The organism is Rhizobium sp. FY34 (assembly GCF_005222845.1).
Classification (GTDB): Bacteria; Pseudomonadota; Alphaproteobacteria; order Rhizobiales; family Rhizobiaceae; genus Neorhizobium.
The window spans coordinates 166,681-394,342 of sequence record NZ_STFZ01000034.1 but is presented as its reverse complement, the minus strand read 5'-3'; the positions used below and the strand labels follow the sequence as shown (position 1 = coordinate 394,342).

208 protein-coding genes, 2 tRNA genes and 1 pseudogene (2 of these 211 running past the window's edge) are annotated in these 227,662 nt (G+C 60.5%); 140 read left to right on the top strand and 71 right to left on the bottom strand.

The features are described 5' to 3' along the window. The 7 genes in view from flgG to fliP are tightly spaced (at most 53 nt apart) and all read left to right on the top strand, a layout consistent with a single transcriptional unit that may run on beyond the window. On the top strand, positions 1–253 hold the 3' end of the coding sequence (gene flgG, locus E8M77_RS20885) for a flagellar basal-body rod protein FlgG (protein ID WP_137132537.1). 536 nt of this gene lie to the left of the window's left edge; 253 of the gene's 789 nt are visible here — the last part of the coding sequence; its start codon lies beyond the left edge, outside the window; it ends in the stop codon at positions 251–253. Between the two features lie 53 nt (positions 254–306). Next, entirely contained in the window at positions 307–750 is a 444-nt protein-coding gene (flgA, locus tag E8M77_RS20880) for a flagellar basal body P-ring formation chaperone FlgA (protein ID WP_246659352.1), read from the top strand. A gap of 50 nt (positions 751–800) precedes the next feature. Further along, entirely contained in the window at positions 801–1,865 is a 1,065-nt protein-coding gene (locus E8M77_RS20875; protein WP_246659351.1) for a flagellar basal body P-ring protein FlgI, read from the top strand. A gap of 17 nt (positions 1,866–1,882) precedes the next feature. After that, entirely contained in the window at positions 1,883–2,431 is a 549-nt protein-coding gene (locus E8M77_RS20870; protein WP_137132534.1) for a MotE family protein, read from the top strand. Then, positions 2,428–3,138 (top strand): flagellar basal body L-ring protein FlgH, encoded by a 711-nt coding sequence (gene flgH / locus E8M77_RS20865; RefSeq protein WP_137132533.1) that lies wholly within the window; start codon positions 2,428–2,430, stop codon positions 3,136–3,138. Before E8M77_RS20870 ends, flgH begins: the two co-directional genes overlap by 4 nt. Positions 3,139–3,165: 27 nt before the next feature. Continuing rightward, on the top strand, positions 3,166–3,681 hold the full coding sequence (locus E8M77_RS20860) for a flagellar basal body-associated FliL family protein (RefSeq protein ID WP_137132532.1): 516 nt from the start codon (positions 3,166–3,168) through the stop codon (positions 3,679–3,681). Continuing rightward, the gene (gene fliP / locus E8M77_RS20855) at positions 3,678–4,415 is read left to right on the top strand and encodes a flagellar type III secretion system pore protein FliP (protein WP_137132531.1); all 738 of its coding nucleotides are present in this window, start codon (positions 3,678–3,680) and stop codon (positions 4,413–4,415) included. Before E8M77_RS20860 ends, fliP begins: the two co-directional genes overlap by 4 nt. A gap of 61 nt (positions 4,416–4,476) precedes the next feature. Here fliP and E8M77_RS20850 read toward each other — a convergent pair whose 3' ends face one another. From E8M77_RS20850 to E8M77_RS20820, 7 genes are all read right to left on the bottom strand, one after another. After that, positions 4,477–5,211: a class I SAM-dependent methyltransferase gene (locus E8M77_RS20850; protein WP_137132530.1), complete on the bottom strand. Its 735-nt coding sequence runs from the start codon at positions 5,209–5,211 to the stop codon at positions 4,477–4,479. A 54-nt stretch (positions 5,212–5,265) separates the two neighbouring features. Then, a complete protein-coding gene (locus E8M77_RS20845; protein WP_137132529.1) occupies positions 5,266–5,931 on the bottom strand; it encodes an NTP transferase domain-containing protein in 666 nt (221 codons plus the stop codon). Beyond that, a complete protein-coding gene (locus E8M77_RS20840) occupies positions 5,907–6,557 on the bottom strand; it encodes an HAD family phosphatase (RefSeq protein ID WP_246659342.1) in 651 nt (216 codons plus the stop codon). Before E8M77_RS20840 ends, E8M77_RS20845 begins: the two co-directional genes overlap by 25 nt. A 25-nt stretch (positions 6,558–6,582) precedes the next feature. Further along, positions 6,583–8,112 carry a CDP-glycerol glycerophosphotransferase family protein gene (locus tag E8M77_RS20835; protein WP_170975949.1) on the bottom strand — a complete coding sequence of 510 codons (1,530 nt, stop codon included), beginning with the start codon at positions 8,110–8,112 and terminating at the stop codon, positions 6,583–6,585. 138 nt (positions 8,113–8,250) lie between these two features. Next, positions 8,251–8,979, bottom strand: coding sequence for a hypothetical protein (locus E8M77_RS20830; protein ID WP_137132526.1), 729 nt, complete (start codon positions 8,977–8,979; stop codon positions 8,251–8,253). Next, positions 8,972–10,051 carry a GSCFA domain-containing protein gene (locus E8M77_RS20825; protein ID WP_137132525.1) on the bottom strand — a complete coding sequence of 360 codons (1,080 nt, stop codon included), beginning with the start codon at positions 10,049–10,051 and terminating at the stop codon, positions 8,972–8,974. Before E8M77_RS20825 ends, E8M77_RS20830 begins: the two co-directional genes overlap by 8 nt. Positions 10,052–10,108: 57 nt before the next feature. Continuing rightward, positions 10,109–12,034 (bottom strand): glycosyltransferase family 41 protein, encoded by a 1,926-nt coding sequence (locus E8M77_RS20820; RefSeq protein WP_137132524.1) that lies wholly within the window; start codon positions 12,032–12,034, stop codon positions 10,109–10,111. Between the two features lie 310 nt (positions 12,035–12,344). Here E8M77_RS20820 and E8M77_RS20815 point away from each other — a divergent pair, with 310 nt between their 5' ends. The 24 genes from E8M77_RS20815 to folD all read left to right on the top strand — a co-directional run bounded on the left by E8M77_RS20815 (position 12,345) and on the right by folD (position 36,012). After that, positions 12,345–13,286 carry a flagellin gene (locus E8M77_RS20815; RefSeq protein ID WP_137132523.1) on the top strand — a complete coding sequence of 314 codons (942 nt, stop codon included), beginning with the start codon at positions 12,345–12,347 and terminating at the stop codon, positions 13,284–13,286. 331 nt (positions 13,287–13,617) lie between these two features. Further along, on the top strand, positions 13,618–14,559 hold the full coding sequence (locus E8M77_RS20810) for a flagellin (RefSeq protein WP_137132522.1): 942 nt from the start codon (positions 13,618–13,620) through the stop codon (positions 14,557–14,559). Between the two features lie 280 nt (positions 14,560–14,839). Further along, positions 14,840–15,790, top strand: a complete 951-nt coding sequence (locus E8M77_RS20805; RefSeq protein ID WP_137132521.1) for a flagellin — start codon at positions 14,840–14,842, stop codon at positions 15,788–15,790. Positions 15,791–16,067: 277 nt separating this feature from the next. Next, positions 16,068–16,703 carry a hypothetical protein gene (locus E8M77_RS20800; RefSeq protein WP_137132520.1) on the top strand — a complete coding sequence of 212 codons (636 nt, stop codon included), beginning with the start codon at positions 16,068–16,070 and terminating at the stop codon, positions 16,701–16,703. After that, complete coding sequence (locus tag E8M77_RS20795) at positions 16,700–17,980, top strand: MotB family protein (RefSeq protein WP_137132519.1); 1,281 nt, start codon at positions 16,700–16,702, stop codon at positions 17,978–17,980. Before E8M77_RS20800 ends, E8M77_RS20795 begins: the two co-directional genes overlap by 4 nt. Beyond that, positions 17,980–19,257 (top strand): chemotaxis protein MotC, encoded by a 1,278-nt coding sequence (gene motC, locus E8M77_RS20790; RefSeq protein ID WP_137132518.1) that lies wholly within the window; start codon positions 17,980–17,982, stop codon positions 19,255–19,257. The genes E8M77_RS20795 and motC overlap by 1 nt, the downstream gene beginning before the upstream one ends. Positions 19,258–19,261: 4 nt before the next feature. After that, positions 19,262–20,911: a flagellar hook-length control protein FliK gene (locus tag E8M77_RS20785; RefSeq protein WP_137132517.1), complete on the top strand. Its 1,650-nt coding sequence runs from the start codon at positions 19,262–19,264 to the stop codon at positions 20,909–20,911. After that, positions 20,841–21,416 (top strand): lytic transglycosylase domain-containing protein, encoded by a 576-nt coding sequence (locus E8M77_RS20780; protein WP_137132516.1) that lies wholly within the window; start codon positions 20,841–20,843, stop codon positions 21,414–21,416. The genes E8M77_RS20785 and E8M77_RS20780 overlap by 71 nt, the downstream gene beginning before the upstream one ends. A gap of 281 nt (positions 21,417–21,697) precedes the next feature. Continuing rightward, entirely contained in the window at positions 21,698–22,369 is a 672-nt protein-coding gene (locus E8M77_RS20775; RefSeq protein ID WP_137132515.1) for a winged helix-turn-helix domain-containing protein, read from the top strand. A 226-nt stretch (positions 22,370–22,595) separates the two neighbouring features. Next, positions 22,596–23,798 carry a flagellar hook protein FlgE gene (locus E8M77_RS20770; protein ID WP_137132514.1) on the top strand — a complete coding sequence of 401 codons (1,203 nt, stop codon included), beginning with the start codon at positions 22,596–22,598 and terminating at the stop codon, positions 23,796–23,798. Between the two features lie 32 nt (positions 23,799–23,830). Continuing rightward, on the top strand, positions 23,831–25,279 hold the full coding sequence (gene flgK / locus E8M77_RS20765) for a flagellar hook-associated protein FlgK (protein WP_137132513.1): 1,449 nt from the start codon (positions 23,831–23,833) through the stop codon (positions 25,277–25,279). A 3-nt stretch (positions 25,280–25,282) separates the two neighbouring features. Next, positions 25,283–26,368, top strand: coding sequence for a flagellar hook-associated family protein (locus E8M77_RS20760; protein ID WP_137132512.1), 1,086 nt, complete (start codon positions 25,283–25,285; stop codon positions 26,366–26,368). Positions 26,369–26,405: 37 nt separating this feature from the next. Beyond that, positions 26,406–26,753, top strand: a complete 348-nt coding sequence (flaF, locus tag E8M77_RS20755) for a flagellar biosynthesis regulator FlaF (RefSeq protein WP_137132511.1) — start codon at positions 26,406–26,408, stop codon at positions 26,751–26,753. Continuing rightward, a complete protein-coding gene (flbT, locus tag E8M77_RS20750; RefSeq protein ID WP_137132510.1) occupies positions 26,750–27,199 on the top strand; it encodes a flagellar biosynthesis repressor FlbT in 450 nt (149 codons plus the stop codon). Before flaF ends, flbT begins: the two co-directional genes overlap by 4 nt. Beyond that, entirely contained in the window at positions 27,190–27,666 is a 477-nt protein-coding gene (gene flgD / locus E8M77_RS20745; RefSeq protein ID WP_137132509.1) for a flagellar hook assembly protein FlgD, read from the top strand. The genes flbT and flgD overlap by 10 nt, the downstream gene beginning before the upstream one ends. Before the next feature lie 90 nt (positions 27,667–27,756). Further along, positions 27,757–28,023 (top strand): flagellar biosynthesis protein FliQ, encoded by a 267-nt coding sequence (fliQ, locus tag E8M77_RS20740; RefSeq protein ID WP_137132508.1) that lies wholly within the window; start codon positions 27,757–27,759, stop codon positions 28,021–28,023. 120 nt (positions 28,024–28,143) lie between these two features. After that, on the top strand, positions 28,144–30,231 hold the full coding sequence (gene flhA / locus E8M77_RS20735; RefSeq protein WP_137132507.1) for a flagellar biosynthesis protein FlhA: 2,088 nt from the start codon (positions 28,144–28,146) through the stop codon (positions 30,229–30,231). Further along, positions 30,228–30,980 (top strand): flagellar biosynthetic protein FliR, encoded by a 753-nt coding sequence (fliR, locus tag E8M77_RS20730; protein ID WP_137132506.1) that lies wholly within the window; start codon positions 30,228–30,230, stop codon positions 30,978–30,980. The genes flhA and fliR overlap by 4 nt, the downstream gene beginning before the upstream one ends. A 6-nt stretch (positions 30,981–30,986) precedes the next feature. Continuing rightward, entirely contained in the window at positions 30,987–31,397 is a 411-nt protein-coding gene (locus tag E8M77_RS20725) for a hypothetical protein (RefSeq protein ID WP_137132505.1), read from the top strand. Between the two features lie 107 nt (positions 31,398–31,504). Further along, complete coding sequence (locus E8M77_RS20720; RefSeq protein WP_137132504.1) at positions 31,505–32,059, top strand: rod-binding protein; 555 nt, start codon at positions 31,505–31,507, stop codon at positions 32,057–32,059. Positions 32,060–32,082: 23 nt separating this feature from the next. Beyond that, positions 32,083–32,448, top strand: a complete 366-nt coding sequence (locus E8M77_RS20715; protein ID WP_137132600.1) for a hypothetical protein — start codon at positions 32,083–32,085, stop codon at positions 32,446–32,448. Then, positions 32,448–32,987 carry a hypothetical protein gene (locus E8M77_RS20710; protein ID WP_137132503.1) on the top strand — a complete coding sequence of 180 codons (540 nt, stop codon included), beginning with the start codon at positions 32,448–32,450 and terminating at the stop codon, positions 32,985–32,987. Before E8M77_RS20715 ends, E8M77_RS20710 begins: the two co-directional genes overlap by 1 nt. 262 nt (positions 32,988–33,249) lie before the next feature. Further along, on the top strand, positions 33,250–34,995 hold the full coding sequence (locus E8M77_RS20705; protein WP_137132502.1) for a hypothetical protein: 1,746 nt from the start codon (positions 33,250–33,252) through the stop codon (positions 34,993–34,995). 117 nt (positions 34,996–35,112) lie between these two features. Beyond that, positions 35,113–36,012: a bifunctional methylenetetrahydrofolate dehydrogenase/methenyltetrahydrofolate cyclohydrolase FolD gene (gene folD, locus E8M77_RS20700; RefSeq protein ID WP_137132501.1), complete on the top strand. Its 900-nt coding sequence runs from the start codon at positions 35,113–35,115 to the stop codon at positions 36,010–36,012. A 21-nt stretch (positions 36,013–36,033) separates the two neighbouring features. Here folD and E8M77_RS20695 read toward each other — a convergent pair whose 3' ends face one another. Next, positions 36,034–37,059: a LacI family DNA-binding transcriptional regulator gene (locus E8M77_RS20695; protein WP_137132500.1), complete on the bottom strand. Its 1,026-nt coding sequence runs from the start codon at positions 37,057–37,059 to the stop codon at positions 36,034–36,036. A gap of 273 nt (positions 37,060–37,332) precedes the next feature. Here E8M77_RS20695 and E8M77_RS20690 point away from each other — a divergent pair, with 273 nt between their 5' ends. The 8 genes from E8M77_RS20690 to E8M77_RS20655 all read left to right on the top strand — a co-directional run bounded on the left by E8M77_RS20690 (position 37,333) and on the right by E8M77_RS20655 (position 45,521). Continuing rightward, positions 37,333–38,694, top strand: coding sequence for an ABC transporter substrate-binding protein (locus tag E8M77_RS20690; protein ID WP_137132499.1), 1,362 nt, complete (start codon positions 37,333–37,335; stop codon positions 38,692–38,694). 113 nt (positions 38,695–38,807) lie between these two features. Continuing rightward, positions 38,808–39,821: a sugar ABC transporter permease gene (locus E8M77_RS20685; protein WP_137132498.1), complete on the top strand. Its 1,014-nt coding sequence runs from the start codon at positions 38,808–38,810 to the stop codon at positions 39,819–39,821. Between the two features lies 1 nt (position 39,822). Next, complete coding sequence (locus E8M77_RS20680) at positions 39,823–40,986, top strand: carbohydrate ABC transporter permease (RefSeq protein WP_137132497.1); 1,164 nt, start codon at positions 39,823–39,825, stop codon at positions 40,984–40,986. 27 nt (positions 40,987–41,013) lie between these two features. Further along, complete coding sequence (locus E8M77_RS20675; RefSeq protein ID WP_137132496.1) at positions 41,014–42,669, top strand: alpha-glucosidase family protein; 1,656 nt, start codon at positions 41,014–41,016, stop codon at positions 42,667–42,669. A gap of 20 nt (positions 42,670–42,689) precedes the next feature. Continuing rightward, positions 42,690–43,778, top strand: coding sequence for a sn-glycerol-3-phosphate ABC transporter ATP-binding protein UgpC (gene ugpC, locus E8M77_RS20670; protein WP_137132495.1), 1,089 nt, complete (start codon positions 42,690–42,692; stop codon positions 43,776–43,778). A 165-nt stretch (positions 43,779–43,943) separates the two neighbouring features. Next, positions 43,944–44,300 (top strand): hypothetical protein, encoded by a 357-nt coding sequence (locus tag E8M77_RS20665; RefSeq protein WP_170975954.1) that lies wholly within the window; start codon positions 43,944–43,946, stop codon positions 44,298–44,300. A 121-nt stretch (positions 44,301–44,421) separates the two neighbouring features. Continuing rightward, the gene (locus E8M77_RS20660) at positions 44,422–44,859 is read left to right on the top strand and encodes a RusA family crossover junction endodeoxyribonuclease (RefSeq protein ID WP_246659341.1); all 438 of its coding nucleotides are present in this window, start codon (positions 44,422–44,424) and stop codon (positions 44,857–44,859) included. Beyond that, entirely contained in the window at positions 44,856–45,521 is a 666-nt protein-coding gene (locus E8M77_RS20655; RefSeq protein WP_137132493.1) for a hypothetical protein, read from the top strand. Before E8M77_RS20660 ends, E8M77_RS20655 begins: the two co-directional genes overlap by 4 nt. Positions 45,522–45,558: 37 nt before the next feature. Here E8M77_RS20655 and edd read toward each other — a convergent pair whose 3' ends face one another. The 5 genes from edd to E8M77_RS20630 form a co-directional block, all read right to left on the bottom strand. After that, positions 45,559–47,379, bottom strand: coding sequence for a phosphogluconate dehydratase (gene edd / locus E8M77_RS20650; protein WP_137132492.1), 1,821 nt, complete (start codon positions 47,377–47,379; stop codon positions 45,559–45,561). Positions 47,380–47,495: 116 nt separating this feature from the next. Next, positions 47,496–48,194 carry a 6-phosphogluconolactonase gene (gene pgl / locus E8M77_RS20645; protein WP_137132491.1) on the bottom strand — a complete coding sequence of 233 codons (699 nt, stop codon included), beginning with the start codon at positions 48,192–48,194 and terminating at the stop codon, positions 47,496–47,498. Positions 48,195–48,199: 5 nt separating this feature from the next. Beyond that, positions 48,200–49,672, bottom strand: coding sequence for a glucose-6-phosphate dehydrogenase (gene zwf / locus E8M77_RS20640; RefSeq protein WP_137132490.1), 1,473 nt, complete (start codon positions 49,670–49,672; stop codon positions 48,200–48,202). 97 nt (positions 49,673–49,769) lie between these two features. After that, entirely contained in the window at positions 49,770–51,056 is a 1,287-nt protein-coding gene (locus E8M77_RS20635; RefSeq protein WP_137132489.1) for an FAD-binding oxidoreductase, read from the bottom strand. An 11-nt stretch (positions 51,057–51,067) separates the two neighbouring features. Then, positions 51,068–52,507: a glutamine synthetase family protein gene (locus E8M77_RS20630; protein ID WP_137132488.1), complete on the bottom strand. Its 1,440-nt coding sequence runs from the start codon at positions 52,505–52,507 to the stop codon at positions 51,068–51,070. Between the two features lie 129 nt (positions 52,508–52,636). Between E8M77_RS20630 and E8M77_RS20625 the strand changes: the two genes are divergently transcribed. From E8M77_RS20625 to E8M77_RS20610, 5 genes are all read left to right on the top strand, one after another. Beyond that, a complete protein-coding gene (locus tag E8M77_RS20625) occupies positions 52,637–53,824 on the top strand; it encodes an NAD(P)/FAD-dependent oxidoreductase (protein ID WP_137132598.1) in 1,188 nt (395 codons plus the stop codon). Positions 53,825–54,162: 338 nt separating this feature from the next. After that, entirely contained in the window at positions 54,163–56,568 is a 2,406-nt protein-coding gene (locus E8M77_RS20620) for a HAMP domain-containing methyl-accepting chemotaxis protein (protein WP_246659340.1), read from the top strand. A gap of 229 nt (positions 56,569–56,797) precedes the next feature. Beyond that, positions 56,798–56,920: a hypothetical protein gene (locus tag E8M77_RS24425; RefSeq protein ID WP_281408210.1), complete on the top strand. Its 123-nt coding sequence runs from the start codon at positions 56,798–56,800 to the stop codon at positions 56,918–56,920. Between the two features lie 275 nt (positions 56,921–57,195). Continuing rightward, positions 57,196–59,034 carry a methyl-accepting chemotaxis protein gene (locus E8M77_RS20615; protein WP_137132486.1) on the top strand — a complete coding sequence of 613 codons (1,839 nt, stop codon included), beginning with the start codon at positions 57,196–57,198 and terminating at the stop codon, positions 59,032–59,034. A gap of 280 nt (positions 59,035–59,314) precedes the next feature. Then, entirely contained in the window at positions 59,315–60,172 is an 858-nt protein-coding gene (locus E8M77_RS20610; protein WP_137132485.1) for a LysR family transcriptional regulator, read from the top strand. A gap of 73 nt (positions 60,173–60,245) precedes the next feature. Here E8M77_RS20610 and E8M77_RS20605 read toward each other — a convergent pair whose 3' ends face one another. Next, entirely contained in the window at positions 60,246–60,482 is a 237-nt protein-coding gene (locus tag E8M77_RS20605; protein WP_137132484.1) for a hypothetical protein, read from the bottom strand. 199 nt (positions 60,483–60,681) lie between these two features. Continuing rightward, the gene (gene aceA, locus E8M77_RS20600; protein ID WP_137132483.1) at positions 60,682–61,971 is read right to left on the bottom strand and encodes an isocitrate lyase; all 1,290 of its coding nucleotides are present in this window, start codon (positions 61,969–61,971) and stop codon (positions 60,682–60,684) included. Between the two features lie 227 nt (positions 61,972–62,198). On the opposite strand from aceA, the gene E8M77_RS20595 reads away from it, so the two are divergent. The 5 genes from E8M77_RS20595 to E8M77_RS20575 all read left to right on the top strand — a co-directional run bounded on the left by E8M77_RS20595 (position 62,199) and on the right by E8M77_RS20575 (position 67,850). Continuing rightward, entirely contained in the window at positions 62,199–63,611 is a 1,413-nt protein-coding gene (locus E8M77_RS20595; RefSeq protein ID WP_137132482.1) for an XRE family transcriptional regulator, read from the top strand. Between the two features lie 147 nt (positions 63,612–63,758). Continuing rightward, positions 63,759–64,853, top strand: a complete 1,095-nt coding sequence (locus tag E8M77_RS20590; RefSeq protein WP_137132481.1) for a polyamine ABC transporter substrate-binding protein — start codon at positions 63,759–63,761, stop codon at positions 64,851–64,853. Between the two features lie 90 nt (positions 64,854–64,943). Then, entirely contained in the window at positions 64,944–66,110 is a 1,167-nt protein-coding gene (locus tag E8M77_RS20585) for an ABC transporter ATP-binding protein (protein ID WP_137132480.1), read from the top strand. 11 nt (positions 66,111–66,121) lie between these two features. Then, a complete protein-coding gene (locus E8M77_RS20580; protein ID WP_137132479.1) occupies positions 66,122–67,030 on the top strand; it encodes an ABC transporter permease subunit in 909 nt (302 codons plus the stop codon). Position 67,031: 1 nt separating this feature from the next. Further along, a complete protein-coding gene (locus tag E8M77_RS20575; protein ID WP_137132478.1) occupies positions 67,032–67,850 on the top strand; it encodes an ABC transporter permease in 819 nt (272 codons plus the stop codon). Positions 67,851–67,858: 8 nt separating this feature from the next. Here the strand turns inward: E8M77_RS20575 and E8M77_RS20570 are convergent, their stop codons facing one another. Beyond that, a complete protein-coding gene (locus tag E8M77_RS20570) occupies positions 67,859–69,709 on the bottom strand; it encodes an AsmA family protein (protein WP_137132477.1) in 1,851 nt (616 codons plus the stop codon). 135 nt (positions 69,710–69,844) lie between these two features. On the opposite strand from E8M77_RS20570, the gene E8M77_RS20565 reads away from it, so the two are divergent. Continuing rightward, entirely contained in the window at positions 69,845–71,797 is a 1,953-nt protein-coding gene (locus tag E8M77_RS20565; RefSeq protein WP_137132476.1) for an acetoacetate--CoA ligase, read from the top strand. Positions 71,798–72,041: 244 nt separating this feature from the next. Here the strand turns inward: E8M77_RS20565 and E8M77_RS20560 are convergent, their stop codons facing one another. Continuing rightward, entirely contained in the window at positions 72,042–73,610 is a 1,569-nt protein-coding gene (locus tag E8M77_RS20560) for an iron ABC transporter permease (RefSeq protein WP_246659350.1), read from the bottom strand. A gap of 239 nt (positions 73,611–73,849) precedes the next feature. Further along, positions 73,850–77,503, bottom strand: a complete 3,654-nt coding sequence (locus E8M77_RS20555) for an ATP-binding protein (protein ID WP_137132475.1) — start codon at positions 77,501–77,503, stop codon at positions 73,850–73,852. Between the two features lie 235 nt (positions 77,504–77,738). Between E8M77_RS20555 and E8M77_RS20550 the strand changes: the two genes are divergently transcribed. The 5 genes from E8M77_RS20550 to E8M77_RS20530 all read left to right on the top strand — a co-directional run bounded on the left by E8M77_RS20550 (position 77,739) and on the right by E8M77_RS20530 (position 84,002). Further along, on the top strand, positions 77,739–78,185 hold the full coding sequence (locus E8M77_RS20550) for a phasin (RefSeq protein WP_137132474.1): 447 nt from the start codon (positions 77,739–77,741) through the stop codon (positions 78,183–78,185). Positions 78,186–78,324: 139 nt separating this feature from the next. After that, a tRNA-His gene (locus tag E8M77_RS20545) sits at positions 78,325–78,401 on the top strand. Between the two features lie 187 nt (positions 78,402–78,588). Next, positions 78,589–79,416 (top strand): hypothetical protein, encoded by an 828-nt coding sequence (locus E8M77_RS20540; protein WP_137132473.1) that lies wholly within the window; start codon positions 78,589–78,591, stop codon positions 79,414–79,416. Positions 79,417–79,748: 332 nt separating this feature from the next. After that, complete coding sequence (locus tag E8M77_RS20535; protein WP_246659349.1) at positions 79,749–82,439, top strand: HAD-IC family P-type ATPase; 2,691 nt, start codon at positions 79,749–79,751, stop codon at positions 82,437–82,439. A 48-nt stretch (positions 82,440–82,487) separates the two neighbouring features. After that, positions 82,488–84,002, top strand: coding sequence for a bifunctional aminoglycoside phosphotransferase/ATP-binding protein (locus E8M77_RS20530; RefSeq protein ID WP_137132471.1), 1,515 nt, complete (start codon positions 82,488–82,490; stop codon positions 84,000–84,002). 24 nt (positions 84,003–84,026) lie between these two features. On the opposite strand, the gene E8M77_RS20525 is transcribed toward E8M77_RS20530, so the two are convergent. Continuing rightward, on the bottom strand, positions 84,027–84,908 hold the full coding sequence (locus E8M77_RS20525) for a LysR family transcriptional regulator (RefSeq protein WP_137132470.1): 882 nt from the start codon (positions 84,906–84,908) through the stop codon (positions 84,027–84,029). A gap of 316 nt (positions 84,909–85,224) precedes the next feature. On the opposite strand from E8M77_RS20525, the gene E8M77_RS20515 reads away from it, so the two are divergent. The 4 genes from E8M77_RS20515 to E8M77_RS20500 all read left to right on the top strand — a co-directional run bounded on the left by E8M77_RS20515 (position 85,225) and on the right by E8M77_RS20500 (position 89,471). Next, positions 85,225–86,721: a CoA-acylating methylmalonate-semialdehyde dehydrogenase gene (locus E8M77_RS20515; RefSeq protein WP_137132469.1), complete on the top strand. Its 1,497-nt coding sequence runs from the start codon at positions 85,225–85,227 to the stop codon at positions 86,719–86,721. 109 nt (positions 86,722–86,830) lie between these two features. Further along, positions 86,831–87,223 carry a GFA family protein gene (locus tag E8M77_RS20510; protein WP_137132468.1) on the top strand — a complete coding sequence of 131 codons (393 nt, stop codon included), beginning with the start codon at positions 86,831–86,833 and terminating at the stop codon, positions 87,221–87,223. Between the two features lie 120 nt (positions 87,224–87,343). Beyond that, positions 87,344–88,417 carry a DUF898 family protein gene (locus E8M77_RS20505; protein ID WP_137132467.1) on the top strand — a complete coding sequence of 358 codons (1,074 nt, stop codon included), beginning with the start codon at positions 87,344–87,346 and terminating at the stop codon, positions 88,415–88,417. Beyond that, the gene (locus tag E8M77_RS20500; RefSeq protein ID WP_137132466.1) at positions 88,407–89,471 is read left to right on the top strand and encodes a M48 family metallopeptidase; all 1,065 of its coding nucleotides are present in this window, start codon (positions 88,407–88,409) and stop codon (positions 89,469–89,471) included. The genes E8M77_RS20505 and E8M77_RS20500 overlap by 11 nt, the downstream gene beginning before the upstream one ends. A 38-nt stretch (positions 89,472–89,509) precedes the next feature. Here the strand turns inward: E8M77_RS20500 and E8M77_RS20495 are convergent, their stop codons facing one another. Beyond that, positions 89,510–89,980, bottom strand: coding sequence for an Lrp/AsnC family transcriptional regulator (locus E8M77_RS20495; protein ID WP_137132465.1), 471 nt, complete (start codon positions 89,978–89,980; stop codon positions 89,510–89,512). Positions 89,981–90,183: 203 nt separating this feature from the next. Between E8M77_RS20495 and E8M77_RS20490 the strand changes: the two genes are divergently transcribed. Then, a complete protein-coding gene (locus E8M77_RS20490; RefSeq protein WP_137132464.1) occupies positions 90,184–91,812 on the top strand; it encodes a thiamine pyrophosphate-binding protein in 1,629 nt (542 codons plus the stop codon). Between the two features lie 78 nt (positions 91,813–91,890). Here E8M77_RS20490 and E8M77_RS20485 read toward each other — a convergent pair whose 3' ends face one another. Continuing rightward, a complete protein-coding gene (locus E8M77_RS20485) occupies positions 91,891–92,931 on the bottom strand; it encodes a Fe(3+) ABC transporter substrate-binding protein (protein WP_137132463.1) in 1,041 nt (346 codons plus the stop codon). A 173-nt stretch (positions 92,932–93,104) separates the two neighbouring features. Here E8M77_RS20485 and rirA point away from each other — a divergent pair, with 173 nt between their 5' ends. From rirA to E8M77_RS20470, 3 genes are all read left to right on the top strand, one after another. Next, complete coding sequence (rirA, locus tag E8M77_RS20480; protein WP_137132462.1) at positions 93,105–93,590, top strand: iron-responsive transcriptional regulator RirA; 486 nt, start codon at positions 93,105–93,107, stop codon at positions 93,588–93,590. Between the two features lie 163 nt (positions 93,591–93,753). Further along, positions 93,754–94,788: an AbrB family transcriptional regulator gene (locus tag E8M77_RS20475; RefSeq protein ID WP_137132596.1), complete on the top strand. Its 1,035-nt coding sequence runs from the start codon at positions 93,754–93,756 to the stop codon at positions 94,786–94,788. 631 nt (positions 94,789–95,419) lie between these two features. Continuing rightward, positions 95,420–96,106 carry a TetR family transcriptional regulator gene (locus E8M77_RS20470; protein WP_246659339.1) on the top strand — a complete coding sequence of 229 codons (687 nt, stop codon included), beginning with the start codon at positions 95,420–95,422 and terminating at the stop codon, positions 96,104–96,106. Positions 96,107–96,154: 48 nt separating this feature from the next. Here E8M77_RS20470 and E8M77_RS20465 read toward each other — a convergent pair whose 3' ends face one another. Beyond that, positions 96,155–97,465 carry an FAD-binding oxidoreductase gene (locus tag E8M77_RS20465; RefSeq protein ID WP_137132461.1) on the bottom strand — a complete coding sequence of 437 codons (1,311 nt, stop codon included), beginning with the start codon at positions 97,463–97,465 and terminating at the stop codon, positions 96,155–96,157. Positions 97,466–97,473: 8 nt separating this feature from the next. Next, complete coding sequence (locus E8M77_RS20460; RefSeq protein ID WP_137132460.1) at positions 97,474–98,721, bottom strand: FAD-binding oxidoreductase; 1,248 nt, start codon at positions 98,719–98,721, stop codon at positions 97,474–97,476. Positions 98,722–98,936: 215 nt separating this feature from the next. On the opposite strand from E8M77_RS20460, the gene E8M77_RS20455 reads away from it, so the two are divergent. The 5 genes from E8M77_RS20455 to E8M77_RS20435 all read left to right on the top strand — a co-directional run bounded on the left by E8M77_RS20455 (position 98,937) and on the right by E8M77_RS20435 (position 104,186). Further along, positions 98,937–100,070 carry an ABC transporter ATP-binding protein gene (locus E8M77_RS20455; RefSeq protein ID WP_137132459.1) on the top strand — a complete coding sequence of 378 codons (1,134 nt, stop codon included), beginning with the start codon at positions 98,937–98,939 and terminating at the stop codon, positions 100,068–100,070. A gap of 42 nt (positions 100,071–100,112) precedes the next feature. After that, positions 100,113–101,246, top strand: coding sequence for an extracellular solute-binding protein (locus E8M77_RS20450; protein WP_137132458.1), 1,134 nt, complete (start codon positions 100,113–100,115; stop codon positions 101,244–101,246). A 263-nt stretch (positions 101,247–101,509) separates the two neighbouring features. Next, on the top strand, positions 101,510–102,331 hold the full coding sequence (locus E8M77_RS20445; RefSeq protein WP_137132457.1) for an ABC transporter permease subunit: 822 nt from the start codon (positions 101,510–101,512) through the stop codon (positions 102,329–102,331). Next, positions 102,331–103,155 (top strand): ABC transporter permease subunit, encoded by an 825-nt coding sequence (locus E8M77_RS20440; protein ID WP_137132456.1) that lies wholly within the window; start codon positions 102,331–102,333, stop codon positions 103,153–103,155. Before E8M77_RS20445 ends, E8M77_RS20440 begins: the two co-directional genes overlap by 1 nt. Before the next feature lie 5 nt (positions 103,156–103,160). Beyond that, entirely contained in the window at positions 103,161–104,186 is a 1,026-nt protein-coding gene (locus E8M77_RS20435) for a LacI family DNA-binding transcriptional regulator (protein WP_137132455.1), read from the top strand. Between the two features lie 103 nt (positions 104,187–104,289). On the opposite strand, the gene E8M77_RS20430 is transcribed toward E8M77_RS20435, so the two are convergent. From E8M77_RS20430 to E8M77_RS20415, 4 genes are all read right to left on the bottom strand, one after another. Beyond that, positions 104,290–104,502 (bottom strand): hypothetical protein, encoded by a 213-nt coding sequence (locus E8M77_RS20430; RefSeq protein ID WP_137132454.1) that lies wholly within the window; start codon positions 104,500–104,502, stop codon positions 104,290–104,292. A 51-nt stretch (positions 104,503–104,553) separates the two neighbouring features. Further along, positions 104,554–104,793: a 30S ribosomal protein S21 gene (rpsU, locus tag E8M77_RS20425; protein ID WP_137132453.1), complete on the bottom strand. Its 240-nt coding sequence runs from the start codon at positions 104,791–104,793 to the stop codon at positions 104,554–104,556. Between the two features lie 49 nt (positions 104,794–104,842). Next, on the bottom strand, positions 104,843–105,115 hold the full coding sequence (locus tag E8M77_RS20420) for a cold-shock protein (RefSeq protein WP_137132452.1): 273 nt from the start codon (positions 105,113–105,115) through the stop codon (positions 104,843–104,845). A 119-nt stretch (positions 105,116–105,234) separates the two neighbouring features. Beyond that, a complete protein-coding gene (locus tag E8M77_RS20415; RefSeq protein ID WP_137132451.1) occupies positions 105,235–105,444 on the bottom strand; it encodes a cold-shock protein in 210 nt (69 codons plus the stop codon). Positions 105,445–106,061: 617 nt separating this feature from the next. On the opposite strand from E8M77_RS20415, the gene E8M77_RS20410 reads away from it, so the two are divergent. Then, positions 106,062–107,495, top strand: a complete 1,434-nt coding sequence (locus E8M77_RS20410) for an aldehyde dehydrogenase family protein (protein WP_137132450.1) — start codon at positions 106,062–106,064, stop codon at positions 107,493–107,495. Positions 107,496–107,626: 131 nt separating this feature from the next. Beyond that, positions 107,627–107,911 (top strand): hypothetical protein, encoded by a 285-nt coding sequence (locus tag E8M77_RS20405; protein WP_137132449.1) that lies wholly within the window; start codon positions 107,627–107,629, stop codon positions 107,909–107,911. A gap of 77 nt (positions 107,912–107,988) precedes the next feature. Here E8M77_RS20405 and E8M77_RS20400 read toward each other — a convergent pair whose 3' ends face one another. Further along, positions 107,989–109,782, bottom strand: a complete 1,794-nt coding sequence (locus E8M77_RS20400; RefSeq protein ID WP_246659338.1) for an MFS transporter — start codon at positions 109,780–109,782, stop codon at positions 107,989–107,991. A gap of 351 nt (positions 109,783–110,133) precedes the next feature. Between E8M77_RS20400 and E8M77_RS20395 the strand changes: the two genes are divergently transcribed. Together E8M77_RS20395 and E8M77_RS20390 are read left to right on the top strand one after the other, a co-directional pair. Further along, the gene (locus E8M77_RS20395) at positions 110,134–111,057 is read left to right on the top strand and encodes a DUF429 domain-containing protein (protein ID WP_137132448.1); all 924 of its coding nucleotides are present in this window, start codon (positions 110,134–110,136) and stop codon (positions 111,055–111,057) included. Positions 111,058–111,147: 90 nt separating this feature from the next. Next, complete coding sequence (locus E8M77_RS20390) at positions 111,148–111,969, top strand: bifunctional allantoicase/(S)-ureidoglycine aminohydrolase (protein WP_137132447.1); 822 nt, start codon at positions 111,148–111,150, stop codon at positions 111,967–111,969. Positions 111,970–112,085: 116 nt separating this feature from the next. Here E8M77_RS20390 and E8M77_RS20385 read toward each other — a convergent pair whose 3' ends face one another. Next, on the bottom strand, positions 112,086–113,207 hold the full coding sequence (locus E8M77_RS20385; RefSeq protein WP_137132446.1) for a hypothetical protein: 1,122 nt from the start codon (positions 113,205–113,207) through the stop codon (positions 112,086–112,088). Positions 113,208–113,511: 304 nt separating this feature from the next. On the opposite strand from E8M77_RS20385, the gene E8M77_RS20380 reads away from it, so the two are divergent. The 7 genes from E8M77_RS20380 (at position 113,512) to E8M77_RS20350 (ending at position 121,483) form a co-directional block, all read left to right on the top strand. Further along, positions 113,512–114,390, top strand: a complete 879-nt coding sequence (locus tag E8M77_RS20380) for a metal ABC transporter substrate-binding protein (RefSeq protein WP_137132593.1) — start codon at positions 113,512–113,514, stop codon at positions 114,388–114,390. Further along, positions 114,390–115,295, top strand: a complete 906-nt coding sequence (locus E8M77_RS20375) for a manganese/iron ABC transporter ATP-binding protein (protein ID WP_281408212.1) — start codon at positions 114,390–114,392, stop codon at positions 115,293–115,295. Before E8M77_RS20380 ends, E8M77_RS20375 begins: the two co-directional genes overlap by 1 nt. Continuing rightward, positions 115,276–116,142: a metal ABC transporter permease gene (locus E8M77_RS20370; protein ID WP_137132445.1), complete on the top strand. Its 867-nt coding sequence runs from the start codon at positions 115,276–115,278 to the stop codon at positions 116,140–116,142. Before E8M77_RS20375 ends, E8M77_RS20370 begins: the two co-directional genes overlap by 20 nt. Continuing rightward, positions 116,139–116,981 (top strand): metal ABC transporter permease, encoded by an 843-nt coding sequence (locus E8M77_RS20365; protein ID WP_137132444.1) that lies wholly within the window; start codon positions 116,139–116,141, stop codon positions 116,979–116,981. The genes E8M77_RS20370 and E8M77_RS20365 overlap by 4 nt, the downstream gene beginning before the upstream one ends. 375 nt (positions 116,982–117,356) lie before the next feature. Further along, positions 117,357–117,803 carry a (2Fe-2S)-binding protein gene (locus tag E8M77_RS20360; RefSeq protein WP_137132443.1) on the top strand — a complete coding sequence of 149 codons (447 nt, stop codon included), beginning with the start codon at positions 117,357–117,359 and terminating at the stop codon, positions 117,801–117,803. Positions 117,804–117,814: 11 nt separating this feature from the next. Next, positions 117,815–120,052, top strand: a complete 2,238-nt coding sequence (locus E8M77_RS20355) for a xanthine dehydrogenase family protein molybdopterin-binding subunit (protein ID WP_137132442.1) — start codon at positions 117,815–117,817, stop codon at positions 120,050–120,052. 96 nt (positions 120,053–120,148) lie between these two features. Next, the gene (locus E8M77_RS20350; protein WP_205910505.1) at positions 120,149–121,483 is read left to right on the top strand and encodes a cytochrome c; all 1,335 of its coding nucleotides are present in this window, start codon (positions 120,149–120,151) and stop codon (positions 121,481–121,483) included. A gap of 189 nt (positions 121,484–121,672) precedes the next feature. On the opposite strand, the gene E8M77_RS20345 is transcribed toward E8M77_RS20350, so the two are convergent. Continuing rightward, positions 121,673–121,746: transfer RNA gene (locus tag E8M77_RS20345), tRNA-Gln, on the bottom strand. A 341-nt stretch (positions 121,747–122,087) separates the two neighbouring features. On the opposite strand from E8M77_RS20345, the gene E8M77_RS20340 reads away from it, so the two are divergent. After that, entirely contained in the window at positions 122,088–123,821 is a 1,734-nt protein-coding gene (locus E8M77_RS20340) for a Ppx/GppA phosphatase family protein (protein ID WP_246659337.1), read from the top strand. Continuing rightward, positions 123,818–124,606, top strand: coding sequence for an RlmE family RNA methyltransferase (locus tag E8M77_RS20335; protein WP_170975948.1), 789 nt, complete (start codon positions 123,818–123,820; stop codon positions 124,604–124,606). The genes E8M77_RS20340 and E8M77_RS20335 overlap by 4 nt, the downstream gene beginning before the upstream one ends. Here the strand turns inward: E8M77_RS20335 and E8M77_RS20330 are convergent, their stop codons facing one another. After that, the gene (locus E8M77_RS20330; RefSeq protein WP_137132439.1) at positions 124,607–126,013 is read right to left on the bottom strand and encodes an MFS transporter; all 1,407 of its coding nucleotides are present in this window, start codon (positions 126,011–126,013) and stop codon (positions 124,607–124,609) included. A 193-nt stretch (positions 126,014–126,206) separates the two neighbouring features. Here E8M77_RS20330 and E8M77_RS20325 point away from each other — a divergent pair, with 193 nt between their 5' ends. Then, positions 126,207–127,208: an MBL fold metallo-hydrolase gene (locus tag E8M77_RS20325; RefSeq protein ID WP_137132438.1), complete on the top strand. Its 1,002-nt coding sequence runs from the start codon at positions 126,207–126,209 to the stop codon at positions 127,206–127,208. Positions 127,209–127,335: 127 nt separating this feature from the next. Here E8M77_RS20325 and E8M77_RS20320 read toward each other — a convergent pair whose 3' ends face one another. Beyond that, a complete protein-coding gene (locus E8M77_RS20320; protein ID WP_137132437.1) occupies positions 127,336–128,115 on the bottom strand; it encodes a YafY family protein in 780 nt (259 codons plus the stop codon). On the opposite strand from E8M77_RS20320, the gene E8M77_RS20315 reads away from it, so the two are divergent. From E8M77_RS20315 to E8M77_RS20280, 8 genes are all read left to right on the top strand, one after another. Further along, the gene (locus tag E8M77_RS20315) at positions 128,102–128,986 is read left to right on the top strand and encodes a DMT family transporter (protein WP_137132436.1); all 885 of its coding nucleotides are present in this window, start codon (positions 128,102–128,104) and stop codon (positions 128,984–128,986) included. The genes E8M77_RS20320 and E8M77_RS20315 overlap by 14 nt on opposite strands. 139 nt (positions 128,987–129,125) lie before the next feature. Continuing rightward, positions 129,126–129,614: a ferritin family protein gene (locus E8M77_RS20310; protein ID WP_137132435.1), complete on the top strand. Its 489-nt coding sequence runs from the start codon at positions 129,126–129,128 to the stop codon at positions 129,612–129,614. A 175-nt stretch (positions 129,615–129,789) separates the two neighbouring features. Then, positions 129,790–131,280: an IMP dehydrogenase gene (gene guaB, locus E8M77_RS20305; RefSeq protein WP_137132434.1), complete on the top strand. Its 1,491-nt coding sequence runs from the start codon at positions 129,790–129,792 to the stop codon at positions 131,278–131,280. 112 nt (positions 131,281–131,392) lie between these two features. After that, positions 131,393–131,755: a hypothetical protein gene (locus E8M77_RS20300; RefSeq protein WP_137132433.1), complete on the top strand. Its 363-nt coding sequence runs from the start codon at positions 131,393–131,395 to the stop codon at positions 131,753–131,755. 94 nt (positions 131,756–131,849) lie between these two features. After that, on the top strand, positions 131,850–132,266 hold the full coding sequence (locus E8M77_RS20295) for an MAPEG family protein (RefSeq protein ID WP_137132591.1): 417 nt from the start codon (positions 131,850–131,852) through the stop codon (positions 132,264–132,266). A gap of 134 nt (positions 132,267–132,400) precedes the next feature. Further along, entirely contained in the window at positions 132,401–133,426 is a 1,026-nt protein-coding gene (gene adhP, locus E8M77_RS20290; RefSeq protein ID WP_137132432.1) for an alcohol dehydrogenase AdhP, read from the top strand. Between the two features lie 169 nt (positions 133,427–133,595). After that, entirely contained in the window at positions 133,596–134,717 is a 1,122-nt protein-coding gene (locus E8M77_RS20285) for a patatin-like phospholipase family protein (protein ID WP_246659336.1), read from the top strand. Positions 134,718–134,867: 150 nt separating this feature from the next. Beyond that, positions 134,868–135,746 (top strand): dienelactone hydrolase family protein, encoded by an 879-nt coding sequence (locus tag E8M77_RS20280; protein ID WP_137132431.1) that lies wholly within the window; start codon positions 134,868–134,870, stop codon positions 135,744–135,746. 54 nt (positions 135,747–135,800) lie between these two features. Here the strand turns inward: E8M77_RS20280 and E8M77_RS20275 are convergent, their stop codons facing one another. Next, the gene (locus E8M77_RS20275) at positions 135,801–136,754 is read right to left on the bottom strand and encodes a LysR substrate-binding domain-containing protein (protein ID WP_137132430.1); all 954 of its coding nucleotides are present in this window, start codon (positions 136,752–136,754) and stop codon (positions 135,801–135,803) included. Between the two features lie 182 nt (positions 136,755–136,936). Between E8M77_RS20275 and E8M77_RS20270 the strand changes: the two genes are divergently transcribed. Continuing rightward, a complete protein-coding gene (locus tag E8M77_RS20270; protein ID WP_137132429.1) occupies positions 136,937–137,236 on the top strand; it encodes a DUF1127 domain-containing protein in 300 nt (99 codons plus the stop codon). A 113-nt stretch (positions 137,237–137,349) separates the two neighbouring features. On the opposite strand, the gene E8M77_RS20265 is transcribed toward E8M77_RS20270, so the two are convergent. The 5 genes from E8M77_RS20265 to E8M77_RS20245 all read right to left on the bottom strand — a co-directional run bounded on the left by E8M77_RS20265 (position 137,350) and on the right by E8M77_RS20245 (position 142,676). Continuing rightward, complete coding sequence (locus E8M77_RS20265; RefSeq protein ID WP_137132428.1) at positions 137,350–138,225, bottom strand: DUF937 domain-containing protein; 876 nt, start codon at positions 138,223–138,225, stop codon at positions 137,350–137,352. 99 nt (positions 138,226–138,324) lie between these two features. Next, the gene (locus E8M77_RS20260; RefSeq protein ID WP_137132427.1) at positions 138,325–139,698 is read right to left on the bottom strand and encodes a glutamate--cysteine ligase; all 1,374 of its coding nucleotides are present in this window, start codon (positions 139,696–139,698) and stop codon (positions 138,325–138,327) included. A gap of 118 nt (positions 139,699–139,816) precedes the next feature. After that, the gene (locus tag E8M77_RS20255; RefSeq protein ID WP_137132426.1) at positions 139,817–140,563 is read right to left on the bottom strand and encodes a 16S rRNA (uracil(1498)-N(3))-methyltransferase; all 747 of its coding nucleotides are present in this window, start codon (positions 140,561–140,563) and stop codon (positions 139,817–139,819) included. An 18-nt stretch (positions 140,564–140,581) separates the two neighbouring features. Continuing rightward, on the bottom strand, positions 140,582–142,138 hold the full coding sequence (locus tag E8M77_RS20250) for an inorganic phosphate transporter (protein ID WP_246659335.1): 1,557 nt from the start codon (positions 142,136–142,138) through the stop codon (positions 140,582–140,584). 73 nt (positions 142,139–142,211) lie between these two features. Next, positions 142,212–142,676 (bottom strand): NUDIX hydrolase, encoded by a 465-nt coding sequence (locus E8M77_RS20245; RefSeq protein ID WP_137132588.1) that lies wholly within the window; start codon positions 142,674–142,676, stop codon positions 142,212–142,214. Between the two features lie 303 nt (positions 142,677–142,979). On the opposite strand from E8M77_RS20245, the gene E8M77_RS20240 reads away from it, so the two are divergent. From E8M77_RS20240 to glcF, 3 genes are all read left to right on the top strand, one after another. Beyond that, positions 142,980–144,413, top strand: a complete 1,434-nt coding sequence (locus tag E8M77_RS20240; protein WP_137132425.1) for an FAD-linked oxidase C-terminal domain-containing protein — start codon at positions 142,980–142,982, stop codon at positions 144,411–144,413. Positions 144,414–144,690: 277 nt separating this feature from the next. Beyond that, complete coding sequence (locus E8M77_RS20235; RefSeq protein WP_137132424.1) at positions 144,691–145,890, top strand: FAD-binding protein; 1,200 nt, start codon at positions 144,691–144,693, stop codon at positions 145,888–145,890. A 3-nt stretch (positions 145,891–145,893) separates the two neighbouring features. Further along, complete coding sequence (gene glcF, locus E8M77_RS20230) at positions 145,894–147,189, top strand: glycolate oxidase subunit GlcF (RefSeq protein ID WP_137132423.1); 1,296 nt, start codon at positions 145,894–145,896, stop codon at positions 147,187–147,189. A 261-nt stretch (positions 147,190–147,450) separates the two neighbouring features. Here glcF and E8M77_RS20225 read toward each other — a convergent pair whose 3' ends face one another. Next, entirely contained in the window at positions 147,451–148,152 is a 702-nt protein-coding gene (locus E8M77_RS20225; protein ID WP_170975947.1) for a L,D-transpeptidase, read from the bottom strand. 122 nt (positions 148,153–148,274) lie between these two features. Then, positions 148,275–149,096, bottom strand: coding sequence for a L,D-transpeptidase (locus E8M77_RS20220; protein WP_170975946.1), 822 nt, complete (start codon positions 149,094–149,096; stop codon positions 148,275–148,277). A 222-nt stretch (positions 149,097–149,318) separates the two neighbouring features. Here E8M77_RS20220 and E8M77_RS20215 point away from each other — a divergent pair, with 222 nt between their 5' ends. Then, positions 149,319–149,948: a DNA-3-methyladenine glycosylase I gene (locus E8M77_RS20215; protein WP_137132422.1), complete on the top strand. Its 630-nt coding sequence runs from the start codon at positions 149,319–149,321 to the stop codon at positions 149,946–149,948. A gap of 3 nt (positions 149,949–149,951) precedes the next feature. Here the strand turns inward: E8M77_RS20215 and E8M77_RS20210 are convergent, their stop codons facing one another. From E8M77_RS20210 to E8M77_RS20185, 5 genes are all read right to left on the bottom strand, one after another. Then, complete coding sequence (locus E8M77_RS20210; RefSeq protein WP_137132421.1) at positions 149,952–150,659, bottom strand: HAD family hydrolase; 708 nt, start codon at positions 150,657–150,659, stop codon at positions 149,952–149,954. Positions 150,660–150,754: 95 nt separating this feature from the next. Further along, on the bottom strand, positions 150,755–151,123 hold the full coding sequence (locus E8M77_RS20205) for a DUF305 domain-containing protein (protein WP_137132420.1): 369 nt from the start codon (positions 151,121–151,123) through the stop codon (positions 150,755–150,757). A gap of 54 nt (positions 151,124–151,177) precedes the next feature. Then, a complete protein-coding gene (locus E8M77_RS20200; RefSeq protein ID WP_137132419.1) occupies positions 151,178–151,546 on the bottom strand; it encodes a hypothetical protein in 369 nt (122 codons plus the stop codon). An 88-nt stretch (positions 151,547–151,634) separates the two neighbouring features. Further along, complete coding sequence (locus E8M77_RS20195; protein ID WP_137132418.1) at positions 151,635–152,390, bottom strand: hypothetical protein; 756 nt, start codon at positions 152,388–152,390, stop codon at positions 151,635–151,637. A gap of 287 nt (positions 152,391–152,677) precedes the next feature. Continuing rightward, on the bottom strand, positions 152,678–152,857 hold the full coding sequence (locus E8M77_RS20185; RefSeq protein ID WP_137132417.1) for a hypothetical protein: 180 nt from the start codon (positions 152,855–152,857) through the stop codon (positions 152,678–152,680). A gap of 144 nt (positions 152,858–153,001) precedes the next feature. Between E8M77_RS20185 and hisS the strand changes: the two genes are divergently transcribed. The 4 genes from hisS (at position 153,002) to hisG (ending at position 157,073) form a co-directional block, all read left to right on the top strand. Further along, on the top strand, positions 153,002–154,624 hold the full coding sequence (hisS, locus tag E8M77_RS20180; protein WP_137132416.1) for a histidine--tRNA ligase: 1,623 nt from the start codon (positions 153,002–153,004) through the stop codon (positions 154,622–154,624). Then, complete coding sequence (locus E8M77_RS20175; protein ID WP_137132415.1) at positions 154,624–154,989, top strand: VOC family protein; 366 nt, start codon at positions 154,624–154,626, stop codon at positions 154,987–154,989. The genes hisS and E8M77_RS20175 overlap by 1 nt, the downstream gene beginning before the upstream one ends. 267 nt (positions 154,990–155,256) lie before the next feature. Continuing rightward, entirely contained in the window at positions 155,257–156,381 is a 1,125-nt protein-coding gene (locus E8M77_RS20165) for an ATP phosphoribosyltransferase regulatory subunit (RefSeq protein WP_137132414.1), read from the top strand. Beyond that, positions 156,378–157,073, top strand: coding sequence for an ATP phosphoribosyltransferase (gene hisG, locus E8M77_RS20160; RefSeq protein ID WP_137132413.1), 696 nt, complete (start codon positions 156,378–156,380; stop codon positions 157,071–157,073). Before E8M77_RS20165 ends, hisG begins: the two co-directional genes overlap by 4 nt. Positions 157,074–157,375: 302 nt before the next feature. On the opposite strand, the gene E8M77_RS20150 is transcribed toward hisG, so the two are convergent. Next, complete coding sequence (locus E8M77_RS20150) at positions 157,376–157,804, bottom strand: DoxX family protein (protein ID WP_137132412.1); 429 nt, start codon at positions 157,802–157,804, stop codon at positions 157,376–157,378. A gap of 210 nt (positions 157,805–158,014) precedes the next feature. Between E8M77_RS20150 and E8M77_RS20145 the strand changes: the two genes are divergently transcribed. Continuing rightward, entirely contained in the window at positions 158,015–158,323 is a 309-nt protein-coding gene (locus E8M77_RS20145; protein ID WP_137132411.1) for a helix-turn-helix transcriptional regulator, read from the top strand. A gap of 5 nt (positions 158,324–158,328) precedes the next feature. Here the strand turns inward: E8M77_RS20145 and E8M77_RS20140 are convergent, their stop codons facing one another. The 3 genes from E8M77_RS20140 to groES all read right to left on the bottom strand — a co-directional run bounded on the left by E8M77_RS20140 (position 158,329) and on the right by groES (position 160,864). Further along, on the bottom strand, positions 158,329–158,676 hold the full coding sequence (locus E8M77_RS20140) for a type II toxin-antitoxin system RelE/ParE family toxin (protein WP_137132410.1): 348 nt from the start codon (positions 158,674–158,676) through the stop codon (positions 158,329–158,331). A 181-nt stretch (positions 158,677–158,857) separates the two neighbouring features. Continuing rightward, entirely contained in the window at positions 158,858–160,498 is a 1,641-nt protein-coding gene (gene groL / locus E8M77_RS20135) for a chaperonin GroEL (RefSeq protein WP_137132409.1), read from the bottom strand. 69 nt (positions 160,499–160,567) lie between these two features. Further along, positions 160,568–160,864 carry a co-chaperone GroES gene (gene groES, locus E8M77_RS20130; protein WP_137132408.1) on the bottom strand — a complete coding sequence of 99 codons (297 nt, stop codon included), beginning with the start codon at positions 160,862–160,864 and terminating at the stop codon, positions 160,568–160,570. Between the two features lie 177 nt (positions 160,865–161,041). Here groES and chrA point away from each other — a divergent pair, with 177 nt between their 5' ends. From chrA to E8M77_RS20115, 3 genes are all read left to right on the top strand, one after another. After that, positions 161,042–162,394 (top strand): chromate efflux transporter, encoded by a 1,353-nt coding sequence (chrA, locus tag E8M77_RS20125; protein WP_137132407.1) that lies wholly within the window; start codon positions 161,042–161,044, stop codon positions 162,392–162,394. 106 nt (positions 162,395–162,500) lie between these two features. Further along, complete coding sequence (locus E8M77_RS20120; RefSeq protein ID WP_137132584.1) at positions 162,501–163,349, top strand: TIGR01459 family HAD-type hydrolase; 849 nt, start codon at positions 162,501–162,503, stop codon at positions 163,347–163,349. 14 nt (positions 163,350–163,363) lie between these two features. After that, positions 163,364–164,344, top strand: a complete 981-nt coding sequence (locus E8M77_RS20115; protein WP_137132406.1) for a bifunctional riboflavin kinase/FAD synthetase — start codon at positions 163,364–163,366, stop codon at positions 164,342–164,344. Between the two features lie 9 nt (positions 164,345–164,353). Here the strand turns inward: E8M77_RS20115 and E8M77_RS20110 are convergent, their stop codons facing one another. Beyond that, positions 164,354–164,578: a DUF1902 domain-containing protein gene (locus E8M77_RS20110; RefSeq protein WP_137132405.1), complete on the bottom strand. Its 225-nt coding sequence runs from the start codon at positions 164,576–164,578 to the stop codon at positions 164,354–164,356. Between the two features lie 155 nt (positions 164,579–164,733). Between E8M77_RS20110 and E8M77_RS20105 the strand changes: the two genes are divergently transcribed. The 3 genes from E8M77_RS20105 (at position 164,734) to E8M77_RS20090 (ending at position 169,218) form a co-directional block, all read left to right on the top strand. Beyond that, positions 164,734–164,970: a BrnA antitoxin family protein gene (locus E8M77_RS20105; RefSeq protein ID WP_137132404.1), complete on the top strand. Its 237-nt coding sequence runs from the start codon at positions 164,734–164,736 to the stop codon at positions 164,968–164,970. A 535-nt stretch (positions 164,971–165,505) separates the two neighbouring features. Then, entirely contained in the window at positions 165,506–168,463 is a 2,958-nt protein-coding gene (gene ileS, locus E8M77_RS20095; RefSeq protein ID WP_137132403.1) for an isoleucine--tRNA ligase, read from the top strand. 131 nt (positions 168,464–168,594) lie between these two features. Continuing rightward, positions 168,595–169,218: a hypothetical protein gene (locus E8M77_RS20090; protein WP_137132402.1), complete on the top strand. Its 624-nt coding sequence runs from the start codon at positions 168,595–168,597 to the stop codon at positions 169,216–169,218. 185 nt (positions 169,219–169,403) lie between these two features. On the opposite strand, the gene E8M77_RS20080 is transcribed toward E8M77_RS20090, so the two are convergent. Beyond that, a complete protein-coding gene (locus E8M77_RS20080; protein ID WP_137132401.1) occupies positions 169,404–169,865 on the bottom strand; it encodes a nucleoside deaminase in 462 nt (153 codons plus the stop codon). Positions 169,866–170,023: 158 nt separating this feature from the next. Here E8M77_RS20080 and E8M77_RS20075 point away from each other — a divergent pair, with 158 nt between their 5' ends. From E8M77_RS20075 to E8M77_RS20065, 3 genes are read left to right on the top strand one after another with little or no spacing between them, the layout of a single operon-like run. Then, a complete protein-coding gene (locus E8M77_RS20075; protein ID WP_137132400.1) occupies positions 170,024–172,180 on the top strand; it encodes a pseudouridine synthase in 2,157 nt (718 codons plus the stop codon). Between the two features lie 5 nt (positions 172,181–172,185). After that, the gene (gene rsmD / locus E8M77_RS20070; RefSeq protein WP_246659334.1) at positions 172,186–172,746 is read left to right on the top strand and encodes a 16S rRNA (guanine(966)-N(2))-methyltransferase RsmD; all 561 of its coding nucleotides are present in this window, start codon (positions 172,186–172,188) and stop codon (positions 172,744–172,746) included. A gap of 45 nt (positions 172,747–172,791) precedes the next feature. Next, positions 172,792–173,634 carry a patatin-like phospholipase family protein gene (locus tag E8M77_RS20065; protein ID WP_246659348.1) on the top strand — a complete coding sequence of 281 codons (843 nt, stop codon included), beginning with the start codon at positions 172,792–172,794 and terminating at the stop codon, positions 173,632–173,634. 24 nt (positions 173,635–173,658) lie between these two features. On the opposite strand, the gene E8M77_RS20060 is transcribed toward E8M77_RS20065, so the two are convergent. Continuing rightward, positions 173,659–175,446: a monovalent cation:proton antiporter-2 (CPA2) family protein gene (locus E8M77_RS20060; RefSeq protein WP_137132397.1), complete on the bottom strand. Its 1,788-nt coding sequence runs from the start codon at positions 175,444–175,446 to the stop codon at positions 173,659–173,661. A 103-nt stretch (positions 175,447–175,549) separates the two neighbouring features. Here E8M77_RS20060 and E8M77_RS20055 point away from each other — a divergent pair, with 103 nt between their 5' ends. The 6 genes from E8M77_RS20055 (at position 175,550) to lpxK (ending at position 181,280) form a co-directional block, all read left to right on the top strand. Next, the gene (locus E8M77_RS20055) at positions 175,550–176,896 is read left to right on the top strand and encodes a TldD/PmbA family protein (RefSeq protein WP_137132396.1); all 1,347 of its coding nucleotides are present in this window, start codon (positions 175,550–175,552) and stop codon (positions 176,894–176,896) included. 2 nt (positions 176,897–176,898) lie between these two features. Beyond that, complete coding sequence (locus E8M77_RS20050; protein ID WP_137132395.1) at positions 176,899–177,699, top strand: 3'(2'),5'-bisphosphate nucleotidase CysQ; 801 nt, start codon at positions 176,899–176,901, stop codon at positions 177,697–177,699. Between the two features lie 61 nt (positions 177,700–177,760). Beyond that, positions 177,761–177,994, top strand: coding sequence for a DUF4170 domain-containing protein (locus tag E8M77_RS20045; RefSeq protein ID WP_137132394.1), 234 nt, complete (start codon positions 177,761–177,763; stop codon positions 177,992–177,994). Between the two features lie 148 nt (positions 177,995–178,142). Then, positions 178,143–179,459, top strand: a complete 1,317-nt coding sequence (gene waaA / locus E8M77_RS20040; protein ID WP_137132393.1) for a lipid IV(A) 3-deoxy-D-manno-octulosonic acid transferase — start codon at positions 178,143–178,145, stop codon at positions 179,457–179,459. Then, complete coding sequence (locus tag E8M77_RS20035) at positions 179,459–180,178, top strand: HAD family hydrolase (protein ID WP_137132392.1); 720 nt, start codon at positions 179,459–179,461, stop codon at positions 180,176–180,178. The genes waaA and E8M77_RS20035 overlap by 1 nt, the downstream gene beginning before the upstream one ends. A gap of 61 nt (positions 180,179–180,239) precedes the next feature. Then, positions 180,240–181,280, top strand: coding sequence for a tetraacyldisaccharide 4'-kinase (gene lpxK, locus E8M77_RS20030; protein ID WP_137132391.1), 1,041 nt, complete (start codon positions 180,240–180,242; stop codon positions 181,278–181,280). A 12-nt stretch (positions 181,281–181,292) separates the two neighbouring features. On the opposite strand, the gene E8M77_RS20025 is transcribed toward lpxK, so the two are convergent. Next, positions 181,293–181,526 (bottom strand): DUF2093 domain-containing protein, encoded by a 234-nt coding sequence (locus E8M77_RS20025; protein ID WP_137132390.1) that lies wholly within the window; start codon positions 181,524–181,526, stop codon positions 181,293–181,295. 366 nt (positions 181,527–181,892) lie between these two features. Further along, positions 181,893–183,785 (bottom strand): DNA mismatch repair endonuclease MutL, encoded by a 1,893-nt coding sequence (gene mutL, locus E8M77_RS20020; protein WP_137132583.1) that lies wholly within the window; start codon positions 183,783–183,785, stop codon positions 181,893–181,895. Between the two features lie 296 nt (positions 183,786–184,081). Here mutL and E8M77_RS20015 point away from each other — a divergent pair, with 296 nt between their 5' ends. Together E8M77_RS20015 and E8M77_RS20010 are read left to right on the top strand one after the other, a co-directional pair. Beyond that, complete coding sequence (locus tag E8M77_RS20015; RefSeq protein ID WP_137132389.1) at positions 184,082–185,755, top strand: response regulator; 1,674 nt, start codon at positions 184,082–184,084, stop codon at positions 185,753–185,755. 81 nt (positions 185,756–185,836) lie between these two features. Next, positions 185,837–187,198, top strand: coding sequence for an EAL domain-containing protein (locus E8M77_RS20010; RefSeq protein WP_137132388.1), 1,362 nt, complete (start codon positions 185,837–185,839; stop codon positions 187,196–187,198). A 109-nt stretch (positions 187,199–187,307) separates the two neighbouring features. Here the strand turns inward: E8M77_RS20010 and E8M77_RS20005 are convergent, their stop codons facing one another. The 5 genes from E8M77_RS20005 to E8M77_RS19985 form a co-directional block, all read right to left on the bottom strand. Next, a complete protein-coding gene (locus E8M77_RS20005; RefSeq protein ID WP_137132387.1) occupies positions 187,308–187,844 on the bottom strand; it encodes a PRC-barrel domain-containing protein in 537 nt (178 codons plus the stop codon). A 207-nt stretch (positions 187,845–188,051) separates the two neighbouring features. Then, the gene (locus E8M77_RS20000; RefSeq protein WP_137132386.1) at positions 188,052–188,936 is read right to left on the bottom strand and encodes an SMP-30/gluconolactonase/LRE family protein; all 885 of its coding nucleotides are present in this window, start codon (positions 188,934–188,936) and stop codon (positions 188,052–188,054) included. Beyond that, positions 188,933–189,571 carry a 2-dehydro-3-deoxy-6-phosphogalactonate aldolase gene (locus tag E8M77_RS19995; RefSeq protein ID WP_137132385.1) on the bottom strand — a complete coding sequence of 213 codons (639 nt, stop codon included), beginning with the start codon at positions 189,569–189,571 and terminating at the stop codon, positions 188,933–188,935. Before E8M77_RS19995 ends, E8M77_RS20000 begins: the two co-directional genes overlap by 4 nt. Next, entirely contained in the window at positions 189,568–190,503 is a 936-nt protein-coding gene (locus E8M77_RS19990) for a 2-dehydro-3-deoxygalactonokinase (protein WP_137132384.1), read from the bottom strand. The genes E8M77_RS19995 and E8M77_RS19990 overlap by 4 nt, the downstream gene beginning before the upstream one ends. Continuing rightward, positions 190,503–191,273: an SDR family oxidoreductase gene (locus E8M77_RS19985; protein ID WP_170975945.1), complete on the bottom strand. Its 771-nt coding sequence runs from the start codon at positions 191,271–191,273 to the stop codon at positions 190,503–190,505. The genes E8M77_RS19990 and E8M77_RS19985 overlap by 1 nt, the downstream gene beginning before the upstream one ends. 170 nt (positions 191,274–191,443) lie before the next feature. Between E8M77_RS19985 and E8M77_RS19980 the strand changes: the two genes are divergently transcribed. The 11 genes and pseudogenes from E8M77_RS19980 (at position 191,444) to E8M77_RS19930 (ending at position 202,058) form a co-directional block, all read left to right on the top strand. Continuing rightward, entirely contained in the window at positions 191,444–192,250 is an 807-nt protein-coding gene (locus E8M77_RS19980; protein WP_137132382.1) for an IclR family transcriptional regulator, read from the top strand. Between the two features lie 171 nt (positions 192,251–192,421). Beyond that, on the top strand, positions 192,422–193,153 hold the full coding sequence (locus E8M77_RS19975) for a LuxR family transcriptional regulator (protein ID WP_137132381.1): 732 nt from the start codon (positions 192,422–192,424) through the stop codon (positions 193,151–193,153). Positions 193,154–193,536: 383 nt separating this feature from the next. After that, on the top strand, positions 193,537–194,700 hold the full coding sequence (locus E8M77_RS19970; RefSeq protein WP_137132380.1) for an Mrp/NBP35 family ATP-binding protein: 1,164 nt from the start codon (positions 193,537–193,539) through the stop codon (positions 194,698–194,700). A gap of 187 nt (positions 194,701–194,887) precedes the next feature. After that, positions 194,888–195,820: a magnesium transporter CorA family protein gene (locus E8M77_RS19965; RefSeq protein ID WP_246659347.1), complete on the top strand. Its 933-nt coding sequence runs from the start codon at positions 194,888–194,890 to the stop codon at positions 195,818–195,820. Positions 195,821–195,901: 81 nt separating this feature from the next. Continuing rightward, positions 195,902–197,749: pseudogene (locus E8M77_RS19960) on the top strand (potassium transporter Kup); the annotation flags it as partial. A gap of 164 nt (positions 197,750–197,913) precedes the next feature. Further along, on the top strand, positions 197,914–199,083 hold the full coding sequence (locus E8M77_RS19955; RefSeq protein ID WP_246659333.1) for a cell wall hydrolase: 1,170 nt from the start codon (positions 197,914–197,916) through the stop codon (positions 199,081–199,083). Positions 199,084–199,403: 320 nt separating this feature from the next. Further along, positions 199,404–199,754, top strand: a complete 351-nt coding sequence (locus E8M77_RS19950) for an AtpZ/AtpI family protein (protein WP_137132377.1) — start codon at positions 199,404–199,406, stop codon at positions 199,752–199,754. A 61-nt stretch (positions 199,755–199,815) separates the two neighbouring features. Beyond that, entirely contained in the window at positions 199,816–200,565 is a 750-nt protein-coding gene (locus tag E8M77_RS19945; RefSeq protein WP_137132376.1) for a F0F1 ATP synthase subunit A, read from the top strand. Between the two features lie 71 nt (positions 200,566–200,636). Then, positions 200,637–200,864 carry a F0F1 ATP synthase subunit C gene (locus E8M77_RS19940; protein WP_137132375.1) on the top strand — a complete coding sequence of 76 codons (228 nt, stop codon included), beginning with the start codon at positions 200,637–200,639 and terminating at the stop codon, positions 200,862–200,864. A gap of 79 nt (positions 200,865–200,943) precedes the next feature. Then, complete coding sequence (locus E8M77_RS19935; protein ID WP_170975944.1) at positions 200,944–201,567, top strand: F0F1 ATP synthase subunit B; 624 nt, start codon at positions 200,944–200,946, stop codon at positions 201,565–201,567. A gap of 5 nt (positions 201,568–201,572) precedes the next feature. After that, positions 201,573–202,058 (top strand): F0F1 ATP synthase subunit B, encoded by a 486-nt coding sequence (locus tag E8M77_RS19930; protein WP_137132373.1) that lies wholly within the window; start codon positions 201,573–201,575, stop codon positions 202,056–202,058. Positions 202,059–202,160: 102 nt separating this feature from the next. Here the strand turns inward: E8M77_RS19930 and E8M77_RS19925 are convergent, their stop codons facing one another. After that, positions 202,161–202,814, bottom strand: a complete 654-nt coding sequence (locus E8M77_RS19925; protein WP_137132581.1) for a ribonuclease HII — start codon at positions 202,812–202,814, stop codon at positions 202,161–202,163. 160 nt (positions 202,815–202,974) lie between these two features. Further along, positions 202,975–204,132 (bottom strand): PA0069 family radical SAM protein, encoded by a 1,158-nt coding sequence (locus tag E8M77_RS19920; RefSeq protein WP_137132372.1) that lies wholly within the window; start codon positions 204,130–204,132, stop codon positions 202,975–202,977. A gap of 133 nt (positions 204,133–204,265) precedes the next feature. On the opposite strand from E8M77_RS19920, the gene E8M77_RS19915 reads away from it, so the two are divergent. Next, the gene (locus E8M77_RS19915) at positions 204,266–204,778 is read left to right on the top strand and encodes a glycosyl transferase (protein WP_137132371.1); all 513 of its coding nucleotides are present in this window, start codon (positions 204,266–204,268) and stop codon (positions 204,776–204,778) included. Between the two features lie 21 nt (positions 204,779–204,799). Here E8M77_RS19915 and moaB read toward each other — a convergent pair whose 3' ends face one another. The 4 genes from moaB to E8M77_RS19895 all read right to left on the bottom strand — a co-directional run bounded on the left by moaB (position 204,800) and on the right by E8M77_RS19895 (position 209,439). Further along, complete coding sequence (gene moaB, locus E8M77_RS19910) at positions 204,800–205,351, bottom strand: molybdenum cofactor biosynthesis protein B (RefSeq protein ID WP_137132370.1); 552 nt, start codon at positions 205,349–205,351, stop codon at positions 204,800–204,802. Beyond that, positions 205,351–206,226, bottom strand: a complete 876-nt coding sequence (locus E8M77_RS19905; RefSeq protein WP_137132369.1) for a 4-(cytidine 5'-diphospho)-2-C-methyl-D-erythritol kinase — start codon at positions 206,224–206,226, stop codon at positions 205,351–205,353. Before E8M77_RS19905 ends, moaB begins: the two co-directional genes overlap by 1 nt. A gap of 3 nt (positions 206,227–206,229) precedes the next feature. Beyond that, complete coding sequence (locus tag E8M77_RS19900; protein WP_170975943.1) at positions 206,230–208,263, bottom strand: tetratricopeptide repeat protein; 2,034 nt, start codon at positions 208,261–208,263, stop codon at positions 206,230–206,232. A 159-nt stretch (positions 208,264–208,422) separates the two neighbouring features. After that, complete coding sequence (locus E8M77_RS19895; RefSeq protein WP_137132368.1) at positions 208,423–209,439, bottom strand: polyprenyl synthetase family protein; 1,017 nt, start codon at positions 209,437–209,439, stop codon at positions 208,423–208,425. A gap of 104 nt (positions 209,440–209,543) precedes the next feature. On the opposite strand from E8M77_RS19895, the gene E8M77_RS19890 reads away from it, so the two are divergent. The 5 genes from E8M77_RS19890 to E8M77_RS19870 all read left to right on the top strand — a co-directional run bounded on the left by E8M77_RS19890 (position 209,544) and on the right by E8M77_RS19870 (position 212,853). Beyond that, positions 209,544–209,774: a DUF2007 domain-containing protein gene (locus tag E8M77_RS19890; RefSeq protein ID WP_137132367.1), complete on the top strand. Its 231-nt coding sequence runs from the start codon at positions 209,544–209,546 to the stop codon at positions 209,772–209,774. Further along, positions 209,767–210,588: a tRNA1(Val) (adenine(37)-N6)-methyltransferase gene (locus E8M77_RS19885; protein WP_246659332.1), complete on the top strand. Its 822-nt coding sequence runs from the start codon at positions 209,767–209,769 to the stop codon at positions 210,586–210,588. The genes E8M77_RS19890 and E8M77_RS19885 overlap by 8 nt, the downstream gene beginning before the upstream one ends. A 98-nt stretch (positions 210,589–210,686) precedes the next feature. Further along, a complete protein-coding gene (locus E8M77_RS19880; RefSeq protein ID WP_137132366.1) occupies positions 210,687–211,559 on the top strand; it encodes a S49 family peptidase in 873 nt (290 codons plus the stop codon). Between the two features lie 21 nt (positions 211,560–211,580). Further along, positions 211,581–211,772 carry a hypothetical protein gene (locus tag E8M77_RS19875; RefSeq protein WP_137132365.1) on the top strand — a complete coding sequence of 64 codons (192 nt, stop codon included), beginning with the start codon at positions 211,581–211,583 and terminating at the stop codon, positions 211,770–211,772. Positions 211,773–211,917: 145 nt separating this feature from the next. After that, entirely contained in the window at positions 211,918–212,853 is a 936-nt protein-coding gene (locus tag E8M77_RS19870; RefSeq protein ID WP_137132579.1) for a glycine--tRNA ligase subunit alpha, read from the top strand. Positions 212,854–212,879: 26 nt separating this feature from the next. On the opposite strand, the gene E8M77_RS19865 is transcribed toward E8M77_RS19870, so the two are convergent. The 3 genes from E8M77_RS19865 to E8M77_RS19855 all read right to left on the bottom strand — a co-directional run bounded on the left by E8M77_RS19865 (position 212,880) and on the right by E8M77_RS19855 (position 216,187). Further along, positions 212,880–213,605, bottom strand: a complete 726-nt coding sequence (locus E8M77_RS19865) for a pentapeptide repeat-containing protein (RefSeq protein ID WP_137132364.1) — start codon at positions 213,603–213,605, stop codon at positions 212,880–212,882. A 104-nt stretch (positions 213,606–213,709) separates the two neighbouring features. Next, positions 213,710–214,111, bottom strand: a complete 402-nt coding sequence (locus E8M77_RS19860; RefSeq protein WP_137132363.1) for a response regulator — start codon at positions 214,109–214,111, stop codon at positions 213,710–213,712. Positions 214,112–214,150: 39 nt separating this feature from the next. Next, a complete protein-coding gene (locus E8M77_RS19855; RefSeq protein ID WP_170975941.1) occupies positions 214,151–216,187 on the bottom strand; it encodes a PAS-domain containing protein in 2,037 nt (678 codons plus the stop codon). A 206-nt stretch (positions 216,188–216,393) separates the two neighbouring features. Here E8M77_RS19855 and E8M77_RS19850 point away from each other — a divergent pair, with 206 nt between their 5' ends. The 5 genes from E8M77_RS19850 (at position 216,394) to E8M77_RS19830 (ending at position 223,209) form a co-directional block, all read left to right on the top strand. After that, positions 216,394–216,945: a LemA family protein gene (locus E8M77_RS19850; RefSeq protein ID WP_137132361.1), complete on the top strand. Its 552-nt coding sequence runs from the start codon at positions 216,394–216,396 to the stop codon at positions 216,943–216,945. Positions 216,946–216,983: 38 nt separating this feature from the next. Further along, on the top strand, positions 216,984–218,240 hold the full coding sequence (aroA, locus tag E8M77_RS19845) for a 3-phosphoshikimate 1-carboxyvinyltransferase (RefSeq protein ID WP_137132360.1): 1,257 nt from the start codon (positions 216,984–216,986) through the stop codon (positions 218,238–218,240). 6 nt (positions 218,241–218,246) lie between these two features. Next, positions 218,247–220,190 carry a DUF2207 domain-containing protein gene (locus E8M77_RS19840; RefSeq protein ID WP_137132359.1) on the top strand — a complete coding sequence of 648 codons (1,944 nt, stop codon included), beginning with the start codon at positions 218,247–218,249 and terminating at the stop codon, positions 220,188–220,190. A 298-nt stretch (positions 220,191–220,488) separates the two neighbouring features. Then, positions 220,489–222,861, top strand: coding sequence for a glycine--tRNA ligase subunit beta (gene glyS / locus E8M77_RS19835; RefSeq protein ID WP_137132358.1), 2,373 nt, complete (start codon positions 220,489–220,491; stop codon positions 222,859–222,861). 102 nt (positions 222,862–222,963) lie between these two features. Then, positions 222,964–223,209, top strand: coding sequence for a type II toxin-antitoxin system ParD family antitoxin (locus tag E8M77_RS19830; protein WP_137132357.1), 246 nt, complete (start codon positions 222,964–222,966; stop codon positions 223,207–223,209). A 133-nt stretch (positions 223,210–223,342) separates the two neighbouring features. On the opposite strand, the gene E8M77_RS19825 is transcribed toward E8M77_RS19830, so the two are convergent. From E8M77_RS19825 to purD, 3 genes are all read right to left on the bottom strand, one after another. After that, positions 223,343–225,178, bottom strand: a complete 1,836-nt coding sequence (locus E8M77_RS19825) for a methyl-accepting chemotaxis protein (RefSeq protein ID WP_137132356.1) — start codon at positions 225,176–225,178, stop codon at positions 223,343–223,345. A gap of 254 nt (positions 225,179–225,432) precedes the next feature. Next, entirely contained in the window at positions 225,433–225,936 is a 504-nt protein-coding gene (locus E8M77_RS19820; protein ID WP_137132355.1) for a plant virulence effector HPE1-like domain-containing protein, read from the bottom strand. Between the two features lie 113 nt (positions 225,937–226,049). Continuing rightward, positions 226,050–227,321: a phosphoribosylamine--glycine ligase gene (purD, locus tag E8M77_RS19815; protein WP_137132354.1), complete on the bottom strand. Its 1,272-nt coding sequence runs from the start codon at positions 227,319–227,321 to the stop codon at positions 226,050–226,052. A 174-nt stretch (positions 227,322–227,495) separates the two neighbouring features. Between purD and E8M77_RS19810 the strand changes: the two genes are divergently transcribed. Beyond that, positions 227,496–227,662, top strand: the 5' portion of a protein-coding gene (locus E8M77_RS19810) for a Tex family protein (RefSeq protein WP_137132353.1). It continues 2,149 nt past the right edge of the window; 167 of the gene's 2,316 nt are visible here — the first part of the coding sequence; it begins with the start codon at positions 227,496–227,498; the stop codon falls past the right edge of the window.

Genomic DNA, 227,662 nt, shown 5'->3' with positions numbered 1-227,662 from the left:
CAACGAAGCGGGTCTGAAGCCGCTGGGCGACAACCTGTTCCAGCAGACCGCCGCATCCGGTGAAGCCACCGTCGCTGCGCCGGAGGATCCCGGTTTCGGTTATCTGAAGCAGGGCTATCTGGAAGCCTCCAACGTCGATGCCGTCAAGGAAATCACCGACCTCATCTCCGCCCAGCGCGCCTATGAGATGAATTCCAAGGTGATCACCACGGCCGACGAAATGGCATCCATCGTCAGCAAGAACCTGAAGTAACCAATGGGGTGGCAGACATGATGTTTGGCCGGAAAAGCAAGATCTGGGCGCGGATGGTTCTCATCCTGGTGCCGGTATTGGCCGCTCAGGCAGCGCCCGCCCGTGCCGACATGGGCGTTGCGATCGTGCCGACGCAGATCATCTATCCGGGCCAGGAAATCATGCCTGCCCACCTCAAGGAAGTCGAAGTCACCAATCCCAACATCGCGGCCGGCTATGCAAGCGCGATGGCCGAGGTGGTGGGCATGGTATCGACCCGCACCCTGCTTCCCGATCGCACGATCCAGGTTTCCGGCCTGCGGGCGCCCTTTGCAGTCAAGCGCGGAACAACGGTGCGGCTGACATTTGCCATCGGCAATATGGTGATCTCCGCCTCTGGGACACCTCTCGAAAATGCGGCGATCGGCGACGTGATCCGCGTGCGCAATCTCGATTCCGGGGTGACCGTGTCCGGTACCGTGATGGGCGATGGAACCGTGCAGGTGATGGCAAAATGATGAAACACAGTCTGATCGCCGCCGGCCTCTGCCTGCTCTCCCTGCTGGGCATGATACAACCGGCTCTCGCCGATGCCTCGCGCATCAAGGACATTGCCTCGCTTCAGTCTGGTCGTGACAACCAGTTGATCGGCTACGGCTTGATCGTTGGTCTGCAAGGCTCCGGCGACAGCCTGAGATCCTCGCCCTTTACCGAGCAGTCCATGCGCGCCATGCTGCAAAACCTCGGGATCTCAACACAGGGTGGGCAATCCAGCGCCAAGAACACCGCAGCCGTAATGGTAACCTCCAATCTGCCGCCATTTGCCAGCCCTGGCAGCCGGATCGACGTGACCGTCAGTTCGCTGGGTGACGCGACCTCGTTGCGCGGCGGTACGCTGATCATGACATCGCTCACCGGCGCCGATGGCCAGATCTATGCCGTGGCCCAGGGCTCCGTCATTGTGTCCGGCTTTTCCGCGCAAGGTCAGGCGGCCAGTGTGACCGAAGGCGTGACCACGGCCGGCCGCGTGCCGAACGGTGCCATCATCGAGCGTGAGCTGCCGTCGAAGTTCAAGGATTCCGTCAATCTGGTCTTGCAGCTGCGCAATCCGGATTTTTCCACCGCGGTGCGCATCGCAGATGTGGTGAACCGCTTTACCGGTCCCAAATACGGCGCACCGGTGGCCGAGCCGCGTGACGCGCAGGAAGTCGTGGTCCAGAAGCCCAAGAATGCCGACCTGACGCGCCTGATGGCCGAGATCGAGAACCTTGTGGTGGAAACCGATACGCCGGCCAAGGTGGTCGTCAACGAACGCACCGGCACAGTGGTGATCGGCGCGGACGTCAAAGTGTCGCGCGTCGCGGTCAGCTATGGAACTCTGACAGTGCAGGTGACGGAGACGCCACAGATCATCCAGCCCGAGCCCTTTTCCAATGGCGAGACCGCCGTTCAGCCACAGACCGATATCAGCGTGATGAAGGAAGGCAGCAATGTCGCCATCCTCAACGGGCCGGACCTGCGCACGCTGGTGGCCGGACTCAACAGCATCGGCGTCAAGCCGGATGGCATCATCGCCATCCTGCAGGGCATCAAATCTGCCGGCGCCCTTCAGGCGGAGCTTGTCATCCAATGATCTGGAGCCTGGTTTCCATGACATCCGATCGGTTTTTGACGCCCCAGCGGCGCGCGGGCAACGGTCTCTTCGTCAAGCTGATCGCCGTCGGCGCCATGCTGCTGCTGGTGCCGCAGGTGAATGCACAGCAGGACAATCCGCGCGCTGCGACCTCTACCACGGCCGAGGATATCGAGAAGTTCTGCACCAATATTGCCGATCCGGCCCGTGACCAGCGCTACCTGATGCAGAAGCAGGAACTGGACAAGCTGCAATCGGATGTCGACGAGCGCATCGCCGTGCTGGAGACCCGCAAGGCGGAATATGAAGAGTGGCTGGCGCGGCGCAACGATTTTCTCAAGCGCGCCGAAGCCGGGCTTATCGAGATTTTTAAGACCATGAAGGCGGATGCGGCTGCGCCGCAATTGCAGGAAATGAATGTCGAGCTTGCCGCAGCCATCATCATGAAGCTGCCGGCGCGCCAGTCTGGCCTGATCCTCAGCGAAATGGATCCGCAGAAGGCGGGCCTGATTTCCTCGATCATTTCCAGCGCCGCCGACCCCAAAACATCGAAGGATCGTTCATGACGAAGCGCGCACCGGCCCTTATGGCCATCCTGATGCTGGCTGGCTGCCAGAGCCAGACCGTCAAGGAAATCGGCAATGCTCCGGCCATGAGCCCGATCGGCAGTGGCCTGCAATATGCCCAGACGCCGCAGATGTCTTCCTATCCGAAACAGCCGCGCCAGATGGCGAGCGGCTATTCGCTGTGGAGCGACAGCCAGGCGGCGTTGTTCAAGGATTCCCGCGCCCTGAATGTCGGTGACATCATGACCGTCGATATCCAGATCAACGACAAGGCCGATTTCGACAACGAGACCGACCGCAGCCGTACCAACGCAACCGGCCTCAGCTGGAGCGTTGCAGCCGATGTGCTGGGCTGGAAGCCGTCTACGACCGGTGACCTCAGCTCGGATTCCGATACATCGAGCAAGGGCAAGGGTTCGACCAAGCGGTCTGAAAAGCTGACGTTGCTGGTGGCCGCCGTCGTGACCGGCATCCTGGAAAACGGCAATCTGTTGATTTCCGGCTCGCAGGAAGTGCGCGTCAACCATGAAATCCGGATTCTGAACGTTGCCGGTATCGTGCGGCCGCAGGATGTCGATTCCGACAACAAGATTTCCTATGACAAGATCGCCGAAGCCCGCATTTCCTATGGTGGCCGCGGCCGCCTGATGGAAATGCAGCAGCCGCCGGTCGGGCAGCAGGTCGTCGATCTGTTCTCGCCCTTCTGACGAAAAGGCGTAGCGAAAGGATAAACCATGGAAGAGCCAGCAGAAGGCGCACCGGCCAAGAAGAAGGGCGGGATGGTCATGACCATCGTCGGCGTCCTCGTGGTGACGCTTGTCGGCGCTGGCGGCGGCTGGGTGCTGGGCGGCATGATTGCGCCCAAGAACCCGGAAGCCGACAAGGCTGCCGCCGAAGAGCATGCTGCGGCGGCTGGTGCACATGGTGAAAAGAAGGAAGAAGGGCTCCCGCATATCTCGACGGCAGCCGCCGGCGTGGTGCAGCTTGAACCGATCACCACCAACCTCGCTTATCCGTCGGATAATTGGGTGCGGCTGGAAGTGGCGCTTGCCTTCAACGGACCGCCGGAACTGATCATGGCCGAGCAGATCCACCAGGATATCACCGCCTATATGCGCACGGTTTCGCTCCAGCAGATCGAAGGGCCTCGCGGCTTTCAATATCTTAAGGACGACATTCAGGAACGTGTTGACCTGCGTTCGCAAGGCAAAGTATCGAAGGTGATGTTCAGAACCTTCGTGATCGAATGATTCGCCTCATTTGCCTGCTTGCCGCCATGCTGGCGGTTCCGGGGCTCGCGCTTGCACAGCAATCGCCCGCGGATCTCCTCAACCTGCCTGTCGATGGTTCGGCGGCGGCCTGGATCATCCGTACCTTCGGTCTTTTGACCGTTCTGTCGATCGCGCCGGGCATTCTGGTGATGGTCACCAGCTTCCCGCGCTTCATCATCGCCTTTTCCATTCTGCGCACCGGCATGGGGCTTGCAACGGCACCGTCCAATATGGTGCTGATCTCCATGGCGCTGTTCATGACCTTCTACGTCATGTCGCCGACCTTTGACCGGGCCTGGAACGAAGGCGTACAGCCGCTGTTGCAGAACCAGATCAACGAGGCGGAAGCCGTGCAGCGGATTGCCGAGCCCTTCCGCACCTTCATGAGCGCCAATACCCGTGACAAGGACCTGACTCTGTTCGTGGAAATTGCCCGCGAGCGTGGCCAGTCGGTTGGCACGCCGGAAGCCATTGATTACCGGGTACTGATTCCGGCCTTCATGCTGTCGGAGATCCGCCGCGGCTTTGAAATCGGTTTCCTCATCGTCCTGCCGTTCCTCGTCATCGACATGGTCGTGGCCGCCATCACCATGGCCATGGGCATGATGATGTTGCCGCCCACCTCGATTTCGCTGCCGTTCAAGATCCTGTTCTTCGTGCTGATCGACGGCTGGAACCTGCTGGTCGGCAGCCTGGTGCGCTCGTTCAACTAAAGCTTTCCGCTTTTAACAAAGCGCCTGCCACGGCCGCATGGCGGCCGTGAAGCCGTAGCCATCAGCCCTTGCGTTCGAAGCGGTAGAAATACTGCACCGTCTCGGCGCGGTTGCGCAGGTGTTCGGGAAAGGCATAGCCTTCGGATGTCAGCGTGAAGCCGGCCTTGAGGAAGGTCTCAGCGAATTCGGCCTGGAGTTCGGCGCGGGTACGATAGACACCGTTGTAATATTCGTTGAGTTCTTCGGAGAAGAAGTCCTTGAGCGTCAGCCGCGTGGCGATGTCGGAGATCGATTCCCGGATATAGACGATGGCTTCCGGTGCGGCGAGATCGGCCATGAGTTGAAGTGTCTGCGTCACGGCCTCGTCATTCAGGTAGATCAACAGCCCGGTGATGATCAGCACGTCGAAGGGGGGCTGGATGGGAAGTGCCGCCACATCGATCTCGGGAACCTGGGCAATGCCGAAATGTGCACCGGAATCCCCGGCGTTCAGTTCTCTCGCCTTGGCAATCAGCTCACCGGAAAAATCGAGACCCATATAGGTGTGATGACCACCCGCATAATGCAGGGCCAAGCGTCCGGCGCCGCAGCCGAGATCGAGGATCTTCGCCGGCTTCGATAGATGGGGCAGCAGCGTTTCGCGTTCGTGCCGGTCACGCTCGATGGCAATGACCGAGCCTTCCGGCTGCAGCATCACGGCATTGACCGCGTTCTTTTCGCGCCGTGCCCGGTCGTCAAAGAACTTCTGAACCTTGGAAGGGTCGATATCGACCTTGGCGTCGTAGACTCTGCTCATCGTGTATCCTGGGCTTGATCGTGTCCGTGTGGCAGGTGACCGGTACTGACAGTGTCAGGACGCCAGTGCCTTGAGGCCAAACAGTTCCGTATGGCTGAGAGCCAGGCGCATGTCCTCGGCGGTATCGATCTCATAGGAGACGATCTCGTGGGAGGCGATCGGCAGGAAGGCTTTCAGATGCTCATAGACCGGTGTATTGCCGATCGTGTCGAAGGTGCGCACCGGAAGCCAGGCGATATTGGACCATTCAAATTCCGTTGGTTCATCGCGCCTGAAGCCGATGATCCGGTCACCGTCCATGATGGAAAAGACCGCATCCTTGGTTTTCGTGCGAGTGATGGCCAGTTTCGGGCTGTCCGGTTCGCAGGAGGCAAGGAAGCGCTGGAAGCTGGAGGGTTCCAGCAAGAGGTCACCATCCATGAACAGGCAATCGCCGCTCATGTGCTGGCATCCCAGCGTGTAGCTGTGCAGCGTGGTGGTCGAGCGGAAATTCGGGTTGCGCACGACGATCACGTCGCGGCCGAGCTGCTTCAGTTCGGAGATGACGGCCTTTTCCTCAAAGCCAACGATGACGCGCACATCCTCCACATCGCCCAGCTGGGCCAGCAGGTGCTTGAGGATCTTGACGCCTTCGACCTCGACGAGGCATTTCGGCTTGCCCTGTCCCAGCCGCGAGCCGAGCCCGGCAGCGGCGATTACAGCGTGTTTAACAGTCGGCATAGCGATTTCCCGTCGAGAGCCACGTAATTGGAAACGGAGACGAGCGCATCTGGCGCGCTGTGGATGCCGTAGAAGGCGACACCGATATCGGCGACATCGAACATGGGCACGTCGTTGAAGCCATCGCCGATGGCGACCAACCGATCGAAGTGTTCCTTCAATTCCAGTGCCGCGACATTCTTGCGCATCACCGTATCAAGGCCGGTAATGTGGCCATTGGCATCGGTCATTGCCGTCGAGGTGAAGAAGCGGCAGCCGAGACGTTCCTGCAAGGGCTGGACCCAGAGGTCGAGATTGCCGGTAACGACAAAGCAGCGATCGCGGTTCTGCCGGATGAATTCCTCGATATCGGGATCGAATTCGACTTCGGCCACGACCGAGCGGATGCGCTCCAGGCCAGCCGTGCGCAGGATGGCAAAGCGCAGCCGGAAGGAATCCTCGAAGGGGATCATGCCGGCCATGGTCAGCTCGGTCAGAAGCCGCATTTCCGGTTCTAGCCCCAGCTCGGATGCGATCATCGGCAGAAGCTCCGCCCGTGTGATCGTTCCGTCCAGATCGAAGGCGAAGGCTGTCGGCCGCTTGTGCCCTGCCACGCCACCGGGCGATTGTTCGAAGCTATGTGCCAAAGCACGCGTCTCTGCGCGATACATATCAGGACCTCGATGAGTAAATGCCGTCTGCAATGGAATCCAGGATGATGCGTGCGGCCGGCTCCTGGCGCGGCATCAGGATATCCAGCAAATCCTGGCGTTCCTGTTCCAGTGGCCAGGCCTTGCCGTCCTTGTATCCGAGGGCGGCCTTGCGCATGTCTTCGAACGTTTCCACCCGATGGGCGGCCCGCTCGGCCAGTCGGCCCAGTTCGTTGAAGCGAGCATGAACCCCTGAATCGATGAAGACCAGAGGCTTTTTGAAAAGATGGTATTCGGTCAGAAACGACACGCCATCCGTCAGCATCATGTCGGATGCGTCGAAAAGTTCGCCATAGCTGCCTTCGCAGACCGCGCAATTGGGCAGGGCTGCCCAGGTTTGCAGAAAGCCTGCGTAATCTGGATTGGTGATCACGCCCGAGCGCGGCGCGGAAAAGGAAAGGGCAGGGTGGGGCTTGTAGACGAACTGGATATCCTTGGCGCGGCGCGCCCATTCCAACATCTGCTTGTAGATTTTGTGGAAGACGCCAAAGCCGGCGCCATGGATGGCCAGCGAATGATGCGGCGCCCAGATGATGCGAAAGCTCCGGCCATTCGGCTCGGCAATCGGCCAGACACCTTTGCCCTTGGATTCCAAAAGCTTGTCTAGTTTCGAATAGCCGCTGAGGATGAATTTGTCGGGATCAGAATGGCTGAAGGACCGGTAGTAGGACCGGGTGATTTCCGTCTCGCAGAACACCCGCCAGGCCATGCGGTGATATGTCTGGTCGTAATTGTTATCGTAAGCCTCGTCTGAAGCGTCCGTCGCATTGGGATTGGCAAGCACGCCCATGCCATAGGGCACGACGCAGATCCGCGCGAAGGTGATTTCCGGCGTGCGAAGGCCAGGCGGTACGGGACCATCCCATTGCTGCTGGCGAAAGACGATATCCGGCGTCAGGCTGCGCAGGATGTCCAGCGCCTCAATCGGTGACACGTTCATGCGCAGATGCGCAATGCCCTGCTCGGTCAGGCCCTTGTGCACATCCTCCTCGCCGGCAAACTCGGCGCGTCCCAGATGGCTGTGATTGATGGACACGACCATGGGATGGAAGCGGTCATCCGCGACCATGGCCCAGTAGACATCGACAAGCGCATCCCACATCGGAATCGACTGGACGATGAAGACGCAGCGGATCTTGTCGGTGCGCGGGCGAAGCTCCCGCAAAGTCAGGTTACTCACCTGTTTCAGCGTGTGGAACTGGGCGTTGATCTGGTTGAAACGGGCCTCGAGCTTGGAGACCGCATCATTGGTCAGCGGGGCGAGATCCTTGGCATGGGTTTCGAGCCCGGCACGGACGATCTCGGTGATCTGCTCGGGCAGGGCCCTGTGCTGCATGTGAAAGGATTGCAGAAGCTTGGCGATCTCCAGCTGTATGGCGCCCTGTACCTCGATCCGCTCGTTCAGCGTGCCGAGTTCTGCGCGGACCGAAGATACCTGAGCCGCAAGATCGGAAAGTGCGATCGTCTGTGGTGTCGGCTCGATCTCAGGCATGAACATCCCTTGTATTTTTGTGCGTGCGGCAGGGCTTTATCCAGAATGCGCCCCAGTTTTGTTAGCTTAACCTATCGGTGCAAGCTTTCCCCAGGCTGGCGGTAGATCCACACGCCTTCGTTGTTGCCCAAGCAAAGCTCAGGTGAAAGCATCTGTCTCAGCCAGGATCTTCGACAGCATCAGCCGGCCATAGGCGGGATTGGCATGATAATCTCCGGGTGACTTGGCAAAGCTGTCCAGCATGGCGCCATTCTCGTCATAGACTTCTGGCGGCGGCAGATGGCATGGGATGCCCATCTTTTCCAGCCGGCCAGCAACATGGTCGCGAAAGCGGTTGTAGATGAGGGGGATCTCGCGGTCGACAAAGGTCTTGGCTCCCGTCAGCCTGTGGTAGCTTGCCGGCACCGGGCAGCAGGAGGCAACCGAGAAGCGGACCTTCATATCCGCAAGTGTGCGGAAGAAGGCCAGGGGCTGTTTCACGGTCTCGTCGATGATGGCGTTGAAGGCGCTCTGCGTGACGAATTGGCGATCCGCATCCCAGGATGCTGCCGTATGCCGCTTCCAGTGATCGACGTTGAAGCCGAAGCTGGGATAAAGGCCGAACATGAAGACGAAACGGCGCGCATCATTGGGCTGGATGACCGGTGCTTGATCCTTGTTGAGCCTTTCGAAGGTGCTTTTCGCGGGACCTTGCGTGAAGGCGACATTTTTGCCGTCGAAGGAGAAGAACGGTTCCAGGAAGTTGTAGCCGTGGCCCAGTTGCGCAATCCGGATCTGCCCATGCTTGCTGCGCATGGCACCATTGCCCGCCTCTATACCGGCGTCGCGCAGGGCCAGGATGTGGGAATCGCCGATAATCTCAAGCATAGCCAAGGTCCTGCGCCTGCATCATCTCTTCGCACTGGGCCTCCAGGTCGCCGAGCAGCTGTTGCTTCGTCATTGTCGGTGCCGAACTGTCTGTCGGCGCTTCGCCCGCATGCTGGCGCAGAAAATGCGACATGACATAGTCAACGCCGGCGGCATTCACGGTGCGCTGGTTGTGGTCGTAGAACAGGCCGCGCATCGAAGGGGCGGCGATGATCTCGTAGGAGGGGAAGTAGTCGACGAAGTCGAGCTCGGCTGCCAGATGCCCGGCAACCGCCCGCAGAACCGATTTCGAATAGAGCGTGGCGGCCAGAACATGATTGTCGGTCTTGGTCGCCGTCAGCGGCACGGGCGAGACCGTAAAGATGAAGCGCATGCCCGGATTGAGCTCGCGCATCTTGCCCATGACTGCGACCAGGTCCTCGAAAATCTCGAAATAATTGAAGTTCTTGAAGGCATAGTCTTCCTCGATAAAGCGCCCGGCAACCGTTCCGGGGCATAGCGGAAAGACCGCGCCATCGGCCTTTGAATGCCAAGCTTCCGTCAGGCCGAGGGTAAAGATGAACACATCCGTCTGGTGGAGCATCTGGCGCACAGCCGACAGATGCGACTGGCGCGCCCGCTCCAGTTCCGCCACGCTTTCGAAAGGCTCCGGCTCGAGAAGCGGCCGGAAGGGATCGGCAAACCCGCCGGCCCTGATCCACGGCTCCTCGCGCGGCACAAAGCCGCCCATCGCCCGTTCCACCGTCTGGTGCAGCTGGCGGGCCGTATAGATATTGCAGAAGCGGGCGGAATAGACGCCGTAATTGTAGCTCTGGGCAAGCGCTGCGGGAAACAGCGGCGGTGCTGGTTCGAAATCCTGGAAGTTGAAACCGCTGCGCTTCAGGGTCTTGGCGATATGCTGGGCAAAGCAGCTGCCGGCCGTGCTGATACGGGCCTCCGGCGCCATCGGGAACTTCTTGACATAGAGGTTTTCCTGCTGCAGCGGATGCGTTTCCGCCACCGCCTTTCGCCAGATCGCCCGCGCCGGCAGGTTCGAATAGGGATTGGCCTTGTCGTTTGCCGGATCACTCATCTGCAAGCCTCCCGTGCCGGACGCCCGGCTCTCAATTGGTGCCAAGGCTGATAGTGCCTATGGATTGGTTTCCACAAGGAAAGGTTCTGAACGGGGGGGCAGCGCCGGCACATCGATATGGTTGGGGGAAAGCCCCTTGCGTGCGCGCTCCGCCATCATTTGATAACCGCTCTCCAGATGACGGCAGAAGCGTTCGGCATCGAAGAGCGGCTTCACCAGCCGGTTTTGCTCCAGCTTCGCCTGATAGGTCTTCACCTTGTCTCTGTTCTGGTAAAGATCGACGGCACGCTGGAAGTAATCCTCCTCGTCCTCAGCGATCATTTCCGGCAGATCGATGGCGCGCAGCAGGCTTTCCGAGACGCGCGAGGCAAAATGCGTGCCCTTCATCGTCAAAACGGGCAGGCCCGCCCAGAGCTGTTCCGATGTCGTGGTGTGACCGTTGACCGGGAATGTATCGAGACCGACATCGGCCAGCGTCAGGCGCGCCAGATGCTCCTCATAGGTCACGAACTTGGTAAAGACGATACGTTTGGGGTCGATGCCGTCCTTCTTCAGGCGGTTGAGGATATTGTCGCGCGCGTCATTGGTCTTGCACATCAGCCACAAGATGCTGTCCGGTGTCGCATTGAGGATCCGGGCCCAGAGGTCGATATTGCTGAGTGAAATCTTGCGCGTGGCATTGAATGAGCCGAAGACGAAGGCGTCTTCCGGCAGGTTGGCATCGGCTCGGGTAAACAGGTTGCGGCGCGGCCGGTCAAACGGGTCATTCGGCTGGTAGCATTCCGGCATACGGCAGAATTTTTCCCAGTAATGCGGCTTGGAATGGTCCGGCAGCACGTAATGGTCGCCAATGACATAGTCGAGATCGACATTCGAGGTGGTGCCGGGAAAGCCGAGCCAGGCGATCTGGACGGGTGCCGCCTTGTGGTTGAGGATCTTGGCGCGGCTGCCCATCGTATGCCCCTTCATTTCGACGAGAATGTCGATCTGATGGTCGCGAATGGTCTGGGCGGCCTGCTCGTCGCTCATATCGCGCACAGGCACGACCTTGCCCCAGACGGAGCGGTCGAAATCGCCCTTCTGCAAGTGGCTGTCCTTGGTATGGCAAAACAGCGTGATATCGAACTTGCTGCGGTCGTGCAATTCCAGCACGGCACCGAGCAGTTTCATCGTCGCATGGTCCTTCCAGAGGTCGGAAGACAGGTAGCCGATGCGGATCTTGTCTCCCCATGTGTGCGGCATGGTCAGTCGCTCGGCTGCATGCGTCTTGGGGAAAGATCCCGGATTGTAGCCGGCGATCTTGTTCAGTCGCTCGTCGGCCAACCAGTGCAGGTTGTAGAAGGGGGATTCAGCCCGCAGAACCTGTTCTGAATTCCTGTCCAGCATACGGTCCAGTTGCGGCTGCAGGCGCTCCATTTCTTCGAAATCATTGACCTCGCGCCGGAATACAAGATGCGCCAGCATGATGATGTAGCTGCGCGGCAACCGTTGCCAAAGGTTGGCAACGGTTTCACGATCCTGCGCATTTTCGGGCGCACCCGTCAGAAGTTGCAAGGCTAGGCCATTGTGTTGCACATCGGTACTGGTCGACAGAACCGGCAGGAACACCCGCACCATGTCTTTCAGGCCGCGCTTCATGAACAGCTTGGTAATGATGAAGGCGACATCGGCGTCCTTGCGGGCTCTTTCCAAGAGCGGCCGGCCAAGGCTCAAGGCGAGATCCTCATTGCCGTTCTCGTAATACAGCCTCATCGCCTCGGCGTAAAAATCTTCGGAGCGAGAGCCACCCAATTCTGCCGCCATGACAAGCGTTCGGGCAGCCTCTTCCGGCATTTTCAGCGCTTTCAAGGTCTTAGCCAAGAGCATGTAGGTTTTGACGTCCCGCGAAACGTCCAGCAATTTGTTGAGGGAAGCCAAAGCATCCGTGTACTTGCCCCGTTGAAAGCTCTTGGAGGCATTCGAAAACAAGGTCTGCGGGGTCAAAGTTCGGCTCCTGGTCACAACCACTGGATGGCGCCAACCTGAAGTCCGCGCACTGCCGTGATTGTTAACGCGCGGAGCTTGTCCGAAACCGGTGTGAAACGAATCGTTTACGAATCACCGTACATTTTTATCGGATTGTCTAGTCCTGTTTAAGGAATCTGCAATCAATCTCTGCGATTGTAATCCTCATATGACGGGTTTGGTTTTCCAGAAGATCCGGAACCGAGTGGGCATGAAGCCAGACGTCATCACCGGTACTAAGCCCGGTATGTCCCCCAACAGTATCAAGTCAACAAGGGACTAATCTACTATGACCAGCATTCTGACCAACAACGCTGCAACCGCCGCTCTCTCTACGCTGCGCTCGATCAGCAGCGACATGGAAACGACCCAGAGCCGCATTTCGTCTGGCTACAAGGTCGAGTCTGCTGCCGATAACGCAGCTTACTGGTCGATCTCCACGACCATGCGCTCCGACAACAAGGCACTCGGCACTGTTCAGGACGCTCTCGGCCTCGGCGCTGCCACCACCGACGTTGCCTACACCGCTCTGGAAGCATCGATCGATGTCGTCGATGAAATCAAGGCGAAGATCACTGCCGCTTCGGAACCGGGCGTCGACAAGGCCAAGGTACAGAAGGAAATCGACCAGCTTCAGGATCAGCTCGTTTCGATCTCCAAGTCCGCTTCCTTCTCCGGCGAAAACTGGGTCTATCATTCCGACACAGACGCTGCCGGCACGCAGGCTATCGTTGGTTCGTTCAACCGCGACTCCGAAGGCAATGTCAGCCTGACGACGCTGGAATACAACACAACCAATTCCTCGCTGATCGAAGTAACCAGCACCGGCAGCTACGCCACGACGGGTACGGCAATGCTGTCGACCGAAATGACCTTCGAATCGGCTACCGGCGCAACGGTTTCGGTTGGTTCCTCCTTGCTGGAACTTGACATCGAAACGATGACGACCGGCCAGCTCGCAGACGCTCTGTCTGGCGTTGATGCCGTACTGCAGAAGATGACTGACGCTGCCGCAGACGTTGGTGCTCTCAACAGCCGTATCGACCTCCAGGACAAGTTCGTTGCCGACCTGATGGACTCCATCGACACCGGCATTGGCAAGCTCGTGGATGCCGACATGAACGAAGAATCGACCCGCCTCAAGGCTCTGCAGACGCAGCAGCAGCTGGGCATTCAGGCTCTCTCGATCGCCAACAGCGACTCGCAGAACATCCTGTCGCTCTTCCGTTAATCGGAACGCACTTTACATTTATGAATTTGGCGGATCGCGCTCCTTCGGGGGCGCGTTTTGCGTTTTGGCCTGGCCTTCAACGGTGAAGGCCTGCGGGAAGGGCTATTGACGATCGTCGAGACGCCGCATCAAATTTTTCTGACTGAATTGCAGACATGGTTAAAAATGTGATTCATGTTTTACCCTTCATTAACAATGTTAAGGTTAACTGAAGCCACTCAAGAGGTGCGTCTGGGACAAAAGTAGCCAGGACGAGCATGACGCGTAGCACCCCTTGCCGGCCAGAAACCGGAGTGTCCCTGAATTTTTGCTTTCACAAGGGGCCGTTTCAATGACGAGCATTCTGACCAATACCGCTGCAATCGCAGCTCTTTCCACTCTGCGCACCATCAATAGCGACATGGAGACCACGCAGAGCCGCATTTCGTCTGGCTACAAGGTTGAAGCCGCTGCCGACAACGCAGCCTACTGGTCGATCGCAACCACCATGCGCTCCGACAACAAGGCGCTTGGCACCGTTCAGGACGCACTCGGCCTCGGCGCTGCCACCACCGACGTTGCCTACACCGCTCTGGAATCCTCTATCGCGGTCGTCGATGAAATCAAGGCGAAGATCACTGCCGCTTCGGAACCGGGCGTCGACAAGGCCAAGGTTCAGAAGGAAATCGACCAGCTTCAGGATCAGCTCGTTTCGATCTCCAAGTCCGCTTCCTTCTCCGGCGAAAACTGGGTCTATCATTCCGACACAGACGCTGCCGGCACGCAGGCTATCGTTGGTTCGTTCAACCGCGACTCCGAAGGCAATGTCAGCCTGACGACGCTCGAATACGACACGACCAATTCCTCGCTGATCGAAGTAACCAGCACCGGCAGCTACGCTACGACGGGTACGGCAATGCTGTCGACGAACATGATCTACGAATCTTCGACCGGCGCAACTGTATCCACCGGCTATTCTCTGCTGGATTTGGACATCGAAACCATGACGACCGGCGATCTGGCCGCAGCACTGTCCGGTGTTGATGCCGTTCTGCAGAAGATGACCGATTCCGCTGCAGATATCGGTGCGATCACCTCGCGTATCAAGCTTCAGGACACATTTGTGGCTGATCTGATGGACTCGATCGAAAAGGGCGTCGGCAAGCTCGTGGATGCCGACATGAACGAAGAATCGACCCGCCTCAAGGCGCTCCAGACGCAGCAGCAGCTGGGCATTCAGGCTCTCTCGATCGCCAACAGCGGTTCGCAGAACATCCTGTCGCTCTTCCAGTAAGCCTGAAGGCTTTCTCAACACTCAATCTCGAAAGGCCGCGCCCGGTGCGCGGCCTTTCTGCGTTTGGCTTCCGTCACGACAGCTTCGCGCAGGTTAAGACAGGTTTAATGGTTCTTAAGAATTGGTTATTGCTTATGGCGAATTTCGCTAATATGGTGTTAACCATCCTTTAAGAACGCCGGGTGGATGTCGATTGCCGACATATCTACCAGCATGATGCGATCGTGCGTTGCCGGTAGCCTCCGGTATGTCCCGTATTCATTCCAGGGGCAGTTCCTCCATGACAAGTATTCTCACCAATACAGGCGCCTTGGCTGCGCTTCAGACACTTCGTTCGATCAACAGCGACATGGAAACGGTGCAGAGCCGCATTTCGTCCGGTTACAAGGTCGAAACTGCTGCCGACAACGCTGCCTACTGGTCGATTGCGACCACCATGCGCTCTGACAACAAGGCGCTGGGAACCGTGCAGGATGCCTTGGGCCTCGGTGCCGCAAAGGTGGATACTGCCTATACCGGTCTTGAGTCGGCAATCTCCGTCGTCGATGAAATCAAGTCGAAGATCGTGGCTGCCTCCGAGCCCGGCGTCGACAAGACCAAGATCGACAAGGAATTGACCGAGCTGAAGAACCAGCTGTCCTCTATTTCCGAATCGGCGTCGTTCTCCGGTGAAAACTGGCTCTACAACACCTCGTCTTCCGGCGCTTCGGTGAAGAACATCGTTGCCTCGTTCAACCGTGCCTCGGATGGCGGCGTTTCGCTGACCACGCTGGAATATGACGCTTCCAGCTCGGTGATGATCGACACGCAGAGCGCTGGCCGCGGCATTCTGACCAAAGAGTGGCAGGTCGTGCCTGAAAGCGGCGTGACGGCAGGCTACTTCCTGATCGATGCGGGCGCGGTTACGTCCGGTTCTGAAATAACCCTCTCGAACGATACGACGGACGAAGAGCTTGCCGGTATGCTGCTGGCCGTCGAAGACATGATGCAGCAATTGACTGATTCCGCCTCAACGCTTGGCGCCATCACCAGTCGTATCGATATGCAGGAAGAGTTTGTTGCCTCCCTCATGGATGCGATTGATCAGGGTGTCGGGCGACTTGTCGACGCCGACATGAACGAGGAATCGACGCGCCTCAAGGCCCTGCAGACGCAACAGCAGCTGGGTATTCAGTCCCTGTCGATCGCCAACACGAACGCACAAAACATTCTGCAGCTGTTCCAGCAGTAAGAATCTCGCTCAAGCGATGCGGATCGCCCGTGAAAGGGCGGTTCGGCAAATGGCGGATCGTGCAATGCACCATTGCGGTCCGCAATCTTCATCCTCGCACAAGTTTGGCTGCCTAAGGTTCCGATATATTCACGCTATTTGTCTATGCATGGTCTTGCGTGCTTCGGACTCAAATCAGGGCAGTGTAAATGATTGCGGCACCGTTTGGTGGATCTATCCTTCGACACCGGAATTCTGGCTGGATCGGGCACGAGACCAATCGTTCGGGAACTGACCTATGACAGCAACGCTCAGCCGCTATCTCAAGGATTTCAGCGCGCCCCCGGCGATGCCTGCGGCCCTGTCCCATGACGATTTTTCCTCGTCCTTTTCCTTCGATGACGTCGTGCCGGAGGAACCGGTCGTCGATGTCGAGGCCATCCGTGCCGAAGCCTATGCGCAAGGCATGCAGGCTGGCGAGGAGACCATCCGGGCGCAGTGGGAAGAGGATCGCCAGAAGCTTGAGGCCCGCCATGCCGAAGCGTTGGCGGATCTGCGTCAGCGTCTTGAGCAGGATGCCGGCCGTCGGATCGAGGAAGGTCTGCGTGCGGCCGTTGATACGATTTCTGCTGCGGTCGCGGATCAGGCGGCACTGGTTCTTGCACCGGTGATGGAGGAGGTTTTGGCCGAGCGCGCCGTGCGTGATATGGCCGAGATGATCAAGGAAACGCTTTCGGAGCACAAGGCAGCCTGTCTGACCGTGCGCGGTCCGGTGGCGCTGTTCGACATTCTGAAAGAGGCGCTTGGCCCTGAAGCTCCGGAGCTTCGCCACGTCGAAACGCCCGATCTGGATATTTCTGTTGATATTGATGAGGCTGTTCTGGTCACCCGAATGTCGGCGTGGGCGGGTAGTCTGAAGAAGGTGCTCGGATGAGTGAACAGAACCACCATCACGGCAAGAACGAAATCATCATCATCAAGAAGCACGGCGGTGGTCATGGTGGCCACCACGGCGGTGCCTGGAAAATCGCGTTCGCGGATTTCATGACGGCGATGATGGCCTTCTTTCTCGTCATGTGGCTGGTCAACGCGGCCAATGAAGAGACGAAGGCTTCTGTCGCGAGCTATTTCAATCCGATCAAGCTTTCGGATGAGACACCTGCCAAGAAGGGGCTGGAAAAGCCCGTCGATGCTGCCGAAGGGCAGGAGCAGAAGGAACGCTCCAAGGTCAAGGCGGAGAACGATCAGGTCGGCGCTGCCGCGGCCAGCGGCGAGGACATGACCTCGAGCTCGGGCGAGGAAGCCAATTATTCCGAAGCGGATTTTTTTGAAAATCCCTATTCGGTTCTGGCTGAAATTGCGCAGGAAGTCGGTCAGCAGGCCAATGTCAGCGCAAAGGGCGAAGGCGGTGCCAGCGATAGCGGACCTGCGACGGGCGCCGATGGCGGCGAAGCCTATCGTGATCCTTTCGATCCCGATTTCTGGACCAAGCAGATCGAGGTGAACCGCGCCGAGGGTCAGCAGAAAGCACCGGCGCAGATGCAGCCGATCACGGAAACGGCGGAATTGCCGCAGGAAATGCTGCCGCCAACGCCACCCACGCCGCAGGCCGCCGCAACCATCACCACGCCACCAGCCGCAGCGGCGAGCGGCAAGACCACTGACCAGAGCGTGGCCGCGCCCATTCCCATGCCGCGGCCAGATCCGGCCTCTATCCAGGCCGATGCGGCAGAGGCCGCTGTGCGCCAGAAGGAAGCGGATGCGCTGAAACAGGACATCCAGAAGGAAATCGCCGGTATTTCCGGAAAGCTTGCCGAGGGCCTGATCGTCACGCCGGCCGAAGGTGGCATGTTGATCTCGATTTCCGACCAGACAGAGGCGCCGATGTTCAATGTCGGCTCTGCGGTGCCGCGCCGTGAAATGGTAATCGCCATGGAAAAGATCGGCCAGCTGCTGCAAAAACGCCAGGGGGATGTGGTGATCCGTGGCCATACGGACGGGCGGCAGTTCAAGGGAACCGCCAATGACAATTGGCGACTGTCCGCCGCCCGCGCGCACAGCGCCTATTTCATGCTCGTCAATGGCGGCTTGCAGGAAGGACGGGTCAAGCAGATCTCCGGCTTTGCCGATCGGCGCCCGCAGGTCGAGGACAATCCGCTGGCAGACCAGAACCGACGTATCGAGATATTGCTTGAGGACGACAAGGCCTGATGAAATCGCTTCTCCAGCATCGGCTATCGATCTTGACTGCGGCGCTGCTTGTCAGCTGGCTGCCGCAGCAGAGCCGTGCGCAGCAGATTTCCGACAATCTTGAGCCCTACCAGATGTTGCGCTCGCTGCAATTCGTGCAGGATAGCGTGGTGATGGGCGACCATTCGGCGGGCGAAATGCAGCGCTTCATGCTCGGCACGATCGACAAGCGCCTGCGTACCATCAACCCGAAGGTTTTCGAGGATCCACGCAATGTCGATGCGGCGCTCATCTACGCGATGAGCGGCGGCAATCCGGCAACGCTCGAATTCCTGGTTGCGCGCGACACATCCGGAAATTTTGATACGCGCGTGGCCGATGCCCTGCGCAAATACCTTAGCGGTCGCGGTCTCATGGTCGCAAACAGTCTCGCCGCCATGGTGCCCGAGTATAAGGACCAGCGCATCGGTCCCTATATCGCGCTGGTTGCCGGCAATGTAATGATTGCCAAGGATACCAAGCAGGCGCTCGGCTTTTTCGACTGGGCGCGGCTTGTGGCGCCGGGCACGATTGTCGAGGAGGCCGCGCTGCGCCGGTCCGTGGCAATTGCCGTCGAAGGCGATCAGGTGGAACAGGCCATGGGCTATTCACGGCGCTATGCACGGCGCTTCGTGCATTCGCCCTATGCCGGCCAGTTTGCCGATCTGTTCGTACAGCTTGTCATCAAGCACTATGGAAAGGTCTCGGCGGACGATATCGCCGGCACGCTGGAATTCATGGATGATGACCGCGCGCAGGAAGTCTATCTGCGCATTGCCCGCCAGGCGACCATCAACGGCAATTCCGATCTGGCGGCGCTTGCTGCCGGCAAGGCCAAGGAACGCGGCAAGGACAGGGCCTCGCCCGGCGGGTCCGTGGCCAAGCTCTATAGCGGTGTCGCAGACCTCTCCAAGGGCCATATTGATGGCGTTCTCGAAACGTTGAATGCGATCCCGGAAGACGGGCTGAAGGCGCAGGACCAGGCCTTGCGCGCGGCCGCCCAGCGTGTCGCCGAAGAAGTGGTCCGCAGCCCCACCGAGGCCAGCCTCGAGCAAGATGCATCCGCCAATATCGCCAATCAGATCAGTGCCGAACAGACATCGGCACTTCCAGGGCATGACGCCGCCGGAAAGACTCCCGCCGAGATGGGTTCGGCAACCGGCAAAGCTCAAACGCTCGACCCCGACTTCAAGACATTCGTCGATCGAGGCCGTTCCAGACTGAGCGCGATCGATGACCTTTTGAAGCAGGAGAAATAAATTCATGTATACCCCCGGCCTGCCTGCGAGCCCCAGCGCGACGGGTGCCTCATCGACCAGTGCGCCGTCTTCGAGGTCATCGAAGAGTGAAAGCGAAACATTCAGCAATACGCTGTCTTCACAGTCCGACAGGTACGACACGCGCAGTGTCAGCGACGAAGAGCAAAGTGGCTCCGGTGCGCCCGAGGATGGTGAGGAGACCAGCCAAGCGGATGGCCGCATCAAGCTGCGTGCCTCCACGACCTCGACGTCCAGATTGTCCATTACCAGCCTCAATGAACAGTTCCAGCTGAAGCGCGAGGCGCTGAGCGCTGCCCAGAGCGCCGCCGTGTCCCTGGCTCAGGCGTCAGACGGCGAGGCGGCCGATGCCGAACTCGATACCGCATCGACAGCCGGCGCGTCGCGAAGGGCTTCAGCCGCTGCAAAGGCGCAAACGGCCGTTGCAGATCCTGGCGCCCTGTCGCAGGCGGATCAGGCCGATGTGGCTGACGGGACGCGTGTGGCGAGCGCGCAGGCGGGCAAGACTGCCGCTGGCGGCAAGTCCGATGGCGCGTCATCGCAGAAGCCGACGACCGCCGCTGCGGCGGATGCCGGCATCGATGGGAGCATAGTCGCAAAGCTTGCAGCCGGTACGGCTTCCGTTAAGGGGCAGGGGAATGCCCATCAGCCAGAGGCTTCCGTGGCCGATGAGACGGACGCGTCTGCCATTTCGATCGACCAGGGCGCCAATGGTGGCGAAGCAGCTGGGGCGGTCCTCAGCTTGCTCAGCAGCGACGTGGTGGGAGCAGGCGTTCTCACGACCGCACGGCATGCGGCGGAAGTGACGGGTTCGCAAGAGGCGCCCTCCCGCTTGAAGGCTGTTGAACATTCCAGCATGCCCGAAGGGTCCGGCATATCCGACGGCTCGGTCATGCCGAGCGACGAAACGCTGCCCGTTGGTCATGATCGCACCTTCCGCTTCTCATCGATGCGTGAAGGTCCAGCCAGCATGGACATGACGATCGGTACCAACGCCGATGGCACGACGCGCTTTGATACAGCGCGCGCGTCCTCCAGTGGCGCCGAAGGCGTCGTCGTGCTCGATTCACGCCGCTTCCTCGGCTTTGGCCTTTCAGCCAATGGCGCTGCCCTGACATCCGCATTGTCGGGCGATCCGGAATGGACTGCTGCCATGCAGCCCGGTGCGAGCCTGTCCAATGCGGCCGCCCAGAGCAGCACCGGCCAGGTGGTCAATACCTTGAAGCTTCAGATGACGCCGATCGAGCTTGGCCTGGTAACCGCCACGCTGCGGCTTTCAGGCGAGGCGCTCAGCGTGCATCTGACGGTGGAGAACCGGGCGGCGCACACCCAGCTGAGCGAAGACAGCAGCAGCATCATGGAAGCCTTGAAGAACCAGGGCTTCTCGGTGGATCAGGTCACCGTCAGCATCGCGCCCGCCAGCCAGGCGGATAGCACGGGACAAATGGCCGATCCGGGCCAGCGCGGGCCAGCCGGCGACAAGCAGTTTGATGGAGGCGCCGGACAGGGCGGGGAGCAGAGTTCCAGTTCTTCAGGTTCAGGCGAGACATCGGGAAGACGAGAGAATGAGCCTCATACGGACACTGGGCCTGTTATCGCTGCTGGCAGCGCTCGGCCTCAGCAGCTTTACATCTGATGCCGCAGCGGTGGCTGCCGGCGCATGTGAGCGCGAGATACAGGCCGCTGCCGCGAAATACGGCATTCCCGAAGGCATCTTGTACTCCGTCGGACTGACAGAGACAGGGCGCAAGGGCAGCCTCTATCCTTGGGCGCTGAACATCGAGGGCAAGGCCTTTTTCCCCGAAACGCCGTCCATGGCACTGCAAACTTTCCAGGCGGCCCGCCTCGAGGGCAAGGAGCTTATCGACATGGGCTGCATGCAGATCAACCATCATTTCCATGGCGAGAATTTCTCTTCGCCGCAGGAAATGCTTGATCCAAAGCGCAACGTTGAGTATGCGGCAAAGTTCCTGCGCAACCTTCATGACAGGCACGAGACCTGGACAATGGCGGTAGCACGTTACCATGCGGGTCCCAATAATGACCCCGCCCAGAAGCGCTATGTATGCCGGGTCATCTCCAATCTCGTCGCGACGGGCTATGGAAAATGGACCTCGGGGGCTCAGCAATTCTGCCAATGACTACAACCAATAATTGAGATATCGATCGGCCCAAGGCCCGTTTCGTCCTTTGCCGCGCTTGCGGCCAAAAGGTGGCAAGGCAAGGGCAGCGTTGTCGCACGTTAACTTTTCCCCCGCAAATTTGTGTGAATTCCCGTGATTGCCACTAGATGTAGGGCAAATCGCGGCCCATTCGTTAATCAACTATTAAAAGCTATGGTTAACTTCGTGTAGTTGTCCGGGAATCCCTCGATTCGTACCCATAGGTCATCGAGGCACCACACTGATTCGGAGGCGGACGAATGATCGTAGTGGTTGATGAGCGAGAGCTTGTTAAAGAGGGTTACACCTCACTATTTGGACGTGAGGGCGTGCCCTCAACAGGTTTTGATCCGAAGGAATTCGGTGAATGGGTGAATACGGCGGCAGACACAGACATTGCCGCCGTAGAGGCATTCCTGCTGGGCCAGACAGGCCTGTCACTCGAACTGCCGCGGGCTATCCGCGACCGTTCGATGGCGCCGGTGATTGCGGTGAGCGATCACCCCTCGCTGGAGGCAACGCTTGCGCTGTTCGACAGCGGCGTGGATGATGTCGTGCGCAAGCCGGTTCATCCCCGCGAGATCCTTGCGCGTGCTGCGGCTATCCGCCGTCGCATCAAGGCACTCACCAACTTCACGGATATCGGCCCGATCCGCGTCTTCGACGATGGTCGCGACCCGGAAATCCAGGGCGAGATCTTTGCGCTTCCGCGCAGGGAACGTCGCATTCTTGAGTATTTGGTCGCCAACCGCGGCCGTCGCGTTTCCAAGACCCAGATCTTCAACGCGATCTATGGCATTTTCGACGAGGAAGTCGAAGAAAACGTCGTTGAAAGCCATATCAGCAAGCTGCGCAAGAAGCTGCGCAAGAAGCTGAGTTTCGATCCAATCGACTCCAAACGCTTCCTGGGATACTGCATCGACTGGAAGTGATACATTTCAACGTCGAAATATACTGATCTTCATCAAATATTATCCAGATACAACCTCGGAAATCGACGTCGATCTCCGGGGTTGTATTTTGTTGTCCAGGCGCTTGCCGACGGCCTGCCTCGACAAGGCGGGCAACACGCCTTTCCTGCGCGCACAGGACGCAGCAGACAGCTTCACGCAAGGCCCGGCGCATAGTGTGGGAGTATAGGCAAAACGAGGATTTGATATGAGCCTTTATGGAACGATGCGGACGGGTGTCTCCGGTATGAACGCTCAGGCGAACCGGCTCGGCACGGTTGGCGACAACATTGCGAACTCCAGCACTGTGGGCTACAAAAAGTCATCTACACAGTTCTCGTCGATGCTGCTGCCCAGTTCGGGTTCAAGCTATAATTCCGGCGGCGTTGAAACGACCGTCCGCTATTCGATCAACGACCAGGGCTCCTTCACCTACACCACGTCTGCGACAGACCTTGCCATTGATGGCGATGGCTTCTTCGTCGTCCAGGGCAGCGATGGCACCGAATACATGACCCGCTCCGGCAATTTCGAGGAGATGGATGACGGAACGCTGCAAAATTCCGCCGGCTACACCCTGATGGGCTACCCCTATTCCTCGACGGAAGATCCGACCATTGTCATCAACGGTTTTGAAGGCCTTGTGCCGATCAATATCGACTCAGGCGGTCTTAACGCCACTCCCTCGACGGAAGGTGTGGTGGAAGGCAATCTCAATGCCAACGCTGCGATTGCATCCAGCTACAAGGCCTCGGTTGTCGCGTTTGATTCGCAGGGCAATTCCCGTCCGCTCGATCTCAACTACACAAAGACTGCGGCCAATTCGTGGGATCTGACCATCAGCTATACCGATAGCGTCGGTACGACGACCACACTCGGCACCGATACCCTGACCTTCGGCGCAGACGGTAAATTGACATCTGGCGGCACTGTCACCACAACGCCTTTGACGATTGACGGAGCAGAACTCGGTGCCGTGGATCTCGATTTCACAAAGACGACACAGCTCGGCAGTGCCAGCTCGGTCGAAGGTGATATCGATGGTCAGGGCGCCAGCGGTGTCGACCGGGTCGAGATCAGCAAGGATGGTATCGTATCGGTCATCTACGGCAACGGTCAGTCGATCCCGACCTACCGCATTGCCATGGCAACCGTGCAGAGCCCGAACAATCTCACGCCGATGGCGGGCAACGTCTACTCGCAGAGCAATGACTCGGGCGTCGTCGTCATGGGCTATTCCGGCACCAGCGGCTACGGCGATATCCTCTCCAACGCATTGGAAGATTCCAATGTCGATATCGCCGAAGAACTGACCGCGATGATCGAGTCCCAGCGTAACTACACGGCAAACTCGAAGGTCTTCCAGACCGGCTCGGAACTGCTGGAAACATTGGTGAACCTCAAGAGGTAATCGGGCGTAACGTCACCGAAAAGGCAATATAAATGTCGCTTACAACCTCACTATCCACGGCTCAGTCGATGTTCAACACGACCGGTGCGCAGACCGCCACCACGTCGAAGAACATCGCCAATGCTGAGAATGCCAATTATGTGCGGCGTTCCAATGCTCTTGTTACAGCAGGAAACGGCGCACTGATTGCATCGACGGATCGTGCGCAAAACGATGCGCTTTTTCGGCAGACGATTACCGCCACCTCCGTGGCCAGTGGCCAAGCGACAGTCGTCGCCGGTGTGACGGAAATCCGCAGCCAGCTCGGCGGAAACGAGTATGACAATTCGCCGAGCGCCCACCTTTCCGACCTGGCCGATGACCTGAATGCCTATGCGGCCTCTCCCAGCGAGAGCACGCTTGCATCTTCGACTGTGGCATCCGCGCAGGAAACAGCCAATTATCTGAATACAACGTCGAATGAAGTTCAGGCGATCCGCAGCCGCGCCGACGCGGACATCAAGGATGATGTCGATGAGCTGAACAATCTTCTGGCGCAGTTCGAGGCGGCCAATAACGATGTCGTTCGCTCCAATGTCGCCGGTGAGGATGCCAGCGACGCTCTCGATACGCGCGATACGCTGGTCAAGCAGATTTCGCAGATCATCGGTGTCTCGACGAGCGAGCGCACCAATGGCGACATGGCCCTCTACACATCCGATGGCACGACGCTGTTTGAAACAGTGCCCCGGCAGGTGTCGTTCACGCCAACCACGACCTACACGGCTTCGGTCACGGGCAATGCCGTCTATATCGATGGCGTGCAACTGAGCCCAGGCGTCGGCGCCGATACCAGTGCCTCCGGTTCGCTCCAGGGTCATTTGCAGATCCGCGATCAGATCGCTCCCGACTACCAGGCGCAGCTCGACGAGATTGCGCGCGGCCTGATCGTGACATTCGCCGAAACCGGTCCCGATGGAACATTGACGCCGCTGGCAGGCCTTTTCACCAATGGTGTCGATGACAGCGTGCCGACGGCGGCAACCGTGGTTCCCGGCCTGGCCGCAAGCATTTCCGTCAACCAACTGGCGATCGACAATCCGGTCATTCTGCGCGATGGCGGCATGAATGGCGGCGCCTATGTCATGAATACGACCGGCGGCAGCGGTTATTCCGCATATCTCGACAGCCTGGCTCAAGGCATGGTGGTTACTCAAAGCTTCGATCCGGCGACGGGCGTGAGCGGCAGTCTCAGCCTCATGACCTATGCATCGGCATCGACCTCCTGGCTGGAGGAAACCAGAAGCAAGGCAGACGCGGCGAACGAAACGAAATCGGCCATGAGTTCAAGGTCGCTAGAGGCCTATTCGAGTGAAACCGGGGTCAGCATCGATGAGGAGATGTCTTTGCTTCTCGACATCGAGCAATCCTACAAGGCGGCGGCCAAGCTTGTCAGCACGATCGATGAAATGATGGCAGCTTTGCTTGAAGCGGCGGGATAAACCATGAAAACGTCATTTAGCTCTACCGTATCGGTACAGTCCGGCCTTCGTGAGACGATGGCCCAAACTCAGAACGCATTGACGAAGGCTAACCAGGAAGTCACGACCGGCGTGCACGCCGATATGGGTGTCGCACTGGGGGCGGATACGGCCCGCAATCTCGACCTGACCCGCGACGTCATGCGAATCGATACCCAGATATCGACGAACTCCATCGCCGAGACTCGGATGGATTCCTCCGAACTGGCACTTGAGACAATGGCGGATGCAGGCCAGGATGTCCTGGATGTTCTGACCGCGCTTTCAGGCAGCGCCTCGACGCTGGACGATGCACAGCTTGCGCTTGAGAGCTCGCTCAACACCTTCACGAGCGTCGCCAATACCTCGGTGAACGGCGAGTATCTTTTCTCGGGCACCAATACCGACGTCAAGCCGGTGGCCGACTATACCGATCCCAATTCCGCCTTCAATGATGCGGTCGAAATGGAACTCAACCAGTTCCTCGCCGACAATGGTATCCCCTCTGTCGATGCCATGACGCCGGCGGATATGGATACCTATCTGACCGGCCTGGAAGCCAAGTTCAATGGAACCGCGCCGCTGACCGACCCGCCTCATACGGGTCTCGCTGGCGAGGACTTCTGGACCACTTATGTGTCGCAAGCCAGCGACACCAATATGACGACGCGTATCACATCGTCGGAAGTGGTCGAGACATCGACGAATGCCAATAGCCAGGGCTTCCGCAGCTACATGTTCGGAACCGTTGTGGCAACGCAGTTCCTGCGGCCAGAGGTTCCGGAAGACCTGCGCGCTGTCGCGACGACGCATGCCACGAATGCGATCGGCAAAGGCATCTCCGGCATCAACAATCAGCGGTCGGAAATCGGTCTTTCGACGGAACGCCTGAAGAACGCCAACGAGTCGCTGGCGGCACAGAAGGACATTCTCGAACTCAACCTGAATGCGCTTCAGGGTGTCGATCCTTACGAGGCCTCCACGCGTGTGACGTCTTTGCAGGCACAGCTCGAAACGGCCTACACGCTGACCTCGCGCATTCAACAACTTAGCCTTGTCAACTTCCTCTGATGACTGGAGGAAATGAGTGAAAATGAAGGATACATGAATGTACCAGTTTTCATATACCGAGATCATGGAGGACGACGTCGCAGATGCCAAAAGCCGGGAACGGCAGGCACTCGACCGGTCCATCGATCTTCTCAAAGCGGCGCGCGACGCCAGCAATGTTCCCCGCGCGACGATTGAAGCACTCTTCTACACCCGACGTGTCTGGATCCGGTTCATCGAGGATCTTCGCCAGCCGGAAAACGAACTCAACACGGAGTTGCGTGCCAATCTGATCTCCATCGCCATCTGGATCTTGAAGGAATGCGAGCGGATCAGACGGCGGCAGTCAGACAATTTCCAGGGCATTATCGACGTGACAACCATCATCAGGGATGGACTTAAATGAAAAGCACACTGCGCATCTCTCTGAAGTCGGGCGAAAGAATCTTCATCAACGGAGCAGTTCTGCGCGTGGATCGCAAGGTCGCGCTCGAGTTTCTCAATGACGTGACCTTCCTGCTTGAAAACCATGTCCTCCAGTTGGAAGACGCCACCACGCCGCTGCGCCAACTCTACTTCATCGCGCAGATGATGCTGATCAACCCGGAAGGCAAGGAACAGTCGCTTGTGATGTTCCGCAAGTCGATCACCATGCTGCTCTCCTGCTTCCAGGACGAGGAAGTTCTGGCCGAACTGAAACGGATCGATGCCATGGTCGTCAGCGGCCGTGCCTTTGACGCCCTGAAGGCGATCCGCGGCCTGTACACCATCGAGGACCGGATCCTGAACAATCAGGAAATGACACCGGCAACCGTTGAACAGATCCGTAGGGAGATTGCACCTTGGCGATAGACTCCGTTTCCAGCGCGACTGCATCGTCGAACCCCTGGGCCAATGCCGGGGCAAGCTCGAGCGACAAGGACGCTGCGACCCTCAATTACGATTCGTTTCTGACGCTGCTCGTTGAGCAGATGAAGAACCAGGATCCGACCGATCCGATGGACGCTTCCGAGCAGGTTTCCCAGCTGGCGACTTTCTCGCAGGTCGAGCAGTCGATCGAAACCAACACGCATCTGAAGAGCATGCTTCAGGCGGAAGCCCTGACGCGCGCTTCTGACCTTGTCGGCAAATATGTCAAGAGCGCCGACGATACCGTGACCGGCAAGGTCAAGGAAGCCGAAGTCTACTCCGATGGCGTTATCGTCCTGACCGAAGAGGGCAAGAAGGTTCTGCTCCAGGCTGGCGTCGTGTTCTCCGACAATCCAATCACTGTCGAGACCAAGACGACCGAGGATAAGTCCTCCACAAGCGATACATAGAAAACAGACAATCGCTCGACCTGACCTGATCGTCCCGCTAAAACGGGACGATCGAATCACCCTGAATCATTCAGGGGAAGGAGTGGCTCCATGAACGAAGCCGACGCATTGGAAATCATGCAGGCCGCGATGAGAACGGTTCTCTTCGCCTCCGGCCCTGCCGTTATCGTCGCAATGGTCGTCGGGGTGGTGATTGCCTTCCTGCAGGCGCTGACCCAGGTTCAGGAAATGACGCTGACCTTCGTCCCGAAGATCGTCGCCATTCTTCTCAGCCTTGGCCTCTCCGCCCCCTTTATCGGCAGTCAGCTGTCGATCTTCGCGGATCTCGTGTTTTCGCGCGTCCAGTCCGGCTTCTGATCGAGGTCGGCGGACCAATGGCTTGCCTGTGCCATCCTCGCGCAAGCTTCGCGGCCTAGGATATCGGTGAACCGGTGTGGCATCCGTCATGCCACCATCTCATGAAGAGACGGACATCCGATGGCACAACCACCTGCACTCTCCATTCCCAAGGTCGCGCCGAGTGGCCGGGACGTAGGCTTTGCGCTTGGCATCATTGCCATTCTTTGCATCCTGTTCCTGCCGATCCCGACATTTCTGATCGATATGGGCCTTGCCTTCTCGATCGCCTCGTCGGTTTTGATCCTGATGGTGTCCTTGTGGATCCAGAAACCGCTGGATTTCTCGTCCTTCCCGACCATCCTGCTGATCTCGACCATGGTGCGCCTGTCGCTGAATATCGCGACGACGCGCGTGATCCTGTCGCATGGCCATGAAGGACACGACGCCGCTGGTGGCGTCATCGCGGGCTTCGCCTCGCTGGTGATGTCCGGCGACTTCATGATCGGTATCATCGTCTTCCTCATCCTGGTGACGGTGAACTTCATCGTCATCACCAAGGGTGCCACACGTATCGCGGAAGTCGGCGCCCGCTTCACCCTCGACGCCATTCCCGGCAAGCAGATGTCGATCGATGCCGATCTGTCCGCCGGCATGATCGACGAGAAGGAGGCACAGCGCCGCCGTCGGGAGCTGGAAGAGGAGAGCATGTTCTTCGGCTCCATGGACGGTGCCTCGAAATTCGTGCGCGGCGATGCGATCGCCGGCCTCATCATCACCGCCATCAATATTTTCGGCGGCATCCTCATCGGCTATTTCCGCCACGGAATGCCGATCGGCGAAGCGGCCGACGTTTTCGTCAAGCTGTCCGTCGGTGACGGTATCGTATCGCAGATCCCGGCTTTGATCGTGTCTTTGGCCGCCGGCCTTCTGGTCACCCGCGGCGGCACGTCCGGTACGGCCGACAAGGCCGTGATCGATCAGCTGGGCGGCTACCCGCGCGCCCTGTCGGTCTCTGCCGGCTTGATGTGCGTGCTGGCGCTGGTGCCGGGCCTGCCTTTCCTGCCCTTCATCGCGCTGGGTGGCCTGATGGCCTTTGGTGCCTGGGTCGTGCCGCGCCGCATCGAGGCGGAAAACAAGGTGCGCCGCGACACGGAAGAAAAGAAGATCATCCAGAACAAGGAAGCCGAGAAGGATTCCGTCAAATCGATGCTCAAGACATCGGAAATCGAGCTGGCGCTGGGCAAGCAGGTTTCCACCAGGCTTCTGGGCGCGCATCAGGAACTGGCCTTCCGCGTTGGCAAGATGCGCAAGAAGTTTGCCACGCAGTATGGTTTCGTGGTGCCCGAGATCAAGGTCTCCGACGATATCGCCATCCCAGAAAAATCCTACCAGATCCGTATTCACGGCACGACGGTGGCATCCAACACGCTGCGCGTCGGCGACGTTCTGGTCGTCACCGGCTCCGGCCGTAAGCCCAGCATTCCGGGCGACGAGATCCGCGAACCCGCCTTCGGCATGCCGGCCGTTTCCATTCTGGAAGCCTTTGTCGATGACTTGAAGCGCGAAGGTTTCCACCCGATCGACAACGTGTCGGTGGTGCTGACCCATCTCTCTGAGGTGATCCGCAACAACCTGCCGCAGCTTCTGTCCTACAAGGACGTGAAGATCCTCATCGATCGCATGGACCCGGAATACAAGAAGCTCGCCGACGAGATCTGCTCCTCGCATATGTCCTATTCGGGCCTACAGGCGGTGCTCAAGCTGCTCTTGGCCGAACGCGTCTCCATCCGCAACCTGCATCTCATCCTGGAAGCGGTGGCCGAGCTTGCGCCGCATGTGCGCAAGACGGAACAGATCGTCGAGCACGTGCGCGTGCGCATGTCGCAGCAGCTGTGCGGCGATCTGGCCGACAATGGCGTGCTGCGCGTGCTCAGGCTTGGCAGCAAATGGGACCTTCTCTTCCACCAGGCACTGAAGCGCGACCAGAAGGGCGAAGTGCTGGAATTTGATATCGATCCGCGCAATCTGGAAGAGTTCAGCGAACAGGCCAGCAAGGTTATCCGTGAATTCATGGACCGCGGTCTGCCATTCGTGCTTGTCACATCGCCTGAAACGCGCTCCTATGTCCGCATGATTGTCGAGCGGCTGTTCCCGACCCTTCCGGTCCTGTCGCATGTGGAACTGGCCAAGGGCCTCGATATCAAGATACTGGGCTCGATTTCATGATCACTGATCCGCAGGGTACTGTGCTGGCGCTATTCCTGACATTCTGTCGGATGGGCGGCTGCTTCATGACCCTGCCTGGATTTTCAAGCGCGCGGCTGCCGGCCAATATCCGGCTGTTCGTGGCGCTTGCGATCTCTCTGGCCGTGTTGCCGATCCTGTGGGACACGGTCTATCCCAAGGTGTCTGCACCGCCGGCCACCTATGTCGGGTTGATCGCCTCGGAAACCCTGATCGGCGTGATGTATGGCATGATCGCCCGCATCTATGTTCTCGGCCTTCAGTTTGCCGGCGCCATCCTCACGATGTCTATTGGCTTTTCGGCGCCGCCAGGTCACGATGTTATTGAGGATATTTCGGAAACCTCCGTTACATCCTTCATATCCTTTTGCGGCCTGATGCTGCTTTTCCTCATGGATTTTCACCATATGGTGCTGCACGGTCTGCTCGATTCCTACACGGCAACGCCGGTCGGGGCGGTGCTGGAACCGCAGAAACTGCTGATCACGCTCACCGATACGTTGCGTGCCTCCACCTATATCATGCTGCGGCTGGCCAGCCCCTTTCTGATCTACGGCCTGCTGTTCAACGTGGCCATCGGCCTCATCAACAAGCTGGCGCCGCAGGTGCCGGTCTACTTCATCTCGACGCCATTCCTCGTCAGCGGTGGCGTCATAATGCTCTATCTGGCGATCGCCGCCATGATGCGGCAATTCGCCGACGGCTTTGCGCCGGTCTTCAACTCGTTCTGAGGAACCATGGCAAGCGGCAACGAACCACGCTCGAAGAAACTGAAACGGCTCGTTGCAGTCCAGCGCCATCTGGAACAGATGGCCGAGGGCGAACTTGTGGCTGCCACCCGCCAGCGCAATGAACTGGGCGAATCAATGGATCTCGTCATTCAGGCGATCGGCTCCATGACGCCCCTGCATATGCAGTTTTCCCGCAATTACTCGGAACGGTTCGGCCGTCTGATGATCAAGGACAAGCAATTGTCCGGCGTCCAGCAGGTGCTGGAAGCGCGCGTGATGCGTGAGCGCACCAAGGGCGACCGCCTGGAAGACCAGATGAAGGATGCGCGTTCGCTGGAAGATCGCGAAAAGGATGACAGTGACATCCTCGATCTTCTCGATGTGACGCTGATGCCCGGCGGCGGCAAGTCCTACTAAGAGCCATTGGTGCATGGCCATCCCTTTTTGGCCGATTGGCGACGACGCCAGCCTGCAGCAAGCTTCACAGCTCATAGTCTCGCCACTTCAGACGAAAGGAAGCTCAAGTGGCGATCTCTCCTCCCAGTGATCTCGTGCTCGACGTTTTGCGCGCTGCCGACCCCAGCGAGGTCCAGGCGGCGCAGGCGAAGTTGAAGGCGACGCGATCTGCCTTTGCCGCCAATAGTCTGGCGGCCGCAGGCAACGGTTTTTCATCCGCTGTCGATATTCTCGAAGGTGCTGAAAGCAAGGCTGGCTTGCATCGGGCCAACAAGACCGGAAAATCCGTCGAAATGCCGGAAGAGTTCCGCAAGTTCGAAGCCTCGATCCTGCAGAACTTCGTCAATTCTATGATGCCGAAGGATAGCGAAGAGGTCTATGGCAAGGGTTCGGCCGGCGAGTTCTGGCAAAGCATGATGTCTGAGCAGATTGCCGATCAGATGTCCAAGAACGGCGGCATCGGCATTGCAGAGCAGGTCTTCTCGCAGCAGATGAAGCGTGTCCGCGGCGCTGAGCCGGATGCGACGACCAATGAAGACAGCCAGAGCAAGGCTGTCAGCATGATCAATGATTTCGAACGAAAAGTGTTTGACCTCGCTCCCACCGAACGCGGTGAGGCATAAAAATGAAGAATGGGGCCGAAAATATGGAAGTGGTTTCGAATGATTATCGCATCAAGACGGTGCTTGGCCGGCTTGAACTGATCATTGACAACGAGAACGAGCGGATCGGCAAGGATGCCCAATTTGATCTCAAGGTCTCGAACGCGCATAAGAGCCGCTGCCTGTATGAATTGACCATGCTGTTTCGCACGACCAGTCCGCAGGAACTGGCCGTCAAGCATATCGAGCAGATGCATGCCTTGAAGGCAAAGCTTGCCACCAATGCCCGTCGGGTCGAGGCTCATCTTCACGCCGTGCGCACTGTCGCCGACCTGTTGAAGAACGCCGTTCGTGACGCCGATGGTGACGGCACCTATACGCAAGAACAGTTTCTCTACAGCGAGTCCTGATGGTCAAGCTCATCCTCACCGGTCTGTGGGTCTGCGTCGTGACGCTGGGCGCAGTCTATTTCTCCGTCCAGATGTCTGCCCCGCCACCACCGGTGGACGAGGCGGCCCTTCTGAAGGCGCGTTCGGAACTGGTGAAGGGCGAATCCATCAATGTGCCGATGCTGAACGATGGCGCGGTGCAGGGCTATTTCATCACCCGCATCTCGTTCCTGATGGACAAGGAAAAGGTCAAGACGGTGAAACTTCCGGTGACGGAAATGATGACCGACGAATTGTTCACGCTGCTCGTCGGCAACCGTATGGTCGATCTCAGCCAGACCGCCAAGTTCGATCTGGCTGCTTTCCGCGCCAGCATCAAGGAGAACCTGAACAAGCGGTTCGGTGACGAATATGTGCTCGATGTTCTGGTCGAGCAGCTGGATTACCTGTCCAAGGATGATATCCGGGCCAATGGCGAGCGCAGTGCCGGCAAGCAGGTCGCGCCGGTCAAGATCGTCGAAGGTGTGAAGGCCGAGGCGCCGGCAAGCACCGGTCACTGATCCTTCTCAATACCCCGGAAGGACAGCCCGGCACCGCATTTCGCGTTGCCGGGTTTTTTGATGTTCTGCGGCAGGCCCGGAAGGGTCTGCGACGCTGTCCCTGCGCCTTTGTTAACGCTTTATTTGCCAAACAAATTTAACCTGTCTTAACAAAGAAAGGCGCGCCGAGGGTGCTGCCGCAAGAACGGTTGAGCTGATGCTGGATCAGGGCGCTATCGGAAACTCCTGCACTGTGAGTGGATCAGCGGATGGGCTGCATCCGATGCCAGCGTCTCGCGCAGTGCGGCGGGCCATCGTGCTGATGGCTTCTGTCGTCATCGGTGCCGTAGCGCCATTCTTGATGCCTGTTGATCTGTCGCGCCAATATCAGGTGGAGGCGCGCCTGGAAATCCTGTCGCGCGCCGTAGATCCGGCCGCTGTCAATGCCCTTTTGCAACGCGCCAATGCCGGGTTGCAGGCGCCGGCGGTGCTGGATGCGCTGGCGGCCCAGATGCAGCGGATCGGCGCTCCAGGCTTTGCCGGAAACCGGCCGACAACGCTCGGCTTCCTATCCGATATCGTGACGCGGCGGGAAATGACCGTCGGCGCGCAGGAAGTGGCAGCGCGCAACAGGTTGTCGCATATGTTGGCGATCACCCATCCGCAGGGCAGCAATCTTCTGGTGGTCCGGGCAACGGCCGGCGATGCCGATGCCGCCGCCATTCTGGCCAATCTGGCCGCCGGCCTCGTGGCGCGCGCCGTTCAGGACACCGCTGTCGCCGGCGAAAGCATTGCGGTTGAAACGGCCCGCAAGGCGCTCGACCAGGCGCAGGCAACCTTCGACCAGCAGGATGTGGCGCCCTCTGAACTGGAAAAAATGAGTGCCCTGCAGGATGCCCGTTCCCAGCTTGAGGCTGAAGAGGCGCGGCTTGCCGCATCCATGGCCGCCAATGCAGAGCGTGTCGAGGCACTGGCTGGGTTGACACTGGCCGATGTGCTGGCAAAGCCTCTCCCGGCCGCGCTGGACGGTTCCGGTCTCGACAGCCTGCGACAGCGGCATCTGGATGCCGCGTTGCAGGTCGATCGCCTGTCGGCGGATCTTGGGCCGCTGCATCCACGACTGGTCGTCGCCAAGGGCGCGCTGGAAGAGGCCCGCAGCGCCATTGGTGCGGCCTTGCAGCGCCTGTCGTCCGCCTACAAACAAAGGGCGCAGGATCTGGATGCGCAACTGGCGCCTCTCAAGGCCCGTCGGCAGAGCCTGGAGAGCTCGCCGGTTTCGCAGGCCGCGCTTCAACGGGAAAAGCTGCAAGCCGAATTGGCCAGCGCCCGCAAGGCCTATCTGGACGCCATGCGGGCCAGCGATGCGATGCCCGCCGTCAAACCTGCCGAATTGCGTCCTGAAGGGGGAGCCGATCCGCAGCTTGCCGTGGCGAGCGGCCTGCCCATGTGGCTCTATGCGCTGATGGGCGGCTTGACCGGCCTGTGCCTGACGGGCGCCCTGATGCCTTCTGGCCGAGCGCGCGAAGACGAGTTCGAAGAGACGGCCCTGCCGGTAGCAGCTGCAAAACTGCCGGTTGCGCCGGCTGTTGCGGCGGCGTCTGCTGTGGTTCAGATGCCTCGCAAACTGCCGGTGCAGCCGCCTATGCCATCCCTGGAGGACTATTACCGCGAAGAGAAGAGCTTTGCCGATGCGGTGGCCGAAGAGCTTTCCGACAGAGCGCCGGTCCACGAGACCTGGCCCGAGGCGGACAATGACGACGAGACGCATCGCCTGCTGCAGGTGCTGATGGCACACAGCCAGCCAGACGCGGCAAATGTGCCCTTGCCGCATCTTCTGGCCGCCATCATGTCACGCGAGGCGCAACGCAGCGAAGACCTCGAACGGCTGCAACAGGAGCAGGAAGCCGAGGCGGATGCACAGATCCAATCCCTGCGCCGCGAGATTGCCGCATTGCGCCAGCAGGTCGTGAACTATCGTCAGCCCAACTGGCCGGAGCGGGAAGAACGCCGCACTGCCTCACGTCGCTAAAGGACGGCGCCAAGAGGCTTGCAATCGCGCTTTCGACAGCATAGGCCGTGATGGAACAAGGCGGGCCTGCCCATGTATACTTGGCAGGCAGCGCCGGCATGGCGCAAGGAGCATCGCGTGGCAGTGATTATCGATGGAAAGCAGTCGGCTGCAGCAGTCACCGACATGGTCGCCAAGGCGGCGGCAAGGCTTGAGCAAGAGGCCGGCCTGAAGCCCGGTCTTGCCGTCGTCATCGTCGGCAACGATCCTGCCAGCCATTCCTATGTCAATGCCAAGAGCCGCATGGCCAAGCAGTGCGGCTTTACCTCCGTGCAGCATACCCTGCCGGAACAAACCACCCAGGCCGAGCTTCAGGCGCTGGTCGAGACGCTGAATACTGATCCCGCCGTTCACGGTATCCTCGTGCAACTGCCCCTGCCGGCGCATCTGCAATCGGAACCGGTCATCCAGTCCATTCGCCCTGAAAAGGATGTCGATGGCCTGCATGTCGTCAATTCCGGCAAGCTGGCGAGCGGTGATCTGACGAGCGGCCTCATCTCCTGTACCCCGGCCGGCGCGATGATCCTGGTGCGCAACCAGCATGGCGCCGATCTCTCGGGCCTGAATGCTGTCGTTATCGGCCGTTCCAACCTGTTCGGCAAGCCGATGGGCCTGTTACTGCTGGCCGCCAATGCTACCGTTACCATGGCGCATTCGCGCACCAAGGATGTGGCTGAGGTCTGCCGTCGCGCCGATATCCTGGTGGCGGCTGTCGGCCGTCCGTGCATGGTCAAGGCCGATTGGGTAAAGCCCGGTGCGACCGTCATCGATGTCGGTATCAACCGTATCGATGCGCCAGAAAAGGGCGAGGGCAAGTCGCGGCTTGTCGGTGATGTCGCCTTTGACGAATGCGCTGAGGTGGCCGCTGCCATAACGCCGGTTCCGGGCGGCGTCGGGCCGATGACCATTGCCATGCTGATGGCCAATACCGTCACCGCCGCCTATCGCTCGGTCGGGCGTCCGGTCCCGACTTTCTGATTATACCGTTCAAACCCAGTCTCAATCCGGTGAGCGGCCTGTAGAGGCCCGCACGATGAGATCGGCCGTCCAGAGCTCGCCCGGCAAAGGCGGCTCGTCGGGCTGCGCCACTGCGCTGATCAGGCGCTGGGCAATGCGCCGGCCCGCCTCGCGCAGCGATGAGCGGGTGGTGGTGAGCGGCACGATGAAATGCTCTGGCTTCAGCAGCATCAGGTCGTCGTCATGGGCAATCAGTGAAATATCGCGGCCGAGCACCAGGCCCGCCTGGCTGATCGCCCGAACGGCGCCGAGCGCCAGCACCGTGCTGGCGCAGAGAACCGCTGTCGGACGTTCCGGTGCCGCCAGTATCCGCGCCATTTGCTTGTAGCCATTGGCATCGGTCATCAGTGTATTGCTGATGGCATGAGGTACAAGCGTCAGGCCTGCCGCACCCAGCGCCTTTTCCACGCCCATCTGCCGGCGGCAGGCGAAATCCAGCTCCGCCGGGCCGTTGACCAGCGCAAAGCGCCTATGGCCAAGCGCCAGCAGCAATTCTGTTGCCTCGCGAAAGGCCCGCTCATTGTCCACGTCGACAAAGGGATAATCTTCCACAAGGCCGATCGAGCGACCATGCACCATGAAGGGGATCGGCATTGATTGTGCCATGGCGATGCGTGGATCACGCTCGCGCATATAGGCAAGGTAATAGGCATCGACACTGCCGCTCGAGACAAGGCCGCGGATGGCCTGCTCTTCTTCGTCCAGCTTTGCCGGCATGATGACGAAGTGAAATTCATGTTGCAGGCATTCGTCGGCAAGGCCGCGTTGGAATTCGGCAAAGTGAATGTCGGCCGCCTGTTCGGAGGCAATCGGCATGACTAGCCCGATGGAGCCCGCCTTGCCGGTCGCCAGACGACGGGCTGCCCGGTTCGGCCGATAGCCGGTTTCCTGCGCCGCTTTCAGCACACGCCGGCGGGTTTCCTCGTTGACTTCCGGATAGCCGTTCAGCGCGCGGCTGATCGTCGTCTGCGACAGGCCGAGCAGTTCAGACAATTGCTTGAGATTCACGATCTGCCTCTTCCCGCTTTTCCGGCTGCCATCGGGCATGGTGCCATCCAAAGCGCTTCGGCACCTTATCAGCGAGGCGATCTTACGAAAACGCAAAAATAGATCCGGCAGCGTTCTGTCCTCTTTGCCCTGCCACCCTGCCGGGCAGCGTGCATGTTAAGATTGCTCTTGACTCACAGGCCGGGGGCGTGGCTTCTTTGGTTCCAAAGCGCTTTGAAAGCGTTTGATCGATCGAGGCAGGAAGATCGACAATTTTTGACGGGAGGTCTGATCATGAAACACTTACTACTCGCTGGCGTGGCGGCTCTATGCCTTGTTGCAACATCCGGTTTCGCCGCGGATCTGAAATTCGCGCCAGGCGCGGATGCTAAGTTTAACTGGAAAAGCTACGAGGATTTCAAGGCCGCACATGGCGACCTGAAGGGTCAGACGCTCTCGGTTTTCGGACCCTGGCGCGGCGATGACGAAATTCTCTTCAAGAGCGTTCTGGCCTATTTCAACGCCGCCACCGGCGCCAATGCGCAATATTCGTCCTCGGAAAACTACGAGCAGCAGATCGTCATCGATACGCAGGCCGGTTCGCCGCCGAACATCGCCATTCTGCCGCAGCCCGGTCTTTTGAAGGATCTGGCGGCCAAGGGCCTGCTGGTGCCGCTGAAGGAAGATACGGGCGCCTGGGTGAAGGCCAATTACGGCGCCGGCCAGTCCTGGGTTGATCTGGGCACCTATAAGGGCAAGGACGGCAAGGACGCCTTCTTCGCCTTCCCCTACAAGGCCGACCTGAAGTCGTTGGTCTGGTATGTGCCGGAAAACTTCGAGGAAGCCGGCTATAAAGTGCCCAAGACGATGGAGGACCTGTTCAAGCTGTCCGACCAAATCGTCAAGGATGGTGGCACGCCCTGGTGCATCGGTCTCGGTTCCGGCGGCGCGACCGGCTGGCCGGCGACTGACTGGGTGGAAGACCTGATGCTGCGCATGAACACCGGCGAGACCTATGACCAGTGGGTGTCGAACGCGCTGAAGTTCAACGATCCGAAAGTGGTCGCGGTGCTTGAGGAATTCGGCAAATTTGCCAAGAACGAGAAATATGTCTCGGGCGGTGTGGCAGCCGTGGCCTCGACCGATTTCCGCGACAGCCCGAAGGGCATGTTCGGCATTCCGCCGAAATGCTATCTGCACCACCAGGCATCCTTCATCCCGACCTTCTTCCCGGAAGGCACCAAGCTCGGCACGGATGCTGACTTCTTCTACATGCCGACCTATGCCTCCAAGCCTGAGCTTGGCACGCCGGTTCTGGGTGCCGGCACGCTGGTCGCCATCACCAAGGAATCGCCCGCCGCCAAGGCCTTCATCGATTTCCTGAAGACGCCGATCGCCCATGAAGTGTGGATGGCGCAGTCCGGTTTCCTCACCCCTTACAAGGGCGTCAATATCGCGACCTATGGCAATGACGCGCTGAAGAAGCAGGGCGAGATCCTGACGACGGCCACCACCTTCCGCTTCGATGCCTCCGACCTGATGCCCGGCAAGATCGGCGCCGGCGCCTTCTGGACCGGCATGGTCGATTTTGTTGGCGGCAAGTCCGGCCAGCAGGTCGGCACGGAAATCCAGAAAGCCTGGGATGGTCTGAAATAAGGCTCCATCGGATGCGTCGCCCGGCAGCGGGCGGCGCATGACTGCCAGGAACAAGATACCGGCCATGAGAGCCGGGGCAAAGCCGGTCCGGGTGGGGGCCGCGAGGAGGGCACATGGCATCGCAGATCCTGTCGGCCGTCGGCGTGATGATCGTCGGCGTATTCGTCTGCGCACTTTATTACTGGCTCTCGGACAAGATCCTCAATCTGGCGCTGCCGGTGCGCGATGGCGACGTGATGCAGGCATCACGCAATCTCAACCGCCGCGCCACGATCCGCCCCTGGCTGTTTCTCGGCCCGGCCGTGGTGCTTCTGGCCGTCTATCTGGTCTATCCGGTGGTTGCCACATTCATCCTCTCCTTCCATGACCGGACTGGCGAGAATTATGTCGGTCTTGCCAATTATCGCTGGGCCTTCTTCGATGCGGGCTTTCGCCAGTCGATCTTCAACAATATCCTATGGCTGGCGGTGGTGCCGGCCGCCTGCACCTTCCTTGGCCTTGTCATCGCCGTTCTGACCGACCGCATCTGGTGGGGCAATATCGCCAAAAGCATCGTCTTCATGCCGATGGCGATCTCGTTTGTCGGCGCCTCGGTGATCTGGAAGTTCATCTATGAATATCGCGGCGCCGGCGAAACACAGATCGGGCTGCTGAATGCCGTCGTGACCTTCCTTGGCGGCGATCCGGAAGTGTGGATCGCCATGCCCTTCTGGAACAATTTCTTCCTGATGGTCATCCTCATCTGGATCCAGACCGGCTTTGCCATGGTCATTCTGTCGGCAGCGCTGCGCGGCATCCCGGAAGAAACCATCGAGGCCGCCGTCATCGATGGTGCCAATGGCTGGCAGATCTTCTGGAAGATCATGGTGCCGCAGATCTGGGGCACGATCGCGGTCGTGTGGACCACCATCACCATTCTCGTGCTGAAGGTCTTCGATATCGTGCTGACCATGACCAATGGCCAATGGGAAACCATGGTTCTGGCCAACCTGATGTTCGACTGGATGTTCCGCGGCGGCGGCGATAGCGGCCGAAGCGCGGTCATTGCGCTGATCATCATGGCAGCCGTCACGCCGATCATGGTCTGGAACATCCGCCAGGCCAACCGCGAACAGGGAGGACACTGAGATGACGAACCTTTCTGTGCGTATCCGCCGCCTTGGCCTGCCGCGCCTCATCGTGCATCTTTCGGTGATCTTCATCGCCATCCTCTGGCTGATCCCGACGCTTGGCATTCTCGTGACCTCTGTGCGCGACAAGGGCCAGATCACCACATCCGGCTGGTGGACCGCCTTCAGCAGTTCGACGCAGACCAGCGCCGGCCGGCTGGGCGATCCGGCAAGCGCCCGCCAAGAGGGCACGAACTACGTCATCACCGGCTCGGTCTTCGAGGCGGGGCAGGGCGGCAGCGTCACGGGCTTTGGCGTGCGGGTTCAGGAACCGGCAGCCTTTCCGGCCAATCAGCCGGCCGATCTGGGTGACGGTGAAACGCTGACGATCAACACAGACGGTTCCTACGTCTATACCAGGACCGGCCCCTTCGAAGGCTCGCGCGGCAAGCGCGTCTATCTGAGCGTGTCATCGCCGCCCGCCTTCACCATGGACAATTACCGCACCGTGGTGAATGCCGAGGGGCTTGGCCAGTCCTTCATCAATTCGCTGACGGTGACCATTCCGGCCACCATCATCCCCATCCTGATTGCCGCCTTTGCGGCCTATGCGCTGTCCTGGATGCATTTTCCCGGCCGGGCGCTCATCATCGCACTGGTGGTCGGGCTCATTGTCGTACCCTTGCAGATGTCGCTCATTCCGCTGCTGCGGCTTTACAACGAGGTTGGTTCCTTCTTCGGTACCTCATCGAAAACCTATGCCGGTATCTGGCTTGCGCATACCGCCTTCGGCATGCCGCTCGCCATCTATCTCTTGCGCAACTATATCGCCGGATTGCCGAAGGAAATCATCGAAAGTGCGCGCGTCGATGGCGCCTCCGATTTCGAGATCTTCGTCAAGATCGTGCTGCCGCTCTCCTTCCCGGCGCTTGCCTCGTTTGCCATATTCCAGTTCCTCTGGGTGTGGAACGACCTGTTGATCGCCATCGTGTTTCTAGGGACGGGCCGCGACCAGCTGGTGCTGACGGGCAGTCTCAACGCGCTGCTCGGCTCGCGCGGCGGCAATTGGGAAATTCTCACGGCTTCGGCCTTCATCACCATCATCGTGCCGTTGATGGTGTTCTTCGCGCTTCAACGTTATCTCGTGCGCGGCCTCCTGGCGGGTTCCGTCAAGGGCGGCTGAGCATTCTTCTCTCAAGGTCTTACACGCATGATTGCTGCATCCACGACGACTGAAATGCCCGATGCCGACTGGTGGCGCGGGGCAGTCATCTACCAGATCTATCCGCGCTCCTATCAGGATTCGAACGGCGATGGCGTCGGCGATCTGAAGGGCATCACTGCGCGCCTGCCGCATATTGCTGGCCTGGGCGCCGATGCGATCTGGATCTCGCCTTTCTTCCCGTCGCCGATGAAGGATTTCGGCTATGACGTGTCGAATTACACCGATGTCGATCCGATGTTCGGCTCGCTGTCGGATTTCGATGCGCTGATTGCCGAAGCCCATCGGTTGCAAATCAAGGTGATGATCGATCTGGTCATCTCGCACAGTTCCGACCAGCATGCCTGGTTTGTCGAAAGCCGCTCGAGCCGCGTCAACCCCAAGGCCGACTGGTATGTCTGGTCCGACGCGAAGCCGGATGGCACGCCGCCCAACAACTGGCTGTCGATCTTTGGCGGGTCAGCCTGGGCCTGGGATCCGACGCGCATGCAATATTACATGCACAACTTCCTCACCTCGCAGCCGGATATGAACCTGCACAATCCGGAGGTGCAGGATGCGCTTTTGGATGTGGTGCGCTTCTGGCTGAAGCGCGGCGTCGATGGTTTCCGCCTCGACACGATCAACTTCTATTTCCATGACCGGGAATTGCGCGACAACCCGGCGCTTGCCCCGGAACGGCGCAATGCCTCCACGGCACCGGCGGTCAATCCCTATAATTTCCAGGAGCATATCTACGACAAGAACCGCCCGGAAAACATTGCCTTCCTCAAGCGCTTCCGCGCCGTTCTGAACGAGTTTCCGGCCATTGCCGCCGTCGGCGAAGTGGGCGATAGCCAGCGCGGGCTGGAAATCGTCGGCGAATACACGTCCGGCGATGACAAGATGCAGATGTGCTACGCGTTCGAGTTCCTGGCGCCGGATGTGCTGACGCCGGAGCGGGTTGCCGAAGTGCAAAGGGGTTTTGCGCAGGCAGCTCCCGAAGGCTGGGCCTGCTGGGCCTTTTCCAACCATGACGTGGTGCGTCATGTTTCGCGCTGGGGCGCCGACGTGCTGGACCGCGATGCCTATGCCAAGCTGCTTTCGGCCATTTTGCTGACGCAGCGCGGCTCGATCTGCATCTATCAGGGCGAGGAACTGGGTCTCACCGAAGCCGATATCGGCTTTGCCGATCTGCAGGATCCCTATGGCATCCAGTTCTGGCCGGAATTCAAGGGCCGCGATGGCTGCCGCACGCCGATGGTCTGGGATGATCATGCCACGCAGGCCGGTTTCTCGCATGCGGAAAAATCCTGGCTGCCGATCCCGGTTGAACACCAGCTGCGCGCCGTCAATGTGCAACAGGGCGTCGAGACATCGGTGATGGAGCACTATCGCCGCTTCCTCGCCTTCCGCCGCCAGCACCCGGCTTTTGCCAAGGGCGAGATCGACTTCCTGCCCGTCGAAGGCGCCGTGCTGGGGTATGAGCGCCGGTTTGGCAACGAGACGATCCTGTGCCTGTTCAACATGAGCGGCGAAGCGGTGACGGCCAGCCTGCCGGAGGGAGACTGGCAGGTGCTGGACGGCCACGGCTTTGACAGCGCAGTGGATGCACAGACCATAAACCTGCCGGCCTGGGGTGCGTTTTTCGCGCGCCACGCCTGATAAACGAAGGGGAGAGAAACATGGCCGGACTGGTTCTGAAGGATGTTCGCAAGGCCTATGGCCAGGTGAAAGTGCTGCACGGCATTGACCTTGATATTCGCCAGGGCGAATTCATCGTCTTCGTCGGGCCGTCCGGCTGTGGCAAATCCACACTGTTGCGCATGATTGCCGGGCTGGAGGAAATCACCAGTGGCGATATGCTGATCGATGGTCAGAAGGTCAACGAAGTGCCGCCATCCAAGCGCGGTATTGCCATGGTCTTCCAGTCCTATGCGCTCTACCCGCATATGACGGTCTATGACAACATGGCCTTTGGCATGCGCATTGCCAAGGAAAGCAGGCAGGAGATCGACCGGCGCGTGCGCGCGGCCGCCGATATCCTGCAGCTGACGCAATATCTGGAGCGCCTGCCCAAGGCTCTTTCCGGCGGCCAGCGTCAGCGTGTGGCGATCGGCCGGGCCATCTGCCGCGATCCGAAAGTCTTCCTCTTTGACGAGCCTTTGTCCAATCTTGATGCGGCCCTGCGTGTCGCGACCCGTATCGAGATCGCCAAGCTCAACGAGAGCATGCCCGATACCACGATGATCTATGTGACCCATGATCAGGTGGAGGCGATGACACTGGCAGACCGTATCGTGGTTCTGTCGGCCGGCCGTATTGAGCAGGTCGGCCCGCCGCTCGAACTTTATGAGCGGCCGAAGAACCTGTTTGTCGCAAAATTCATCGGCTCGCCGGCCATGAACATCATTCCGGCAACCATCAAGGAAACCGGCGAGAAGACCGGCATCGAGCTTCGTGGCGGCACTATCGTCTCTGTTCCGGTGGCAACCCAAGCGTCGGAAAGCGGCAAGGCGGCAAGCTTCGGCATCCGTCCGGAGGACCTGACGGTGACGACGAGCGATGACTATCTGTTCGAGGGCAAGGTGGAGATTGTCGAAGCGCTTGGTGAGGTCACGCTGCTCTATATCGAGGGCCTGACAGACGAGGAGCCGATCGTTGCCAAGATGCCCGGCATCTTCAAGGTGGAGAAGGGGGCAATGCTGCGCTTTGCCGCCGATCCGGCAAAGATGCATCTTTTTGATGCAGACGGTCAAACCTACCGGGTCTGATCACCGAAAGCCCCGCAAGTTTTGGATTTCAAAGGGTCTATCAGGGCCCCCTTCCATACGCTCTGTTAAGCTTCGGCCTCTAGTATCACCGCATATTCGATGTGGCATATTGAGGCTCTAATGTCAGGCGTTCCAAAGCATTATCTGAAGCGCGAAGAATCTTTCATGTATGACCGGGAAAGCCGGTTCAAGATGGAAGATACGATGAATGCCGGGCGCATCGAATATACGGAAAAGCATGTGATGCACATGGCGGCGCGCCGTTGTGATGTTGTGCGTATTTCCATGAGCGGCGCCATGCTTGCGCTTTTGACCCAGACCAACCTTCCCACCGAGTTCGTGCTCGATATTCCAGATGCCCGCATCATGAAGATCGGCTGCGTTCTGATGCGCCAGAACGCCAATAATACGGTCGATGTGCGCTTCCTGCGCCTGTTGACGCAGAAGGAACTCGACCGCGTGTTCATCTTCTCCACCCACCCGGCCCACAAGGATAAGAAGTTGGACGTGCGCAGCTGGTGAGGGGGAAGGCACCCTTTTCAAGCTGATAGTCAAAACCGCATGTTCCGCATGCCATTGAGTAAAGATCACGCCTCGGGCGCAACCCGCTTTTCTTCCTGATCGATTTCAATACAATCATGGAGTGAACAATCGCTGCGCGGTGATCGCTCTGGAACCAGATCTACCTTTTGAATTCATCGTGCCGGGCACTCCCTTGAGCCTGCAGGCATCGACTGATTCCAAGGAGGCATGGAAACGCCTCGTGGCGGGCTTTGCACGTGCGGCCCTGCCAGCCGGCTCATGGCTGTTGACCGATCCGCTTGCCGTGACGATCTACATCTTTCCCGATGGTCAGTTGTCGGGGGATGTCGACAATCGCGTGAAGCCCATTCTGGATGCCATGAACCGCTGCGTTTACGATGATGACAGGTTGATAGAACGCGTTGTTGTGCAAAAGTTTGAGCCGGGCAAAGTGTTCAGCTTTGGTAGTCCAAGCGCAATCCTGGCCGACGCTTTAGAGGCGGCAAAGCCGGTGACCTATGTTAGGATAACGTCAGATCTTCACGAGGAACTGTCATGATGCTGGATCATTCAGCAGCCGAGCGTGCGGCGCTTGATAAAATGGAGCCGATCTGGAGCGCGCAGGGCTATCGCGTGGTGCGGGAGCCAGGCCTTGAGGACATCCCGGATTTCCTGGGTAAGTATCGACCTGATGCTCTGGCAGTCGGAAAGCAGCCGGGGCTTGTGGTGGAGGTCATCAACCCGCTGAATCCATCGAACAACACGAAGATCAAGCAATTGCAGTCCCTGTTTGCGGGCCGGCCGGATTGGACGCTTGAGGTGTTGTACCTCGCCTCGGATCAGACATCGATCACCCCGACACCCAATTCTGAAATTCGACAAACGCTTGATACGGTAGGGCAACTGGCTGAAATTGATCCACGCGCCGGGCTCATGCTTGCATGGGCAAGCCTCGAAGCGATCGGTAGAGCCCTGGATCCCGGGTCGGCAGGCAAGACGATCTCTGCGCGTGCCCTGATCGATCTCCTCGTCTCTCAGGGCTATATCAAACAGCATGATGGCGGAAGCCTGCGGAAATTTGCCGATATGCGCAATAAGCTGACGCATGGGCAATTGGAACTGATGCCGACGCTGGATGATGTCCGTGAACTCGTGACGTTGGCAAAGTCCATTCCGCTGCCGGATAAAAGCTTCCAAGCCGTGGCGGGATTGGCGAGGTGAAATGCAAGGGCGGATTTTTGCCCGCCCTTGCTCATTCTCATCCGAAAAACACGCTGGCGCCGGCATCGGCCGGGCCGACATGGCGGCGGAAGGGGGCAAACAGTTCGCGGCCCATGCCGAACTCATTGTCCTCCAGGTTGACCTCGGCCAGCGGGCGGGCGGCGAATTCGGCCGCATCCACCAGCACTTCCAGCGTGCCGTTGACCGCATCGAGACGGATCATGTCGCCGTTCTGGATCTTGGCGATCGCGCCACCGTCGCAGGCTTCCGGCGTCACGTGGATGGCAGCAGGCACCTTGCCGGAGGCGCCGGACATGCGCCCGTCGGTGACGAGCGCCACCTTCAAACCGCGATCCTGTAGCACGCCGAGCGGCGGGGTGAGGCGGTGCAGTTCCGGCATGCCGTTCGCCTTTGGGCCCTGGAAGCGCACCACGGCGACGAAATCCCTGTTCAACTCGCCGCGCTTGAAGGCTTCCTGCAGCTCCTGCTGGTCGTTGAAGACAATTGCTGGCGCTTCGACCACATGTCGCTCGGGCTTGACGGCGGAAATCTTGATGACCGCCTTGCCGAGATTGCCATGCAGCATTTTCAGCCCGCCATTGGTCTGGAAGGGCTTGTCGCTGGTGGCGAGCACCTTGGCATCGCCGCTCACCTCCGGGCTCGGCTGGCGCATCACGGCGCCGTTGTCATCGAGCTTGGCTTCCACCGTATAGGCTTCCAGCCCATGGCCGAATACGGTGCGCACATCGTCATGCACAAGGCCGGTCTTCAAAAGCTGCTTGATGAGGAAGCCCATGCCACCGGCGGCGTGGAAGTGGTTCACATCGGCGAGGCCATTCGGATAGACGCGGGCCAGAAGCGGCACGACATCGGACAGTTCGGAAATATCCTGCCAGGTCAGGTGAATGCCGGCGGCCCGCGCCATGGCGACGAGATGCAGCGTGTGGTTTGTCGAACCACCGGTCGCATGCAGGCCAACCACGCCATTGACGATGGAGCGCTCGTCGATCATCTCGCCGGCTGGTGTGAATTCATTGCCGAGTGCGGTAATCGCCAATGCGCGCTTCACGGCTTCCTTGGTCAGCGCTTCGCGCAGCGGCGTGCCGGGATTGACGAAAGAGGCGCCGGGCATGTGAAAGCCCATGATTTCCATCAGCATCTGGTTGGAATTGGCCGTGCCGTAGAAGGTGCAGGTGCCGGGGCCGTGATAGGATTTGGATTCGGCTTCCAGCAGTTCGGCGCGGCCAACCTTGCCTTCAGCGTAAAGCTGGCGGATGCGCGACTTCTCGTCATTCGGCAGGCCCGACGTCATGGGGCCGGCCGGAATGAAGATTGCCGGCAGATGGCCGAATGTCAGCGCCGAGATGACGAGGCCGGGCACGATCTTGTCGCAAATGCCGAGATAGACGGCCGCATCGAACATATTGTGCGACAGGCCGATGCCGGCTGCCATGGCAATCGCATCGCGCGAGAAGAGCGACAGTTCCATGCCCGGCTGGCCTTGCGTCACGCCATCGCACATGGCCGGAACGCCGCCGGCCACCTGTGCCACGCCACCGGCCGCACGCGCTGCATCGCGGATGATTTGCGGAAAGATCTCATAGGGCTGGTGGGCCGAAAGCATGTCGTTATAGGCGGTGATAATGCCGAGATTGGGCACGACATCACCGGCAAGCGCGTCCTTCTCGGCGGGGGAACAGACGGCAAAGCCATGGGCAAGATTGCCGCAGGAGAGCGTGGAGCGGTGCACGCCCTTGGAGATCGCCTTCTGCACGCGGCCAAGATAGGCCTCGCGGTGCGGCTTTGAACGCTCGACGATGCGGGCGGTGATCGCTTCGATGCTCGAATGGGCTGCCATTGTCCAATCCTCCATAAGCAGACGCTGGCGGGCTTGGGCGGCGCCGCCGGTGCCTGTCGTTTGCGTGGTTGTCGCGTGGCCGGGCATCTCGCCCGCCACGTCAAAGGGGCGCGTGATTACGGCGCCCAGTAAATCTCAAGCGGAGATGCCGCGCGGTTCAGCATGGCGCGGATCGGCATTTCCAGCTCGTCAGTGCCGGCCTCTGCCTGATCGAGAACCAGTTTCTTGCCGTCACCCTCGATATGCAGAACGAGAAAGCCCGCATCATTGAGGCTGCTGAAGGTGAAGGTCAGGCGTTCCTCGCCGGCACCCTCGGCCATCATCGTCATCACGCCGCGCGGCGTGTCTTCGGCAATGGCGCGTTCCAGATGGTTGCCGCCGGGAAAGAAGGAGGCCGTGTGCCCATCCGTTCCCATGCCAAGGATTGCCACGTCAAATGGGTTGCCGATATCCTGCGTCTTCGTCGTGGCGATAGCGGCGGCCTGCAGCGCATCGGCAACAGGCTGGTAGAGGGGCAGGAAGATCGCCCTTTCCGCCTTGTCCTTCAGCAGGTGCGTTTCCACCAGAAGATGGTTGGAGCGCGGATTGTCGGCGGGCACAAAACGCTCGTCGACCAGGGTCACGATCACGCGGTCCCAGGCAATGTCATGGCCCGACAGCGCCTCGAAGAAGCGCTTCGGGGTGGAGCCGCCGGAGACGGCGATCGAGGCTGTGCCGCGAGCGGCAATCGCCTGCGAAAGCCTCATCACCACATCGCTCGCCAGCTGGCTGGCAAGCGATGTGGCATCGGCAAAGGAATGAAGGCGCGTTGTCATTGGTATCAGCCTTCGTGCCAGGTGCGACCGTCACGCTCGATCAGCGCGATGGCCTGGCTTGGTCCCCAGGTGCCGGCGGTATAGCCCTGCGCCAGCTGGCCTGTGCTTTCCCAGCCCTTCAGGATCGGGTCCACCCACTTCCAAGCCGCTTCCACTTCGTCGCGCCGCATGAACAGCGTCTGGTTGGAACGTATGACGTCCATCAACAGCCGCTCATAGGCATCCGGATTGCGCACATTGAAGGCGGCGGCAAAGCTCATGTCGAGCGAGACATTGCGCAGACGCATGCCGCCCGGACCGGGGTCCTTGATCATCAGCGACTGCTTGACGCCTTCATCCGGCTGCAGGCGGATGATCAGCTGGTTTGCCGAAATACGGCCCGCCGCCGGTTCGAAGATATTGTGCGGGATCGGCTTGAAGGTGATGACGATCTCCGACATGCGGGCTGTCAGACGCTTGCCGGTGCGGATATAGAAGGGCACGCCCGCCCAGCGCCAATTGCCGATTTCGGCCTTGATGCCGACAAAGGTTTCAGTGTTCGATACGCCGCCTTCGAGTTCCTCGAGATAGCCCTTCACCGGGCCGCCGGCAGAGGCGCCGGCGCGGTACTGGCCGCGCACCGTCATCTGCTCCACATTGGCAGCGGTGATCGGCTTCAGGGCGCGCAGAACCTTCAGCTTTTCGTCGCGCACGGCCTCCGAATCCATCGAGGAGGGCACTTCCATGGCCACAAGGCAGAGCAGCTGCAGGATATGGTTCTGCACCATGTCACGTAGCGCGCCTGCCGTATCGTAATAGCCGGCGCGGCCCTCAAGGCCGACTGATTCCGCCACCGTAATCTGCACATGGTCGATATACTGGGCGTTCCACAGCGGCTCGTAGAGCGCATTGGCAAAGCGCAGCGCCATCAGGTTCTGCACCGTCTCCTTGCCGAGATAGTGGTCGATGCGGAAGATCTGCTCTTCCTTGAACACTTTACCGATCGTGTCGTTAAGCTCGAGCGCAGAGGCGAGATCGCGGCCGATCGGCTTTTCCACAACGATGCGGGTGGATTTGGTGATCAGCTTGTGGTCGCGGATCTTTTCCGAAATCGCACCGAAAATCGCAGGCGATACAGCAAGATAGAAGGAGCGGACGCGGTCCTTGCCGTCATCCAGCAGCTTTTTCAGCGTATCCCAGCCCGTATCGGACTTGGCATCCACCGAGACATAGAACAGGCGTGCCAGAAACTTCGCCACCTGCTCGTCCGCATACTCGCCGGGCTTCAGATGTTCCTTCAGCGCCTCGTCGGCAAATTTGCGGAATTCGTCATGGCTGAGGGCACTGCGCGAAGCGCCGATGATGCGGGTCGGTTCGGTGAACTGGCCTTCGATCTGCCGGTGATAGAGGGCGGGAAGCAGTTTTCGCTCGGCAAGGTCGCCGGTGCCGCCAAAGACGACATAGTCGAAGGGTTCCACGGGAATGATCTGGCTGCTCATGCCTTGCTCTTTCAAAGTCTCGGGGTTGTTCACATACATAATCTAATCGATTTAAAAACGCCAGCCCCCGTATTCGGGAACTGTCTTCACGTGACCGTCAGAAACGGTCGCGCAGCGCATACCAGGTCAGAGCAAGAAACAGCAAAGGCTTGCGCAGGGTCTGGCCGCCGGGGAAGGGCGGTACCTTCAACTGCTTGAACAGATCGAGTTCGCTGCTGTTTCCCGCCACTGCATCCGCATAGATCTTGCCACAATAGTTTGACAGCATGACGCCATGGCCGGAATAGCCGGCAAGCGAGGTTACGCCCGGCATGACATCGCGGGCAAAGGGTTTGCGCGGCAGGGTGATGCCCACCGATCCGCCCCAGGAATGGGTAATGCCGATCTCGTTGAGGGTCGGATAGATTTCGGCGATCTGCCGACGGATATGGGTCGAGATATCGCGCGGACTGTCGGCGGTATAGGCCTCGCGCCCGCCAAACAGCAGGCGACCGTCACGGCTTTTGCGGAAATAGCGCACGACGAAGCGCGAATCCGCCACGGCTTCCGATCCCGGCAGAATGTCGGGGAAGCGGTCCAGCGGCTCGGTTGCTGCGATGAAGGAGCGGATCGGCATGACATGCGCAGCCGTGACCTTTTCCAGCTTGCCGATATAGGCATTGGTGGCTATCAGCACACGATCAGCGGTGATCGTACCGCGTCCGGTGTCGATCAGCACCTTGGCGCCTATCCGTTCTATGCTCTGTGCCGGTGTCATCTCGCAGATCCGCGCGCCGGCCTCGGCGGCTGCACGCGCAAGGCCCACCAGCAGTTTCAGCGGGTGAATGTGCCCGGTACCCATATCGCGCACGCCGTGGTGATAATGGCTGGAACCCAGCCGCTCAGCCGTCTCGGCCCGGTCCATGAACGCCACATGAGGATAGCCGAAGCGCGTTGCCATCACCTCGGCCGAGCGCTGATATTCGGAAGCCTTGCCTGCCCGGTGGGAAACATTCATCTGGCCCGGCATGTATTCCATGTCGATGCCATGGGTTTCGGCAAAGTCCAGCAGATGGCGCTTGGCGTTTTCGGCCATGTCGAACAGCGCCTTGGCGCGGTCAAAGCCCAGTTCCTCTTCCATTTCGTCCGGCCAGGCCCGCTGGCCGGTGCCCAGCTGTCCGCCATTGCGACCGGACGCGCCATCGCCAAAGCGCGCCCCATCAATGAGAATGACCGAGACGCCACGCTTGACGAGATTGTAGGCGGCCTGCAACCCGGTGAAGCCGCCGCCGATAATGGCGACATCCACCGAGATGGACCCGTCGAGGCGCTCATAGGTCGGGCGATCCGCAACGCTGTCCTGATACCAGGACAGGCCGGGAGCCAGGGGGCTTTGCCAGTTCATGGGTGCCACCTTTACACGTTCAGAAGCAGGAATTCACGCTCCCAGGGACTGATCACCTGCATGAAGGTCTCGAACTCGCCGCGTTTGACGCCCGCATAGATGCCGATGAACTCCTTGCCGAACACTTCTTCGAAGGCCGGTTCGCCTTCCAGCAGGGATACGGCTTCCAGAAGTCCGCGCGGCAGGTCGATGGAGCCTTCATTGGCCGTGTCATAGGTGGGTTCCGTCGGCTCGATCTCGCGCATGATGCCAAGATAGCCGCAGGCAAGCGATGCCGCGAGCGCCAGATAGGGGTTGGCATCGGAACTCGGCAGGCGGTTTTCCACGCGCCGTGCCGCCGCATCCGAAACCGGCACGCGAAATGCGGTGGTGCGGTTGTCATAGCCCCAGGCATTGTTGACCGGGCAGGCCATGTCGGGCGTCAGGCGGCGGTAGGAGTTTACATAAGGGGCGAGCATGGCCAGCGCGCTTGGCACATATTTCTGCATGCCGCCGATGAAGTGGAAGAAGGCGCGCGAGGGCGAGCCGTCCTCGTTGGAAAACACGTTCTGCCCGGTTTTCACATCCACAACCGATTGGTGGATATGCATGGCCGATCCCGGCTGCCCCTGCATGGGCTTGGCCATGAACGTGGCATAGATGCCGTGTTTCAGGGCTGCCTCGCGAATGGTACGCTTGAACAGGAACACCTGGTCGGCAAGCTGGATCGGGTCGCCGTGGCGCAGGTTGATTTCCAGCTGGGCCGGGCCTTCCTCGTGAATGAGCGTGTCGATCTCCAGGCCCTGCTTTTCGGAAAAGTGGTAGATATCGTCGATCAACTCGTCGAATTCGTTGATGCCGGCAATCGAATAGCCCTGTCCGCCTGAAATCGAGCGGCCAGAGCGGCCCTTGGGCGGATGCAGCGGATAATCGGGGTCTTCGTTGACGGCCACGAGATAGAACTCGATTTCCGGTGCAACGACGGCGCGCCAGCCTTTTTCGCTGTAGAGCCGCATGACGTTTTTCAGCACGTTGCGCGGCGTGTAGGATACGCTATCGCCATTGGTATCGGCGATATCGCAGATCACCTGCGCGGTCGGATCGCTTTCCCAGGGCACGACGGAGAGCGTCGACAGATCCGGCACCAGCTTGATGTCGCTATCACGCGAATCATAGCGGAAATTCGCCGTTTCATCGGGATATTCGCCGGAAATCGTGTGGCGGTAGAGCGCCGATGGCAAGGCCAGCGAGGTGTTGGAGGTGAATTTCGAGGTGGGCATCATCTTGCCGCGCGGCACGCCGGCCAGGTCCGGCGTGATGCATTCGACATCCTCGATGCCACGGGCCTTCAGCCACGCGGCTGCTTCCTGCCAGTTCGCCACACCCCTCAGAGAAGTCAGGGGAGGCTGCGTGGCGGCGGCTTTGAGAACGCTTCCAGTCGCAGGTGCAGACGGCTTTTTCTTGGGCGGCATGGTTCACCGGGGTTCGTTGCTACTGCCTGCATCATAGTCGGAACCCGGCAATTGGCGAGGGGGGATAGATTGACTTTGTCCGTTCGATCGCAAACAGGAGAGCCATGCTTGAATGACGGGGATGTTCCGGTGAAACGACGATATGACGTGGTGGTACTGGGGGCAGGGGCAGCCGGCATGATGTGCGCGCTGCGCGCTGGCGGGCTCGGCCGCTCGGTCCTGGTGCTCGACCATGCCAAGGCGCCGGGCGAGAAGATCCGCATTTCCGGCGGCGGGCGCTGCAATTTCACCAATATCCATGCAAGCCCCGCCAATTACCTGTCGCAGAACAGGCATTTCGCCAAGTCGGCGCTGGCCCGCTACACGCCGAAGGATTTTCTGGCACTTGTCGAAAAGCACCGCATCGCCTGGCATGAAAAGACACTCGGTCAGCTGTTTTGCGATGACAGCGCCAAGGACATTATCCGCATGCTCCTGGAGGAAATGCGCGCAGCCGGCGTCGATCTTCAGTTGCAGCAGCCGGTGGGTACCGTCGAGAAGATTGAAGGTGGCTTCCGCATCGACCTGGAAAACGGCAGTGTGGAAGCCGGCGCGCTGGTGGTGGCAACCGGCGGCAAGTCCATCCCCAAGATGGGCGCAACCGGCATTGCCTACCGGATCGCCGAGCAATTCGGCCTGCCAGTGACGGAAACCCGGCCGGCACTCGTGCCGCTGACGCTGGATCCGGCCATGCTGGAGCGCACTTCGGCGCTTGCTGGCGTTGCCGTGGATGCCGATATCCGCCATGGCAAGACGCATTTCCGCGAGGCGCTGCTGTTTACCCATCGTGGCCTGAGCGGCCCGTCCATTCTGCAGATCTCGTCGTTCTGGCGCGAGGGCGATGACATTACCCTGTCGCTCGAGCCAGATATCGATCTGCTCTCACGGCTGAAGGACGCCCGGAAAGCCAATGGCCGTCAGGCAGTGCAGACGGCGCTGTCGGATATCCTGCCGCGTCGGCTCGCGCAGTTCTTTGCCGAGGATAAGGGCCATGCTGGCCCGCTGGCCGACCAGAGCGACCGCAAGCTGGAAACAATTGCCGCCACCGTGCAGAACTGGTCGCTCAAGCCCGCCGGTTCGGAAGGTTATCGCACGGCGGAAGTGACGCTGGGCGGCGTCGATACCACGGCGCTGGATTCGCGCAGCATGCAGGCCAAATCCGTTCCTGGCCTCTATTTTATCGGTGAATGCGTTGACGTTACCGGTTGGCTTGGCGGCTATAATTTCCAATGGGCCTGGGCGTCCGGCCATGTCTGTGGCGAGGCTTTGGCGTCCTAAATTGATGTCTGCTTCATTTTGAACCAGGGACGCACGCTGTTTCCCCTGCATCGGCGCGGGAAAAGCTGAGCATGTTTGCAATTTCGAAATTAAATTGCGTCATGTGATATTCAGCAATCTTTCATGGGGAGGTGAGAGAAAGTTATGCCCCGGTTTTTTTTGGGGCTTGTTTCGAAAAGAAGCCATACATACATTAGGGGTTCCTTATGGTCATCGACCGTTTGCTCGCTCGCTTTCGGATACAAACCAAAGTCATTACATTTATTGTGCCGTTCGTTGTCAGCATCTCTGCCGTTGGTCTTTCCGGGCTTTATGCATCCAGCCTCCTGCAGACCCGCATGGACATGTCCAATTCCGTCCTGCACTCCTTGAGCGGCTTCAAGGAAGTCTATTCCGGCATGACGGCTTTCCTGGACAATACCAGTGACGCAACGCGTGCGACGTTGAAGGAGCAAATCAGGACCCAGGCCGACCTGTTGAAGGCCGTCCGTTCCGCCTCGACGGAAGACGGCAAGGCCGAAATCGATTCCGCCATTTCCGGCACCGATGCAATCGGTGGCCAGGTCGATCAGCTCTGGGCGCGCTTCCAGGATGAGGTGAAGGTCCGCAAGGGGATCGACAATGACCTGGGTGCGATCGTCAAGCAGCAGGCTGATATCGTGAACTATGCCACGGTCATCCGTGACAATCTGGCCGTCGATGAGTTGAAGGCAAAGGCGCTGCTGCGCGATGCCGAGAAGCTGAACCGCGGCGCTGCCGCCATCGCAAAGCTGGTCACCGACTTCAATGCGCAATCGACGCCCGAGCAGAAGGTGGCGGTGGTCAAGGCCGCAGTTGATGAATTGACCGGCGTCGTCAAGGAAATCGCCGGCGCTCTGCCGGTCGACCAGAAGGTCGTGGCAGACCAGTTGCAGGACAGCGTTGGTCAGATCAGCCGTCAGATGGAGATCGGTGTCGTCAATGATGCCACGATCGGCGCTACGGAGCGTGCGGTCAACCTGATGCGCCCGGCCTCGATCCGCCTGCAGGGTGCAGCATCCAACAAGGCGCGCCAGGCGACTGAAGTCTTCGGCCAGCTCGATGCGCCGATTGCCATTGCGACCAACTTCCTTGCCGCCTCCCGCCAGGTTCTGGACGCCGTGAAGGTTCTGGAAATCCGCTCGATCCGATATATGGCAGCACCTGAGCCGCAGGGGTTGAACGAGTTGCAAGGCGCCCTGATGTCGCTCGATGTGTCGGCCGGTACCTTGCAGAGCGATGCATCCTTTCCGCAGGAAGCGCGCGAGCGGGCAGGAGCCATACTGCCGCTGATCATCAGCATGGAAGACAAGTCCATCGCGCTTCTCGATCTGTCCAAGCAGCGGCTCGGCGCATTCAATGCCGCAGCCAGCGAGATCAACCGTATCTGGGGCAATCTCACCACATTTGCCGCCGTTCAGCGCGATGCCGCCGGCATCGAACGTGCAAAGGCGAACCAGATTTCCATCACCGCCATGGCGCTTGGTATTCTGGTGGCGATCTTTGCCGGCATTGGCCTGATCTTCACCTTCAAAGGCCCCATCCTGCAGATCGTTGCTGCCATGCGCAAGCTGGCCGCCGGTGATCTGGAAACATCGTTTGATGGCCAAACCCGCCGCGATGAAATCGGCGACATGGCGCGTGCACTGGGCATCTTCAAGGAAAATGCCCAGGAGAAGGTACGTCTGGAAGCGGCAAGCGAAGAGGAACGCGCTGCCGCAGAAGCCGAACGTCGGCAGAACGAAGCGGAAAAGCAGGAGATCGACCGCCAGATCCAGTTTGCCGTTACGGCACTGGCGGGCGGGCTTGAGCGGCTTGCCGAAGGCGATGTGTCTGCCACAATCGACACGCCTTTTGTCGGCCGTCTCGAACAGCTGCGCACCGACTTCAACCGTTCCATGACGCGCCTGCGCGATACGATTGGCCTGATCCAGGGCAATGTCGTCGCCATCCAGGGCAATGTCCGCCAGATGTCGCAATCGACGGATGATCTGTCGCGCAGGACGGAAACCCAGGCCGCTTCGCTGGAACAGACGGCTGCCGCCATCAGTGAAGTCACCACGAATGTGCGTTCGGCAGCTGAGCGTGCCCGTGAAGCAAACGCCATTGTCGGGGATACCCGTCGCAGCACGGATGGATCGCTGATCGTCGTGCGCAATGCCGTGGAAGCCATGAGCCGCATCGAGGGCGCCTCGCAGAAGATCGGCCAGATTACCGAGGTCATCGATGCGATTGCTTTCCAGACCAACCTTCTGGCCTTGAATGCCGGTGTGGAAGCGGCCCGCGCTGGCGATGCCGGCAAGGGTTTTGCTGTTGTGGCCCAGGAAGTGCGTGAGCTTGCGCAGCGCTCTGCCAGTGCCGCAAAGGAGATCAAGGAATTGATCAATGCCTCGTCGCAGGAGGTTTCCAAGGGCTCGCACCTCGTGCAGCAGACAGGCGAGGCGCTTGCCACCATCGGCACGCAGGTATCGCGGATCAGCGAACAGGTGGAAAGCATCGCCACAGCGTCGCGTGATCAGTCGTCGGCCCTGCAGGAAGTCAATGGTGCCGTCAACCAGATGGACCAGCTGACCCAGCAGAATGCCGCCATGGTCGAAGAAACCAGTGCTGCCAGCCGCCAGCTGGCAGACGAGGCGGACCAACTCGTCGTGCTGCTAGAACAGTTCCGCGTCGAAAACATCGAAGTGCAGGGGCATGCCCGCAGTGGTGGTCGCTACGCCGCTTAAGGAAAAGCCATAGTTTGCGACACGAAGGGCCTCTCGACCGCCTGTTGAGAGGCCCTTTACCATATCTGCCGTTGCGTCGAGCTACTGTGCAACCATATGCGTGCATTCAGAACTTCTTAAGCGCCGTGCCGCATCCTGCCTCAATGCGCACATAGTTTTCGTCAGAATGAAAACCATCGCGCATCCCTGTCGCTTCGCGGCAGGCCTTGAAACGATGAGGGACCAGATCATGCAGAAAGCTCGTGCGCGTGCCATCGCTGTTGCCCAGACGACATCGACCGCGAAACTTCGCCTTTTCGTTCTTGCGGCCTGCGTGACCGCAGCCCTCCTGGCACTGCCCGGAATCTTCTGACCCGTTCCATGCGTCGGCAAGAGTGCTGCCCGCTGCCAACTGTCGGGCATTGTTGGGTCGGTCAAGACTTCGACTATGCGTCCTGGCGACCGGGGCGTATACACGCAGAGCAATGAGCCGTCGTCTGCCCATTGCTGCCTGCGCGGATGGGTAGAGTGCAATTCCCCATCTCTCGGCGCTGCACGCATTTTGATATCCATCAATTTAGAAATGTTTTAACTGTGGTCGTGTAAGATTTCTCGAGTAGTTAATGTTTTTCGAGAAATGAGGGCCAGATGTCCAGACTTCTACCTGTATCGGTGACATCGCGCATACTTCTACTCTGTCTTGTGTTGTGTCTTGCTGCAATCTCAGGCTTTAGTTCCATTACTTATTCTCACTTGCGATCCAATATCATGGAAAAGTCCGCGTCAGATGCGAAGGCGGCGATGCGCGCTATGGCGACATTGTATAGCGCTGCCGTGGCCGGCTCGGCTGTTCAGGTCAGTGATGGCCGCGTGGTCGGGATCAAGCAGGATAGCAAAGTGGAACTGCCCGATCACACGCTGGTCGATCGCACGGCGCAATCCATTGGTGGTGTGGCCACAGTCTTCCAGAAGCAGGGCAGTGACTATGTTCGCATTTCGACCAATGTGAAGAAAGAGAATGGCGACCGCGCAACCGGTACCAAGCTTGCAGCGGAACATCCGGCCCAGCCGTCGCTTGCTCGTGGCGAGGCCTATTTCGGCCCGGCCGTGCTGTTCGGCAAGGATTTCGTGACCGGCTACTATCCGGTCAAGGACGCGAGCGGCGCCGTCACCGGCGTCCTGTTCATCGGCATTCCGCTCGAAGTCTATTTCGCCCAGATCGCGGATGCCTTCTGGATCATGGTCGTCTCCAGCCTGATTGCCTTCACGACCGTTGCATGTGTCGGCTTTGTCATGATCCGCCGGCTGGTGCGGCCACTGACAATCATCACCGAAACCGTGCGCACGCTGGCATCCGGCCGCGATGTCGATGTGCCCTATACGGCGCGCATTGACGAATTCGGCAATATTGCCAAGGCACTCGAAGTCTTCCGCAACAATGCCATCGAAAAGCAGCTCGTGGAAACCCGCTCGACGGAAGAGCGGGCGCAAGCGGATGCGGATCGCCGCCTGAGCGAAGAAGAAAAAAAGCAGATGGACCAGCAGATCGATTTTGCCGTGTCCGAGCTCGGACTTGCGCTGGCACGCCTGTCGCAGGGCGATCTGTCGCGCACCATCGATGCCGCATTCTCCGGCAAGCTTGAACAATTGCGCACTGATTTCAACAGCTCCATCAACAATCTGCGCGATACGATGGGTCGCATCCGCCACAGCACGATGACCATCCAGCAGGGCACTGTCGATCTGAACGATGCCTCGCATGATCTGGCGCGCCGAACTGAAAGCCAGGCGGCATCGCTGGAAGAAACGGCGGCTGCGGTGGAGGAAATCACCGTCACGGTCACCAATTCGGCCGAGCGCGCCCGCGAGGCAAACCTTGCTGTTGCCACGACCAGGAAGACGGCGGACAACTCGTCCACTGTGGTCAGCAGCGCCGTTGCTGCCATGGGCCGGATCGAGGATGCCTCGCAGAAGATCGAACAGATCATCGAGGTGATCGATGATATCGCCTTCCAGACCAACCTTCTCGCGCTGAATGCCGGCATCGAAGCGGCGCGTGCCGGCGAGGCCGGCAAGGGTTTTGCGGTGGTTGCCCAGGAAGTACGCGAACTGGCTCAGCGTTCCGCCAATGCCGCCCACGAGATCAAGGATCTGATCAACCAGTCGAGCAACGAGGTGCGCAACGGTTCCGAACTCGTGCAGCAGGCCGGCAAGGTGCTGGCTGCCATCAGCGAGCAGATCGCCGGTGCCAGCCGTCATGTGGAATCGATTGCCACTGCAAGCCAGGACCAGTCCTCGGCGCTGAAGGAAATCAATTCCACCGTCAACAAGATGGACCAGATGACCCAGCAGAACGGCGCCATGGTTGCCGATACCAGCCAGGCCACCGGCCGGCTTGCCTCGGAAGCCGAAGCGCTCATGCAATTGGTCGAGCAGTTCCGCATCGATCATGGTCACTCGGGGCAGGGCGCGCGCAGGGCCGCGTGAGGCGAAAGCATGAAGTGTAGGGAAGGGCAGTCGAAGGGCTGCCCTTTTTGCGTTGGAAGGCGAGCCAGCCACATAGAACGGCAAACCAACGGGGTGATGGCTGCGCATTGAAAGCGTAGAAGTCATCTTCGCTCTGGCTTTGTGCTTCCATCGATTTCAGGAACAAGAAGGCGGCGAGAGATTCCTGCATGATCACTCCTCTGCGGAAATGCGTGATCAACCTCAATAACCACAGAACGCCTGTTCCAGAACCAGCAGATTCCGGCTATGTTTTTCATCCATGAAAAACATTGGCTGGGATACCTATGCAGCATTCCTGGAAGTCGCGCGTCGCGGCGGCCTTTCTGCTGCCGCTCCCGTCACCGGCCTCAGCCCCGCAACGCTCGGCCGGCGCATGCTGGATCTGGAGGCCGAAATCGGTGTCGCGCTGTTCTTGCGCAGCCGCACCGGTTACCGCCTGACCAGCGATGGCGAGCTATTGCTGGCTCAGTGCCTGGAGATGGAAGCCACGGCGCGGCGTATCGAAGACTGGACGTCTGGCGGGCAGCACGCTCCGCTGGTGCGCATGGCCTGCGGCACCTGGATGGCCTGGCATTTCACGCGCCATTGGGGCAGTCTCAGCCAGCCCGGCGATCGCTTCCGCATCGACCTTATCATCGGCGAACAGCGCGCCAGCCTGGCGCATCGGGAAAGTGACATCGGCATACGCGCCTTCGAACCACGGGAAGGCAATCTTGCGGCGGCAAAGCTCGGCGATGTTGCCTATGCTGCCTATCAGTCACGGGCTCTGGCAGCCGAACTCTCCGATCGCTGGGTGGCGGTGGCGGAAGAGGCCGCAGTTTCCGCCTATCTGCGCTATCCGCGCGAGCATCATGCAAGCCAGGTCATCATTACCGTCAATCGGCCGCGGTCGCTTCTGGATCTGGTCCTGTCCGGCGCTGGTGTCGCGGTGCTTCCCTGTTTCGTCGGCGATCAGCACGAAGAGCTTGTCAGGCGCGGTGCCCCGATTGATGAACTTCGCCACAGCCAGTGGATCGTAATGAACAATGATGACCGTCACCGGCGCGAGATCCGTGTTCTGGTCGATCGCCTGACGATGCTGGTGCGGGAATGGACCGGGCTGTTTTCGGCCCGGTGATTGATGTGCACAAAACGATGGCGGCGGAGAAGCCTGTCGCTTCCCCGCCGGTTTTCCGTGCTTCTGCCAGGATCTATCGCTGACCCGCGACAACCACCGGGATCAACAGGTCGCCCCAGTTTCCGTCGCCGCCATGGTGGCGGGCGGAGCGTACCAGCTCGACCGAAACGCCGGCCTCGACTGCCTTCATCACGGCATGGTTCAGGCGATGCAGGTCATTGGCGAGGATACGGATGGCCGACTGCTGTTCGGCCGTCATGGTGGTGGACTGTTCTTCGGCGCGTTCCTTGACGCGGGTCTGGACGTTCATGGCATTTCTCCTCTTGATATCAGGGGTTTTTGACATTTCATGCTGGACTGAAGGCCCCTCCCAACCCTCCCCACAAGGGGGAGGGCTTAACCCGGACGCACCCTTGAATGAGGGAGACGAAAGGTTACCCCGCGGTTGCTCCCCCCTTGTGGGGGAGATGGCCGGCAGGCCAGAGAGGGTCTGTCTTAGGCGCTCGTCCTCATTCTGCCGCCGGGCGGAACTGCTCGTGCTCGGTGGATTCATGCATGGCCGTAGTCGATGACTGGCCGCCGGAAATGGCCACCGATACGGCATCGAAATAGCCGGTGCCGACTTCGCGCTGGTGCTTGGTCGCCGTATAGCCGTTTATTTCGGCGGCAAATTCCGCCTCCTGCAGCTCCGAATAGGCGGCCATCTGGCGGGCCTTGTAGCCACGCGCCAGCTCGAACATGCCGAAGTTCAACTGGTGGAAGCCGGCCAGCGTGATGAACTGGAACTTGTAGCCCATGGCGCCCAGTTCGCGCTGGAACTTGGCAATCGTCGCATCGTCGAGGTTTTTCTTCCAGTTGAACGAAGGCGAGCAATTATAGGCAAGCTTCTTGCCGGGATGCACCTTGTGCACGCCCTCGGCAAAGCGGCGGGCCTGGTCGAGATCCGGCTTGGAGGTTTCGCACCAGATGAGATCGCAATAGGGCGCATAGGCGACCGCACGGGCAATGCAGGGCTCAAGGCCGTTCTTCACCTGGTAGAAGCCCTCGACGGTGCGGCCCTTGTCGTAATCGACGAAAGGCTGGTCGCGCTCGTCGATATCCGAGGTCAGCAGCTTGGCTGCTTCGGCATCCGTGCGGGCAATAACGAGCGTCGGCGTGCCCATGACATCGGCTGCAAGTCGTGCTGCCGTCAGGTTGCGGATATGGGCCGCCGTCGGGATCAGAACCTTGCCGCCCAGATGGCCGCATTTCTTTTCCGATGCCAGCTGATCCTCGTAATGCACGCCTGCGGCGCCGGCTTCGATGAATGCCTTCATGATCTCGAAGGAATTCAATGGTCCGCCGAAGCCGGCCTCCGCATCGGCCACGATCGGCGCAAACCAGGTGTCGACGGAAAGGCCCTTGCCTTCCGAGGTCTCGATCTGGTCGGCGCGCTGCAGCGTCTTGTTGATCCGCTTGGCCAGTTCCGGCGCGGCATTGGCCGGATAGAGCGACTGGTCCGGATACATGGAGGATGCGGTATTGGCATCTGCGGCAACCTGCCAGCCCGACAGATAGATGGCCTTGAGGCCAGCGCGAACCATCTGCATGGCCTGATTGCCCGACAGAGCGCCCAGCGCATTGACGAAATCTTCGCTGTCGAGCAACTGCCACAGCCGGTTCGCACCCATTTCCGCCAGCGAATGCTTGATCTGCACGGAGCCGCGCAGGCGCTTCACGTCTTCAGGCGAATAAGGACGCTCGATACCGTCGTAACGGCCCTTCGGTGCGGATGGAACGAGATTGTAAAACTCTGTCATGATGCTCTCTCCCTGATGCTGAAACAGCCCCTGACCGGTGACGTATGCGGTCAAATCGCTGCTGTTGTCTGAGACTGAATTTACAGTGCAACGCAGCAGTGGGCCAGAAGTTTAGCATTAACAGCGGGATAAAACGGGTTACGATGTCTTGCTTTTGACTGAGGCATTTGTGAAGATGTAAATATTGTCAAAGCAACAAGACGGGACTTTATGTCAAAAGGTGTGACATGGCGGAACGGAAGATCTTTGCAGGCCCGCGCGTCCGGCGGCTGCGCCAGACGCTTGGGCTGACCCAGACGGCAATGGCGGAAGGGCTGGCCATCTCGCCCTCCTATTTGAACCTCATCGAGCGCAACCAGCGGCCGCTCACCGTGCAGCTGCTGCTGCGGCTGGCCTCCGTCTACAAGATCGATCTCGACCAGTTGCAGGGCGAGGGCGGCGGGGTGGCGGCGCAATTGCGCGAGGTCTTTACCGATCCGCTGCTGGCCGGCGAAATTCCCGGCGACCAGGAATTGATCGAGGTGGCGGAAGGCGCGCCAAATGCCGCCGTCGGCGTCATCAAGCTTTACCGCGCCTACAAGGAACAGGCGGCGCGGCTGACGGATCTGGCCGATCTTCTGGCGCGCGAAGGGCATGAGACATCGCTTGGCCGCGCCCGTCTGCCGATGGACGAGGTGCGCGAAACGCTGGAGAGGCGGCCCTTCCTATTTGCCCGTATCGAGGCGGCGGCAGAGGCTTTCATTGCGCAGCTGTCGCCGGGCGATGATCTTTCCGGCGCGCTGAAGACCTGGCTGCGCACCACACATGGCATTGTCGTGCGCATGCTGCCGGTGCATGCCATGCCGACGCTTCGCCGCCGCTATGACCGCCATTCCATGCGGCTGTTTCTCTCCGAGCGGCTGTCCTCCTTCGATCGGCAGCGCGAGATTGCCCAGGAAGCGGCGCTTCTGGCTATCGGCGGCGAGATCGCTGGCGAGCTGGACGAACTGGCACTATCGAGCAGCGAGGCGAAGCGCATCGCCCGCTTCGAGCTGGCGCGTTACGCCGCTTATGCCCTGATGATGCCGCAGGGCACGTTTCTGGCTGCCGCCCAGCGCAACCGCTATGATATCGATCTTCTGGCGGCGCGTTTCGATGTTTCCTTCGAACAGGCGGCCCATCGGCTGGTCTCGCTTGGGCGGGCGGGTGCGCCGGCATTTTTCCTGATGGAGGCCGATCATGCCGGCAATATCCTGCGCCGCGCCGGTGCGCAGGGCTTTCCGCAGGCGCGCTTTGGCGGTCTCTGTCCCAAGCTTGGCCTGCATGCCGCCTTCGCCCAGCCCGGCCAATTGCTGGTGGAGCGGGTGGAAATGCCCGATGGCGCCGCCTTCCTGACCTTGAGCCGGACTTTGGAAGGGCCACAGGCCGGCTTTGGCGAACGGGTTCGCCGCACGGCAATCCTGCTTGGATGCGATGCGGCATTTGCCGGCGAGACGGTTTATGGCCAGGCGGCCGAGCTTCCCGCAGCGCATGTGCTGGCCGGCACGGCCTGTCGTCTCTGCGAACGTCAAGGTTGCCTCTCGCGGGCGCAGCCACCGGTCACGCGGCCGCTCGGTCTCGATGAAATGGTCACCGGTCTCAGCGCCTTTGACTTCCAGTAGATTTTGGAGGCAGTGGCGTCCTTTTGTGCAATGCCACACTTTTCCGCTTGTGGGGCGCCGGTTTCCTTTCTACTCTCTTAAAAAAGCGCCAGAATATCCTCCGCGTTTCTCAATCGGAACGGGATGGACCGGGAACAGGAGAAGACCATGAAACGCAACGCCTTTCGCTTCATCGTGCTTGCCACCACGGCGCTTGCCGCCACCACAGCCATGGCGCAGGAGCGGGTCATCCACGTCTACAACTGGTCTGACTATATCGACGAGAGCATTCTTGCCGATTTCACCAAGGAAACGGGCATCAAGGTCGTCTATGACGTGTTCGACAGCAACGAACTGTTGGAAACCAAGCTTCTGGCCGGTGGCTCGGGCTATGATGTCGTGGTGCCGACCGGTCCATTCCTGGCGCGCCAGATCCAGGCCGGCGTCTTCCAGAAGCTCGACAAGTCCAAGCTGCCTAACCTTGTCAATCTCTGGCCAGCCGTTTCGGAGCGACTGGCGAAATATGATCCCGGCAACCAGTATGCGGTCAACTATCTATGGGGTACCACCGGTATCGGCTACAATGTCGCCAAGGTGAAGGCGGCTCTGGGTGATGTGCCGATCGATAGCTGGGACGTACTGTTCAAGCCGGAAAATGCGGCAAAGCTGAAAAGCTGCGGCATCAATATTCTCGATGCCTCTGATGAGACCTTCGCGATTGCCATGAACTATCTCGGCAAGAACCCGGACAGCAAGGCAACCGCCGATCTGCAGGCCGGCGGCGAGGTGTTCAAGAAGATCCGCCCGAGCGTCAAGACCTTCAATTCCTCGGCCTATATCGATGAACTGGCGAATGGCGATACCTGCATCACCATCGGCTGGTCGGGCGATATCCTGCAGGCAAAGACGCGGGCTGAAGAAGCCAAGAACGGGGTCGAGGTGAATTACGTCATCCCCAAGGAAGGCACCTATATGTGGTTCGACAATCTGGCCATCCCGGCGGATGCCAAGAATGTCGCGGATGCGCATGTCTTCATCAATTACCTGATGAAGCCGGATGTGATCGCCAAGGCATCCAACTTCGTGCAATATGCCAATGGCAATCTGGCATCCCAGCCGCTGATGGATGAGGCGGTGGTCAAGAACCCGTCGGTCTATCCGGATGCAGCCACGCTTGCCAAGCTGTTCACCATCTCCCCCTACGACCCGAAGGCGCAGCGCGTCATCAACCGCGAATGGACGACGATCAAGACCGGCAAGTAAGATTTCCGCAGAACGATATGCAGTCTTGCCGGCGGCACTGAGCCGCCGGTGATCAGAACGGCGAACCGGTGAAACGGGTTAGGGGCGGGCATGGCGAAATCTCTGGGACCGGTAAAGCGTAAATTCTCCCCCTGGACCGAGCCCTCGGCGACGCCCTTCATCCGTTTTGAAGACATCACCAAGCGCTATGGCGATTTCGTCGCCGTCGATAATCTGACGCTCGATATCTACGAGCGGGAATTCTTCTCGCTGCTTGGGCCATCCGGCTGCGGCAAGACCACGCTGATGCGCATGCTGGCCGGTTTCGAGGAGCCCACGTCCGGCCGCATCCTGCTGCAGGGCAAGGATTTGTCGGGAACGCCGCCCTACAAGCGGCCGACGAATATGATGTTCCAGAGCTATGCGCTGTTTCCGCATATGAGCGTGGAAAAGAACATTACCTTTGGCTTGGAGCAGGATGGGTTGGCGAAGGCCGATATCGCGGCGCGCGTCGAGGAAATGCTGAAACTGGTGAAGCTCGAGAGCTTTGCCAAGCGCAAGCCGGCGCAGCTTTCCGGCGGTCAGCGGCAGCGCGTGGCGCTTGCCCGCTCGCTTGCCAAGCGGCCGAAAGTGCTGCTCCTCGATGAGCCGCTCGGCGCGCTGGACCGCAAGCTGCGCGAGGAAACCCAGTTCGAACTGATGGATATCCAGCACACGCTGGGCCTGACCTTCCTGATCGTTACCCATGACCAGGAAGAGGCTATGACGGTCTCAGACCGTATCGCCGTGATGGACAAGGGCGTGGTGATGCAGGTGGCAACGCCTGCCGAAATCTACGAGGCGCCGAACAGCCGCTACGTGGCTGAGTTCATCGGCGATATCAACATTCTCGAATGCAGCATGGTGGGGCAACCGCGCCCAAGCCTGCTTGCAGGGCATCCGCCGCACACCACGCTCGACAGCCAGGGCCTGATGATTGGCGTCGAGCAGGACTGCAAGGCAGGTGTCGGTGAACAGGTGGCCTTTGCCATCCGCCCGGAAAAGGTCCGCATTTCGCTCGATCCGCCGGCCGACGGCACCGCCAATGCCGTGCATGGCGAGGTCTGGGATATCGGCTATCTCGGCGATTTTTCGGTGTTCCTGGTCAAGCTCGATGATGGTCGCATCCTGCGCGCCGCGCAGGCCAATGTCTCGCGGCTTGTCGACCGACCGATCACCTTCGGTGATCGGGTCTGGCTCACCTGGTCGGTGGATGCCGGCCTTGTGCTGACACGATAGAGGGGCAAAAAATGGCAGAGACCGGAGCTTCCTCCCAGACCAATCCGATGCGCTGGCTGGTGGTGGCGACGCCCTACCTCTGGCTGCTGCTGTTCTTCGTCGCGCCGTTTCTCATCATCGTGAAGATCTCGCTGTCGGACACGGCGATTGCCATGCCGCCCTATACGCCGAACTTCACGGGCTTTGCGGCGCTCGGCGAATTCCTGTCGGAACTCGATTTCGATAACTACCAGTTCCTGACGGAAGATCCGCTCTATATCAATGCCTACCTGTCTTCGCTGCGCATTGCGGCCATCTCCACGCTTCTTCTGCTGCTGATCGGCTATCCCATGGCGCTGGCCATGGCGCGGGCGCCAACGACCATCCGCCCGACGCTGATGATGATGGTCATCTTGCCCTTCTGGACCTCGTTTCTCATCCGCGTCTATGCCTGGATCGGCATTCTGAAGCCGGAGGGTCTATTGACGCTGCTCTTGCAGACGATCGGGCTGATGGGGCCGGACCAGCAGGTGCAGATCTACCGCACCGATACGGCCGTGTTCATCGGTATCGTCTATTCCTATCTGCCTTTCATGGTGCTGCCGCTCTATGCGGCGCTTGAAAAGATGGATGGCACGCTTCTGGAGGCGGCAAGCGATCTCGGCTGCCCGCCCTGGAAAGCCTTCTGGAAAATCACCTTTCCGCTCTCCATGCCAGGCGTCATTGCCGGCGCGCTGATCTGCTTCATTCCGATCACCGGCGAATTCGTCATTCCGGATCTTCTGGGCGGCGCCCAGACACTGATGATCGGCAAGACGCTGTGGACGGAATTCTTCGGCAATCGCGACTGGCCGCTGGCCTCGGCGGTTGCCGTCCTCCTGCTTCTGGCGCTCATCGTGCCCATCGTCATCTTCCAGAAACAGCAGCAGAAGGTGGGTTGAGATGAAACCGTCCCGCTTCGACAGCACCATCCTGACGCTCTGCTTTGCCTTCCTCTATATTCCGATCATCATCCTCGTCGTCTATTCCTTCAACGCCTCCAAGCTGGTCACGGTCTGGGGCGGGTTTTCTTTGGAATGGTACAAGGTCATGTGGTCGAACCAGGGGCTGATGGATGCCGCCTGGGTGACGGCCCGTGTCGGCGTCTTGAGTGCCACGCTCGGCACCATTCTCGGCACTATGGCTGCGCTGACATTGGTGCGTTTTCCAAGATTTCCCGGCCGCATGGCCTTTACCGGCATGATCTATGCGCCGCTGGTCATGCCGGAAGTCATTACCGGTCTGTCGCTGCTTCTGCTTTTCGTCGCCATCAATATCGATCGCGGCTTCTGGACCGTTACGATCGCGCACACCACCTTCACCATGTGCTATGTGGCCATCATCGTGCAGTCGCGTCTCCTGACCTTCGACCGCAGCCTTGAAGAGGCAGCACTCGATCTCGGCTGCCCGCCGGTGAAAACCTTCTTCAAGATCACGCTGCCGCTCATCCTGCCCGCCATCGTGTCCGGCTGGATGCTGGCCTTTACCCTGTCGCTCGATGATCTGGTGATTGCCAGCTTCACCACGGGTCCTGGCGCCACCACGCTGCCGATCAAGATCTACAGCCAGGTGCGGCTTGGCGTGACGCCAGAAATCAACGCCATCTGCACCATCCTGATCGGCCTTGTAACGATCGGCGTGATTGCTGCCTCGATCAGTTCCAAGCGGTCCGAACTGCGTCGCATCCGCCATGAGCACGAGGCGCTGCGCGGCCCGATCTGAACTCGATCTCAGGGCTGAACTGTCTCGGAGCGCGCAGGCGATGCCGGCCAGATTACCGCGTCCGGCCAGGCGCCGCCGATGAAGAGATTGACCGGTGCCAGCGTGCTGTCCTTGTCATTGAGCGTTGCCGAAAGCGACAGGCTGCGGGTGACATAGGGAATGACGCCGGATAGTGTTAGCGATCTCTGCGCGGTTTCAAGCCGCGCGTCCTGGATTTCGGCGCTGCCAAGCGCAAGTTCGGCACGCAGATCCAGCCTGTCGAAATCCGTGTGGCTGTCGCCTGCCTGTTTCAGCGTGAAATAGGAAGCGCCGGCGGCCAGTGCGCGGATTGCCGAAAGATCCAGCGCCGGTATGCGGCCATTGCGGGCCTGTATATGCAGGCTGCCCGCCAGATCCGCAGCCGTTGCCTGCGTCAGCGGCCGCTGTAGCGTGGCATCGAGATCCAGCGATACGGGCCCGAGTATGATGGGACCGTGCACTGCCAGCTGTTCGGCAAGCGAGCTGAAATCCAGGTCGCGGCCGGTCAGCCGGATCGTGGTCAGCGGCCGTGGCTGAAGGTCCATGCGGATCTTGCCTGTCAGGCTGCCGTTCAACAGATCGCTGTCCAGCACCTCGACCTCTGCCTTCTGGCCGTTCGAGACAACGCTGACGGCGGCTGTATCCAGCGTCAGCGTGCCGAAATGCGCCTGATTTGCAGAAAAGCGCACGTCAAAACCAAGCTGGCGCTCAAGCGGGGTCGTGGTCGGGGTGCCGCTGGGGCCTGTCTCCTGCCGGTCATCTGCGATCGCCTGCACCAGCAACCAGAGGTCCAGCGTATCGAAGGCCAGAGTGCCGGTCACGCGCGGTGGCTTTTCTGCCGTGGCCAGCGTCAGGTCCATTACGCCGGTGCCCTTCGTGCCATTGGCGGCGATGGCCAGTTGGTCAAAGCGCAGCACCTTGTTAATCGTCACCACCTTGGCGGTCAGGGAAACGTCGTGAAGACGGTCGGCGGTGTGCACCGGCAGGTTTGCCCAGGCCACCACCCGGTCCACGCGAGGTACGGCAAGCTTCAGGTCGCCGGAAAAGAATGTATAGGTGTTGAGATCGGCCCGCCCGCTGAAACTGCCGGAAAACAACGTTGACTTGACCGTCGCGGTGAGATCCGTGCCAAGCCCGCCGAGCAGAAGCAGGGGATTGGCCGAGGCAAGATCGAGCGCCAGCAATTCACCGCGCACCTGCGTTTGCAGCCTAACGCGCATCGGCGCCGACAGGCGCGGCCAGTCGATCGTGCCATTGATATTCTCGAAGGTCAGCGTGCGCCCGCGGCTTGCTTCCATGCGCAGCGTACCGTCACTGATCATCACATCGCCGATGAGCGTGTCGAGTGCTGTCGTGTCCGCTGTCGCGCCACCCCTTGCGCCAGCCCTTGCGGCGGTCTGCACGGCCGTGGCCAGACGGCCCTGGCTGCTCCAGTTCGATCGGTTCTGGTCATCCACTTTCAGTGTGATCTGCGGTCGCACCAGGCGAAAATCATTGAACACCGGCTGTCCGCGCAGGGCCGGCCAGAGGCTGAAATGCGCCGAAAGGCTATCAATCCGTCCCAGCACCGGCGCATTCGGCGCATCTTTCGTGCGGATGGTGATGCCGCTCAGGGTCACGATCGGCTGTGGCCAGAATTTAAGCACCGGCGTGCCATCGATGACGACGTCATGGCCGAGCCAGCCTTCCACGGATTGCTCGATGCTTTCGCGCACCATGCTGGAGGAAACCAGAATGGGCCCCAGGAGCCGGAATGCCAATACAAGGACGAGCGCCAGCCCGCCTGCGACAAGCGTGAAGCGGAAAAGGCGATTTTGCCGTATGTAGGGTCTTATGCGCATGAAGCCATCATGTCTTTGGCTGCGGTTGGGGGGAGTCGTTAGCGGAATTGCCTCCAGCTTGCAAACCCATGCTCAGGGACTTTATCATGCAACGCAACATGATATATCGGAGAGATCGTGTGGAGGTAAGACACTATGACTGCTGAAATGCCACTTTGGGTTCCGTCGGCTGAGCAGGTTGCTGAAGCGCCGCTGACGAAATTCATCGCCTATTGTTCGGCGCGCGCCGGACGGAATTTTGCCGATAGTGATGCTCTCCACACCTGGTCGATTGCCGAGCGCGGCGATTTCTGGGCTGCTATCTGGGATTATTGCGGCGTCAAGGGTGAGCGCGGTGCACGCGACCTGATCCATGGCGACGACATGCTGGCCGCACGGTTCTTCCCCGACGCCCAATTGAATTTTGCGCAGAACCTTTTGACGCGCACCGGCAGCGATGATGCCCTGATCTTCCGTGGTGAAGACAAACTGCGCTATCGCTGGAGCTGGGATGATCTTGCAGCGCATGTTTCGCGCCTGCAGCAGGCATTTTCCGCCATGGGCATCGGCAAGGGCGACCGGATCGCCGCCATGATGCCCAACCTGCCGGAAACCGTGGCGCTGATGTTGGCTGCCGCCTCGCTCGGCGCGATCTGGTCTTCGTGCTCGCCGGATTTCGGCCGCCAGGGCGTTCTTGACCGGTTCGGCCAGATCGAGCCTAAGCTTTTCGTCGCCTGCGATGGCTACTGGTATAATGGCAAGCAGCAGGACGTGGCCGACAAGGTACGCGACGTCGCGGCCGAGCTGAAAGTGCCGGTGGTGATCGTGCCCTATGCGGGCGAGGCTGAGGCGCTTGCCGCATCGCTTGCCGACGGGCGCACCATTGCAGCTTTCGAGGCGCCCTACACGGCTGGAGAGATTGCGTTTACGCCGCTGCCTTTTTCGCATCCGCTCTATATCCTGTTTTCCTCCGGCACCACGGGTGTGCCCAAATGTATCGTGCATTCGGCCGGCGGCACGCTGCTTCAACATCTGAAGGAACTGGTGCTTCATTGCAGCATCGTGCCCGGCGACCGACTGTTCTACTTCACCACCTGCGGCTGGATGATGTGGAACTGGCTGGCATCGGGGCTTTCGGCCGGCGCCACGCTGTGCCTTTATGATGGTTCGCCCTTTGCCCCGGATGGCAATGTCCTGTTCGACTATGCGGCAGAGGAAAAGTTCGCTGTCTTCGGCACGTCTGCAAAATATATCGATGCGGTGCGCAAGGGCGGCATCGAACCGATGAAGACGCATGACCTATCGTCGCTGCGGCTGATGACCTCGACCGGTTCGCCCCTTTCCCCGGAAGGCTTCTCCTTCGTCTATGAGGGTATCAAGAAGGATGTCCATCTTGCCTCGATCTCCGGCGGTACCGATATCGTCTCCTGCTTCGTGCTCGGCAATCCGCTGAAGCCGGTCTGGCGGGGCGAAATCCAGGGGCCGGGCCTCGGTCTTGCCGTCGATGTGTGGAATGATGACGGAAAGCCTGTGCGCGGCGAAAAGGGCGAACTCGTCTGCGCCAAAGCCTTTCCCTCCATGCCGATCATGTTCTGGAACGATCCGGAGGGTAAGAAATACAAGGCCGCCTATTTCGAGCGTTTCGACAATATTTGGTGCCATGGTGATTTTGCCGAATGGACAGCGCATGGCGGTCTCGTCATCCATGGCCGTTCCGATGCGACGCTCAATCCGGGCGGTGTGCGCATCGGCACGGCGGAGATCTACAATCAGGTCGAGCAGATGCCGCAGGTGCTGGAAGCGCTGTGCATCGGCCAGGATTTCGATGATGACGTGCGGGTTATCCTCTTTGTCCGGCTGGCGGCGGGCGTGACCCTTGACGAGGATCTGGTCAAGGCGATCAAGACGCGCATCCGAACCGGCTGCACGCCGCGCCATGTGCCGGCAAAAATCATTGCTGTCAGCGATATTCCGCGCACCAAGTCCGGCAAGATCGTTGAGCTGGCCGTGCGCGACGTGGTGCACGGACGTGCGGTGAAGAACAAGGAGGCGCTGGCCAATCCGGAAGCGCTTGAATTGTATGCTGATTTGGCGGAGTTGCGCAGCTGAGGAAGAAGCAGTCTTTGGCAGATGTATCGTTTTGGCACGATGTGTCCGCGGGCGGACAAAAGACCGTATTGCTATAATACACTGTCGGATTTTAACCCGGTCTTAATACGGGAAATCCACGATGGGGAAGACAACCGGGCAAGCCAGCGCCCGCGTTTCATGGACCTAGTCCGGCACAACCTCCAGCATTGACTTCAAAGGCAGCTTCGGCTGCCTTTCTTTTTGCGCGCCTGTTGGGGAGGGTTCAGCGTTCCATGGAACGGGAGACGATCATCACCGGAATGAGGCCGACCAGCACGATGATCAGCGCCGGGATCGATGCGTTTTCGATCTGCGCGCGCGAGGCATCCTCATAGACCAGCGTGGCAAGCGTGTTGAAGTTGAAGGGGCGCAGCAGAATGGTTGCCGAAAGCTCCTTCATCGTCTCGACGAACACGAAGAGGCCAGCCGTCAGCAGAGCAGGGCGCATGTTTGGCAGGAGCACGGAGGTCAGCGTCTGTATGCGATTGCGGCCCAGCGTGCGCGAGGCCATGTCGAGATGCGGCGAAAGCTTCTGGAAGCCGGCATCGACCGTGCCTTCCGCCATGGTGAGAAACCGCACGCTGCAGGCATAGAAGATGGCAAAGCCGGTGCCGGACAAAAGCAGTCCGGTGGACAGGCCGAAATGGCTGCGCATCAGGCCATCCAGCGCATTGTCGAAACTGGCCAGCGGCATCAGCACGCCGATCGCCAGCACCGTGCCAGGCATGCCATAGCCCAATGACGCCAGCCGCCCGGCAAGGCCGCTGATCGGTCCGCCGCGCGTGCGGCTGGCATAGGCGAGCACGAAGCCTATGACCACTGTTGCAAGCGCTGCGGCACCCGATACTGAAACGCTGTTGCCGAGTGCCTTGAGAAGGCGCGGATCGACAAACAGTTCGAGCCGCTTTGCCGCATAGCTTGCCAGCATCAGAAGCGGCAGAAGAAAGCCGATCGCCACCGGCAGGGCGCAGGTCGCCGCCGCCAGAAGGCCGTAAGCGCCATTCAGCTGCGGGCGCACCAGATCTCCGGCGCTTGCTGTCGTGCGGTTGGCCACGAAGCGTTGCCTGCGCCGCGCCAGCCGCTCCACCGCAATCAACAGGGCGACGAAGATGAGGAGAACCACGGCCAGCTGTGCGGCTCCCGCCAGGCTGCCGCGGTTGAGCCAGGTATCATAGATGGAAAAGGTCAGCGTGTTGACGCCCAGATATTCCACCGCGCCGATATCGTTCAGCGTTTCCATGGTCACAAGCGTCAGCCCGATCATGATGGCCGGGCGCGCCATGGGCACCTGGATGCGCAGCATGGTGCGCAAGGGGCCGGAGCCCAGCGTGCGGGCCACATCGCTGGCCGCACGGCCCTGCATCAGGAAGGTCGAGCGACAGGCGAGATAGACGTAAGGATAGAGCACAGACGACATGATGAGCACGGCGCCGCCCAGTGAGCGGATATCGGGAAACCAGTAGTCGCGGGCGCTTTGAAAGCCGAACAGCGTGCGATAGGCGGTCTGCACCGGCCCGGTGAAATCCAGGAACTCCACGAATGTATAGGCGCCGATATAGGAGGGGATGGCAAGTGGCAGCACCAGCGCCACCGAAAGCATGCGGCGCAGCGGAAACCGGAACGTGGTGATGAGCCAGGCCGTGACGATGCCGAACAGGCTGGTGACCAGCCCCGTCAGCAGCATCAGCAACAGTGTGCGCCCGGTGGCGCGCGGCAGAACATTGGTGATGATGTGCAGCAGGCTTTCGGTGCCGCCGGAAAGGGCGATCCACACCACGGCCGCCACCGGCATGGCGGCAATCAGCGAGACGACCAAAGCGACGGCTGAAAGGGGGCGCGCCTCCTGCCGCGTGGCGCGCATCTGCCTTCGGCGGGCAAGCTGCAAGTCGACAATCCTTCCGGTTTCCGTCTGGTCTTTCCCACCGCCTACAGCATTGGCCGGAAAAGCGGAATGGATTTTCGACAGATCACCTCGAAAGATGACTTCACAAGTCACCTTGTCGCAGCCGGCAGTTGGCCGTCAGCTTTCTCTCAATTTGCCAGAACCCGTGGCGAGGGGAAGGTGACTTCCACAAGCGTTCCCTCGTTCGGTGCAGAATGAATGGCGAAGGCGGCACGATTGGCATCCACCATCGCCTTGGTCAGCGGCAGGCCAAGCCCGGTTCCATCGCCGCGCTTGCGTGTGCCGCCGGCCACCTGGCGGAACGGCTTCATGGCAAGCTCCAGTTCCGGCCGCGTCATGCCGATGCCGGTATCGCGGATGCGCAGCACTACATTGCCGTTGGCCTCATAGGCCGTCGACACGACGATCTGCCCACCCGACGGGGTGAAGCGGATGGCATTCGACAGGATGTTGAGAACGATCTGCTTGATCGAGCGCAGATCCGCCACGACGGGCGGCACCGATTGCGACAGCGCCGTGCGGATGATGACCCGCTGACCATTGGCCTGCGGCTGTACCAGCGATACGGCTTCCGAGACGGTTTCATTCAGCCCGACAGAGGCGAAATCAAGCTCCATCTCGCCGGCTTCGATCTTCGAAATGTCGAGAAGATCGTTGACGATATCGAGCACGTGGCGGCCCGAGCGGCCGATATCATTGGCATATTCCACATAGCGCGCATGGCCGATCGGCCCCAGCCGTTCGGTGGCCATCATATCGGCAAAGCCGATAATGGCGTTGAGTGGCGTGCGGATCTCATGGCTCACATGGGCCAGGAAATCGCTCTTGTGGGCATTGGCGGTTTCGGCGGCGCGCTTGGCATTGCGCAACTCTTCCTCGGTGCGCTTCCACTGGGTGATGTCACGGATCACCGCGCAATAGCCATTGGAGGAGGTGAGGTGGCCGATGGTCATGAACAACGGCAGGAAGCCGCCGGAAGCCTCGCGACCGATGACTTCGCGACCATCATTGAGCAGGCTTGCAACGCCATGGCCGGCAAGTCCCGCCAGATAGTCGAGCACGGATTTCTGGCTCTCATGGGCAAACAGCATGACGAAGGGTTTGCCGCCGGTTTCGGCATTGTCATAGTTGAACAGGGCGCTTGCCGCCCGATTCATCGAGCGGATCTCGCCATTCATATCGATGATCACGACACCATCGGTGGCCGTATCGAGGATGGAGCGCAATTCCTCCACTTCGATGGCAAGCCGCGACAATTCTTCCACCTGACGGGCGCCTTCGGCCACGGCTTCAGGGTCCGGTTCGATGACGACCGGCGGTTTTTCGACAATCTCGCCCATCGGCATCAGCGCCAGAATGAGGGCGGTCGAATGCTCCCAGCGCACCGATTGCAGCCGCGCGCTGACAGGCACGATCGCATCATCGGCGCGCACCACCACCATGCCGCCGGCTTCAGCCGTCTTGTCTTCCAGGTCCTGGCGCTGCAAGAGTGCATCCAGCCCGCCCACTTCTGCAAGTTCTGCGATACTGCCATAGCCGGTCAGGCGCAGGAATTCCGGATTGCCATGGATCAGCGTCTCGCCGGCATGCACGAGAAGCGCCACGGGCATCTGGTCGATGATTTCGGCGGAAAGATCCGGCCGGGCGCGAAGCGGTACGGCCTGCGCATAGGCTTCCACCAGCGAGATGCGATCATCCTCGACCGGTGCGCTAATGGGCTCGACAGGTTCGGAAACCGGGATTTCTACGGCGTCCGCTACTTCGGCTTCCGTCTCCTCGGCAGCTGGCGACGGTTCCTCGACTGTTTCCGGTTCGCCTTCGTCTTCACCAGCCGTGTCCGGCAGGTCTATCATCGGCGCGTCGTACAGCACGTCCTGGATCGGCGGTTCTTCGACCTCCGGCAGAGCCGCGCTGAATGCATCAACACTTGCTTCGGCAGGTACGGCCTTGTCCGCCTCTGTGTCATCGCCCTGGCGGAACTCATCCAGACGCCTTGCGATTTCGCGAAACGCCGCCTGTTCGCCGGGGCTCAGGCCCTCGCGCGCCTGGGTTCGGCGTTCGTCAAAGCGGATCACCTTGTCGGAATGGCGCTGGCCGGGATTTTCGACAATGCGCAGAACCGGCTTTTCCACCAAAGGCAAGGGCAGGGGCGTGGTTACCTTGGGCGCGATCTGCGCCTCGCTCAGCGCGTCGTCCACCTCGTCCAGATCGGCATCATCCTCGGCAAGGTCCTCGACAGGCTCCTCGTCTTCACCGGCGTCTGCGGCGGCCTCGTCCTCATCGATAATCTCGGCATTCTCTACCACATCCGGCAGGCTGAAACCGGCGCCTTCGGCATCCACTTCGTCCGGATCTGCCGCCTGCTCATCCGCTTCCACTTCGCTGCGCGGTGAAAGTGTCAGCCCGACGGCCTGCGGATCATCCTGCACATCGGCAATGCGCACGATGCCGAAGCCGCGGAAACCATCGAAGTCGCGGTTGCGGGTATAGGTCGGCAGGGCTGCCAGATCGATCGGCACGCGCAGCGCCGTGCCTTCCACCGGCCACCAGATGGTCTTGCCAGACCAGGTGTCGCGGCGGCTGAGCAGTTCGGCGATCCTGTTGTCGGGGTCGAGATTGAAGAGCGCCGCAACATCGGTGAAGGCAAGGCCGATCACCTGGCCGGCATGCGGGCCCACGCTTGCGGCAAGCTCCGGCGAAACCTCGCTGAAATGGCCATCGGCATCGATCTTCCAGACAAAGCGGGTGGCGCGGGTCTCGCGGCGAAAGCCGAAGGCGGGCACCGGCGCGGGCACTTCTTCCTCGATTGTCTCTTCAATCGCCTCTGGAACGGTCTCTGCGACGCTGTCCTGGACTGGCGCGTCCACCGTCTCGTCCCGATTTGGCGCAGCCGTTTCAGCCTCTGTGTGAGAGGCATCCTCCGTCAGGGGGGCGGCAAATTCTGCCTCTTCCAGTGTGTCCTCGTCCAGCTCGGCAATTTCGCTCACGGCCTCTATAGCCGCCTCGAATGTGTCAACCGCCACAACCGGTGCCGGCTGCAGCGAGACGGGTTCCGGCTCGGCCGGGCTCTCCTGTGCGGGCGCGGGTTCAGTCGGCACGGGTTCCGCTATCGCGCCGGCATCGGCCTGTACCAGCAGCAGAAGATGCAGCGCCGGTTCATCCGAAAGCTTGGCGATGGCGCCGGGCAGATAGCCGATGGCGGTGGGCACGGGCCGCTTCACCAGCCGGTCGCGGTCGTTTTCGGCAAGCGTTACCAGCATGCGCGCCGTCTGCGGTGTGAGATTCAGCGTGGCAAAATCCGGCGAAGTGGCAATCAGCGCGCCCTTGCTGTCGAGAACCGCCATATGCATGCCGGGATCATCAAAGCCTTCCAGCATCTGGCGGGCGCAGTCTGCCGGAAGCGGCGGCTTGTCGCCGGCCGGCACGGCCAGCAAAATCGCGTCCTGTCCATTGGCAAGCCTGATGACTTCGCAGAGCGCATTGACCGCCACGCGCTGGAAGCCCGCCGTCATGCGCATGATAAAGCTGCTCGTATCGCCGGGGGCTGACAGCTGGCGGGCGGTTGCCTGCATCTGGCGATAGGTCAGGTCGCCTTTGGCAGGCCCCTGGTCGATGATGTCATAAATGGCCTCGCGGCCGAAAAGCTGTGCGCCTCGGCCATTGGCCCAGAGCACATCCGCCATATCCCGCGAAAACAGCACGAGTGCCTTGCCGGCAGCAAAATGCCCCCGCACCCGCTGATGGGCGGCGATATCTATGAATGGGTATTGCACAGAGGACATGGCAGGCCTTGTATGGATACCGTCGTCATCGAGAGCCAACGGCAGATTAACACATTGTTAGTAACTTCCCAGCCCCGCCGGGTCCACAATCAGACAGGGGGAAACCGCCAACACGGTTAATCAGCAAAATCGCATGTTGCAGCGCACAATAATATTGCAATGCACAAGATATTGGGTTATATAATCGGCATGAGGCTATCGCAGGTTGCGGGCCCGGATCAAAGAGGATCATGACATGGCATACAAGACAGATGATATCTTCTCGTTCGCTGCATTTGATACCAACCGTTTCTCGGACAGCTTCCGCGAGATCGCCGAAAAGGGCGCCACCCAGTCGCGCGAGGCCTTCACCAAGATGAAGTCCGCCGCTGAAGAAGCCACGAAGACGGTGGAAACCACGATGCAGACTGCACAGTCTGGCTCCGTCGAGCTTGGCCTGAAGGCCATCGAAGCCCTGCGCACCAATGCTGAAATGTCGCTTGCGCATATGGAAGCGCTGCTGGGCGTGAAGTCGGTATCCGAACTCATCGAATTGCAGACCGGCTTCGTGCGCAAGCAGGTGGAAATCACCGTCGAACAGGCGAAGGCGATGCAGGAAGCTGCCCGCAAGCTGGCCGAAGACGTGACGAAGCCCGGCAAGGAAGCCGCCGAAAAGGTCATGACGACCTTCAAGCCTGCCTGATCTCAAAATTCCATCACGCGACAAGGCCGGGACTTATGCCCGGCCTTTTTGCACTCCGGCGAGTTTCAGGGCTTGCAAAAAAAATGCAATGCTCTTATGTCACGCCCAACGCGCCGGCTACATGCCGGCAACGTGATGTGCGGTTGTAGCTCAGTTGGTTAGAGCGCAGGTTTGTGGCACCTGAGGTCGGAGGTTCGAGACCCCCCAACCGTACCATTTTTCCACAGTGATTTTAGATGTTTTGTAAATTTGATGACTTCGAGGTATGTCAAATTTCCATGCGCTTTGACCTTGCGGAGCATGTTTGGAACATTTGTTTCATACCGCAAATTTGGTGACGATCTATGTGCGCAGCAATACGATGTTATCGTCGGATCTAACTCGCTTTTCGGGATCTGGTCCAATGGATGATAAACATGATAATGAGGAAGTCTTGCCTTCCGTCGATTTAACGATGGAAGGCTTTGCCGAAATTGTAAGCTTCGTATTCGCCTTTGCCGCTACTGTGCGCCGGGAATTCGAATGCTTTACCGAGAAAGTTCAGCCCTCGTTGATGGCTTTGTCCATGATCGATTGGGCGGTTGTCCGGCAGAGAATTGACGAGTTACCGCAGAAGTCAAAGGACGCAATGCGGTTAGCGCTAGACAGCGGTTGGTTTTTCGGGTGGCATGATGGACTTCAGAGTCTCATGGAGTTGGTTGACAGACTTTCTGCTAAGCCAGCGTCAGAACACGTTGACCAGATTATGGCTGATTACTATCGCGCAAATATGGAAACATTTGCCGCTCAATTGTACACAGCGTATCCGAATAGGGCAGCACCTTTGCGAGCTGCCATCTATGCACACTCTTTGGCATCATACGACGGATATTTCCTGTCGATACCTGTCTTCATAGCTCAAGGCGACGGGCTGTTGGCCGAGAATGCGAAAGTAAAATCGCCGATCAATGATGCTGGGGTTAAGGAGTTTCACAAAAAATACGCCTCAGATCAGAAGGTATTGGACCTTATGCTTCCATTTTTGGACCTTCATACCTCGCGTTTTTGGCAGACTGAAAAAGCTCGGCGAAGAGAGGTAGAAGCAACTGGCAAGCCGTTTGTTGCCTTGAACCGGCACCAGATTATCCATGGCGAGGTCTCTGACTATGGGAGTGAAATCAACAGCTTGAAGGCATTCTCATTTTTGGTATTTGCTGGGTTACATGTTCCTGCTGTTTTGACCGAAGAATAGCAGGCTCGACTAGAAATCGTATACAAAGGGTTCCTGCAATTGGTCTTTCTGAGCGACCGGCGGCGAAATAACGCTGAAGAAGCAGATGCTTAGGAGCCGCAGGCGGATAAGCCGTATCCTGTCTAGCCAGCCTACCTTCACTTTGCTTTCCTGATTGCCAGTATCCCCCCCCTCACATTCCCCCACAACTTGACACACATCAACTCCCGCCGCGCGCGTATCGGTAGTCTGCTTCCATTCTGCAACCGTGGCATTGGTCCCCCAATGCCACCTGGGGAGCAAAGCCATTGCCCAACACCACCTTAGCGCAGCGTGTCAAACAACCGGCCTCAGTGCCCGAAGCCGGGCTTTCGTCTGCCGAGGCGCGGCTCAGGCTGGAGCGTCTTGGCCCGAACCTTATTCCGGAAGGCCGCAAGCCCTCGTTTTTGCGCACGTTTCTCGCCCAGTTCAAAAGCCCGCTCATCTATATTCTTCTGGTGGCAGCCGGCATTTCGCTGGCGCTGGGCGATGTGGAAGACATGATCTTCATTCTCGCCGTTCTTGTTCTCAATGGGTTGGTGGGCGGGGTGCAGGAACATTCGGCGGGGCGGGCAGCAGCCGCCCTTCGCAGCCTGGAACAGCCGCATGCCATGGTTATCCGCGATGGGCGCCAGCAGGAAATCGATGCCGGTGATCTTGTGCCGGGAGATCTCGTGCTTCTGGAGGCGGGAAACCGCGTGCCGGCCGATCTTGATCTGGTCGAGGCGACCGATCTTTTGTGCGACGAATCCCTGTTGACGGGAGAATCGGCGCCGGTGCGCAAGCGGCTTGCCATCGTGGAGCCGGGCGCATCAATGGCAAAACCCGGTTCGCGCCCGCGTCTGTCGGCCTTTGCCGGTGCGCTGGTCACGCGCGGGCGGGGCAAGGGCGTGGTGACGGCCACCGGTGCCACAACCGAGATTGGCCGCATTGCCGTGCAGATCGGCCGCGCCTCCCTGTCGCGGCCACCGCTGATGATCAGGCTGGATCGGTTTTCGCGCCTGATCGGCATTGCCGTCTGCGTGGCTGTGGCGGTGATTGCCGTCATTGGCCTTATGCGCGGCTCGACGCTGAACGACATGTTCATGATGGCGGTCGGCCTTGCCGTCAGCGCCATTCCCGAAGGCCTGCCGGTTGCCATTTCCGTGGCGCTGGCCATTGGCATGAGCCGCATGGCGCGCCACAATGTCATCGTGCGGCGCTTGCCGGCGGTGGAAACGCTCGGGTCTTGCACGATGATTGCCACGGACAAGACCGGCACGCTGACCCTCAACCAGCTGACGGTGACCGATATCCGTCTGCCGGATGGCACGGGTCTCGTGCTTCAGGCCGGTGCCGATCTCAATGCCTGCGCCATTCTGGATGACAGCGGCGATGCCGTGGCTGGCGCCGAACAGGCCGAGCCTTTGCTGCGCGCCGCGCTGTTTCCCAATGAGGCGCGGCTGGAATGGCAGGCGGGGGAATGGCAGGGCAGCGGCGATACGGTGGATGTGGCGCTGCTGGCGGCAGCCCGAAAGGGTGGTCTCGATCATTCTGCTCTGCATCAGGATCTGTCGCTTCTGTCGCGCATTCCCTATGAGCCGGATCTCAAATATGCGGCTTCCTTCCACCGTGATCCGGAACAGGCACAATGCGTGCGCCTCTTCGTCAAGGGCGCGCCGGAAACGGTGATTGCCATGGCCGATCGGATGCAGGTGGGGGGCGTGCCGGTGGCCATGGATCGGCAGGTTCTGTCCGCGCAGGTGGATGCCATGGCCGCCGAGGGCCTGCGCGTTCTGGCCTTTGCCGAGGGCCGGCTTGCTGCGGAAAAAACCGGTACCTATGGCCCGCATCATCTGGTGGATCTGGTGTTTCTCGGGCTTGCCGGCATGCAGGATCCCATCCGTGCCGAAGTGCCGGCGGCGATCAAGGCCTGCCATGCGGCAGGCGTCGAGGTGGCGATGGTGACCGGCGATGATCCGCGCACGGCAGCAGCCATTGCCAGACGCGCAGGCCTTGCCTTCACGCCGGACCAGGTGGTGACGGGCGAGGATGTGGGCCGGGCGCAAGAGGCGGGCGAGGCGGCGCTCGACACGCTGACCGGGCAGGCGCGCATCTATGCCCGTGTCGTTCCGGCGCAAAAGCTTGCCATTGTTCTGTCGCTTGCCCGCAACGGCCATTTCGTTGCCGTTACCGGCGATGGCGTCAATGATGCGCCGGCGCTGAAACACGCGCATGTGGGTATCGCCATGGGGCTGAAGGGCACGGATGTCGCCAAGGAAAGCGCCGATATCATCATTACCGATGATAATTTTGCCTCCATCATATCCGGTATTCGCGAAGGGCGGGTGGCTTACGCCAATATCCGCAAGGTCATCCAGATGCTGGCGGCAACCGGCGCTGCCGAAATGGTTCTGTTCCTGCTCGCCATTCCGCTCGGCCTGCCCATGCCGCTTCTGGCGGTGCAATTGCTCTGGCTGAACCTTGTCACCAACGGCATTCAGGATGTGGCGCTCGCCAGCGAGAAGGCGGAGGGCGATGAGCTGTCGCGCCCGCCGCGCCGGCCGGATGAGCCGATTTTCGATCCGCTGATGATCCGCCGCGTACTGGAAGCCACGCTGGTCATGGGTCTCGGCGGCTTTGCCTTCTATGCCTATCTCCTGACCCATGGCTATTCTGAGGTCGAGGCGCGCAACCTGCTGCTGCTGCTTCTGGTGTTTTTTGAAAACTTCCAGACCTTTGCCTGCCGCTCGGAACGTCGCTCGGTGTTTTCCATGGGGCTTTTCAGCAATCCGCTGCTGCTTTCCGTCGTGGTTGCGGCGCAAGTGCTGCATCTGTCGGCTGCCTATATTCCCTGGCTGCGCGATACGCTGGAGGTGCAGCCCGTCACGCTTGCCCAGTGGTTTACCGTGATGCTCATCGGGTCTTCGGTGCTCATCGTGCTGGAAGTAGACAAGTTCATCAGCCGCCGTCTCGGCGCGCGGCGGCTTGCGCAGGATCAAGCACTGGCGGCAGAATGCGTTTAAGGTGACGGAGCGCGCGAAATCATCCGACTTCGCCGGGAGGCTATCTGCATGATCGTTGATGACCAGCATGAGATCCGCGCCTTTCTGCACCGGCCGGAGAATTTCGGCCAGCCGGCGCCGGTGGAGATTATCGAAACGCATATTTCCTTCCTGGCGCTGGCCGGCAACCGGGTGATGAAGCTGAAGCGGGCGGTCAAGCTGCCTTATGTGGATTTTTCCACGCCGCAGCTTCGGTTGCAGGCTTGCGAGGCGGAAGTTGCGCTGAATTCGCTGACAGCGCCCGGCCTTTATCTCGGCGTGCGCCGTATCACCCGCCAGCCGGATGGCGCACTGTGCCTTGATGGGGCGGGCGAGATGATCGATGCGGCGATCGAGATGCAGCGCTTTGACCAGTCGCTGCTGTTTGACCGCATGGCCATGGCCGGCGCGCTTGACGCCCAGTTGATGACCCGCACGGCGCGCATGATTGCCACCGTCCACCGGCAGGCCCCGGTTATCGAGCGCGCCGATGGTGCACAGCGCGTGGCGGATGTTCTGGCCATCAATGCGGCGGGCTTTTTGACGAGCACTGTGTTTTCACCCGCGGAGGTGGAAAAGCTGACAGCGCGTTTCGAGGCGGCACGCCAGACTCTGGCGCCCCTGCTGGATCGACGTTCGCAAGCGGGAAAGGTGCGGCGCTGCCATGGCGACCTGCATTTGCGCAATATCTGCCTGCTGGAGGGTGAGCCGCGCCTGTTTGATTGCATCGAGTTCAACCCGGAGCTTGCTACCACGGATGTGCTCTATGATCTGGCTTTCCTGTTGATGGATCTCTGGCATCGCGGCTTTGCCGATCTCGCCAATCTCACCATGAACCGCTATCTGGATGAGGCTGACGAGGAGGATGGTTTCTGCCTCCTGCCTCTCTTCATGGCCATGCGGGCCGCCGTGCGCGCCCATGTCACGGCAACCCAGGTGGCCGAAGCAGAGGATCGCTCCGAGGCGCTGGTGGCAGAGGCGCGTTCCTATTTTGAACTGGCCGATCAGCTTCTGGCGGAAAAGCCCGCCCGGCTGGTGGTGATCGGCGGCTTGAGCGGTTCGGGCAAATCGACCCTGGCCGATCATCTGGCGCCCTATCTCGGTGTGCCGCCCGGCGCGCGTGTTCTCGAAAGCGACCGTATCCGCAAGGCGCTGTTTGATGTGCCGGCCGAAACACGGCTGCCGCAGGCTGCCTATGCGCCGGATGTATCGGCAGAAGTCTATGGCACGCTTGCCCAAACAGCGGAGGTTCTGTTGACGGCGGGCGCAAGCGTTGTGGCGGATGCCGTTTTCGACAAGCCGGAGAACCGAAGTGCCATGGTGCGGGCAGCCGCAAAGGCTGGAGCGCGCTTCACCGGTCTCTGGCTGGAGGCCGATGCCTCCCTTTTGAGTGCCCGCGTGCGCGCCCGCGAAAAGGGGGCATCGGATGCGACGCTGGAGGTTCTGGCCCAGCAGCTGCAACGCCCGGTTCTGGTGGAGGATTGGCGCCATCTGTCCGCCGATGCGCCGCTCGATACATTGGTGAAAACGGCGCTGGAGAGTTAGTGTCGACTTACGAAATGGGCTGAGTTAGACGAAGATCTGCCGTGCCTCGCTGACGGCCTCCTGCAAAAAGGCAATCACCGTGCGGATGCGCATCAGGTCGCGCAGGCTTTCATGCGTGCTGGTCCAATAGGCGCGGCGAATGGAAATCTCCGGCAGAATGCGGGCAAGTTCTGGGGCCTGGCGGGCAATGTAATCATGCAGAATGCCGATGCCGGCGCCGGTGCGCACCGCCTCCGTCTGGCCCATGGCGCTGGAAATTTCAAATCCGGCATCCCAATCGCGCATCACCTCGCCGGTAAAATTCAGCTGCGGCGAAAAGATCAGGTCATCGACATAGCCGATACGCGGATGCTGCCGCAATTGCTCCAGCGTCGCCGGCTCACCATTGCGGGCGAGATAATCGCGTGATGCATAAAGGCCCAGCGTATAATCGGTCAGCTTGGAGGAGACGAGCCGCCCCTGGCTCGGGCGCTCTACGGTGACGGCAATATCGGCCTCGCGCTGCGACAGCGAAAACGAGCGCGCCACGGGCACCAGCTGGATGCGCAGGTTCGGATGCCGCTGGATCAGCGTGCCAAGCCGGGGCGCAAGGAAGGAGACGCCAAAACCATCCGGCGCGCCGATGCGCACCGTGCCTTCAATCGGCGCATTCACCTCGCCGGTGCGCGCCTGCGCCACCAGCATTTCTGCCTCTATGCGTTCGGCAGAGACAAGAAACGCATGGCCGTCGGCCGTCAGCTCGCAGCCATTCGGCTTGCGGATCAGCAGGCGGGTGCGCAAGCCATCTTCCAGCGCATTGATGCGCCGCCCAAGCGTTGCATGATTGAGCCCCAGCCGGCGCGAGGCCGACAGCAACTGTCCCTCGCGGGCTACTGCCAGAAAGATGCGGACATTGTCCCAGTCCATCAGCATGTCCTCGCCGGCGCCGGGGCATCTGCACCCCCCTCTGGCCTGCCGGCCATCTCCCCCTCAAGGGGGGAGATCGGAATGCCGTACCGTCTTTGCCTCCATATAACACCTTGCCGCTGCGCCAAGCGGTTCCAGCCTGATCTCCCCCCTTGAGGGCGAGATGCCTGGCAAGGCAGAGGGGGGTATGTCTGATCAAGAATTTTCAAAACCTGCTCCTGCACATCAATTTATGCACAACAGATGCGTAAATCATCGCGTTGAATTGTGCAAATTAAAGCGCATACTGCCGCCATACCAATCCAGGAGGACACCCATGTATCAGGTAGGCCATTTCATCGGCGGCAAGCATGTTGCCGGCACGTCAGGCCGCAAGCAGCCCATCTACAACCCGGCAACCGGGGAAGTGCAGGGCGAAGTGTCGCTCGCCAGCGCCGAAGAGCTGAATGCAGCGGTTGAAAACGCCAAGGCAGCTCAGGCCAAGTGGGCCGCCACCAATCCGCAGCGCCGCGCCCGCGTGTTCATGAAATTCGTGGCCCTTCTCAACGACAATATGGACAGCCTGGCCGAGACCCTGTCGCGCGAGCATGGCAAGACGATCGAAGACGCCAAGGGCGATATCGTGCGCGGGCTGGAAGTCTGCGAGTTCGTCATCGGCATTCCGCATCTGTCGAAGAGCGAGTTCACCGAAGGTGCGGGCCCGAACATCGACATGTACTCGATCCGCCAGGCTGTCGGCATCGGCGCCGGCATCACGCCGTTCAACTTCCCGGCCATGATCCCGATGTGGATGTTTGCGCCGGCAATCGCCTGCGGCAACGCTTTCATCCTGAAGCCCTCGGAGCGTGATCCGTCCGTGCCGATCCGTCTGGCCGAACTGATGATCGAGGCAGGGCTTCCCGCCGGTATCCTCAATGTCGTCAATGGCGACAAGTCCGCTGTCGATGGCATCCTGACACACCCGGACATCTCGGCCGTCTCCTTCGTCGGCTCCACGCCGATTGCCCGCTATGTTTATGGTATGGCTGCCATGAACGGCAAGCGCGCCCAGTGTTTCGGCGGCGCCAAGAACCACATGATCATCATGCCGGATGCCGATCTCGACCAGGCCGCCCAGGCGCTGATGGGCGCCGGCTACGGTTCTGCCGGCGAACGCTGCATGGCAATCTCGGTCGCCGTTCCAGTTGGTGAAGACACGGCAAACCGCCTGATCGAAAAGCTCACCCCGATGGTTGAGAGCCTGCGCATCGGCCCCTATACCGATGACAAGGCTGATCTTGGCCCTGTTATCACCAAGGAAGCCCAGGCGCGCATCACGGGTCTGATCAACTCGGGTGTCGAAGCCGGTGCCAAGCTCGTCGTCGATGGCCGCGATTTCAAGCTGCAGGGCTATGAGAACGGCTATTTCGTCGGTGGTTGCCTGTTCGACAATGTCACGCCGGACATGGATATCTACAAGACCGAGATTTTCGGACCCGTCCTCTCGGTCGTGCGCGCCAAGACCTATGAGGAAGCCCTCGATCTGCCGATGAAGCATGAATATGGCAATGGCGTTGCGATCTACACCCGCGATGGCGATGCCGCCCGTGATTTTGCGTCGCGCATCAATATCGGCATGGTCGGCGTCAATGTGCCGATCCCGGTTCCGCTCGCCTACCACTCCTTCGGTGGCTGGAAGTCCTCGTCCTTCGGTGATTTGAACCAGCACGGCACGGATTCGATCAAGTTCTGGACACGCACCAAGACGGTGACCAGCCGTTGGCCGTCCGGCATCAAGGACGGTGCTGAGTTCGTCATGCCGACGATGAAGTAAACGAAGCCGTTTTCGGTTTTGATGAACGCCACCCTGTCGCAAGGCGGGGTGGCGTTCTCTTGCCAGCATGAAACCGGCTGCTAGCTTGTCTCCGAGGGGAGGGCTGATCATGCCGAAAAAGAAGATCCATACCGGCGGCTGTCTCTGCGGGGCAGTGCGTTTCGAGGCAGATGCGCCGGCCGCAAAGCCACACACCTGTTCCTGCAAGATGTGCCAGCGCCACACCGGCAGCCTCACGGCGACCTGGGTTGAATTCCCGCGCGAGGCCGTCCGCTGGGTTGGGTCATCCGGCAGCCCGTCCATCTGGCGCTCCTCCGCTATCTCGTCGCGTGCCTTTTGCGGCACCTGCGGCTCATCACTGGGCGCCATCGACGACCAGCCGACGGTCGCACTTCTGCTCGGTGCCTTCGATCGCACCAGCGCTGCGGATCTGAAGCCCACCTATCATTCCTACAAGGGAGGCCGCCCGAAATGGTGGTGCATCGAGATCCGCGAGACCTGATGCATGGTTCGGGAGTGTCGCAGCGCACTTGAGTGCCGCCGCCCGGCATGCTCAATGGTAGGTTGCGCCGTCTGGGGGCTAAGGACGGAGCATATCTTGATCATATGAGGGACAATTTTTATGGTAGTCGTTGACCTTAGCCGCGCGGGCAATTTGAAGCGTGGCGAATTTCGCGGCAATGCACGCGAGTATTTCGGCATCTGGATCGTCAATATCCTGCTGACCATCGTGACGCTCGGTGTCTATTCGGCCTGGGCCAAGGTCCGCCGCAATCGTTATTTCTATGGCAACAGCTTTATCGACGGTCATTCCTTTGATTATCATGCACGCGGCTTGCAGATCTTCATCGGTCGCGCCTGCGTTGTTGCCTATATCATCATCTACAATATCGTCCTTTCCGTCAGCCCGATTGCCGGCGGCATTCTGGCGCTGCTGATGCTGTTTCTTCTGCCGTGGATCGTCATGCGCAGTCTGCGCTTCAACGCCCGTGTCACAAGTTATCGCAACATCCGCTTCAATTTCACTGGCAAGATCTGGGACGCCGTCGTGGCCATCATCTTTGGTGGCCTTGTTGCAGCCTTGTCGCTCGGGCTTCTGGCACCCTTCGCCAGCCGCTGGCTCTATCGCTACATCTTCAACAACCTGCGCTACGGCGACCGCGCATTCGTGGCAGATCTGAAGATCGGCGCCCTGTATCGGGTCTGGTTGCCGGCCTTCGTCATCCTGATCGCCGGCGTCGGCATTGTGATTGGCTTCGGCACACTGATCTATGCCGCAGCCGTTCGAGGCGCAGCAGCCGGCCTCGAGAGCAATCCGCAAGTCCAGATCATTCTGGCCCTCTACGGCATGCTCATCCCGATATTCAGCCTCTTCGGCGTTGCCGCGATCTTCTACCGCGTTGGTGTCCGCAATGTCGTGATGAACGCCACGTTGTTTGATGGACGCCATCGCCTGTTTTCCGATCTCGGTCGCCTGCGCTATTGCTGGATCGTCATTTCCAATCTGGTTGTCACCGTCGTCACTCTCAGCCTGATGCGCCCCTGGGCGGCGGTCCGCGAGCACCGCTATACGATCGCGCATTCCGGTATCCTGGTCGATGGCGAACTGGACGATGTGGTATCGTCGATCCAGCAATCCGGTTCGGCCGTGACAGCAGAATATCTCGACCTCGAAGGGTTTGACTTTGGCTTCTGACGATATGCGCATTGCCTCGGGTCGCTGGCATCCGCCAGGCTCCAGCCGAAGCGAGCCGGCTGTGCTGCTGGCAAAGAGCCTGACGCTCGTTGTCAGGCTGGAGGGGCACGTCGGCGATCCGGTTTCCGTCAATGACCTGGCCCGCGCGGAGATTTCCGCGCGGGTTGGTCGCATTCCACGCCGCATCAGCTTTGCCGATGGCTCGCTGTTTGAGACCGAAGACAATGATGCCGTCGATCTGTGGCTGAACCGCCATGGCCAGGCCGGGTTCGTCCACGAACTGGAGCGCTTCCATCCCCGTCTTCTGGGCGTGGTGCTGGCGATCTTCCTGTTGGCCGGACTGATCTACCGTTTCGCCGTTCCGGCGCTCGTCGAAGTGGCGGTGCTGGTCACGCCACCTGCTGTGACCCAGTGGATGGCGAGCGGCACTCTGCTGACGCTCGACAAGGCAATCTTCAGCGAGAGCAAACTGCTGCAATCCCGCCAGACCGAGATCCGCGCCGCCTTCGATCAGGTTGCGGCGGTCTCGTCGCGAGGCCGACAGGGCTATAATCTGAACTTCCGCGCCGGTGGAGTGATCGGCCCCAATGCCTTTGCACTACCAGACGGCACGCTGGTCATTACCGACGAACTGATCGAGCTTGCAGATGGTGACCTCGATATGATCATCGGCGTGTTGGCGCATGAGATCGGCCATGTCGAGCGTGAACACTCGCTGCGCCAGCTCTACCGCGCCGCGGGCATGGCGGGTCTGATCATGCTGATCGCCGGCGATGTTGGTAGCGCAGGGGAGGATATTCTGACCAATGGTGCCGCGCTCATGTCCCTCTCTCATTCGAGAGGTGCGGAAAACGAGGCGGATCGCATTTCGGTCGAGCTCATGGCCAAGGCTGGTCGGGACCCGCGCGCCATTGGCCGGTTCTTTGCAAGGCTTGAGGAGAAGCTCCCGGCGGGCGGTGATGCGTCCTTCCTCTCCACCCATCCGGGCACGGCAGAGCGGCGCCAAGCCATCGATGATCACGCCAGAACCATCGTGGGGATGCCGGGGACCTGATCAAGGTCAATCCGGCATCGCCTTTGTCTGTCGAAGTCTCAGGCCTCGGAGCTCAGGTCCAGGAACGCATTGTCCTTGAGCGTGCGCAGGACAAAATCCGAGCGCACCTGCGCGACCTGCGGCTGGATCAGCAGTCGCTCGTGCACGAAATCCGAATAGTCCTCAAGATCGCGAACCCGGACATCGAGCACGAAATCCGCGTCTCCCGAGACGGAGAAGGCAGATTGTACTTCCGGCTGCCGTCCCAGCCATCGGGAAAATTCCGTATCGCTGTCCTGGCCATGCATGCGCAGATTGATGCGGACAATCACGCGCACCTTGAACCCCAGCTTGCCGGCATTGAGGCGGGCCCGATAGCCCTCGACCAGCCCGGCCTCCTCAAGGGCTGTGCGCCGCCGCGAGCACTGCGACGGTGACAGGTGGATGCGCTCTGACAATTCGCCGTTTGTCAGCGATCCATCCTTCTGCAAGGCATCGAGAATGGCGCGGTCATAGCGATCGAGAGACATGGCATTGGTCCGATAACGGTGCAGGTCTTTCCGAAAAGATGAAGGAAGTGAGCGTCTTTATCAAGCTTTGCGCATGAGTTGTGCATGTTAACCGGTAAAAGGCGTCAAGATTGCACGCCTCTTGCGCGTGTGTCCGCCTATCCTCTCGCTGGAAAGGTGGTGTATGGCGAAGGCCAGGCCACGCTGCTAAGGGAGGGCAGGACGTGACGCAATCGGACAGCTACGTATTTCAAGTGATCGCCCGCGCGGTCCGGGATCATCAGGCGGAAACGGTCTTCGGCCTGATGGGTGACGCTAATCTCTTCATGATCGATCACTATGTGCGCGAATGCGCGGGCCGCTTTGTTCCTGCAGCCCATGAGGGCAGCGCCGTGCTGATGGCGCTTGCCTACGCCCATGTGCAGGATCGGGTCGGCGTGGCCTCCATCACGCACGGGCCGGCGCTGACCAATTGTGTCACCGCGCTGACCGAGGGGGCGCGTGGCGGCATCCCGCTCGTGCTATTGGCCGGCGACACGCCGGTGCTGCATCCAAGGCATCTCCAGAGCATAGACCAGCGCGAGGTCGTAAAGGCCACCGGTGCCGGGTTCGAGCAGATGCGAGCACCGGAGACGGCCACGCAGGATGTCGCGCGGGCCTTCTATCGTGCCCGTGCCGAGCGGCGACCGATCGTCCTCAACATGCCGGCAGATTTCATGTGGCATCGGCAATCCTACGAGGCCTGCCGTCATACGGTTTTTGATGCGCCGGCCCATGTTCCCGAGGGAGAGGCCCTCGACATGGCAATCGGCATGATCGCGTCGGCGAAGCGTCCATTGATCCTGGCCGGTGCCGGAGCATGCCGTGCGCGAGATCAGATCATCCGCCTCGCGGATCGCCTTGAAGCGCCGCTGGCAACCACGCTGAAGGCGAAGGGGCTGTTTTCCGGACATGCGTTCAACATGGAGATCTTCGGTACTCTGAGTACGCCCGCGGCCTATGACGTTATGGCCAAGGCCGATTGTATCATCTGCTTCGGATCCGGCCTGCATGATTTTACCACCGACCGGGGCACGTTGTTGCGCGGCAAGCGGCTTGTTCAGGTGGAGGTCGATCCGCGCAGGATCGGCCATAACCTGCATCCCGATGTCGCCCTGGTTGCAGATGCCGGGCTCACGGCTGACAACATGGTTCATTGGCTGGATCTGGCGGAGATACCACCGAGCGGGTTTACCCGCGAACTCGACATTGCTGCCCTGACTGCCCATCCGTCGGGGGATAGCAAGAGAGCGAGACCCGGTTGCGTCAACTATGTCTGGGCGCTCGATACACTGGAAAAGAGCCTTCCCGAAAACCGCATCCTTGTGACAGATGGCGGCCGGTTCATGACCGAAGTCTGGTGCCGCATCTCCGTCGCCGATCCCAGGAGCTTTCTTGTGACTGCCAATTTCGGGTCTATCGGGCTCGGCTTGCAGGAAGCGATCGGAGCTGGCGTCGCCGCTCAGGAGAGGCCTGTCGTGCTCTTTACCGGCGATGGGGGATTCATGATGGGCGGCATCAATGAGTTCAATACCGCGGTGCGGCTTGGCCTCGACCTCATCGTCATTCTGTGCAACGATTCTGCCTATGGCGCCGAGCATATCCAGTTCGTTGATCGGAAGATGGACCCTGGCCTGACGACCTTTGAATGGCCTTCATTTGCCGCTGTCGCCAATGCGCTGGGCGGGCGCGGTATCGAGGTTGGCTCCGCGGAAGATCTCGGCAGGGCCATCGAGGCTATTGCCGATCGCCAGGTCCCGTTGCTGATCGAGCTCAGGCTCGATCCGAACGACGTGCCGCGCATGAGAACCTGATTGCCGCCCGATCATCAAAACCCGCTTTAAGTCCGGGGCGCATGCATTGCTGCCGCGCCCCGGCCATTGCAGGAGGTGTTACTTCGACGGGCCGTCGTTGAAGCCCACCTTGTCGACCAATTCGGAAGCCGCCTTGCGGTTCTTGGCAATGTCGATCAGCGGCAGCTGATCCGGCTTGATGGGGCCGAAGGACTTGACGATTTCGGAAGGCTCGGCACCCGGCATGACCGGATATTCAAACACCTGTTCGGCATAGATCTTCTGCGCTTCGCCGGAGGAGAGGAATTCCATCAGCTTCAGGGCATTGGCCTTGTTGGGTGAATTCTTGGCCAGCGCCATGCCGGAAATGTTCACATGCGTGCCGCGATCGGCGGCATTCGGGAACAGGATCTTGATGGCGTTCGCCCAATCCTTTTGTTCCGGCTCCTTGTCATTGGTCTTCATCAGGCCGACATAATAGGTATTGCCGAGCGAGATATCGCATTCTCCTGCCATGATCGATTTTGCCTGGCTGCGGTCATTACCGTCCGGCTTGCGGGCCAGATTGTTCTTCAGGCCCGTCAGCCACTTTTCCGTATAGGCGGCATCGTGATGGGCAATCATCGAGGCAAACAGCGCGATATTGTAGGAGTGCTGGCCATCGCGGATGCAGATCTTGCCCTTCCACTTCGGGTCGGCCAGTTCCTCATAGGTGATGTCGTTCTGCACGACGCGATCCTTGGAAGCGTAAACGACGCGGCCGCGCGTGGTGAGCCCGAACCATTCGCCGGCCGGATCGCGGAAAGCGGCGGGAATGTCCTTGTTGATTGTCACATTGTCGGTCACCGGCTGCACCACGCCGCCATCCTTGGCTTCCGTCAGCCGCTGGATGTCGATGGTGAGGATGACATCGGCCGGCGAATTGGCGCCTTCGGCCTTGATGCGTTCGACCAGGCCCTTGTCGAGAAACAGCACATTGGTGGTAATGCCGGTCTGCTTGGTGAAGGCATCGAGCAGCGGCTGAATCAGTTCCGGCTGGCGGTAGGAGTAGATATTCACCTCTCCATTAGCGAATGCTGATGTGCCATTGAAACCAAGGGCTGTCCCGGCTATAAGCAGAGTTGCGAGCGTGTTTTTCATCTGTTTCCTCCTAAATTTCTAATTTCTTGAAAATGAAATTCATGATTTTGGCAAGGGGGTCAATTCACACGCCTGTGAACATGTCCTAAGCTGAACAAAATTTTCATATTTTGGAATTGTTCGAAAGTAGCTGCCGTCTTATATATGGGGCAAGCGAGATCAAGGAGACTGGCATGCGTTTGACCAAACAGACGAACTACGCCGTGCGCATGCTGATGTATTGCGCCGCCAATGAGGGCAATCTGAGCCGGATCCCGGAAATCGCCCGCGCTTACGGTGTCTCCGAACTTTTCCTGTTCAAGATCCTGCAGCCGTTGACCAAGGCAGGGCTGGTTGAAACCGTGCGTGGTCGCAATGGCGGCGTTCGCTTGGGCCGTGCCGCCGAAAAGATCACGCTGTTTGATGTCGTCAAGGTGACGGAAGATTCCTTTGCCATGGCGGAATGCTTCGAGGACGGCGCCGTGGAGTGTCCACTGGTGGATAGCTGCGGCCTCAACTCCGCCCTGCGCAAGGCGCTCAACGCTTTCTTCGACGTGCTGACGCAGTATTCGATTGATGACCTCGTGAAAGCCCGCCCGCAGATCAATTTCCTGCTCGGGCTTGACGACCTGGCTCCGCGCCCCTCGCGCCCTCTGACTGTGCCGGCCGTGCTGGCCTGATGAATGACGCCCCGAGACGGTCTCTTTCAAACGGGCCGCCTCGGTTTTTCAACCTTTGCGAACGGTTGAGGAAACACCATGGCTTGACCCGCGATGGTCGGTCCGCGTAATTGGGCGCAACTGAGCCCCATGCCGCATCATGCGCGCATTTTCCAGTAGCGCCATGTCCACCCTGTCTCGTTCTCCCGCCATCTCCAGCTTTCTGATTGGTGCCTGCGGCGCCGGCCTTGCTGCCCTTTTGGGCCTTCCTGCGCCCTACCTCGTCGGCCCGGCTGTGGCCGTGACAATCGTCAGCCTGTGCGGGTTGAGGCTGGCCGTACCCGTGCTTCTGCGCAATACGGCCTTTCTCGCGGTCGGTCTCTCCATGGGTTCGGGCGTCACGCCAGACGTGCTTCGGGCGGCACAAGCCTGGCCACTCAGTTTCATCGCGCTCATCGCAGCCTCGGTCCTGCTGCTTTCCAGCGCCTATGGTGTGCTTCGCCGCCTCTTCGGCTATGATACGATGACCGCGGTACTGGCTGCCTGCCCCGGCCATCTGAGCTATGTCCTTAGCCTTGCCGCCAGCACGAAAAGCGATCTCGCCTCGGTCAGCATCATCCAGAGCGTGCGCGTCCTGGCACTCACCTTGCTCGTGCCTGTTTTGGTGGAGGTGAGCGGGGCGATAGGCGAGGGGCATTATACGCCGCCGCCTGCCGTCGGCATGCTGGCACTTGTGGCCATGGCGCTGCCGGCTTTGGGGCTTGGCCTCCTGTTGCAAAAGGTCAAGGTGCCTGCCGCGCTTCTGGTTGGCGGCATGTTGGTGTCCTCGGTCGCGCATCTGACGGGTGCCGTTACGGGCACCATTCCCCTTTGGGTGCAGGTGCCCGTCTATATCACGCTCGGCTGCCTGATCGGTACACGCTTTTCCGGGGTTGCCCTGGCTGATCTGCGCAATGCCTTTGCCGCAGGCGCCGTGGTGACCGTGCTGGTTTGCGCCATTTCGGCGGCCATCGCGCTTGCCGTTGCCTCTCTGCTGGATGTGCCATTGGGGGCTGCCCTGATTGCCTTTGCACCCGGTGGCCTAGAAACCATGGCCGCCATGGCCGTCATCCTCAATGCAGACCCGGCCTATGTCGGCACGCATCATATTCTGCGTCTGATTTTCCTCTCGATACTGATGCCACTTGTACTGTCTCGCGCCAAGCGAAGTGGACAGTAAAGGTGACGTATTTCTGAGCGGGAGGCTGGGTCTCGCTGCCTCTGCGAGACGCCGCTTTTGCCCGTCAATGGCCGGTCAAAACGTGCTCCGGGCTTCCATGTGAAACCTGAGGAATATTCATACTATGATTTTTTACCCGCTAGAATGTATATTCGAAACTGTTGATACTTTGGGTTGGAAGCAGTTGAACAAGCGTACAACATGAAGTACTGACAGAGAAGAGCTTAGACGATTGCAATGCGGATCCACAAAACAGGATAATTGAGTTTTGCATTGATCGGGAGTTGTACTCTGGTGCACTTGTCGTATGACTTGTGCAATAAGTTGCTGCTTACGAAATGAAGAAGTGCAAGGCACTCCTTTTTGTATGCTGAAAGCGTTTCTTGGTGTTCGTTCATGCCACGGTCATTTTTGACCGTCTACGAACGAATGACTTGATGATGAACGGGTCCAGATCGTGTGGCTACACGTGGGTCTGTCCGGTCGATGCGCGTCCTGGCCGTCAATGTTTTGGGGAATGTTGCGGACCTGATGTGCAGGAGTTTGCGAGAGCTCAAGTGCGGCGTCATGCCGTTATCTAATGGAGGCCAACCCGTCGGGAGACGAGGTGGGTTGCGATGGCGAGGGGTAAATGAGCATGGATGGTTTGAGGATCAATGCACCTGAAGTGCAGAACGGTATCGTTGCAGGGTCTGCCCTGCGGCGGATTCCGAAGCAAGAGCGCAGTCGTGATCGGATCGATGAGATCCTGAAAGTCGCGATGGATCTTATCGGTCGCAAGGGCATCGATGCCGTGACGATGAAGGAAATTGCCAGCCTGTCGGGTGGGCCGATTGCCTCGGTCTACCAGTATTTCCCAAACAAGTCGGCCATCATCTCGACCTTGTATGATCGTTATATTGCCGATGTTCGAAGCTTTTTCGAGCCGGGATTGGGTCGTATCTCGTCCCCCGATGATATCGCACGGACAACCGATGCGTTGATCGATCTCTACAGTCTGCTCGTGCGCAATCATCCGCCGATCCAGGACCTCATCAATGCGATCCAGGCCGACAAGATGCTGGCCGACCGGGATATCGCTGAAACGCGCAAGATTGCGGTTATGTTTGTCGAGGCAACACAGCGCTTTATCGCCGAATCCGAGCGCGAACGCTATATGTGCACGGCCTTCATGATGTGCCATCTGACGGTTAGCTGCGTGCGTCTGGCGCTGAAGGTTCCGGCGCGTGAGGGAGACCAGATCATTGCCGATTTCAAGGCATCGATCCGCGTCCAGATCAGTTCGTTCCTGCCGATAGAAGAAACGATCGCGGCCTGAAGACTGCATGCCGTCGCTCAATGGGCGACGGTTTTCACCTTTCGCCGGTCAGAGACCCAGCCGGTCGCGCATGCCGTACCACCAGGCACCCAGAACCGTGAGCGGCACCCGGAAGGTCTTGCCGCCCGGAAAGGTCAGGTTGGGCAGCGAACTCCAGATATCGAAACGGCCCGCATGGCCGGCCACCGCCTCGCCAAGAATTTTACCCAGAAGATGTGTCGTCGTCACGCCGTGGCCGCTGTCGCCATGCGAGAAGTAGACCGTCGGCGATAGCCGCCCGATATGCGGAATGCGCGTCAGCGTCAGGGCAAAATTGCCGCTCCAGGCATGATCGATCTTCACATCGGCCAGCTGCGGAAATGTCTTCAGCATATTTGGCCGGATGACGGCGGGTATGTCACTCGGGTCACGCCCGCCATAGCCTATGCCGCCACCATAGAGAATGCGGTTGTCCGCTGTGCGCCGGTAATAGTCGAGAATGTAATTGGCATCCTCGACGCAGTAGTCGGCTGGCAGAAGCGCTTCGGCCAGCGCCGCATCGAGCGGTTCGGTGGTCAGAACCTGGCTGGAGACTGGCATCATGCGGCCGCTGATCTCAGGAAATTGCGGGCCGAGATAGGCATTGCCGCAAATCAGAACGTAACGCGCGCTCACCGAGCCGTCTGCCGTGCGCACCACAGCGCGTGCGCCTTGATCCATTCCAATGACACGCGAGCGCTCGAAAATGCGCCCGCCAAGGCTTTCCACAGCAGCAGCCTCGCCGAGCACCAGGTTCAGTGGATGGATATGGCCACCCAGCCGGTCGATCATGCCGCCGGCATAGCGTTCGGTCGCCACATAGCGGCCAACCTCTTGGCGCGACACCATGTCGAGGCCAGGATGGCCGTATTTTTCCCAGTCACGCTTATGGGCTTCCATCTCGCGCATCTGTTTGTCGGTGAAGGCGGCAAAGAAACCGCCATCGCGCAGATCGCAATTAATGGCGTATTTTGCCACGCGCCGGCGGATGATGGCGCCGCCTTCAAGTGACATGTCCCCCAGTTGCGCCGCCTTGCCCTGTCCGTAGCGGCCGGCAATCGTCTTCAGATCGCGGCTATAGCCATTGACGATCTGCCCGCCATTGCGGCCGGAGGCGCCAAAGCCGATGCGCTCGGCCTCCAGCACTGCGACGGAATAGCCGCGCTCGGAAAGTTCCAGCGCCGCCGATATGCCGGTAAAGCCCGCACCGATGACGCAGACATCCGCCTGCGTCTCGCCCTGAAGCAGGGGCCGCACGCGCCGGTCCAGGGCGGAGGCCGCATACCAGGAAGCGGTGTGGCCGGGGTTGTCGCTTATCGTCTGGGTGGGGCCGTGCGCCATGGTTGCTCTCAGATCGGGAAACGGTCGGGACGATAGGCGGTGATGTCGATGAAGGGTGTCTCGCCGCATATCGCCTCGGCGATCACGCGGCCAGTGACCGGGCCTAGCGTTAGCCCATGATGCGAATGGCCAAAGGCAAACCACAGGCCCGCATGGCGCGGTGCCTTGCCGATGATCGGCATCATGTCCGGCGTGCAGGGGCGGGCACCCATCCAGGGCTCCTGGTCCAGCCGCTTGCCCAGCGGAAAGATCGTGCGCGCCACCGCTTCGGCCCGGTCCAGCTGCACGGGCGTCTTTGGCGCGTCGCGTAAGGCAAATTCGGCGCCGGTCGTCAGACGAATGCCCTGACGCATCGGGGCGAGGAAATAGCCGCGCTCGGCATCCATGGTCCAGCCGTTCAGCACCTTGTTGTCGCTCATGCCATAATGCATGTGATAGCCGCGCTTGACGCCGAGCAGGAAATTGTAGCCGAGCGGCTTCGTCACCGTGTCGGACCAGGGACCGAGCGCCACGACCACATCCTTGGCCTCGACAAGACCATCCTCTGTCTTGACGCTCCAGCCCGTGGAGGTCTTTGCAAGTGTGGTGGCATCGCCCTTCACGAAGCGGCCGCCATGCTGTTCCAGAAGCTTGACATAGGCAAGTGTCAGGGCGTGCGGGTCAACGACCGACCAGGGATCGATCCAGCTGAGACCGCCGACGAAATCACCGCTCAGATGCGGTTCCTTCGCGGCAAGCTCCTTTGCATCGAGAGCCTTGAAGGAAAGTCCGTATTCGCTCTTCAGCCGCTCTGCCTCGCGGATCTCGCTGTCGCGCTTGCCCTTGGTGCGAAAGGCTTCCGTCCAGCCATCCTTGCGGATCAGGTGTTCGGCGCCGGCGGCCGAAATCATCCCGGCATGTTCGGAAATCGAGTGCTCGATCAGCGGCGCATAGGCGCGGGCAATCACCTTGTGGCGACTGACATTGGAGTTCCACCAGTAGCGGCTGAGAAACTTCGCGACTGATGGCAGGGCGCCCAGATGGTAATGCGCGTCTATGCGGTTGTTGAGCGCATAGCGCAGGATCGTGCCGAGTTGCTGGGGAAAGCCATAGGGCACGACGCCCTCGCGCTGGATAAGACCGGCATTGCCGAACGATGTCTCTTCTCCCGGTCCGCGTCGATCTATCAGCACCACCGATTTACCGCGCAGTGCCAGCTGTACGGCCGTGGAAACCCCGATAATGCCGGCGCCGAGAACAATCGCATCCGCTGTCATGTCTGCCTTCAAATCCTGTCGTGATGAATGTGGGCAGAACATGCATCCCGGTCTGCGGCGGTGCAAACGAAAACTGCTGATGCCACGCAATGCATCGCCGCGACGTTGGATGTGGCGGAAAATCGCATCCGGCAGCGTGCTGTCATGCGCCTGTTAGAATGAGCCCCTAAGAGACTCCCGAACAAGATGCACAGCTGTGCACGGGAGTAATGAAAATGAGTGGCGCAGGCTTTCTGGAACTTGATCGTGTGGCGACCGGCTATGGCGCGACACAGGTTATGAAGGATATCGACCTGTCGATCGGCAGCGGTGAATTTGTCGCGCTGCTCGGTTCCTCCGGCTGCGGCAAGACGACCTTGCTGCGCGTGCTGGCCGGTTTCGTGGCGCCAACCTCCGGGCATGTGCGCGTGCGCCAGAAGGATGTGACGACCCTGCCGCCGGACAAGCGCGGCATGGCGCTGGTCTTCCAATCCTATGCGCTCTGGCCGCATATGACAGTTGCCCAGAATATCGGCTACGGGCTGAAGCTGAAGGGCATGGGCTCCGCCGAAATCGGCTCTCGCGTTTCGGCCATGCAATCCATGCTCGGTCTCGACGGTCTGGGAGATCGCAAACCCGGCGCCCTGTCCGGTGGCCAGCGCCAGCGCGTGGCACTGGGCCGCGCGCTCGTCATCGATCCGCAGATCTTGCTGCTCGATGAACCCCTCTCCAATCTCGATGCCCGCATTCGCCTGACGGTGCGCCATGAACTGCGCGCGCTGCAGCAGCGGCTCGGCATCACCGCCGTGCATGTAACCCATGATCGCGAAGAGGCCATGGTCATGGCCGATCGCATCGTCATTCTCGATGCCGGCCGCATTGCTCAGCAGGGCAGGCCGGAAGAGGTGTTCAATCGCCCGGCTACAAGCTTTGTCGCAGCCTTCATGGGGGCGGAAAACCTCCTTCATCTGCAGGTGGCTGTCGATGGCTCAGATGTCGTCATCACTCCCGGCCAGGCCCAGGCGGCGGGCCGCGTGCCGCTTTTCGGACGCTCGCTCGTATCCGGTGCCGTCGAGGCCCGGTTCCGTCCGGAAGCGGCACGCCTTTATCCCTTGCACGCCATGCCGGAGGCCGGCCCCGGCCTGTCACTGGTTGGCGAAGTGCTGTCCGTCACCTATCCCGGCGGCGCCTGGCGCCATGTGGTGCGCCTTGGTGATCGCGACGTGCTGGCCGATGCGCCGCGTGCCCATGCAGCCGGCGAGACGGTCAATGTCTTTGTGCCGCACGAGGCGCTGTTCCTGTTCAATCGCCCGGCAAACGCTGCCGGGTCCTCCATTTCCGGCCCGGAAAGCCGGAAAGCCTTCGCCTGACTTTAAATCTCTTTCCTTTCCCGACCCAACCGGAGAAGACCCATGAAGAAATTGTCCTATGCCGCATTCGCAACCGTCTTTGCGGCGCTGCCTTTGCATGCCGAAGAGCTGACGGTTGTTACCGCCGGCGACCAGAACATGGTCGATTATATCAACCAGTATCTCGCACCGCTGTTTGAAAAGACCTATCCGGGCAATACCGTGCGTGCCGTCGGCACGGGCGCTGGCGATGCCGGCTCGCAGAAAATCGTCGAGCGCTTCGATGCCCAGGCCGGTGCCAAGGCTGAAAAGTGGGATACGGATGTGGCCGTCGTCCACGAAAAGTTCGTCGGCCCGATGGTGACGAAGAACTACCTCGACAAGTATCGCGGTGATATCGACACCGGCAAGTTGGTCACCCGTGACAATGCCAAGATGGCGCTCGGCACCAATGTCGAAGGCTATGTCATGCCGATGTTCAACAGCCAGACGGCTGTTGCCTACAATCCGGCGCTGGTTGCCAACCCGCCGAAGACCTATGCCGAAATCGCCGAATGGGCAAAGGCCCATCCCAAGCAGTTCGGCTATAACGGCATCAAGGGCGGCGCCTCCGGCGTCAGCTTCGTCATGGGCTGGATCTATGCCTTCGGCGAAGGTGATGCCAAGGTGCTAATGAACGGTCCCTTCAAGGAAGAAGAGACGAAGAAGTGGGACGCAGCCTTCAAGAGCCTGGCCGCTTTCACCACCAATGCCACGCTGACGCCCGGCAATGCCGGCACGCTCGATCTTCTGTCGCGCGGCGAAATCGCCATGGGCCCGGTCTGGGTGGACATGTTCTACAGCTGGAAGGCCGATGGCCGTCTGCCGCCGGACATGAAGCTGGTTCTGCCGGCACCCGGCATGCCAGGCCAGCCGATGCACTACGTCATCCCGCAGAACGCCGCCCACAAGGATCTGGCCGAAAAGTTCGTAGCACTTGCCACCAGCCCCAAAGTGCAGGCCGAAGGCATCGTCAAGCGCTTCAACTGGTATCCGGGCATTGATGCAAGCCATGTGAAGGCTGAACTCGACGCCACCACCTGGAACAAGCTCTTCGTCGATATCTCGCCGGAAGATCTTGCCACCAAGGGCAAGCCTTTCCCGATCGCGCCTTACAACACCGCGATCCTGGAAGCCTATGAGAAGTCTGTGAAGTAACGGATTTGCGCTGAAGGTTTTCCCCCTCTGGCTGCCGCCCTCTCCCCCACAAGGGGGGAGAAATGCAGAGCCATAGCCCTCTGAATTTCGCCGGGGCAGATAGTCCGGCGGGTCATGATCGGCGGGCTATTGGCTTCGGTGGTGTTGTCTCCCCCCTTGTGGGGGAGATGGCCGGCAGGCCAGAGGGGGCATTCATCGGCAGGTCAGCCACTGTCTTAAGCTGCACAAACAATTTCACGCCTTCGCTCTTATTGGTGCCTTCGATGCCCAGACGTCTCCTCGGCCTATTGCTCGTTCTGCCCGCCCTTGGCGTGATCGCGCTTCTGTTCATTCTGCCGCTTGTCATGTCGGCCATCGGCGCCTTCCAGCTGGATGGTGGCTGGGGCCTGGGCAATTTTACAAAATCGATTGATCTCTATGCCAAGGACATCGTCTTCACGCTCGGTATTGTCAGCCTGTCGACAGCGCTGATCGGTGCCGGCGCCATCGCCATCGGCGGCTATCTGACGCTCGGCGCCCATCCGGTTGCCGTCAGCATTCTGCGCTTTCTTTACCGCTGGCCGATGTTCATTCCCTTCATCGTCGTCGGACAGATCCTGCGCACATTTCTCGCCAAGAACGGCATGATGAACAATACCGCCGTCAGTCTTGGGCTGATGACGCCGCTTGATGCCATGAGCTTTCTCGACTGGCGCGGCATCGTCATTGCATTTGTCTGGAAGCAGACGCCTTTCGTGGCACTGCTGGTGGCCGGTGCCATGGCTTCGGTCAACCGCGAAGGTATCGAGGCTGCCGTCAATCTGGGCGCCTCCCGGCTGCGCATCCTGTTCGAGATCATCGTGCCGCAGGTGATCACCACGCTCTCCGTCGGCCTCATCCTCTCCTTCGTCACCATGATGTCGGTGCTGTCCGTGCCGCTGATGATCAATGCTCAGTCACCCACCATGCTGACCGCCGATATCGCATTTCGGGTCAACGCCTATGGCGATTATGGCGTGGCCAATGCGCTGGGCCTCATCTCGCTGCTGCTGGCCTCCTCGGTTGCCTGGATCTACCTCAAAATCAGCATGAAGGAGCGCGCGTGATGGGTGCCTTTCGTCCCTCTCTCTCGGTTCTCTGGTGGGTTCCGCGCGGCATCATCTTCGGGCTCATGGCCTTCTTCATCTTCGGGCCGCTGTTCAACATGCTTTTGTGGACGGTGACGGAGAAATGGTACTTTCCCCATGCGCTGCCGCTTGAATACGGATTTTCCGCATGGAAACGTGTGTTCGAACCAAGGGGGGGAGCTCTTGAATCGCTGGGCAATTCGCTGGTCGTTGCCGTTTTGACCGTGGCCGTGTCGCTGGCGCTGGCCGTACCGGCAGGCTATGCGCTGGCCCGCCTGAAACTGCCGCTGCGCAGCCTCATCCTGCTTGCCTTCCTCATTCCGCAGGCTTTCCCGAACCTCACGGTTTACGTGAACGTAGCGCGTATCTTCTACGAAATCGGCCTCAACGGCACGATTGCCGGTGTCGTGCTCGTGCATGTCTCGCATGGCCTCGTCTATGCGGTGTGGATTGCCACCGCTGCCTTTTCTGCCATCGATGTGGAGCTGGAACAGGCGGCGCGCTCCATCGGCGCCGGTGCTTTCCGTGCCTTTCGCGATATCACGCTGCCGCTGGCAGCCCCCGGCCTGCTTGCCAGCGCCATCTTCGTTTTCCTGGAATCGCTCGATGAGTTCACCGGCAGCTATTTCGTCGGCGCCCCGGATGTGAACATGCTGCCGCTGCTTCTCTACACGGCAGGTTCCGGCGGAAATTACCAGGTCGCTTCCATCACGGCGCTACTCTTGCTTGTGCCGTCACTAATCTTCATGCTGATCGTCGAGCGCTTCCTGAAAGCTGACGTTCTGTCTCGCGTAGGACGGTGAGTGCAATGAATGACGCAAAGATCCCCCAGAACCGCATGCGTTTCGTCAGCGCCGAACAGGTGGCGCAGCGCGCCGGTGTCTCGCGCTCGGCCGTCTCGCGCACCTTCACGCCCGGTGCCAGCGTCTCGCCTGCAACCCGCGAAAAGGTGCTGCGGGCGGCAGAGGAACTGGGTTACCACGTCAATGACCTGGCGCGCGGCGTGCTCAACAACCAGAGCCGGCTGGTCGGCATTGTGGCAACGAAACCGGAACTCGGCTTTCGTGCGCATCTGACGGCAGCGCTTGCCAAGGCGCTGATCCGCCGCGGCAGCGTGCCGATTCTCATCAATACCGGCGAAACGCAGGAAGAACTGCTGGCCGCGCAGAAAATGCTGATCGGTCACCGGGCCGAGGCCACCATCATTCTGTCCGGCTCCCCGCCGGCCAGCTTCTTCGAGCTTGCCAAGCGCAATGGCCAACCGGTGGTGGTGATCGGCCGCTCCGAACCGGATGCCGACCATGTGCATGCAGGCAATCGCGAAGCCTCGCAGCGGGCGGCAGATGCCTTCATCGATGCCGGCCATGTGAACCTTGCCTTTGCCGGTTCGCATTCGGCAACTCCCAGTATCCTGGAGCGGGAAACGGCATTCGTCGGCAGGGCGAAAGAGCGTGGCCTGTCTGTTGCGGTGGTGCGCGGCACCGATTCCGATTACCAGAGCGGCGTGAAGGCCGGCCAGCAGCTGTTGGCAGAGGGCGGGCCGGTGGATGCCGTGTTCTGCGCCAATGACCTGATTGCCTTCGGCCTTATCGATGTTCTGCGCCAGCAGGCCGGACGCAGCATTCCCGGCGATATCGCCCTGATCGGTTTCGATGATGTGCCGGAAGCGTCCTGGCTGAACTATCAACTGACGACATTCCGGCAGGATCCGGTGCTTGTGGCGCAAATGGCCGTCGATCTGCTGGAAAAACGCATCGCGACGCCCGATGCGCCGCGCGTCACGGGCCGCATCATCCCGGAACTGGTGATCCGCAAGACCTTCTGTCCTGTCTGACGGCTTTGGCTGGATGCCCTTGAAAGCCGCTGGCATCCGGGCAAAAGAAAAGGCGCCGAGGCGCCGTTTACCGAACTCTATCCACAGTGAAAAAACGGCGGGCTCAGCCCTGCCGCTTTTTTTTCGTCTTCGGCTCAGGCGCCGGCTCGTCAGAAGCTTCCTTCTGTAGCCGCATCGCCTTCAGCTTCTCGGTCTTCTTGTTGCGGGCCACGGCTTCGGAATCGATGATCGAACGGGCCACCTGATCCGTTGCTTCCGCCTTGTCACGGGCAGAGGGTCGTACCGACTTGGCGTTTGTATCATTCGCGGTAGTCATGCACGTTCCTTTCCAAGATCTGTTCCGGGAGCCTTGAGAGCGAACTTGCCCTTAACGCTGGCCCCGGACGACCTTCTTGGGAGCCGGCAGAAGACCTTCGCGCTGCAGCTTCTTGCGCGCAAGCTTGCGCTGGCGGCGAATGGCTTCGGACTTTTCGCGGGCGCGGCGTTCCGAGGGCTTTTCGTAGGCGCTACGGGCCTTCATTTCGCGGAACACGCCTTCGCGCTGCATCTTTTTCTTGAGCACCCGGAGTGCCTGATCGACGTTGTTATCTCTTACCAGAACCTGCAAAACATCTCCTTTTGCACGACCGAAAGGCCTTTGTGTGCATCTCTGTTGGTTACTTGCCGATCTTCATCGTCGATGGGTTGAGCCATGACGAGCCCTTCTTGGGCAAGGCGGCCGTCTGTTCCGGTGCCGAGCGGTTAGACCGTTCCGGGTCGATATCCGCTTGCACGATCCGGCGTTCGAACGTTTCGTTCTCGAACCGAACGCGATACTGGGCATGTCCGTAGGCGGAGGGAAGAACGGCCGAAATCCGGCAATCCGTGCCGCCATCAGCTGCCGTCTTCAGGACAACCTTGTCTCCAACGGAATAGGTTGGTCTCTGCATGACGCATCTCCTGGGACGCTCAGATGAAAACAAAAAGGCCGGGCGTTAACCCGACCTCTTCCGGTCACTCAGCCATCTTGCCGCCGGTATAACCGTTGTCGGCAGAGGCGAATGACAAATCAAGCTGCCTGCAGGTTGTCTGCCGAGCTCTTGCCCGAACGCTTGTCCTGCACGATGTCGTAACGGATCTTCTGGCCGTCGGACAGGCCGCGGAGGCCAGCGCGCTCGACTGCAGAAATGTGGACGAATACGTCCGAACCGCCGTTATCAGGCTGAATGAAGCCGAAGCCCTTGGTGCTGTTGAACCACTTTACGGTGCCTGTGTTCATAACGATCTCCTTTATCAAATCGTTGAGTTGCCCTGGCGCGACTTGCCAGTTGGATCGATGTTTGAAAGGAAATCTGACAGAGCGCCTTAGCTCTCGGACAAAGTCACAACCAAGTTCGATAGGCCACAACATAGTCGAATTGGCGAAAATCGCAATGACCGGCATAAAATAAAATTCTACAACCGCGCACACAGACATATTCGTTTTACGGCTATATCCTTGTTCCAGCTCTCAATTAAAGGTCTTTTGCCGCAGCTGGCCCGCAGGGTTACGCGCCGCCGTAATAGCTGTATGAATGCTAAGGTGCCGATCCCGCGACGTCCTTTGCGGTGGGCCTATGCCACTCATGCGCGTGAAAGCTGCGAAAACCTGTATTGAACATGTCATATATCTTGGTTCATAGATATGATGACCCGTGTTGACCTTCGGTCTCACCTGCGTCTTTATACGCATCTGCGCGCCAGGCGATCGGAAAGGTGAGGGCGGTTTTCCGCATCGACAGCCATCGCCGGCGCGCGTGGTCGAATAGGACCGGACCTGTCTTCATTGTCCGGCAGATTGCCATCTGCCGGACTCTCATTGTTATCGGGCGGCGCGACCGTCCAAAGGGAGGCTTCATGACCATCCACCAGAACCTGATCGCCGGCGAATGGGTTGGCGCCCAGGCATCGGAAAATATCAACCCGTCCGACACCAACGAGGTCGTCGGCCTCTATGCCCAGGCGAGCGCCGAGGATGCGCGCGCGGCCATCGATGCCGCCCAGGCGGCTTTCCCGGCCTGGTCGCGCTCGGGCATCCTGGAACGGCACGCGATCCTGAAGAAGACCGCAGACGAGATTCTCGCCCGTAAGGAAGAGCTTGGCCGTCTTCTGTCGCGTGAAGAAGGCAAGACGCTCGCCGAAGGCATCGGCGAAACCATTCGTGCCGCGCAGATCTTCGATTTCTTCGCCGGCGAGGCCTTGCGCCTGACCGGTGAAGTGGTGCCGTCGGCACGTCCCAACATCGGTGTGGAAATCACCCGCGAGCCGGTCGGCGTTATCGGTGTCATCACACCCTGGAATTTCCCGATTGCCATTCCCGCCTGGAAGATTGCGCCAGCGCTCTGCTACGGCAATACGGTCGTCTTCAAGCCGGCCGATCTCGTGCCCGGCTGCTCCTGGGCGATTGTCGATATCCTGCACCGCGCCGGCCTGCCGAAGGGCGTGCTGAATCTGGTTATGGGCCGTGGCTCCGTCGTTGGCCAGGCCATGCTGGATAGCCCCAAGGTGAATGCTATTACCTTTACCGGCTCCACCGGTACCGGCAAGCGTGTCGCTGCCGCCTCCATCGAGCATAACCGCAAGTTCCAGCTGGAAATGGGCGGCAAGAACCCGATGGTTGTGCTGGATGATGCCGATCTGGCCGTGGCCGTCGAGGCCGCTGCCAATTCGGGCTTCTTCTCCACCGGCCAGCGCTGCACAGCTTCGTCGCGCCTCATCGTCACGGAAGGCATTCATGACCGTTTCGTCGCAGCTCTCACCGAACGTCTTGCCTCGCTGAAGGTAGATCATGCGCTGAAGGATGGCACGCATATCGGCCCGGTTGTCGACAAGTCGCAGCTGAAGCAGGATTGCGACTATATTGAAATCGGTCGCCAGGAAGGTGCAAAGCTTGCCTTTGGCGGCGCGGTTCTGGAGCGCGAAACCCCCGGCTTCTATCTGCAGCCGACGCTGTTTACCGAAGCCACCAACCAGATGCGCATTGCGCGCGAGGAAATCTTCGGGCCGGTTGCCGCGGTCATCCGCGTTCGCGACTATGAAGAAGCGTTGACGGTTGCCAATGATACGCCGTTTGGTCTGTCTGCCGGCATTGCCACCACCAGCCTGAAATATGCCACGCATTTCAAGCGCAATTCCGAAGCCGGCATGGTGATGGTCAACCTGCCGACAGCGGGCGTTGATTTCCACGTGCCGTTCGGCGGCCGCAAGGCCTCGTCCTTCGGATCGCGCGAACAGGGCAAATATGCCGCCGAATTCTTCACCGTGGTGAAGACGGCCTATACGCTCGCCTGAACCGGCGACCATATCTGAGGTCGATCAGCCGGCGGAGATCACAGGTCTCCGCCGGCTTTTTTGTGCGCACGCGCTTGCCCGCGACCGTGCATTGTGAAACCGTGTCAGTGGGTTAGGAGGATAGTTTTCACATGATCGATACACTGGCTACGCAGCTTCTCGATCCGTTTCGGATCGGGCTGATCTTCTTTCTTCTGGTCACGGCTTTGAGGACGCGACACACGATGGGCATGCGCGCACCGCTTGCCATGGGCGTCGTGTTCATCGCCATCCTCTTGCCGCTCACCACGGCGGCAGGTGCCGCACTCGATAGCGAGGGCCGGATCACAGCCGTCGTCATCGGCATTGTCGCCAATGCCATCATTCTGGCCGTCTTTCTGCTCGGTTGGACCGTCTGGGACAAGAAGCGCAACTGAAACGACAGGTATCCCAAACAGAAACAGGCCGGCGGTGACGCCGGCCTGCTGCATTTTGGAGTTCAAATCCGGATAGTTTACTTCACGTCGTCGGCGAAGATATCCTTCTTGTGGGTATTGCCCGGCACCAGCAGCGCACCGATGACGACTGTCGCGCCAGCAATGATGATCGGGTACCAGAGACCGCCATAGACGTTGCCGGTCTGGGCCGAGATGGCAAATGCCGTCGCGGGCATCAGGCCGCCGAACCAGCCATTGCCGATGTGATAGGGCAGTGACAGGCCGGAATAGCGGATGCGGGTGGGGAAGAGTTCCACCAGCATGGCAGCAATCGGGGCATAGACCATCGTTACCAGGACGATGAGGTAGGTGAGGATCAGCACGACCGCGATCTTCTGTCCCGTGAAGAGGTCGAAGAAGTGGGCGGCACGGATGACCGTCGTGTTCTTGTCGGCCACCAGCGGATAGCCTGCTGCCGTCAGCGCATCGTTGACCGACTTGTTGAAGGCGGCCGGAGCCGTCTTGGCGGCATCGCCGGCCAGCTTGGTCGTGTCATAGGACGTAATGACCGTTTGACCGATCTTGATCTGAGCCGTGGTGGCCGCTGCATCTTCCACCGTCTCATAGTTGACGGAGGATCGAGCCAGCGTTGCCTTGGCGATATCGCAAGACGAGGTGAACTTTGCCGTGCCTGTCGGGTTGAACTGAAACGAGCAATCGCCCGGTGCAGCTGTGACGATGACAGATGTCTGGTGCGCAGCATAGAGCGCCGGATTCGCTGTTTCCGTCAGCAGCGGGAAGACGAATTTGTAGGTGAGAGCTGCAATCAGGCAGCCGGCCAGAATGATCGGCTTGCGGCCGATACGGTCAGACAGGGCGCCAAAGAACAGGAAGCCGCCAGTACCGAGGATCAGCGACCAGGCCACCATGACATTGGCGGTGAAGCTGTCGACCTTGATGACGTTCTGCAGGAAGAACAGGGCGTAGAACTGGCCCGAGTACCAGACGACGGCCTGACCGGCGACGAGGCCGAACAGCGCGATGAGAGCGAATTTGCCGTTCTTCCAGGTTCCGAAGGCTTCGCGCAGCGGCGCCTTGGAGGCTGCACCCTCTTCCTTCATCTTCTTGAAGGCAGGGGATTCGTTCATCTGCAGGCGGATGTAGAGCGAGATCAGCAGAAGAACGATGGAGCCGAGGAACGGAATGCGCCAGCCCCAGAGATCGAAGGCCTTGATCATGCGTGCCGTGCCATCGGGATTCATGACGGCAGCGCCGGCTGCATCGAGAACGGCGGTCGGCGCCCAATTGGCGTTCACATAGCTTTGCACGCCCAGAATGACGATCAGCGAGAGCAGAAGCCCCAGTGTCGCCGTGGTCTGGATGAAGGCGGTGAAATAGCCGCGCTGGTTGGCGGGCGCATGTTCGGCCACATAGACGGCAGCACCACCATATTCGCCGCCAAGCGCCAGGCCTTGCAGCATGCGCAGGATGATGAGGATGATCGGTGCTGCCGCTCCCCAGCTGTTATATCCCGGCAGGAGGCCAACCAGGAAGGTCGAGAAGCCCATGATGAGAATGGTCATCAGGAAGGTGTATTTGCGCCCGACCACGTCACCCAGTGCGCCGAATACCAGCGCGCCGAAGGGGCGCACGATGAAGCCTGCGGCAAAGGCCAGAAGCGCGAAAACATTGCGCGTTGCTTCGGGAAATGACGTGAAATACTGCGCGCCGATAATTGCGGCGAGCGAGCCGTAAAGATAAAAATCGTACCATTCAAAGATGGTGCCGGCGGAAGAGGCCATGATGACCTTCTTCTCTTCGCCTGTCATGGGACGCGATCGGTCCCTGGCACTCATTTCTACTGCTGCCATGTATGCCTCCTCCTTGTTTTCCGGCCTCCCGGCCGGCCAATGTCGCTGGTCACATTGTCCGCAGGCGCCACCTCTGTGGTCGTCTGCGCCTCCCAAGCCGGCCCTCTAACCGTTTGGAAGTGCAACGCCCCGCTTGCGCGAGCCGCCCCCTCATGCGTCGCCGGCAAATGCCGGACACGGCCTTCGCAGACCTGTCATCGATCCCGATGGCAGAGAGCGATAAAGAATTGTTAGCACAATGAGAAAATGCGGATCAGAACGACTTTGGTCTAAGAGCCTGCTCATGGACGATCCCGAGTGACCCATGTCGCGTAATGCGGTTCAAAGGAAAGACCGGCGGAGACGATAAAAATGCAGGCATCTGTGGTGGCGCATTGCGATTGGAGCCTGGATGGGCAAAAGCGCTTCATGACGGTCTCAACGCGGATCGGCGCGCGCTTTCATGTCTCGGTGCCGGAACCGGTTGGCGATACGGCAAGCCTTGTTGAGCGCCTGCAGGCAAGAGCCCGCACGCAAGGCCCGCTGTTGCTCGGCTTCGATTTCCCGATCGGCCTTCCGCGGATCTATGGCGAGCGCACCGGTTTTCCCTCGTTTCGCGCGCTGATGGATGAACTCGGCACGGGCCGCTGGTCGGACTGGTTCAAGGTTGCCACGGAGCGCGAGGAGATTTCGCTGACCCGGCCGTTTTATCCGGCCCGGCCCGGTGGCACGCTGCGCCGCCACCTGTTCGAGGCGCTGGATATGCAAGGCGCGGATCTGTTGCGGCTCTGCGAGCAGCCGGGCGAGGGGCGCCAGACGCCGGCCATGTTGTTCTGGACGCTTGGCGGTAACCAGGTGGGCAAAGCGGCGATCACCGGCTGGCGCGAGGTCATCATGCCCAACCGGGCGCGCATCGGCCTCTGGCCTTTCGATGGCGCTCTGATGGATCTTCTGGCCCGCCATGCCGTGGTGATGGCGGAAACCTATCCTGGCGATGCCTATGGCCAGATCGGCATTCCCCGCCGCCCGGTCTGGAGCAAGCGCCGGCAGGACGGCCGCCGAAGCGTCGCACCTTTTCTGCAAGGTTGGATCGCGTCGCGTCCTCATGTGGAGGCAGACGCACTGCTGCCCGTCATCGCCGATGGTTTTGGCGCAGATAAAGTGGGCGAAGACCGTTTCGATAGCGCTGTCGGCCTGTTTGCCATGCTCGATGTTCTCACCGGCAAAAGGCCGGAAGGCGCCCCGGACAGGCCTGACGTGCGCCTCTGGGAAGGCTGGATCCTCGGGCGCCTCTGAGCACCTTTCTGACCGGCAACACTTGGTATATGACTGCCGGCGCGATTTGCCGGCTTATTCGGCACGCGACTTATGCTTGGAGACGTGAGAATGGATAAGGGACGATATTACGCCAATATGGGCGGCCTGCCGGGCCAGACGGAGCTTCTGTCGAGCAAGGCGGTGTTTACCACGGCCTATGCCGTCATTCCGCGCACGGTCATGACCGATATCGTCACCAGCCTTCTGCCGCATTGGAACGAGACGCGGGCCTGGATCATTGCCCGGCCGATGACCGGTTTTTCCGAAACCTTTGCGCAATACATCATGGAAGTGGCGCCCGGCGGCGGCAGCGAGCGGCCCGAGATGAACCCGAAGGCGCAAGGCGCGATCTTCGTTGTCGAAGGCGACATGACGATCACACTGGATGGCAAGGCGCATAGCCTGCGCACCGGCTCCTTTGCCTATCTGCCGGCCGGCGCATCCTGGACATTGAAGAACACTGGCAGCAGCCCGGTGAAATTCCACTGGGTGCGCAAGATTTTTCAGGCCGTGGACGGGCTCGAGCATCCGCCGGCGATCTTCTCCCATGAGGATGAGCATCAGATTGCCCATATGCCGGATACAAAGGGCAGCTGGGGCACGACCCGCTTCATCGATCCCGCGGATGTGCGCTATGACATGCATCTCAACATCGTCAGCCTGGAACCGGGCGGCACCATTCCCTTCATGGAAACCCATGTGATGGAACACGGGCTCTATGTGCTGGAAGGCAAGGCGGTCTATCGCCTCAACACGGATTGGGTCGAGGTCGAGGCCGGCGATTTCATGTGGCTGCGCGCCTTTTGCCCGCAGGCCTGTTATGCCGGCGGCCCCGGCCGCTTCCGCTATCTGCTCTACAAGGATGTCAACCGCCACGTTGATCTGTGGTAGGATCAGCGTCTGTCTGAGGCTCCGCACAGCATCAAAGCTGCGGAGCCTTCAGGCGTCAAACTGACCATCTCAGGCGAAAACCGAGAACCTGCCCGCGACTTCCCTGGGTCGGATGGTCAGTGAGAAACCTTGGCGGGAGGCGCTGCCGGCTCGGAGGCCTTTCCGTCCGCCGGGCTCGCCACCTTCATCGGATCAATGCCGTCCTGTGCCGGGGTGGCGGCATTGTGGGCATTGGCCGGTGCCTTGCCATCGCCCGATGCATCGGCGGGCGCATGGTCCATAACCACCTTGTCAGCGTCACTGCCAAAGATCATGCCCTTGATGCGATCGACAATACCCGGCTTCTCGGCGACGGACGTGTGTTCGTCGCTTGGCTGGGTATGATCGGTCGCATCCGCCGTATGGGCAGCCGCCTGACTGGCATCGCCATGGGCCTCGGCGGGTTCCGGCGCGCCAAACACCATGCTGGTGAGCGAGCTGAGAAGTCCGCCTTCGGCCGGCTTGTCGCCGCCGTCGTGGTTCTCGTTCTTTGCACCCTCGGCGCCATGGCCATCGCCTTCAACGCCGGCCTCGGGCTTCTCCTTGCCATGCGCATCGGGCGCTGCGCCATGGCCCTTGTCGGCGCTGGCGTCCGGCTTGCCGTGGCCGCCAGCGTCCTTGCCATGTGCATCCTTACCCTTGGTATCGCCATGGCCGCCAGCTTTCGCCTCGCCTTCGACGACCGGCGAGATACAGTCGGCCGTGTCGTTGAGCCCTGTGGCAAGCGCCGTCATGTCCTCAAGCGGCGGATCGATACGCAGGCCAAAATACTCGCCCTTCGCCGAGGGCGCGCCTTCCAGATAATAGGCGGAATAAACCGGATCGCTCGGATCGGGCGCGCGGCTGGTATCCGGGATATAGACGACCTGCGCGCCGATGGCGCGGCCCCGCATGGCGGCGCGCTGTGTCGGGCCGGTCTTGTCGAGTACGCTGACCTGCACGAGATCGGCCTTTTCGGCCACTTGCACGGCTTTGGCAACACGCAGTGCCGTCTTCAGGCGCGACAGGCCATCGCCGCTTTCGGTAAAGACATATTTGCGCACCCAGTAGCGATCGTTGCGTTTGATTTTGACCACTTGCAGGGTCGTGCACTCAAGGCCGTTCACCTCTTCATAGGAGGGGCCGAGCAGGGAGTCTGCGCCAATGTACAGGGCTGCGGCGCCACTGCCGCCGACAAGCACGAGCCCACCGATCACCATGACGAGAGTCCGTGATAGTCGTAATTTAACGCCTTTCACGCCCGGAACTCCGGCATGCGTAACTCCACTCAACACAAATGACGAATCTTAAGACAAGGATCATCCTCGCTGATTACTCTTGAAGAAGCTTTAACTTCCATCTCCTTTCTACTGTGAATAAACGTGTCATTTCGAAGCATATGCACGCCGAAATTGCGTTTCAACAAATTGCGAATGATTTGCATTAGCGTTGACAACGGCGTTCGACGCACTAGATTAGATTGCGAATGAGTTGCAATAGAGGATCAAATCCGTGCTAAAGCGCATGTTCTTGGCGGGCCTCGCCTGCGTTTCCAGTCTCGTGGCGCTGCCGGTTCTGGCGGCGGAAAAGCCGAAGGTGGTCACCACCTTCACCATTATCGCCGACATGGCGAAGAACGTCGCCGGCGATGCCGCGGATGTGGAAAGCATCACCAAGCCCGGTGCGGAGATCCACAATTACCAGCCGACACCGCGCGATATCCTGCGCGCCCGCAATGCTGATCTGGTGCTGCGCAACGGCCTGAACCTCGAACAGTGGTTTGAAAAATTCCTCGTCAACCTGGGTAATGTACCAAGCGTGACGGTTTCTGAAGGTGTCGTGCCCATGGCGATTGCCGGCGGTGCCTATCAGGGCAAGCCCAATCCGCATGCCTGGATGTCGCCTGAAAACGGGCTGATCTATGTGGAAAACATCCGCAAGGCGCTGACCAAGATCGATCCGGCCCATGCCGATCTCTATGCCGCCAATGCCAAGGCCTATTCCGACCGCATCCGCGCTGCCGTTCAGCCCATCCGCGATACGCTGGCAGCCCTGCCGGAAAACCGCCGCTGGCTGGTGACGAGCGAAGGCGCCTTCTCCTATCTGGCACGCGATTTCGGCATGAAGGAGCTTTATCTCTGGCCGGTGAATTCCGACAGTCAGGGAACGCCACAGCAGGTGAGGGCGGTGATCGATGCCATGCGCAGCAACAGTATCGACGTGATCTTCTCGGAAAGCACGGTCTCGCCCGATCCCGCCAAGCAGGTGGCCCGCGAGACCGGGGCGAAATATGGCGGCATTCTCTATGTCGACAGTCTCAGCGATCCAGATGGCCCCGTTCCAACCTACCTGGATCTGTTGAAAACCACGACCAACACGATTGCGAAAGGATTGTCGCAATGATGATGGGACGGGTGAAACAGCAGCCGGCGGGGCTCAAGGTCGACGATATCACCGTCTCCTACCGCAATGGCCATACCGCATTGAAACATGCGAGTTTCACCATTCCCAAAGGCACGATCACAGCACTTGTCGGCGTCAATGGCGCCGGCAAATCCACCCTCTTCAAGGCCATTATGGGTTTTGTGCCGCTCTCGGCCGGCACGGTTGAAATCCTCGGAATGGATGCCCGCCGGGCGCTGAAGAAGAACCTGGTCGCCTATGTGCCGCAGGCCGAGGAAGTCGATTGGAACTTCCCCGTTCTCGTTGAGGACGTGGTGATGATGGGCCGCTACGGCCATATGAATTTTCTGCGCATTCCCTCCCGCCGCGATCACCAGCTGGTCACCGAAGCCCTTCAGCGGGTCAATATGGAGGCCTTCCGCAAGCGCCAGATCGGCGAACTGTCCGGCGGTCAGCGCAAGCGGGTGTTTCTGGCCCGCGCTTTGGCGCAGGAAGGTCAGGTGATCCTGCTTGATGAACCCTTTACCGGCGTCGATGTGACCACCGAGGAGCAGATCGTCTCGCTGCTGAAGGATCTGCGTGATGAGGGAAGGGTGATGCTGGTCTCCACCCACAATCTCGGCAGCGTGCCGGATTTCTGTGATCGCACCGTCTTCGTCAAGGGCACTGTCATCGCCTATGGCAAGACGGAGGACACGTTCAACGAGGCCAATCTGGAAAAGGCCTTTGGCGGCGTGCTGCGTCATTTCATTCTCGGCGGTGCCGACCTGCATGATGATGACGACGCTCGCCATGTGCGGGTGATCACCGATGACGAGCGGCCTTACGTGACCTATGGCAATGGCAACAAGACCAAAGGCCAGGTGAAGCTGAAGGAGGAGACCGATGCTCCAGACGCTTCTTGAGCCCTTTACCTATGGCTATATGCTGAATGCCATCTGGGTCAGCGCGCTGGTGGGGGGCGTCTGCGGTTTTCTGTCGGCCTATCTAATGCTGAAGGGCTGGTCATTGATCGGCGATGCGCTGTCGCATGCCATCGTGCCGGGCGTTGCCGGCGCCTATATGCTGGGCCTGCCCTTTGCACTTGGCGCCTTCCTCTCGGGTGGGCTTGCTGCCGGCGCCATGCTGTTTCTCAACCAGCGCACCAAGCTGAAGGAAGATGCCATTATCGGGCTGATCTTCACCTCCTTCTTCGGGCTTGGCCTGTTCATGGTGTCGCTATCACCCACATCGGTGAACATCCAGACCATCGTGCTCGGCAATATCCTGGCGATCACGCCGGAAGACACGCTGCAACTGGTGCTGATCGGCGGCATCAGCCTGGTCGTGCTGGCGCTGAAGTGGAAGGACCTGATGGTGACCTTCTTCGATGAGAACCATGCGCGCACCATTGGCCTGAAACCCGATTTCCTCAAGGTGTTGTTCTTCACGCTTCTGGCGGCCTCGACGGTTGCGGCGCTACAGACCGTCGGCGCCTTCCTGGTGGTTGCCATGGTGGTGACGCCCGGTGCGACCGCCTATCTGCTGACCGACCGTTTCGAACGGCTGATCCTGATGGCCGCCGGCATCGGTGCCGGGACCAGCTTTTTCGGCGCCTATGCCAGCTATTTCCTCAATGGCGCAACCGGCGGCATCATCGTCGTGCTGCAAACGCTGATCTTTCTTTTAGCCTTCGTCTTTGCCCCCAAGCATGGCTTGATTGCCGCGCGCAGGCGCCGCGCCGATGCCCTCATGGAGGAGGAGGCCGTATGAGCGAGACCTTTCAGCTTCTCACCCTGCCGTTTCAACTGCCCTTCATGCAGAATGCTTTCATCGTCACGCTGATGATTGCCGTGCCCATGGCGATGCTGTCATGCTTTCTGGTGCTGAAAGGCTGGTCGCTGATGGGGGATGCGGTCTCGCATGCGGTGCTGCCGGGCGTCGTCCTCGCCTATATGCTGTCGCTGCCTCTGTCGCTCGGCGCCTTTGTCGCGGGGCTTGCCTGCGCGCTTGCGACTGGTTTTCTGAAAGAGAATAGCCGTATCAAGGAGGATACGGTGCTCGGAATCGTGTTTTCCGGCATGTTTGGCCTTGGCCTGGTGATGTTTGTCGCCGTGCAGAGCGATGTGCATCTCGACCATATTCTGTTTGGCGACATGCTGGGCATTGCGCCTTCGGATCTCCTGGAAACCGGGTTGATTGCGCTCGCCTCGCTGATTTTCCTCGGCGTCTTGCGCAAGGATCTGCTGGTACACGCCTTCGATGCCCAGCATGCGCAGGCGATCGGCCTTCCCGTGCGCCTCCTGCATTACGGGCTGCTGACGGTGTTGTCGCTCACCGTCGTCGGAGCGCTGACGGCGGTCGGCATCATCCTGTCGGTCGCCTTTCTGGTGGCGCCCGGCGCCATCGCCTTCCTGCTGGCACGCCGTTTCCACATCATGCTCTTGACGGCCACGGCCATTGCCGTCGGCTGCAGTTTCTTCGGTATTTATCTGAGCTTTTTCATCGATAGCGCGCCGGCCCCCACCATTGTTCTCCTGATGAGCGGCGTCTTCGTCGCTGCCTTCATCGTCACAACGGTTAAGGCCCGCCGAACGATTGAAGCGGCCTGAAACGATCACAGCGCCGTTCAATTGGTTGTGATCGGTCTGTCGCTATGTATGCAGATAAGGCATGATAGGGCAGCCAATCTGGAAGCCGATATCCCCCGGTAATATGCGGACAGACTAGGGTGCCTGCCTGAAAGCCGTATTTTTGCTGCGAGCGGCGAAAGATCGTTGGTGCCGCTTTTTTGTCTATGAATATTTTTCATGCCAGTCATTGACTAGACGCGGCTAATGTATACCTCCCACCGGCGCTCTGCAGCAGATTGACAGAACTGCTGCCCATAGCGAGCGCAGGGCCAGGCATTCAAGCAGGGCACTTTGCAAGGCACCGGGACCGATCGGCGCCTTTCGGTGTTGGTTTCAAGATCTAAGGAGAAGGCAATGGAGCTTACCGTCAACGGTGCAAGACATCAGGTCGAGATCGAGCCGGATACGCCGCTTCTGTGGGTACTGCGCGATACGCTGGGCATGACCGGCACGAAATATGGTTGCGGCCTTGCCCAGTGTGGCGCCTGCACCGTGCTGATCGATGGCCAGACGATCCGCTCCTGCGTGACGCCGGTCGAAAGCGTTGTCGGGTCGAATATCGTTACCATCGAGGCGATTGCCGATGATGCCGAAGGCCGCAAGGTCGTTGAGGCCTGGGTGGATCATCAGGTGCCGCAATGTGGCTACTGCCAGTCCGGCCAGGTCATGGCCGCCACGGCGCTTCTGAAGCAGTCGCCGTCCCCCAGCGAAGCTGAAATCGCCGGCGCGATGATCAATCTCTGTCGGTGCGGCACCTATAACGCCATCGCCTCGGCCGTGCGCCAGGCGGCAAAAGCGTGAAGGAGACGATGATGAACGACATGACATCCATCGACAGCCCGTCGGTCGCCAAATCGGGCCTTCTCAATCTGTCGCGCCGCGGCTTCATCGGCGCCTCGCTTGGCACGCTGGTGCTCGGCGTGTCCGTGTCCGGTGGCCGCAAGGCTTTCGCACAGGCAACCGCTCCTGCCCTGGCAGCCGGAACCAATGTCAACGCCTATATCGAGATCCGTCCGGACAGTTCTGTTCTGTTTCGCAGCGCCTTCATCGAGGGCGGGCAGGGCATTTTCACCGCCATGGCGCAGATCGTTGGCGAGGAACTGGATGTCGATCCCGCCCGCTTCGTTGTGGAATGCGCGCCTCCGGGACCGGATTATCTGCTGATCGGCAATGTGCGCTTCACCGGCGGCAGCATGTCGGTGCGCATGAGCTATGACCGGATGCGCAAGCTGGGCGCGAGCGGTCGCATGATGGTGATGCAGGCCGCCGCCGCGCGCCTCAACGTTCCGCTTGCCGAACTGACGACGGAACCGGGCCGCGTCATCCACGCGGCCTCCAGCCGTTCTCTCACCTATGGCGAACTGGCCGCAGAGGCTGCAAGCCTGCCGCTTCCCGCCGATGCGCCCCTGCGCGCCAAGGCGGATTTCCGCTGGATCGGCAAGCCGGTCGCGCGGCTCGACATGCATGACAAGTCCACCGGCAAGACGCAATATGCCATCGATTTGAAAGTGGATGGCATGCTGCATGCCGCCGTCCAGCATGCCCGCCATCTGGGCGCCGAGCCGCTGTCGATTGCCAATGAGGCACAGGTGCGCACTATGCCGGGTGTGCATTCGGTACACACGCTTCCCGGCGCCGTGGCTGTTGTCGCAGACAGTTGGTGGCGCGCCCGCCGCGCGGCCGAAAGTCTGCAGGTGGAATGGTCCGTACCGGCGGCCGGCACCAAGAACATGATGCCCGCCGATTTCTCCTCTGAAGAGCATATGGCAAAGCTGAAGGCCATGAGTGGCGACGGCATTGCCGCCGAGACGGTCGGCGATGTGGCAAAGGCCATGGCCGGGGCAAAGACCGTGGTTCAGGCCACCTATGATGCGCCTCATCTGGCGCATGCCCAGCTGGAACCGCCCTCGGCGCTGGCGAGGTTCAACAGCGATGGCACGCTGGATCTCTGGCTTCCCAACCAGGCGCCGGAAATGTTCCAGGCGGCTGCGGCCAAGATTGCCGGCATCGATGCCGCCAAGGTCAACATTCATTCACCGGTTCTGGGCGGCTTCTTCGGCCGGCATTTCCTCTATGACTCGGCAAACCCGTTCCCGCAGGCCATTCTTCTGTCAAAGGCAGTCGGGCGCCCGGTCAAGCTGATCTGGAGCCGTGAGGAAGAGTTCCTGCGCGATGCGCTGCGCCCCATGAGTGCTGTGCATTTCCGCGGCGGGCTGGATGAGAGCGGCATGCCGGTCGCCCTGTCGGCGGTCAGCATGGGCGAAGGCCCGGCCGGGCGCTGGTTCGGCCGCAAGCCCGATACGGTGGATAGCACGACCGTCGAGGGCATTGCCGAGAAGCATTATGCCATTGCCAATCGCCGCGTTGGCCAGATCCATGTCGATGATCCGGCGATTATCGGCTTCTGGCGTTCCGTCGGCCATTCGATGAATGATTTCTTCTACGAGACCTTCTTCGATGAAATGGCCGATGCCGGCAAGCAGGACCCATACGAGTTGCGGCACCGCCTGCTGGCAGACAATGCACGTCTGCGCACCTTGCTGGAAGCTGTCGCCGATCTGTCCGGCGGCTGGAAGCGTGGGCCCTTCGTGGCTGAGGATGGCACGCGCCGTGCGCGCGGCGTCGCCATGGCCTCTCCCTTCGGCAGCGAAGTGGCAACGATCGCGGAAGTGTCGATGAATGGCAGCGATCTGGTCGTGCATGATATCTGGGTGGCCATCGATCCGGGCAGCGTCATCAATCCGGCCATCGTCGAGGCGCAGGTCAATTCGGCCGTTGCCATCGGCCTGTCGACGGCGCTGATGGAAGAGGTCGTCTATGAGCATGGCGTGCCACGGGCGCGCAATTATGACGGCTATCCCATCCTGCCGCCAGACCGGATGCCGAAAGTGCATGTGCGCATCATCGAAAGCGGCGCGCCGCTTGGCGGCATTGGCGAACCCGGCGTTCCTGGCGTTCCCCCGGCTGTCGTCAATGCGCTGGCTGTGCTGACCGGCAAGCGCGTGCGCAGCCTGCCTTTGTCGCGCACGGATCTATCCGGCACGATCTGATCCATCGGGCGCCCCATTCGGGGCGCCGTCACGCAATCCTCTGCCCATGTCGGCTTCAGCCGTCTGGGCCATCGTCGATCGATGGGTGTATCTCCTGTGAAACGTTTAGGTCTTTTTGTTGCCGTCGTCCTTGCTGCCGGTGCCGCCGGCACCTGGTGGACGACCCATATTCCGTCCTCGCCCTTTGATGGCGAGGCAAAACCCGCGCCCGGACCGGTGGAAAAGGGCGAGTATGTGGCGCGGCTGGGCGATTGCGTCGCCTGTCATACCACAGAGCGCGGCAAGCCCTTTGCCGGCGGTCTGGCCATGGGCACGCCGATCGGCGCGATCTACACCACCAATATCACCCCGGATAAGGAAACCGGGATCGGCAATTTCACGCTGGCGGATTTCGACAATGCCGTGCGGCGCGGCGTTTCGCCGGATGGCGATAGGCTTTACCCGGCCATGCCGCATCCTTCCTATGCCAAGATGAGCGATGACGATATCCGCGCGCTCTATGATTACTTCATGAACCATGTGGAACCGGTGGTTCAGGCCAACCGGCCAGCCGATATTCCCTGGCCGCTCAACATGCGCTGGCCGCTTGCCATCTGGACTGCTGCCTTCACCGATCCGGGCACCTATCAGCCCAAATCTGGCGAAGATGCGCTGTGGAACCGCGGTGCCTATCTGGTGCAGGGGGCTGGCCATTGCGGCAGCTGTCATACGCCGCGCGGTCTTGGCATCCAGGAAGTGGCGCTGGATGAAAGCGATCCGCGTTACCTCTCCGGCGCGCTACTGGACGGCTGGTATGCGCCAAGCCTGCGCAATGACCACAATACCGGGCTTGGAAGGTGGAGCGAAGACGAGATCACCGCCTATCTGAAGACCGGCCGCAACAGCCATGGCGTCGTCTTCGGTTCGATGATGGAAGCCTTCAACAATTCCACCCAGTTCATGACGGACGAGGACCTGAAGAGCATTGCCCATTACCTGAAATCACTGCCCGGCGATGCGGCTCGGGACGGCAAGCCCTGGCAATACCAGCCGGTCGCCGTGTCCGTCTCTGGCAGCGCTGCGCCCGCCATTCCGGGTGCGGCCATCTATGCGGCGCACTGCGCCACCTGCCATGGTCGCGACGGGCGCGGCCGCGGCGAATGGATACCGCCGCTGGCCGGCGTCAGCTCGGTTCTTGCCCCCACCAGCCAGTCGGCGATCAATATTACGCTGAACGGCGCGGGACGCGTGGTGGCCGACGGGGTAACGGATGCCTACCGCATGCCCTCGCTGGGCTCGAAACTGTCGGACCAGCAGATCGCCGAGGTTCTGACCTATGTGCGCTCCACCTGGGGCAACCAGGCTTCGCCGGTCACGGCGCAGGAGGTGAAGGCCCTGCGCGCCCATACCGACCCGGCAAGCCCTGACCCGATCATCCTGCAGATGCGCTGAGCGGCTTTCCCGCCAGCCTACATTTCCCACGAATCAAAGCGGCGCCAATTCGGTGCCGCTTTTTTTGTTGTGGTGTTTTATGGGCGGGAGGAGTGGCGGTTGGTGGGGGTAGGCCAATGAAATTCTGCGCGCCAATTTTGCCGGGCACGACTGGAAAATCAAGGAGCGTAGCGGGCTTTTTGGGAGAATTGGCTGGGGAACCTGGATTCGAACCAAGATTAACGGAGTCAGAGTCCGTCGTTCTACCGTTGAACTATTCCCCAATCCGACGAAGATGTCGTCACAGACTGTGCGGATCGTTGGCAAAGCCAAACCCAGGCCGGTCACCTGAGAACCGAACCGCGTCGGTGCGGGCCTTGTAACAGATTTTCCCGGTCGATCAAGGGGCGAATTTCCACTTTTTCGGCTCTGCACCCAACAGGCATCCGGCGGGTCGGGGCAGAGCGGTCACCGGTGGTTTCAAGCGCTTGGCATTGCCCGCACATTCGTGCGTGACAAAGGCCATTGGCGAAAGCCCGCGCGGCTGTTATCTTCACGTCAACGAAACGATGGATGCCGCAGCGGGCTTCAAGCGCTCTTGCGCGGCAAGATGGACAGATCAGTGATGAACCCCGACAGCGGCGGCAAGCCGCCCGAAGGCGGGGCGTCGTCAGCAGAACGGCCGGCCGGCAAAACCGGCCGACGCCGCAAGGCGAAGCGGAGCGGCAAGCCGCCCTCCGCAGGTTCTGCTGTGCGTGGTGTCGATGCGGTGGAGAACCGCGACGCCCGACGTCCCGAGACCAAGGATGCGAGCCTTGCGCGCAAGCGCAAGCGTCGCCGTTCCCGTGCGTCCCCGAATCAGGGTGCCGCCGCCGCCAATGCGGCCGGACAGCCGGCGCATGGCGCGCAGGATGCGGCGACCATGGCTGGCAGTAAGCCGGTGAGTGCAGGTGCGGCTGGCGCAGGCCCTGGACATGCGGTTGCCGAAAAGGCCACTGCGTCCTCAGTCGCGCCGCGCGAAGGCAGCCGTCGGCGCGGACGGTCAAAGAAGAACAAGGAAGGCCGTAGCCTGCAGGGGCGCCCGCTGGCGCCGTCGGGCAAGTCCGGCGGCAAGAGCTCCGGTCATTCTGGCCACGCCGGTCCGACCGGACATGGGGGCCATGGTCACCATGGGCAGCATGCTTCGACCGGCCACGCTTCGGGCGGTCCTGCGCACGCCCAACATCATCCCCATGCCGGTCGCGCAGGCCCGGAGCACAGGCCGCGCGCCCAGGCGCTGAACGAGGCGGGCGATGCGTCGCGCCGCCGGTCGCATCCTGATGATCTTTATGCCGCGCTCGATCTCGGCACCAACAATTGCCGCCTGCTGATTGCCCAGCCGACGCGCCCCGGCCAGTTCCGCGTGGTCGATGCCTTTTCGCGCATCGTGCGGCTTGGCGAAGGGCTTGCCGCCACCGGCCGGCTATCGCAGGAGGCCATGGACCGCGCCGTGGAAGCGCTGCGCATCTGCGCGGTCAAGCTTGCCAACCGCCCGGTGCGCAAGATGCGGCTGATTGCGACGGAAGCCTGCCGTGCGGCGGAAAATGGTGAGGAATTCCTCGCCCGCGTGACGCGCGAAACGGGGCTTGAGCTTGAAATCATCGATCGCGAGACGGAAGCGCGGCTGGCCGTTTCCGGCTGCTCGTCGCTCGTCGGACGCGAGGCGCGCTCCGTCGTGCTGTTTGATATCGGCGGCGGCTCGTCCGAAATCGCCGTCCTGCGCATTCGCGACAACCGTTCTAGCCGTCTTGCCAACCATATCACCCACTGGACCTCGCTGCCCGTCGGCGTCGTCACCCTGTCGGAACGACACGGCGGCCAGAATGTCACGCCGGATGTGTTTGCCGCCATGGTGGCGGAAGTCGAGGGCATGCTCTCTGCTTTCGAATGCCCGCCGATCGGCGAGGATGCGCTGGCAGCAGACGAGGATTTCCATCTGATCGGCACATCCGGCACGGTGACGACGCTTGCCGGCGTGCATCTTGACCTGCCGCGCTATGATCGGCGCAAGGTGGATGGCCTCTGGCTGTCGGATGCGGAAGTCAGCGCCATGCAGGCGAAGCTCCTGTCCTGGGATTTCGAGGGCCGCGCCACCAACCCCTGTATCGGACCGGATCGAGCCGATCTGGTACTGGCCGGCTGCGCCATTCTGGAAGCCATTCGCCGCCGCTGGCCAAGCCCGCGCATGCGGGTTGCCGATCGCGGCCTGCGCGAAGGGCTTTTGACCGATATGATGGCCGATGATGGTGTGTGGCGCCGTTTTCGCGGTCGCCGAAACGCAGAGACCACGGCACGCAGTGCCCCGGAGAACCCGCAATGACCAAGGCTCCCATTGGCCGCAAGCTCGGCCAGAAGGTGAAGAAGGGCAAGCTCAAGGCGTCCTCGCGCCGCTGGATCGAGCGTCATATCAACGACCCTTATGTGCAGCGTGCCAAGATCGAGGGCTATCGCGCCCGCGCGGCCTTCAAGCTGTTGGAAATCGATGAGAAGCACCAGATCCTGAAGGGCGCAAGCCGCATCATCGATCTGGGGGCGGCTCCCGGCAGTTGGTCGCAGATCGCAGCGAAAGTGACCGGCTCGACGGAAGAGGATATTCGGGTGGCCGCAATCGACTTCCTCGAAGTCGTGCCCATCCCCGGCGTCAAGATCCTGCAGCTCGACTTCCTGGAAGCCGAGGCACCGGCACGGCTGATGGAAGCCGTCGGCGGCACGCCGGATCTGGTGATTTCGGATATGGCAGCCCCCACCACCGGCCACCAGAAGACAGACCATCTGCGCACCATGCATCTGTGCGAAGTGGCCGCCTATTTTGCTGTGGAAGTTCTGGCCGAAGGCGGGCATTTCCTCGCAAAAACCTTCCAGGGCGGCACGGAAAAAGACCTGCTCAACATGCTGAAGCAGAATTTCCGCCAGGTCCTGCACATCAAGCCGGCCTCCTCGCGTCAGGAATCGGTGGAAATGTTCCTGCTCGCCAAGGGTTTCAAGGGCCGCAAGCAAGGCGATGCCGGCACCGGCTATCGCGCTGAGCTGCATCGCGAAAGCGACCCGCTGGACGAGATGGGCGATCACCGCCCCCATCATGCCGATGAGGACGACGAGGGCTGATCATTCAGCCGCAGGCTCCGGCGCGGCGCGAAAGCGCCGGTGGCCGGAAACATCGGAACCGGCATTGGCCTTCAGCGACAGAAGCGGCAGCGTGGCCGTGAGCGAGACCAGCGACACCAGGAAGAAAGCCAGATGAAAATCGGCCAGCTGCAGGTGTGAGCCCGAGATATAGGACGAGGCCTCCAGCACGAAAGCGGCGAAGGCCACGCCCAGCGCCAGGCTCACCTGTTGCAGGACCGAGCTGATCGATGTCGCCTGGCTTGCCTCATCATCATCGATTTCCGAATAGCTGAGCGCATTGGTGCCGGTGAAGAACATCGAGCGGGCAAGGCCGGAGGCAAACAGGAACAGAATGATGATGCCCTGCGGTGTCGCTTCTGTGAAAAAGCCGTTGACCGCGGTGGTGGCAGCGCCGGCCAGGCTGGCGCCAATCAGCGTCACCTTGAAACCGGTTGCGGCAAACAGGCGTTTTGCCACGAATTTGACGGTGAGCGCACCCAGCGCACCGGCAAAGGTGGTGAGGCCGGATTGAAACGGTGTCATGCCGAAGGCCAGTTGCAGCATCAGCGGCATCAGGAAGGGCACGGCTCCGGTGGCAATCCGAAATAGCGTGCCGCCGGTAATAGCGGCGCGAAAGGCATGGTTGCGAAACAGCGACAGGCGCAGGATGGGGGCTGGATGCTGCCGCTGGTGTCTGAGGTAGAGAGCACCGCAGGCAATGCCGATCAGCGTGGTCAGAATGCCGACAATCGGCGGCAGCGCCGGCAGGCTGACGACGGAGAGCCCGAACACGGTGCCGGCGGCACAGAGCGCAATCAGCGTGAAGCCGGTCACATCCAGCGGCGGCGAGGCCCGCCTTTCGATGTCCGGCAGATAGATGCTCGACAGCCAGATGCCGAGAATGCCCACCGGCACATTGATGAGAAAGATCCAGTGCCAGGTGAAATAGGTGGTGATGAAGCCGCCGATCGGCGGGCCTGTCAGCGGGCCGACAAGGGCCGGAATGGTCAACAGCGCCATGGCCGAGACCAGATCCTTCTTCTGCGTGGTGCGCAACAGCACAAGCCGCCCCACAGGCGTCATCATCGCTCCGCCCATGCCCTGCAGGAAGCGCGCCGCAACGAATTCGAACACGCTGGTCGAGACGGCGCAGAAGATGGAGCCGATGACGAAGACCAGGATCGCGATCCGGAAAATGCGTTTGGCGCCGAACTTGTCGGCCATCCAGCCACTGATGGGAATGAAAACGGCAAGCGCCACCATATAGGAGGTCAGCGCCAGTTTCAGCGTGATCGGCCCAACGCCGAGATCATGGGCGATTGCGGGCAGGGCGGTGGCGATGACGGTGGAATCCATCTGCTCCATGAAGAGCGCGACGGCCAGGATAAGCGGAACGATACGGTTCATGAGATGCTAAACTTCGTAGCTGCGGCGGGTAGGCTTCCCTACGCTTGCGCTCTTCTTTCCGCCAGAACAATCACGTGTTCCCATGTTATGAATCACGTGTCCGTGAGGGGCATTTTCACGGGCGGTATTCCGCATATGTTGCGCATCGACCGAAACAGATTTCGCGCAACGGTCGCGCGCATCGGAGGATCAAATGGCACAGTTTGAATTGGGACGGCGGGCGCTTCTCGGCTCCGCCGGGATGGGAATTCTCGCCGCGCCGGCTTTGTTGTCCGGTCAGGCCTTCGCCCAGGCCAGTGTTCAACCCGCAACGGAGAGCAAGATGACAGCACCCATGCCGCCCGAAATCCATGGCTTCAAGCTTGGTGACTATCGCGTGCTGGTGGTGAAGGATGGCGCGCGCGCCTCCGGCAAGCCGAACGAGATTTTCGGCACCAACCAGACGCCGGAAACGGTGGGTGCGCTGCTTGCCGCCAATTTCCTGCCTGCCGATAATTTCGTCAATTCCTTCTCGCCAACGCTGATCGATACGGGAAGCGATGTCGTGCTGTTTGATACGGGCTTTGGTGCCGGCGGCCGGGCGCAGGGCAATGGCCGTCTTGTTGAAGGCATGAAGGCCGCCGGCTACCAGCCGGAAGATGTCACGATCGTGGTGCTGACGCATCTGCACGGCGATCACATTGGCGGCCTGATGGAAGATGGCAAGCCCACCTTTGCCAATGCCCGCTATGTGACCGGACAGGCGGAATATGATTTCTGGACGAATAGCGCGCGGGTGGGAACACCGGCGGAAGGCGGCCACAAGGCGGTTCTGGCCAGCGTCAAGCCGCTGGCCGACAAGATGACCTTTGTCGGCGATGGTGCCTCCGTCGTCTCCGGCATTACCAGCATGGCTGCCTTCGGCCATTCGCCCGGCCATATGATCTACAATGTCGAATCGGGCGGCCGCCGGCTGATCCTGACGGCAGATACCGCCAACCACTTCGTCCTCTCCCTGCAGCGCCCGGATTGGGAAGTGCGCTTCGACATGGACAAGGCAGCAGCAGCGGCCACCCGCAAGAAAACCTTCGACATGCTGGCGGCCGACAAGCTCGCCTTCCTCGGCTATCACATGCCGTTCCCGGCTGTCGGCTATGTGGAAAAGCAGGATACCGGCTACCGCTTCGTGCCCAAGGCCTATCAGTTCGATATCTGAGCCTTGGCTTTTGGCTTTTTGACAATGAGGCCGGTGCCATGCGCCGGCCTTTGTCGATTTTGGCGGGTTGTGACCTACCGGAATGCGCTGGGGCTGATCGATATTCACGGCCTGAGCGTAGTTGTGCTCAGGATGGTGCCGAGCGCATTGCCATCCATTCCGTCATCATGCGACTGCTGTCGCCGGAAAATTGCTCACTCAGCAGTTCTGATTGTATGATGCGGTCTACGCGAAAGTGCCGGTAGTCCTGGCGAAGTTCGCACCAGGCGGCAATCAGCGTTACATCGACATAATAAACCGTGGCGATGGGCCAGATTGTGCGGCATGACTGACGCTGTTGCTCGTCTACATAGGTAATGCTGATTTTGCGGCACCCGCGAATGGCATTGCGCACGTCAACCAGCGCGATGCCGTCCGGTCGCACCGTATCTCCTTCCGACACATAAAAGCGAGGGGACGCCAGATAGGAGCGTAGTTCGCTGGGGACTGTATGCTGGAGCTTGTTCAGCACACTTTGCGCCGCTTCCTGCAATTTCGGATCGCGAATACGTTGAACGAGATTGGCCCCAACCGTGATCGCTTCCACCTCTTCTATGGTGAACATCAGAGGTGGCAGATCAAACCCCTTACGCAGAAAATAACCAAGGCCAGGTTCGCCCTCAATTGGAATGCGCCGCGCTTGCAGGGTTGCAATGTCGCGATAGATGGTCCGGGTTGTCACTTCCAGTCTTTGCGCCAAAAAAGCAGCGGTCGTCGGCTGTTTCCGGCCGCGCAACGCCTGGATGATATCGAAGAGACGATCGGCACGACGCATGCGCACCCTCCCGAACACTACTGACAAAACGGTGTCAGTAGCATCGGAGTAGAACTCGCAAGGTTCAAGAGGGAAAACGATGCAAAACGACAAAAGCAAATGGCTCGGAACGCTGCTGATTATAAGTTCTGCGCTCGCCTATAGCCTGTCCGGATATTTTACGAGGCTCATCACGCTCGATGTCTGGACGGTTCTTTTCTGGCGCGGGATTTTTGGCGGACTATTCATTGGAGCTTATGTAGTCTGGAATCATCGAAAAGGACTTGGCGGCGCAATCCTGGCCATGGGTGTGCCGGGCCTGTGGGTTGCCATCCTCTCTACGCTTGCGACGGTCTGCTTCATCAACGCCTTGCGTCTTGCGCCGGTGGCAGATGTGATGACCATTCATGCAGCCATTCCCTTCATGACTGCTGTATTGGCTCTTGTCGTCACGGGAGAGCGGGAGGATTGGACGACTTGGGCAGCAAGCCTCATGGCGCTTCTGGGAGTGATCATCATCGTCAATCCGCAGGCGTCCGGGGGCTACCTGTCAGGCTATGCATTCGCAGCGACGATGGCATTCGCATATGCCGCAATGATGGTTATTATCCGCAAGAACAGACACGTTTCCATGCTGCCCGCCGCCTGCCTTTCTGCCTTTCTATGCGCATTGATCGTGTTGCCCTTTGCTCATCCTCTGCAGGTGAAGGCTGCGGCCATGTTGGACCTGATTTTGTTTGGAACTGTCCAGTTCGGCCTTGGGCTGTTATTGATGACCGTTGGAACCCGGTTGATATCGGCGACACGTTCTGCCCTGATTGGTAGCCTGGAAAATCCGCTTGCACCGCTTTGGGTTTGGCTGGCTTTTGCGGAGCTTCCTGCCCACGCCACCTGGACTGGAGGCAGTCTGGTCATGGGGGCGGTCATCTTCGATGTTGTGATGAAAGCGAGGCGGCGCCAAGAGGCCGTTCAGCCGCCAGCTTGAAGCTGGAGACCAATATTCGCCGGCCCTTCCTAACCAATCGTCCATGTAGAATTAGATTTTGGTAATATTGATCTGGATCACGCAGAAAGCAGGCCCTGTATTGATAGGCTCCTTTGCATCAACCCAGAGGAGACATGAGATGAAATGGATTTTGCCGATGCTGTTGGCCTGTGCCACGGCTCTGGTGCCTGCGGTGGCGCCGGCCGCCACGCTTGACATCAAGGCGGAGCAGGCGCTGCTGCGGGCGCTTGAGGACGAGTATAATGCCGAGGCCTTCTATGATGCCGCGATCACGAAATTCGATGCGGCCCGGCCTTTTGTCAACATCATCAAGGCCGAGCGCAAGCATGCTGCCATGCTTGTCGGCCTGATGCAGGATTACGGTCTTGAGGTGCCGCCCAATGACAAGCTCGGTTCGGCAGCCATCAAGGCCCAGGTGCCGGCGACGCTGAAAGAGGCATGTCTGATGGGTGTCGAGGCGGAAATCGCCAATCGCGATCTCTACACGAAGGAGTTGATGCCGGCCGCTGCCGGCCATGCGGATATCCTGCGAATTTTCGACAGTCTGCAGGCTGCATCCGAGAACAATCACCTGCCGGCATTTCAGCGCTGTGCCCACAGGAATTGAGCATCAATGATGACGAGACGATGAAATCCTGCCGCCGTGCTTCATTTTGAGGCTGGCGGCGGTTTTCATTGCGGTAAAACCGTGTTACCAGCCCTCGCCAACTTCCCATTCCTGAAGGTCGCTTCCGGTCATCCTCCCGCCGGATCGAACTTCCATACATTTAAGGAAATTGGCCATGGCTCGCATTGTAGAATCCGCAACCGGCGCAGATGCGCTTACCTTCGATGATGTGCTCCTGCAGCCGGGACACTCCGAGGTTATGCCGGGCCAGACGAATATCGCCACCCGCATCGCCCATGATATCGAGCTGAACCTGCCCATCCTGTCGTCCGCCATGGATACGGTCACCGAAGGCCGTCTGGCCATCGCCATGGCCCAGTCCGGCGGAATTGGCGTCATCCACCGCAACCTTACCCCCATCGAGCAGGCCGAGCAGGTTCGTCAGGTCAAGAAGTTTGAAAGCGGCATGGTCGTCAACCCGGTCACCATCGGCCCGGAAGCAACGCTTGCCGAAGCCAAGGCCCTGATGAGCGCGCATGGCATTTCCGGCATACCGGTGGTTGAAGGCGTTCACCGCCCCGGCCGTCTCGTCGGCATTCTCACCAATCGCGATGTGCGCTTTGCGTCTGATCCTAGCCAGAAGATCTATGAATTGATGACGCGTGAAAACCTCATCACGGTGAAGGATGGCGTGGACCAGCACGAGGCCAAGCGCCTCTTGCACACGCACCGCATCGAAAAGCTGCTGGTCATCGATAATGAAGGCCGTTGCGTCGGCCTCATCACCGTCAAGGATATCGAGAAGTCGCAGCTTAACCCGCATGCTTCCAAGGATGCGCAGGGTCGCTTGCGCGTCGCTGCTGCCATTTCCACCGGCGATGACGGGCGCGAGCGCGCCGAACGGCTGATCGAGGCCGGCGTCGATGTCATCGTCGTCGATACCGCCCACGGCCATTCGCAGAAGGTGCTGGATGCGGTTGCCGAAGTGAAGAGGATGACCAATGCCGTGCGCATCATCGCCGGCAATGTGGCCACCGGCGATGGCACACGCGCCCTCATCGATGCTGGCGCAGACTGCATCAAAGTTGGCATCGGTCCCGGCTCTATCTGCACCACGCGTATCGTTGCCGGTGTCGGCGTGCCGCAGCTGGCCGCCGTCATGGCTGCCGTTGCTGAAGCCAACAAGCACAACATTCCGGTGATTGCCGATGGCGGCATCAAGTTTTCCGGCGACGTGGCAAAGGCGATAGCCGCCGGCGCCTCGGCCGTCATGGTCGGCTCGCTTCTGGCCGGCACGGATGAAAGCCCCGGCGAGGTCTATCTGTACCAGGGTCGTTCCTTCAAGGCCTATCGCGGCATGGGCTCTGTCGGTGCCATGGCCCGCGGTTCGGCGGATCGTTACTTCCAGGCGGAAGTGCGTGACACGCTGAAGCTTGTGCCGGAAGGGATCGAGGGCCAGGTGCCCTATAAGGGGCCGGTCTCGGCCGTGCTGCACCAGCTGGCCGGTGGCCTCAAAGCCGCCATGGGCTATGTCGGTGGCAAGGATATCAAGGACTTCCAGGACAAGGCGACCTTCGTGCGCATTTCCGGTGCCGGCCTTCGCGAAAGCCATCCGCATGGCGTGACGATCACCCGCGAAAGCCCGAATTATCCCGGCGGTGCATGAGTTAACGCTGTTTTAATTTTTGAGAACCTTGGCGGCTTGCTCTCTTGCAAGCCGCTAAAATGCCCCGCTATTCTGAAGGCCCGGCAATCCTGCCGGTTCTTCGGGGGAATTCATGAAAAGATTAGTCGCTTGCGTGCTTCTGGCCGCCGGTCTCGTGTCGCATGCCCAGGCGCAGACCGTTCGGGAAGGCACTTATGATGTGGCCGGGACCAATCTCGACGGTTCGAAATACCGTGGCACGGCGCGCATCAAGCTGACCAGCGAAACCACCTGTTCGATCGAGTGGAAGACGGGCGATACCACATCCACCGGCATATGCATGCTGCATGAAAACGCCTTTGCCGCCGGCTATGTGCTGGGCGATAGCGTTGGCCTCGTCGTCTATGAAGTGCAGCCCGGCGGCGTGCTGGACGGGGTGTGGACCATTTCCGGCGAAGACGGTGCCGGTACCGAAACATTGCGGTTGAGAAACTGAATTTGAACTGCATGCACGGGTCGCGGGCATTCAGTCCGCGGCCTTCATCGTATAAAGCTGTCTCTCCAAGAGTAAACGGAGGCAGTCTCGCATGATCTCGAACGAAGCCATGATCTGGCCCATGATCGCGCATGTGGTGCTGGTCTTTGTGCTCTATTACCTCCTGTCGAAGCGGCGCGTTGCGGCGGTCAAAGCCGGCCGGGCAACCGTTGCCCAGTTCCGCGAAAACCAGCAGGAGCCGGAAGACAGCCTCTTCGTGCACAATTGCCTGAAGAACCAGTTCGAACTGCCGGTTCTGTTTCACATCGGCTGCCTGGCGCTGATTGCCATGGATGGCAGCAATAGTGCCACCATCATTCTCGCCTGGCTCTTCGTCGCCACCCGCTATGGGCATGCCTATATCCAGGTAACGAGCAACCGCATCCGCTATCGCCGGTCCGCCTTCATGGCAGGCTTTGCCGCTCTGGTGCTCCTATGGATCTGGCTTGCCATCTGGCTGGCCTTTACCTGAGATCCGTTTGGGTTTGCGGCAGATCAAATCGCCCTTGATGCAACTCCTCTAAAACCTCACCAGCAGCGGGTAACCGCTTCCATCGAGGTTTCACGGCGCCGGCCGGTGCCGCTATCCCACAGAGGAGACGACCAATGGCAGCAATGATGAAGGCCGCAGTGGTGCGCGAGTTTGGCAAGCCGCTGACGATCGAGGACATGCCGATCCCTGAACCGGGTCCGGGCCAGATCCTTGTCAAATACGAGGCAACCGGCGTTTGCCATACCGATCTGCATGCCGCAAACGGCGACTGGCCGGTCAAGCCCAATCCCCCCTTCATTCCTGGCCACGAGGGCGTGGGCTTTGTGGCAAAGCTGGGAGCCGGCGTGTCGCGCATCAAGGAAGGCGACCGCGTCGGCGTGCCATGGCTGCACACGGCCTGCGGCTGCTGCAACCCCTGCCGCACCGGCTGGGAAACGCTGTGCGGCAGCCAGCAGAACACCGGCTACTCGGTGAACGGCACCTTTGCGCAATATGGCCTCGCCGATCCCGATTATGTCGGGCGCCTTCCGGACAATCTGGAATTTGGCGCCGCTGCCCCCATCCTCTGCGCGGGCGTAACCGTCTACAAGGGCCTGAAGGAAACTGAGGTCAAGCCCGGCGAATGGGTGGTCATCTCCGGCATTGGCGGGCTTGGCCATATGGCCGTGCAATATGCCAAGGCCATGGGCATGCATGTGGTGGCCGCAGACATATTTGACGACAAGCTGGAACTGGCCCGTAAGCTCGGCGCCGACCTCACCGTCAACGGTCGCGACAAGGATGCCATCGAACAGGTGCAGAAGGCCACCGGCGGCGTGCATGGCGCGCTGGTCACGGCCGTCTCGCCGCAAGCCATGGAGCAGGCCTATGGCTTTCTGCGCTCCAAGGGCACCATGGCGCTGGTCGGCCTGCCGCCGGGCTTCATCTCCCTGCCGGTATTCGAAACGGTGCTGAAGCGCATCACAGTGCGCGGCTCCATCGTCGGCACCCGCCAGGATCTGGAAGAAAGCCTGATGTTTGCCGGCGAAGGCAAGGTCGCCTCGCATTTCTCCTGGGACAAGATCGAGAACATCAACGAGATCTTCCACCGCATGGAACAGGGCAAGATCGACGGCCGCATCGTGCTCGACCTGCACTGAGATCGTCTGTCATTCCAATCCATGGAAAGCCGTCCTTCGGGGCGGCTTTTCTTTGTTCTCATGACGCAAGTTTGATCATCCTCCTGCTGAAACCGGTCTCTTTTCATCCCAATTCCAATGGATCATGCTGCGCTTGCGAAGGCAGTATTCATAGGGAGTTCGCTCATACATGCGTTCAGTCATGCGTCCAGTACAGAATATCCTCGTCTTCCAGGGTGGCGGCGCGCTTGGCGCCTATCAGGCCGGCACATTCCAGGCTTTGCACGAAAACGGCATCCAACCCGACTGGCTGGCCGGCATTTCCATCGGCGCCATCAATTCCGTCATCATTGCCGGCAGTCCGCCCGACAAACAGGTGGAGAACCTGCGACACTTTTGGGAATTGGTCTCCTCGCAGCTCAGCGCGCCCTTGTCGCCGCAGGATCAGATGAAACGGCTGTTCAAGGATTGGTCGGTCGTTTCGGGCGCGATCGCCGGCATTCCCGGCTTCTTTTCGCCACGGCTTTTGACGCCCTACCAGTTGCTGCTCAATCCGGATGCCAGGATCAGCCATTACGATACCGATCCGCTGATCAAGACACTCGACGAGATCGTCGATTTCGACCGGGTGAACCAGGGCGATGTGCGCGTCAGCCTGGGTGCGGTGAATGTTCGCTCTGGCAATTTTGCCTATTTCGACAATCTCGACACAAAGATCACTTCGCGCCATGTCGCTGCCTCCGGTGCCTTGCCTCCGGGCTTTCCGCCCATCGAAATCGATGGCGAGCATTATTGGGATGGTGGTCTCGTGTCCAACACACCGCTGCAATATGTTCTGGCGGCGGATGGCTTCACCAATGATCTGTGCATTTTCCAGGTGGACCTGTTTCCGGCCCGCGGACAATTGCCGCGGGATCTTCTGGAAGTCGATGCCCGTGCCAAGGAAATCCGCTATTCCAGCCGCACGCGCATGAATACCGATGAGTTTGCCCGCAAGCAGATCCTACGCCGGGCCGCCCGCCGGCTTCTGGAGAAACTGCCGCCGGAATTGCAGGATGATGAGGATGTCATGCTTTTGCGCACCGCCGGTGTCGAATATGATGTCACGGTTGTCCACCTGATCCACCGCCCCGAAACCTTTGATTCGCATGCAATGGATGCCGAGTTCTCGCGCGCCACCATGGAAAGCAACTGGAAGGCCGGCTATGACGATGCCATGCACACACTGACGCATTCGAAGTGGAAGCATCGCCGGCGCCCGAAAAATGGCATCCAGATTTTCGATCTGGCGAGAGACCGGGTGACGGATTGATTGATCGGCTGGAAGATCTGGCGCGCCGGTGCCGATCCAACGGCTGCACCTTCACGTAGACGTGTGTAGGGAAATGCAAGCAGTCCGCTTTCCAAATGCGTGGATCTTGCCATGTTTCTCGCATCTCACGCTGTGATGGAGGCAAGCGCTATGACTGACAAGCCAATCGTGACCCAGGCGATGATCGACGCCTATGACGAATATACGCATCTGAGCCTGGATCGCCGCAAGTTCATGGAGCGGCTGACGGTGCTGGCGGGTTCCGGTGCAGCGGCTGCCGCCATTGCGCCCATGCTGGCGGCCAGCAGCGCCCAGGCCGCCGTGGTTGCGACCGATGACCCGCGTTTGACGGCGGAAAACATCAGCTTTCCCGGCGCATCCGGCGAGATGAAGGGCTATCTCGTCACCCCGAAGACCGCCACCGGCGCGCTGGGCTCCGTCATCATCATCCATGAAAACCGTGGCCTCAATGAGCATATCCGCGATGTCGCCCGACGCATGGCACTGGAAGGCTTCGTGGCACTTGCGCCGGATTTCCTGTCGCCGAACGGTGGCACGCCGGCGGATGAGGACAAGGCCCGCGAGATGTTTGCAAGCCTTGATCCGGTGCAGACGGCGGCCAATGGCGAGGCAACGCGCGCGTTTCTGGCTGCTCGCAGCGGTGCAAATGGCAAGGTCGGCGCGGTTGGCTTCTGCTGGGGCGGCGGGCTCGTCAACCGCATGGCGACGAAATCACCGCTGCTGAATGCCGGCGTCGCCTATTATGGATCGCAGGTAGCGGCCGCCGACGTGCCTTCCATCAAGGCGCCGCTGATGCTGCATTATGCCGGGCTCGACGAGCGCATCAATGCCGGTATCGAGGCCTATAAGAAGGCGCTGGACGACAATGGCAAGACCTATGAACTCTTCATCTATGACGGCGTGAACCACGCCTTCAACAATGATACGTCCTCGGCCCGCTATGACAAGGCAGCCGCCGATCTGGCCTGGAGCCGCACGACCGGCTTCTTCAAAAAATATTTGGCATAATCAGCCCGGCAATTCCCCTCATCGGCCTGCAAGGCAGGTGAGGGGGCTTGCCGTTTACCAGCCGGGCATCAGCTGCGCGCTGCGCAGCCGGGCGGCGGCGCGGCCAAAGGCTTTCATGTCGGCATCGAGATCTTCCGGGGCCACGGCCGGCGAAATATTGTCGAGGCAGGCGGTGATATGGTCGGTGATCGCCGTCATCAGCGACGGCGACAGTCCGGGCCGCTTCATCAGGCCGATTTGTACGGGCGGAAGCGGCGGAAAACCGTCCGACTGGGTCAATACCTTCATGCCGGGCCGGAGTGCTGATTCCGGCAGGATGGACACCGCCATGCCAGCCAGCACGGCGGAGGCCACGACCATGGACGACCAGCTGGTGAACAGGATCTGGTATTCGCGCCCGTCGGCATCGAGCGCCGAACAGGCAAGCTGGCGCCAGTTGCAATCGCGCCGTCCGACGGCGAGCGGCACCGGCGCATCCTCGCGCAGCGGATGGTTGGCCGAACCCACCCAGCAGAGCGGCTCGGTGCGCACCACGTCCGACTGGCGGGCGCGGGGATTGTGGGTCACCAGCGCGATATCCAGCTCGCCGCGCGACATTTTTTCCGCCAGATCCACAGAAGGCTCGCAGACGATGTAAAGCTCCACATTCGGATGCGTCTTGGCAAAGCGCCCGATGATTTCCGGCATATAGCGGTCGGCATAATCATCCGGCGTGCCGATGCGCAGCGTGCCTTCCAGGCGGTTGTCGTCAAAGGCTGCAATCGCCTCATTGTTCAGCCGGATGATGCGCCGCGCATAGTTCAGAAGCTTCTCGCCCTCCAGCGTCAGCCGGTTGCCGCGCCCATCCTTGGTGAAAAGCTGCTTGCCGACGCGCTCTTCCAGCCGGCGCATCTGCATGGATACGGCGCTCTGCGTCTTGAACACCCGATCTGCCGCCTTGGTAAAGCTGCCGGTATCCACAATGGCGATGAAAGTTTGCAATTGATCATTATCGAGGGGAGCGGACATGAGGCGATCCATCAGGTTGACTGATGGTAATCATTAGAAACATTCGTTGGACTGATCAATATCGTTTTCGCATAAAGCGGCGGCAAAGCCAATTGCACAGCTTTTTCCGCAAAGCTTCTGCCGGTGTCCATCCAGTTCGTGGATGAAGCACCTCTTCTCGTGCCTGATGAAAGGATAGTCCCATGAGCACGACCGAACGGATGATCAACCGCGAGATTTCCGGTTCCCGCAAGATCGAGACGCGCCTGTTTGCCGGCATCGTCCTCTTCGGCAAATCCGTGCTGCGTGCCCTGCGCAATCGTGCCGCGATGACGCATCTGAATGGGCTTGAGGACTATCAGTTGAACGATATCGGCCTGACACGCCTTGATGTCGAGATCGCCGTCAATCGCTCGAAGCTGCACGAGGATCCGTTCTCGCTTCTGCCGCGCGAAGCCCGCCAGCGCGGCCACCGGTTTGCCGCATCGGCAGGGCGCGCCTGATCCGCGCCAGAGACCACCAGTTTTCCCCGCAGGGTTTTGCCAATGACCCTGCATGACTGCCCGGCCGGTTGCCTAACCGCGCCGGGCCTTTTTTATGGTTCTCTCCGATCCTGTCAGGCGGACGGTTTTGCCGCCTCGCTCGGAACGGCCTGCCGATAGCCCTCGAAGATCGCTTCCATGTTCTTCTGATAGGCCTTTTGCACTTCCACGCCACTGTCGAACATGGTGTTCAGCATGGTCTGGAAATTCTCCACTTCCGGCTTTTTCACATCGGGCTCCGGTGGCTTGGTGGCCTGCGGTGCAGCCTGTTCCGGCTTTTGGGCGAAAGCGCCCGTCATCATGTCCTGGAAAGCCTTGGCAAAGGGATTGTCGGCAAACGGATTGGCAGCAGGTGCCGGCTGGGCCGGCTTGTCCATGCCCCACATGCTGCGCATGGCCTGGAACATTGGATTGTCGAAAGGAATGGCCTGCGCCTGCGGCTGAACCTTGGGCGCCATGCCGATTGCTTGCAGCCATTGCTGCGTCATCTGGTTCATGGCATCCGGCGAAAACGGATTGGCGCCCACCTGTCCGCTCATCTGCTTGAACAGCCCGCCCATGATCGTGTCGGCCATTGCCGGCATCATGCGTTTCAGAACATCCTGGCCAATGCCGGTAAGGTTGGCCGCCTGCTCGGCAATCGCGCGTGAGACATCCTTGGAGCCGAACAGCTTTTCCAGCACTGCATTTCCGTCTGCCATGCCCTGCGGCGTGAAGGCCCGGCTCATGTCTTCGAAATATTTGGCGTAACCGCCGGTGGACATGCCGCTCATCAGCGAACTGAAATCATATGGGTTGGCAGCAGTGCGCTTGAAGCCGGAGGAAAAGGCCGGCATCAGCGCGGCCATGGCCTGGGCGGCCTGTTCCTGGGCAATGTTGAACTGCTTTGCCATGGTTTCCATGGCGGCGCCGTTCTGCGCCTTGAGCATCATGTCGAACAGCGGCAGCATAAAGTTGGCTCCTCTCTGGAATCTCTTTTTGTCCGGTCACTATAACTGGAAAAGAGGCGAGCGAAACCGCTTTGTTCAACCGCAGCGCAACAGGTGCGTTCAGTATTGGAACTCGTCAAAAACTGGCTCCACAGAGCCGTTCCATCGGCCTTCATAGAGCGCCAGCATGTCTTCGGCCATCACCCGCTTCTTGGCAAGGATCTCTTCCAGCGGCTGCAGGAACAGGCTCTCGTCCTGGCCTTCGCTGTTGAGGCGGGCGCGGGACTTGAGACCAGCGGTCGAGATGCTGATGATATCGCGGGCCACATCCAGAAGCGAACGACCGGCGATCTCCGTCTTCAGCGCCTTGGAGGGTACCGCATCGCGCAGAGCCAGCACATCGGCGTAAGTCCAGGCCTTGGTCACCTCTTCAGCCGCCGCCATCGCCGCGTCGTCATACAGCAACCCGACCCAGAAGGCCGGCAGCGCGCAGATGCGACGCCACGGGCCGCCATCGGCGCCGCGCATTTCCAGATAGCGCTTCAGGCGCACATCGGGAAACAGCGTGCCCAGATGGTTCGTCCAGTCGCCCTGCGTCGGCTGCCAATCGGCCACTTCGCCCTTCAGCGCGCCATTCATGAACTGGCGGAAGGTGATGTGGGTGCAATCGTGGTAGAGGCCGTCGCGCACGATGAAATACATCGGCACATCGAGCGCCCATTCCACATAGGTCTCGAAGCCGAAGCCCGGTTCGAAGGCCTTCGGCATCAGCCCGCCGCGCGCATTGTCGGTGTCGCGCCAGATCTCGCCGCGCCAGGACAGAAGCCCGTTCGGCCGGCCTTCGGTAAACGGCGAGGAGGCAAACAGTGCGGTCGCCAGCGGCTGCAGCTTCAAGGAAAGCTGCATCTTGCGGGCCATGTCGGCTTCGGATGAAAAGTCGAGGTTCACCTGGATCGTGCAGGTGCGATACATCATGTCAAGCCCGTGGCTGCCGACTTTCGGCATATAGCGGCTCATGATCTTGTAGCGGGATTTCGGCATGACCGGCGTGTCAGCCAGCGTCCATTTCGGGCTGCCGCCAATGCCGAGAAAGCGGATGCCCATGGGCTCTGCCACTTCGCGCAGCACGGCCAGGTGCTGGTTGGATTCGCGACAGGTCTGGTGCAGGGTTTCCACCGGTGCGCCGGACAGTTCGAACTGGCCGCCGGGCTCGATCGAGATGGCGCCCATGCCGTCATGCTGGCCAAGGCCGATGACGTTTTCGCCATCCATGATCGGATCCCAGCCGAGCTTTTCCTGCATGCCCTTCAACAGGGCGGAAATGCTGCGGTCACCGAAATAGGGCACGGGCGAATGATCGGCCTGAAAAAAGGCAAACTTCTCGTGCTCGGTGCCCATGCGGAAATCGGCAGGCGGCTTTGAGCCTTCAGCCAGATAGGCTGCCATGTCCGAGACGGAGCCGAGGGGCGTATGATCGGTGGTGTCGCGGGCCATGAAATAGACCTTGTCTTTGGGCTAGGCTGCACAGGCAGTTCGGGAAGTGCTGCTTGTACCGGATCTTTGGCCTGTGCAAGTGAATTTCTCTTAACGCTCTGTCAATGCGCGGGTTCTGTCAGTCGGTTGAAGCCCAGTCGCCTATCGTTGCCTGCACCACGGCCAGTGCTGCAACCGCTGCCGTATCGGCGCGCAGGATGCGCGGCCCAAGCGGTATGGCGGTGACATAGGGCAGGCTGCGCAACAGCCGGCGCTCCTCGTCTGAAAACCCGCCTTCCGGGCCAATCAGCAGCGAAAGTTTGCGCTCGGTTATGGCATTCAGGATGGGCAGCGGATTGTGGCTCTCCTCGCCTTCGTCGCAAAAGATGATGCGCCGCTCGGCGGGCCAGGTCTCGAGCATATCCTTGAGCTTGACCGGCGCCAGAACGGATGGAACCGACAGAATACCGCATTGTTCGGCAGCCTCGATCACATTGGCCTGCAGGCGCTCCAGGCTGGTGATCTTGCCCTGCACATGCTGGGTCATAACCGGCTGCAACAGGCCTGCACCCATTTCCACGGCCTTCTGCACAATATAATCCAGCCGGCCCACTTTCAGCGGCGCAAACAGATAATGCAGGTCGGGCAGGGGCGTTTGCGGCCGCGTCTGTTCGATGGCCTGCATAACAAGCTTCTTGCGGCTGGGCTGGACAAGCCTTGCCCGCCATTCGCCATCATACCCGTTGAAGACGAGAACCTCGTCGCCATCCTGCATGCGCAAAACATTGATCAGATAGTTGAAGTGATCGCTGCCGGCCTCATGGGCAAGGCCTTCCCCAAGGGGAGCATCGATGAAAAGCCGCTGCATGCGGAAATTGGCGCGCATGATTGTCTGCCGATCCGTTCAGATGAAAAGCCGGAACATAACCATCGCCAGCAGGCCCGCAAGGGCTGCCGAGACCGGAACGGTGATCGTCCAGGCCGCAACGATGGTGAGCAGGTGCGAACGGCGTACGAGATGGCGGCGGCGCACCTCGTCAACGTTCACGTCGTGGGCGTTCTTGTCCGTGGCCTGCTTGTCGACGGCTTGCGGTTCAAGGCCTGCCTTGCGGCGCAGATAGTCCTGCCGCCGGCGGGACTTGGCAATATACCATTCGCGAAACAGGCCGACGCCGAAAACCGAGCCGACGGCAATATGGGTGGAGCTGACCGGCACGCCGATACTGGAGGCAAGAATGACGGTGACCGCCGCCGACAGCGCCACGCAATAGGCGCGCATCGGGTTGAGCTTGGTGATCTCCTTGCCGACCAGGTTGACGAGCTTGGGGCCGAACAGCAGCAGGCCGAGCGAGATGCCGAGCCCGCCGATCAACAGTTCCCAGGTCGGCACACTTGCCTGCGCCACCAGTCTTCCGCCTTGCAGCGTCTCGATAATGGCGGCCAGCGGCCCGATGGCATTGGCCACGTCATTGGCGCCATGCGCGAAGGACAGAAGTGCGGCTGAAAAGATCAGCGGAATATGAAAGAGCTTCTTCAGCGACTGATTGCGGTTCTCAAACCCTGCCGACTGCTGGCGGATGACGGGAATGCTGATGGCCCACGAGACGAGCCCGACGGCAAGGCCAAGTGCGGCGGAACCGGCAAGGGTGATCTCAAAGAGCTGTTCCGAGAGCTTGATGGCCAGATAGGTGGCAAAGGTGCCGAACATCAGGCCGATCAGCATGGGCACCCAGCGCCGTGCGGCGGCGATCTTGTCCGGCGTGTAGATGATGAAATTCTTGATGAAGGCAAGCATGGCGACAGCGACCAGCGCACCGAGCAGCGGCGAGACGATCCAGCTCACGGTAATGCCCGCAAGTGTTGGCCAGTTCACGGCGCTGACGCCGGCGGCGGCAATGCCTGCGCCGGTTACACCTCCGACGATCGCATGCGTGGTGGAAACCGGCGCGCCGATCCAGGTGGCGATATTGATCCAGACGGCCGCCGCCAGCAGCGAGGCCATCATCGCCCAGATAAAATGGCTGGGGCTGGCCATCATGTCGACATGCAGGATGCCGCTTGAAATCGTCTCGGCAACCGGGCTTCCGGCAATCACCGCGCCTGCCACCTCGCAGACGGCGGCAATGGCAAGGCCTGCACCAAGACTGAAGGCGCGCGCGCCGACGGCGGCACCGATATTGTTGGTGACATCATTGGCGCCGATATTCATCGCCATATAGGCCGCCAGCACGGCGGCTGCCACGGCGATGATGGTCGATTGCTGCCCGCCGAGAGAGGTTGTGGTGAATACCACCACGGCCAGCAGGAACAGGAAGGCGGCGCCCGGCGCGGCCAGCGCCCTGGAGACATTCATGGACGCGTTCTCGACAGAGGCAATCTTGTCGAGATCCCGGTCGAGTGTCTTCTTCCGGGCGCCCTTCGGGCCGCGGTTATGGGGATTGCTGTCTGGTGTGATGCTCAATTGCGTTCGTACCGCCTGCGGCTGTGCGTGTGCGCCTCGTCAGCCATCATGCCAGCTGCAGGGCACAGAAATATTATCGCCCGACGGCGCGAAATTTTTCCGGGACGATGGCTTCGGCCCGACGCGAAAAATTCAGGAAAAGACTACGCAGTTCCGGCTCCTGAACACGAAGCGCGGCTTCCGTGCAAGAGACCCATTCCAGCGTGCGGCTTTCCTTTTCGGGAAAATCTTCCAGCATCTCATCGACGCGCAAGGGATAGACACGCACCATCACCGGCACGGTCAGCCCGCTCTTGCGCTTTTTCATATAGCCGAAATAGCCGATCGGATCCTTTTCCGCCTTGCCGCGCACGCCGGCCTCCTCATAGGCCTCGCGCTCGGCCACCGCATGGCCCTTCTTGTGCTTCATCGGCCATCCCTTGGGGATGATCCAGCGGCGCGTTTCGCGGCTGGTGAGCAATAGGACCTGTAGGCCGGAGGAGGGGGTGAACCGATAGCACAGCGCAGCATACTGCTGCCGCGGCGGACGCTGCAGCATCAGGATGAGGTTGGCAGTGATTCGGTCGAGAAGGCTCAATTCGTCTACGTCTCCACAATGGATGATTCTTTTACCATATTCGCGGCATTGCACAGCTGTTCATTTGCGACACTCACGGAAATATCATGCGCTTGAAAGCCCATTGTAACGATCATATCAGACAAGGGTTGCGCCGAGCTTAAATATTAGAAAAATTATATGTATTGCGGACGTTTTCTCGCATAGGGTGCGGCAAGAAGCAGCGCTTGAAGCCGCCGTTCAGGCATGAGAGGAATGGTATCAGGGCCAGTTGGAGGAGACGACGTGTCCGACACCATTGAATTCCTGAGGCCACGGGCAAATGTCCTGTCACGCCGCGATACTATCATCACCGATCTTAAGGATCTCCTGCCGGTAGATTGTCTGGTGCATGAGGCCCGCGAGCTTGTGCCCTTCGAAACGGACGCATTTGTGTCCTACCGTCGATTACCGCTTTGTGTCGCGCTGCCGCAGACCACGGCGCAGGTGTCTGCGGTGCTGAAATACTGCAACCGCTATGGCGTGCCGGTCGTGCCGCGCGGGGCAGGCACGTCGCTGTGCGGCGGCGCCATCCCGCAGGAAGATGCCGTCGTCATCGGCCTGTCCAAGATGTCGAAGATCCTCGAGATAGACACGTTCAACCGCACGGCCATTGTCCAGGCCGGTGTTACCAATCTGGCGATTTCCGATGTGGTAGGGCCGGAAGGCTTCTTTTACGCACCAGATCCCAGCTCGCAGATGGCCTGTACCATCGGTGGCAATATCGCCATGAATTCCGGCGGTGCCCACTGTCTCAAATACGGCGTCACCACCAACAATCTGCTCGGTGTCAAGCTGGTGCTGGTGGATGGCACGGTGATCGAGCTGGGCGGCAAGCATCTGGATGCCGGCGGCTATGATCTTCTGGGTCTTGTCTGTGGTTCGGAAGGCCAGCTCGGTATCGTGACGGAGGCGACCGTCCGCCTCATTGCCAAGCCGGAAGGCGCGCGCCCGGTTCTGTTCGGCTTTGAAACCTCCGAGGAGGCGGGCGCCTGCGTTGCCGATGTTATCGGCTCGGGCATTATTCCGGTGGCCATCGAATTCATGGACAAGCCGGCCATCGAGATCTGCGAGGCCTTTGCCAAGGCCGGCTATCCGCTGGATGTCGGCGCGCTTCTGATCGTCGAGGTCGAGGGCTCCGAGGCCGAGATGGATGCCATGCTGGCATTGATCGTCGAGATTGCCCATCGCCATGCGGTGAAGACTGTGCGCGAATGCCAGTCGGCGACCGAGGCGGCGCTGATCTGGAAGGGCCGCAAATCCGCCTTCGGCGCCACAGGGCGTATCGCAGACTATATCTGCATGGATGGCACGGTGCCGCTCAGCCAGCTACCTTACGTACTCAAACGCACCGGCGAGATTGTCGAAGGCTTTGGCCTGCGTGTCGCCAATGTCTTTCATGCCGGCGATGGCAATATGCATCCGCTGATCCTGTTCAATGCCAATGATCCGGATGAAGCGGCAAAGGCCGAGGCCGCCGGCAACGAAATCCTCAAGCTCTGTGTCGATGCGGGCGGCTGTCTGACCGGCGAGCATGGCGTGGGCATCGAGAAACGCGACCTGATGCGCCATCAATATTCGAAAGCCGACCTCGACCAGCAGATGGCGGTGCGCGCCGCCTTTGATCCGCAATGGCTGCTCAATCCCTCCAAGGTGTTTCCGCTGGAGGGCAGGGCGTGATGATATTTGCGGATTACCCCCCTCTGTCCTGCCGGAGTACCGAGGTTGAGCCACGGGTCTCAACTCGTCCTTCGGCCCCCCCTCAAGGGGGGAGATCGGCTGGCCGTATCGGTGTCTTTTCAATGGCACGATCAGTGAAGTCAGCTGCAGTTACAACGATAGAGAAGGTGGCGGGGCATAGCCGCTTGTCGATCTCCCCCCTTGAGGGGGAGATGCCTGGCAAGGCAGAGGGGGGGCGTCTGGCAGAAGCTGGGCGCTCTTTCGGGGAGACTGCCTCATGCTGATCCCCACCACCGAGGCCGAAGCCGCAGACATGGTGCGAAATGCCGCAAGTGCCGGCCAGCGCCTGTCGATCATCGGCGGCAATACCCGCTCGGGCTTTGGCAATCGTACCGAGACCGATGCCGTGCTGCACTCCACCGGTCTGTCCGGCATCACCGCCTATGATCCGGCCGAAATGGTGATGAGCGTGCGCGCCGGAACGCCGATGGCGGAGGTGGAGGCAGCGCTTGACGCCAATGGCCAGATGCTGTCCTTCGAGCCGATCGATCATCGGGGATTGATGGGCACACAAGGCCAGCCGACGATCGGCGGCGTGTTTGCCACCAATGCATCCGGCCCGCGCCGGCTTCTGTCGGGTGCGGCGCGCGACAGCCTGCTCGGCATCCGCTTTATCAATGGCTCGGGCGAGGTGATCCGTGCCGGCGGGCGTGTGATGAAGAATGTCACGGGGCTCGATCTCGTCAAGCTGCTGGCAGGCTCCTTCGGCACGCTGGGCTTTCTCACCGAAGTGACGTTTCGCGTGCTGCCGCGCCCGAAAACGCAAGCCACTATCGTGCTATCCGGCCTTGAGGATGGCGATGCCGCCCGCGCCATGGCAACAGCCATGGGCCTGTCGGTCGAAGTTTCTGGCGCAGCCCATCTGCCGGAAAGCGTGCGCGGCCGCTTTCTCACCGGCCGTCTGCCACCGGGGGCGGCAACCGTTCTGCGTCTCGAAGGCCTGCCGGCCTCGGTGCCGGTGCGGGCCGAAAAGCTGATTTCTGCCTTTCAGCCTTTCGCGCCCGTCACGTGCCTGGAGGCGGACGACAGCGCCGCTCTCTGGCAGCAGGTGCGTGACGTTTTGCCCTATGCGGATGGCAGTGAAAAGCCGGTCTGGCGTGTCTCGGTGGCGCCAAGCGCCGGTTTCCAGCTGGTGGCGGCGCTGCGCCTGGAAACGGGCATCGATGCCTTCTACGACTGGCAGGGCGGGTTGGTGTGGATGCGCATGGAGGCTGATCCCGAGGCTGAGCTTGTGCGTCATGTGATGCATCAGCTTGGCGGCGGACATGCAACGCTGATGCGCGCTGCCGATGCAGATCGGGCGTTAACGCCAGCCTTTGAACCGCTGCCGAGTGGTGTGGCCGCCTTGACGCAAAGGGTGCGCGCCTCGCTCGATCCGGCAGGGGTTTTCAATTCCGGCAATCCGGCAGGAGCTTGAACCATGCAAACCTCCTTCACGCCCGAACAATTGGCTGATCCGCATGTGGCGCAATCGGAAAAGATCCTGCGCCGCTGCGTGCATTGCGGTTTCTGTACCGCCACCTGTCCCACCTATGTGACGCTGGGCAATGAGTTGGACAGTCCGCGCGGGCGCATTTATCTGATCAAGGACATGCTGGAAAATGGTCGCCCGGCGGATGCGCAGGTGGTCAAGCACATCGATCGCTGTCTCTCCTGCCTTGCCTGCACCACCACCTGTCCTTCGGGCGTCGATTATATGCATCTGGTCGATCACGCCCGCAGCCACATCGAAAACACCTATCGCCGGCCCTTGATGGATCGGCTGATCCGCGGGCTGCTGGTTGCGGTTCTGCCCTATCCGGCGCGGTTTCGCGCAGCTTTGGTTCTGGCGCGGCTCGGGCGGCCGTTCAGCCCGCTTCTGGCGCGGGTCGAGGTCTTGCGGCCGCTGGCGGCCATGCTCGATCTGGCGCCAAAGCGCGCCGCACCCGTGGCAAAAGCCGAGGCCGCGCCGCCGCTTGCCCCGGCACTGCGCCGTGGCCGGGTGGCGATCCTTGCGGGCTGCGCCCAGCCGGTGCTCGATCCCGGCATCAATGCCGCCACGCAGCGCCTGCTTGCCCGTTTTCAGGTGGAGGTGGTTCAGCCGCAGGGCGAGGGCTGTTGCGGCGCGCTTGTGCACCACATGGGCCGCGAAGAGGCGGCACTCGATTTTGCCCGCGCCAATGTCGATGCCTGGATGCGCGAGGTAGAGAGCGGCGGGCTCGATGCGATCCTGATCACCGCCTCCGGCTGCGGCACGACGATCAAGGATTATGGCCATATGCTGCGGCTTGATCCGACCTATGCGCAAAAGGCAGCGCAAATCTCGGCGCTCGCCAGGGACGTGACGGAATATCTGGCAACGCTCGACCTTCCCCGGCAGGCGCCGAAAGGCCTCACCGTCGCCTATCATTCCGCCTGTTCCATGCAGCACGGCCAGAAGATCACGCTTCAGCCGAAGCAGCTCTTGAAGGCGGCAGGCTTTGCGGTGAAGGACCCGGCGGAAGGCCATCTCTGTTGCGGCTCTGCCGGCACCTACAATATCCTCCAGCCGGAGATTTCCGCCCAGCTGAAGGCGCGTAAGGTCAAGAATATCGAAGCCACCCGCGCCGATATCATCGCCACCGGCAATATCGGCTGCATGACGCAGATCGGCACTGGTACGGATATTCCCATCCTGCACACGGTGGAGCTTTTAGACTGGGCCTATGGCGGGCCGAAGCCGGCAAAGCTTGGGTGACCGGGGAACCGTTCAGTGTTCGTGGTTTCACCCCCCTCTGTCCTGCCGGCCTACCGGGGTTGAGCCACGGGTCTCAACCCGTCCTTCGGACCCCCTCACGGGGGGAGATCACCCGTGTTGAAGCCGCTCGATCAGCATCTTGCCTCAAGAACTAACTCTTCAAAAGGCGTGAGGGCAACCGCTCTGCCAATCTCCCCCCTTGAGGGGGAGATGTCCGGCAGGACAGAGGGGGGTATTCATGCTCGACCAAATCGGGTCAAATCACCCCCCGAAGATCGTGCGCAATATATCGATACCGCGATCCTCGAAGGCAATATTGCCCTGGCGGTTGCCGGGACCGATGACAATCACCTTGGCGCCGATCTGGGCGCGGGAATAGAGATGTTCGACATCCTTGTTCATCATGCGGATGCAGCCGGATGACATGTTGAGGCCGATCGTCCAGGGCTGGTTGGTGCCATGGATGCGGAAAATGGTGTCCTGATTGCCCTTGTAGAGATACATGGCGCGCGCGCCGAGCGGATTGTCCTCGCCACCCTGCTGCACGACCGGCAGGATATGGCCCTTGGCGGCTTCGCGGCGGCGCATTTCCGCCGGCGGGCGCCATTCCGGCCATTCCTGCTTGCGGCCGATCTTCACCACGCCCGACCAGCCAAAGCCCTCGCGGCCCACGCCGACGCCATAGCGGATGGCGCGGTTGTTGCCCTCCACCAGATAGAGGAACTTGTTATTGGTATCGATGATGATCGTGCCCGGCGCTTCGCCGGTAACCAGACGCACGACACGGCGCTGGAACTTTTCCTCCGGCTCGCGCCGCTGCACGGCAACCGGCACCACGTCCGGGCGCTCCACCGTAGCCAGCGTGCCGCGCTGGAAGGCGCTCGCCGTCTCGCTTGTCGTCAACAGGGCTGCGGCCAGCATCAGCGCAACCCCCGTCTTACCCCTCGTCAGTCCGTACCCCATGCAAGTCCCCCTTATTGACCAATGTCAGTTTGGCGAGGATTTCATGGAATGTGGCTGGAACGCAAGTATCTGCTAAAAATCGTAAGCCGTGCCGAAGATGAACGGCACGGCTGTTCATGATTTCAGATCACGATGACCTTGGCGCCGACATTGACGCGCTCGTAAAGGTCGGTCACGTCTTCGTTGCGCATGCGGATACAGCCCGACGACACCGCGCTGCCGATCGTCCAGGGGGCGTTCGTGCCGTGGATGCGGTAGAGCGTCGAGCCGAGATACATGGCGCGGGCGCCAAGCGGGTTTTCCGGGCCGCCTTCCATGGAAGCCGGCAGGAAATGGCCCTTGGCGGCCTCGCGGGCAATCATTTCCTTCGGCGGATGCCAGCTCGGCCATTCGGCCTTGCGCGTTACCTTATGGGTGCCTGCCCATTCAAAGCCCGGCTTGCCAACGCCCACGCCATAACGCTTGGCCTGGCCGTTTTCCATCACGAGATAGAGAAAGCGGTTATTGGTATCGATGATGATCGTGCCCGGTGCATGCTCGGTCTGGTAGGACACCATCTGCGGCAGGAATTGCGGCTCGATCTGCGATTTGATCGGCGTATTGGCGCGCACTGATGCCGATTGAACCGGCAGGCCGCGCTGGGCGGGCCTTGCAGGCTCTGCCTGCTGGGTCGGGCGGATCTGGGTCGATTGGGTGCGCGGCGCAAATAGCGTGCGGCGGGCCGGTGCGGCCTGCTGCTGGTAGATGACCTGCGGGCGCGTCGGCTGCACGCGGTAGCCGGGGGCGGCGGCAGGGCGCACCTGGCCGCCCAGCTGCATGATCCACGGCGCCGTCAGGTCAGGGCTCACCACCACCGGCGGGCGCTCGCGGTAACGGTCATTGGCCTGCGCGATTGAGGACAGTGCGGCCATCAGGCCCGCGGTGATCAGCAGCATCTTCTTCATCGACGGCTCCACTCTAAACATCGTTTGGCGTCACAGGGTCTGGCACGGGTGCACGTGCCCTTGCATGGTTTTGACCGTGGGCAAAAGTGGCAAGCGAAAGGTAAATTTGCGGCTGTTCGAATGCAAAGCTTGCCGGAAAGCTTTCAGCAAGGTTAATCCTGCGTTTGGGTACGTGGTTGACGAGACCTGAATCGCCACGCCATGCCGTTAACGGGGGATGTCATGACAAAGCCGGGGATCATCGAGGGGGAGGACGGTCTCTGCCGCTGCTCCTGGCATCAGGGCTTGGCCGATTACGCGCGCTATCACGATGAGGAATGGGGCCGGCCGGTGACGGATGATATCCGGCTGTTTGAAAAGATCTGCCTGGAAGGTTTTCAGTCGGGCCTGTCCTGGCTGACCATTCTGCGCAAGCGCGAGAATTTCCGGGCAGCCTTTGCCGGGTTCGATTTCGAGAAAATCGCGCAGTTCGGCGAGGCGGATATCGAACGCTGCGTCGGCGATGCCGGCATTATCCGCCATCGCGGCAAGATCGTCTCCACCATCAACAATGCCAGGCGGGCGCTGGAACTGCGCGATGAATTCGGCACGCTTGCGCGCTTCTTCTGGTCCTATGAGCCGAAGCCGCAGGAGCGGCCAGAGGTTATGGATCTCGATACGCTGCGCGCCAATCCCACCACGGCGGTTTCCGTGCGGCTGTCGAAGGATCTGAAGAAACGCGGCTGGACCTTTGTCGGCCCCACCACCGTCTATGCCTTCATGCAGGCCATGGGCCTGGTCAACGATCATCTGGATGGCTGTTTTCGCCAGCCGCAGGCCGATGCGGAGCGGCAGGCCTTCATCCGGCCCTGACCGCTATCCGCAGATCTCGTCGATCAGCGATGTCAGCGCACCGAGATGAGCAATCTCGCGAAAGCGTGGTGCGGCTGATGGCTTTTCCACATGCTCCAGCACCCATGTGAGTTCATGCGGCACGAACACGCCCCAGGCGCCGGCGGCCAAAGCCGGCACCACATCGGATTTCAGCGAATTGCCCACCATCATGGCCCGTTCCGGCCCTTCGCAATGCTTGCCGAAAATGCGGCGATAGGTGGTGGCGGTTTTGTCGGATACGATCTCCACCGCATCGAAAAAATCACCCAGGCCCGATTGCGCCAGCTTGCGTTCCTGGTCAAACAGGTCGCCCTTGGTGATCAGCACGAGGAAATAGCGGCCACGCAGATCCTCCAGCGCATCGCGCGCATGGGGCAGGCACTCGACCGGATGTGACAGCAGATCCCGCCCGATCGTCAGGATCTCGCCGATCACCTGGGTCGAGACGCGGCCCTCCGTCACCTCCAGCGCCGTCTCGATCATCGACAGGGTAAAGCCCTTGATGCCGAAACCGTAATGGGCAAGGTTGCGCTTTTCCGCCTGCAACAGCCGCTCGGATATATGCTCGCCTTCGGCAAATTCGGCCAGCAGCGCGCGAAAACTCTCTTCCGTCAGCCTGTAATACTGTTCGTTCTGCCACAGCGTATCATCGGCATCAAAGCCGATAACGCTCAAGGGCCGGATGGTCATGTCATCGCCTCCCGTCTTGCCATGCCGCCCAACCTAATGCGTTGATGGTACAATGCAATGGCGTAAACCTGCGCCATTGCCATCGTCAGGAACCACTAGTGTGCGTTCTTGGCCAGCCAGTCGCGCATCATTGCGATCTCGGCCTCCTGGGCGCGGATCACCTCTTCCGCAAGCCTGCGGATTTCAGGGTTCTTGCCGTGCTTCAACTCGATACGGGCCATGTCGATGGCGCCCTGATGATGCGGGATCATCGAGCGGACGAAATCCACATCCGCCTTGCCTGTATAGGCAATCGCCATGTCCTTATGCATGCGGGCGTTTGCCGCCTCGAACTCTTGTGTCGAGGGGGACGTACTGGCACTGGTGGTCGCCGCACCATGGCCCGCATGGGGGTCCTGTGCGGTGGCGGGCAGGGTGAAGATCAGCGCTGCAAGGCAGGCAGCCGAAAGGGTCTTGGCGTACATGAAGGGTCTCCCGTTTTTGACGCGATTGAAAAAGATGAAGGATCTTGTTCGGTGTCAGGCGCGGGGAGGCGGCAGAAGCGGTGCGGCGTGAAGAGCAACCAATGCCGGTACAAGCGCCGGTGCCGGATAGCGGAAGGCGGGCGCCGGCACCTGCTCCAAAACCTGCAATGGCAAAACTGTCGTGCAGGCGCCGCACAGGCTCATAGTGCAGGCGCTTTTCACCGGCTTATCACCGCAACTCGGGCACGGCGTCTGTGCGGCGGTTTCAATCGACATGGAATGGCCGGCATGTGTCTCGCTCGGCTTGTGCTGATGCACCTTGGTCTCGGCCATGCCATGGTGGCCGGTGCCGGACATCGGCAGGGCAAGCGCCGGCATCATCCCTTGCAGGAGCCAGGCGAGAACCATGATGAAAAAGGCCATACGACGCATACCGGCAAATTAGGCCTGTCTCGCCCGAAGGCAAATGAATTATTGGCAATGGGCAGTCGTCGGGCAATGCGCAGCCTGTCTATCCGGCAATCACCTGGTGCACGGCCTGGTAATCCGGGCTTGCCTCGCCAAAGGGCGCCACCGTCCAGGTCCATCGGGATGTGTGATCGGGAATGGCGACGCCGGCCAGAAGGTCGTCTTCTTCCAGTTCCTCGCCGGCCCGGTCCAGCAGGCGATAGGAAATATCCGTCACCAGCGCCCTCTGGCAGGGCAGGCCGGCAAGCCCGTCCAGATGCGCGCGAATGAGCGTCGGCACCACACTTGCGGCCTTGTCCATCCGGCCCTCGCGGCTCAGGCGATCCACCGCGCCCACCTTGATCTGCGACAGGAGATTGGCCGAAACGACCAGATCGAGATAGGGCACCTGGCGCAAGAAGCCGAGCGGTTCCGGCACCGTGCCGGCCAGCGCCTCATCAAGCCCGGATAGATCGCGGTGGATCAGCCGTGTATTCCTCAATCCCTTGAGCACAAGGCCTAAGCGCAGATGCGCCAGATGCACGAGATCAACCAGAACCACCGTATCGAAGGCCTTGGCCAGGGCGGCAATCGGCACGTCGCGCAACAAGCCGGAGCCCAGCACCACGGCAGTGCGCCTTTGCCGCAAACCTTCCATCCGCGACAGGATATGCGCCTTGCTCATTTCCTCATGGGGCGTCCACGCCTCCCGGCAGCGCTTGGCCCGCGCCATAAGACTGATGGAGGAGGCGATATGCGGGCGAAACTGTGCCGGCGTCAGCGGCCAGCTTGCGGCATAATCAAGGGCTTCAAGGATCATGGACTATCGCGATCTTCAGGCGTTGTGAGTTGCGCATCGGTTTACCCCCCTCTGCCCTGCCGGGCATCTCCCCCTCAGGTGGGGAGATCGGAAAGGCGCGGCCGCCAGTTCCCTCGCCAGCCATTGAACTTAGGCGTCTGTCCTGATGGTTGCCGGTTGAATAGAGAACTCGAGTTTGCGGGGCGAAAGCTATGCCGTTCTGCTGATCTCCCCACCTGAGGGGGAGATGCCCGGCAGGGCAGAGGGGGGCGAACTGGCATCGTCGCCGAACTGGAAGGCAATCTAGGTCAACTGCTCGGATGCTCTTCGCGACCTTCCGGGAGATCCTGCGCGAGCTGTTTGCGGGCTATATGCTCGCGGATTGTGTCAAGGATATACTCCTCGACGGTCATGCCGTCTCCGTCGGCCGCCTCGCAGACGAGGGCATATGTCTTGTCAGGCATATCGAACGTAAATTGGTGGTTCATTGCACAACCTCCGTCAGGTCGCCATCTTATCAGGTCACCGCGAACGTCACCAGCCTTCACCCTTGCCGCTTGTGGCTTGATCCTCTAAGAAACCGCTCAAAATTCCGGCCTTTTCTCGATGTGCCGGCGGCAAGGATGACGATCATGAGCGACAAGCAAAAAAAACCGCAGAAACTCAAGGCCCGCCTGCCGCGCGGCTTTGGTGATCGGACCGCCACCGACATCCACGCCACCAATGAAATGGTGGCCAAGATCCGCGAAGTCTATGAGCGCTACGGTTTTGACCCGATCGAGACGCCGCTGTTTGAATATACCGATGCGCTGGGCAAGTTCCTGCCCGATAGCGACCGCCCGAACGAGGGCGTCTTCTCGCTGACCGATGATGACGACCAGTGGATGAGCCTGCGCTATGACCTGACGGCGCCGCTTGCCCGCCATGTGGCGGAAAATTTCAACGAGATCCAGCTGCCCTACCGCACCTATCGCGCCGGCTATGTGTTCCGCAACGAAAAGCCGGGTCCTGGCCGTTTCCGCCAGTTCATGCAGTTCGATGCGGATTCGGTCGGCGCGCCGGGCGTTTCTGCCGATGCCGAAATGTGCATGATGATGGCCGATACGCTGGAAGCGCTCGGCATCAAGCGCGGCGATTATGTGATCCGGGTCAACAACCGCAAGGTTCTCGATGGCGTGATGGAAGCCATTGGCCTCGGCGGCGAGGAGAATGCCGGCCGGCGTCTCAATGTTTTGCGTGCGATCGATAAGCAGGACAAATTTGGGCCTGAAGGAGTGAAACTCTTACTCGGTGAAGGTCGGAAAGATGAAAGCGGTGATTTCACCAAGGGTGCAGGGCTGCAGGGCGAGCAAATAGAAACTGTTATGCGCTTGTTCACCTCTGATGATGGACAAAGCGGAGATTTTTTCCGTGTTATGGATCCTAGGCAGGTCTTGGATACGGATGCTGTTATCAGATTCGAGGGTAACAACCTACCTCACGTTGTTGGCAACCCGTCCGTACTTGATATCCTTGAAGAAAATTTTCCTGACCAACCCACCTTCCTTGCCGGTATTTCTGAGCTTCGTACGATAAGCCAGATCGTAAGGTCTGCAGGTTATGGAACGCAGCAAATTAGAATTAGTCCCTCCGTCGTCCGTGGCCTCGAATACTACACCGGCCCCGTCTACGAAGCCGAACTCACCTTCGACGTGACCAATGAAAAGGGCGAAAAGGTCGTTTTCGGTTCGGTCGGCGGCGGCGGTCGGTATGATGGCCTCGTCTCCCGCTTCATGGGCCAGCCGGTGCCGGCCACGGGTTTCTCCATCGGTGTGTCGCGCCTGATGACGGCGCTGAAAAACCTCGGCAAGCTGGGGCAGGACGAGGTTCTGGCGCCGGTGCTCGTTACCGTCATGGATGGCGATGTGGAGGCCATGGGCCGCTACCAGCGCTTTGCGCAGGCGCTGCGCAACGAAGGCATCCGCGCCGAAATGTACCAGGGCAACTGGAAGAAATTCGGCAACCAGCTGAAATATGCCGATCGTCGCGGCTCGCCGATTGCCATCATCCAGGGCGGCGATGAGCGCGCCAATGGTGAGGTGCAGATCAAGGATCTCATCGAGGGCAAGCGGCTTTCCGGCGAAATCACCGACAATGCCGAATGGCGCGAGGCCCGCGTCGCGCAGGTCGTCGTGCCGGAGACGGAGCTTGTGGCGAAGGTCAAGGAAATCATGGCTGCCCAGGCGGAAGACCGTCGCCGGGCGAAGGATGTGTGATGGCTCTTCTGGCGCTTCATCATGTTCAGCTTGCCATGCCGGCTGGTGGTGAAGACCAGGCGCGTGCCTTCTACCGCGATCTGCTCGGGCTGGTCGAAGTGGCAAAGCCGGCCAATCTGGCGCGGCGCGGTGGATGCTGGTTCGAGAAAGCCGGTATTCGCATCCATCTCGGAGTGGAAGCTGATTTTCGGGCCGCTCGCAAGGCGCATCCGGCTTTGCTGGTCGATGACCTTGCCGATCTGGCAGCAAAGGCCACTGCCGCAGGCTATGAAATCGCTGCGGATGAGCCGCTGGTAGGGTTTGAAAGGGTGTATGTTTACGATCCTTTCGGCAACCGGTTGGAACTGATGCAAGCAGTCGTTTGAGTGAGCCATGATTGATATGATGCCAAGCCTTTACCCCCCTCTGCCCTGCCGGGCATCTCCCCCTCAAGGGGGGAGATCGACGTGTGGCGAGCGCCGCGAACTCCCTCTGATCTCCCCCCTTGATGGGGAGATGTCACGAAGGTTCGCAGAACGAGCGGGGTATTGGGGCGCTAGATTGGTACTGAGCGCTTGCTCCAAGTCTTCTCCCCCCTTGTGGGGGAGATGGCCGGCAGGCCAGAGAGGGTATTTTATCCAAGGCCTTTCCCCATGCCCCTGATCGACATGCCTGATTTTGCCTCCGCGATCCTTGCCGAATTTGCCACGCGCAACACCACGCGGGTGGATACGCCGGTGATCCAGCCGGCCGAACCCTTTCTCGACATGGCCGGCGAGGATCTGCGCCGCCGCATTTTCCTCACCGAAAACGAGCGGGGGGAGAGCCTGTGTCTTCGCCCGGAATTCACCATTCCCGTCTGTCTGCGCCATATCGAAACGGCCACCGGCACGCCGAAGCGCTATGCCTATCTCGGCGAAGTGTTTCGCCAGCGCCGCGAGGGCGCCAATGAGTTCTATCAGGCCGGCATCGAGGATCTGGGCGATAAGGACGCGGCAAATGCCGATGCCCGCATCGTGGCCGATGCGCTCGCCTGCCTGCAAACCGTGCTGCCCGCCCGTGCCTTTGCCGTCACCATCGGTGACCAGGCGGTGTTCGAGGCCGTGGTTGCAGCGCTTGGCCTTCCCACCGGCTGGCAGCGGCGCCTGGTGCGCGCCTTTGGCCAGACGGACCTGCTCGAAGCCATGATCGCGCGGCTTGCCAGCCCGCAAGCCGTCACCGGCCTGTCTCCGGACGTGGAACGCATGCTGGAGACCGGCGACGAGGCTGGCGTCGTGGCACATCTGACCGCGGAAATGGAACGCACCGGCACACTCACCAATGCCAGCCGCACGCCGGCGGAAATCGTCCGGCGGCTCCGGGAAAAGCGCCTGCTCGCCGGGGCTTCGCTGGACAGAGCCAAGCTTGATGCGCTGAAGGAGTTTCTCTCCATCAACGTCTCGCTGCGCTATGCGCCGGGCGTTCTTGCCGATTTCGCCCGCTCCGCCGGCCTGCCGCTGGACAAAGCGATCGAGGGTTTTGATGCGCGTGTGGCAGCCCTTCGCGATGCCGGCGCGTCACTTGCCGATATCACCTGGCGGGCCGCCTTTGGCCGACCGCTGGATTATTATACCGGCCTCGTGTTTGAAGTGACGGTGCGCGGCGAGCATGCGGTTCTGGCCGGCGGCGGACGTTATGATCGCATGCTGACGCTGCTGGGCGCCAAGGATCATATCCCGGCCGTCGGCTTTTCCATGTGGCTGGATCGCATCCAGAAGGCGAAGGAGGCTCAGCGATGACCATTACCATCGGGCTGCCCTCCAAGGGCCGCATGAAGGAAGATGCCTCGGCGGTTTTCGAGCGGGCCGGCATGAAGATCGTCGCCGTCGGCAATGATCGCTCCTATCGCGGCCGCGTCGAAGGCTTTGACGATGTGGAAGTCGCCTTCCTCTCGGCCTCGGAAATCTCGCGTGAGATCGGCAATGGCACGGTGGATTTCGGCGTGACCGGCGAGGACCTGATCCGCGAAGGCCTGGGCGATGCCGATGCGCGTGTGGAGATTGCCGCGCGGCTCGGCTTTGGCCATGCCGATGTCGTGGTTGCCGTGCCGGAGATCTGGCTCGACGTGGAAACCATGGCCGATCTGGGCGATGTGGCGGCGGAATTTCGCGCCCGCCATGGGCGTCGTCTGGCGATTGCCACGAAATACTGGCGGCTGACCCAGCAGCATTTTTCGTCGCAACACGGCATCCAGCTCTATCGCATTGTTGAAAGCTTAGGCGCCACGGAAGGCGCACCGGCGGCCGGCCAGGCGGATATCATCGTCGATATCACCTCCACCGGCTCGACGCTGGTTGCCAACCATCTGAAGGTCCTGTCGGATGGCGTCATCCTGCGCTCGGAAGCTTGCCTGGTCAGGGCCCGCAAGCCGGAGCACGAGGGCAATGTGACGGTAGCGAAAATTGTCGAAGCGGTGCGCGGCGCGCTGTGAGGCTCTCGTTCAGCTTTTCCATCTGAACCCCCCTCTGTCCTGCCGGACATCTCCCCCTCAAGGGGGGAGATCAGCATAACGACTGCCCGCTCGAACCTCTCCAAACTGGCATGGCCCCTATTGAAAGCCCCGATGCCGGGGCGATGCGCGAGCGACGAGTCGATCTCCCCCCTTGAGGGGGAGATGGCCGGCAGGCCAGAGGGGGGCCGGCAAAATGCAAGGCCTGACGAAAAGCTAGACACAAAAAACCCGCCGGATCGCTCCGGCGGGTTTTTCGTTTGCCCTTGAGGGGGCAGGGGATATCAGGCGCGGCGGGCGTCCACCGAGAAGGCGCCGGCGCCAACGGTGGCGAGCAGGATATAGGCGCCAGCCAGCGTGATGTTCTTCATCATCATGATGCTGTTCAGCGTGTTGATCCAGCCGAGTGCGGCATCCGGCCAGCCGGGAACGGCAACCGTGCCGGAATGGAAAACGAGACCGGTGAACACACAGAAGGCAGCCAGTGCCCAGCCGACGATCTTCACCTGGAAGCCGACGAGAACGGCAAGGCCGGTGACCAGTTCAAACAGGCCGGCGAGATAGGCAAGGGCCGTGGCGGCAGGCAGGCCAGCGCCGGTGATCATGCCGGCCGTGCCGGCCGGGTCCATCAGCTTGCTGAAACCGGACATGATGAAGATGAAGGACAGAAGAATACGGGCAACCAGAAGGATTGCATTATTGGTGGTCGACATGGAAAGTCTCCGGGGCGTTGGCCAGATGGCGTTAACGTTCTGGCAACACATATGCGCCGAATTGTCGCGCCGCGAAAGATGAACAATAGACGACGCATTGTTCAATATTGGTGAACGAGTGAGTTGCCGGCAGCGCAATCGCGGCCGGCGCGTTGACTTTCAAGCCTGATCAGTCATTTATACGTAAATCCGTATAATGGGATGCGTCGCGTGGACAGACTGGCCTACGACAATATTTTCGAATCCATCACGGATGACCCGGCGGAAGCGGCGGATCTGGCATTTCGGGCCGATTTGGTGTCAACCATGGTCGATCTGATCGAGGATAATGGTTGGAGCCCGTCGCAGGTGGCCGGCATCCTGGATGTTCCCCAGCCACGGGTGAGCGAACTCATGCGCGGCAAGATTCATCTCTTTTCCTCGGATAAATTGATTGGCTATGCCGCGAAGCTGGGCGTGCGCTTCAAGCCGTCCTATGCTGATCACAAAGTGATCTGCGAAGTCTTCATCGCTGGCTGAGAATGTCAGCGACGCGGCACCTGCCAGGTCTTGGCCATCAAGGCTTTGTAACGTTGCACGACGGTTGCCATCGCCTTGCAGTCCACGCCATTCGTTGTTTTCGTAAATGCGTGCAGGATGAAGACCGTATCGAGATACTTGGCGCAGTAGACGGCCCGGTAGGCCTGCGTGCTGTTTTCGATGAGTTCGATCACCCCGCTGCCAATGCCTTCCAGATGTTTGAAATCTGACAGGGGCCGCTTGCCGTTTGGTACACGGTGAAGGTCATTGAGGAATTGAATCTGAATCTGAATCTCTTTCGGCAGGCCGAGCAAGGCCTTCTTTGCCGAAGAATTGATATATTCGATCTTCATATCGCCAAACCAACACCACCCAAGGTAGAGAGTGCGTGCTGCTATCTCGTCTGGCAAGAGCGTCTCTGCGCGGCCGATGAAAATCAGAATTGTGGGCTACCCCACGCAAAAAGGGCGCCGGTTGCCCGACGCCCTTTCCTTAAACCTGAACCGGATGGCCCAGATGTTCGACCCGAAGGTCTTACATCATGTCCATGCCGCCCATTCCGCCCATGCCGCCCGGCATGCCGCCAGCGGCTTCCTTCTTCGGCAGTTCGGCAATCATGGCTTCCGTGGTGATCAACAGCGAAGCAACCGAAGCTGCGTTCTGCAGGGCTGTGCGAACAACCTTGACCGGATCGACGATACCCATGGCGATCATGTCGCCATATTCCGACGTCTGGGCATTGTAGCCCCAGTTGTCGTTGTCCTTGTCGAGGATCTTGCCAACAACGATGGAGGCTTCGTCACCTGCGTTTTCAGCGATCTGGCGAACCAGCGACTGCAGGGCGCGGCGAACGATGTTGATGCCGGCTTCCTGGTCGTCGTTTACACCCTTGACGGTGATCTTCGTCGAAGAGCGCAGGAGAGCGGTACCGCCGCCGGGGACGATGCCTTCCTGAACGGCAGCGCGCGTTGCGTTCAGCGCGTCGTCGATGCGGTCCTTGCGTTCCTTGACTTCGATTTCCGTCGAGCCGCCAACGCGGATCACGGCAACGCCGCCAGCGAGCTTGGCAAGACGTTCCTGCAGCTTTTCGCGGTCGTAGTCAGACGTGGTTTCTTCGATCTGGGCCTTGATCTGGGCAACGCGGCCTTCGATGTCGACCTTCTGGCCGTTACCATCGACGATCGTGGTGTTTTCCTTGGTGATCGAGACCTTCTTGGCGCGGCCGAGCATGTCGAGCGTGACATTTTCGAGCTTGATGCCGATATCTTCCGAAATCACGGTACCACCGGTCAGGATGGCGATGTCTTCCAGCATGGCCTTGCGGCGATCGCCGAAGCCAGGCGCCTTGACGGCAGCAATCTTCAGGCCGCCACGCAGCTTGTTGACGACGAGCGTTGCAAGAGCTTCGCCTTCAACGTCTTCAGCGATGATGACGAGCGGCTTGCCGGTCTGAACGACAGCTTCGAGAACCGGCAGCATAGCCTGGAGGTTCGAAAGCTTCTTTTCGTGCAGCAGGATGAAAGCGTCTTCCAGGTCAGCAACCATCTTTTCAGGGTTGGTGACGAAGTAAGGCGACAGGTAGCCGCGGTCGAACTGCATGCCTTCAACGACTTCGAGTTCGGTTTCGGCAGTCTTGGCTTCTTCGACGGTGATAACACCTTCGTTGCCAACCTTCTGCATGGCTTCAGCAATGTCACGGCCAACCTGTGCGTCGCCGTTTGCCGAAATCGTGCCAACCTGGGCAACTTCTTCAGAGGTGGAGATCTTCTTGGCCTTGGCCTGGAGATCCTTCACGACTTCAGCAACAGCCAGATCGATGCCGCGCTTCAGGTCCATCGGGTTCATGCCGGCAGCAACAGCCTTGTTGCCTTCGCGAACGATAGCCTGGGCCAGAACCGTTGCCGTCGTGGTGCCGTCACCAGCGATGTCATTGGTCTTGGAAGCCACTTCGCGCACCATCTGGGCGCCCATGTTTTCGAACTTGTCTTCCAGTTCGATTTCCTTGGCGACCGATACGCCGTCCTTGGTGATGCGCGGTGCGCCGAAGGACTTGTCGATGATGACGTTGCGACCCTTCGGGCCGAGCGTTACCTTTACTGCGTCTGCGAGGATATCGACGCCGCGCAGCATCTTCTCGCGCGCAGTACGGCCGAACTTGATTTCTTTAGCTGCCATGTTCAAAACTCCCGGGCATCACGCCCTTTGGTTGAATTGATAATCGGATGGAAAGATCGGACTGAAAAATCAGCCGATGATGCCCATGATGTCGGCTTCCTTCATGATCAGAAGGTCTTCGCCGTCGAGCTTTACTTCCGTGCCCGACCACTTGCCGAACAGAACGCGGTCGCCGACCTTCACGTCGAGAGCGACGATCTTGCCGCTGTCGTCACGTGCGCCGGAACCGACGGCGACGATTTCGCCTTCCTGCGGCTTTTCCTTAGCGGTGTCGGGAATGATGATGCCGCCCTTGGTCTTGGCTTCGGATTCAACGCGACGAACGACGACGCGGTCGTGAAGCGGACGGAAATTGGTGCTTGCCATTGTCTAATCCCTCGATCAAATGACCTTTACGAGCTTTAAGGATACCCGTGTCCCTGTTGTTAGCACTCACTCTTCAGGAGTGCTAACGAGGTTTGAGATAGGACTGGCCACGGGGCGAGTCAAGAATGGCGGCAAAATTTTCCCGAAGAAGGGGGCCTCGTGTCGAGCATGGTTAAAATGCCCGCGACTACGCCGGCGCCTTCGTTAACGACAGAAGACGCTTCCCCAAGCTTTGCCGAAATGACCGCAGCCTTTGCCCGCATCGGCCTCCTCTCCTTTGGCGGGCCGGCCGCCCAGATTGCCCTGATGCATCGCATCTGCGTGGAGGAAAAGCGCTGGATCCGCGAGGATCGCTATCTGCATGCGCTGAACTACTGCATGCTTCTGCCCGGACCGGAAGCCCAGCAGCTTGCCACCTATATCGGCTGGCTGCTGCATGGCGTGCGCGGCGGCATGGTGGCCGGCCTGCTTTTCGTGCTGCCGGGGCTTGCCGTCATCATCGGCCTTTCAACACTCTATGCGCTCTATCAGGATGCCGGCTGGCTCGCCGGCCTGTTCTTCGGCTTGAAGGCGGCGGTGCTGACCATTGTGGTGGAAGCCGTGCTGCGTCTGTCGCGGCGCACGCTCAAGGATCGCTTCCATGTTCTGGTGGCCGTCACCGCCTTTCTGGCACTTTTCGTTCTGGCGCTGCCGTTTCCGCTCGTCGTGCTGGTGGCAGGGTTTGCCGGTTTCTGGCGTGCAAGGCGCAGAGGCCATGATGCTCCGGCTGTGCCGGCAGCGGTTCTGTCGCGGCCACCCTGGTGGCGCTCGCTTGCCGCGCTAGCCTTCTGGCTCCTCGTCTGGCAGGCACCCTATCTGGTCCTCCTTTCCATTGCCGGGGCAGAAAGCCTTGCCAGCATGTTTGCCTTCTTCTCGCAGATGGCGCTCGTCACCTTTGGCGGCGCCTATGCGGTTTTAGCCTATGTGGCGCAGGTCGCCGTGCAGGATTATGGCTGGCTGAGACCCGGCGAAATGCTGGACGGGCTGGCGCTGGCTGAAACCACGCCCGGCCCGCTGGTGCTGGTGCTCTCCTATGTCGGCTATCTCGTCGGTTTCAGAACCGTATCCGGCATCGATCCGGTGCTGGGTGGCGTGATCGGTGCCGTGCTCACGGCCTGGGCCACCTTTGTGCCCAGCTTCATCTGGATCTTTGCCGGCGCCCCCTATATCGAGCGGCTGCGGGGAAGGCCTGCCATTTCGGCGGGTCTTTCGGCCATCACAGCGGCCGTCGTCGGGGTCATTGCCAATCTGGCCCTGTGGTTTGGCCTGCATGTGCTGTTCGGTGAGGTTCGCCGCATGCCGTTCCTGTCGGCCTGGACGGGTGAGGGCGCACCCGGCCTCTGGTGGCCTGAGCCTGCCTCGCTGGATCCGGCAGCGCTTGCGCTCTTTCTCCTGTCCGCCTGGCTTTTGCTGCGGCTGAATGTTGGCATGGTCAAGGTGCTCGGTCTCTGCGCGCTTCTTGGCCTTGGCTGGCGGCTTGCCGACCTCTGATCGGTCTCTGGTCGGCGGCATTTGCGCGCTTGCCGCCTGAATTTCCTTGCCAAGGCCGGGTGGCTTTGCCATGTCAGCGCAAGTTCTCAATGGATATCGGATGAGCATGGCAGACCGCATCAACAATCTCAGCGCAATCACCGCAGGCTATGAACTCGTGCTGACGGATGTATGGGGCGTGCTGCACAATGGCATCGATGCCTTTCCGGATGCCTGCACGGCGCTCACCGAGGCGCGCAGGGCAGGGCTTGCCGTCGTGCTCATCACCAATTCGCCGCGCCCGGCCCCCGGCGTCATCGACCAGTTGCGGGCGATCGGCGTGCCGGACGAGGCCTATGACCGCATCGTCACTTCCGGCGATGTGACGCGCAAGCTGATTGCCGAAGGCCCCAAGCGCGTCTTCCTGCTTGGCCCGGAACGCGACATGCCGCTGTTTGAAGGCCTCGATGTGGATGTGACGAGCGAATACGACGCCGACGCCATTGTCTGCACCGGCTTTTTCGACGATGAAAAGGACGTGCCGGAAGATTATCGCGACATGCTGACCCGCTTTATCGAAAAGGGTGCGCCGCTCATCTGCGCCAATCCGGATCTGGTGGTCGAGCGCGGCCATCGCATCATTCCCTGCGCCGGCGCCGTGGCGGCCTATTTCGACCAGCTGGGCGGCAGCACGCGCATTGCCGGCAAGCCGCATCGGCCGATCTATGAGGCAGCTCTGTCTGCCGCACGCGAGGTGAAGGGCGAAATCGATCTGGCAAAAATCATCGCTGTCGGCGATGGCATGCCGACGGATGTGAAGGGCGCGCTCAGCTACGGGCTCGATCTCCTCTATATATCCGGCGGCATTCATGCAGCCGAATACACGGTGAACGGCGAAACGGATGAAGCCATCCTCAACGCCTATCTGAAGCGCGAAGCGGCAACACCCAAGTGGTGGATGCCACGTCTCGCCTGACGGACTGATCTGCCATGACCGTATTCCACCGCAACGAAAAAAGGGAACCACTGCCGGCCGCATTGCAGGGCGGCGTGGTGGCCATCGGCAATTTCGACGGCGTGCATCGCGGTCATCGCAGCGTTCTGGAACGCGCGCTGGCGCTGGCTTCCGAGCGCGGCGTGCCGGCGCTGGTTTTAACCTTCGAGCCGCATCCGCGCACGGTCTTCCGGCCTGACCAACCGGTCTTTCGCCTCACACCGGCGCCGGTCAAGGCGCGGCTGTTTGAGGCGCTCGGCTTCCATTCCGTTATCGAATATCCGTTCGATACGCAGTTCTCGCAGCGCTCGGCGGAAGATTTCGTGCAATCGGTTCTGGCCGATTGGCTGAAGGCAAGCGCCGTCGTTACCGGCTTTGATTTCCACTTCGGCCGTGGCCGGGAAGGCGGTCCGGCCTTCCTAATGGAGGCTGGCCGTCGCCACGGGTTTGATGTGTCGCTGATCGATGCCTTCCGCGATGAAAATGCCGAAGTCATCTCGTCCAGCCGCATTCGCACGCTTCTGGCGGATGGCAATGTCACCGAGGCCGCCGGCCTGCTCGGCTATCGCTATACGGTGGAGGCAGAGGTGATCGGCGGCGAAAAACTGGGCCGCACGCTTGGCTATCCGACCGCCAATATGCGCCTTGTGCCGGAAACGGAGCTGAAGGCCGGCATTTATGCCGTGCGTTTCCGCCGGCCCGATGGCTCGCTTCATGATGGCGTTGCAAGCTATGGCCGGCGCCCGACGGTGACGGAAAACGGCGCGCCGCTTCTGGAGACCTTTCTTTTCGATTTCTCCGGCAGCCTTTATGGCGAAGTCTCGTCGGTTTCCTTTTTCGGCTATCTGCGGCCGGAGCTGAAATTCGACGGGCTCGATCCGCTGGTGGTGCAGATGAAGCGCGATGAGGAGGAGGCCCGCGCGCTGCTCTCCGGCGTCCAGCCGCTCAGCGACGTGGATGCCCGGATGTCGTTCTGATTCTGCTCGTCACACCCGCGTGTCGGATCCTGCATCCTTGAGGATCGCGTTTGCGAGATCGTCCGTCGATATGTGATTGGCGACGATCAGTTCGATCGCTGCATCAAGCATGACCTCTTCGAATTCTTCGATGGTCGAGGCTTCAATATGCAGTCCGTCAATGTCGCTTTCGCTATAGAAGACATGAGCCTCGTCATCCCAATGAGCCTTCACGGAATAGGCGCGCTTGGTCATTTGCCGCTCCAATCATCTCTCCACATCAGGATGGAACGGAACCGGTGAATTCGAAAGCGCCTTCCGATGCACGCCTCAACCGGCTTGACGCTCAAGCCGCATTGGCGCCTATTGCAGACAGACCAAATCACCCCACAGAGCAGGAATGATCACCGATGGCCATCACGCCGCGCCGCCCCGTGAACCCCAAGGATGCCGCCGAGGCGCTGTTCAAGCCGATGAAAAAGCCGGCCGCACCTGCCGTGGAACGGCGCTCTGCCCCGGATGTCAAGGAACTGGTGACGATCAAGCTGGATAGCGCTGTGCTCGAACATTTCCAGAAGGACGGGCCGGGCTGGCAGGAGCGCATCAACGATGCCCTGCGCGCCGTCGTTCAGGCAGACCTGGGGTGAGCGGCCAGGGGGCAAGGCCAAGGACGTTGGCCTATGCGTGTGTGGTGCACCCCCCTCTGTCCTGCCGGACATCTCCCCCTCATGTGGGGAGATCGACCCGCAGCTGACGCTCGGCCCCATATCATGCCTTGAGCAAGACCTATTCCAAGCGGTGGCTGGCGGATACAAGCAGCGGCAAAGTTAAAGCGAGCGGGTGCGCCCATCCGATCTCCCTCCTTGAGGGGGAGATGTCCGGCAGGACAGAGGGGGGTAATGCCGGAGACATCGTTCTCGCGGTCCTCTCCACGTCATGGCTTTCATCTGCGCGCAAGCCTCTTCCTTTTGCGCCAAAAACCCCCTAAAGAACGCGGCACCATGAGATATCTTTCGGCGGCCCGGATCATTCGAATTATCGGCCCGGCCCTCCCGGCAGCTTGAAAAGCCGCGGGAAGGTCCGGGTTTTTGGCGCTGGGGCAAACACCCCGGCCGCGCTTGCCGCTCTTCATTCCCACACTGTGCGCGACCTCATCCGGTTGCCTTTTCCGATGGTTGATCCATGACCGATACACCTGAAAAGCTTGATTATTCCAAGACCCTCTATCTGCCCGAAACCGAATTCCCGATGCGCGCCGGCCTTCCCCAGAAGGAGCCGGAAATGGCGGCCAAGTGGAAGTCGATGGACCTCTACAAAAAGCTGCGCGCCTCTGCCGCCGGCCGCGAAAAATTCGTGCTGCATGATGGCCCTCCCTATGCCAACGGCAATATCCATATCGGCCATGCGCTGAACAAGGTGCTGAAGGACGTCATCACCCGCTCGTTCCAGATGCGCGGGTTTGATGCCAATTACGTGCCCGGCTGGGATTGCCACGGCCTGCCGATCGAATGGAAGATCGAGGAAAAATACCGCGAAAAGGGCAAGGACAAGAACGAGGTCCCGGTCAACGAATTCCGCCAGGAATGCCGTGAGTTTGCCCAAGGCTGGATCAACATCCAGTCCGACGAGTTCCGCCGTCTCGGCATCGAGGGCGATTTCGACAATCCCTACACGACCATGGCCTTCCATTCGGAAGCCCGCATCGCCGGCGAATTGTTGAAGATCGCCATGTCCGGCCAGCTCTATCGCGGCTCCAAGCCGATCATGTGGTCGGTCGTCGAGCGCACGGCTTTGGCTGAGGCGGAAGTGGAATATGCCGAGGTCGAAAGCGACACGATCTGGGTGAAGTTTCCGGTTCATTCCGGAATGGAAGTCGAATCTTACACAAGTTACGATGATTCCACAAAAACCTATCCTCACGCCGGGATGTTGATGGGAGCTTCTATTGTTATTTGGACAACCACGCCTTGGACGATCCCCGGTAACCGTGCCATCTCTTATTCGTCTAAGCTGGAGTACGCTGTCTACGAGGTTGTGGAGGTCGTAAACGACTTCGGTCCACGAGAAGGTGAGAAGCTTGTTTTTGCCAAGCGTTTGGCAGAGGAATGCGCTTCAAAGGCCAAAATTAAACTTCGACATCTTTGGGACGTAGATGGCAAAGATTTCGCTGCGGTCACCTGCGCCCACCCGCTCGCAGACCTCGGCTACACTTTCGACGTCCCCCTGCTCGATGGCGACCACGTCACCGATGACGCCGGTACCGGTTTCGTCCACACGGCGCCAAGCCATGGTCGCGAAGACTTTGAAGCTTGGATGGCCAATGTCCGCCAGCTTGAAGCGCGTGGCATCGATACGAAAATCCCGTTCCCGGTCGATGATGCCGGCTTCTACACGGAAGACGCCCCCGGTTTCGGCCCTTCGGCTGAAGGTGGTGCTGCCCGCGTCATCGATGACAACGGCAAGAAGGGTGATGCCAACAAGCGCGTCATGGACGCCCTGATCGCGGCCAAGAACCTGTTTGCCCGTGGTCGCATCAAGCACGAGTACCCGCATTCCTGGCGCTCCAAGAAGCCGATCATCTTCCGCAATACGCCGCAGTGGTTTGTCTATATGGACAAGACGCTCTCCGACGGCACGACGCTGCGCAGTCGCGCATTGTCCGCCATCGATCAGACGCGTTTCGTGCCGGCTGGCGGCCAGAACCGGTTGCGCGCCATGATCGAGCAGCGCCCGGATTGGGTTCTGTCCCGTCAGCGCGCCTGGGGCGTGCCGATCTGCGTCTTCGCCGACGTGGATGGCAATGTCCTGCAGGATGAGGCGGTGAATACCCGCATTCTGGCCGCCTTCGAAGTTGAAGGGGCCGATGCCTGGTTCGCCGAGGGCGCCAAGCAGCGCTTCCTCGGCTCCGAGCATGACGGCGAAAAGTGGCAGATGGTCACCGATATTCTCGATGTCTGGTTCGATTCAGGCTCCACCCACACGTTTACGCTGGAAGACCGCCCCGATCTGAAATGGCCGGCGGATGTCTATCTGGAAGGTTCCGACCAGCACCGCGGCTGGTTCCATTCCTCGCTTCTGGAAAGCTGCGCCACGCGCGGCCGCGCGCCCTATAATGCGGTCGTTACCCATGGTTTCACGATGGCGGAAGACGGCCGTAAAATGTCGAAATCGCTTGGCAATACCGTCACCCCGCAAGAGGTGATGAGCCAGTCGGGCGCCGATATCCTGCGTCTCTGGGTGATGAATACCGATTATTGGGAGGATCAGCGTCTCGGTAAGACGATCATCCAGACCAATATCGATAGCTATCGCAAGATCCGCAACACTGTTCGTTGGATGCTCGGCACGCTCGCCCATGACCATGGCGACGAAATCGCCTATGACGATCTGCCGGAACTCGAAAAGCTGATGCTGCATCGCCTGGCGGAGCTCGATCAGCTGGTCCGCAAGGGCTATGACGAGTTCGACTTCAAGCGCATCGTCCGCGCTCTGTCGGATTTCGCCAATGTGGAACTGTCGGCCTTCTATTTCGACATCCGCAAGGACACGCTCTATTGCGAGGCCCCGTCGAGCCTGAAGCGCCGTTCAGCCCTCTTCGTCATCCGCAAGCTGTTTAATTGCCTTGTCCTGTGGTTTGCGCCGATGATGCCGTTCACCACGGAAGAGGCCTGGCTGAGCCGTGACCCGTCCGCCACATCCGTGCATCTGGAACAGTTCCCGGAAATCCCGGCCAACTGGTCGAATGAAGCCGTGGCCGATAAGTGGAAGCATGTGCGCACCGTGCGCCGTGCCGTCACCGGCGCGCTCGAAATCGAGCGCAAGGAAAAGCGCATCGGTTCCTCGCTGGAAGCAGCACCGGTCGTGCATGTGGCCGATCCGGATCTGCTGGCGGCGCTTGCCGGTCTCGATTTTGCCGAAATCTGCATCACCTCGGATATTTCCGTTGTGGCAGGCGAGGGGCCGTCGGACGCTTTCCGGCTGGAGGATGGCACGAAGGTTTCCGTCGAGCCGAAGCTGGCAGAGGGCACGAAATGCGCCCGCTCGTGGAAGGTCACCACGGATGTCGGGTCCGATCCGGACTATCCGGATGTCTCGGCCCGTGATGCGGCTGCCCTGCGCGAACTGGCTGCCTTAAACTAAAGCTATCTTGCCGGATGATTGCGCTTTTGCGCGTCATCCGGTAAGTCTGCCTGAAATTGGCCGGAATTTTCGGTCAACGGGAGATGATGGATCTCGCAGGCGTCGGGATGGGCGCGGCTGGAAGGGTTTGAATGAAAACGACGCAGGGAATTTTCGCGCGCGCAGGCATTCTGTCCGCTGCCGTGGCTGTCATTGGGTTGACGGGCTGCGTTGGAAGCCCGACCTATGGTACCAGCAAAACGGCCGGCGAACAGCTGATCGACGATCTTGGTCAGGCCGCTTCGATCTCGTCGGATGCTGACAAGCCCACCGCCAAATATAATCCGCGTCCGGGCCTGGTGGTGGCCACCAAGCAGAGTGATCTGCCGGCACCGCAGGCCTCGCTTGCCAACCGCGAGAACAATCCCAACTGGGTGGAATCGCCGGAAGAAACCCGCGCACGTCTGCGCGATGAGGCCGATGCCAACAAGGACAATCCGAATTACCGCTCGCCGCTTCTGGCCGGCAATGGCACGGCTGGCACCCTGACCGAGCCACAGAAATGGGAAGCCTTCCGTCAGGCCCGCCAGAATGCCGAAAATCCCGGCATTACCGGCCAGCGCCGTACCCTGACCGATCCGCCGGCCGAATATCGCATCGCTGACACCGCGACATTGACGGATCTCGGTGAGCCGGAAGAGAAGAAGGCCCGCGAGCGCAAGAAGGCCGCCGCCGATGCCAGCAATACATCGGCCTGGTGGAAGCCCTTCCAGTAAGGGGTTTCAAGCCGTTCTGTCGGTAGAGGCGAGCTTTACACCTCGCTGTACCTTTAGGCTGACTGCTTCACAATCTGGAATACCCCCCTCTGCCCTGCCGGACATCTCCCCCCTTGAGGGGGAGATGTCCGGCAGGGCAGAGGGGGGTGACCAAAAGAACGGCGAAGAGATCCCGCCACGCAACGCTATCGCTCTTCCCCCCGCTTGCCCTGGAAAAATTCAAGCAGCAGGTCACGCGCCTCGCGCTCGCCAATGCCGGAATAGACATCCGGCGCATGGTGGCAGGTCGGCTGGCTGAAGAAGCGCACGCCGCTTTCCACCGCGCCGCCCTTCGGGTCGTTGGCGCCGTAGTAAAGCCGGCGGATGCGGGCAAAGGAAATTGCTGCCGCACACATGGTGCAGGGCTCCAGCGTCACATAGAGATCGGCGCCCGCCAGTCGCTCCTGTCCCAGCGCCTCGCAGGCCATGCGGATGGCGGCCATTTCGGCATGTGCCGTCACGTCATGGCCGGCCCGCGTGCTGTTGCCGGCCCGTCCGATGATTTCGCCATCCAGCACGACAACGGCGCCAATCGGCACTTCATCGCGCGCTCCGGCCTGTTTCGCCTCGGCAAAAGCGGCGTCCATGAAACGATTTGTCCCGCTCATGCGGCGATTTCCTCTTAACCAGGGGAACACGAACTGGTAGGAACGGTCCAACCGGCATCGCTGCGGACCAGATCCGCGCTGCGATAGGCCAAATATACAGTCAACACGAGACATGTCCTGGACGATTCCCGTCCGACACCGCTTCAGGCAAACAACATATGAGCTTCAAAGACAAGCCGAAGCGCGAGGGAGGCAAGCCCTTCGATCGCGAACGGAAAAAGACAACCGCACCTGTGGGTGCCGATGGCAAGCCCAAAGTCTTCCGCAAGGCCGCAACCGAGACCGTTTCGTCCAGCGTTCCGGGTGCCGGAAAGCCGGAGCGCATCTCCAAGATCCTCGCACGCGTGGGCGTGGCGTCGCGCCGCGATATCGAGCGGATGATCATGGAAGGCCGCGTCAGCCTGAATGGCAAGCAGCTGGAAACTCCGGTGGTCAATGTCACGCTGGCAGACCGCATCGAAGTGGATGGCCTGCCGATCCGTGGCATCGAGCGCACGCGCCTGTGGCTGTACCACAAGCCCGCCGGCCTGGTGACCACCAATTCCGATCCGGAAGGCCGCGCAACGGTTTTCGAAAACCTGCCGGAAGAACTGCCGCGCGTCATGTCGATCGGCCGTCTCGACATCAACACCGAAGGTCTGCTGCTGCTGACCAATGATGGTGGCCTGTCGCGTGTGCTGGAATTGCCGACCACGGGCTGGCTGCGCCGTTACCGCGTGCGCGCCTATGGCGATATCAGCCAGGAAAAGCTCGATACGCTGAAGGAAGGCATTGCCGTTGATGGCGTGCTCTATGGCGCAATCGACGCGACGCTTGACCGCACCCAGGGCCACAATGTGTGGATTAGCATGGGTCTGCGCGAAGGCAAGAACCGCGAAATCAAGAATGTTCTGGGTGCGCTCGGGCTGGATGTGAACCGCCTGATCCGCATTTCCTATGGTCCGTTCCAGCTGGGTGACCTGCCGGAAGGCCATGTGGTGGAAGTGCGCGGTCGCATGCTACGCGATCAGCTCGGTCCGCGCCTGATCGAGGAATCCAAGGCGAATTTCGATGCGCCGATCTACAACAATGGCGGCGCCTCGGATGACGAGGACAAGCCCGCGCCGAAGGCTGGCGGACGCGAAGAGCGAGCCGAAGGCGGCTGGGGTGCCGAGCGCCGGCAGACTGCGCCGGAGCGTGGCGAAGGCCGTCGTCTGGATCGTCGCGACGGAGAGCGTCCGGCGGCAAAATCCGGCGAGAAGCCACGGTTTGGCGACAAGCCGAAATTTGGTGACAAGAAGTTTGGCGATAAGCCGAAATTCGGAGACAAGGGCAAGTTTGCGCCCCGAGGTGGTGCCGGCGGGTTCGATGAGGACAAGCCGAAGAAGCGTCCGCCAATGGGCACGTCGCGCACGGCCAATGTCTGGATGGCGCCCGGCGCCCGCCCGACCGCCGATGGCAAGGCCAATCCTTCCGCCCGCGCCGAGGCCGAGCGTCTGTTTGCCAAGGGCACGGATGATGCAAGCCTGCGCGTGCAGGTAAACCGTGTGCAGGGCGATAGCGACTGGATCCGCGCCGACGAGCCCGCCGAGCGCAGCCCGCGCAATGGCGAAGGTTTCGGCAAGGGTGCTCGTGGCGACCGCCCGGATCGTGGTGATCGCGGTGATCGTCCGGCGCGCAGCGACCGTCCCGAACGGGCAGCCGGTGGCCGTCCGGACCGGGGAGACCGCCCGCCGCGTGGCGATCGTCCGGCCCGCAGCGAAGGTGGCGACCGCAATTTCTCCGATCGTCCGCGTGGCGATCGCAAGCCGCGTGAAGATGGCGATCGTGGCCGTTCCAAGCCCTATGGCGCCGGTTCTGGCCCTGGCCGTTCGCCGCGTGAAAATGCAGAGCGCGTGTTCAGCCGTCCCGCAGGCGCGCGCGCTGAAGGCAGTCGCTCTGAAGGCGGACGCCCCGAGCGCGCCCGTCCAGAGGGTGGTCGTCCCGAAGGCGGTCGCGGCTTTGGCGCAAAACCCGGTGGTGCACGGCCCTATTCCGGTCGCCCTGCCGGCGAGCGTTCAGGCGAACGCTCCGAAGGCGGACGTCCCGAGCGGGCTCGGCCAGAGGGTGGTCGCCCCGAAGGTGCGCGCAGCGGCTTTGGTGCAAAGCCGTCCGGTGGCAAGCCCTTCGGCAAGCCTCCTGGCGGAAAACCGTTTGGCGGCAAGCCATCGGGCGAGAAATCGTTCGGGGGCAAGCCTTCCGGTGGTAAATCCTTTGGCGGCAAGCCGGGTGGCGGTCGTGGTCCCGGTTCCGGCCCCAAGGGCGGCGGCAACCGCTCCAGAACGCCGAGAGGGTAATCGCCTTGCGGATCGTTGGTGGTGAGTTTCGAGGCCGCAATCTGGCCTCGCCGAAGTCCAACGCGATCCGGCCGACAATCGACCGGACGCGCGAAAGCCTGTTCAACATTATCGGTCACGTCTATCCGGACGCGATCGAGGGCACGCGGATCATCGATCTGTTTGCCGGCACCGGCGCGGTGGGGCTTGAAGCCCTGTCGCGCGGCTGCCGCTCGGCGCTGTTTGTCGAAAATGGCGTCGAGGGTCGCGGCCTGTTGTGGGAAAACATCGAAAGCCTTGGCCTGCATGGCCGTGCCCGCATTCTGCGGCGCGATGCCACCAAGCTCGGGCCGGTCGGCACGATGGAGCCCTGCCATTTCCTGTTTGCCGATCCGCCCTATGGTCAGGGTCTGGGCGAGGCGGGCATTCTGGCGGCCCATCAGGGCGGCTGGCTGGTGCCGGGCGCATTGGTTGTGCTGGAAGAACAGGCCGATGCTACGCTGACCGTCGATCCGGTGTTCAAGCCGCTGGAACAGCGGGTTTTCGGCGATACGCGGGTTGATTTCTTCCGCTATCAGCCAGCCTGAGATCGCATGATGAGCACGCATCTTTCGCTGCCCGATGACGATCATATGCCGCAGGGCACGACGCCCCGCGTCGCGGTGGCGTTTGGCGGCGGCGGCGCGCGCGGCATTGCCCATATCGGCGTCATCGAGGCGCTGGATGAACTTGGTATAAAGCCGGTTGCCATTGCCGGCTCTTCCATCGGCGCCATTTTCGGCGCCGGCATGGCTGCCGGCATGCGCGGCGCAGATATCCGCGCCTATACGCTGGAAACCATCGGCAATCGCAATGTGGTGCTCAACCGTCTCTGGTCGCTGGGGCCTGCCAGCATGCGCGATGTGGTCGGCGGGTTCCGGCTCGGCCATTTCAATCTTGAGCGCATCCTGGATTCGTTTCTGCCGCCGGCCATCCCGCAGGATTTTTCCGCCCTTCAAATCCCGCTGAAGATCGCCGTCACCGATTATTACGGCCAGTCGGAAGCGATCCTGAGCGAAGGTGACCTGCGCAGCGCGATTGCGGCCTCTGCCGCCATTCCCGGCCTCTTCATGCCCGTGCGCATCCATGGTCGCATCATGGTCGATGGCGGCATCTTCAACCCGGTGCCGTATGAACACCTGATGGAGGCCTGCGATATCGTCATCGGCGTCGATGTGGTGGGTGCGCCGGAAGGCGATGGTACGCATCCACCCAACCGTATCGACAGCCTGTTTGGCGCAAGCCAGCTGATGATGCAGTCGGCTTTGTCGCTGAAGATGAAACTGCATCCGCCGCATATCTTCCTGCGCCCGCAGGTCAACCGCTTCCGGGTGCTGGATTTCCTCAAAGCCCGCGAGATTCTTGATGAATCAGAGGGTGTCAAGGACGAGTTGAAGCGGGCGATCCACGCCCTGTTTGCCGCCACCGGTAACTGATCCACCGTCTCTCACGTCTGGCTCTTATGCCGGATCGTGCTCTTCGGCGGCATGTGCGCGCTTCGGCTTGGTGAGCGGTTCCGGGCGCACCGGGCTGGTGTGCAGCATATGGAGGCCGGCACTGATCCCGTCTGCCGCCTGCATCTGCAGCCGTTCCTCGTCGCGCCGGCGAATATCATCGCCGATTTCTGCCGCTTCCGCTTCCGATTTGCCCAGCGCTTCCAGCGTCTTGCGACCGAACAGAAGGCCGGATTCCAGCGTTTCGCGCAGTTCGTAGTCCACCTCGCGCGCCCTTAGCGAAATCGTGTGGATACGGTCATAAGAGCGCACATAGAGACGTACATCGGGAAATTCGGCACGGATCAGGTCCACCACCTTGTCGGTGATTTCCTGTTTCTGGGTGCAGACGGCGACGATCTTGGCCCGCTCTATGCCGGCAGCCACCAGCACTTCGCGTCGCGTTCCATCGCCGAAATAGATGCGAAAGCCGAAGGTTGCCGCCTGGCCGACGCGATTGGCCGAATCGTCGATCACGGTGACATCGCGACCACCGGCCAGCAGGATCTGTGCGGCGATCTGGCCAAAGCGCGAAAAGCCCACCATCAGCACGTCAGCGCCGGCGCCCTCGAAGTCTTCGGGGATCTCTTCGCGTGTCTCGCGTACGAGAAAACGACGGGCCAGGGCTGCACCCAGCGGCGTCAACGCCATGGATAGCGTCACGCTGGCAATCAGCAGGGAAGAGACAGCCGGGGTCAGCAGGCCAGCAGCCACGGCGGTGGTGAAGAGCACGAAGCCGAATTCACCGCCCTGCGGCAACAGCACGGCAATGCTGGCGGAATCCTCGTGGTTCGATCCCCAGAGCCTGCAGATCACGTAGAGAATGGCTGCCTTCACCAGCATGAAGATCGGCACGCCGAGCAGGATCAGCAACAGGTTGGAAAACACCGCATTCAGATCGAGCGACAGGCCGACGGCGATAAAGAACATGGCGAGCAGCAGCCCGCGAAACGGCTCGATATCCGCCTCCAGTTCGTGGCGGTAGGAGGATTCCGCCAGCATGATGCCAGCAAGGAAGGCGCCCATGGCCATGGAGAGACCGACCATCTGCATGATGACAGCGGAGCCAAGCACCACCAGAAGGGCTGCCGCCAGCATCACTTCGCGGGCACCGGCCTTTGCAATCACCTGGAACAGCGGCGTCAAGAGATAGCGCCCGGCCAGAACCATCAGCGCAACGGCAAGGGTCGCGCGGGCAAAATCGGCCAGAAGCGACTGGCTTTCGCCCCCTGGCCCGGCACCCAGAATGGTGACGAGCGCCAGAAGCGGCACGATGGCCAGATCCTGGAAAAGCAGGATGGAAAATGATCGCCTTCCATACAGCGTGTTGGATTCGCCATTGTCGGACAGGATCTGCAGGGCAAAGGCGGTGGAGGAAAGCGCCAGGCCAAAGCCTGCGATCACGCTGCCCTGCCAGCTGGCAATGCCTGATAAGAAAGTAAGGCCCGTCAGCGCCAGGCCGCTCAACATGACCTGCGCCGTGCCCAGTACGAAGATGTCGCCGCGCATCTGCCACAGGCGCGAGGGTTTCAGCTCCAGGCCGATGATGAAGAGCAGGAAGACGATGCCGAGTTCCGACACGTGCAGCACTTCCTCCGGATCACTGATCAGTTGCAGGATCGGGCCGATCACCACGCCGGCGGCGAGATAGCCGAGAACGGTACCCAGTCCGAGCTTCTTGAACAGCGGGGCTGCCAGAACGGCGCCGGCCAGAAGCAGCAGGGTTTCATTAAACAGCGGGTCGGGTGTCGCCATGGGGCCTCGCGAAACGGATGGGCATGGCCACAAGAATCGTGCCATCGCCCTTGATGCTTTGTTTAGTCCACAATACATGGATCGAGAATGAAAGGCGTATCCAATGTCCTCTGAAATCGATTCCGGTGCTCTCCTGTCTCGCGCAGGCGAGCTTATCGATCTTGCACAAAAGGCTGGTGCCGATCAGGCCGATGCCGTGGTGGTACGGTCAAGGTCGCGTTCGGTCAGCGTGCGGCTGGGCAAGGTGGAAAACACCGAGGCCTCCGAGAGCGATGATTTCGCGTTGCGTGTCTTTGTCGGAAACCGTGTGGCAAGCGTATCGGCCAATCCCGGTTTCGACCTGAAGGCGCTCGCTGAGCGGGCGGTCGCCATGGCGAAAGTCTCGCCGGAAGATCCCTATGCCTGCCTGGCCGGCGAAGCGGATCTGGCGCGCTCCTATCCGGATCTCGAACTGTTTGATCCGACCGACATATCGAGCGAGGCGCTGGCAGATGCAGCGCTTACCATGGAACAGGCGGCGCTGGCCGTTTCGGGCGTGACGAATTCCTCGGGCGCTGGTGCGTCCGCCGGTGCCGGCGGTATGGTTCTGGTCACCTCGCATGGCTTTTCCGGCAGCTATATGGGCAGCCGCTTTGGCCGGTCCGTCAGCGTCATTGCCGGCGAAGGCACGAAGATGGAGCGGGACTATGATTACGACAGCCGGCTTTATGCTGCAGATCTCGATGCGCCGGAACTCATCGGCCTTCGCGCCGGCGAGCGCGTCGTCAAGCGCATCAACCCGCGTCAGGTCGCAACCGGCAGCAATGTGACGGTAGTGTTTGATCCGCGCATCGCGCGCGGCTTTGTCGGCCATATTGCCGGTGCCATCAACGGGGCCTCGGTTGCCCGCAAGACCAGTTTCCTGCGCGACAAGATGGGCCAGCAGGTGCTGAAGGCCGGGCTGCACATTACCGATGATCCACTTATTGTCCGCGGCTCTTCCTCGCGCCCCTTCGATGGCGAAGGCGTGATGGGCGAACGCATGGTGATGATCGAGGATGGCGTGCTGAACCACTGGTTCCTCTCCACCTCCACGGGCCGCGAACTTGGCCTGCCGACGAATGGCCGTGGCGTGCGCGGCGGCAATCTCGTCTCGCCGGCCTCGACGAACCTGGCGCTTGAGCCGGGCGACGTGTCGCCGCAGGATCTGATCAGGGCGATCGGCACCGGTTTCTATGTCACCGAACTGATCGGCCAGGGCGTCAACATGATTACCGGCGAATATAGCCGGGGCGCGACCGGTTTCTGGATCGAGAATGGCGAGCTTGCCTTTCCGGTCTCGGAAGTCACCATCGCCTCCAACCTCAAGGACATGTTCATGCGGGTAACGCCGGCCAATGATATCGATCGCAAATATGGTGTGGCCGCACCGACGATCGCGATCGAGGGCATGACACTGGCAGGGCTGTGAGTTTGGACGCGACCGCAGACGGCATCTGGAGCGATGATCTGGCGCTGATCCGCACTGTCGCGCGTGAGGCGGGCGATATTGCACTCGGCTTTTTCGGAAAGTCGCCGGAAGTCTGGTGGAAGCAGGAGGGCCGCTCGCCGGTCAGCGCGGCGGATTTCGCCTCCAATGATCGGCTGCATTCGCGCCTGCTGGCGGCGCGTCCCGGCTATGGCTGGCTGTCGGAAGAGACCGATGACGATGCTTCTCGGCTGGAGTACGACACGGTGTTTGTCGTCGATCCGATCGATGGCACGCGCGCCTTCATCAATGGCGAAAAGACCTGGTGCGTCAGCGTCGCGGTCGTCCACAAGGGCAGGCCGGTGGCCGGCGTTCTCTATGCGCCGGCGCTGGAAGAGGAGTTTTGCGCTGCCGCCAGCGGCGAGGCCTTCAAGAACGGCCGGCCGATCCATGTGTCGGCGGCGCGTGACGGCGATGTTCGCACCATTGCCCTTTCGGAAGACATGCTCTCTCGGTTCGGGGAAGGCTTCCGGCGCACGCTGCACCGCATCCGCCATGTGCCTTCGCTCGCCTATCGGCTGGCCATGGCCGCCGATGGCCGCATCGATGGCACGGTGGTGACGCGCAACAGCCATGACTGGGATCTGGCGGCTGCCGATCTCATTCTGGAGCGGGCAGGCGGGCGGCTTGTGGGTCTCGACAGCCAGCGCCTTGTCTATAACAGACGTGACGTGAAGCACGGCATTCTGTGCGGCGGGGCCGAACATGTGTTGGAAAGCCTGGTCGCCGGCCTGGCGCCGGGTTGACCTTTCGGTTGGAATGCCGCAGGAAAATTCACTCCCGCTGAATGTTCCAACGAGGCTGACCATGACCGACAACGCCGGCAAAAAGCAACTTCTTCACCTGGTCTTCGGCGGCGAGCTGGAAAGTTTGGACGGCGTCGATTTTAAGGACCTCAGCGCCCTCGACATCGTCGGCATCTTCCCGGATTATGCCAGCGCGCTGGTTGCCTGGAAATCCAAGGCTCAGCAGACGGTGGACAATGCCCAGATGCGGTATTTCATCGTTCACATGCATCGCCTGCTCGATCCGCACGCGTAAGTGATTGTCTCGTGGCCGCTGTCCTGTCGGGCCATGCGGCTGGCGACTGGCACCGGCGCGTTTTTGACGCATTTGCAAGGCATAGCCTCCGGGCTCAATGAAGTGATGGGCGGATGATGAAGATGGTGAGTGAACGGGAGCAGGCGAAGTGAACATGGGCCTGGCGCGCATGGCACTATTGGGATACCGGGTTGCCGGTATCTGCCTTTACCCGTTGGCATCGCCTTACCTCGATTATCGCACCTTCAAGGGCAAGGAAGACCGCCAGCGCCGCTCTGAACGCTTAGGGTTTCCCAGCGCTGCGCGTCCGCGTGGCCCGCTTGTCTGGGTGCATGCGGCAAGTGTCGGCGAAACCAATGCGGTGATCCCGCTGATCCGCGAACTGCTGCGCCGCGATATCCATGTTCTGCTGACCACCGGCACCGTCACATCCGCAGCCCTGGTGAAAAGCCGGCTTGGCGATGAGGTGATCCACCAATATGTGCCGCTGGACCTGAAATTCCCCATCAAGCGCTTCATTGCCTATTGGCGCCCGGATGCGGCGATTACGGCCGAATCGGAAATCTGGCCGACCACGCTGTCGGAATTGTCGCGCCGCAATATCCCGCAGATCCGCGTCAATGCGCGCCTGTCGGATCGCTCCTACGCCCGTTGGCAGGGTTATGGCACGATTGCCGAGCTTCTGTTCGGCAAGCTGTCGCTTGTCGTTGCGCGCTCGGATGTCGATGCGGAGCGGTTCCGCGATCTGGGCGCCTGGCCTGTGCTCACCTCCGGCAATCTGAAGGGCGATACCGATCCACCTCCCTATGACGAGAAGGTGCTGGAAGGTTATATGGCGCAAGTGGGCGAGCGCCGCACCTGGGCTGCCATCTGCACCTTCGAGGGCGAAGAGGAAGCGGCGGCCTTCGTGCACCGGGCGCTCAAACCCCGTCACCAGCAGTTGACCATTATCGTTCCGCGCCATCCCGAACGGGGCGATGCGGTGGAAGCCATGCTGAAGGAAAAGGGCCTCACCGTTGCACGCCGCTCACGCAATGATGCCATCACGCCGGAAACCGATATCTTCCTCGGTGATACGATTGGCGAAATGGGGCTTTATCTGCGCATGACCGAGGTATCCTTTGTCGGCCGGTCGCTCAGCGAAAAGGGCGGACAGAACCCGCTGGAATCGGCCATGCTCGGTTGCGCCGTCCTGACGGGCCCCAATGTCGAGAATTTCCGCGAGACCTATCAGCAGATCATCCGCAAGGGTGGCGCGCGCATGATCCGTGATACGGAAATGCTGGCTAAGGCCGTGCATTATCTGATGACGAACGATATAGCCCGCCGCAAGATGATTGATAGCGGCCATGAGGCGGTGCAGGATATGCGCGGCGCGCTGTCGACGACGGTCAAGGCGCTCGAGCCCTATATCAACCCGCTGACCGTGTCTGCACGGTTGCGTCCTGCGAGTGCGAACGGCTGATGCAGTCTGTCCCCCTGTCCTCCATTGCCGGCCTGTTGTTCGATAAGGACGGAACGCTGCTTTGCTATGACGAGAGCTGGGGACCGGTGAACCGGGAAGCCGCCCGCATTGCCGCCGCCGGCGGCGGCGCCGAATTCGAGGAACGGCTGCTGGTTGCCTGCGGCATGGACCCGGTTTCCGGCAAGACCCGCGCCGACAGCCTGTTTGCCGCCGGAACTGCGGCCCAGATCGCTGCCGGTTTTGTTGCCGCCGGCTCGCCGCTTGCGGTTGGTTCCTTGACCATCGAACTTGATGATCTCTTCGTGCGCGCATCGGATTTCTCCGTCGCCGTCACCGATCTTGGCGCCTATTTCGGTCGCCTGAAGGCGCGCGGTTTTCGTCTGGGCGTCGCCTCCAGCGATAATGAACGCTCGATCCGCGAAACGGCGCGCCGCTTCGGCTTTCTGGAGCACCTGGATTTCATCGCCGGCTATGACAGCGGCCATGGCTGCAAGCCGGAGCCGGGCATGGTTCTGGGCTTTTGCGCAGCCGTCGGCCTTCAGCCGTCGCAGGTGGCGATGGTTGGCGACAACAATCACGATCTGCATATGGGCAAGGCTGCCGGCGCAGGGCTTAAGGTCGCGGTGCTGACCGGCACCGGATCGCGTGCAACGCTTGCCGCCGCAGCCGACCATGTGCTGGATGATATCACGGGCCTGGAAACGCTGCTGCCGGCCTGATCCCGGTCGGCTTTCTGGCCGCGTATGTGACGAGAACGGTCGGCGTCGAAAAGGAAGACAGATGGTATCGGAAGCGCCTCCGTTCTGGTGGAGCAAGCCGGATTGGCGGGCCTGGAGCCTCTGGCCGATCTCCTATCTCTATGGCCGCGTGGCCGGGCGACGCATGGCCAAGGCCCGTCCGCCGGGCGTTGCCGTTCCGGTCTTCTGCGTCGGCAATTTTACCGTCGGCGGTGCCGGCAAGACGCCGACCGCCATCGCCATTGCGCGCGCGGCGCGGGCCAAGGGCCTCACCCCCGGTTTCTTGAGCCGTGGCTATGGCGGATCGCTCGATGTGACGACACTGGTCGATCCGCAGCATCACCGGGCCGAAGCGGTGGGGGACGAGCCGCTGCTTCTGGCGCGCGAGGCTATGACGGTGATTTCGCGCCGCCGCTTTGAAGGCGCCGAGCGGCTGGTGGCCGAGGGCTGTACCTTCATCATCATGGATGATGGGTTCCAGAGTGCCCGGCTGAAGCTTGATTATGCGCTGGTGGTGGTTGATTCCGTGCGCGCCATCGGCAATGGCCATCTGGTGCCGGGCGGGCCGTTGCGCGCGCCGCTTGGCGAACAGATGCGCCAGATGTCGGCATTGTTGAAGGTTGGGTGCAGCGATGCCGCCGACCAGTTGGTGCGCCGCGCCTCCCGCGCCGGCAAACCGGTGCAGGTGGCAAGCCTTGTGCCGCGCCCGCATCCGCAGGTCACGGGTGCGCGCGTTCTGGCCTTTGCCGGTATTGCCGATCCGCAGAAATTCTACCGCACGGCAGCCTCGCTCGGCGCCGAGCTTGTCGCGACCCGTGCCTTTCCCGATCACCATTATTTCACCGAGGACGAGATAGCCGATCTGTTGCGGGATGCAGAGAAGGAGGGCCTGCTTCTGGTGACGACCGCTAAGGATGCCATGCGGCTTGCCGGCCATCGTGGCGCAGCCGAACAGCTGTTGCAACGGGCGCAGGTGATCGAGGTCGATATGGTCTTTGATGATCCGCAGGCGCCGCACAAGATGATCGATGAGGCGATAACCCGCGCAAAGGCCCGGCTTTTGCGCAAGGCTCAAAAAGCCTGAAATCGGATTGTCTCAGGCCCGTTTCTGGTTGGGCAATATGCCGGCGCGCTTGTCGGCCTCGAGCGAGGCGCTGGCATCGATATAGGCTTCCTGGCGGGCCACGCTCCAATAGCGCAGCTCATCGACGGGAATGGTCGTGCCGGTCATGGCGCAGGTGACATAGGAGCCCGGTGCAAGGATCTGGTAGTCGCCATCGAGATAACGGATCTTCGCCTCGCGGCTTCCACCTCCCTCAAAACGGTTCATCTTGCGTCTCCTGCCGAATATCATCGTTTCGCTCTAGCTCTCGATGAAGGCCATGGCCAGTCCCTTGCCGGGGCAAACATCAGAAAAATGCGATTAGAGCGGGTTTCGGCCTGATTGAATCGTTCTGCGGCAAGGAATTTTTGTGAGGATCAAGGCCTTCGTCGAAGGCCATACCCGCGGTGTACGGTCGAGACGAAGGCCGCCGATCATCGCGAAAATTCATGCCGCCCGAAGGGTTGGCCCAAACCGGCGCTCTCCATCGTCGAAGGGCTTACCATGTATGCTATGGCTACACCGTGCGCCCTTCTCCTTGGATAGCATCCGGTTTGGGCCAACAGAACTGATCCAATCAGGTCGAAACCGGCTCTAACTGCGCCCGAACAGCCGTTCGATGTCGCTCAGCTTCAGTTCGATATAGGTCGGGCGGCCATGGTTGCATTGTCCTGAACCGGGCGTCGCCTCCATTTCGCGCAACAGCGCATTCATCTCTTCCGGGCGCAATCTGCGGCCAGAGCGCACCGAACCATGGCAGGCCATGGTGGCGGCGATATGCTCCAGCCGGCTTTTCAAGCCGTCGGCGGTGTTCCATTCGCCCACTTCGTCGGCAAGATCGCGCACCAGCCGTGCTGCATCCACTTCGCCCAGAAGCGAGGGCGTTTCGCGCACGGCAACGGCGCCCGGACCAAAACGCTCGATCACCAGGCCGAGCTTTTCCAGTTGCGGCGCATGGGCGATCAGCCGGTCGCAGTCTTCTTCCGGCAGATCGACGATATCGGGGATCAGCAGCACCTGCGAGGGAAGGCGATCCTTTTCCAGCGCCTTGCGCATGGCCTCGAAGACCAGCCGTTCATGGGCGGCATGCTGGTCGACAATGACAAGGCCGTTTTCCGTCTGCGCCACGATATAGTTTTCGTGCAGTTGCGCGCGCGCCGCCCCCAGCCGGTATTGCGTGGGGGCAAGGTCTGCGGCCTGTGCCGCGTCCGTGTTCAGCTCGCCAGAAGATGCGCCAGCATAACCCATGTCGGTGCGGGCGCTTGGGCTGAGAATGCTGTCGAAGGCGGCCTGGCTGCGCTCTGCCATGCCGCTTCCATTGCCCATTGCCTCCATCGGCCGGAAGGGCGAGGAGGCCGCACTCCAGGCGGCATTGGCCGGCGGGCGATAGGCTGGGTTATAATAGCCAGACGGCTGGGCTGCCTGTGAGGCTGGTGATGTGCCAAAGCCATCGGTGCGAAATGCCCGCATCAGGCCGCTGGCGCCTGTGGTGGCCGCCCGGTCGCCTTCGCGCGCCAGCGCCTGGCGCACGGCACCGACGATGAGACCGCGCACGAGACCCGGATCGCGAAACCGCACATCCGATTTGGCCGGATGCACGTTGACATCCACCAGCGCCGGATCAAGCGTGATTGACAGCACCGCCACGGGATAGCGACCCGCAGGAATGGTTTCGGCATAGGCGCCGCGAATGGCCGAGAGGATGAGCTTGTCCTGCACGGGCCGACCATTGACGAAGGCATATTGATGGGCGGAATTACCCCGGTTGAAGGTTGGCACGCCGATATAACCGGAAAGGCCGACATCTTCGCGCAGCGTATCGATCTCGATGGCATTGTCCTTGAACTCGGCGCCCAGAATCTGCGCCATGCGGGTGAGCGGATCATCCGGCGCGGCGGGAAATTCCAGCGTCGAGCGGTCGGTGCCGGACAGCACGAAGCGCACCTGCGGAAAGGCCATCGCCATACGCTTCACCACTTCAGTGATGGCGCCGGCCTCGGCCCGCTCGGTCTTCAGGAACTTCAGGCGTGCCGGGGTGGCAAAGAAGATGTCGCGCACTTCCACCACCGTGCCCCGGTTGGCAGCCGCCGGCTTGACCGCAGATACGCGCCCGCCCTGTACCGAGACCTCGACGCCCGTATCGGCATGCGCCTGGCGGCTGGTGATCGACAGTTTGGCGACCGAGCCGATCGAAGGCAGCGCCTCGCCGCGAAAGCCGAGTGTGCGGATATCATCAAGCGTTGCCGAGATTTTCGAGGTGCAGTGCCTTCGCACCGCAAGCTCCAGGTCGGCGGCATCCATGCCGGCGCCATTGTCGGTGATGCGCATCAGGCTCTTGCCGCCGCCGGCGGTGGCAATCTCGATGCGGGTTGCCCCGGCATCGATGGCATTCTCGATCAGTTCCTTGGCGGCGCTGGCCGGTCTCTCGATGACCTCGCCGGCGGCGATCTGGTTGATGAGCGTTTCTGAAAGCTGTCTGACGGGCATGGTGCCATTGTCGCGCATTCAGCGCTCAAGCGAAAGCCCGGCGCAGAGCTTGTCCCCCGACTTGGCATCATTAATCCGACCTTAACGCAAAGCAGATACTTGTTCCAATTTGGAAGATACAGCAGCTTCACGCCAGCTTGTGCAGTGTAAGCTATCTGTAACTTCAAAAAAGAGAACGGGCGTCCATACGGCGGAAGAAACCGTCTGGCAAAAAAGGATTGAGGAATGCGACCGGCACCGCGTATCAGCCGGCTCCTCCTGTCGGAGGCAAAGGGCCGCCATCGGATAGGTTTCCGATGAGCGAAGGCACGCCTTTGGATATCCAGCTTCAATGTCTGGACATTGTCTCCGAGGCGATTTCCGGTGCCTTCCTTGTGTATGATCGCAATGACGCGATCGTCTTTGCCAGCCCCCAGATCCGCAATTTCCTGCCCGCTTTGCCAGTCGTGCCCGCCCGTGGCACAAGGCTGCGGGATCTGTTCGGCATATTGTATGATCACGGCGGTTACTGGCCGGCGCAGGGCGAGCGCAGCCGCCGCACGACCGTCAGCCGCGAAGACTGGATTGCCGGCGAAATTGCCGCGCTGTGGAAGGAACGGGGCGAAACCATCGAGCAGCGTGCTACCGACCGCTGGATGTCGCTGACCAAACGCCGTCTGCCCTCCGGTTTCGGTGTGTGCATCATTCGCGATGTCTCCGAACACCGCAAGCGCGAAGAACAGTGGCGCGCAGATCTCGAGCGCGTGCAGGTGACTGAGGAGATCCTCGATAACCTGCCTTTCCCGGTCATGGTCAAGGACCGCAATCTCTCCTATGTGGCGGTCAATCTGGCAGCCTCCTCGCTCTACAGCATGGCGCCGGAGGAAATCCTCGGGCGCAGTGCGCGCGACCTGCATATGCCCGAGCTTGCAGAGCGCATCGAGAGAACCAATCGCCAGGTGCAGGAAACCGGCGTGCCTTTCCATGTGGCGGAAAGCGTCATTCGACCGAACGGCACGAAGACCGCGATCATTACCCGCAAGTTCCGCGTCGGAAAGCCGGGTCGCTATTTCGTCGTCACCACCATGGAGGATCTCTCCGATGTGATTGGCAACGGCTTTCAGCCGGAGCGGGTGCTTGCCGGTATCGAGGGGCTGGATTTCGTACATTCCGACATGCGTGGTGCAGCCGCCAAGGATGCAGCGTCCGTGGCGCAGGACGATGCCTTGGCTCTTGCCGGGCGCAAGGTTCTGCTGGTTACGGAAGATGATCTGGCTGAAAGCGAGGGCGTGGCGCTTCTGGTGCGCTCCGGGCTTGATGCGACGGCGGCCCGCAATAGCGAAGAGATGCGGGCGATCGTCGAGATTGCCAGGCAACGCAATGTCAGCATTGATCTGATCGTCATCGATGGCGCCATGGATATCGGCTGCCTGGAACTTGCCCAGGCAACCGGAATCGACGTCTTGGTCTTTGAGGTCTTCCAGATGGAACGCGACCTTGTGCGCGATGTCGCCCGCCAGTTGACGCGCCCTGCACCGAAGAACGATACGCATGCCGATGCCAATGATTGGCAGATTTCATCGGACACGACGATCGACGTGCTGGTCGCGGAAGACAACAAGGTGAACCAGATTGTCTTTGCGCAGATCCTCGAAGGCTTTGGCTATCGCTATGCGATTGCCTCGGACGGGGAGGAGGCGGTGCGGATGTGGCGTGAACTCAATCCGCGGATCGTCCTGATGGATATCACGCTTCCGGGCCTCAATGGTTTCGAGGCAGCCTCGAAGATCCGTGAAACGGAGGAGATTCCCGGCCGCACTCCGATCATCGGCGTGCTGTCGCCGGCGGTGGAAGGCGATCGCGACGCCTGCTGGGCGGCGGGCATGAATGATGTGGTGATGAAGCCGCTCAGCCCAGACATTCTGGAGGAGAAATTCCGCCGGTATCTCACCGATGTGCCCGGCCAGCGCAATCAACGGGATAGCGGCTGAACCCGGCCGCATGGGCGCTATTCATTTCTTAATCATTGAGCCTCATTCTGCGCCATACCCAAAGATGCGTGGGGCATTTTTATGAATTCTGCGGGTCGTCCATTGCCACAGGTCACACAGAACGAACTGCAGGCCATGGCCTATCGAGATCCGTTGACCGGTCTTGGCAATCGCCACCGGCTGCGGGAAAAGGTGCAGGCGGTCGCGCTGGAGCGCGCCGATGATCCTGCGCCCTTTACCATTGGCATCGCCAATCTCGATGGCTTCAAACCCCTCAATGACCTGTTCGGCTCGGAAGCGGGCGACGAGATCCTCTGCCAGGTGGCACATCGGCTGAAGGCCTGCATCCCCGACGGCGCAACCGTGACCCGCCACGAAGGCGACGAATTTGCCTTCCTGCTGCCGTTGGTGTTTGAAAAGACGAGCGCCGAACGCCTGGGCCAGATGATCAAGGAAGTGTTGTCGGCCCCCTATGATCTCGGCGACCGTAATGTCCGGCTGTCGGCCTCTTTCGGCTTTGCCGTCTATCCCTTTGCCGGTGAAGAGTTCGAGGAATTGCTGAAAAGCGCCGAGACCGCACTGTACCGCTCCAAGCGGCGAGGACGCGGCCAGATCACCGTCTATTCCCGCGAGATTGCCCAGGAAATGAAGCGCGCCACGCAACTGGAGCAGGCGCTGCGCAATGCCATCATTGCCGATGCGGTGGATGTGCATTTCCAGCCGATCGTGCGCATCCGCGATGGTTCCGTCGTCGGCTTCGAGGCGCTGGCCCGTTGGATCGATGCTGATCTCGGATTTGTCTCGCCGGCCGTCTTCGTGCCGCTCGCCGAAGAGCGCGGCTTTATCGATGCCCTGTCGGAAACCCTGCTGCGCAAGGCGGCTGAGGCGGCGCTCTCCTGGCCACGCGAACTGTTCCTGTCGTTCAACCTGTCTTCCGCGCAGCTGATGGACATTGGTACGGCGCCCAGCATCCTGTCGACGCTGAACCGTGTCGGGCTTGACCCCTGCCGGCTGGAGCTGGAGATTACTGAAACGGCGGTGATGACCTCGGCCGATACGGCCGAACGCATCATCTGGGATTTGCGCCAGGCCGGTATCCGCATTTCGCTCGATGATTTCGGCACCGGACAATCCAGTCTCGGGAGGCTGCGTGACTTTACCTTCGACAAGGTGAAGATCGACCGGGCCTTTGTCTCGCGCATCACCACGGACCGGGCTTCGGAACATATCGTCAAGGCCATCATCGCCATGTGCGACGGGCTGGACCTGCAGGTCGTCGCGGAAGGCATCGAGGAAAAGGCCGATGCCGACAAGCTGCAGGCACTCGGCTGCGCCATGGGGCAGGGCTATTATTACGGTCGTCCGGTGGATGCCGCCGCAACACTGCGCTACCTTGCGCAGAACCACCGCGATTTCGCCATGCCGCAGCACCAGACCGCCTGATCCTTTGGTCGCCGCCTTTCATCTTGGTGCCGCACACGAAAAAGGGGCAGCGCCGCAGCACTGCCCCTGATCGATACGGTATATTACCGCTTGTCCCGAAGGTGCGCCGTTACGGGCGAGCAGGGGCCGTCGTCGTGCCATTCGACTGCACGGCATCGTCCTGATCGTCGAGCATCAGAAATTCCGGTGCGGCCTTCAGCGATGCGGCCGTTTCCATCGTGGTCAGGCGGATGTCATTGTCGTCTTCGCGGGTCACGTTCAGCTTGTCCATCGGCACTGCGACATTCTTTTCGCCCATGCCGAGGAAGCCACCGACGCCGACCACAGCCGCAACAATGCCGCCGTTTTCTTCGATGATCAGATCGGTCACATTGCCGATGCTGTTGTTCTCGCCATTGTAGATCGCTTTGCCAATATAGTCATTAGCGCTGATCTGGGTTGCGGCCTGCTGCGTCAGATATGCGCCGGTCATGCCAGCGGCACGTGTGCCCATCGAAGACGAGCCTGCTGCGCCTGCGGGCGTCGTCGTGTTGGTCTGCGCGCTGGGGGCAACGGGCGTGGTGCTGGTCTGTGCCAGAGCCGGTGCAATCGCGGAGGAAGCCATCAGAACGGCAGCTGCCGCCATGGTGCTCAGGGTCTTCTTCATATCATCAATACCTTTCGTTTCGTTGATCCGGACAAAGCAGCCTGTTGTCGTGCCGCTCTGTCGTCTCGGGTGGTCAATGCCCACAGAAAGGGATGGTTCCGAATGCAATTGCTAAAAAAACAGGCGAAAACGCCGGAACGTTTTCGCCTTTTGCCGTTTGCATGCTCGAAATGACGGTTCTCACCGCCTCTTCGCGATCAAGCCATGTCAGATTAGATAGGAGGGCTCCAGCCGTCCGGGAACCGTCACGCCGAGATCGAATGTGAAGCCGGCCTGGGGATCGTCTTCGCGCTCCTGCGGGCTGGCACCCTCGAAGGCACTCGTCACGAACAGGCGGTCGCCGGCCTCACCGAAGAAAGCCGGGCAGGTGGTGCGGGCGCTCGGTAGCTGGTAGCGCGCCACATGGCGGCCATCCGGCGCATAGCGATCGACGGCGGCCTGTCCCCATCTTGCGTTCCAGATGAAACCGTCCCCGTCGCAGACCGCACCATCGGCTCCGCCCGGTGCGCCACCCTCGACAAATACCGAGGCCTCGCCTGAGGGCAGGCCGGTGGCCGGATCCAGCGGCACGCGCATGATCGTGCTGCCACGGGTATCGGTATAATAGCCGGTGGCGCCATCCGGCGAAAAGCAGATCGCGTTCGGAATGCTGATACCGGTAAATAGGCGTGTCACGGTGCCGCGCGCCACATGATAGATCGAGCCGGCGCCGTTCTGCGCCTTCAGGCCCATCGTGCCGATCCACAGGCTGCCGGAGGGATGCACGCGACCATCATTGGAGCGATTGCCCATATGGGCGGGCTCCAACTCCAGATAGCGCTCGAAACGGCCGGTCATCCGGTCGCGGATCATCAGCCCCTGGTCGGAAGCGACCAGCTGGCGGTCATCGTCGATGCGCGCCAGCATGCTGCCGCGAAAGGGCAGGGCATGCAGTCGGGCTTCGCCGGTCGTCATGTTCAGCTCATGCAGCTCGCGGCACAGGATGTTGAACCAATAGGCCGTGTTGGTCTGCGCATCATAGGTCGGGCCTTCGCCAAGCTCGCAGGCATGGTGAGACAGAACGGAGCCCTGAAACGGGTAAAGCTCGCTCATGCATTCTCCTTTATCGCTCGGTCATAGGCCTCGATGGTGATCCGGGCTCTGTCACGCACGGCGTCTGCGCTCATGCCGGGCTTGTAGAGGCTGGAGCCGAGACCGAAAGCGGTGATGCCACCTTTGATATAATCGCCGAAATTCACCTCCGACACGCCGCCGACGGCGGCAATCAATAGTTCCTTTGGCAGAACGGCGCGCATGGCATTGATTCCGGACGGCCCAAGCACGCTTGCCGGAAAGAATTTAAGGCCTGTGGCGCCGGCCTTGGCAGCGGCCAGCGCTTCGGTTGCGGTAAAGCAGCCGGGCAGCGTCACCATGCCCTTGGCGGCGGCCAGCGCAATCACCGGCGGATCGACATTCGGGCTCACCATCAGCCGGCCTCCGGCGGCGTCGAGCGCTTCGACATCCTCAACGGTCAGCACCGTGCCGGCGCCGATCAGGCAATCGGCCGGGGCCATTTTCGCGGCGATCTCGATGGAGCGGAACGGATCGGGCGAATTGAGCGGGATCTCGATCGCGGTAAAGCCGGTCTCGATCAGGCCGCCGACGACCGCCTGCGTTTCGTCTGGTGTCAGGCCGCGCAGAATGGCCACCAGGGGCCGCTGCATGGAGGGGAAGGGGATGCGGGTCATGCACTCGTCCTTGCGTCGCTGAAAAAGAGGGATTGGGCGGCCATCGACAGGCCGGCGCGGACTGCGTCATCTGCGTCGATGGTTTCAAAAGTAAAGCCTGCGGCCTCAAGGGCCGCCTCATAGAGACCCTTCAGACGCCCGGAAGCAACCAGATGCACCTTGGCGCCTTCACCGCTCAGCGACAGGCCGCCGGCAATTTCGGTGCCGATCAGGATGCCGGAAAGTCTTGCAGAAGCAGCCGTTGCATCCAGCCCATGCAGCAATTGGCCGGAGCGGCAGGTGAAGATGAGGTTGGTGAACATCTGCGGACGGCGGGCCGCCATCTCGACTGCGGCACGAAAGGCCGGATGCGTGCCGTCAAAGCTGTCGGCACCCGCAACCGCATGCGACAGGATCGATTGCTTTGACAGAACGTCGAACACTTCGCCGGTCATGAAGGAGGCAAAGCCGGTCACCCGGTCGCCGCTCACCGTCACCCATTTGGAATGCGTGCCGGGCATGCAGACAAGCCGCTCGCCGGAGGCGCCAGTGCCGATAGCTCCGAGCAATTGGGTTTCCTCGCCGCGCATCACATCGGGTGCATCCATGCTGCGTTGGGCAATACCGGGCAGGATGCGGATATCGCGACCTTCGGCGTCCACCGCAACGGCGCCGCCCAGAACGGCCGAAAGCCGCGCCGGCACGTCCACGTAACCGGCCTCTACCCAGCCCTGGCGGGCGCCGGCCATGCCGCAGATGATGACGGGAAGCGAAGCGGGCGCTTGGATGGCGGCAAGGTGGCTGTCCAGAACCGGGGCAAAACCGGTCTTTGCCGCCGTCGTCATGCCTTCGCCGCTGCGTCGCTCAGCCAGAACATTGTCCTCGGCATCCAAAAGCCAGAGCCGGAAGCTGCTCGTTCCCCAGTCCACGGCCACATAGGCGGGTTCAGTCATCAGAGCACTCCTCCATCCACAGTTATCCATTGCGCCGTCATGCCGGAAGATGCAGCCGATGCCAGGAACAGGCAGGGGCCGGTCAGATCTGCCGGGTCGAGATTGCGTTTCAGGCATTGCCGGTCAATCATCGCCTGCATGCTTTCCGGCGAAAGCCACAGGCGCTTCTGCCGCTCGGTGACGATCATGCCCGGCAGGATGGCGTTGACGCGGATGCCATCCGGCCCAAGCCGCCCGGCGAGGCTTTTCGTCAGGCCCAGAATGCCGGCCTTTGCCGTCGTATAGCTCGGCATACCACCCATATTGAGCATGAAGGAGATGGACGACAGGTTGACGATGGCGCCGCGCCCGTCTTGGCTCAGGTAAGGCACGGCTGCCTGGGAGACGAAGAACATCTGCTTGAGGTTGATCGCCTGATTGTCGTCCCAATAGTCCGAGGTCACCTCGGAAAGCTCATGGCGATCATCGAACCCGGCATTGTTGACGACGATGCCGAGACCGCCAAGCCGTTCGGCCGCGCCTGTCACCGCCATGCGGATCGCATCCACATCGCGCAGATCGGCAATCAGCGGCAGCACGTCATGGCGCATCCTGCCGGCAAGCGAGGTGGCAAGCGCATCGGAGGCCTCGCGCGACACATCGATAAAGGCGACTTTCGCGCCCTGGGCGGCAAAGGCCTCGACAAAGGCCGCGCCAATGCCCGAGGCACCGCCGGTTACCAGCACCGGCCGATCGACAAGGTCAGGAAACTGAGCAGCAGGAAGAGACACCGAGAATTCCTCTTGTTCCATTATTTGGAACGTGGTTTGATTATATGGAATAGAAGAAGCAAAGCTGCCGAGGTGTCAAGTCGCGTCCTGCCTGGATCGGCACCGGCATTTGCGGCAGGCGGAGTTAAACAGCTCTGGCGAAGGCTTCAATCAACAGAGGTGGATAGGCGTTGGCACCGGATGATGAAAAGGACGCGGGACAGACCACAGGTACGCTCGGCAAGGCCATAGCGCTGCTGGAATCTGTCTGTCAGGCGGAGCGGCCGCAGCGTTTCACGGATCTGTTGAAGCAGACGGATCAGCCTCGCGGCAGCCTGCATCGTCAGTTGCGGCATCTTGTCGCCGAAGGCCTCGTCGATGCGACGCCCGAGGGAGATTACACGCCGGGCCTTCGTCTTCTGGGCTTTGCCGCGAAAGCCTGGGCGCGCAATTCCGTGCGCAAGCTGGCCGAACCGCATATGGCCCACTTGCATGCGCTGACCGGCGAAACCGTGCATTTCGGCGTGCTGCGGCAAAAAGAAATCGTCTATCTCGACAAGCTGGAAAGCCGCCAGACGGTGCGCATGCATTCGCAGGTCGGCAATGCAGCCCCTCTCTATTGCACCGGTATTGGCAAGGCAGCGCTGTCCTGCCTGGAGGATGCGGATCTGCAACCGCTCATCTCGCAAATCGAATTTCGCAGCTTCACGCCCAGCACGCATGGTGATGCGCAAGCCCTTCTGGCCGATGTGGAGGCGATCCGAGACCGTGGCTATGCCTTTGACCTTGAGGAGCATCAGCCGGGCATATGCTGCGTGGCGGCGGCGATTGTTTCGGCCGATCGCAGTTTCATCGGCGGCGTTTCCGTCACGGCGCCTGCCTTCCGTGTCGGGCGTGAAAAACTGGTCGATTGGGCGGATCCGGTGCGCTTTGCGGCACTTGCCATGGCTGCGGATTTCGATCGCGGAATGGGGCCTCGGCGAAAAAGCGACTTATAGTCGGATTTTCCTGTAGATACTGGTAAAATTAAGGGTTATCTGAATAGATGGTCGGGCATCAGGCGTTGCCGCCTGTCCGGATGACGGGATGTGCCGCCGGTTTCATCGGCGGTGACCCCGTGCTGAAATCACTTTATAAGCTCATGATACTGAAGCAAGATTTGATCTTACATGGATACAGTCACGACGAGCGAGCCTCAGATCTGCGTTGAATCGTGGGTCAAGGAAATTATCAGCCTCGGCACTCAGTTTGACGTGTTTCGCATGATGCGCCGGGTGACGGAGGCCTATGGCTGCCGGTCCTTCATCGTCAGCGAACTGCCTTCACGCACGGTGCTGGAGCTTTCCGGCAAGACGATCATCACCAACTGGCCGTCGGAACTTCTGTCCCTGTTCGACCAGGCCAGCATGCTGCAGAACAGCCCCAATCTGCAGCGCATGCGTCAGTCAACGCGACCTTTCCGCTATTCGGCGGTCGAGGTGGCGCGCGAACGCGGTGATACTGTCGCCAAGGAACTGTTTGAGCGCTTCGGCATGGGCGAGGGTGCCTTTTTCCCAGCGCACGATCCTTTGGGCAATCGGGGTGCTGTGGGCTTTTCCGGCGAGAAGGCGGATTTTTCCCACCAGCAGATGATGGAGCTTTCCTATATCTCCATTCACATCTACCAGCGCCTGGCCGAGATCCGCGCCATCGATGTGCGCCCGGTCGAGACGTTGAGCGAACGCGAGATCGATTGTCTGAACTGGACGGCTGCCGGAAAGACCAGCGCCGAGATTGCCGATATTCTCAATCTCTCGGAACACACGGTCAATCACTATCTCAACCGTGCCACCAAGAAGCTGAATACGGTCAACCGCACGCAGGCCGTCGCCAAATCGCTGCGCATCGGATTGATCAAGTAGCGCGCAGGGTGGCTGCCATTTTTTGCCGCAGCGCACAATAATGCGGCAGGTTCGTGGCTGCATTCTTGGCCGCGAGGCCAGGAACTGGCGCTTTCTGCCCCTTTTGAACTTGGCATGCATCCTGCATTCCTCACCGGCAGGTCCAGAGGGGACTAAAGGCGCACCAAGAGGCGCAGAGAAGAAAAAGCCGCCGTCCGGCCAGCGCGATCGATAGATTGCCGCAGGCTTGGGCGGCGGTTTCTTTTTGCGGGCTTTCTCCAGGCCCTGACGATCAGTCCGAATACTTGTTGCCCCGGCAACCCTGCACCAACTATAAGTCCGGCACGAATGTCGAACGGCTTCGCGCTGGCCGATCGGTGGTCGATGCATTCAGGGAGTGGGTCATGCCCGAACTAACGAAAGACATGGTGATTGCGGCACTGAGCAAGGTGCGCGGTCCCGATCTGGAAGGTGATCTTGTCTCGCGGAACATGGTTTCCGATGTCTTTATTGCCGACGGCAAGGTCTATTTCTCCATCACCGTGCCTTCCGAACGGGCGAAGGAACTGGAACCCCTGCGCATGGCGGCGGAACGCTCTGTCACGGCGATCCCCGGTGTCAAGGGTGCACTGGTCACGCTGACCGCCGATCGCAAGGCTGGAAGCGCAGCGCCCACCCCGGCCGCCCCTGCCGCCCAGAAGGGCCATACCCATGCCCACCCGCATTCGCATGCGCCGGCAAATGCTGCACCGGCACGGCCGCAAAAGGCCGGCGTGCCGGGCGTTCGCGCCATTGTCGCGGTTGCCTCGGGCAAAGGCGGCGTCGGCAAATCGACGACCGCCGTCAACCTGGCGCTTGGCCTGATGGCCAATGGCCTGAAGGTCGGCCTGCTTGATGCCGATATCTACGGCCCCTCGGTGCCACGGCTGTTGAACATCTCCGGCAAGCCGAAGCAGATCGAGAACCGCATCATCGTTCCCATGGAAAATTACGGCCTGAAGGCCATGTCGATGGGCTTCCTGGTCGATGAGGAAGCCGCGATGATCTGGCGCGGGCCGATGGTGCAGTCGGCCATCCTGCAAATGCTGCGCGAGGTCGCCTGGGGCGAGCTTGACGTGCTGATCGTCGATATGCCGCCCGGCACTGGCGATGCGCAGCTGACCATGGCGCAGCAGGTGCCGCTGGCCGGCGCCGTCATCGTCTCCACGCCGCAGGATCTCGCCCTCATCGATGCGCGCAAGGCCATTACCATGTTCCGCAAGGTCGAGGTGCCGCTGCTCGGCATCGTCGAAAACATGAGTTATTTCCTCGCGCCCGATACCGGCGCGCGCTACGATATTTTCGGCCATGGCGGTGCTCGCACGGAAGCCGAGCGGATCGGCGTGCCTTTTCTCGGCGAAGTGCCGCTCACCATGGATATCCGCGAACGCTCGGATGCCGGAACGCCGGTCGTAGTCTCCGATCCGACCAGTCCTTCCGCCGAGATTTACCGGCAGATTGCGGCCCGCGTCTGGGAAGAACTCACGGGCCGCAAGCAACGTCCCGTGCCTGCCATTGTGTTTGACTGATGGCTGTTATGCAAAAGCAGTTGATTCGTTGTGCTTGCATTCGTGCGTGCCTGGTCTTATAGGCGCGTCTCGCTGGACGAGGGATTTGACGAACTGGCCCTAACGTTGAATTGTGTCGGCTTATCGGGCACCGGCACGGAGACGCCGCTTGATCAATGCCTATCGCGCCAACGGCTCGGTTACCGTTCTGGATCCGCACGATCGTTTGTCGGCGCTTCCTGATGATATTGTCTGGATCGACCTGATCGATCCCACACACATGGATGATGTCTATGTCGAGACACTGCTCGACATATCCGTTCCCACGCGCGACGAGCTGAAGGACATCGAGCCTTCCAGCCGACTTTATGTCGAGCATTCCGCCGTTTTCATGACCGCCTCGCTCGTCTGGAAAGCCGAGACGAAAGCGCCGATGTTGACGGATGTCGCCTTCATCCTGGCGCGCAACTGTCTGTTGACCGTGCGCTATGCGGATCCGAAGTCGTTCCACCTGTTCATCGCCGCTTTGGGCCGTGTGCCGGAAGATGTGCGCACCGGGCCGCTGCTGCTGGCCCATCTCCTGGAAACCATTGCCGATCGCACCGCCGAGATTCTCGAATCTGCTGTGGCTCGCGTCGATCGTCTGTCGACCGATATCTTCCACGACCGCGAAAAGCGGCGGCCGCCGAAATTCCTGGAAGGCAAGCTGGCTGAGATCGCCGAATGCCATCGGCTGGTCGGCAAGGTGCGTGATAGTCTCGGCTCGCTGTCGCGGCTTTTGACTTTTTTGATGAACACACCTGCGCTGCACGAAGATGATAGTGTGCGCAACCTGTGCAATACGGTGGTTCGTGATGTGGCAACGCTGTCGGAACATGCCTCCTTTATCGCCGCCAATATCACCTTCCTGCTCGATGCCTCGCTCGGCCTTATCAATGTCGAGCAGAATGCCATCATCAAGATCTTTTCGATTGCCTCTGTCGTCTTTCTGCCGCCGACACTGGTCGCCTCGATCTACGGCATGAACTTCCAGTTCATGCCGGAGCTTGGCTGGGCCATCGGCTATCCCATGGCGCTGGTTGCCATGGTCATCTCGGCTATCGTGCCCTTTTTCTTTTTCCGATTGAAAGGCTGGCTCTGAGAGCCTGAGTCCCCGATGTCCCATGCACATGACGAACAGGTTCACGAGAACAAGAACCTCAAGCATTTTCTCGGGCTGACGCTCGGTTCCGTCGGTGTCGTCTATGGCGATATCGGTACCAGCCCGCTCTATGCCTTTCGCGAGGCGCTGCGCCCGGTCTCCCATGACGGCGTGACGCAAGCGGAAATCATCGGCATCATCTCCCTGATGATCTGGACACTGACGATCATCGTTACCCTCAAATATGTCCTCTTTTTGTTGCGTGCCGACAATCACGGCGAAGGCGGCACGCTGTCGCTTCTGGCCATGCTGATGAAGACGGCTGGTGGCAACCGCACAACGCTGATCATTTTCGGTCTGATTGGCGCAGCACTCTTTCTCGGCGATGCGATGATCACGCCGGCACTTTCGGTTCTCTCGGCGGTGGAGGGGTTGAAGCTGGTCACGCCGGCGCTCAATAGCGCGGTTCTGCCAATTGCCATCGTCATTCTCATTGCCCTGTTTGCCATCCAGTCGCAGGGCACCAAGCTCGTCGCGCGCTATTTCGGCCCCATCACCGCCGTCTGGTTCCTGGCCATGGGGGCGGCTGGCGTCGCGCATATCTCGGATGATTACAGCATTCTCTACGCCTTCAACCCGATCAATGCCGTCACCTTCCTGCTCAATGAGGGCTATATCGGCATCGTCGTGCTTGGCGCCGTCTTCCTGACCGTGACCGGCGCAGAGGCGCTGTATGCCGATCTCGGCCACTTTGGCCGGCGTCCCATCCAGTGGGCCTGGTTCGTGCTGGTGTTTCCGGCCCTGACGCTCAATTACCTGGGGCAGGGCGCCTTCGTGATGAAGCATCCGGAGGCTATGGAAAATCCATTCTACTTGATGTTCCCGGAATGGGCGCTTCTGCCGATCGTCATTCTTGCGACAGCCGCCACAATCATTGCCAGCCAGGCGGTCATTACCGGCGCCTTTTCGTTGGTGCGCCAGGCGATCCATCTCGGTTACCTGCCGCGCATGGAAATCCTCTTCACCTCGGAAACCAATACCGGACAGATTTTTCTACCCTCGGTCAATGCGCTTCTGCTCGTTGGCGTTCTGGCGCTGGTTCTGGGCTTTGAAACCTCGGATGCACTGGCCACCGCCTATGGCATTTCCGTCACCGGCGCCATGGTCGTGACCACGCTGATGGCGTTCGAGTTCGTGCGCGTGCGCTGGCGCTGGCCCAAGACCGTGGCGCTGGCCGCACTTCTGCCGCTTCTGGCGCTGGAACTGGTTTTCCTGGGCGCCAATCTCCTGAAAATCCATGATGGCGGCTATGTTCCGGTGCTGATGGCGGCCGGCTTCACCATTATCATGTGGACCTGGAAGCGCGGCACCGCCATTCTGTCGGAAAAGACGCGCCGCACCGATGTGCCGCTCGACGTGTTTGCCGCCTCGATCGAAAAATCCATCGATGCCAAAAGCGCCCATGCGCCGGTCAGCGTGCCGGGCACCGCCATCTTCCTGACGGCCGATCCGGAATCGGCACCGGCAGCGCTGATGCACAATCTCAAGCACAATCACGTGCTGCATGAACGCAATGTCATCCTGACGATCCGCACGGTCAACAAGCCGCGCGTATCGCCCGAACATGCCTTCACCGTCGAAAAGCTTTCGGAGCGCTTCACCCGCATCGAACTGCGCTACGGCTTCATGCAGTCGCAGAATGTCTCGCAGGCGCTCGGTTATCTGCGCAAATGCGGCTTCAAGTTCGACATCATGTCGACTTCCTTCTATCTCGGACGCCGCAAGCTGGTGCCGGATGCCCAATCAGGAATGCCCATGTGGCAGGACCGGCTGTTCATCGGGCTGGCCAATACCGCAATCGATCCGTCCGACTATTTCCGCCTGCCGGCCAATCGCGTCGTCGAACTCGGCTCGCATGTGATCATCTGAGTGCAGCATGGCCGCCCGACCCCGACGGGGAGGGCGGCCATCGCTCACGCAAACGTCAACCCGGTTGGCTACTCTTGGTGCCACGCCTTTTGCAGCGTTAACCCTCCATTTAGGTTAATATTAGATCCTTCACGCAGACCACTTGACGTGTTGGAGTTGCGGTGTTGCGTTCGAAGAGTATCAAGCGTGGACCATGGTCGTTTGTCGATCAATGGGCATCTCCGACCCTGTTCGGCCTGGCCGCATGGCTTGTCTTTCCCTCCATCCCGGCCCAGGGCGACCTGGCTGATCTTCTGGCCGGCTTTGACCGGTCCGGTTCGCAATGGCGTATGGTAATGACCGATTCGCCGGCCGGATCGCTGCATGCAGCAGAACTTGCCTTTCCCGATGGGGAGGATCAGCTTGCCGCCGGCGCCGGCATGACCTTGCCCGATGGCCGCAAGATTGCCTTTGCCTCTGCAAAACACGGCGAAGACACGACTGACGAAAACCGCGTCAATCGCGGCGCCAAGAAGGGCCGTGTCATTGCCGTTGAACCGATGCAACCTCCCAGGGCCTTCAGTGCCGGTTCGGTGCTGGAACGCAGCAGTTCGCTCCTGTCGCCCGTGCGCGACAAGGAAGAGCGTGTGGCGCTGGCCAAGGCGCCGAAGGCCGCCGACGAGATCAAGCTTGCCGCCTTCTACTTCCGCCGCGAAGAACCGAAAATGCCGGAGGCCGATCTATCGCCCATGGTCGCAAGCCTTGTGACGAACGACAAGGCGGATGTGCTGGCCACAGCCTATGCGCCGGCCAAGCCCGATTTTGCCCGCCAATCGCCGTTCGATGCAATCTTGACCGAGAACAAGGATGCCGGCCGCTTCGTGCCGCATATCGGCCCGAAGGATCACGCCTGGGCCGCGACGCCTTTGCCGCCCGGCGTGTTTTCGCCCCGCGAGCAGCAGTGCCTTGCCTCCGGCATCTATTTCGAGGCGCGTGGAGAATCGGTCAAGGGACAGGCGGCTGTCGCGCAGGTCATTCTAAACCGGGTGCGCAATCCGGCCTATCCTGATACGATTTGCGGCGTCGTCTACCAGAATGAAGACTGGCGCAACCGCTGCCAGTTCTCCTTTGCCTGCGACAATATCGAGGACCGCATCCGCTCTGAAGAGCACTGGAAGATGGCCCGCGAAGTGGCCCTTGCCGTCACCGCTGGCAAGATCTGGCTGGATCAGGTCGGCTCCGCCACCCATTACCACGCCGTCTATGTACGCCCCAACTGGGCACCGACGATGAAGAAGGTCGGACGCATCGGCCTGCACATTTTCTACCGCACCTATGGTGGCGGCTGGAGCTGAAACCGAGTTGTTGAAAACAGCCGAATCCGCAAGGCACGAGCACACTTTAGCGTCAGGTCAGCCTGGCCAAAGGCACGACCTGCGGCTGCGGATTGTCGCGATTCCTTCGCAAACCGTTCACGACTTCGTCTACACACAGGCTAAACACCTGAAATTCCATGGTTAATTAGTTCTGGACGAGGCTTGCGCCATGCCTTGACTATGGAAGCGGTCAAAACTATGGTGCGCCCGACTTCAAAGCGGGCCGGAAGGCGCTATTTCCAAGGCTTCGAGAATGGTCTGGCGGGTTTGCCGGGCGACTGGGAGCGCAGGAGAAGCACATGACGGACGACCGGGATGATAGTCTTGAGCAGCGCCTCAAACGCCTGAGCGACCAGTTGGCGGTCAGGCAAAAGGGCGAGGCAGCGGAGAAGGCGAAGGAAGAACAGTCGGAAGCAAGCCGCAAGGGCATGGCTCTGGGACTGAAGATTTCTTCGGAATTCATCGCGGCCATCGCCGTTGGTGCCTTGCTTGGCTATCTGCTCGACCGCTTGGCCGGTACGACGCCATGGGGGATGATCATTCTTCTCCTGCTTGGCTTCTGCGCCGGTGTGCTGAATGTGCTGCGTGCCCTGGGCATGGTTGCCCAGCCCGGTTCTTTCCGGGATGGTGATGGCAAGGGCGGCAGTTAAGACGACGTGGTGAGATAATCTGCCGATTGCGGCAGGTGTAAGGAAGAGAGAAGGTAAAGCGGTGGCCAACGACCCGACACATCAGTTCCAGGTCTTCAAGATCGTACCGATCGAAATCGGTGGAATCGACTTCTCGTTCACCAACGCATCGCTGTTCATGGTTGCCACGGTCGCCTGCGCCGCCGGCTTCCTCTATCTTTCCACGGCCAACCGCGGTCTGATCCCGACCCGCATGCAGTCTGTCGCGGAAATGTCCTATGAATTCATCGCCTCCATGCTGCGCGAAGGCGCCGGAAGTCAGGGCATGAAATTCTTCCCCATGGTGTTTTCGCTGTTCATGTTCGTGTTGACCGCGAACCTGCTCGGCATGTTCCCCTATTTCTTCACGGTCACCAGCCAGATCATCGTCACCTTCGTTCTGGCGCTCTTCGTCATCCTGACGGTGGTGATCTACGGTTTTTATAAGCACGGCCTGCATTTCCTCAGTGTGTTTGCGCCTTCCGGCGTGCCCAAGGTTCTGCTGCCGCTGGTGTCTTCCATCGAGATCATTTCCTTCCTGTCGCGTCCGATCAGCCTGTCCGTGCGTCTTTTCGCCAATATGCTGGCCGGTCACATCACGCTGAAGGTTTTCGCAGGCTTCGTCGCCTCCATGAGCGCCATGGGCGCTCTGGGTATCGGCGGCGCAATCCTGCCGCTCTTGATGACGGTCGCCATGACCGGTCTCGAATTTCTCGTTGCCTTCCTGCAGGCATATGTCTTCGCGGTACTGACATGCATGTACCTGAATGACGCCGTGCATGGTGGTCACTGAGAATATAGTCGCGGGTCCCGGCAGCGCTGGGTCCTCAACTACCGCAACAACCATTTCGAAGGAGTATCCATATGGAAGCGGAAGCAGCAAAGTTCATCGGCGCGGGTCTCGCATGCCTCGGCATGGCTGGTACCTCCCTCGCACTCGGCCGCATCTTTGGTGATTACCTCACCGGCGCACTGCGCAACCCGTCTGCCGCTGACAGCCAGTTCGGCCGTCTGGTATTCGGCTTCGCCGTTACCGAAGCTCTGGGCATCTTCTCGCTGCTCGTAGCTCTTCTCCTCCTGTTCGCCGTCTAATAACGGCCTGGAGTTCGGATCACGGCCGCTCGAAATACAGCGCGCCGTGATCCTTCGTATTTGAATACCCCTGGAGGTGATGATGTTCGTGACACCGGCATTCGCGCAAGGCGCGCCGGCCAATGGCGATACGAATGCAGCAGCAGGCACGCAGCCGGCTGGCCAAACCCATACTGAAACCGGTGTGGCGCACGACGATCATGCCACTGGCGTTTTTCCGCCTTTCGATAGCTCGACCTACGCATCGCAGGTTCTCTGGCTCGTCATCACATTCGCTGTCTTCTACTGGGTCATGCAGAAGGTGATCGTGCCGCGTGTTGGTGGCATTCTCGAGCATCGCCATGACCGGATCGCGCAGGATCTCGATGAAGCGTCGCGCCTGAAGGCAGAAGCTGACGCCGCCGTCGAGACCTATGAAAAGGAACTCGCGGCCGCCCGTGTCAAGGGCAGCGCGATTGCCGAAGGCGCGCGTGAAGCCGCCAAGGCCAAGGCCGCCGCCGACCGCACCGCCATTGAGGCGGAACTGGTTGCCAAGATTGCCGCCGCCGAGCAGCGCATCGGTGACATCAAGGCGCAGGCCTTTGGTGAAGTCGGTGCGATTGCCGAAGAGGCAACTTCTGCCATCGTCGATCAACTGATCGGGGCCAAGGCATCCGCCGATGACGTCCGGGCTGCGGTCTCCGCTGCCAAAGTGGAGGCTTGATCAGCATGGCATTTGACGCAACTTTCTTTGCCCTTGTCGGGCTTATCCTGTTCTTCGCGCTTCTGGCCTATCTCAAGGTTCCGGGCATGATGGCGACGGCGCTCGATAATCGCGCCGACAATATCCGCGACGAGCTGGAACAGGCAAAGCGCCTGCGCGAGGAAGCTCAGGCGCTGCTGGCCGAGTACCAGCGCAAGCGCAAGGAAGCCGAAGCGGAAGCTGCTGCCATCGTGGCTGCTGCGGAACGCGAAGCGGCCATGCTGACGGAAGACGCCCGCCAGAAGACCGAGGAATTCGTCACGCGCCGCAATGCGCTGTCGGAACAGAAGATCCGTCAGGCGGAAGCCGATGCGATCGGCGCCGTGCGTGCTGCCGCCGTGGATCTTGCGATTGCAGCAGCCGAAAAGCTGATTGCAGCAAAGTCGGACGCCTCGACACAGACCGTTCTGTTCAGCAATGCGATAGAGCAGGTCAAGACCCGTCTGAACTGAGAAACTGTTTCCCAATGATTTTCGAAAAGGCCGGCCTGTCCGGCCTTTTTGCATTTTGCGCTACACGTGATCGCGCGCCAGCACCTTTTTCGATGCCAGGTGTCAATCCTTGCGCAGTGGCCGAAAGCTCATGCGGTGCAGGGGGCAGGGGCCGTGGCTCTCAATGGCGCTGCGATGCTGTGCCGTGCCATAGCCGGCATGGCTTTCAAAGCCATAGGCCGGATAGAGAAGACCGGCGCGGTTCATCATCCGGTCGCGACTGACCTTGGCGATGATCGAGGCGGCGGCAATCGAGACCGAGCGTGAATCGCCCTTGATGACGGCCTTTGCCCCGCAGGAAAGGCCGGGCGGTATATCGCGTCCATCGGTCAGCACGTAGCCGGCGGCAATCGGCAGGCCGAGCACGGCGCGGCGCATGGCATCGAGACTGGCGCGCAGGATGTTCTTCTCGTCGATCAACCGGGGGCCGGAACTGGCAATCGAGACATGCGCGGTTGCCATGATCTCCTCAAACAGGCGTTCGCGCTGTTTCAACGAGAGTTTCTTGGAATCGTTGAGGCCGGCTGGAATATGGTCCGGATCAAGAATGACGGCGCAGGCAACCACAGGACCGGCAAGCGGCCCCCGGCCTGCCTCGTCGGTGCCTGCAACCGGCCAATGGCCGGCGCTTTGGGCGGCAAGCTCCAGGCTGAAATCCGGCTTCAGCGGCATGGCATCGAAGAGTTTGGGAGAATCGGGTGGCGTGCTCTGTGACATGCGGCTGAAACTCGCACGCACACCCGATCTCCTGCAAGCCCCGGCAAAGCGCTGAGTGCGGCATCGCTTGTCGTCCGCCCAAGGGGAAAGGGCGGAGCCGGGGGTATCCGACACGGCGTGAGGCGGCGCTCGTGTCGAAACTTTGATAAAACGCTATGCTCTACAGCAGCGACAGCTGCACGCCGCTGCCCGCCGGCGGCAGAAACAGATCGTCACGCAATTGCACGCCACGGCGACCCAGACCAAGCCGCTTGGTGGCAAGCTCGAAGCGCCGTGAAATCTGCCAGGCATAGGGGCCGGCGCCCTTCATGCGCTTGCCGAATTCCGCGTCATAATCCTTGCCGCCCCGCATGGAGCGCACCAGCGACATCACATGCCGATAGCGATCCGGATAATTGCGCAGCAGCCAGTCGCGAAACAGCGGGCTCACCTCCAGCGGCAGGCGCAGGAGCACATAGCTTGCCTCTGTGGCACCGGCCGCCTTTGCCGCATCAAGGATGCGTTCGATCTCGTGATCGTTCAAGGCAGGGATGACAGGTGCCACCAGCACACTGGTCGGAATGCCGGCATCCGTCAGCCTCTTTACCGCCTCCAGCCGCTTGGAGGGCGTCGAGGCGCGCGGCTCCATGCTGCGGGCAAGCTTGCGGTCGAGTGTCGTCACCGATAGCGCCACCTTGGCCAGACCCTTGGCCGCCATGTCGCTCAGAATATCGATGTCGCGCGTCACCAGCGACGACTTGGTGACGATCATCACCGGATGATTGGCTTTCGCCAGAACCTCGAGCAGCTGCCGGGTGATGCGCCAGTCACGCTCGATCGGCTGATAGGGGTCGGTATTGGTGCCGAGTGCCAGCGTGCGTACCTTGTAATCCGCCTTGCTCAATTCGCGCTCCAGAAGTCTTGGCGCATCGGGCTTGGCAAACAGTCTGGTTTCGAAATCCAGCCCCGCCGAAAGCCCCATGAAACTGTGCGTCGGGCGGGCGAAGCAGTAGATGCAGCCATGCTCACAGCCGCGGTAGGCATTCACCGAACGGTCGAAGGGAATATCGGGAGATTCGTTGCGGGTAATCGCCGTCTTCGGCTTTTCGATTGTAACTTCCGTCCTGAACGGTTCCAGTTCCTCCAGCGTCTGCCAGCCATCGTCAAAGGCTTCGCGGCGTTCCGTCTCGAAACGGCCGCTGGGGTTGAGGGCCGCGCCGCGTCCGCGCCGACGATCCACCTCTATGCGAAGCCCGGAGGTTTGCACCAGGGCGTCGGCAATATCAGCCGTATGAGCAGGCGCAAATGCGTCCTGCCGCAACTGGGACAGCTCGTTCATGGGAAACTCCTGGGGCGATGAACTCCCCGTTCACCGTGGTTCAATTCCTACAGTGGGAATGAGAACAATGCAAGAACAAAATCTGTGTGACAGCTTTGTGGCAATTCCTTTTGCAATGCGGTATTGCTGGCGAATGCTCACTGTCCTCATGGAATGCAGAGACCAGGAATCCGAACTGGCCCAGACGCTGTCTGTGCTGGTTGCCGGCGCCGTGGAAGGTCTCGTCAGCGATGTCGGCGTGCTCGATCACAATTCGCAGGATGCGTCTCTGCGGGTGGCGGATTCGGCCGGCTGCCGTTTTCATCAGGATTGGAATATCGAAGATGTGCTGCGCGCCGCGCGCGGCGAATGGCTGCTGCTGATAGAGCCTGGCGCGCGCCCACAGATCGGCTGGGTGGAGGAAGTGGCCGAGCATATTGCGCTCACCCGTCATCCGGCCCGGTTTTCGCCCTCGCGCAATTACCGTCCGTCACTCATGAAGCGGTTCATCCGCCCGCCGCCACCGCTGGAACATGGCCTCATCGTGCCCAAGGTCCACGCGCAGGCGCAGGCCCGCTCCGGCATGGGGCTTGCGGATCTGGCGCGCGGCCAGAAGGCCCACCGGCTGATCAGTGAGATCGTGCCGGCCTGGGCCATGCGCGGTTGAGTTTCGGGATGTGGTCTGTCGTCAGGCCTTGCCGCCACGCCGCAGGTGCTCGTCGAGCCGGGGCATGATTTCCACGAAATTGCAGGGCATGTGCCGGTAATCGAGCTGCGGGCGCAATATCTCGTCCCAGGCATCCTTGCAGGCGCCAGGAGAGCCCGGCAGCACGAAGATGAAGGTCGCATTGGCCACGCCGCCGGTCGCGCGCGACTGGATGGTCGAAGTACCGATCTTCTTATAGGAAATCCGGTGGAACAGGGCCGAAAACCCGTCCATGCGCTTTTCAAACAGCGGTTCCAGCGCCTCGGGAGTCACATCGCGGCCGGTAAAGCCGGTCCCGCCGGTGGTGATCACCACGTCAATCTCGTCGGACAGCGTCCAGTTGCGCACCTGGTCATAGATCGCCGCTCTGTCATCGGCCACGATGGCGCGGGCAATCAGGCTATGGCCTGCCTCGGCAATGCGCTGCACCAGCGTGTCGCCGGATCGGTCATCGGCCAGCGTCCGCGTGTCCGATACGGTCAGCACGGCGATGCCAACCGGTATGAAGGTGCGCGTCTCGTCTATCCGGGTCATCAACTGTCTCCTGCCACCGTCTCTGTCGGCTGGATATAGGCATCAGGATAGACAATGGCCAGTTCTGTCGCTGCGCGCTTTGCCGCATGGGTATCGTCGAATATGCCGAAACAGGTGGCGCCGGAGCCGGACATGCGGGCAAGCTGCGCGCCATGCGCGGTGAGGGCGTCGCAGAACTCGCCGATCTGCGGCACCTGAGCCCGCGCCGCCGGTTCCAGATCATTGCGCAGGTCCTGCAGGAAGGTGATCCAGTCGCCGCCCTTTTGCGGCAAAGCCGGCACGGGCGGATGGTCGCGCCGCGTGAGCCGCCGGAAGATCTCCGGTGTCGAAACGCCGATCAGCGGATTGAGCATGACGATGGAAAGGGCAGGCAGGGCGGTCGCCGGCGTCAGGTCTTCGCCAATGCCACGCGCCATGGCGGGGCGGCTGACAAGGCACATGGGCACATCGGCGCCAAGCGACAGGGCAAGTGCTGCCAGATGATCATCATCAAGCTGCACCTGCCAGAGGCGCATCAGGCCACGCAGCGTGGCAGCGGCGTCCGCTGAGCCTCCGCCAATGCCGGAGGCGATCGGCAGATCCTTTGACAGCGTGATGCGCACCGGTGGTGCAGGCTGACCGCTTTGCGTGAGCGCATGGCGCAGGCTGTCGCGTGCCTGAAGCACGAGATTGTCTGCGTCGGTGGAAAGCTCCGGGGCAAAGCGGCCTTCCAGGATGAAATCATCCTCGGCGGCGGGCACAAACTGCAGCCTGTCGCCATGGCTGGCAAATGTCACAAGGCTGTCGAGCAGATGATAGCCATCTGCCCGCCGCCCGGTCACATGGAGCGCAAGATTAAGCTTTGCGCGTGCGGTCTCTGTTATGCGCTCGCGCATGCCTCAGTTGCTGGGGCCTGGAAGTTCCAGCACCTGGCCGGGATAGAGCCGGTTCGGATTGCGCTTCAGCTCCGGATTGACATTGATCAGGTCCTGAATGCGCTCACCATCGCCCAGAACATCCGTGGCGATCTTGCGCAGCGTATCGCCCTTGATGACGATATAGCTCGCCGGCTTGTCCGGTTTTGCTGCAGCCGGCGTTTCGCCAGCAACCGGCGGCTTTACCGCATCGCTCACCGCTGGCGCAGTCATGGCCGGGGTTGCGGCGGCTGCCTGCACCGGTGGCGGCGCTGCCTCCGTCATGCCTTCGCGGATCTTTTTCTCGATCTTCGGGATCTCGCTCAGTTCAGGCTTCATGGTCAGCGCCCGCTGCCATTGGAAACCGGCTTCCAGCTTGCGCCCGACGCGCCAATAGGCATCGCCCAGATGGTCGTTGATGGCCGCATCGCCGGCGCGCAGCTGCACGGCACGTTCCAGCTCTGTCACCGCCTCCTCATACTGGCCAAGGCGATAATAGGCCCAGCCGAGCGAATCGACGATATAGCCGTCATCCGGGCGCAGCTCCACCGCCTTGCGAATCAGGTCCATGCCTTCGGCAAGGTTGCGGTTCATGTCCACCCAGGAATAGCCGAGATAGTTCAGCACCTGCGGCTGGTCGGGGTTCAGCTCCAGCGCCTTCTTGAAGTTCGGCTCGGCCTTGTCCCATTCCTTCAGGCGCTCATAGGCAATGCCGCGCTGGAAGAAGACGGACCAGTCGGTCGGGCGCGGCACGGGGCCGATCACGTCCACGGCCTTGTCATAGGTCTTGGCCATTTCGGCAAAGTCCTTGGCATCCGAAAGCACGCTGCCATAGGCGATATAGGTGCGGATATCGCTCGGATCGGAGTCCAGCAGCGCCTTCAGGTGCTCGCGCGCGCCGGCCACGTCGCCGGTCTGCGCCAGTGTCAGGCCCAGCTGAAGTTCGGAAATGCGCCGCATGGGCGAACCTTCCGGCACCCGGCCATAGAGTTCGATCGCCTGCTTGGGCTGTTCCAGCTTTTCGGCAATGCCGCCCAGAAGAATGATCGTGTCGGCGCTTTTCGGGTCCAGCGCATGCGAGATCTGCAGGTAAAGCGACACCATTTCCTCGGCGCCCTGACGGTTCAGCGCGCTGCCGATGGAAAACAGCACGGAGGCTGCCCCTTCGGTGGCCGTCGTCACCTGCTGCTCGGGCTTTTCGCCCTTTTCGATGTCCTGGCGCAGCGCCTTCAAGGGCGCGTAATTGCTGATCAACCGCTCAGCCACGGCAATGGCATCCAGCGCCTTTTGCTTGTTGCCCTGGCTCGCTTCCAGCCTTGCCAGCGCCATCACGGCGCGCATGAAGGTATCGGGCGTGGTCGCCACACCTTCCTCGCTGGTAATGGCCGCGGTCAGGTGTGTGCGTGCGGTGGCCACATCGCCGGTCACCAGCGCCATGGCGCCCAGATGATATTCCGTAAATACCTTGAACCAGCCGGGACCTTTCAGCCCCTTCACCAGCTTGATGGCTTCCGGCCCCTTGCCGGCGCCGACTTTGGCCCAGCCGGACAACAGTACATGCGTCAACCGGTCGAGATCGTTGACCCCCTTGTAGGTGAGGATCTTTTCCGCATCGCCATAGGAGCCCTTGCGGATGGCATCGAGACCGCGAACGATGGTCGTCACGCGCTCCACCGCATCGTCTTCCTTCAGCGCATCGACATGCTTCAGGCTTTCGTCGAACTGGCCGTTCATCAGAAGCGAGATCATCAGCCGTTCGCGAATGTCGAGATTGGCGGGCTCGAGATCGAGCGCCTTCTGGTAGAGCGCGATCGCTGTCGGGTAATCATGGTCGACATCGGCGGTGCGGGCGGCCAGAAACGCACCCGAGAACGTGTTGACACTGTCGGGCGAAAAGGCTGGGGTTTCCACCACCGGCTGGTCTTGCGCCTGTGCCCCGTGCGGCGCTCCCGTCGCCATGAGGAGCGCAGCACCCAAGGCCACGCCGGAGAGCAGACGATGGGCAAATTTCTGCCGCATGAAGGTGCCTTTCATGAAAACCTGTAGGCGGCCCTGTGGCCGCCATGAATCGTCAGCCGATGATTCATGACAGAATGGCTTTTTTGAAGCAGGTCCGCAAGAATCTCGACGGTTGAGAACACGCAACGCCTGTTGCTGCCCGCCACCACTACCGGTCTATCAGTTTACGCGCTCAATGCAGAAATCGATCACTTCCATCAGCGCGTCCTTATGCGCGGAGGCGGGAAGCGGCGACAGCGCATCGCGCGCAATCGTGCCATAGTGCTTGGCGCGCGCAATCGTATCTTTCAGGCCATTGTTCCTGGCAATCAGGCCAAGTGCCCGTTCAAGATTCTCGTCGCTGCTTTCGCCCTGTTCGATCGCCATCTTCCAGAACGCGCGATCCTCCGGCGTGCCACGCCGGTAGGACAGGATGACCGGCAGCGTGATCTTGCCCTCGCGGAAATCATCACCGACATTCTTGCCCAGATCCGCAGCCTTGCCACCATAATCCAGCGCATCATCGACCAGCTGGAAGGCAAGGCCAAGGTTCATGCCGTAGGATTTGAGCGCGCTGCGGCTTGCCCGGTCGGTATTGGCAATGATCGGGCCAACTTCGGCGGCTGCGGCAAACAGCGCTGCCGTCTTTGCACGGATGACGGAGAGATAATCGTCTTCCGTCGTTTCCATGTTCTTGGCCACGGAAAGCTGTAGAACCTCGCCCTCGGCAATCACGGCAGCGGCCGTCGCCAGCACGTCCAGCGCATCGAGCGAGCCGACTTCGACCATCATCTTGAAGGCCTGGCCGAGCAGGAAATCGCCCACCAGAACGCTGGCCTGGTTGCCCCAGATCATGCGCGCCGTGGAACGGCCGCGCCGCAGGTCGCTTTCATCCACCACATCGTCATGCAGAAGCGTTGCCGTGTGCATGAATTCGACGCTGGTCGACAGCTTGATGTGGTTTTCGCCCTCATAGCCGAACATCTGCGCGGATGCGAGGGTCAGCATGGGACGCAGACGCTTGCCGCCCGACGAGATCAGGTGATTGGCCACTTCCGGGATCATCTGTACATCGGAACCGGCCTTGGACAGGATCAACTGGTTGACCCGGTCCATATCCGCCTTTGTCAGATCGACCAGCGGCTTGACCGAAGCCTGCTTGTTTTTGCCCTCTTCGAGCGGAATAACGACGCCCAATGAATTGGCCTCCTGTTCAAATTTTGCGCCGAACCATAGAAAGGGGGATGAGGTCCGGCAAGTGCCAAAACCGTGTATGACCCATTATTGAGGTAGTTTGACGCATGAAAGAACTGATCCGCACCAATGACGCGGTTGTCCTGTCCTTTGCGACAAGCCTGCTTCACGATGTCGGCATCCACACGCTGATCGCCGATCAATCCATGAGCATTCTGGAAGGTTCGCTCGGTCTTCTGCCGCGCCGGCTGCTGGTGGAAACGGATCGGCTGGAGGAAGCACGCCGGCTTCTCACGGATGCCGGCCTGTCGGACGAGTTGAAGGACCGCGATGACTGAGATGCGGGAGATGCCCGAAACCCAAGAGACGGCCGAGACCATCGATGCCTTCCATCGCGGCGGCTTTCACCTCGTGCAGCCGAAAAATGGCGGCCACCGGGCCGGCATGGATGCCATGCTGCTTGCCTCTCTGGTGGCCTCTGGCAAGGACGGCATGCGCGTCGCAGATCTTGGCGCCGGCGCCGGCGCCGCAGGGCTTGCCGTGGCAAACCGCCTGGCCCTTGCACAGGTAACGCTGGTCGAGCGTTCCGCCCGGATGGCGCAGTTTGCCCGCCGCACGCTGGACCTGGCGGACAACGCGCATCTGGCGCCGCGTGCCACGGTCATCGAGGCGGATGTGACGCTGCGCGGCAAGGCGCGGGTGGAGGCGGGCCTGCCCGATGATTATTTCGATCACGTCATCATGAACCCGCCCTTCAATGATGAACGCGACCGCAAGACACCGGATGCCCTGAAGGCGGAAGCCCATGCCATGACCGAGGGCCTGTTTGACGGCTGGCTGCGCACCGCCAATGCCATTCTCGTGCCGGGCGGCCAGCTGTCGCTGATTGCCCGGCCGCAATCGGTCGCCGATATCATTGCGGCCTGCGGTCGCCGCTTCGGCGGCATCGAGCTGACGGCCATCCATCCGCGCCCGGCCGAAGATGCCATTCGCTTGCTGGTCACGGCCATCAAGGGCTCGCGCGCCAGGCTGTGCTGGCGCAGCCCGCTTTTCATGCATGGTGAAGACGGGCACGCTTTTACCCCACAGGTTGATGATCTCAACAATGGGCGCAGCGCCTATCGACGCAGCCGGCCCGTGAGTTCCCGTTGAATTGTCAGTGAATGACGCGCGATTTCCGCCCTTCAACCATTGCGTCGGCCATTCCACTGCATACATCACAGTCAGAAATGACGAAGGCAGGAGAAGACATGGCTGGTTTGTTGACGCGGTTTTTGCCGAAGCGCTTCCGCAAGGAGGGGCTGACGATCCCCGTGGTGCGGTTGCAGGGGGCGATCATGACCGGCGGCAGCCAGTTTCGCCCGGCGCTGAACCTTGCTGGCGTCGCACCCATGCTGGAAAAGGCCTTTGCGAAGAAAGATGCGCCGGTCGTTGCCATTTCCGTCAATTCGCCCGGCGGCTCGCCGGTGCAGTCACGGCTGATCTACCAGCGCATCCGGGCACTGGCCGAGGAAAACAACAAGCGCGTCCTCGTCTTCGTCGAAGATGTGGCGGCCTCCGGCGGTTACATGATCGCGCTTGCCGGCGATGAGATCCTCGTTGATCCGACCTCGATTGTCGGCTCGATCGGTGTCGTGTCCGGCGGCTTTGGCTTTCCTGAACTATTAAAGAAGATCGGCGTCGAGCGTCGCGTCTATACGGCCGGTGAAAACAAGGCGATCCTCGATCCCTTCCAGCCGGAAAAGGAAGGCGATATCGAATATTTAAAGACGCTGCAGCTCGAGATCCACAAGGTCTTCATCGATATGGTGAAGCTGCGGCGCGGCGAGCGGCTGGCCGATGATGCAACAATCTTTTCCGGCCTGTTCTGGACGGGTGTTCGCGGCGTCGATCTCGGTCTCGTCGATGGTATCGGCGAAATGCGCGAAGTGCTGAAGCGCCGCTATGGCCCGAAAACGAAGCTGGAACTGATCGGCGGCGCACGTGGCCTGTTCGGTCGCCGCATTCCCGGCGTATTTTCGGCATTTCAAGGGGATGACGCCCCGCAACTGGCGGCCTCTGCCGTTTCAGGGCTTGCCGCCTCGCTGGAAGAGCGGGCATTGTGGAGCCGTTACGGGCTCTGACTGACAAAGGGATGACATTCCATGGCGCAAATTCTGTTCCTCGCCGTTCTGGTTGGCGGGGGGTGGTATCTCTACCGGAAATTCGTGGCCGATGCGCAAAAGCTGGCGCAGCGCCGCCGTGCTGAGGCGCGCGAGCGCGAAACCGGCGCCGTGGGAACCCTGATCAAGGACGAAAAGACCGGCGAATACCGTGTGAGACGTAACGAGGAATAGGGTGGGCGAACCGCCTGTCGCCTGGCCACGGCGACCTCATGCAGCTTGCGCGCCAGACTTGACCCTTCCGGCGCGTCGTGGCACCAGACGGCCCACGTTTCATATAACAGCCGGACATCCCATGACCGAGACCCTCGCCCCGCATATGGACCCGAAGCGCTCCTTCCAGGCGCTGATCCTGACGCTGCACGCCTATTGGGCCGATAAGGGCTGCGCCGTGCTGCAACCCTATGACATGGAAGTGGGCGCCGGCACGTTTCATCCGGCAACGACGCTTCGCGCGCTCGGTCCGAAGCCGTGGAAGGCCGCCTATGTACAGCCCTCGCGCCGTCCGTCGGATGGTCGCTATGGTGAAAACCCCAACCGCTTGCAGCATTATTACCAGTATCAGGTCATCCTGAAGCCGAACCCGTCCAACCTTCAAGAGCTTTATCTCGGTTCGCTTTCCGCCATCGGCCTCGATCCGCTGCTGCATGATGTGCGCTTTGTGGAAGACGACTGGGAAAGCCCGACGCTTGGCGCCTGGGGTCTTGGCTGGGAATGCTGGTGCGACGGCATGGAAGTCAGCCAGTTCACCTATTTCCAGCAGGTCTGCGGCATCGAATGCTCGCCGGTCGCCGGCGAACTGACCTATGGTCTGGAGCGTCTGGCCATGTATGTGCAGGGCGTCGACAATGTCTACGACCTCAACTTCAATGGTCGTGAAGGCGAGGAGAAGATCTCCTATGGCGATGTCTTCCTGCAGGCCGAGCAGGAATATTCCCGCCACAATTTCGAATTCGCCAATACCGATATGCTGCACCGGCACTTCATCGATGCCGAACAGGAATGCAAGGCGCTGCTTGCCGCCGGCGCGCCGGGTGACAATGCCAATCAGCGTCTGCATAAATGCGTCTTCCCGGCCTATGACCAGTGCATCAAGGCGAGCCACATCTTCAATCTCCTCGATGCGCGCGGGGTGATTTCGGTCACCGAGCGCCAGAGCTATATCGGCCGCGTGCGCGCGCTTGCCAAGGATTGCGGCGAAGCGTTTCTGCTGACCGATGCGGGCGGGGCCAATCTGGAGAAGGCCGTCGCCTGACCGGTTTCATGACGGCAGTTGGTTCCTCAGTCTGCCGTCAGCAACCCTAGCGAAGACAGAAGTGCCTCATGCTGGTCGCGCGTCACCGTTGCGGCATGAAACGAGGCCATCCCGGCCAGATCCAGTTGGTCGAAGGTGGCATGCGATAAATTGGCGTGGTCGAGCGTTGCGCCAGAAAGATCGATATTGTTGAGGCTCGATCCGCGAAAACTGACATCGCGCAAATTGCATCCGGCAAGCGTGGCATCGCGCAGATCCGAACTTTCGAACAGGCTCTCCTGATAATCGGCTGGCGCAAAGTCAGCATATTGCAGCTTGCACTTCAGAAAGCGGACGCCGCCGACCATAACCTGTGTGCGGATCTTGCGTTGCGTATTGAGATCGAGCTTGATGCCGGCTGCCGAACACTCGGTCATGGCCAGAAGATAGGCGTCGCAGCCGGTCATCGTATTCAGGCTGAGATTGCACTTGTGGAACTCGGCCTTTGACAGATCGCAATAGCGCCAGGTCGTGGCCGTCTCGCCCTCGCAAAACAGGCAATCCGAAAAGGTCGCTTCTTTGAAAGTGCAATGATCGAAGCTGCAATTGATGAATTTCGTGCTGCGTATGGTCGCCTGGTTGAAGTTGCAATTGGAAAACCGGCAGGAGCGAAACTCCACCTCGCCGATGTGGAAATCCTCCATGTCCTCGCCGTCAAAGCGTCGGTCTGAAACCGGCGCGGCGAGGTTGATGGCGTCTGCAAGATCCGGCATGCGAGGGTTCCCGATTATGCTCCTTCCATAGCGCGGGCTGTCGTCGCATGCCAGTCTTGCGGTTCCCGGAAGCGGCAAGTTGCTTGCCTGACCGCGCCCACTTCCTAAAACTCCATTCCAGCCGCCACGCGGTTTTCGATGCGCACCACAAGCCCGTTGATCTTGGCCATCAGCACATCGAAATCGATCGGCTTGGTCAGGTAGGTTTCGGCGCCGGCGCCAAGCCCCTCGATCATCTTTTCCTTGTCGCAGAGCGCTGTCAGGAAGACGAAGGGCATGTTGGAAAATTGCGGATGGTTGATCTGCAATTCGCCCAGCATCGAAATGCCGTCCATTTCCGGCATGGTAATATCGGAAATCACGATATCGGGCCGGTGACTGATGATGCTTGCGAGACCTTCCTTGCCGTTTTCCGCCTGCAACACGCGAATGCCGGCATCTTCCAGCTCCTCGACGATCAGTTCGCGGACGTCTCTTTCGTCTTCAACGCATAGAACCGTAATCATCTTGCTCTCCTGTTCTGCCCATCCGGGCCATTAGTCACGTCATGCGGCGCTTGCCTCGCGAGCGCCCTCATCGTCTGTCTCCGGCTGTGGTGGTGGCGTTTCGATGCGCGGTCCCGCGATCGGCAGCCGGAAGGTGAAAACCGTGCCCTGACCGCGGCTGCTATCGACGCGGATTTCGCCGCCATGCAAGGTCACCACCTGCTTGACCAGCGACAGGCCGATCCCCGTGCCGGCAATGCCGGTGGACGTGCGGGCGCGGAAATAGGGCTGGAACATCTTCGGGATGTCCTCGGCATCGATGCCCACGCCATTGTCCTTCACCGAGACCACGGCAAAGCCATCCTCCTGCCAGCCGCGCACTTTGATGTCAGGCGCACGCGGTGCATATTTCACGGCATTCGATAGGAGATTGGTGATGACCTGTGACAGCGCCAGTGCATCGCAGCGGATGACGGCCGGAAGATCCGACAGGTCGTTGTCAAAGCGGTGGTTCTGCGAAAAGATCTTCTGGCGGGTGATGGATTGTTCGATCAGCTTGCGGATCGAGCAATCGACGAGTGACAGTTCCACGCGGCCGGTATCCATGCGCCCCGCCGAAAGAAAGCTTTCCATCAGGTCCACCATGCGGGCCACCGCGCCACGGATCTGATGGGTCTTTTCGGCAAGGAATGCGGCATCGACATCGCCCTTCTTGCGCATCAGCCGTTGGGCAGCGCCATCGATAATGGCAAGCGGCGTTCGAAACTCGTGGCTGGTCATGGCAACAAATTGCCGTTGCATGGCATTGATGTTCTTTTCCTGCTGCAGGGCCTCTTCCAGCGCTGCCGCCTGGGCGGCAATTTCGGCGGTGCGCTGGTGCACGGTGGCTTCCAGCTCGTCCCGATTGCGGATCAGCTCCTTTTCCGCCCGTTTGCGCAGGGTGATGTCGGTATAGCTCAACACATAGCCGCCGTTCGACAGCGGCTCGGAACGCACGGTCAGCACCTTGCCGCTCGCCCGTTCCCGTTCGAAACTGTAGGGCAGGCCGAGTTGCGCCTGGTCCAGCCGTTCGCGCACCATGCTTTCATAGTCGCCATCGCCCCATTCGCCGCGCTCTGCATTGTAGCGCAGTATGTCTTCAAAGCGTGAACCGGGCGGGAACAGCTCCGGCGGAATATTCATCAGGTCGTAGAGGCGGCGATTGGCCATCAGCAGGCGCGAACGGTTGTCGAACACGCCGATACCGCCGGGAATGGCATCGAAAACCTGTTCCAGCAGCCCGAAGGCCTTGCGCTGGTCGGCAGTGGCCACAGCCACTTCGGCAAACAGGTCCTGATCCTCGCCACGGATACGCCAGACATGCACCTTGACCGGATAGAGCGTGCCATTGCGCCGCCGGTGGCAGGCATCGAAGGAAATATTGCTGCATTGGCCCGACAGAACCGAGCCGATCAGGTCGCGATAGGCCGCCTCGCTCATATCGACCTTGAGTGCGGCCGGCGTCAGCCGGCACAGATGCGATGCCGGGTGGCCGGTGCGGATGCTGGCCGTAGCATTGGTGCGCACGATGGCCAGCGAGTGCGCATCGAAAATGTAGATTTCGTCGGTCGAGAGCTCCACCATGTCGATGAGGCTGGCGGCCGCGCCGCCCCGATGCACGATGATCCGTGCGATTTCCTGGCACAGAAGCCGCAGGATCGACAGTTTTTCGCTGTTCATGCGCTTGCCGGTGCGTCCGAAGAGCAGGGCGGTGCCGATCAGCGCCTCGTCGTCGCCGGCTGCAAGCGGCATCTGGTAGAGGCAGGCACGTCCCCAGCCGCGCGGAAAGCTTTCCGCCATGCTGGAAGGGTCGATCTCGATGGGATAAGCCAGTTCCTCGCTGTGCCGGTGATGCAGCAACCGGTGTGTGTGGTTGGCGCAGTCGATCATGTAGAGGGCAGCGCTCTGCCCCAGATCCAATTCAGCGATCCCGGTCACGATTTCCAGGCATTCGCTCAGAATGTCGCCCAGCCGCCGGTTGGATGTCGCTGCGCGCAGGATGTCGCGGCAGGCAAGATGCGCCCAGGAGGGCAGGGTGTTCCAAGTCATGGTCTGCATCGCCTTCGTCTCCCAAAGGTCAACGATCGTGTTGTCACCATAGCGGATGCGGTTTAACCGACGGCGCATACGCGCCCTTGTATTTGAAAGATCGAATTAACCGGATTGAAACAGGTTGATCCCAGTTTTTGCGCAAGAAAGGCCGATGACAGGGCGGGGTGAAATGATTAGGGTTCGCGCGCCTGTTCAAGCCGGGGAGCTTTCTGATGGAAATCGCACTTGTCGCATTGGCGGCCGTCGCCCTCTATGTCGTCTTCATCTACAACGGCCTGGTCAAGGCCCGGCAGATGGCGGAGGAAGCATGGTCGGGCATTGACGTGCAGCTGAAGCGCCGCGCCGATCTCATCCCCAACCTGATCGAGACCGTGAAGGGCTATGCCACCCACGAGAAATCCACGTTCGAGGCGGTGGTTGAACTGCGCAACAGAGCGCAGGCCGTGCCAACCGGCGATGTGGCGGGCCGTGCCGCTGCCGAAGGCCTGCTGGGGGCCGCTCTCGGCAAGATCATCGCGCTGGCCGAAGCCTATCCGGACCTGAAGGCCAACGAGAATTTTCTGGAGCTGCAACGCTCGCTCGAAGGGGTGGAAGGCGAGATCCAGATGGCGCGCCGCTATTACAACGGCGCCGCCCGAGACCTCAACGTCAAGGTGGAAAGCTTTCCCTCCAATCTGGTCGCCGGCCAGTTCGGCTTTGCCAAGAAGCCCTATTTCGAAATCACCAATGACGCAGACCGGGCCGTCCCGAGCGTCAAGTTCTAAGAGACCGGCGCCTGAATGGCGCATCATTCGAGACTGACATGACCACTGACAGACTGACCATCCGCCCGACCACTGAGCCACTTATCGGCCGCGTGAGCCCTCCGGGTTCGAAATCTATCACCAATCGTGCCCTGTTGCTGGCGGGCCTTGCCAAAGGCACAAGCCGGCTCACCGGCGCGCTGAAAAGCGATGACACCCGCTATATGGCTGACGCCCTGCGCGCCATGGGCGTGACGGTGGACGAGCCGGATGCGACGACCTTCGTGGTGACCAGCAGCGGCCAGTTGAAGGCCCCGGCAGAGCCCTTGTTCCTCGGCAATGCCGGCACTGCCACGCGGTTTCTGACAGCCGCCGTTGCACTCGGAAAGGGCCGCTATGTGGTGGATGGCGACCAGCATATGCGCAAGCGGCCAATCCTGCCGCTGGTCGAGGCGCTGAAATCGCTGGGTGTCGCCGTGGAAGCGCCAACCGGCTGCCCGCCCGTGACCATCGATGCGACCGGCAGCTTTGCCAGCAACCGCGTCGTCATCGATGCAGGCCTTTCCAGCCAATATGTCTCGGCGCTGCTGATGGCAGCGGCATGTGCGTCGGATCCCTTCGAGATCGAGCTTGCCGGGTCAGACATCGGTGCGCGCGGCTATATCGATCTGACACTTGCCGCCATGCGTGCCTTCGGTGCCAAGGTCGAGCAGCCGTCACCCTCCGTCTGGCGCATCGAACCGACCGGCTACACGGCCAGCGATTTCCATATCGAGCCGGACGCCTCTGCTGCGACCTATCTCTGGGGCGCCGAAGTGCTGACCGGCGGTGCGATCGATATCGGCACGCCGGCCGATGCCTTCACCCAGCCGGATGCCAAGGCCTATGCGGTGATTTCCGCCTTCCCGCATATGCCGGCGGTGATCGATGGCAGCCAGATGCAGGATGCGGTGCCGACGATTGCGGTGCTTGCCGCTTTCAACGAAGTACCGGTGCGTTTCGTTGGGATCGCCAATCTGCGCGTCAAGGAATGCGACCGCATCCGGGCGCTGTCGACCGGTCTCAACACCATCCGCGAAGGGCTTGCCACCGAAGAGGGCGACGATCTGCTGATTGCCTCCGATCCGACGCTTGCCGGCCAGCATCTGGCAGCCGAGATCGATACCTTTGCCGATCATCGCATCGCCATGAGCTTTGCGCTGGCGGGCCTGAAGATCGGCGGCATTTCCATTCTCGATCCGGGCTGCGTGGCAAAAACCTATCCGGATTACTGGGATGCCATGGGCTCGCTCGGCGTCGGTTTCGAAAAGGGATAGGCGCAGATGACAGGCTTTCGGCGCGCGATCCTCCTGATCCTGGCAGTTCTTCTGCCGGGTCTCCTCGGGCTCATCGCCGAGAGCGCAGGCGCTGCCGAATATATCGACAGCTACCGCTCGGAAATCGACATTGCCCGCGACGGGCAGGTGACAGTGACCGAGATCATCACCGTCAATGCCGAGGGGCGGGATATCCGTCACGGCATTTTCCGCGATTTTCCGCTCTACATGATGGATGACAAGGGCCGCCGCCAGAAAGTGGGCTTCGAGCTTCTCTCGGTCCTGCGCGATGGCGAGGAGGAAGATTTTCATACGGAAAGCGTTACCGGCGGCACGCGCATCTATATGGGGTCGGCCGAAACGCTGCTCGATCCGGGCCGCCACACCTATGAACTGACCTATCGCACCGACCGGCAGATCCGTTTCTTCGATGATCACGACGAATTCTACTGGAATGTCACCGGCAATGGCTGGCTGTTTCGCATCCGCGAGGTGACTGTCGTGGTCACGCTGCCGGACGGTGTGCGGGCGAGCAACACCCGTTTTTTCACCGGCCCGGAAGGCGCAACCGGCAAGGATGCCCGCAGCTTCGGCGGCGTGACCTCTCCCGGCTTCGTTACCACGCAGCCGCTTGGCGCCCAGGAGGGGCTGACGATCGTGATCGCCATGCCGAAGGGCTCCATCGATCAGCCCTCGGCATACCAGGCCCGCGCTTACCTGTTGCGCGACAATATCAATCTCATCATCGGCGGCAGCGGCCTTGCTCTGGTGGCGCTCTATTACCTGTGGTTCTGGTGCCGTGTCGGGCGCGATCCAGCACGCGGGACCGTGGTGCCGCGCTGGGATGCGCCGGACGGGCTTTCGCCGGCACTTGTCAACTATATCGATAACAAGGGTTTTTCCGGCGAGGGCTGGGATGCGCTTTCGGCCAGTTTCATCGATCTGGCCGTCAAGGGTTACGTCACGCTCGAGGATCTGGAAAACCGCATCACCGTGCGCCGCACGGACAAGGCCGCCGGCAAACTGCCGACCGGGCAGGCGGCGCTCCTCTCCCAGCTGGGTGGTGAAGGCAATGAACTCATCATCGACAAGGAAAATGGCGAGCGGGTGCAGAAAGTCGCTGCAAACTTCCGCTCCGCCATCGAGAAGGAACATCGCGGCAAATATTATCGCGGCAATATCGGTCCCATCATCGGCGGCCTGGTGCTCAGCCTTCTTGTCATCGCCGCCCTTTTCGGCTTTGGCGATTTCGATACGGACCTTGCCGGCTTCCTCATCGGCCCGGTCTTCTTCGGCGTGTTCTTTGGCAGCATGGCCGTCAGGCTCGGCAAGCGGGCAGGGGCTGGTCGCTCGCTCTTGAGGCGCATCCTCTCTGTCCTCATCTTTGCCACCATCGCACTTGTCGGCCTTGTCGTGCTTGGCGGCTTCGTGCTGGTTCTGCTGGTCGAGGCAGTCGATAGCGGCCAGTGGCCGGTGTTTGCCGCACTTGCCGGCATCGTGCTTATCAATGCGGTGTTCTTCTTCCTGATGGGCGCACCGACGCCGCTCGGTGCCAAGCTGATGGATGGCATCGAGGGCCTGCGGCTCTATCTGACGGTTGCGGAAAAGGACCGGCTGAACATGGCCAGCGCGCCGACAATGTCGCCGCAGCACTTTGAAACGCTTCTGCCTTATGCGGTGGCGCTCGGCGTCGAAAAGCCGTGGAGCGAGACGTTCGAAACCTGGCTTGCCACAGCTGCCGCCGGTGCCGGTGCCAGCACCTACCAGCCCGGCTGGTATCATGGCGGCTCGTTTGGCAATCTCGGCGGGTCCATCGGCGGTTTCTCCTCCTCCATGGCCTCCACCATTGCCTCGACGATCCCTGCGCCGAAATCCTCCTCGTCCTCGGGCTTTTCCTCCTCCGGATCGTCCGGCGGCGGCGGAGGCGGTGGCGGCGGGGGAGGGTGGTAGGTCTTTTTTCTCGTATAGCGTCGAGCCAGTTCGCCCCCCTCTGGCCTGCCGGCCATCTCCCCCTCACGGGGGGAGATCATTTGGGGCCGACCTCTCACCTTTCGGCGACGCTGAGGAGGGGGCAAGTGAATGCGTCTAGCCGATCTCCCTCCTTGAGGGGGAGATGGCCGCCATTCCCGTTCTGCCGGCAGCCTGATTTCGCAAGGCTTTCATTTTGCCTCACTCGGCAGATGACTTTTGGCGCATGCCTTGCTAAGTCCGGCGCAAAGCCAAGAACCCCAGGACAAAGCCGAGTACCATGCCCGATCTTCTGCTCGAACTCCGCTCCGAAGAAATCCCTGCCCGCATGCAGCGCAAGGCGGCTGGCGATCTGAAGAAGCTCGTCACCGATGCGCTGGTGGATGCGGGCCTGACCTATGATGGTGCGCGCGAATACTGGACGCCGCGCCGCCTGACGCTGGACATCCGCGGCATGACTGCCCGCTCAGCCGATCAGCGCGAGGAGATCAAGGGTCCATCCACCAAGGCGCCGGAACAGGCAGTCCAAGGCTTTCTGCGCAAGGCCGGTCTTTCCGATGTGTCGGAGGCGCAGGTCGTCTCGGATCCGAAGAAGGGCGATTTTTACGTGGCCGTCGTCTCCAAGCCCGGCCGAGCGGCAGAAGAGATCATTGCTGACGTGATGCCCGGCATCATCCGCTCCTTCCCCTGGCCGAAAAGCATGCGCTCGGGCGCTGCCTCCATGCCCAAGGGCATGTCCTATGGCGGCATCGAAGGCAAGGGTTCGGAAAGCCTGCGCTGGGTGCGCCCGCTGCAATCCATCGTCTGCGTCTTCGGGCCGGAGCATGATGAAACCCAGGTCATCCCTTTCGATATTGACGGCATCACTGCCGGAAACATCACCTATGGCCACCGCTTCCATGCGCCGGGCGCCATTACCGTGCGCCGTTTCGATGATTATGTCGCAAGCCTGGAAAAGGCGAAGGTGATGCTGGATGCCGAGCGCCGCAAGGATGTGATCCTGCATGATGCGCGCGATCTGGCCTTTGCCAATGGCCTTGATCTGGTCGAAGACGAGGGCCTGCTCGAAGAAGTCTCCGGCCTTGTCGAATGGCCGCATGTGCTGATGGGCACGTTCGAGGAAGAATATCTGGAGATCCCGGCGGAAATCATCCGTCTCACGATCAAGACCAACCAGAAGTGCTTCGTCACCCGCCCACAAGGGGCAACCGAAGGCCTGTCCAACCGCTTCATCCTCATCTCCAATATCGAGGCGAAGGATGGCGGCAAGGAAATCATGCATGGCAATGGCAAGGTGGTGCGCGCCCGCCTGTCGGATGCCAAGCATTTCTGGACGCGAGACCAGGGCAATCTGCCGGATCTCGAAACGCTTAAAGGTTCGGCTGAAAAGTTCGATCTGGATCTCACCAAGCCGCTCGATCAGCGTATGGCGAAACTCGATGCGCTGAACGTCACCTTCCATGCCAAGCTCGGCACGCAAGGCGAGCGCGTGTCGCGCATCCGGGCGCTGGCCGAGGTTCTGGCGCCGATTGTCGGCGCTGACGAGGCTTTGGTGGATCGCGCCGTGGTGCTGGCCAAGGCTGACCTGCGCACCGAAGCGGTTGGCGAATTCCCGGAACTGCAGGGTCTGATGGGCCGCCGCTATGCAGCTCTGCAGGGCGAAGACGCTTCGGTTGCCGCTGCCATCGAGGATCATTACAAGCCGCAGGGCCCCTCCGACCGCGTGCCGGAAGATAAGGTGGCCATCACCGTGGCACTGGCCGACAAGCTCGATACGCTTGTGGGCTTCTGGGTGATCAATGAGAAGCCGACCGGCTCCAAAGACCCCTATGCGCTGCGCCGTGCAGCGCTGGGTGTCGTGCGCATGATTCTGGAGCGGAAGCTAAGCATTTCCCTGCTAAGTGACGTAATCAACGAGCATTTCAGAAACTACTACAATTGGTGGCTTTCAATTCAAAGCGGCATGTCGCGTAGCGAGGCTTTGGAAGATGCATTTCCGAAGCCTCTATCAGCTGAACAGAACGCCCTCTTCGATAGGCTTTTCAATGACCCGAGTATTGTTCTCGACCTTGAACCATCCTTACTGAGCTCGCTGCGGGAGCCGGAATGGGTTCGGAAAAGCCGCGAGAATCTTGCCGACCTCCTGTCCTTCTTCCACGAGCGCTTGAAAGTCTATCTGCGCGATATGGGCGCCCGTCATGATATCATCGATGCTGTGCTAACGCCGGACACCGACGGCCTGCTGCTAGTTGCCCGCCGTGCGGAAGCGCTGACCGCCTTCATCACGTCTGAGGATGGCAAGAACCTGCTGGCCGGCACCAAGCGCGCCACGCAACTGCTCGCCGCTGAAGAAAAGAAGGGCACCGTGGTTGCCTCAAGCGTCTCGGAAAACCTTTTGACGCTGGATGCGGAAAAGGCGCTTTACGCCGCCATCACCTCGGCCACCAAGGATGCAGCCTTGGCCATTGCCACGGAAGATTTCCGCTCGGCCATGGAAGCGCTGTCGAAGCTGCGCGGCCCGGTGGATACGTTCTTTGAGGATGTGCTCGTCAATGACGAGAATGCCGATATCCGTGCCAACCGTCTGGCCCTCTTGAAAGCCATCCGCGAGGCGACCGGCACCGTGGCCGACTTCTCGAAGATTTCGGGATGATCTGACAGACCCCGCTCCGGCGGGGTCTTTCGCATCTGCCTTCCGGCTGGTTCAGTATTTGTGCTAGACTGGGCTCATCAGGTTCAACGCCGGACGCTTTCGATGAACAAGCCCTTTCAAGTGACCCTGGATGAATCGCTGGACCGTTTTGTTGATGAACAGGTCGAAAGTGGCCATTTCGCCTCGCCGCAGGACGTCGTAGAGGCTGCCCTTCGCCTGTTCGAAGAGGAGCAGGCAAAGCTGACATGGCTGCGCAATGCCCTGATCGAGGGGGAGAACAGCGGTCCTGCCCGTCCGTTTGATCGAGACGAGTTCATGGCCCTCATACGCGAGAAGTATATGCGGTAAGCGTTATCCGCATTCTCCACGAAAAATCCGATATTGCACCTGCGCAGATCGAGGATCTCGCCGCTCTCCTGAAATCCTGAAACGCAAAACGCCGGCCTCTTCGGCCGGCGTCTGCTGTTTAATGGCGGGTGGCTCAGCCGGCCCGGCGCATCTTCTGTCCCATGGCGGCAAGGTCTGCGCCGCGCGTGTCGGAGGTGCGGAAGCTGCGGATGAGGTCGAGCAGGTCGCCGGTGTCATTGGCCAGCACTTCCGCCGATGCGGTTGTTTCCTCGGCCATGGCGGCATTCTGCTGCGTTGCCTGATCCAGCTGGTTGAGGGATGCCGAGATCGAACGCAGCGTCGTATCCTGTTCCTGGGCGCTGTGGGCGATGCGCGACACGACCTGATCTGCACTTTCGATCTGCGAGGAAATGCGCTTCAGCGCATCGCCGGCCTGGGCCACCAGTTGCACGCCCTGTTCCACCTGGCCGGAAGAGCGGGAAATCTGCGCTTTGATCTCCTTGGCAGCGGCTGCCGAACGCTGGGCCAGTTCGCGCACTTCCTGGGCAACCACGGCAAAGCCCTTGCCGCTTTCTCCGGCGCGTGCTGCCTCGACGCCGGCATTCAGCGCCAGAAGATTGGTCTGGAAGGCGATTTCATCGATCACGCCGATGATCTTGGTGATCTCGGAGGAGGATTGTTCGATACCGCTCATGGCGCCAATTGCCTGCGCGACGATCGTATCACTCTGCTGCGCTTCGGTGCTGATGGTTTTCACCCGCTGGGCTGCTTCCTTGGCACCGTCTGCCGTCTGGCGCACGGCAACCGTCAACTCGTCCAGCGCGGCCGATGTTTCCTCCAGATTGGCGGCCTGGCGCTCTGTGCGCTGGGCAAGCTCGCTGGAGGCGCGGCGGATTTCCTCCTTGGAGACGCCGATATCATTGCCCTTCAGGTTGATGCGGCCCATGGCCTGTTCCAGCCGCGAGAGTGCATCGTTGAAATTGTGGCGCAGGTCTTCGTATTTCGGGCCGATATCATTGCAGCGCACGGTCAGGTCACCCTGGGCGAGATTTTCCAGTGCCGCGCCAATGGTGGCCACCACATGTGCCTGAGCCAAGGCCTCCTGGTGTTCAAGGTCAGACCGGTTTTTACGTTCCGCGGTCAGTTGAGCTTCCTGCTCCTTCTCGCGCACCGCCATGGCATGGCGCTCGCGGATCTTTTCCTGCAGGGCCTCGGTAGCCTTGGCCATCATGCCCACTTCATTGCCCATCTCGGTATGGGGAATTTTCAGCGTGGTGTTTTCATCGGCCACTGCACCCAGCGCATCGTGAATGGCGTTGAGCGGCTTGGTAATACCACGGATAACGATATAGGCGCCGGCGAGAGCGGCGAGGAAAACGGCAAGCGACCCTCCGGCCGTCTTAATGATATTGTTGCGAATTTCGGCGCGCAGGTCGTCGATGTAAAGGCCGGTGACCAGAACGATCTTCCACGGCTCGAAGGCCTTGCCATAGGCGGCTTTCGGATAGCTGTAATCGTTCGGATCCTTGCCGGGCTTCGGGCCGATGAACTCCACATAACCGCCGCCAGCGCGGCCAAGCTTCACCAGCTCATCGCGGTAAAGAAAGCCCGCCGAATCGCCCTTGCCCTTGCCAGATGTGCCAACCAGCTTCTGATTGGGATGGAACATCATGTTGACATCATAGTCATAGGCAAAGAAGTAGCCATCCGGCTCGAAGCGCATCTTGACGAGTTGGGCATAGGCGCGCTTTTGCGCCTCATCCTGGCTGAACTCGCCGGCAATAGCGCGGTCATTGTAGTCTTTCAGGATGGACGAGGCGGTTTCCACCTGCGTCCTCAGCATCTCATAGCGTTCGCGGTAGAGTGCTGTTGTCGAGGACTGGACCTGGAAGAAGGTGATGGCGGCAAACACGGCCATCATCGCGCCGACGAGCAGGAACAGTTGCAGGGAAATTTTCATATTCTTCATCGGTATCACCCGCGTCAGTCATCACCGGGCGTTCTTCGAAATAGAACAGGGGCGACAACATGTTTCGTTACCGCGCCTTCTGCGCTTTACAGGCGCTACACCGCACCCGACGTAAAATATAGTGAAAACAAATAAATAAAGTTCTAATTGATACTATGGAATGTGAGTTGCACTCAGTATGCATCAATATCTAGCTATGGTTGCCAGGGCGACGACTGAAGGTTGCTGTCGCCATCGCCGTTGCTTCACTGACATCAGTGGCTCGGGCGAAGTTCCATACCGGAAAAATCCGGCTCCACGGGCGTCAGTTCGGCAGCCGCCGGTGCAGCTGCAGTGCCGGTTTCGCCAACGGGTGCCACGGCCGAGGTGGTTGCCTGCATGTCCACGCCATCGCCCCGGTTCGAAGGCGCGGTGCGGCCGGCCAGAACGCTCTGTTCGGTTTCGATCCACACTGGGCTGAGGCTGACGAAGGTGACGGGCGAGCCGCCCATCCAGGCCTCGGTGCGCATCAGCGCCGTCTTGCCGTTGCGCTGCTTCAATTCGTTCAGCTGTGTGCCATTTGCCAGTTCCGGCACAATATAGCTCGGCTTTACCGGCGCAGCTGTGTGCTCCTCGCAGGTCGTGCAGATGATGTCTTTGACGCTTGGTGATGTGGCAAGCGGTGTCGCGGACATCCGCAGTATGGAGGATGCCGCTGCAGGCGCGGCGGCAGCAGTCGAGGCGGCCAGTGCGGCCAGAAGCAAAGCGCGGCTGTACATCGGTCCATTCCCCAGTGTGAACTGCGGGAATGGTAACCGGTCTTCCTTTCCAACCGGTCAGAAGACCTGGTTAATGCGCGGTTAAAGGAAAGATCATCACCAATGAAGATCTTCTATTGCTTGTCGCGCTGGATCGCCTGCCAGCCAATATCGCGGCGGCAAAAGCCATTGTCCCATTTGACCTGATCGACCAGCGCATAGGCGCGCGCCTGCGCTTCAGCCACCGTCTTGCCACTCGCCGTCAGGTTCAACACGCGCCCGCCACTGGCAACCAGTTGTCCGTCCTTCAGCGCCGTGCCGGCGTGAAACACCTTGGCGCCATCGGTTGCCGGCGGCAGATGATCGATCGGCGTGTTTTTCTCGTATGCCGCCGGATAGCCCTTCGAGGCCATGACCACCGTCAGCGCCACGTCCTCATGCCAGTCTGCCGTCACCTCGCTCAGCGTGCCGGTGGCAGCGGCATACAGAATGGGCAGGAGATCGCTTTTCAGCCGCATCATCAGCACCTGGGTTTCCGGATCGCCGAACCGCACATTATATTCAATCAGTTCCGGTCCCTTGGCCGTCACCATCAGACCGGCAAAGAACACGCCGGTAAATGGATAGCCGCTCTCGGCCATGCCGGAAATCGTCGGCTGGATGATCTCGTCCATGGTGCGTTGAACCATTTGGGGCGTCATCACCGGTGCCGGCGAATAGGCGCCCATGCCGCCGGTATTGGGGCCGGTATCGCCATCACCCACACGTTTGTGGTCCTGCGCGGTGGCCAGCGCCAGCGCCGTCTTGCCATCGGACAGGCAGAAGAAGCTGGCCTCCTCGCCATCCAGATAGGCTTCCACCACCACTTCAGCGCCCGCCTGCCCAAACGCACCGGCAAAGCAGTCATCGACGGCGGCAAGCGCCTCGTCCACGCTCATCGCCACCGTCACGCCCTTGCCGGCGGCAAGCCCGTCGGCCTTCACCACAATCGGCGCGCCCTGTTCACGGATATAGGCCTTGGCCGGTTCGGCGCTGGTAAAGCGCTGATAGGCACCGGTCGGGATATTATAGCGGGCGCAGATATCCTTGGTGAAGCCCTTGGAGCCTTCCAGCTGGGCAGCAGCCTTGGACGGACCGAACACGACAAAGCCCGCATCGCGCAGGTCATCGGCAAGGCCGGCCACCAGCGGCGCTTCCGGCCCAACGATAATGAAGTCGATGTGCATCTCGCGGCAAAAGGCGATGACGGCTGCATGATCCTCGACGGTAAGCGAAACGAGTTCGGCCACTTCTGCAATGCCGGGATTGCCCGGCGCGGCGTAAAGCCGGGTCAGCAGAGGAGACTGCGCAAGTTTCCAGGCCAGCGCATGCTCGCGGCCACCGGATCCGATCAGAAGAACCTTCACTATCACCCCCTTAAAAGGTCAAGGATAAGCCTGCGCGGTTAAGGCGAGAGGGGGCAAAGGTCAAGGCTTGGCGCGTGCAAAGGCTGCTCGCTTCCTGTGGAATCGCCTTTCGCGACGTTGCCTTGCCACGATCTGACGCTATGGTCGCGCCAAACAACACAAGAGAAGATGCATATGGCCGCCGACCTTCGTTCCATCGCCGCAACCATCGCCCAGGAGATCAATGCAAGGCCGGATCAGGCCGTGGCTGCGATCGGGCTTCTGGACGAGGGCTCGACCGTGCCCTTCATCGCGCGCTACCGCAAGGAAGTCACCGGCGGGCTGGATGATACGCAGCTGCG

Excerpts from the sequence above, each read along its gene's own strand:
- E8M77_RS19915 (WP_137132371.1), top strand. The coding sequence starts at position 204,266 with ATGCTCACTGTCCTCATGGAATGCAGAGACCAGGAATCCGAACTGGCC.
- E8M77_RS20525 (WP_137132470.1), bottom strand. The coding sequence starts at position 84,908 with ATGGACTGGGACAATGTCCGCATCTTTCTGGCAGTAGCCCGCGAGGGA.
- E8M77_RS20505 (WP_137132467.1), top strand. The coding sequence starts at position 87,344 with ATGGTAGTCGTTGACCTTAGCCGCGCGGGCAATTTGAAGCGTGGCGAA.
- E8M77_RS20065 (WP_246659348.1), top strand. The coding sequence starts at position 172,792 with ATGCCGCAGGGCACGACGCCCCGCGTCGCGGTGGCGTTTGGCGGCGGC.
- E8M77_RS19925 (WP_137132581.1), bottom strand. The coding sequence starts at position 202,814 with ATGTCACAGAGCACGCCACCCGATTCTCCCAAACTCTTCGATGCCATG.
- E8M77_RS20315 (WP_137132436.1), top strand. The coding sequence starts at position 128,102 with ATGCAAAACGACAAAAGCAAATGGCTCGGAACGCTGCTGATTATAAGT.
- E8M77_RS20005 (WP_137132387.1), bottom strand. The coding sequence starts at position 187,844 with ATGAAGAAGACCCTGAGCACCATGGCGGCAGCTGCCGTTCTGATGGCT.
- E8M77_RS20825 (WP_137132525.1), bottom strand. The coding sequence starts at position 10,051 with ATGAGTGATCCGGCAAACGACAAGGCCAATCCCTATTCGAACCTGCCG.
- lpxK (WP_137132391.1), top strand. The coding sequence starts at position 180,240 with ATGGTATCGGAAGCGCCTCCGTTCTGGTGGAGCAAGCCGGATTGGCGG.
- E8M77_RS19875 (WP_137132365.1), top strand. The coding sequence starts at position 211,581 with ATGGCGCAAATTCTGTTCCTCGCCGTTCTGGTTGGCGGGGGGTGGTAT.
- E8M77_RS20015 (WP_137132389.1), top strand. The coding sequence starts at position 184,082 with ATGAGCGAAGGCACGCCTTTGGATATCCAGCTTCAATGTCTGGACATT.
- E8M77_RS20140 (WP_137132410.1), bottom strand. The coding sequence starts at position 158,676 with ATGAAGATCGAATATATCAATTCTTCGGCAAAGAAGGCCTTGCTCGGC.
- E8M77_RS20275 (WP_137132430.1), bottom strand. The coding sequence starts at position 136,754 with ATGTCCGCTCCCCTCGATAATGATCAATTGCAAACTTTCATCGCCATT.
- E8M77_RS20235 (WP_137132424.1), top strand. The coding sequence starts at position 144,691 with ATGCTGATCCCCACCACCGAGGCCGAAGCCGCAGACATGGTGCGAAAT.
- E8M77_RS20495 (WP_137132465.1), bottom strand. The coding sequence starts at position 89,980 with ATGTCTCTCGATCGCTATGACCGCGCCATTCTCGATGCCTTGCAGAAG.
- E8M77_RS19830 (WP_137132357.1), top strand. The coding sequence starts at position 222,964 with ATGAACAAGCCCTTTCAAGTGACCCTGGATGAATCGCTGGACCGTTTT.
- E8M77_RS19855 (WP_170975941.1), bottom strand. The coding sequence starts at position 216,187 with ATGCAGACCATGACTTGGAACACCCTGCCCTCCTGGGCGCATCTTGCC.
- glyS (WP_137132358.1), top strand. The coding sequence starts at position 220,489 with ATGCCCGATCTTCTGCTCGAACTCCGCTCCGAAGAAATCCCTGCCCGC.
- E8M77_RS20405 (WP_137132449.1), top strand. The coding sequence starts at position 107,627 with ATGATCGATACACTGGCTACGCAGCTTCTCGATCCGTTTCGGATCGGG.
- E8M77_RS19820 (WP_137132355.1), bottom strand. The coding sequence starts at position 225,936 with ATGTACAGCCGCGCTTTGCTTCTGGCCGCACTGGCCGCCTCGACTGCT.
- E8M77_RS20555 (WP_137132475.1), bottom strand. The coding sequence starts at position 77,503 with ATGTCCTCTGTGCAATACCCATTCATAGATATCGCCGCCCATCAGCGG.
- E8M77_RS20110 (WP_137132405.1), bottom strand. The coding sequence starts at position 164,578 with ATGACCAAGCGCGCCTATTCCGTGAAGGCTCATTGGGATGACGAGGCT.
- E8M77_RS19935 (WP_170975944.1), top strand. The coding sequence starts at position 200,944 with ATGATGTTCGTGACACCGGCATTCGCGCAAGGCGCGCCGGCCAATGGC.
- E8M77_RS20310 (WP_137132435.1), top strand. The coding sequence starts at position 129,126 with ATGAAATGGATTTTGCCGATGCTGTTGGCCTGTGCCACGGCTCTGGTG.
- aceA (WP_137132483.1), bottom strand. The coding sequence starts at position 61,971 with ATGACAGAGTTTTACAATCTCGTTCCATCCGCACCGAAGGGCCGTTAC.
- E8M77_RS20380 (WP_137132593.1), top strand. The coding sequence starts at position 113,512 with ATGTTCTTGGCGGGCCTCGCCTGCGTTTCCAGTCTCGTGGCGCTGCCG.
- E8M77_RS20035 (WP_137132392.1), top strand. The coding sequence starts at position 179,459 with ATGCAGTCTGTCCCCCTGTCCTCCATTGCCGGCCTGTTGTTCGATAAG.
- E8M77_RS20360 (WP_137132443.1), top strand. The coding sequence starts at position 117,357 with ATGGAGCTTACCGTCAACGGTGCAAGACATCAGGTCGAGATCGAGCCG.
- E8M77_RS20395 (WP_137132448.1), top strand. The coding sequence starts at position 110,134 with ATGCAGGCATCTGTGGTGGCGCATTGCGATTGGAGCCTGGATGGGCAA.
- E8M77_RS20205 (WP_137132420.1), bottom strand. The coding sequence starts at position 151,123 with ATGTACGCCAAGACCCTTTCGGCTGCCTGCCTTGCAGCGCTGATCTTC.
- E8M77_RS20575 (WP_137132478.1), top strand. The coding sequence starts at position 67,032 with ATGAAACCGTCCCGCTTCGACAGCACCATCCTGACGCTCTGCTTTGCC.
- groES (WP_137132408.1), bottom strand. The coding sequence starts at position 160,864 with ATGGCAAGCACCAATTTCCGTCCGCTTCACGACCGCGTCGTCGTTCGT.
- E8M77_RS20195 (WP_137132418.1), bottom strand. The coding sequence starts at position 152,390 with ATGATCCTTGAAGCCCTTGATTATGCCGCAAGCTGGCCGCTGACGCCG.
- E8M77_RS19995 (WP_137132385.1), bottom strand. The coding sequence starts at position 189,571 with ATGACCCGCATCCCCTTCCCCTCCATGCAGCGGCCCCTGGTGGCCATT.
- ugpC (WP_137132495.1), top strand. The coding sequence starts at position 42,690 with ATGGCCGGACTGGTTCTGAAGGATGTTCGCAAGGCCTATGGCCAGGTG.
- E8M77_RS20680 (WP_137132497.1), top strand. The coding sequence starts at position 39,823 with ATGACGAACCTTTCTGTGCGTATCCGCCGCCTTGGCCTGCCGCGCCTC.
- E8M77_RS20445 (WP_137132457.1), top strand. The coding sequence starts at position 101,510 with ATGCCCAGACGTCTCCTCGGCCTATTGCTCGTTCTGCCCGCCCTTGGC.
- E8M77_RS20080 (WP_137132401.1), bottom strand. The coding sequence starts at position 169,865 with ATGAGCGGGACAAATCGTTTCATGGACGCCGCTTTTGCCGAGGCGAAA.
- E8M77_RS19825 (WP_137132356.1), bottom strand. The coding sequence starts at position 225,178 with ATGAAGAATATGAAAATTTCCCTGCAACTGTTCCTGCTCGTCGGCGCG.
- E8M77_RS20455 (WP_137132459.1), top strand. The coding sequence starts at position 98,937 with ATGAGTGGCGCAGGCTTTCTGGAACTTGATCGTGTGGCGACCGGCTAT.
- E8M77_RS20805 (WP_137132521.1), top strand. The coding sequence starts at position 14,840 with ATGACAAGTATTCTCACCAATACAGGCGCCTTGGCTGCGCTTCAGACA.
- E8M77_RS20075 (WP_137132400.1), top strand. The coding sequence starts at position 170,024 with ATGAGCTTCAAAGACAAGCCGAAGCGCGAGGGAGGCAAGCCCTTCGAT.
- E8M77_RS20450 (WP_137132458.1), top strand. The coding sequence starts at position 100,113 with ATGAAGAAATTGTCCTATGCCGCATTCGCAACCGTCTTTGCGGCGCTG.
- E8M77_RS20060 (WP_137132397.1), bottom strand. The coding sequence starts at position 175,446 with ATGGCGACACCCGACCCGCTGTTTAATGAAACCCTGCTGCTTCTGGCC.
- flgK (WP_137132513.1), top strand. The coding sequence starts at position 23,831 with ATGTCGCTTACAACCTCACTATCCACGGCTCAGTCGATGTTCAACACG.
- E8M77_RS20210 (WP_137132421.1), bottom strand. The coding sequence starts at position 150,659 with ATGACCATCCGGCCCTTGAGCGTTATCGGCTTTGATGCCGATGATACG.
- guaB (WP_137132434.1), top strand. The coding sequence starts at position 129,790 with ATGGCTCGCATTGTAGAATCCGCAACCGGCGCAGATGCGCTTACCTTC.
- E8M77_RS19990 (WP_137132384.1), bottom strand. The coding sequence starts at position 190,503 with ATGACTGAACCCGCCTATGTGGCCGTGGACTGGGGAACGAGCAGCTTC.
- E8M77_RS20300 (WP_137132433.1), top strand. The coding sequence starts at position 131,393 with ATGAAAAGATTAGTCGCTTGCGTGCTTCTGGCCGCCGGTCTCGTGTCG.
- E8M77_RS20220 (WP_170975946.1), bottom strand. The coding sequence starts at position 149,096 with ATGAAGAAGATGCTGCTGATCACCGCGGGCCTGATGGCCGCACTGTCC.
- fliR (WP_137132506.1), top strand. The coding sequence starts at position 30,228 with ATGATCACTGATCCGCAGGGTACTGTGCTGGCGCTATTCCTGACATTC.
- E8M77_RS20200 (WP_137132419.1), bottom strand. The coding sequence starts at position 151,546 with ATGGCCTTTTTCATCATGGTTCTCGCCTGGCTCCTGCAAGGGATGATG.
- E8M77_RS20665 (WP_170975954.1), top strand. The coding sequence starts at position 43,944 with ATGTATGACCGGGAAAGCCGGTTCAAGATGGAAGATACGATGAATGCC.
- E8M77_RS19950 (WP_137132377.1), top strand. The coding sequence starts at position 199,404 with ATGACGGACGACCGGGATGATAGTCTTGAGCAGCGCCTCAAACGCCTG.
- E8M77_RS20795 (WP_137132519.1), top strand. The coding sequence starts at position 16,700 with ATGAGTGAACAGAACCACCATCACGGCAAGAACGAAATCATCATCATC.
- E8M77_RS20390 (WP_137132447.1), top strand. The coding sequence starts at position 111,148 with ATGGATAAGGGACGATATTACGCCAATATGGGCGGCCTGCCGGGCCAG.
- E8M77_RS20055 (WP_137132396.1), top strand. The coding sequence starts at position 175,550 with ATGTCCTCTGAAATCGATTCCGGTGCTCTCCTGTCTCGCGCAGGCGAG.
- E8M77_RS20375 (WP_281408212.1), top strand. The coding sequence starts at position 114,390 with ATGATGGGACGGGTGAAACAGCAGCCGGCGGGGCTCAAGGTCGACGAT.
- E8M77_RS24425 (WP_281408210.1), top strand. The coding sequence starts at position 56,798 with ATGCAGAAAGCTCGTGCGCGTGCCATCGCTGTTGCCCAGACGACATCG.
- E8M77_RS20335 (WP_170975948.1), top strand. The coding sequence starts at position 123,818 with ATGACCAAGGCTCCCATTGGCCGCAAGCTCGGCCAGAAGGTGAAGAAG.
- E8M77_RS20045 (WP_137132394.1), top strand. The coding sequence starts at position 177,761 with ATGACCGACAACGCCGGCAAAAAGCAACTTCTTCACCTGGTCTTCGGC.
- E8M77_RS19890 (WP_137132367.1), top strand. The coding sequence starts at position 209,544 with ATGAAAGAACTGATCCGCACCAATGACGCGGTTGTCCTGTCCTTTGCG.
- fliP (WP_137132531.1), top strand. The coding sequence starts at position 3,678 with ATGATTCGCCTCATTTGCCTGCTTGCCGCCATGCTGGCGGTTCCGGGG.
- E8M77_RS20255 (WP_137132426.1), bottom strand. The coding sequence starts at position 140,563 with ATGCGCGCCAATTTCCGCATGCAGCGGCTTTTCATCGATGCTCCCCTT.
- E8M77_RS20655 (WP_137132493.1), top strand. The coding sequence starts at position 44,856 with ATGATGCTGGATCATTCAGCAGCCGAGCGTGCGGCGCTTGATAAAATG.
- E8M77_RS19900 (WP_170975943.1), bottom strand. The coding sequence starts at position 208,263 with ATGCGGCAGAAATTTGCCCATCGTCTGCTCTCCGGCGTGGCCTTGGGT.
- E8M77_RS20260 (WP_137132427.1), bottom strand. The coding sequence starts at position 139,698 with ATGGCCCGCGACACCACCGATCATACGCCCCTCGGCTCCGTCTCGGAC.
- E8M77_RS20330 (WP_137132439.1), bottom strand. The coding sequence starts at position 126,013 with ATGAACCGTATCGTTCCGCTTATCCTGGCCGTCGCGCTCTTCATGGAG.
- E8M77_RS19970 (WP_137132380.1), top strand. The coding sequence starts at position 193,537 with ATGCCCGAACTAACGAAAGACATGGTGATTGCGGCACTGAGCAAGGTG.
- E8M77_RS20870 (WP_137132534.1), top strand. The coding sequence starts at position 1,883 with ATGACATCCGATCGGTTTTTGACGCCCCAGCGGCGCGCGGGCAACGGT.
- E8M77_RS20120 (WP_137132584.1), top strand. The coding sequence starts at position 162,501 with ATGGCAGACCGCATCAACAATCTCAGCGCAATCACCGCAGGCTATGAA.
- E8M77_RS20150 (WP_137132412.1), bottom strand. The coding sequence starts at position 157,804 with ATGTCGACCACCAATAATGCAATCCTTCTGGTTGCCCGTATTCTTCTG.
- motC (WP_137132518.1), top strand. The coding sequence starts at position 17,980 with ATGAAATCGCTTCTCCAGCATCGGCTATCGATCTTGACTGCGGCGCTG.
- E8M77_RS20400 (WP_246659338.1), bottom strand. The coding sequence starts at position 109,782 with ATGGCAGCAGTAGAAATGAGTGCCAGGGACCGATCGCGTCCCATGACA.
- E8M77_RS19905 (WP_137132369.1), bottom strand. The coding sequence starts at position 206,226 with ATGCGCGAGCGCATAACAGAGACCGCACGCGCAAAGCTTAATCTTGCG.
- E8M77_RS20385 (WP_137132446.1), bottom strand. The coding sequence starts at position 113,207 with ATGGTGATCGGTGGGCTCGTGCTTGTCGGCGGCAGTGGCGCCGCAGCC.
- chrA (WP_137132407.1), top strand. The coding sequence starts at position 161,042 with ATGCCCGCGACTACGCCGGCGCCTTCGTTAACGACAGAAGACGCTTCC.
- E8M77_RS20850 (WP_137132530.1), bottom strand. The coding sequence starts at position 5,211 with ATGAGCAGAGTCTACGACGCCAAGGTCGATATCGACCCTTCCAAGGTT.
- fliQ (WP_137132508.1), top strand. The coding sequence starts at position 27,757 with ATGAACGAAGCCGACGCATTGGAAATCATGCAGGCCGCGATGAGAACG.
- adhP (WP_137132432.1), top strand. The coding sequence starts at position 132,401 with ATGGCAGCAATGATGAAGGCCGCAGTGGTGCGCGAGTTTGGCAAGCCG.
- E8M77_RS20115 (WP_137132406.1), top strand. The coding sequence starts at position 163,364 with ATGACCGTATTCCACCGCAACGAAAAAAGGGAACCACTGCCGGCCGCA.
- E8M77_RS20025 (WP_137132390.1), bottom strand. The coding sequence starts at position 181,526 with ATGAACCGTTTTGAGGGAGGTGGAAGCCGCGAGGCGAAGATCCGTTAT.
- E8M77_RS20475 (WP_137132596.1), top strand. The coding sequence starts at position 93,754 with ATGTCCACCCTGTCTCGTTCTCCCGCCATCTCCAGCTTTCTGATTGGT.
- E8M77_RS20830 (WP_137132526.1), bottom strand. The coding sequence starts at position 8,979 with ATGCTTGAGATTATCGGCGATTCCCACATCCTGGCCCTGCGCGACGCC.
- E8M77_RS19840 (WP_137132359.1), top strand. The coding sequence starts at position 218,247 with ATGACAGGCTTTCGGCGCGCGATCCTCCTGATCCTGGCAGTTCTTCTG.
- aroA (WP_137132360.1), top strand. The coding sequence starts at position 216,984 with ATGACCACTGACAGACTGACCATCCGCCCGACCACTGAGCCACTTATC.
- E8M77_RS19920 (WP_137132372.1), bottom strand. The coding sequence starts at position 204,132 with ATGAACGAGCTGTCCCAGTTGCGGCAGGACGCATTTGCGCCTGCTCAT.
- flgA (WP_246659352.1), top strand. The coding sequence starts at position 307 with ATGGTTCTCATCCTGGTGCCGGTATTGGCCGCTCAGGCAGCGCCCGCC.
- E8M77_RS20560 (WP_246659350.1), bottom strand. The coding sequence starts at position 73,610 with ATGCCGGTGGCGGCCGTGGTGTGGATCGCCCTTTCCGGCGGCACCGAA.
- E8M77_RS20440 (WP_137132456.1), top strand. The coding sequence starts at position 102,331 with ATGGGTGCCTTTCGTCCCTCTCTCTCGGTTCTCTGGTGGGTTCCGCGC.
- E8M77_RS20355 (WP_137132442.1), top strand. The coding sequence starts at position 117,815 with ATGAACGACATGACATCCATCGACAGCCCGTCGGTCGCCAAATCGGGC.
- E8M77_RS20365 (WP_137132444.1), top strand. The coding sequence starts at position 116,139 with ATGAGCGAGACCTTTCAGCTTCTCACCCTGCCGTTTCAACTGCCCTTC.
- E8M77_RS20540 (WP_137132473.1), top strand. The coding sequence starts at position 78,589 with ATGGATGATAAACATGATAATGAGGAAGTCTTGCCTTCCGTCGATTTA.
- E8M77_RS20010 (WP_137132388.1), top strand. The coding sequence starts at position 185,837 with ATGAATTCTGCGGGTCGTCCATTGCCACAGGTCACACAGAACGAACTG.
- E8M77_RS20215 (WP_137132422.1), top strand. The coding sequence starts at position 149,319 with ATGACAAAGCCGGGGATCATCGAGGGGGAGGACGGTCTCTGCCGCTGC.
- E8M77_RS20280 (WP_137132431.1), top strand. The coding sequence starts at position 134,868 with ATGACTGACAAGCCAATCGTGACCCAGGCGATGATCGACGCCTATGAC.
- E8M77_RS20165 (WP_137132414.1), top strand. The coding sequence starts at position 155,257 with ATGCCCCTGATCGACATGCCTGATTTTGCCTCCGCGATCCTTGCCGAA.
- E8M77_RS20510 (WP_137132468.1), top strand. The coding sequence starts at position 86,831 with ATGCCGAAAAAGAAGATCCATACCGGCGGCTGTCTCTGCGGGGCAGTG.
- E8M77_RS20675 (WP_137132496.1), top strand. The coding sequence starts at position 41,014 with ATGATTGCTGCATCCACGACGACTGAAATGCCCGATGCCGACTGGTGG.
- E8M77_RS20245 (WP_137132588.1), bottom strand. The coding sequence starts at position 142,676 with ATGCTGCAGCGTCCGCCGCGGCAGCAGTATGCTGCGCTGTGCTATCGG.
- E8M77_RS20845 (WP_137132529.1), bottom strand. The coding sequence starts at position 5,931 with ATGCCGACTGTTAAACACGCTGTAATCGCCGCTGCCGGGCTCGGCTCG.
- E8M77_RS20570 (WP_137132477.1), bottom strand. The coding sequence starts at position 69,709 with ATGCGCATAAGACCCTACATACGGCAAAATCGCCTTTTCCGCTTCACG.
- E8M77_RS20550 (WP_137132474.1), top strand. The coding sequence starts at position 77,739 with ATGGCATACAAGACAGATGATATCTTCTCGTTCGCTGCATTTGATACC.
- E8M77_RS20860 (WP_137132532.1), top strand. The coding sequence starts at position 3,166 with ATGGAAGAGCCAGCAGAAGGCGCACCGGCCAAGAAGAAGGGCGGGATG.
- flgH (WP_137132533.1), top strand. The coding sequence starts at position 2,428 with ATGACGAAGCGCGCACCGGCCCTTATGGCCATCCTGATGCTGGCTGGC.
- E8M77_RS20185 (WP_137132417.1), bottom strand. The coding sequence starts at position 152,857 with ATGAACCACCAATTTACGTTCGATATGCCTGACAAGACATATGCCCTC.
- E8M77_RS20090 (WP_137132402.1), top strand. The coding sequence starts at position 168,595 with ATGAAAACGACGCAGGGAATTTTCGCGCGCGCAGGCATTCTGTCCGCT.
- E8M77_RS20435 (WP_137132455.1), top strand. The coding sequence starts at position 103,161 with ATGAATGACGCAAAGATCCCCCAGAACCGCATGCGTTTCGTCAGCGCC.
- E8M77_RS20470 (WP_246659339.1), top strand. The coding sequence starts at position 95,420 with ATGAGCATGGATGGTTTGAGGATCAATGCACCTGAAGTGCAGAACGGT.
- E8M77_RS20715 (WP_137132600.1), top strand. The coding sequence starts at position 32,083 with ATGGAAGTGGTTTCGAATGATTATCGCATCAAGACGGTGCTTGGCCGG.
- hisS (WP_137132416.1), top strand. The coding sequence starts at position 153,002 with ATGAGCGACAAGCAAAAAAAACCGCAGAAACTCAAGGCCCGCCTGCCG.
- E8M77_RS20225 (WP_170975947.1), bottom strand. The coding sequence starts at position 148,152 with ATGGGGTACGGACTGACGAGGGGTAAGACGGGGGTTGCGCTGATGCTG.
- E8M77_RS20810 (WP_137132522.1), top strand. The coding sequence starts at position 13,618 with ATGACGAGCATTCTGACCAATACCGCTGCAATCGCAGCTCTTTCCACT.
- E8M77_RS20690 (WP_137132499.1), top strand. The coding sequence starts at position 37,333 with ATGAAACACTTACTACTCGCTGGCGTGGCGGCTCTATGCCTTGTTGCA.
- E8M77_RS20565 (WP_137132476.1), top strand. The coding sequence starts at position 69,845 with ATGACTGCTGAAATGCCACTTTGGGTTCCGTCGGCTGAGCAGGTTGCT.
- E8M77_RS20615 (WP_137132486.1), top strand. The coding sequence starts at position 57,196 with ATGTCCAGACTTCTACCTGTATCGGTGACATCGCGCATACTTCTACTC.
- flhA (WP_137132507.1), top strand. The coding sequence starts at position 28,144 with ATGGCACAACCACCTGCACTCTCCATTCCCAAGGTCGCGCCGAGTGGC.
- E8M77_RS20635 (WP_137132489.1), bottom strand. The coding sequence starts at position 51,056 with ATGAACTGGCAAAGCCCCCTGGCTCCCGGCCTGTCCTGGTATCAGGAC.
- E8M77_RS19850 (WP_137132361.1), top strand. The coding sequence starts at position 216,394 with ATGGAAATCGCACTTGTCGCATTGGCGGCCGTCGCCCTCTATGTCGTC.
- E8M77_RS20835 (WP_170975949.1), bottom strand. The coding sequence starts at position 8,112 with ATGCCTGAGATCGAGCCGACACCACAGACGATCGCACTTTCCGATCTT.
- hisG (WP_137132413.1), top strand. The coding sequence starts at position 156,378 with ATGACCATTACCATCGGGCTGCCCTCCAAGGGCCGCATGAAGGAAGAT.
- E8M77_RS19865 (WP_137132364.1), bottom strand. The coding sequence starts at position 213,605 with ATGCCGGATCTTGCAGACGCCATCAACCTCGCCGCGCCGGTTTCAGAC.
- E8M77_RS20800 (WP_137132520.1), top strand. The coding sequence starts at position 16,068 with ATGACAGCAACGCTCAGCCGCTATCTCAAGGATTTCAGCGCGCCCCCG.
- moaB (WP_137132370.1), bottom strand. The coding sequence starts at position 205,351 with ATGACCCGGATAGACGAGACGCGCACCTTCATACCGGTTGGCATCGCC.
- E8M77_RS20105 (WP_137132404.1), top strand. The coding sequence starts at position 164,734 with ATGGCCATCACGCCGCGCCGCCCCGTGAACCCCAAGGATGCCGCCGAG.
- E8M77_RS20340 (WP_246659337.1), top strand. The coding sequence starts at position 122,088 with ATGAACCCCGACAGCGGCGGCAAGCCGCCCGAAGGCGGGGCGTCGTCA.
- E8M77_RS20725 (WP_137132505.1), top strand. The coding sequence starts at position 30,987 with ATGGCAAGCGGCAACGAACCACGCTCGAAGAAACTGAAACGGCTCGTT.
- E8M77_RS20585 (WP_137132480.1), top strand. The coding sequence starts at position 64,944 with ATGGCGAAATCTCTGGGACCGGTAAAGCGTAAATTCTCCCCCTGGACC.
- E8M77_RS20785 (WP_137132517.1), top strand. The coding sequence starts at position 19,262 with ATGTATACCCCCGGCCTGCCTGCGAGCCCCAGCGCGACGGGTGCCTCA.
- flbT (WP_137132510.1), top strand. The coding sequence starts at position 26,750 with ATGAAAAGCACACTGCGCATCTCTCTGAAGTCGGGCGAAAGAATCTTC.
- pgl (WP_137132491.1), bottom strand. The coding sequence starts at position 48,194 with ATGACAACGCGCCTTCATTCCTTTGCCGATGCCACATCGCTTGCCAGC.
- E8M77_RS20770 (WP_137132514.1), top strand. The coding sequence starts at position 22,596 with ATGAGCCTTTATGGAACGATGCGGACGGGTGTCTCCGGTATGAACGCT.
- E8M77_RS20605 (WP_137132484.1), bottom strand. The coding sequence starts at position 60,482 with ATGAACGTCCAGACCCGCGTCAAGGAACGCGCCGAAGAACAGTCCACC.
- E8M77_RS19940 (WP_137132375.1), top strand. The coding sequence starts at position 200,637 with ATGGAAGCGGAAGCAGCAAAGTTCATCGGCGCGGGTCTCGCATGCCTC.
- mutL (WP_137132583.1), bottom strand. The coding sequence starts at position 183,785 with ATGCCCGTCAGACAGCTTTCAGAAACGCTCATCAACCAGATCGCCGCC.
- E8M77_RS19930 (WP_137132373.1), top strand. The coding sequence starts at position 201,573 with ATGGCATTTGACGCAACTTTCTTTGCCCTTGTCGGGCTTATCCTGTTC.
- E8M77_RS20590 (WP_137132481.1), top strand. The coding sequence starts at position 63,759 with ATGAAACGCAACGCCTTTCGCTTCATCGTGCTTGCCACCACGGCGCTT.
- zwf (WP_137132490.1), bottom strand. The coding sequence starts at position 49,672 with ATGAGCAGCCAGATCATTCCCGTGGAACCCTTCGACTATGTCGTCTTT.
- E8M77_RS20465 (WP_137132461.1), bottom strand. The coding sequence starts at position 97,465 with ATGGCGCACGGCCCCACCCAGACGATAAGCGACAACCCCGGCCACACC.
- E8M77_RS20270 (WP_137132429.1), top strand. The coding sequence starts at position 136,937 with ATGAGCACGACCGAACGGATGATCAACCGCGAGATTTCCGGTTCCCGC.
- E8M77_RS20325 (WP_137132438.1), top strand. The coding sequence starts at position 126,207 with ATGGCACAGTTTGAATTGGGACGGCGGGCGCTTCTCGGCTCCGCCGGG.
- E8M77_RS20710 (WP_137132503.1), top strand. The coding sequence starts at position 32,448 with ATGGTCAAGCTCATCCTCACCGGTCTGTGGGTCTGCGTCGTGACGCTG.
- E8M77_RS20410 (WP_137132450.1), top strand. The coding sequence starts at position 106,062 with ATGACCATCCACCAGAACCTGATCGCCGGCGAATGGGTTGGCGCCCAG.
- E8M77_RS19860 (WP_137132363.1), bottom strand. The coding sequence starts at position 214,111 with ATGATTACGGTTCTATGCGTTGAAGACGAAAGAGACGTCCGCGAACTG.
- E8M77_RS19975 (WP_137132381.1), top strand. The coding sequence starts at position 192,422 with ATGGATACAGTCACGACGAGCGAGCCTCAGATCTGCGTTGAATCGTGG.
- E8M77_RS20530 (WP_137132471.1), top strand. The coding sequence starts at position 82,488 with ATGATCGTTGATGACCAGCATGAGATCCGCGCCTTTCTGCACCGGCCG.
- E8M77_RS20685 (WP_137132498.1), top strand. The coding sequence starts at position 38,808 with ATGGCATCGCAGATCCTGTCGGCCGTCGGCGTGATGATCGTCGGCGTA.
- E8M77_RS20515 (WP_137132469.1), top strand. The coding sequence starts at position 85,225 with ATGTATCAGGTAGGCCATTTCATCGGCGGCAAGCATGTTGCCGGCACG.
- rirA (WP_137132462.1), top strand. The coding sequence starts at position 93,105 with ATGCGTTTGACCAAACAGACGAACTACGCCGTGCGCATGCTGATGTAT.
- edd (WP_137132492.1), bottom strand. The coding sequence starts at position 47,379 with ATGGCAGCCCATTCGAGCATCGAAGCGATCACCGCCCGCATCGTCGAG.
- E8M77_RS20460 (WP_137132460.1), bottom strand. The coding sequence starts at position 98,721 with ATGACAGCGGATGCGATTGTTCTCGGCGCCGGCATTATCGGGGTTTCC.
- E8M77_RS20760 (WP_137132512.1), top strand. The coding sequence starts at position 25,283 with ATGAAAACGTCATTTAGCTCTACCGTATCGGTACAGTCCGGCCTTCGT.
- E8M77_RS20430 (WP_137132454.1), bottom strand. The coding sequence starts at position 104,502 with ATGACTACCGCGAATGATACAAACGCCAAGTCGGTACGACCCTCTGCC.
- E8M77_RS20415 (WP_137132451.1), bottom strand. The coding sequence starts at position 105,444 with ATGAACACAGGCACCGTAAAGTGGTTCAACAGCACCAAGGGCTTCGGC.
- ileS (WP_137132403.1), top strand. The coding sequence starts at position 165,506 with ATGACCGATACACCTGAAAAGCTTGATTATTCCAAGACCCTCTATCTG.
- E8M77_RS20620 (WP_246659340.1), top strand. The coding sequence starts at position 54,163 with ATGGACATGTCCAATTCCGTCCTGCACTCCTTGAGCGGCTTCAAGGAA.
- E8M77_RS19870 (WP_137132579.1), top strand. The coding sequence starts at position 211,918 with ATGGACCCGAAGCGCTCCTTCCAGGCGCTGATCCTGACGCTGCACGCC.
- E8M77_RS20595 (WP_137132482.1), top strand. The coding sequence starts at position 62,199 with ATGGCGGAACGGAAGATCTTTGCAGGCCCGCGCGTCCGGCGGCTGCGC.
- E8M77_RS20370 (WP_137132445.1), top strand. The coding sequence starts at position 115,276 with ATGCTCCAGACGCTTCTTGAGCCCTTTACCTATGGCTATATGCTGAAT.
- E8M77_RS20265 (WP_137132428.1), bottom strand. The coding sequence starts at position 138,225 with ATGCTGCCGCTGTTCGACATGATGCTCAAGGCGCAGAACGGCGCCGCC.
- E8M77_RS20815 (WP_137132523.1), top strand. The coding sequence starts at position 12,345 with ATGACCAGCATTCTGACCAACAACGCTGCAACCGCCGCTCTCTCTACG.
- E8M77_RS20875 (WP_246659351.1), top strand. The coding sequence starts at position 801 with ATGATACAACCGGCTCTCGCCGATGCCTCGCGCATCAAGGACATTGCC.
- E8M77_RS20000 (WP_137132386.1), bottom strand. The coding sequence starts at position 188,936 with ATGAGCGAGCTTTACCCGTTTCAGGGCTCCGTTCTGTCTCACCATGCC.
- groL (WP_137132409.1), bottom strand. The coding sequence starts at position 160,498 with ATGGCAGCTAAAGAAATCAAGTTCGGCCGTACTGCGCGCGAGAAGATG.
- E8M77_RS20705 (WP_137132502.1), top strand. The coding sequence starts at position 33,250 with ATGCCAGCGTCTCGCGCAGTGCGGCGGGCCATCGTGCTGATGGCTTCT.
- E8M77_RS20175 (WP_137132415.1), top strand. The coding sequence starts at position 154,624 with ATGGCTCTTCTGGCGCTTCATCATGTTCAGCTTGCCATGCCGGCTGGT.
- flaF (WP_137132511.1), top strand. The coding sequence starts at position 26,406 with ATGTACCAGTTTTCATATACCGAGATCATGGAGGACGACGTCGCAGAT.
- E8M77_RS20580 (WP_137132479.1), top strand. The coding sequence starts at position 66,122 with ATGGCAGAGACCGGAGCTTCCTCCCAGACCAATCCGATGCGCTGGCTG.
- E8M77_RS20485 (WP_137132463.1), bottom strand. The coding sequence starts at position 92,931 with ATGAAAAACACGCTCGCAACTCTGCTTATAGCCGGGACAGCCCTTGGT.
- E8M77_RS20780 (WP_137132516.1), top strand. The coding sequence starts at position 20,841 with ATGAGCCTCATACGGACACTGGGCCTGTTATCGCTGCTGGCAGCGCTC.
- E8M77_RS19880 (WP_137132366.1), top strand. The coding sequence starts at position 210,687 with ATGGCTGGTTTGTTGACGCGGTTTTTGCCGAAGCGCTTCCGCAAGGAG.
- E8M77_RS20630 (WP_137132488.1), bottom strand. The coding sequence starts at position 52,507 with ATGCCGCCCAAGAAAAAGCCGTCTGCACCTGCGACTGGAAGCGTTCTC.
- E8M77_RS20420 (WP_137132452.1), bottom strand. The coding sequence starts at position 105,115 with ATGCAGAGACCAACCTATTCCGTTGGAGACAAGGTTGTCCTGAAGACG.
- E8M77_RS20775 (WP_137132515.1), top strand. The coding sequence starts at position 21,698 with ATGATCGTAGTGGTTGATGAGCGAGAGCTTGTTAAAGAGGGTTACACC.
- glcF (WP_137132423.1), top strand. The coding sequence starts at position 145,894 with ATGCAAACCTCCTTCACGCCCGAACAATTGGCTGATCCGCATGTGGCG.
- E8M77_RS20285 (WP_246659336.1), top strand. The coding sequence starts at position 133,596 with ATGCGTTCAGTCATGCGTCCAGTACAGAATATCCTCGTCTTCCAGGGT.
- E8M77_RS19885 (WP_246659332.1), top strand. The coding sequence starts at position 209,767 with ATGACTGAGATGCGGGAGATGCCCGAAACCCAAGAGACGGCCGAGACC.
- E8M77_RS20610 (WP_137132485.1), top strand. The coding sequence starts at position 59,315 with ATGAAAAACATTGGCTGGGATACCTATGCAGCATTCCTGGAAGTCGCG.